Here is a 230,686-nt window from a genome sequence, read left to right as displayed (position 1 = left end):
ATTCAGGCTGCTGACTGAACCTGCCATCGGGATAAAAATCAGCGAGTCACACAGATCTCTGGTCAGCCGACGCATACCTTTACCTTCTGCGCCCATGACCAGTGCCAGAGGTCCGGTTAAATCTGATTGATAGATATTGCCAGCACTCTCACCGGCGGTACCAATCATCCAGATACCTCGCTCCTTGAGCCACGCCATACTCCGTGCAAGGTTGGTCACCTGAATCAGGGGTACATTGTCTGCCGCACCACAGGCCACTTTGGTGGCTGTGGCATTCAGGCTGGCCGACTTATCTTTGGGAACAATAACCGCATGCACACCTGCCGCATCCGCCGTCCGCAGGCAGGCGCCGAGGTTATGAGGATCGGTAACGCCATCCAGAATCAGAAGAAATGGCGGTTCATTCAGCCCATCCAGAATATCCTCCAGGTCTTCTTCCCGGTAAACCCGGGCAGCAGAGACTCTGGCCATAATCCCCTGATGCACACCATCCGCTTTGGCATCAAGACGACTGCGCTCAACAAATCGAACGGAAACGCCCTGATCTCTGGCCTGATCAACCAGTGCATTGATTCGCTTATCGGTACGACCTTTCTGAATTTGAAGTTCCAATACTCTTTCGGGTGATCGTTCAAACAGGCTCTGCACCGCATGCAGGCCAAATACTACGTCATTACTCATTGATTTCTCATCTGCATGATAAAGATTGTTTCTTTCTTTGTGGTGCAACGCTTATTGACTGATCTTCCGTTTACGAGGCTGTCTGCCCACTGGCTTTGAGGCCTTGGCTGAGTCAGACTTACTGGTACTGCTTTTTTTCTTCTTAACGGCAACCTTCTTTTTGTTGGCAGCGGCTGGCTTGCCCTTTTTACCCGTTGTTTTGGACGATTTTCTGCCTTTCGGCTTACGACCTGACGGTTTACCGTCCTCGGAGGCGCCTTTGGTGGATGAAGAGCCTTTAGCAGATAAAGAGCCTTTCCCTTTTTTAGCCGCTGCTTCAGCAGCCCTGGCTTCTCTAAGCAGTTTTGCCTTTGCCGCAGCCGATTTAAATCGACTGCCCAGTGCCGCGCTTGCGGATGAACGGGATTTTTTCGCAGGACCAGACTTACTGGATGGCTTTCTTCTTCCGGGCTTGCCAAGCGCGGATAGCAGTTCGAAGTCGATCTTCTTATCATCCAGATCAACCTTACTGACCATTACCTCCAGTTCATCGCCCAAACCGAACCGGCGACCTGTCCGCTCACCACGCATGCAGTGATGTACATTGTCGTAAATATAGTAATCATCTGGCAGACTGGTGACGTGAACCAGGCCTTCAACAAATACGTCTTTGAGTTCAACAAACAAGCCAAACCCGGTAACTGAAGAGACAATACCACTGAAGGTTTGGCCAATGTGTTGCTGCATATAGTCACACTTCAGCCAATCCATGGCATCGCGGGTTGCCAGGTCTGCCCGTCGCTCAGTTGCCGAACAGTGCTCTCCCAGTGATTGAATATCACCGGCTTTATAGGGATAGATGCGCTTTTCAGGAATCGGGCTGGCTCCCACACGAACCACATGCCTGGAGGGAATCTCTGAGCGAATAATGTGACGGATCGCCCTGTGCACCAGTAAATCAGGATAACGCCGGATGGGTGAGGTGAAATGTGCATAAGCCTTAAAGGCCAAACCAAAATGCCCCTGATTATCACCGCTGTAGACCGCCTGACTCATTGAGCGTAACACCACAGTCTGAATCACATGGTAATCAGGACGATCTTTCACCTTAAGCAACAGTGCCTGAATATCACGGGGGGTAATTTTTCCGGAGGATAGTGCCAGGCCCAGGCTGCCAAGGAAGCTGTTCAGGTTAAGCTTCTTCTCCAGCGTCGGCCCTTCGTGGACACGATACAGACCCGGGAGATTGTGCTTTTCCAGAAACTTTGCCGCGCAGACATTGGCACACAGCATACACTCCTCAATCAGCTTATGGGCGTCATTACGCTCCCTTGGCACAATCTGCTCAATCTTGCGGTGGCGACCAAAAATAATCTGGGTCTCAACCGTATCAAAATCAATCGTGCCCCGTTCTGCCCGCACGGACACCAATGTCTTGTATAGCGAGTACAGGTGCTCCAGGTGTGGTACTAATGGCTTGTACTGTTTGCGTAGATCACGGCCTTCATCACTGAGGGACAACATGTCCCAAACTTTGGTATACGTCAGACGGGCATGGGAGCGGATAACGCTCTCATAGAATTTGTAGCCGGAAATCTTGCCCTTGCCACTGATAGTCATTTCACAGACCATGGCCAGTCTATCGACTTCCGGATTCAGGGAACACAGACCGTTGGACAGGACCTCAGGCAACATAGGAATAACATGCCCGGGGAAGTAGACCGATGTCCCCCGGTTAACCGCTTCCTTATCCAGCGCCGAACCGGGTTTTACATAGTTAGATACATCGGCAATCGCGACAAAAAGACGCCAGCCACCGCCTTTTTTCGGCTGACAATAAACCGCATCGTCGAAGTCACGGGCATCCTCACCATCAATAGTGACAAAGGGCGTTTCCCGTAAATCGACCCTGAAAGCCTTATCGGATTCTGCAACCTCGGTAGTCAAGCCCTTACACTGTTTTTCTACTTCATCCGGCCACTCATGGGGAATGTTGTGGGTGCGAACAGCAACCTCAACCTCCATTCCAGCATCCGCTCTGCCACCCAGAATCTCCTTAACAATGCCCATAGGCATATTGCGACGTCCCGGTTGCCGGGTAATTTCCAGCAGAATATATTGACCTTCCGTAGGCATCAGCGGACCGGGCTGGACAATGATTTCCCGGCTGATACGAGGGTTTTCGGGCACCATAAAGGCTGCACCGGATTCGGTATAGTAGCGTCCAACAACCTGTGTCGTATTTCTCTCAATCACTTCAACCAGCTGGCCTTCCCTGCGGCCACGATGGTCAACCCCTGATTCACGGACTACTGCACGGTCGCCATCAAATAGCTGCCGCATCTCCCGGGGGGACAGGTAGAGGTCCTCACCACCGCCATCAGGAATTAAAAAACCAAACCCTTCTTTATTGCCCTGAACAACGCCTTTAATAAGATTCAACTTACTGATCAGGGCAAAGGCATTCTTGCGATTTTGCAGCAACTGGCCATCACGGATCATTGCCTTGAGACGGAACATCAGCGCTTCTTTCTGTTCTTCGTCGTTTATACCCAATTCACGACATAACGCCTGATGGTTGGCCGGAGCCCCGCGCTGCTCAAGATATTCCATGATATACAAACGACTGGGGATCGGGTTTTCATAGCGCTCTGCTTCGAGAGATGCCTGACTATCCTGGCTTTTCCACCCTTGTGACATGTGGTTATTGCACCTCTTGATATAGCTCATGGCTTTTAGAGCTCATGGCTTTCTATAGCTCATGGCTGTCTTCAGCTCGGATCGTGGTGGAAGGAAAAACATTGAATCCATTCTGTAATTAGTACATGTATCGGTGAGTCAATGCAAAGGGTGGCGGCTAAAATAAAATACCATCAAAAGAATAGCCGATTCATTCAATGATAAACCGGCTATTTTTTCAAATAGCCGGACCCTGACAATCAGGCAAACGGCTGACGCAGAATAATAGTTTCTACACGGTCTGGCCCGGTAGAAATAATATCAATTGGTGCACCCGTTACCTCTTCAAGACGCTTGATGTAAGCCAGTGCATTAGCAGGCAATTCATCAAGGCTCTTCACACCAAACGTAGACTCGGTCCAACCTGGCAGCTCTTCATAAACCGGCTGAACTAACTCGTACTCTTCAACGTCAACAGGCGTGGTAATGGACTCACCATCAGCATTCTTGTAATCCACACAGATGCGGATCGTTTCAAGGCCATCAAGTACATCCAGCTTGGTCAGGCAAAGGCCACTGACCGAGTTGATCTGGATAGCCTGTCTCAGGGCTACGGCATCAAACCAGCCGCAACGGCGAGGACGGCCGGTAGTGGCACCAAACTCATTCCCTACTTTGGCAAGATGGCGACCATTTTCATCATCCAGCTCAGTTGGGAAGGGGCCTGAGCCAACACGTGTGGTGTAAGCCTTGGTAATACCCAGTACGTAATCCAGGTAAAGCGGACCAAAACCGGTACCGGTAGAAGTACCACCGGCAGTGGTGTTGGATGACGTTACAAACGGGTAAGTTCCGTGGTCGATATCCAGCATAGAACCCTGGGCACCTTCAAACAGAATATGATCGCCACGCTCATGATGCTCATGCAGACGGTCTGATACCCGATCGATCATCGGAATGAGTTCTCTGGCCATGGCCAGCGTGTCATCCAGAACGGTCTGATAATTCACGACTTCTGACTTGTAGTAGTTCTGCAGGGCAAAGTTGTGATAATCCATCACTTCTTTCAACTTTTTGGCAAAACGCTCCGGGTGCAGCAGATCAGCAACACGCAAGCCTCTGCGGGCCACCTTGTCTTCATAAGCAGGACCGATACCACGACCCGTAGTACCGATTTTTGCTTCACCACGGGCCAGCTCACGCGCCTGATCCAGCGCCACATGGTAAGGCAGAATCAGAGGACAGGCCGGGCTGAGTTTCAGACGCTCACGGACAGGAACACCGGTTGCTTCCAGCTGCTTCATCTCTTTCAGCAGTGCTTCAGGCGACAGCACAACACCGTTGCCGATGTAACAAACCACATCTTCGCGCAAGATTCCGGAAGGAATCAGGTGCAGAACGGTTTTCTCACCATTAATAACCAGGGTGTGTCCGGCATTATGGCCGCCCTGGAAACGAACAACGGCTTCAGCCTGCTCTGTCAGCAGGTCGACAATCTTGCCTTTACCTTCATCACCCCACTGGGTGCCAAGTACGACAACAGTCTTGCCCATGGAATCGGTCTCTTAGTTTCAATGCAATTATAAAGGTTCAACCAACCATTCGCCGTCGCGGCAGATCAGCTGATGGTTGCAACCCATGTCCGCTGCTTCTGTCCCTTGCCCGGGCAGTTGGCGAACTACCCGTTTCCCCTGCCGACGCAGAGACTGCACAATGGCAGCATCCGCAGCAACAGGGGCAAAAATGGTCGTGCCTTCTGTACAGTCATCTGTACTGTCTGCTTTCAGCTGCAGCAAAGCCTTCAGCTCCATAAGGGCCTTTAGGTCAGTGCTGAAACCTGTGGCAGGACGTGATCGGCCGAAGGCTTCACCGATCCCATCATAGCGTCCGCCTTTTGCGACGGCCTGTCCCTGGCCGGGCAGATAGGCTGCAAAAACGACACCCGTATGATAGTTGTAGCCCCTGAGCTCTCCCAGATCGAAATAAAATCCAGTGCCCGGATAGAGGCTGACAATCTCTTTTGCAATCAACTCAAGCTCATTCAGTGCGGTGGCAACGCCCTCAGGCGCATCAGCCAACTCACCCCTGGCCCGTTCAAGTATTTCCGGGCCACCGGCCAGATTGGGCAAGCTCTTCAGCATTCTGGCAGACACTTCACGGAGATCCCACTCATTGATCATCTGATCAACCTCAGAGATTGCTTTTCGCTGCAAGGCATTAAAGAGCTCCAGCTCCTGATCAACGGACAGTCCGGCCTGCGATGCCAGCAGCCGATATATCTGCACATGCCCAAGATCCAGACTGACTGAATCGACATCCACCTGATCCAGCGTTTCCAGCATCAGGGCAATCACCTCCAGGTCACTTGCAACACCAGAGTGACCATACAGCTCGGCACCAATCTGGATGGGTGACCTTGAAGCCCCAAGGGAAGCCGGACGAGCATGGAAGACACTGCCCGCATAACAGAGCCTTACTGGCCCATCCACTTGCAACGTGTGAGCATCAATCCTTGCCACGGCCGGTGTTGTGTCTGCCCTTAACCCCATGGTTCTACCGGTCAATTGATCGGTTACCTTGAAGGTTTGCAGATCCAGGTCATGACCGACACCTGCCGTCAGTGACTCGATAAACTCCAGATGAGGAGGAATCACCAGCTGGTAACCCCAGCGGTCAAACAGGTCGAGCATGTCGCGCCTTAACTTTTCAGCACAACGAGCCCGGCCGGGAAGAATTTCTTCAATTCCATCGGGCAACAACCAGCGATCAGCGACGGTCATAACGGTCTCTCTTGTTGTTTCTATGAAACGTTACTGTGAATGTTTTTTCTTCGCTCTGTTCCTGCCACGCCAGGTTTACAGAACGAAGTGGCTAACCATTGATCAGATACAGTAAAGCCACACCCACCAGCATGCTGACCAGACCAGCGATTCTGAGTTGCCGGTCATCAATTTCAGCCAGCCGACTCACTAATTGTCGCCAGCGCTGTGGGTAAAGAAATGGCACAACACCTTCAAGCACCAGCATCAGGCTGAAAGCAATCAATAATTGCTGCCCAAAGTCCATTGTCCATTCTCCGCTGTTTATACCCATTCCACCCTCTAACATGAACGACACAGCCACACGTTCAATGTACCCACACACGAAAAAACCGGGCGAGGCCCGGTTTTGATAATACTACCACGGTTTTTTCACACTAGCAGCAAGAGTTCATTATTTGCCTTGCTTATCGTGGTTAAAGTAGCGGAAGAAATCACCTTTCGGCTCAATCAGCATGACGTCACCGGAGTCTCCAAAGCTCTCTTTGTATGCCTGCAGGCTACGATAGAACGCATAGAACTCCGGATCTTGCTGATACGCTTTGGCATAAATCTCGGCAGACCTTGCATCCCCGTCACCACGGATCATCTCGGACTGACGATAGGCATCGGCCAGAACCACCCGCTTTTCACGGTCCGCATTGGCCATGATACCTTCTGCCATCTCCTGACCACGGGAACGATAGTCCTGGGCCTCTTTCTCACGCTCCGATGACATCCGCTCGAACACAGAATCACTGACCTGTGGCGGCAGGTCAATCCGCTTGATGCGAACATCCATAACACTGACGCCGAGTTCCTTCTGGGCAACTTCATTCAGCGTTTTGGTCAGCTCTTCCATCATTTCATCACGCTGGCCGGAAACCACTTCGTTCAGAGTGAGACTACCAAACTGGTTCCGCATGCTGGACTCAGCACGTTGGGCCAGCAGGTTACTGGCACGGAATACATCTCCCGCCGTTGCACGATAGAAGTCGTAGACGTTATGAATCCGCCACTTGATGTAGGAATCCACAATAACGGCCTTCTGCTCAAGGGTCAGGAAGCGCTCGGATGGGACATCAAGTGTCTGTAGACGACCATCAAACACTTTAACCTTGTCGATGACCGGAATTTTTACATGCAAGCCCGGAGGAATGCTGTCGCGAACCACCTGCCCAAAACGAAGTTGAACCGCTCTATCCCGCTCGGAGATCACGAATAAACTTCCCCATGCCAGTATCACAACAACCAGGGAAATAATCAGTCCAGTGAAGGCTTTCTGACTCATCGACTTACCCTCCCCCCACTGACTCGCGAGCTATTCACGCGCTTGTTCAATTCTTCTGTCACCCGGGTGGTAATCTCGTTTAATTCCTGGGCAGATAACTGTCTGGATGGCAAATTACTGCTGCCATGAGACTGGGTCAGTTTATCGAGCGGCAGGTACATCATGTTATTCCCGCCTTCAACATCGACCAGTACCTTGTTGGATTTGCTGAGCACGTTTTCAATGGTTTCAATGTACAGACGTTCACGGGTTACTTCAGGTGCCTGTTGGTATTCACCCATCAGCTTCACAAAACGATCCGCTTCACCTTCTGCCTTGGCCACCACCTCATCACGGTAACCGTTGGCATTCTCGACGATACGTTGAGCCTGACCACGAGCTTCCGGAACAACTTTGTTAGCATACACCTGAGCCTTGTTCTTGGCCCTTTCCTCATCCTCACGGGCGCGAATAACGTCATCAAATGCTGCCTGCACCTCTTTGGGAGGTTGAGCACTTTCAATGTTTACCTTGGCAACATTAAGGCCGGTACCGTAACTGTCCAGGTAAGCCTGAAGGCGATCACGCACTTCAATACCCATTACCTCACGACCTTCCGTCAACACCTGGTACATCTCAGAGCCACCAACAACATGGCGCAGTGCACTTTGCGTCGCTTCTTCGAGACTCACCAGGGGTTTGGCAACATTAAGTACGTAGTCCTTGATGTCGTCAATGTTGTACTGCACCGACATGGCTACCTCGACGATGTTCTCGTCTTCAGTCAACATTTGCTGCAGAAGGTTGTATGTCCGAAGTTCAGTAACGCGTTCCTGAAACTTGGTTTCAATGGGAGGGAAGTACATATGCAGGCCAGGGCCAACTGTTTCTGCATACTCGCCAAACCGAAGGATTACCGCCTGTTCTTTTTCATCAACGGTATAGACTGCATTCCAGATATAAGCAGCAACAGCCAGTATCAGGATGCCAATAAAAATACCGGAAGAGGAGCCTTTCTGAGCTCCGCCACCGGAACCACCACCGCCTTTGCGGCTACCCCCAAACATGGAATTCAGTTTGTCCTGAAATTTGCGAAAAGCATCATCCAGGTCCGGTGGTCCTTGCTTATCGCCTTTGTTACCACCGCCCCATGGATCCTTGTTATTTCCACCCGGCTCGTTCCAGGCCATATATGTCTCCGTAGAGTCAGCATCAAATTGAGTTTTGGTTTGAGCATCCCTGTTACTGGGGACGACAGGCTATTAAATAAATAGTTCCTGAGCCAGATTGTAGAGTTTGGATAGCGAATAGCGCAAGCCGAATTGGTAAAGACCGCAGCGGATTTTCTTTACAAACACCAAATCAGAGCAGTTTCGCCCAAATTTTATCCGTCATTCGTGATGAAATATTCTGTCCAGCCAGGAACACTTTTTATAAAGAGTTAAAACAACTGTCGCTAAGACCTTCTTGTCTGGAAATGCGCTCAAAGTCAGGCTTTGGCAAGCGAATATCCAGAATGATATCACCACTCTCAGAGTAGGCTTCTGACTGAATCGCACCCAACTTGTAAAGACGGGCTCGAATACGACCCTGGGCAGGCTGGAGGGTTAGCTGCCCCTGCAGCATATCATCCGAAAGCAGCTCTTTGATGGCATCCTGCAGCAAGTCAACACCATCACCGGTAACCGCTGAGACCCAGACCCGAACAGGACGCCCATCATTATTTCGCTGAATTTTCGGTTCTACGCCCTGTAAAAGGTCAATCTTGTTATAAACCTCCAGCTGTGGTACCTCATCGGCATTAATCTCTTTCAATACCGAGCAGACCTGATCCATGTTTTCCAGACGTTCCGGATCATGACTGTCAATCACGTGCAACAGAAGATCTGCCTGGCGGGTTTCCTCAAGCGTTGCCCGAAAGGCCTCAACCAACTTATGAGGAAGGTGTCGGATAAAACCTACCGTATCCGCAAGAACAACCGGTCCAATATCCGGTAAATCAATTCGCCGCAGCGTCGGGTCAAGGGTAGCAAACAACTGATCAGCAGCATAAACACCCGATTCAGTGACACAATTAAAGAGTGTTGACTTCCCCGCATTGGTGTAACCAACCAGAGACACTTGGGGAACCTCTGCACGCTGCCTTGAGCGTCGACCCTGCTCGCGCTGCCTGCGTACCTTTTCCAGACGACGGCTAATACTTTTGATGCGCGCTCTTAAAAGACGACGATCTGTTTCCAGCTGAGTCTCACCCGGCCCCCTCAGACCTATACCACCCTTCTGTCGTTCAAGGTGGGTCCAGCCACGAACCAGCCGTGTACTCATGTGTTGCAATTGAGCCAGCTCAACCTGTAGCTTACCTTCAAAGGTTCTCGCACGTTGAGCAAATATATCCAGAATCAGCCCGGTACGATCAATAACCCGACACTTCAGCTCTTTTTCAAGGTTACGTTCCTGACTGGGAGAAAGGGCATGGTTAAACAGCACAACATCAACATCGTGCAATACAACCAGTTGGCGGATTTCTTCGACTTTGCCAGGACCGACAAAAAAACGGGGATTGGGATGTTTGCAGCCTGCGGTGATAAAGGCGGCAGACTCAACGCCAGCGGAGCGAACGAGCTCCATGAATTCCCGGGGGTCTTCCCGCTCACGATCATCGCTCAATTCCAGATGAACAAGAACAGCGGTTTCACCACCCTCATGGCGGTCAAAAAACAAATAGATCTCCTAAAAGCCATGAACCATACGTATAAACAGCCGAAAACCAGCTTACAGAAACCTGATAATAAAACAGCGCCACATGTGGCTCATTTTAAAATAAACGAAAACACTTAAAGGCGCTTTACGCGCCCTCAAGATGCGTCAAACAAGATTACTCATGCTCAGGCTGATCAGTACCCTGCATCGGCAGACGAACTGGACGACTGGGGACAACAGTTGATACCGCATGCTTATAGACCATCTGGCTTACAGTATTCTTGAGAAGAATAACAAACTGATCGAAAGACTCAATCTGCCCCTGAAGCTTAATACCATTAACCAGGTATATAGAAACCGGAACGCGTTCTTTACGTAGCACATTCAAGTAAGGGTCTTGTAGAGAATGCCCTTTTGACATTTCTGTACTCCTTTTAATTCTCGGGTTTTTGAATAGCCTTGATTCACTTTGGGGAGGACTATCCGTTGGACCGGCTGTGCCAGTACTCATTGTTCAATATATGTACAACCTATGAAATGCCGGCTCACATTAAGCTAACCCCACACCGCACTCAATAAGTAATACTAGCTACTCCGTCCAGTCCTGCAGGAACAATTAAAGGTTCTAAGGTACTACTTTATTAGACAATGAGTCTAATCTGTCATCTATTTATAGAAGGATAGTGACTTCATTGCCCTTGATATGCTTCAAGGCTACATACTCAGTTTTATGGCTATAAGACACGTCCATCCTATTTAATTCAGGGCACTCTCCAGGACTTTCAAGACATCACCCGGCAAGTTATTTGAACACGTATCAAACCAGTGAATATCAGGCCAGCTTCTAAGCCAGGTCAGCTGTCTTTTAGCCAGTTGCCGGGTCGCAATAATACCTCTTTCGACCATCTCATCGTAGCTTAGTTCCCCATCCAGGTAAGACCACGCCTGTCGGTAGCCAACAGATCGGATGGATGGCATGGAAACATTCAGGTTCCCACGATGATAAAGACTTCTTGCTTCTTCCAGAAAACCATTCTCAAGCATCATCCGGAAACGTAATGCAATACGTTCATGGAGCACAGAACGATCTTTTGGAGCCACCGCCAGGCTGACAATGCGATAAGGCAAACATTGTTCATCTTGTTCTCTATGCCATTGAGAAAGCGGTTTTCCTGTCAGTTCATAAACTTCCAGAGCCCGCTGCAAGCGCTGGGTATCCGATGGCTTTATTCGTAGCGCGGCTTTCGGGTCAACTTCCGAGAGTTGCTGATGTAAAAAAAACCAACCATGTGCCTGCGCGCTATCCAGCAGCCTCTGACGAACCTCGGCATCGGCAGAGGGCATGGTCGCCATACCGTCCCTGAGCACCTTAAAGTACATCATCGTACCGCCCACCAGCAGAGGTACTCTCCCACGAGCCGTGATATCGGCCATCAACGCCAGAGCATCCCGTCGAAAATCGGCTGCTGAATAAGAATCTGCCGGATCAAGAATATCAATCAGGTGATGAGGCGCCTCTTTCAGAACCTCAGGCTCTGGTTTGGCAGTACCAATATCCATCCCTTGATAGATAAGTGCTGAGTCCACACTGATGATCTCGAAAGGCAGCACCTTGCTGAGCGCTACCGCAAGGTCAGTTTTGCCTGAAGCGGTAGGGCCCATCAAAAATACAGCGATAGGGAGCTGCTGTTCCTCATACCCGGACATAAGAAAAGAGAATACCTGAAACAGTAAAAATGGGATTCTAAATGATTATGCGCTGAACTTTCGATAGTCCAATATATTGATCTTATGATTATAAAACCCGATCACTTTATGGTGAGCTGAACACCAGCGGGTCCGGGCTGACATGAATGATCACAGAAAAACAGGGAATGACTCCCTGGTTATGGAGCGTTGCATCATCGATTTTATCGACGGGTTCGCCGAAGTAAGTCACGGACAGACGATGGCCAGCAGTTTCTTCCTGGTGCTATTTTCTGCCAAGAATGGTTGCATCATGTTCATTGATTAAGCCTTTTATTTTTTCCAGCGATTCCCGGCAATCCATGGCAATACCCTGAGAAAAAATTTCACTGCCTATCAGGTTGAAATTTTGCCCTGCCGGGCTTTCAAAGAGGGTTATCTGACCATCGAAGTTGCCAACGATCAAAACCCGGAATCTGCTCAGTTCTTTGCAGACTACCGGGGCATATATTTCGGCGGAACGTTTATCGCTGATCAGACGAATCAGCTGCCAGTTAAGTTCTGCATGATTAATGTAATCTTCCGCAAATTTTATTTTTGGCTCAAGTTCTAGTTCGGTAACAAACGGTGCTCTGGTCAGTTTATTGGGCGTTTGTTTAAGGGTTTCCAACGCCCGGCCAATCAGAAACTGCGCGGAAAACATCAGGGTAGGCGTCTGCTGGTAAAAGGTTTTTTTCTCCGGGAAACAGGGTTCACCCCGGATTAGTCGGGCTATATCCGGTTTGCCCCGGGAGCTGTGGCACCAATAAACCTCGGTAACAGGCACCTCAGGCAATTTTTCCCAGTCGTAAAGCAGGGAAAAATTTTCTTCCTCCGGATGGTTGCTTACAGCTTCCAGACAGGTTCTGTTGATGGACTCAAGCCGGAATATGCGCTGGCATATTCTTAGGGCCATACCATTGTGATCAAAATTGAATCGGGTAACGGCCTGCAGACTTTGAATTGGAAGTACGGGAAAGTCATCCGGTTTTTGCCGATACAGTTGCCAGGCAAACTCCGACCACTGACAGAATAAATGATCTTTTGGAGATTGATGCTTGATTGACCAGTTGAGCATGCAATGACTCCAGTCAATAATGGCTTTTTTTTCAGGGAGGGCCAGGGTGGAAAAATGGTCAATGGCGTGTCTGGCCGCCAGCAGATACTGTTCCGGTGCAATATGGTAGGCAATATCAAATTGATAGATCCGGTCGTGCATTCTTGGTGCACAAAAAAACTGACGTGGTGGACCCATAGGGATAGGGCAGAAATTTTTCCAGAATTCTTCCTGCACGATCTCCCTGATAATTTTTATCGCCTCCCTGGGTAACTCGGATGAAGTACACTGCGATTTTTGGCAAAGAGAAATCACTAGCGACAAGATTCGTTCCCAGCCGGAGGCACTCTCGCCTGAATCCGACTCGCAAGGTGAGTTTACTGACTGCACTGGCCCTGATTGGTAAAGGCTATCCCAATCCGGCTCTGAAGAATAATTACAAGTGGTTTTGCCTGTGCCCGATAAATCAAATAGTCGCCACCCGCCCTCACATCTGATCTCAACAAAAGCATGCGAGACCGATTTAACTATTCTGGCTTCAATACCCCAGTACAGACAGAGTAATTGAAATAGATACGCACGGTGGCGGCAGCTTCCCTGTTTCTCCTTTATTAACCGCATGACCAGATTGATGCCAGCCTCAGTATAATTACGGTCGTAAGAAAACGTTCTGAACCAGTCGGCCAGTGCCAGCAACCGTTCGGGCAAATTCCTGATATCGGCTATTTTGTGCAACTCCCGGTAGTAGCGGGAGTGGGTTGGTTTCCGCGAGAAAACCTCCTTATCCAGATGGACTTTGATCAGGGCAGGGCATCGCCCGGGTAGTGTTGAAATGCTGTGGTCAAAAGTCAGCGGCTCAAAGTAAGTCAGGTCGGGGTGGATAATAAAATCCACCGTCACCGGTTCAGCCATCGGGGAACGAACAACGTATTGGCCGGTTTGGTTATCCTTTGCCAGTTCCAGCTGTGCCTGTTCCGGAATAGTTCTCACACCGCTCAACCGGTCGGCGGGGGTCAGTGATGGCAATGATTGCCATTCGTTCCCGGGTTCCAGTGCCATGCGCCCTGGGGTTTCGCCCGCTTGCAGAGAGCCACGCCAGGGTAACAGGGACAAAAGGTCATTCCGATTGATGAGTTGGCCCGACAATTGACGACTGGCCAACTGTTGGTCAGCCGTCACACTGACTGTGTGCAACTCAAGTCGATACAGGTCGGTGTCCCATTCACGGGGAAAGTATCTGGTTACCTGAAATACGGCAGAGACACCAGGGGCCCTGCCCAAACTGAAAATCTTTGCCGGTTCGGTGGGCGAAGCTTTGGAAGATTGCTTTTCTGATGACTGTCTTGATGACTGCCCGGGAATACACGGCCATTTTTTGCCTGGATCTGACAAACACGCCAGATAGGGTTTCCACGCCTGCATCAAACTGTCAGTCCACCGATCCATGGTGGTTTTGGCCAACTGATCAGCGGCCTGAAGGATTTGCGGCAGGGTCAGTTCAAGGGGGATGCGACGGCGCCGGAAGTCATTATTGATGGCACTGGCACAAGCGGTCAGCCACCAACTCAGTATGTCTGGTACCCCCATGGCCTGCAATCTGAGACGATAGTCATTAATAATATCGTTATTAACCAGAACGCGGGTAAATCGGCTGGTCAATGACGGCGGAAACGCCGTCCGTCCGGGATAGGTGGGTGGATTAATGGTACCAATCAATCTGAACCCGGCCTTGTGGGGCAGTGGCAGGCGATCATTGAGGAACTCTTCCAGGGGGCCTGAAGGCATAATATTGAGTTCACTGACCACTAACACTTCACCCAGACGCCAGGCACGGTCAAAGGCCTCCACAAACTGTGCAAATTGGTCCGGTGCCCCATTGAAGTGCTGATAGCCTTTACCGGTTTGCTGTTGCCAGGTGGTCAGGGTCAACAGTAACAGAGCATCCTTACCCCATCCGGCAGTGCCTTCAACTACCATGGCAGCTCTTCCCGGTTCCCTGAGCTGCAGAAATTGCCAGCAGGTTTTTATGTATTCTCTGGTGGCCGGAGTATCAATAACCAGCGGCTGTGATCGCTTTTGATTCACCTCTGTCAACTGGCTGAAAAACGCAGTAAAAGAGTGCTGATGCGGGCCAGGCAATGGGTCATCTACCTGCCCGGAGCTGCGCCAGTAAGTCCTGAGTGCTTGCCATTCTGATTGCTGGTCCCGATCGATCCGCCCACCCAGACTTTGTCTGCAGGCTTCTTCAGCCAATGCGAATACCTGTTCATTGCTGGCGGGGCATGGTGCATCAGCAGCGATCATTCTGAACCGGGCCATGATGTCGTTCAGATCCCTTGGCGTCAGCTCATAGTCTCTGGATACCAGTTTTTTATACTCGGCCAGTAGGGACAAGATGGTTGCCGAAGCGGTCAGCCTACGTTCCATAGGCCAGGTCTCGGGCAGGAGTGGCTCAATGATGGTCTGTTTCAGAATGGACTGCGGAAGTGGCCGGTAAAAGAGGCGTAAAATCCGACTTTTCAATTCAGGGTCAAGATTCCGGCCCCGGTAACTTTCCGGATTACCGGTTAACAACACCCGGTGGTTGTCGGTTAACCAGATTGTCTGGCCATTGACGCAGAGCCGGGGAGGCGATTGCAGCAAACCGGTCAGTGGAGACAATAGTCCATGATGCACCAGGTTGGCTTCATTAATAATCAGTAGGCCCGGCCGGGAACTTTTGGCCCACTCCGATAGCTGACCGGGCACCGAATGCGAGACCAGATTACCCATCATGTCTTTTTCCAAGGTGACCGAGCCGTAAAGGTCTTCCCAGGTGGTGTCTGGTCCCAGGGTCATACTGTTCACGGTTTGCTGGTCCAGCTTGGCGTCAATGGCAGCAACCAGCCAGTCCATTGATGAGTGCTGCTGTTGCTGCAACGCTTGTCCGGTGGCGAGGGCAAGACAGGATTTACCGGTACCGGCCGGACCATTGAGGTCAATGATCTTATGCTGTCTGAGCATTGCGGTGAGCTGTGTGAGCCGTTTGGCCTGTTGCTGATTATGACTACGGCAGGCCTTTAGCCAGTCTGTGGCCAGTGTCTGCAGTGTCGTGGTCAGCAGTTGATCAGGGAAGCAGTGCTGAAGCTGCTGTTGCAGATGCTGCTGGAGCTGCGGGACTGGATCTGACGGATGGTGTTGGGTGATGAGTGACAGCTGATGATTCAGGATCATGGCCTGCTGATGCACCGGGATACCCCGGTAGTGGCTGTCACTGGCCATGACCAGCAGGGCATCGTATAGCAGACGCAGGCGATGGCCTTGATAGGAAGGGATTAAGGAATGCAGGTTGTCGGTGATGTCCGATACCGAATCAGCACGTATGCCTTCTTCAGGGAACATTGAGTGAATAATGCCAGCCATCTTCGCCAGACAATGGGCCGGGATTTTGTCGAAGGTGTGGGGCAGAGAGTGCGCCAGTGCCGGTACCATATATCGGGCTAACGGCCAGAAGTCATCGGTCAGGTCCTTTGGGAGCTTCGGGAACGGGCGGGTTTTCAGGATGTCAACAATGCCATCGCTGTCGACCCCTGCTTCCTTGTCCGGAAATTGGGCGTTGATTTGTGCTTTTACAAAACTGTAAACGGTAGCATCACCTCGCGTGGGATGGGCCAGTAACTTGTTCAGGGCCTTACGCCAGTGGAAGGGCTCCAGGGTCTTGGATCGGTCAAGGCTCTGTTCGATGTGCATCTGGCTCTCAAGCAGTGTCAGAAACTCAGAAGGCGCCTGAACCGGTATTGTCGGATAGCTTTTGTCCGGGCTCTGGGGCAGTGTCCGGATGCTGTCCAAAAGACGGGTTAATGGCTCTGCTGCATCGGGATGGTTGGCCATCACGGCTTCTGTCATGATGGTTGAGACACTGCTTGCTGGCCCACGGCTTCCGGTCTTTTGTTGCTGTTGCCAGCGTTGGGACCATGGCCCCCGGGCAGGCAGGTGGTCGATGGGCCAGACAATATGGATCCGGCAATGGGGCAGGTCAATTTTCTGGCCGTAAATCCAGAGATAGGGCTCAGGTGCCAGCAGTGACTCCAGATGCCCCGCCAGGACCGGACTGTGTTCCAGCCCCGTCAACAGCACGGTTTTGCCCGCAAGCAGCTTTTTCAGCAAGGGGGATTCCGTCAGCCGAAAACTCAACTTACCGGAAAGTTTCAGTTCGCTAGTAAACCAAAGCTCCTCCCATGACTGCCCTCTGGCCAGGTGATAACTGTCGGACTCCGCAGCGGCATTGGCAACATCGCTGGTCTGAAGCCTGACAATACTCTTCCCCAAAAGCTCACCTGGAGGTCCCGGCAAAGTGCCTGTCACCAATCCGGGGGGAGCGGACAGTAATTCCATTCGCTGTTTCAGAACCCGCCACTGATCATCGGTCAGCTCACCGGTAATGCACAGCTGACCAAATTCGCTGGCCATTTTCTGAAAGGTATCGATTTGTTGCAGAGTGCTCCCCCAGGCTGAAAGATCACTGCAGATAGTATCAAAATTAAGGCTATTGATGATCCCACAGGTTTTGTCAGGTTTGACCGGTGTGTTGTTCACTCGAAGTTTGAATGCATCAATATCAGCCGTCGGGGTGTGATACTGCTCCAGACTCAGCGATGGCGGCAGCATCACCTGTTCACCATTCGCCAGGAAGTAGCCTTGCTCAAGAATGTCAGACAACTGTTGCCAAAATCGACTCCGTCTATCCGGCGGGTCCACCAGACAAATGGTCACAGGCCCTGATTGGCTGCTGACCAGCCCTTTGTGGAAATACTGCCTGCCATCATTATTGATGGCCAGGTTACCAAACAGACCGGCAAAGGCGTCCTTGCCAGTACAGCGAATGAGCAAACTTCCGGGCTCTGGCGGCTTCGTGCGATAGCGTACTGACCATGATGGCAAAACGGCCTTATGAGGGGAGCCATCGGAACTGAAGGTTGCTGAAGAAGGTCCATTAAAAGCAAATATCCGACGCCAGAAATCCGGTCCGGGAGCGTCAGGCTGGCGTATTAACTCCTCGTTAGCCAGAACAACCCGGTTAACCGTGGTGCTAACGGGCATGCCATCCAGTCGGGGCGGGTCCTCCAACAGTTCATTCAATGAGGCCAGCTGCCCGGGCTTGAGGTGGTCACAATCGAAAATCAGAGTGATGGGCACTGGCTGATAAATAAGCCCGGCACACTCGGTTTTTTGGCCGGGAGCAGGATATCGGTGAAGCCTTCTTAACGGGTGATGATTCAGGTCGTCCGGATGCCGGATAATAAAAAGAAATCCATTGCCTGTCTTTTGTCGATAGAAACGGATTAACCCATCCTTCTCACCCGCATTATGGACAAAATGAATTGCATCTCCTAACTTTGGAGACGGTTGCTTCAGATAGCTGATGCTGTCTGTAACGGGAGTCACGCTCCGGAGCAGGCCGGTAAATGCAGTACTGTCTGATGCCTTTTGTACAGCATGGCCGTTGGGCTGCGGACAGTGATAGCGCACACAACCGGTAGTGCCGGGCTGAATAGTAAACATATAAATCCGTTCGTTTTAATTGGTAATCTCGCCCCACCTTAATGTTGGATGATTTAAACCCGGGAAAGTTCCTTGCTTGACTTATGTATTGAGTCAATTTCCAACGGCTGTAGGACTTACGCATTGATGACACCGATAAATTTTGGTAGGAGGTGATCCTTCCCCTTTGCAAAACTCTCAATGAAAGCGCCTATTGTCTCTTTAAACAGCCCCCGTTGGTGCTGATAAATATTCGTAAACTCCTGCTCTATCTGCATTTTCTGGAGATAAACAAAAGCTAAAATTGCAGCAAATATATGGTTTCTGACGGGTCGTTCGCTGCGAACCTGAAAGTGCTCAATATGGCAAACCTGCTTGATCGCCCTGTGAAACTGTTCGATCTGCCAGTGCTGGTCATGGATCTGCTTGAAGTCATTGCGTTCAAAAGGGACTTCCTCTGGCAAGTAAACCACGTAGTGGCGACGCTGGTCTTTTAGCATCGTCCTGAACAACCGGATCTTACCGAAGTCTTTGAGCCATACATCCAGACCATTGTCGGGGATGTCGAGGTGTTGAACCTGCTGCCATTTACCTTTTTCCAGTGATACTGTCCTGTTTTTCTCAACGGCAAACATAAACCCAGTCTGATGGTTTTTAATCGTCTTCAGGTTAGTCGTGCAGCTGTACCAGGAGTCACCGGTAACGAACGCTGGCTTCAGCCCCCATACCAGCACTTCAATCAACATTTCACGGAAGTAGTCGTTTTTTGTCTTGTCTTCCGATTTGTCGTATATCCTGTAATTCACCGGCATATGGCGCCCGGATACGTCGGTGTAATAAAGGGTGATGAGGTTAACTCCCTTAACCACTCGGTGATGTTTACCCGACCAAAAGTGGCCAACCAGTGCCACGGAGTAGCTATAAGGTTTGTCGAGCACGCTGTCATCAACGCTCAGGGTGCCGCCAATAGGGTTTAAACTTTTGACTGCTTCATCGTACATATCTTTGGGCTGATAGTTTTCACGCTTAAGAAAGCGGTTTGCGCTATCGTGAGAAAAGTCGGTAACCTCGGCCAGTCTTGTGCATGTTGATGATTTTGGCTCACTAATCAAAAAGCCAATGTATTTTGCAAGAGTGCATCGTGCAGTGGTCGGTCGAGTGGTAGTTCTCACTTTCATCCCTGAAGACATCTGTTTTTTGGCATTATCAAATTTTAGAGCCTGTTGTCAATGCGTAAGTCCTAGGCTGAATTCACAACCAATAAATTCTTTTATGGAACTTTTTCAGAAATAACCGGTCCTATATCTAATTCGAGATAGTAATTTCAACGTCAGGTTTGTCGGGACTCCGGAGGTTTGTATGAACATTGGTGGGAATAGCGAAAAAGGACTTTTTTTCCCGGCTGCCCGTAATTCGGCAGGGGAAGTTACCCATTCTGATCCATGTCAGGGTTGCTTTAACGGATTAAGGTTTGTTCAAGCGTCCATGGCGAAAATTTGTTGCCCAAGACCGTCGACAAATTACCCGGCAGACATGAGACGACCATTACTGACCGATACTGAGCAAGTCGATGTGTCTGGTCAACCATGCCGGGACCTTAAGCCAGCACTCATAGGACAGATCTGGGTCAACTATCCCACCGCATTAACGGCTGTAGTGGTTTCTGAGCCACCTTCTTTTATGTCATCGGCATCTCTACTACCCCAACCATCTCTACCTTATGAATCGATTGAATCACCGCCGCCTGAATCATTGCCGCCATTGCCCGTTCCCTATTTTCCTTTCCCTGACGAGAGCGATAATGAGCGCTCCCCTAGTGCAGAAAAGCGCTAATACCCATACAGCCAACCCCCTCGTTCCCATGCTCTGCGTGGGAACGAGGTGCTTGTGTATGCATAACAACGCTTGGCTGCACTAGGAGGCTGACCGAGAATAGCGCCCGTAGCGAGGATGGCAGAAAACTGAGTTGAATTAATCTGCCTTCTTTGCTTTATCCACGAAAGATTGTTGAATGAATATGCCTTACAGCAACAGACCCGATACTGTTGACAGCTGCAGTAATGACCCACGGCTTACTTTGTAATGAACGTCCAACATACCGCAGGACATTGCCATCAAGCTCCAGGGCCATGCCGACCAGTTCTGGATCATTGCGACAGGCATCACCGGCAAACTGTAGCGCCAGCGGATTTTGTTGCAGGGCAAGTCTGACCACTTCCGGGTTACTCCTGAGCCGTTCACTGACAAACGCCAGCGCCATACCGCAATTTTGCACCGCCAGCTTGACCAGCTCTTCATTGTCCTGCAAGTCCGGGCTGGCATACTCAAGCGCCATACCATTGCTTTGAACGGCCTGCCGGACAGTAGGCTCATGACCACGCAGCCTGCAACTGGCACACTCAAGTAGTATACCGTTACCTTGCACCGCCAGCTGCGCCAACGCTTCATCATCTCTCAACCCATAACTGGCGTATACAAAGCTATTGGGGTCTATTGACACGATGATGGTTAATAATTCCTTATTGCCACGCTGAACCACATCAAGATAATCACGAATAGAGTGTTGAGAGTCATGATGACGAACAGCCAGTCGGAGGTAATAGGGGTCCTGTTTAAATGGCTCAGCGGCAAACTCCAGGGCATGGGCCGCATTTTCCAGCGCTGCGGAAACAATGATCGGATCAGCCCTTAATCGTTCACTGGCGTATTCCAGGGCAAAGCCATTATTTCTGACGGCTGCCAGCACAATCTCTTTATCATCCCTGAGTTCTTCACTGGCAAATTTCAGAACGTGCCCCTTCTTATCGACTGCTTCTTTGACTAATGTTTTATCCGCTTGAAATTCAGCTCCGGCATATCGTAACGCATTGGGGTCAGACCCAACTGCCGTATACACAACCTCCCGATCGTTCTTCAAATCCGGAAAATATTCCAGAAACTTCCCAGCACTTTTTTGCGCCAATATCGTTAAGGCCAGTTTTCGATATAGAGGATCGTCCTTAAGCAGGTTTTTCCTGCAAGCGTTGGGAGGTATTTTGTAGGAATTATCTTTTGCTAGCTCCATGGCCAAGAGAACAAGCTCTTTATAGAATTCAGGATTTTGTTCCAGATACGCCGTTATAGCGTCAGCGGAAAGAGCATATGGACAGTTTTCAACCGCAGTGGTTAACAACTGACGGAAAAGCACAGGATTTGACCACAGTTCTGCTCCTATAAGTTTAATTAAGTGTTTTGGAGAGTCTGCATTTGCCAGAACATAATTCATCAGCTCAAAATCGTTTCTAAACGATTCGGGTGCGTCAACAATAGCCTTAGGATTGGTTTTGATGGCGGTAAAAACAATCGCTCGCCGGTTGCGGATTTCAGGAGCAAGGTGTTTAAGGATGCGGCCATTTTGCGACACCAGGCGCATGGCCGTTGTCTCGTCCGCTAACCAGTTAACGTAGTGGTTCACCAGAGACTTGGCCTTGCCTGGATCAGAAAGTAAGAAATGCCATAGTAATGTTTGCCTGCCCGTTTCGGATTCACCGTTCAACAGGGCTTCAAGCTCCCGGGTGGAAGTGGAAGGTTGAGAAAAGATCAGTGCCGCTTCAACCAGATGGCGGATCGTCCTATCGTGGGTGCAGCGGTTCATCAGAGATATTCTTTTCATGTAGTAAGAAGCGAATTGCCAGTAGATATGCTCCAGGGCGAATTGATTGGTTGCAGAGAAAGCTGGATTAATCAGCCTTTCCCTGATTGCGGCCATATTCCATTGTGTCTGACTTCCGTACAGATTCAATGGCTGCAACAAGTAGTCTACATTGCCCAATTTGTCCAATACACTCAGAATGTCCACAAACATCCGCTGCAGGTCTTCTCTGGCAGGAAGGTGAGTGAATTCAAAAAGGACCTGACCTGTCTGTTCATTGAAATGGATTTCCGGGGCATTGAAGCCGCTATTTTTCTGATATTGAGACAGTGTTTGCGTCAAAAACCAAATTCGCTGAAACTTTCCACGTTGGCGCTCTTTCGATGTACCGGCTAATGCCTCCGAATAACACAACCGAAAGGTCCGTTGTTTGCCACCGTCGGCCTGTTCCAACAGATCGATGGTACAGGTATGAGCCTGGAGCTGGATCGATAACCGGGTACAATCTGGCATATTGAGAACGGTCACATTGTCAGCAGAAAATTGTCTGAGTGCGTCATAGCAGGTGCTGTCGAATAATGGCGCTTCCTGAGACGTTGAAAAGTCAATAATATGAAAACATTCATACTTTGCTCCAGAAAACTTGGTGGTAAACAGTCGGCTCACGGTACCCTGCCCTGAAGCAGAGGCCACGGGCCAGAGCCGAGCAAGAAAACATTTGTGCAACCATAGAATCAGTTCATGGACACTCTCGATGCGCTGTACAGAATTGACCGACTCAAGCCGTTGCAGGAGGTCTTTTAATAACTGGCAGCTGGCCCGCCATTGTTGAAAATCTGAACCCGGAGCAGGTAACTCCCCTTCAGACAGGAACGGCCTGGTGACATCGGCCAGTGCTTGTTCAACCTTTGCCTGCAGCAACGCCAGTTGTTGATCAAGCGCTGTTATCTCCTCACTATATTGTTGTCCCAGTTTTGGATCTGCGGCTGCGCCCAGCATTAAAAACTGTGCGTAGCCGGAGAGAAAAGCCCGGGTCTCTTGCATAAAGTTGCCGATCTCCCGAACACAGCCTTGCAAAATCGCCCGTCGTTCGGGGTGCATGCTCAGTTGGACTGTGCCGTTTTTCGACAAACAGAGATTGACCAGTCGCTCCGCTCCGAGAAAGTTCAGCAGCCTGGAATTTTGCTCGCTCAGCCAAGAGAACCGGCGTGCGACACAGGGTTCTTTTTCCGGCAGCGCAGGTTGCCATGCCTGCAGGGTCGCCAACGCAGTTTGATAATCCGGGTTGGCCGACCCACCTCTCAGACTCAACAACTCTTGTTCCCGATCACCCGACAACAAAAAGCCACCGGACTGCTGCTGAAACTGGCCACACACCAGCGTAACCTGCTCAGGGGAATCACCATCAGGCCACCATTGGGGCTGATCCACCAGCAGGCAGGGTATCGCTGCCTGTCGCAAGCTGATGGATATATGGTCGTTACGGGCGCCTTTTTTCAGCACCACCCCTTGGGTTTTCGCCAGCACTTCAGGCGCCAGCAGCCAGTCACCGCCATGATCACAAAACAGAACGACGTTGTCAGGCAGACAGCTGTCGTTGATTGGACGATCGGTGGCCAGCGCCAACCCCGAGCCGCAACCGTCACTGACCGGGGTTCCCTGATCCAGATAGCGGGAAGGAGAGGCGATGGAAAACTGGCTGCCGCCGGGCAGACGGGTAATCGGGCGCACCTGCAGAAACCAGACCCGGTTATCCTGATCAATGGCAAATTCAAAATCCACCGGCGACATCAGCGCATCTTCCAGTTTTTTTCCTCCCTGAACCAGACTGTCCAGAGCGTCTTTGCCAAGGGGTTCAGCCGCTTCAGCGTTACCGTCAAAGGTGGTCCACTCTTCAACATAGCCATTCTGTTCATTGGCGCGCAACACGAATCCACCATCAGGACTTCCGGGGTTGAAGACCGCCTCCCACTGCTTGCCGTTACGCTTGATCTCATAACAATGGGGGGTGATACCGTGTTGACCGGACACCACCGCCTTGGGCTGCCCCGGTCCATACTCAATCACTAACGTGCTGTCCTCAATGCCACGATAACTCATGGCCACTCCACCCACACGGCATGGAATGCACTGTTGCAGAATGATTGACATGCCTTGAGTGGCCTGTTGGGAAAACACAGCAGGACGGTAGGCCGAAGCGAGTACCTGAAGACAGGTGGCCACGATATCTGCCTGACCATGCACCACTGATTCGTACTTGCCGGCCTGAGCGTTACCAAACGAGTCCTCAGCCACGCCGGAGCTGCGCACGATAACCGGGCTATCGGGTTGTGTCAGGCCGGTGCGCAAATCCTCATAAACCGTGCGCAGGGTGTCGGCAATGGGAAGTGCCCGTATTTGCTGATAACAATCCGGCCCGGCAACAAACGAAGAGAGTGCTTCAAGCCAACGCTGCTGTTGTTCCGATGGGTCCATTCTGGCTATCCACCGTTTTATGGCCGCCAGACTGGCTGTTTCATCGGGAAACTCATGGCCATCCTTCAGCGTCGCCAGTAATGGGCGGACATCAAGCTGAACATTTTCAATCGCCTGCACGGTGTCCGTCTTAATGCAGCGAAACGGCGGAACGGGTAATCCTGCGTTCTGCATCAGGGTCAGGAACATCCCTTTCCCACCCAACCCTTCCCTGCTTGGGATATTTTGGGAATGGCTGTCCAACTGGGATTCGCTACAGCGTCTGATTTTTAATAACGTTGCATTGATTTCGTGGTCGGCACAGCCAGGCATTACCGTCGTATCTCTCTCGGTAACCCGGCACTTTCTTGTTAAAGCTTTGATATCAGAGATGCCCGATGGCAACGTTTCACGGTTGGGGATATCAGCAGCTCTGGTATCAGGCAAAACTGTGAAACCAGGCTCTGTGTCAGGGTATCTACTAAAGTCTGAGGGTGCATTAAACATCATTAAAATCCCTTTAATGTTTATCGGGTCATGACATTTGCCAGATATTCTCGAAGGCGTTTCATTCTGGCTGCCATGTCATCAACACAAGTGTCCTGAAATAATTAGACAATTACAGTTGCAAAATGTTCACTGATTGCGTCTGATTGCGTGTTTTCTTTTTCTTCAAAAGACTCCAGGTAATCCGGGCCAATAGTAACAGGGAGAACTGGAAAGTCATTCGGGTAGTCAGAATCTGTTCAGCTAAATTGTAGTGTTCGAGGGGAACTTTTAAAATAAAAAATCAGGATGCATCCGTTGCTTCACACACACTGAATAATTTCTTAGTTTCTCATTTATCATCCAATGAAAATAAATCAGTGTTTCCCGAATTTTATTTGCAAGAAGATCTTGATGCAATTGTACCTTGTTATTCTGCCAGTGAACCTGTTAATAATGATCTAACATTGAAAAATACAACCTTAACAAACTCCCTTATAACAGCTCAAACCCCACCCCCTGAAGATTCATTCGTTAATTTTTTTCAGCCATCATCATCACCACCACCCGTTGCTGCATTTGATCCATTGAATAACAACGCACAACAGCAAGTGCACACCAAATCTGTTGAGTTTACAGCACATTCCGAACCTGTGACCCTCAGGTTTAAAGAGGTAAGCACATGCGATAAACGCAAAGCAATACAAGCCAAATACAACGCATCCGACAAAGGCAAGGCGAGCAGTGCTAAACGCTCCGCCAAATACAACGCATCGAATAAAGGCAAGGAGAGAAGATCCAAATACCTGGCATCCGAGAAAGGCAAGTTATGCATAGCCATAATAAATGCAAGAGCAAGTGCTTACAGGTCAGCTATAAAAAAAGGCTTTAGTGAAGAAGCAGCAAGGGAAAAAGGAGAGTCGGCAGCTAATGCAAAAAAAGCAAAACTTGCTTCTGCCAGCCAACCTACTTTTGCTTCGGTCTCCCGAAAGATATTGCCAGCATGACAATCCGGTTGCTTGTAGCTGCTTCCAGCACTGTTAGCACTCATAAAACCAGGATCCATTGTGAAAATGACTTTTCTTCTATCCTGTAGATCATGGGTTAATCATGGGAGGGTTTCACATGGTAGAACTGGTATTTGAACAGCCCAATGTGCTCGGCACTGAGTTAGAGACTTGCTGCCAAAGTCCAGTGACTGGCTTCTTCCGGGACGGATTTTGCCACACCTGCCTGGAGGATTCCGGCAGTCATACCGTCTGCGCCAGGATGACCGATGAGTTTCTACAGTTTTCCCTGTCCAAAGGTAATGACCTCATCACACCCAACCCTGAGTTTGGTTTTCCCGGCCTGAAAGCCGGTGACCGCTGGTGTCTGTGCGCAACTCGCTGGGTAGAGGCTAATAAGGCAGGTGTTGCCCCACCGGTTTACCTGAATGCGACCAATATGGCAGCGCTTGAAATTGTTGAGCTGGCTACGCTGAAGCAGATGGCATTGGATTGATATTAGTAGCAGCAAATTGGTCTAGACTGGAGTCCTTAAGGAAAGTCACAAACCAATTAATCAACAGAATATCACTCAGGAAATCAACTAAATGCCCGGTCTTATTGATAACACCCCATCCATAACGGATATTACCCTGTTCAAAGTTGGTTCGAGTTGTCTTTGGTCGACGCTCCCCTGCGAGCATAGGTGTTTAATGTACCTCGCTGATGGGACCAACCATAATGTGCAGTTAAGCGCCCCCGGTATACTTTACTTACACAACAGACTTAATGAATCGCAAGTACTTGACCAGTGGGGCAAAGATCACTTTTCTGAGCAAATGCCACGTTTGACAGAATCAGTCAAAGCGGAGCACCTGGAGAGATTGAAAAATCATGTTCGTATGTAAAACAGTCAAGAGTCTGTTTGCTCTCTCGGTTGATCGGGGGACTGTAAATATTCCTTCAGCTTGACGACTGAAAACGGGGGGGCAGTACCTTCTAAATTTTTACTGGAACTCCGGGTCCTTTCAGTTAAATTAGAAGTCAGTGGTAAATCACCTGAGTTTTTAGCTGAATTGACTGACTGACGATACCGCTTTTTGCGCTCCCTTTCGCGCTCGGCGTAAGCGGGATCTGTCTGGTAGCGCTTCCTGTGGCGCTCCCTTTTGCGCTCCCTTTCGCGCTTGGCGTGAGCGGGATCTTTGCGAAGCTCCCTTTGGCGCTCCCTATTGCGCACCCTTTCGCGCTCGGCGAAAGCGGGATCTTTGCGACGCTCCCTTTGGCGCTTCCTTTCCTGCTCCTTTTCGCGCTCGACGTAAGCAGGATCTTTGCGAAGCTCCCTTTGGCGCTTCCTTTCCCGTTCCCTTTCGCGCTCGGCGTAAGCGGGATCTTTGCGACGCTCCCTTTGGCGCTCCCTATTGCGCACCCTTTCGCGCTCGGCACGAGCGGGATCTTTGCGAAGCTCCCTTTTGAGCTCCCTATTGCGCACCCTATTGCGCTCGACGTAAGCGGATTCTTCGCGAAGCTCCCTTTTGCATTCAATATGTGAAGGATTTTCAACAATAGCTTCTTCGGCTTGAATCGCAGGAGATGTATATTGTTGATGATGTTCACTTTTCAATCGTGGGTTAAAAATCACAGTCGGCACTGTAGATTTAGAGTAATTAACAATACCGTCTTGATTAGGAATTTGAATAGGCGGATTAGGTTTAGTATCAACCTCTGTCGAGCTTTGCGAGGTTGATTGAACACGCTTTGTTAAGGAGTATATCGAAAAAGTATTATTTTCAGGGTCATGTTCTACAACCTGATAATTTTCCAGCGGTATAGCTACTGGAATTGCAGGAGAATCTTTATAGCCAGTTTGATTTTGTACAGCGAAACCTTTCAACCATTTTATTTTAGGATTTAAATACCCTTGATTATCTGAACTTGTAGATTGGTCAGTATTGTCATAGCTAGTTACAGGTTGTCCGAATTCAGTAACCATTCGGGAGAAAGCATGACCTGTTGCACCAGATTCAGCTAAAGACATACCTTGAATATTGGAAAGGCCGTTAGGGGCTGGACTTAATTGAGAACAAGTTGGTCTATCCATTGAATTCTGGAACTATTGAACTACAGATTAAGACCACACTTTCTTATAAAAGTTCCTCCCTTTCGCCACTTATTCACCATTTATTTATGCCAACCAAGCATAATTAATTGCTATGGCTATTACTAATAGCAACGGAAAACTCTTTGAAAGTCAGCGCCTCACGGATGAGGAAAACGGTGACGGTCGGGTAACCGGAAACGAGGTCATTGATGGCAACATCAACAATCTCTTTCAGGATATTTCCCGGATCGACCGCACCATTGGTGATGTAGCCTTGCGAAAGGCGTTTATCGGGATCAGCACCGATAACAACGACACCAGATGGTTTAACGACCCAGTTTATTCGCATTACCGCAGTTACCCATTGCGTTGTGTAGAGCTTTCATGTCAGGTTAACGGAACTTTTGTTCAAAAATGTAGTCTGAAACTACAACAAAGGAAAAATAATAATGAATACCGTATGAATCCCTCAACAATAAATAATAATCCTTCGCTGCTTTCTGCCACTGGAAGCGGTTTTCTCAGTCCCTCCAAACAATATGCTACGGGTTCCCTCGCCCTTAAAGAAGAAGGAAGGGCTACACATAACGCACGTTCAGTGGTAACACTTAAAGGCGGTAAGCCCCTTTATCATCGCCTGTGTACAGATGAATCTGCATTTGCCATTGATGAAGATTTTGTCGATTTCGCGGCAGGGTCATCCCAAAGCTATAACGAAATAAATGAGGCTATTTCAATATCAAGAGCTATGTATAGAGTCTTTTTGCATAACAAAAAGAGCATCACAGACGAAAACATTTACGATATTTGTAGCTGTATCCAAGCGCATAAAGACAGAGATTATCTTAAAAATAACATTCCACCGTAATTTCTCAAAAAGTGCTGGAAGCAGGATAATTTCGGTCAGTCGTCTATCCTCTCACCATGGCTTTTCTAGAACACCAGCAGTTACAACCTGAAGATCTACTGAGATTCATCACTCAGCAGCAAGAGCAGATCATTCAGCTCAAAGAGCAGATAGAATTGCTTGAAGCAGAGATTCGTCGTCTAAAAAAACTGCCCGCAAAGCCTGACATCAAACCAAACACCAAACCTCCCGATGATGACACCGGCAGCCCTGATGGAGATCCATCCGCTCCTGAGGGTAACGATGGAGCCAGCCCAGACACCTCGTCAAAGCAGAAGGTTAAGAAGCCCAACGAGAAAACCAGAAAGCAGCGTAAACAGCCCCGAAAGCCATCGGCGGAAAAATCCATACCCATTGCTGCCACTGATGTTCCGGAGGGATCAATCAGGAATGGAACCACCCCTTTTCATGTTCAGGAACTGACAATACAAACATCCAGTATTGAATATCTTTTTAGAGCAATGGGTGACACCCGATGGACAAACCATTACGGCCAAACCGCCAGCCAGCCTTCATGGACATCATTACGGGCCAATGCTGCAGGCCTACGTTCTGCACCAGTATCATGGTTGCTCCGTTACCCAGCCAGAACTGCTGGACTGGCTATGGGACATTGGAATCTCTATTTCCAGCGGGGAACTCAGCCAGCTTCTGACGAAAGGACACGAGCAGTTCCATGCTGAGAAAGATGAGCTGTTGACTACAGGTATTCGCTGTTCAAGTTATATCCAGACAGACGACACGGGAACAAGGCATAAGGGGAAGAACGGTTACTGCACCATCATCAATAACGAGTCCTTTGCCTGGTTCGAGAGCACAGACAGCAAAAGCCGGGAAAATTTCGTAAGCCTACTGCACCGCCCATGGTCAACTTACACGTTCACCGACGATGCCTTGATCTATCTGGAAAAACTGGATTACCCCAAAAAGTGGCTACGCGTTCTTAATCCATACAGAGGCGTCACCTTCCTGAGCCATGAAGCCTGGGAAGAATGTATGAAAGACCTGAGACTAACTGGTAGACGGCGCCAGCAGGCCAGTGAAGCCATGATTTATGGCAGCCTGATACAGCATGGAGCAGGACATCTTACCACCTTCAGTGATGGGGCAAGGCAGTTCGACGTTTTCAAACACAGCCAGTGCTGGATACATGCAGAGCGAGGGCTGGCAAAAGTTCATCCGGTCAATGATCAGCAGGCCATGGCTCAGAAATGGCTTCGGACATGGTTCTGGGCCATTTACGATGACCTTAAAGACTTCAAGACAGAGCCAACTGAAAAAAAGGCAATAAAAGTACGACAGGGGTTCCAGGCGCTGATCCAAACCCAAACGTGCAGTGGGCTTCTTCAGGATGCTCTGTCAGGGTTGGCTGTAATCAAGGAAGAGCTATTACTGGTTCTGGATGACCCGAGCTTACCGCTGCACAACAACCTGAGCGAGAGTCAGATACGAGAATATGTTAAACGACGAAAGATCAGTAGTGGGACGCGAAGCGATTTGGGGCGGCAATGTCGCGACACCTTTGCCAGCCTGAAAAAAACGTGTCGCCTGTATGGTCTCTCTTTTTGGGATTATCTGAAAAGCCGACTAATGGGCGATGGGTTATTTCCGAGATTGAGTAACCTGATTGAGGAGGCTTCACGTCATCTTCCGTGTGGTGCTGCCAGCAGTTTTTGAGAAATTACTTCTGCTCCTATAAGTTTAATTAAGTGTTTTGGAGTGTCTGCATTTGCCAGAACATAATTCATCAGCTCAAAATCGTTTCTAAACGATTCGGGTGCGTCAACAATAGCCTCAGGATTGGTTTTGATGGCGGTAAAAACAATCGCTCGCCGGTTGCGGATTTCAGGGGCAAGGTGTTTAAGGATGCGGCCATTTTGGGACACCAGACGCATGGCCGTTGTCTCGTCAGCTAACCAGTTAACATAGTGGTTCACCAGAGACTTGGCCTTGCCTGGATCAGAAAGTAAGAAATGCCATAGTAATGTTTGCCTGCCCGTTTCGGATTCACCGTTCAACAGGGCTTCAAGCTCCCGGGTGGAAGTGGAAGGTTGAGAAAAGATCAGTGCCGCTTCAACCAGATGGCGGATCGTCCTATCGTGGGTGCAGCGGTTCATCAGAGATTTTCTTTTCATGTAAGCGAAGCACCAATAAATATGCTCCAGGGCAAATTTATTGGTTGCAGAGAAAACAGGATTAGTCAGCTTTTCCCTGATTGCGATCATATTCCATTGTGTCTGACTTCCGTCCAGATTCAATGGCTGCAACAAGCAGTCTACATTGCCCAATTTTTTCAATACACTCAGAATGTCCACAAACATCCGCTGCAGATCTTTTCTGGCAGGAAGATGAGTGAATTCAAAAAGGACCTGACCTGTCTGTTCATTGAAATGGATTTCCGGGGCATTGAAGCCGCTATTTTTCTGATATTGAGACAGTGTTTGCGTCAAAAACCAAATTCGCTGAAACTTTCCACGTTGGCGCTCTTTCGATGTACCGGCTAATGCCTCCGAATAACACAACCGAAAGGTCCGTTGTTTGCCACCGTCGGCCTGTTCCAACAGATCGATGGTACAGGCATGAGCCTGGAGCTGGATCGATAACCGGGTACACTCTGGCATATTGAGAACGGTCACTTCGTTAGCAGAAAATTGTCTGAGTGCGTCATAGCAGGTGCTGTCGAATAATGGCTGCTTCTGAGATACTGAAAAGTCAACAATATCAAAACATTTGGGCTTTACTCCATGATACGCGTTGGTAAACATTCTGCTCAGTTTACCCTGCCCTGAAGCAGAGGCTACGGGCCAGAGCCTGGCAATAAAACATTTGTGCAACCATAGAATCAGTTCATGGACACTCTTGATGCGGTGTACAGAATTGACCGACTCAAGCCGTTGCAGGAGGTCTTTCAGTAACTGACAACTGGCCCGCCATTGTTGAAAATCCGAACCCGGGGCAGGTAACTCCCCTTCAGACAGGAATGGCCTGGTGACATCGGCCAGTGTTTGTTCAACCTTTGCCTGCAGCAACGCCAGTTGCTGATCAAGCGCTGTTATCTCCTCACGATATTGTTGTCCCAGTTTTGGATCTGCGGCTGCGCCCAGCATTAAAAACTGTGCGTAGCCGGAGAGAAAAGCCCGGGTCTCTTGCATAAAGTTGTCGATCTCCCGGACACAGCCTTGCACAATCGCCCGTCGTTCGGGGTGCATGCTCAGTTGGACTGCGCCGTTTTTCGACAGGCAGAGATTGACCAGTCGCTCCGCCCCGAGAAAGTTCAGCAGCCTGGAATTTTGCTCGCCCAGCCACGCGAACCGGCGTGCGACACAGGGTTCTTTTTCCGGCAGCGCAGGTTGCCATGCCTGCAGGGTCGCCAATGCAGTTTGATAATCGGGGCTGGCAGAGCCGCCACTCAGACCCAGCAATTCCTGCTCCCGATCACCCGACAACAAAAAACCACCGGACTGCTGCTGAAACTGGCCACACACCAGTGTGACCTGCTCAGGGGAATCACCATCAGGCCACCATTGGGGCTGGTCCACCAACAGGCAGGGTATGGCTGCCTGTCGCAAGCTGATCGATATATGGTCGTTACGGGCGCCTTTTTTCAGCACCACCCCTTGGGTTTTCGCCAGCACCTCAGGTGCCAGCAGCCAGTCACCGCCATGATCACAAAACAGGACGACGTTGTCAGGCAGACAGCTGTCGTTGATTGGACGATCGGTGGCCAGCGCCAACCCCGAGCCGCAACCGTCACTGACCGGGGTTCCCTGATCCAGATAGCGGGAAGGAGAGGCGATGGAAAACTGGCTGCCGCCGGGCAGACGGGTAATCGGGCGCACCTGCAGAAACCAGACCCGGTTATCCTGATCAATGGCAAATTCAAAATCCACCGGCGACATCAGCGCATCTTCCAGTTTTTTTCCTCCCTGAACCAGACTGTCCAGAGCGTCTTTGCCAAGGGGTTCAGCCGCTTCAGCGTTACCGTCAAAGGTGGTCCACTCTTCAACATAGCCATTCTGTTCATTGGCGCGCAACACGAATCCACCATCAGGACTTCCGGGGTTGAAGACCGCCTCCCACTGCTTGCCGTTACGTTTGATCTCATAACAATGGGGGGTGATACCGTGTTGACCGGACACCACCGCCTTGGGTTGCCCCGGTCCATACTCAATCACTAACGTGCTGTCCTCAATGCCACGATAACTCATGGCCACTCCACCCACACGGCATGGAATGCACTGTTGCAGGATGATTGACATGCCTTGAGTGGCCTGTTGGGAAAACACAGCAGGACGGTAGGCTGAAGCCAATACCTGAAGACAGGTGGCCACGATATCCGCCTGACCATGCACCACTGATTCGTACTTGCCGGCCTGGGCGTTACCAAACGAGTCCTCAGCCACGCCGGAGCTGCGCACGATAACCGGACTATCGGGTTGTGTCAGGCCGGTGCGCAAATCCTCATAAACCGTGCGCAGGGTGTCGGCAATGGGAAGTGCCCGTATTTGCTGATAACAATCCGGCCCGGCAACAAATGAACTTAGGGTAGACATTAAGCTCAAAAAAGGTTCGTTTCCGGCGGCAGAACCCACCTTGAACAGCCACAATAAAGCTTCGAAACCATTATCAATGGCTGAACAAGATGAGTACTGCAAATAGTAGATTAGTTGAAAAAAACTGTTGACCTGTTTCGACCGGTCAGAACTCCTAAGTATGGCGGAACAGCTTGGTTTTACTATACGACAGCGAGATATCCGTCCTTTGGATTTTATCCTCTCACTGATCGATGCCCTCGCTGGTGATGGAAACTGCGATACCCAGGCGGATCTACACCGTAAATTTAACGAGTTGACGGGGCTGAATGTCTCTTATCGTTCTTGGGCAAATCAAGCTAAAAAGGACGCGCTGCCTACTCTTATCCTGTGGCTATGGGTGCAGTGTCTGGAAATATTTTCCCGCAAAGTCATGGCGTTTGATGAAGACAGTCCATTTTCAGAGTTTGAGCACATTCTGATTCAGGACGGTTCGTCACAAGCTGTCTATGATGCCCTGAAAGAAGCATTTCCCGGCAGGTTCTCAACGGTCAGTCCTGCTGCCGTCGAGCTTCATACGACAATGGATCTTCTCACCAACAACCTGGTGCGGGTGCAGCTGACTGAAGATACCCGTTCAGAAAGAGACTGTCTGCCACCACTGCCAACATCCATGGCCTATATCCTGATGCTAATGGATGCCGGTTATTTTGAGCTGGAACTCTTTGCCGCTATTGATGACAGGGAGGGTTCTTTTATCTGCAAGGCACCTCAGAGTATCAACCCGACGATACTCAGCGCGGTACGGGAGGATGGCAAGAATCTCAATCGCTACAAAGGACAAAAACTGAAGGATGTACTGTCTGGCTTCCCCAAAGACCAGTGCCTCGACCTGGATGTAGAATGGCCGGGATTCAAAGCCTGGCCATTCCGCTTGGTTGTCCGCTGGAATGACAAAAAACAGAAGTGGGTTTTCGTTGTGACCAACCTGAACCGGGTGGAGTTCACCTTGAGTGATGTGCTCCAGGCCTATCGTCTACGGTGGCAGATAGAGCTGATTTTCAAAGAGATCAAATCCTATTCAGGGTGGCATCGTTTTAACACCAAATCAGCGACACTGGTGTTTAGCCTGATTCTGATGTCCTTTGTGGTTGTGACGTTGAAAAGGTACCTTGCCCATGCTGCACAGGCGAACCTCTGTGAAAGTGGGAGCATTGAGGAAATCTCGACGCACAAGGTGATGAAAAGTGGGACTCACCTGTTTGGTAATGTGATTTCATCGTTGATAAATGCAGGAAAGTCATTGGTCTCATGCATTAAAAAGCTACTGGACTTCTGGGGAAATAATGCGAAACGAGAACACCCTGCACGGGATGATTGTTCAGGGCGTACAAGATTAGGCTTCTGTGCAGTGGGTGGAGCTTAATGTCTACCTTAAGAGTACGCAAGAAAAAACCCAGCTCAAACGGAGTGGGGACTCCTCGCTGGGCTTCTCTTTAATCAAGTGAGCTATCGCTCAAAGGCAGTATAGCAATGATTTCGTTCGCGTACACAATCGGGGTGCTGAAATTGATTCGCCTGGAACTTCAGCTTGAGAAAATGCACCGGCTTAATACCACACAAATGCTGGCGCTGATCCTGCTGGCCAGTTATGCCAATGCACAAGGTGAGTGCTGGCCCAGTCAAAACACGATGGCTAAATTGTTAAACCTGAGCAGGCCAACCGTTAACCAGTGCCTGAAAAAACTGGAGCAGGAAGGTTTTATCGAAAGCTTGCAGCAACGCACCCATGGCAACGGCATGACTAACAAAGTCTACCGTATGCGGTTTGAGCCGTTTATCTTCAAACGTGAACAACGCTTTAACTGCTTCGGGCAGAAAATCGACGATCCTCGCATGGCCGACACGTCATGGGCAGATGGCTTCGAGTAAGGGAACATAACAACCGCATCCAAGGGACTTCGCCCGTGATGCAAAAGGTTATGTTCATCAATGATTTCAGCTGGATTGATAGAAGTTCTGAAGGAATTCCCGGTAAATGACGGGCCAGTTCTCTGAATTGATTGGCCTCAAGAGGCAGGTGCCAGAGTATCTTGCAGATATTCAGCTAAACACCGACGTCATCGTTTAACACAGATCTATAGCGTGTTGCTTCAATACCGCCAACTCAATCATTTTCAGGGTATTGATATGGGTGGCGCGAATATAAACCGGGGGGGCAGCATTGGCTTCATAAGCTTCTATCCACCGGGCCGCACAAAGACACCAACGGTCTCCAGCCTTGAGCCCGGGAAAGCCCCACTCTTCCCGGGGCGTGATCAGATCATTGCCTTTGGATAGAGAGTATTGCAGAAACTCATCGGTCATGTGAGCACAGACCGTGTGGCCACCCTGGTCATCGGGGTGGGTATGGCAGAAGCCATCCCGGAAAAAACCGGTCACAGGCTCCTGGCAGCAGGTTTCCAGCACTAAGCCCAGCACATTTTGTTGTTCAAAGAATGACTCGGCCATCCATTTCACTCCAGCATTTCAATAACCGAACCTACGGGAAGAGTAGGTTTTATCGTCGGGAATACCACATCATTGTCCGTTCCCCGGAATCCGTTAAGAACCATCGGGAAAACTTTTATTCTTGATTAGATTTTTTGATGCTTACGTCTAGTATAATTTTACCTAGTTCTCGTCCAAAAACGCATCAGGCAATCATAATTAGATTGTACGTTCGTTTTGATATTTCCTGAAATTCCAGAGAGCCGCAAAAACTCTTCCCTTTTTTTCTCTAATCTGGGACGGATATTGGAGAAAAACGCGAAAAGCAGGCAGAAAACATCCTCCCACCATGCTGGAAAGGTACTTTCATGTAGCGTGGAGGTGGCTATCAGGATGGTGCCGGGTGTCTGGCCAGAATCACCAGGTTGTAACAGACCACCGATAACCAGCAATGAGAATCAAAACGCTCAGAACCCTTGCAGTGGCAACGTGATAGCCCAAAACATCTCTTTAGCCACGAAATTCCCGCTTCAATACCTGCCCGGAAGCGAAAGAGCGTTTTATACACATACTGACTTTTAGTCATCTCTTCGACTTCAAGTCCGCGCTTCTTATTAAAAGCTACATCGCTGATTCCCATGGCCTTGGCTTTTTCCAAATTAGCGCGACACGCGTATCCGCCGTCACCGCTTGTCTGGCGAGGTACACGACCATAAATTTCTTTTTGTCTTTCCATCATCGGAATGAATTGGTCCGAATCCGCTGGGTTACCTTCCTCAATAACCAGGTCCAGGATCAATCGACTTTTTCCCTGAACCAGGTTCAGTTTATGGCCATACTGTACTTGCCGCCTGTCTTTTACGATGATATCCGTATGGGGTTCATACAGGCTAACCACTTTTTCCTGGGCTGGCACCTTTTCACCCTTAAAGACCCTGCGCTCTGTCTGGGAGACTATTGCATCCACCAGGGGTAACAGGTGATCCACATCGGCCTGCCACTTGTCGGCATCATCAGCCAGGAGACACTGCCCCTGCTGACGGGCGTTTGCTAGCGTGACAGTAGCTTCGATAAGTACCTTCCGGGATTTTCGGGTCAACTGCAGCAGTTTTTTATAATGCTGATGCCGCTCTTCTTTGCCAGCGTAGATGCATTTTCTGGCCGCATCTTTTACGGCTCGGTTGTGATGGGTATATTCATAAAGCGGTGTCGCTGTCAGTGTTTGTCCCCGTTCCAGCAGCCGACAAATTTCTTTAACGGAACTGGCTAAAAGATCACTGTCGCAAGGAGGTTTGATATCCGATTCGGTGACTGTGCTGTCAATAGCCACAGTGCGCCCTTTTTCAATACCCTGATCTTTAGCGGTCATTAGCTGACAGTTATTAATCCGTTCCCATGTAGATGCAGTAAGAAGGCTGATGAGCCCATGCAAACTGGAGCGACTGGGGCGCTGGTTTGGTTCGAGGCGACAAAAGTCTCGAAAGAGCATGGAGTCCATCAAAACAAACGACAAGTAGTCATAATCACAATTCAAATACTGTTTCAGGAGTGCCGCACGAAGAACGGATTCTGCTGATAGTCCGTTCCGCCCAGTGTTCTGTTTATCACCAGAACTTAAGTCCTCATAAATCCAGTCATTGAACTGTGGATGGGCGTCAAGCCATTGCGAGATACCGGAAAGCTGGGAGCAGATTTCATGAGGTACGTAATGGAGTTCCATACTACACTGCGGGTTGCGTTTTTTGCGCATTTGGAGTCCTCTGTTTTTGGCAATCCCTTATGTTTCTTGCTCTTGGGAAGTTTAGTCGCCAGATAGCAGTAGGGCTCCACTTAATTTTTCAGGGTAAAATCTACAGTTTTCAATTGGTTGTGTTTTTGGACGAGAACTACCTACAACGAATTGGCTGAATTTATGAATCCGGCAGGCTCTCCCGACCAACCTGGCCCAGCGTTGTCTAGTGCTGTTAGCTCATCCCAAACGGTTCATACCGGTTCAATCTGTGAGCCAGCAGGTGGACAAGCGACCTCTACATATGGCAGGTTTTCTGTAACGCCGTATGATCCCTATCCATTCTGTTACGTAAATAGTCTTTCGCCAGTGATGTATCAGGCAAGGGGCGCATACCCTTTCACCTCAAGCAGTTATGGGGCAAGGGATTCATGTGCGGATATTATATCAAGTAAGGCTCTTTTCCAATTCCAGACTGCTATGTAACCAGCAAGTTGACTAAGGGCTGAAGAAGACTTTTGCCTCTTCGGCCAATATTATGCAAAAACTCAAAAAAGCCAAGGTAAAGGGGTAAAGCCTCTTGGGATATTCCCCTGTGAGGCCTTAGCCACGAGCGTAGAAGTGACCAAAACCCCTCCATAGTATTAACATGCACCTCGTAAATACCGTCTTTGTCATCATCACGGGCATACTCACCTTTGCCGTGACAGACCGTTTTATGTCTGAAGCCCCAGCTTTCAAGGTCATCATAGATGTTGTATTCATCGGTATAAATCTGGCTCTGTGGGGCTACGTGTTTCTTGATAAATGGTTCGATTGTCGCCTTCTTAACGTTCGACAGCATGTTGATAATGACCTGACCTCCCCTTTGAATCATTCCCAATACCGGCGGTTTGTCTTTTTCAAGAGTCCCACGGCCCGGAGCGCCTTTAAGCCTTCTTTTTCTCGGTGGACGATCCAGATTTTTTTAATGCTTCAGGGTGTCCCTTGTGACCAGCTACAATGTAGACCTCGTCGAATTCAACTTCGCCATCAAGAATCACTTCAGGCTTTCGGTCAACAACACCATTTCGTAAGACTGTGGTCATATGGTGTGCATCACTGACACACAGATCAAGTTCCTGAGCTATCTGGCTGTTGGAGACGTTCAGCCCCATTAAATAGAGACAGGCAATCCAGACTTTGAGTGGTCGGTGGTGTCCTGCGAAAACCGTATTTGTCAGGTCATCGAAGTAGCGCTTACAGGACTTACAGTAATAGTGCTGGCACTCTACCTGCACATTGTCGTGTCCATTCTTTTTGACATTCTCAGAATCACAGTGCGGACAGAGAACAGTGCCATCTGGCCAGCGGTTCTCACGGATCATCTCAAAGCAGGTGTCATTACTGATGAGATCTGAGATTCGGCCTATATTCATGGTCAATGCTGGCGATGGCTAATTATATCCACCAAGGATAGTTCAGCAGTTCGGAATTCGAAAAGAGCCTCAAGTAATTTTCCCTTGTTTCGTGGGGCTGCAATGAATTCAGCTTTTGATCCTTATCTGCGTCATTGTTCCCCTCAGGGACTGACAGGACCTAGAATGAGTTCTGGTTATTGCCCCGATGATTATATAGTGGCTTCCGCCCGGGCATTGGATATGAGGCGGGAGAGTGACCAACCCGGTTCCTTTTTGGATACGTCAAATAGAGGAACTGATGCGGATGAATGGCCCTCTCAGCAAGTAGGCCCTGAGAAATCTGAGAAACCTAAGAAAAAAGAACGTAAGCAACGTACAAGCTTTCCTGAATGGAAAGTTCAAAGGCTAAATAAGGCATTTTTTCAACATAATTATTATGTATCAAATTGTGAACGAGCTAAGCTTGCTTCAATATTACAAATCACGGAAGAACAGGTAAAAATCTGGTTTCAGAACAAAAGGACGACTATAAAACGTGCTCGTTCAGTGAATGCAGGCAACAGTGTTCAGAATATTGAGGTATCCAGGGCCGTTCCCAAGTCTTGGGGAAGGCCCCGACGCGTGGAGTCGGTTTCTTTGCAAGGAATGGGTATAGAGCAGAAATACACTTTGCTTTCCGAGAGGAATACGGTTGTTTGTAGCGCTACAGCAAAATCACCTGTTGATGCGCTGCAAGAAATGTTAGTGAAAATCAAAGAAACTTCTCAGGCACGACCGTCTTCTTCAGTCGCTGACTGTAATCAACCTGAATCTCTTGAACCTGAGGTTCCTGTAGCGACTACTTCACAGGCTATTTCCAGTACATCATGTCAATGAGAATGACGTATAGCAATACATTCTAAAGTATCGTATCCAAAGCAATAATGGGGTCGAATTGTCTGATCAGCAGGATGAATCAGTCAATACCGGAAACTATTGGCATGCCTGATGGTTCCCTTTGAGGTTGTTTTTCATAGGTTTTTCATAGGTTTTTCATAGGTTTTTCATAGGTTTTTCATAGGTTTTTCATAGATAGTTCTCGTCCAAAAACACAACCAATTGAAAACTGTAGATTTTATCCTGAAAAATTAAGTGGAGCCCTACTGCTATCTGGCGACTAAACTTCCCAAGAGCAAGAAACATAAGGGATTGCCAAAAACAGAGGACTCCAAATGCGCAAAAAACGCAACCCGCAGTGTAGTATGGAACTCCATTACGTACCTCATGAAATCTGCTCCCAGCTTTCCGGTATCTCGCAATGGCTTGACGCCCATCCACAGTTCAATGACTGGATTTATGAGGACTTAAGTTCTGGTGATAAACAGAACACTGGGCGGAACGGACTATCAGCAGAATCCGTTCTTCGTGCGGCACTCCTGAAACAGTATTTGAATTGTGATTATGACTACTTGTCGTTTGTTTTGATGGACTCCATGCTCTTTCGAGACTTTTGTCGCCTCGAACCAAACCAGCGCCCCAGTCGCTCCAGTTTGCATGGGCTCATCAGCCTTCTTACTGCATCTACATGGGAACGGATTAATAACTGTCAGCTAATGACCGCTAAAGATCAGGGTATTGAAAAAGGGCGCACTGTGGCTATTGACAGCACAGTCACCGAATCGGATATCAAACCTCCTTGCGACAGTGATCTTTTAGCCAGTTCCGTTAAAGAAATTTGTCGGCTGCTGGAACGGGGACAAACACTGACAGCGACACCGCTTTATGAATATACCCATCACAACCGAGCCGTAAAAGATGCGGCCAGAAAATGCATCTACGCTGGCAAAGAAGAGCGGCATCAGCATTATAAAAAACTGCTGCAGTTGACCCGAAAATCCCGGAAGGTACTTATCGAAGCTACTGTCACGCTAGCAAACGCCCGTCAGCAGGGGCAGTGTCTCCTGGCTGATGATGCCGACAAGTGGCAGGCCGATGTGGATCACCTGTTACCCCTGGTGGATGCAATAGTCTCCCAGACAGAGCGCAGGGTCTTTAAGGGTGAAAAGGTGCCAGCCCAGGAAAAAGTGGTTAGCCTGTATGAACCCCATACGGATATCATCGTAAAAGACAGGCGGCAAGTACAGTATGGCCATAAACTGAACCTGGTTCAGGGAAAAAGTCGATTGATCCTGGACCTGGTTATTGAGGAAGGTAACCCAGCGGATTCGGACCAATTCATTCCGATGATGGAAAGACAAAAAGAAATTTATGGTCGTGTACCTCGCCAGACAAGCGGTGACGGCGGATACGCGTGTCGCGCTAATTTGGAAAAAGCCAAGGCCATGGGAATCAGCGATGTAGCTTTTAATAAGAAGCGCGGACTTGAAGTCGAAGAGATGACTAAAAGTCAGTATGTGTATAAAACGCTCTTTCGCTTCCGGGCAGGTATTGAAGCGGGAATTTCGTGGCTAAAGAGATGTTTTGGGCTATCACGTTGCCACTGCAAGGGTTCTGAGCGTTTTGATTCTCATTGCTGGTTATCGGTGGTCTGTTACAACCTGGTGATTCTGGCCAGACACCCGGCACCATCCTGATAGCCACCTCCACGCTACATGAAAGTACCTTTCCAGCATGGTGGGAGGATGTTTTCTGCCTGCTTTTCGCGTTTTTCTCCAATATCCGTCCCAGATTAGAGAAAAAAAGGGAAGAGTTTTTGCGGCTCTCTGGAATTTCAGGAAATATCAAAACGCACGTACAATCTAATTATGATTGCCTGATGCGTTTTTGGACGAGAACTAGATAGGATAGTGGCGCTGCATCTCTGCATAGATGGGACTCATTTTCAGGCTGGTTAAGTGATTAATAGCTATCTGACCTTTTGTTACTGAATCAAGGTAAGATGGTACCATCTATCACTTTTCCAGCTTTGACTATGGCAGCAGGACAAACAGGTTTTCTATTAAGCCGACAGAGCGCAGATCGCCGTAACCAGACCGAAATGGTATTTTGGCTGGTAACGGACGGCCAACCGGTATGTCTGGTTATTGAAGGAGAACTGCCCGTCTTTTTTCTGGAAACGGCAGCTTATGAGCAAGCTCAAAGGTTGCTGAGTAATGCCCAGATCACTTTTTCCCATCGGCACCTGGAATTAACAACGTTTCATCATCAGCCGGTCACTGCATTCTATTTCAATACCCTTGATAGCAGCCAGCGGGCAAGGCGGTTACTCAGTTCAGAATTCCTACCGGTATTTGAAGCCGATGTTCGCCTGCATGACCGCTATCTGATGGAACGCTTTGTCTATGGGCCTCTGGAGTTTACGGGTGAGCCGATTCAGAGACAGGGTTTTCTGGAATATCGCCATGCCCGCATTCGTCCAGCTCGATACGTGCCGTCATTCAGGGTTATTTCTCTGGATATTGAGTGCTCTGTCAGAGGTGAGCTTTACTCAATCGGTCTCTATGGGCAGAACATCTCGACGGTATTGATGATTGGAGAGCCTTCGGCGGATAAAGAGCCTTCAGCGGATAAAGAGCTTTTAGTTGATGCAGAACTCACGATTCAATGGGTTGCTGACGAAAAGGCATTACTCGAAGCATTGGTTGTGCAGGTAGCGCAGTATGACCCGGATCTGTTTATTGGCTGGAATGTGATCAATTTTGATTTCCGGCTCTTACTGAAACGTGCGACTTGGCACAGAATGTCATTGAAATTGGGCCGAGGAGGTCAGCCCGCCAGTTGGCGTGAGCGAAACAGTGATGCTGCTGAGGGTGATGTCCATATACCGGGTCGTTTGGTGATCGATGGCATTGACGCTCTAAAGTCTGCCACCTGGCATTTTGACCGTTTCAGTCTGGAGTCTGTTGCCCGGGAATTATTGGGTAAAGGAAAAGCGATTAACGATGTGAGTAACCGGATGAGCGAAATTACTCACGATTTTCATCACAATAAAGAGAAACTGGCATGCTACAACCTGGAAGACTGTCGTCTGGTAGCGGAGATTTTTGAGCAAACCCGATTGTTGGACTTTCTTCGATTACGCAGTGAATTAACCGGGTTGGAGCTGGGTCGAATTGGTGGTTCTGTCCAGGCCTTTACCAATCTTTATCTGCCGAAATTACATCGCACGGGATATATCGCGCCGAATTTACCCGAGGGCGGCGGCCTGGCTTCACCGGGTGGTTATGTTATGGACTCCGTGCCTGGATTATACAGGAATGTACTGGTACTGGATTATAAAAGCCTCTACCCCTCAATTATCCGAACGTTCAAGATTGATCCTCTGGGGCTGGTGGAGGGGTTGAAAGATCCTGATCATGCCATTCCCGGTTTTAAAGGGGCCCTGTTTTCCAGGAATCGACATTTTTTACCGGAGATTATTACTCAGCTCTGGCAGCAGAGAGATCAGGCCAAGGCAGAAAAAGACGATGCCCGCTCACAAGCGATCAAAATCCTGATGAACTCCTTCTACGGCGTTTTGGGTTCTGGCGGTTGCCGCTTTTATGATACCCGGCTGGCCAGCTCCATTACCCTGCGCGGCCATGAAATAATGCAGCAGACCGCACGCTGGGTTGAAGAGCGTGGGCATCGGGTCATCTATGGGGATACTGATTCCATCTTTGTTTTATTGAAAGAAACACTTTCCCATAAGGAGGCTGACGAGATTGGACAGCGCCTTGCTGTGGAAATTAATGAGCAATGGAAAGCCTTGTTGATGGCATCTTATGGGTTAACGTCCTGTCTTGAGATGGAATATGAAACGCACTATCAGCGATTTTTGATGCCGACCATTCGTGGTTCAGAAACGGGCAGCAAGAAGCGTTATGCCGGATTGAAGGTGAGTAAAGGCCGTGAGGAACTCATCTGTAAGGGACTGGAGACGGTTCGGTCAGACTGGACGTCAATTGCACGTGAATTTCAGGCAGAGTTGCTCAGGCTAGTGTTTGCAGACACTGACCCTTCGGCCTATATTCTGGAAACCGTTGCCGCCGTTAGAGACGGGAAAAAAGATGATCAACTGGTGTATAGGAAAAGGCTGCGTCGCCGCTTGAAAGACTATGTGAAACATGTACCTCCACAGGTCCGTGCCGCACGAATGGCTGATGGTCATAATCGGTCGGCAGGTAAACCTCTTCAGTATCAGAACAAAGGTTCCGTTCAATATCTCATTACCGTTAATGGACCAGAGCCTATCGACTATCGAAACAGCGCCATTGATTATGACCACTACGTTACCCGACAGCTTAAGCCCATTGCTGATGGTATTCTGCCTTTTGTGCATATGGATTTTGACAAAATCATTACATCTCAGGTCAGTTTGTTTTAAAGCCCCCGGCTTGAGCTTTCACAGGTCGGTGTCTACTTTCTGAAAGGAGTCAATTGGTATTCTTTTTAGAGTGATGGTTTTATGTCCAATCTTGCTGATTTCCTTTATCGGAGCGCTGCTGTCTATCCTGATAAAGTCGCTGTGGTGTACGGTGACCTGCAGATCAGTTATCAGGCATTAAAAGAGGCAGCTGCCAGTATCGGTAAAGGACTGCAACAACAGGGCATAAAACCCGGTGACCGGGTCGCCATGAGCTGCCCCAATATTCCCCAGTTCCTGATGGTGTATTACGGTATTCTTAGTGCCGGTGCCGTTGTGGTTCCCTTGAATATTTTATTGAAGCCGAAGGAAATTGCTTACCACCTGACAGACAGCCAGGCCGTTGCCTTTCTGTGTTTTGAAGGGTCAAGTGAGCTGCCACTGGGGCAGTTCGGACTGGAAGCTTTTCAGCAGGTGAGCCACTGTGAGCACTTTTTTGTGATTACAGCAGACCCGGAAAAGGAAGTGTGGAAAGGTCAGTCCACCTTATCGGTACTTTTATCAGCGGGTTCACTGAAAATGCCACAGGATAAAACTGCCGATGATACCGCGACGATTATCTATACCTCCGGGACCACCGGTCGACCAAAAGGGGCAGAACTGACTCATCATAATCTGTCGATGAACGCGCTGATCCTTACGTCCATGCTAGCGACTGATGTCAGTGATACCCACCTGGTGGTGCTGCCGTTATTTCATATTTTTGCTCAGACGGTGCACATGCTTCATGCGGTGGCGTCTGCCTCCACAATGGTATTAATGGCTCGTTTTGAGGCAACGAAAACACTGGAAATGCTGGTACAGGAGAAGATTTCATTTTTTGCTGGTGTACCCACCATGTACATTGCCTTGAATGGTGCTGAGGCTGAGTTGACTGAGGCTGACCGGCACATCATTTCTGATCGGCTCAGGCTCTGTATCAGTGGTGGAGGCCCTATGCCAGTGGAAGTTATGAAGACATTTGAGGGTAATTTTAAGGTAGCCATTCTTGAAGGGTATGGACTGTCAGAGACGTCACCGGTGGCCTGTTTCAACACGCTGGATCAGGAACGTATAGCCGGCTCCATCGGGCGTCCTGTTCCCGGTGTCGCATTGAAAGTGGTTGGTAATGAAGGGCAATCGCTGTCTTTTGGTCAGGATGGAGAGCTGGCCATTCGTGGCCATAACGTGATGAAAGGGTATTTCAACAAGCCTGAACAGACCGCAGAGGTGATGAAAGATGGCTGGTTCTATACGGGGGACATCGCTCGTCGGGATGAAGCAGGCAACTACTATATTGTTGACCGTAAGAAAGACCTGATTATTCGTGGCGGCTTTAATGTTTATCCCAGGGAAGTGGAAGAGGTTCTACTGGCACACCCTGACATTATCCAGGCGGCAGTCATTGGCGTACCGGATGATTACTATGTTGAAGAGATTCTGGCATGTCTGATTCTCCATGAAGGTTGTGAACTATCCCCTGAACTGTTTAAAACCTGGGCACGGCAGCAACTGGGGGATTATAAATACCCGAGATATGTTCGGATTTTTCAGGAATTTCCACTCAGCGCCACGGGAAAAATTTTAAAAAGGGAGTTACGAGACATGCTCAGAAAAGAGGGGTTGCGAAAGTGAATGTTGATCACAGTGGAGCACATAGTGGAGCAGCGGGGTGCCCGCAAAGTACAGCAAGCTCATGCGAATTGGCTCATTTCTTTTCCAGCCCTGCGCAGGGAAGTGGTGCTTTCTGGCATCAGCAGGCTCTGAAGGTCAATCTCCCCGGTCCCGGCTTCTCAGCGCAAACTGTTGTGGGTATGGGGAATATGAATGTCAGTAGCGGCCATGACACGCCTGAGAGCACTATGTTGTCGCAAAGGTGTTCAGCATTACTTGCCAGCCCATATACCTATATCCAGAGTTCTGAATTGCGTAGTCATGGTAAAGCGGATGAGCCAGTGGCCAGGGAAGAAAACACAGGGCGTGAGTCAGTAGACAGGAGGAGACAGCTCCTGTCAGCTCATCAGAAACATGAGCTTTTGAAGGTTTTCAGAAGGAATGGATATCTTACAAAAAAGCAAAAATCGGATCTGGCAACTCATCTTGGAATGACTGAAAAACAGGTTGGAGTATGGTTTCAAAATCAACGCCAGAAGGAGAAGAGTGTAGAAAAAATGGTCAAGCAGGACTTGACCACCGGAATTGATAATGGAAATGGCCCAACGTTTTCATTACCAGCTGATTTCACACCGCCAACAATACCAAAGTCAGTAGTCAGTACGCTCCCTGCTCTTAAACCAAAACCGGATAAAGACAGTGGTATTTACAATGCCGCCACTCAGGGTATTGTTGGTGCCGGATTCACAGAAGAAGCCACGATCTCAAACTGGATGAGGTATAGTAAGAACATTCATATTAGCTATTTACCAAACCATACCGGTTATCTTCCTGCCAGTGAAGCGGCTGTTCCCCCTGTTTCTGAGAAGAAATGCTATCAGTTATCTGTGGAGGGGCGACAGGTCGTAATGTGTGAAGCAACTTCTCCTATCATGGCATTGAATATAATGATGGGAAAACTTGCAGGTACTGGCGAGAGCAGTATGTAGTTTACTGTTCAGCCTCACCATAAATTCTCTGGACTTTTTGTGATTTTCTACCATTCTGCATTACACATTTCCTCAACCTTACGTTTAACCTGTTTCGAAAAGTAGACTCAGCACTATTGACGGATGGGGCTTTGAACGGGGAACTCTGAACTCAGGTGCCTGACTTGAAGCGTGTTGCCGTGAACGACGTGAACGAAAAGAAAAGGCCACTAAAACCGCTAATTACCTGTCAGAGAAATAAGGATACGAAGCCATGAACGCCATGGGTATTCTGCTGACTGCTACCGGCGCTACTGAGCCATTACCGGACGACAATAACCGAAAGCGCTATTTCTCCGGACATAGGGTTCACCCTGTTGACAGGGAAAACAGGCAAGCTCGGGAGGATTCAACAGAGCAGTTTGGCGAATCGAAACGGCCGCCGAAAAAACGGAGGTGTCGGCAACGGGTGAATACCCGAGAGGCTGGCACATCAGCATTGACTGAGCGGGCTGCAACTTTCTCAATGGTCGAGCATGAAGTCAGTGCCTCACACCCTGCGGTTATTGTCCACCCGCAGCCAATGGAGATTGACCCGGATGATGATTCCTCTTCATTTTCTGCCGAACACCCGACAGGGCGACCTGAATCGTCAGGTATAGATTGGGAGCCAGATTACAGCGAAATCATCCCAAAGTTCTCTCCCACTAATCAACATCAGATAATTCCATCCCTGAATCACCCGGACGTCAAAACTGTACTCTTAGGGTAGACATTAAGCTCAAAAAAGGTTCGTTTCCGGCGGCAGAACCCACCTTGAACAGCCACAATAAAGCTTCGAAACCATTATCAATGGCTGAACAAGATGAGTACTGCAAATAGTAGATTAGTTGAAAAAAACTGTTGACCTGTTTCGACCGGTCAGAACTCCTAAGTATGGCGGAACAGCTTGGTTTTACTATACGACAGCGAGATATCCGTCCTTTGGATTTTATCCTCTCACTGATCGATGCCCTCGCTGGTGATGGAAACTGCGATACCCAGGCGGATCTACACCGTAAATTTAACGACTCAAGTTACGCACCTTGCTGAAAATCAGCCATTATTGGTGGCATGAAAAATGATCTCATAGAACTTTATTCTGACTACCTGTTGTCGTCGTCTGGGAAGACCACTGCAACGGGAGTGTCAGAGCTTTTGGATAATGTCTACAGTCATGACCAATTCACCCGATTGCTTTCAAACAATGAGTTTACCAGTCGTGACTTATGGCTTTACGTTAAACCCGTCGTGCGACAGGTTGAGTGCAGTGATGGGGTTTTGATCTTTGACGATACGATTCAGGAAAAGCAGTTCAGCAAAGAGAATGCCCTGAACACCTGGCATTTTGATCATACAAAAAATCGCACCGTGAAAGGTATAAATCTGCTCAATGCACACTACCATGCCGGAGATGCGTCGATTCCTGTCGCCTATAAATTGATCGAGAAAACCATCCTGTACACCGACTTGAAGACAAAAAAGGTAAGACGATATGCAGAGCAAACCAAAAATGAAATGTAACTGTTCAGCACCCCCACATAAATCTGGAATTTTCTGATTTTTATACCATCCTCTTAAGCACCATTTTTCCACAATATTCGCCAGCATGATTCCAGAACTACCCGCAACTATGTCGGCTGAGATTCTCTTGAAAGAGAATGCAGAGCTGCGGATGAGAGTTGCCTGTCTGGAAGAGCGATGTCGAGAATTGGAAGAAAAGGTTGGCAAGAACAGTCAAAACAGCAGCAAGCCGCCATCGTCTGATGGTTATCAAAAACCTTGTAAAAACAGTAATTCTCCAGATCATTCTGACGACCTTTCCGCAGATAAAGGTACCGATCCATCGGATGAAAAACCCAATCCTAAAAGTCTGAGACAGTCTTCTGGTAATAAAGCCGGTGGAAAGAAAGGGCATCAGGGCACTTGTCTTAAACAGGTCGATATCCCTGACTATATTGAGTACCTTCCGGTTAAAGAATGCAATAAATGTCAGGCGTCTCTTCTTGATAGTGAGCCGGTCAAATATATTGAACGACAGGTGTTTGAACCAGGGAGACCGGGTGAATTTGAAGTAACGGCCCATAGAGCTGAAGTAAAAATCTGCACTTGTGGTTGTCGGAATCAGGCTGAATTCCCGGAAGGTGTTACCGCTGCCGCACAATATGGCTCAGCCACACAGGCTATGGCCGTCTATCTTAACCAATACCATTTCCTGCCTTTTAAGCGCGTGTCAGAGTATTTTAATACTCTCTATAAAATGAGTGTAAGTGCAGGCACTGTCGCCAATTTTGTGGCCAGAACCTATGAAAATCTGGCTTCTACTGAAGAGGTTATTCGTGACGCCTTGCGGGAATCGTCTGTTGCCGGAGCCGATGAAACGGGTATGCGGGCCGAGGGCTCTTTGCACTGGCTACACGTTATGCGGGATGAACAATGGACGCTCTACTACTTGTCTGAAAAGCGAGGTCGTGAGGCCATGGACACGATGGGCATACTGCTAACATTTGCAGGCGTTCTGGTTCATGATCATTGGAAATCCTATTTTGCATATGCGGCAACTCACGTACTTTGCAATGCCCATCACCTGAGGGAGCTTTTGGGTGTTGTTGATAGGGACAGCAATCAACTGGCGTTGCGATTGATGAAGCTACTGAGGCTTTCCTGGCATTACTGCAAGGGCTTTAAGACCATAGGTATGCTACAGATGCCAAGTGTTGTCTGTGAACGAATCGAGAAGATTTATGACCGGTTGCTTCAGCGGGCTCTAATGAAAGAAGTCGTCTATATGGAGAAGCAACGAGAGGAGCTTAAGCGCAAGAAAGTCAAGAATACTAAAGCTTACAATCTCTTCAAACGACTCACTGAGTTCAAGGCTGAGACACTGCGCTTCATGTCAGATTTTACCATTCCCTTCGATAACAATGGCAGTGAGCGGGATGTTCGAATGGCCAAGTTAAAGCAGAAAATCTCAGGCTGCTTCAGGAGTGCAGACGGTGGTTCTATGTTTGCACGGATTCGCAGCTATTTGTCGTCTGCCAGAAAACAGGGAATGGACATATATCAATCACTTCATAGAGCTGTTCGGAATTACTGTAATATGCCTTTGCTCAGTGCTGAATAGTTACGACCTCGCTTTTCAGACAAGTAGTAGAGCGTCCATTGTTCATCCCGCATAACGTGTAGCCAGTGCAAAGAGCCCTCGGCCCGCATACCCGTTTCATCGGCTCCGGCAACAGACGATTCCCGCAAGGCGTCACGAATAACCTCTTCAGTAGAAGCCAGATTTTCATAGGTTCTGGCCACAAAATTGGCGACAGTGCCTGCACTTACACTCATTTTATAGAGAGTATTAAAATACTCTGACACGCGCTTAAAAGGCAGGAAATGGTATTGGTTAAGATAGACGGCCATAGCCTGTGTGGCTGAGCCATATTGTGCGGCAGCGGTAACACCTTCCGGGAATTCAGCCTGATTCCGACAACCACAAGTGCAGATTTTTACTTCAGCTCTATGGGCCGTTACTTCAAATTCACCCGGTCTCCCTGGTTCAAACACCTGTCGTTCAATATATTTGACCGGCTCACTATCAAGAAGAGACGCCTGACATTTATTGCATTCTTTCTTAAGGTAGACATTAAGCTCCACCCACTGCACAGAAGCCTAATCTTGTACGCCCTGAACAACCATCCCGTGCAGGGTGTTCTCGTTTCGCATTATTTCGCCAGAAGTCCAGTAGCTTTTTAATGCATGAGACCAATGACTTTCCTGCATTTATCAACGATGAAATCACATTACCAAACAGGTGAGTCCCACTTTTCATCACCTTGTGCGTCGAGATTTCCTCAATGCTCCCACTTTCACAGAGGTTCGCCTGTGCAGCATGGGCAAGGTACCTTTTCAACGTCACAACCACAAAGGACATCAGAATCAGGCTAAACACCAGTGTCGCTGATTTGGTGCTAAAACGATGCCACCCTGAATAGGATTTGATCTCTTTGAAAATCAGCTCTATCTGCCACCGTAGACGATAGGCCTGGAGCACATCACTCAAGGTGAACTCCACCCGGTTCAGGTTGGTCACAACGAAAACCCACTTCTGTTTTTTGTCATTCCAGCGGACAACCAAGCGGAATGGCCAGGCTTTGAATCCCGGCCATTCTACATCCAGGTCGAGGCACTGGTCTTTGGGGAAGCCAGACAGTACATCCTTCAGTTTTTGTCCTTTGTAGCGATTGAGATTCTTGCCATCCTCCCGTACCGCGCTGAGTATCGTCGGGTTGATACTCTGAGGTGCCTTGCAGATAAAAGAACCCTCCCTGTCATCAATAGCGGCAAAGAGTTCCAGCTCAAAATAACCGGCATCCATTAGCATCAGGATATAGGCCATGGATGTTGGCAGTGGTGGCAGACAGTCTCTTTCTGAACGGGTATCTTCAGTCAGCTGCACCCGCACCAGGTTGTTGGTGAGAAGATCCATTGTCGTATGAAGCTCGACGGCAGCAGGACTGACCGTTGAGAACCTGCCGGGAAATGCTTCTTTCAGGGCATCATAGACAGCTTGTGACGAACCGTCCTGAATCAGAATGTGCTCAAACTCTGAAAATGGACTGTCTTCATCAAACGCCATGACTTTGCGGGAAAATATTTCCAGACACTGCACCCATAGCCACAGGATAAGAGTAGGCAGCGCGTCCTTTTTAGCTTGATTTGCCCGAGAACGATAAGAGACATTCAGCCCCGTCAACTCGTTAAATTTACGGTGTAGATCCGCCTGGGTATCGCAGTTTCCATCACCAGCGAGGGCATCGATCAGTGAGAGGATAAAATCCAAAGGACGGATATCTCGATGTCGTATAGTAAAACCAAGCTGTTCCGCCATACTTAGGAGTTCTGACCGGTCGAAACAGGTCAACAGTTTTTTTCAACTAATCTACTATTTGCAGTACTCATCTTGTTCAGCCATTGATAATGGTTTCGAAGCTTTATTGTGGCTGTTCAAGGTGGGTTCTGCCGCCGGAAACGAACCTTTTTTGAGCTTAATGTCTACCCTAAGTGCATTCTTTAACCGGAAGGTACTCAATATAGTCAGGGATATCGACCTGTTTAAGACAAGTGCCCTGATGCCCTTTCTTTCCACCGGCTTTATTACCAGAAGACTGTCTCAGACTTTTAGGATTGGGTTTTTCATCCGATGGATCGGTACCTTTATCTGCGGAAAGGTCGTCAGAATGATCTGGAGAATTACTGTTTTTACAAGGTTTTTGATAACCATCAGACGATGGCGGCTTGCTGCTGTTTTGACTGTTCTTGCCAACCTTTTCTTCCAATTCTCGACATCGCTCTTCCAGACAGGCAACTCTCATCCGCAGCTCTGCATTCTCTTTCAAGAGAATCTCAGCCGACATAGTTGCGGGTAGTTCTGGAATCATGCTGGCGAATATTGTGGAAAAATGGTGCTTAAGAGGATGGTATAAAAATCAGAAAATTCCAGATTTATGTGGGGGTGCTGAACAGTTACAAGAATACTAAAGCTTACAATCTCTTCAAACGACTCACTGAGTTCAAGGCTGAGACACTGCGCTTCATGTCAGATTTTACCATTCCCTTCGATAACAATGGCAGTGAGCGGGATGTTCGAATGGCCAAGTTAAAGCAGAAAATCTCAGGCTGCTTCAGGAGTGCAGACGGTGGTTCTATGTTTGCACGGATTCGCAGCTATTTGTCGTCTGCCAGAAAACAGGGAATGGACATATATCAATCACTTCATAGAGCTGTTCGGAATTACTGTAATATGCCTTTGCTCAGTGCTGAATAGTTACGCTTATCCAGCACCCGCTGAACCACCGGCACCGCCTCCGGCAGCAACATCGGCAGGGTGTCCGGCAGCTCCGTCAATGCCCGAAGTCGGGCAATGATCTGCTTCTGATTAACGGTCGGGTTATGCTCCATAAACCGATTGATGCACAGGTAGTCTCCCCGTTCGGAGAGTGTTAGAAAGTTGTTAGAAACCAGTTCGTCCAGAGCCTTCTGAACCGCCGACCGATCCCAGCACAGGTCATCGGCCATATAGCCCCTGGTCAATTTGAAGATACCGATCAGGTTGCCATGCCGGTTGGTCAGCAGATACAGGGCCATCAGCTTGGCCCTGTCCAACATGGGCTGGATATCATCACTGACCCAGAACCCGGAGGACACCTTGCCAAAGTCCTTCATCGCTCACCTCCCTTTACGGGGAAATAACGGTCAGCCTGATTTCTCTGTTGCTGGTATTTCTGGTTGGTGTGCATCCAGCCATCCAGGAATTTCTTCACACCAGAGGCATCAGACGGGGCGGCAAATTCATTGAGCATGTAGTGGAAAGCACTGACCATTTCCCGATCCAGATCAATATCCGGATGCCTGGCTTTAAGAGTCAGATAGACCTCCTGATCCAGCGACTGATTTGGCCGGTCACTTAATGGCCACTCAATTTCCACAGCGCATTGCGGGTTGGGATTAATGCCCTGTTCAATCGGGTCAATCATGGGCTACCTCCTGTTTCAGGTGCTGGTCGCTATCATCAGCCCAGGGGCAATGGCCATACCGGGAAACGGAGATAACAGGTTTGGTCGTTTTCAGGCCGCAGGCTTTACGGGGTAATTGCAGGTACTGCCGGGGAGTAGAGGGTACACAGATACTGTTCACACTCGAATTTCCTTTTCTGTTTTATTTCTTGCAATAGTTCACAGTCGTGAACTAAAAAGAAGAATAACCAGTAACCGTGGACCCTGTAAACTATTTCCCCCTGTGAAACTGTTTCACACCCGTGTTAATTTTTTATTCAGGAATGGAGAGAAACAAAGGTAAGGCAGTGTGAACTGGTTAGACCGAGTTAAAGACAAAATGGTGGAACTGAACCTGAAAGACGCCGATGTCGTTCGGCAAATCGGGTGCAGCAAGGGAGCCTTCAGTATGTGGTTAAGCGGTCAGCGGTCGCCTAACTACAAGTACCGATCGCAAATTGCCAACGTTCTTGGGGTTAGTATTGAATGGCTGGATACCGGAGAAGACAAACCCGATCCGTCAAAGCTGCCCTATATCAGTCTTGAAGAAACCAATGCTTTTCTGGATGAACTGGAAGAAAAAAGCCGGATCGCCCACCGGGATTCCGGTATACGTCTGGTTGAATCAGATGGCGACAGCTTTCTGGTAACCATGAACAATGACTCCATGATCGAACCGATGAATGCAGAGCGAACCCACGTTCCTGTGGGCAGCACCATTCAGATTGACCGGGACCGGAAACCCCAAAGCGGCAATATCATCCTGATCCACCATAACAACGAATTGAAACTGCGGATCTGGCAACAGCTGGGTAAAGACCTGCACCGGCTGAAGGTAATCAACCCCCACTACCAGGACACCCTTAACATTGAATATCATGGTGACCTGAAAGAGATCTTCAAAGGCACCGCCGTGGCCTGCCGGACTTCACTGGTCTAATGGCCAGCCAACCCAGAATCCCCGGCCGCTGTTACAGCGGCCATAAACATTCAACCTGTCATTCTCTCACATCAGCCCGGGGCCGGGCATCGCAGTAGAGTTTTGTCAGGTTATGAAAATGCTGCACCGATAAACCGTATCACCTGCCCCTTCGGCGCTTCGTTCACCAATGTGAAGACTGCCGCCCTCTCTTTTGCGGTTTCCATATCTGCCTGTAAACCACCTTGCAAGGGTTTAATCCACTACAGCATCCCATCCATGGATTTAGAAACCTTCTCTACCCCCTCTGCCAAAGTCCATCTATCCAATCTATTGAAGAAATAAAACTGATAGAAAAATAAAATAGTGTTCCCCCTTGTGAACACCTAGTTCACAATTTATAAAATATGTAGAAATTTTAAATAGAAAGGCAAACCAATGGACGCAGTACGACTCGATCCCTATGGCACCCTCCGTGCCGCTGACCACAAAGAAGCCCTTGCGGAGTTTATCGAATCCGAGCTGGAACGGATCGAAACCGGCTTCCAGGAACGGCTGGAATCACAACAGTGCATCGTCATCAGCGGTATGGGCGTTCTGAACCTGCCCGATTTCCTGAAGCTGCTCACCACGGAAGAATTCCACCCATTGCAGGGTTACCGCTGGCTGGCGGTTCAGGACCTGCGCCATCAATGCGACCACATCAAAGGCTCCCGCCTCTCTGGCCGGGACATCATCCACTATGCCAGGCAGAGAGGTTATTGCAATGGCTGACCCAATAAACAACAGCAACCGACTGGAGGAACCGGTGGTCACCGGTATCAGCGACTGGCTGAACATCAATCAGTACACCTATGACTACGGCAAGGTCTGCATCCTGAAAGATCGCATTGCCAAAAAAATCACACCGGATATGACGGTTCTCCAGATTTATCGAGTCATTAGGGATGAAATTGCCGCATGGCGTAATGACCCGAAAACCAGTGATGCCGTGATCGTTGATTTCCGTGCCTGGTGTGAACTGCACCGTTCATTATCCAACGCACTGGAGAAAAGTTTCCGTATGGAAATTGCCGATCAGGTGCTGGCCGTCAGAAACCGAATTATCACCGATGAGGCTCGCCGCCATGCCCGCTAAAAAGAAAGAACAACAACGACTGCCGGAGGATGCCACTCCTATGGTGGTTCCCGATACCAGGGCGATTAGCGACGTTGGTCTGTTGCTCAATATAGCACTGGAAAAGGGCTCCAGTATCGAGACTCTGGAACGGGTGATGAAACTCTACGAACAGGGTCAGGAGATCCTGGCAAAGCAACAGTTTAACCACGCCTTTGCCGCTTTTCAGAAAGAGCTGCCTGCGGTCAAAAAGAGCAAAAAGACCAGCTTCACCACCAGTAAAGGCGGCATGATGTCATACACCTATGCCTCCATGGATGATGTGGTGCAAGCGGTACAACCTGTGCTGCACAAGTTTGGCCTGAGCTACTGGTTTGAACAGTCGCAGGAACAGGTACAGACACAGCAGGAAGTAGAACAGCAACACGGCATCATAGAAACACGACCCGTGACGGTTACCGTTATCACGATCACCTGTCATCTGGGCCATGTATCCGGTCACGCTATCAGCAATACCGTATCTGGCCCCGTGGACGCCAGCGGCAGGAAAAATCCGATCCAGCAAATGTCGTCTGCTGTCACCTACCTGAAGCGGATCGCCCTGGTAGGCATTCTTGGCGCGGCCTGCACCGATGAAGATGTAGACGGCTATGCACCAGACGTGCCCACTGACAAACCTTCGGTATACCCGGACGAAGACTACCAGCGCAACCTGCCAGACTGGACAGCCCGTATCGAATCCGGTCGCAACACCGTGGAAGACATCATCATCAACGCCGAAAGCAGGGCCCCCCTTTCTCCCCAGCAGGTCCAGCACCTTCAATCCATCCAACAAGAAGGCCAATAAATGAAACTGATTAACGTCCAACAGGGCAGCCCTGAATGGCTGGCCCTGCGCCTGTCTCTTGATCACAAATAGCTACCTTGTTCTATCATTTCTCACTGATAAAACAGGTCATGCTTCCACTTTCTCCTAAACCATGGTCAGAACTAACTTTTGGATGTGCTGATTTGGGCGATACTCGACGTACAAAACGACTTGTCAAAGTTGCTGCCGAGCTTTCAGCTCATACCGGTAATTCTTTGTCATCTTCATGCGAAGGTTATACCGCACTGGTAACTGGAGCTTACCGGCTGATTGAGAATGAGGCCGTAAAGCCTGAAGCAATAGCTGAGGCAGGCTTTCAGGCAACTGCCAAAATAGCGAGACAGTCTCGCCTACTTCTGGCTCTCGAAGATACAACAACCCTGGGTTATAAACATGCTGTCAGATCCGAGCTTGGTGATCTTGGAGGTCCTGAAGGCTCTAAAACCAGAGGATTCCACGTCCACTCTGTCTTCTTGGTTGATGCGGATACAGAGCGAAGCATTGGGCTTATTGATCAAGAACGATGGGTTAGAGAGGACGTTCAGCGGGGGAAAAAGAACCAACGTCGTCAGCTACCTTACGAGGGAAAGGAAAGCTTTAAGTGGCAAAGAGCCTCTGAAAACACAGAACAAAGGATGGGGGGTAAAATGCCTGACATCATCAGTGTTTGCGACCGGGAGGCGGATATATACGAATATATGCACTACAAACTGGATAACCGACAGCGGTTTGTTGTAAGAGCTACACAAAACAGAATCCTGGTGGATGGCGAACTCTTATTATTTGATTCCTTAGCTCAGACTGAAGTGTTGGGGAAATATACGATAGTGGTTCCTCAAAAAGGAGGTAGAAAGAAGCGAAAGGCAACGCTGCAGGTCAAAAGAAAGAAGATGACAATACAGGCGCCGCAAAGGCCAGGCGGCAGGCCGGAACCGGTAACTATGAATATTGTGTCGGCTGAAGAGATTGGCAATGACTCCGAAGACCGTTTGCACTGGGTACTATTGACAACTGAAGATATTGAAACATTCGAATACTGTCGCTCTATCATTCGATTTTACGAGCTCCGATGGCGAATAGAAGAGTTCCATAAGGCTTGGAAATCGGGAGCAGGAGTAGAAAGGCTTCGTCTGCAATCTCCGGATAACATTGAACGACTTGCGGTCATATTAATGTTTGTCGCTGTCAGACTAATGCAAATCCGTGAAGCATTAATGTTACCGAATGACAGGCAGCACAAAGACAGAAAGCTTTGGAGTGAAAAAACACTCGCGAATGAGGTGGTCAGTGATGATGAATGGCAGGTTCTCTGGCTAACCTATGAAAAAAAAGCGTTGCCCGATAAGCCGCCAACAGTCACTTGGCTGCTTCAAACGATTGCTCGGCTTGGTGGTTGGGGTGATTCAAAGCATACAGGGCAGCCCGGCTGGTTAGTGGTATGGGAAGGCTGGGCGAAATTGCAGGATCGGGTAAAAACCTGGCAGATAGCCCGGCAGTTCAGCGCTGGAGAGATGTGATCAAGAGTCAGGCCCTGCGCCGGGAACACTTCACCGCCAGTGAAGCCCCGGCCATGATGGGGGACAGCCCCTTTACTTCCCGTGACCAACTGATCTATCAGAAAGTCACCGGCTTTACCCCCGTGGTCACCCCCCAGCAGCAGCGCCGGTTCGACCAGGGACACGCCGCAGAAGCAGCAGCCCGTCCCATCATTGAAGAACAGGAAATGAAAACCCTGTTCCCGGTCACCGGTATCTGTAACGTGGAAGGCCTGCCACTGCTGGCCAGCTTCGACGGCCTTGATCTGGATCGGAAACTGATCTTTGAACACAAACTGTGGAACCAGAAAGTTGTCGCTCAAATCGAAGGGGAAGGTATTGAGCCTGCTTATTACTGGCAACTGGAGCAGCAGCTTCTGGTCAGTGGTCAGCAAGAGGCGCGGGCCATCTTTGTCTGTTCCGATGGTACCCGGGAAAACCTGCGCTGGGTCTATTACGAGTCCCACGACTACCGTCGTCAGGAACTGATCGAAGGCTGGCAGCAATTCCAGGCTGATCTGAAGCAAGCTAAGGCACTACACGAACAAGGAAAACTACCCAATCCTTACGCCGAGGCAGTCGTGCGTCATGACGACACCTTCCAGAAAGCTGAGCAGAGCTACCATCTTGCCCTGCAAACACTGAATGCGGCCAGGGCCCAAGCAGAGAAGGCCAAACAGGACCTGATAGACCTGACCGGTGGTGCCAAAACCAAAGGCAGCCAATTCCAGCTCTACCCCACCTACCGCAAAGGTAACGTGAAATGGCAGGACGCCTTCAAAGCCATGCTGCCAAAAGTCCCCATGAAAGACCTGGAACAATTCAAAGGCAAACCCTCCACAGTCTGGACGGTAAAACCACTGAACTGATCCACAGGCTGGCCACCTGCTCTGTAAAGCAGCCAACCAATAACAATAAAAAGGAAACGCAATATGTGGTTCAAAAACCTCAACGTCTATCGATTTAACGAACCCTTCACCCCAACCGGCGAAATGCTGGAGGCAAAACTGCAAGAGGCCACCTTCCACCGCTGCGGTGCCCACGATATGTCCAGCTACGGATTTATCTCCGCCCTTGGAGCGAAAACCAAAGCCCTGGTTCACCAGAACAACGGCTGCATACTGATCCGCACCCGAAAAGAAGAAAAGTTTCTGCCGGCGGAAGTCATCAAGGAAAAACTGGCCGAAAAAATCGAGCAGATTGAGGAAGAGCAGGACCGGCAAGTATTTGCCAAGGAAAAGAAAGCGCTCAAGGATGACATTATTCGGGAGCTTCTGCCCCAGGCATTTACCCGCAGCAAATACACCCAGGCCTACATTGACCTGGTCACCGGCCTGCTGATAGTCAACGGATCCGCCAAACAGGCAGAGGAACTGACCAGCAAACTCCGTGAAGCCTTGGGCAGCTTGCCGATCTCGATACCCTATAACCGGATGCCCTGCGATGTTATGCACGGCTGGCTTGATACCGGCGAGCCACCTGGCCCCCTAGGAGGCTGTCCGAGAATAGCCTGATTAAGTATAATCAGGCATCTTCTGCCCACTTTATTGTTGCCGAAACGGATGTCATCAATCAAATTCAAAGATAACCCTGCTGATTTTGACCAGCACCTGATGTTCCCATCGAACATCTTCGACCTGCTGCCACCAGATCATGATTGCTTCGTTTTTGAAGATATCTTCAAGCATATCGACACCTCTGAAGTGGAAAAGCAGTATCACCATCTTGGCCAGAATGCCTACCACCCACGACTGATTATATCGATCCTGATCTATGCCTATAGCCATGGTGTGTTCAGCTCCAGGGAGATTGAACGGCGCTGCAATCAGGACTTGGCTTTCATGTATATCGCCAAACAGCACTGCCCAAATTTCCGGGTGCTCAGTGACTTTCGTAAAAACCAGGCCACCTTTTTTAAAAGCAGTTTCAAACAGAGCGTGCTGCTCGCCCGGGAACTACAGATGGCCTCGCTGGGCCACATCGCTCTTGATGGTTCCAAATTCAAAGCCGACTCATCAAAGCATAAGGCCATGAGCTACGCACGACTTAAGGCCAAAGAAGCTGAATTAATGGCTGAAGTTGAGGCCCTGATTAAAAAAGCCGAAACCAGTGACAGTGAAGAGGACGATGCTTATCAGCAGGAGACTGGCTACAGCATTCCTGAAGACTTGCAATTCAAGCAGGAACGGTTAGAGAAAATCCAGGAGGCCAAAAAAGCGCTTGAAGAACGGGAACAGGCCCTGAATCCCGATAAGCCGATAGACGACAAAAAGCAAATCAGCTTTGCTGATCATGATGCCAGGATCATGGGTAAAAAAGGCAGTGGCTATCAGTACAGTTATAACGCCCAGATCAGCGTCGACAGCGATAATGGTATCATTGTTGGCCAGCACATCAGCCAGCATGCCAATGACAAGCAGGAAGTAAAGCCTGCACTTGAAGCCATTGCAGAAGCAACAGATAACGCGTCCATTGGCAAAATGAGTGAGGATAATGGCTATTACTCAGGGCCCAACCTGCAAGCGTTTGATGATGCGAACATTGACGCTTACATGGCTACGGATCGACAGGAGAAGCCTGCAACAGAGGGACTGGAAGACTCTGACAGAAAGTTTGTCAAAGCGGATTTTATTTACCATGAAGCAGACGACAGCTTTACCTGCCCTGCCGGTGAGAAGCTGATTTATAACACGGCTAGCAAAGCAAAACACAAAAGCTACCGCGTCAGTAAAGATATCTGCCGGGATTGCCCGTTACGTAAAAGGTGCAGTGGTGACAACAAAGACCCGGGGAAAGTGATTCGCACAGACCGCCACGAAGCCATACGCCAGGCGATGAACCGCAAAATGGAAACCAAAGAGGCCAAAGCGGTTTATGAGCGTCGCAAGGTGATTGCGGAACCGCCTTTTGGCCAAATCAAGAACTCAGGATTCAGAGGGTTCAGTGTCCGGGGTAAGGAAAAAGTGGCTGGAGAATTTTCACTGGTCTGCAGTGCTTATAATTTCAAAAAAATTGTCAAATCGGTTTCAACGGGATCAATCCGTCTTGAAGAAGCAAAAAGGCTTAAAATGGCAGCATAAAGGCAAGCAAAAGGGTAAAAAACGCAATTTTTACCCCAAAACAGGCTAAATTTAGGTCAATATTTGATCAGCCAAGAAAATGCTGAAGCTTTCGTTTTTTCAATAGCTAGTTCTCGGACAGCCTCCTAGTCTTCGGCGATGTCTGCGAACTGCGGGAACCCGGTGACGAAGGCGGCCAGCTCAAAGCGAAACAGATGGACCTGACCAGCCAGCCCATCCACAACCATCTGGACGATATGCTGGTATCTGCCCTGATGCTCACCTGGCAAGACGCCATCACCTTCACCCTGAAAGAAGACCTGCGCCTCACTGGCGTAACCATGACCGATATTTTGCAGGCCGAACGGGACACTGTAGAGACCAACAGCAAAGTAGAAGCACTGGACGCCGACTTTGCGCTGATGTCCCTCACCTTCCGCAAATTCTTACCCCAACTCATCAGCTACCTGAACTGAAGGAGAATCCTAATGAGCAGAGGCATTAATAAAGTCATCCTGATTGGCAACGTGGGCAATGACCCCGACGTCCGTTTTAAACCGGACGGCGCTCCCATTGCCAACCTGTCCATCGCCACCAGTGAAAAATGGCTGGATAAACAGTCCGGCCAGCAACGGGAAAAAACCGAGTGGCACCGCGTTGTGATCTTCGGCAAGACCGCCGAAATTGCCCAGCAGTACCTGAAGAAAGGCAGCAAGGTCTACATCGAAGGCAAGCTCCAGACTCGGAAGTGGCAGGCCAATGACGGAACGGACCGTTACACCACGGAAGTCATTGTTGACGGCTTCAACGGCCAGATGCAGATGCTGGACCGACCAGATGATCGATCAAACAACAGTGGAGCCCAGAACGGCTATCACACTCCACAACAACAGCCCGCCCAACATCAGCAGCAACCAAACCAGTACCAGCAGGCTCGTAACGGACAGCAACCTGCCCCCCAACCGCAGGCACAGTACGACCAATACGACCAGAACATCCCATTTTAAAGGAGACAGCCATGCTCACCATTGATCATCTGATGCTGGCCCGTGAAACCGAAGCCGAATTTAACAACGGCAACCTGGAACAGGCCGAAAAGCATCTTCATCAATTCCAGGCCCGGGTAAAAACGGCGATGGATTTTCATCAGCAGCGAGGCCATGGACTGGTACCCGATGACCAGCTGGTCAAAGCGGCTATTAGCGCCATTATGGCGCTCACCCTGCCAGACAATACAGACGATGAAACTCTTGCCGGACAGGGTGAAATGGTTGCCGCCTTTCTTATCCAGGAGTCGGAACGTCTGTTTATGGAAACGCCTGAAGTGTTTTCAGATCATGGAGCAAGATCTGCATCCCAGCCCGACTACCTCTCACTGGCTGACCTGTCGTTAGTGAAGAATATAAAAGTCAGGAAGGCCAGGGGCGAAAGCATCCATGATGAACTCAACCTGTTTAACCATAAAGTGAAGCAGGCTGAGAAGATTGTTCACGAAATGGATGGCAAGCCCATCAACCCGATGGATGTTTTAGTCGAAATGACGCTCATCATCGTCGCCATGACCGTTGGCTGTCATAACGACTTTTCCCATGACCAATCAATACTGGTAAACGGACTCTTACTGCAGCGACTGCGAACGAAGCGGCCCGATGTAACGCCGCCACTCCCGGATACCGTCAGCCACTGATCGCTCGCAAAATAAATTGGGTGAAAGTCTCATATTGATCACACCCACAGGCCTTGAGCTACAGCAAACAGACATAACACCAAATTTTTCAAACTGAATGGAGAGCAGCCAAACACAGCTATGATTCTAACAGCAAACAAAGAGTCAACGGTGAGAGGCCGCTCCGATGGAAGTATGTCAGCCACTAACCAAAGTCGCCAATGATTCCTGTCCTGCTATTGACCAACTGCAGCAAAAACTGACCCTACTTCGTCAGTCCAATAATCCAATCCAGCATTTTGAGGATCATGAAAACGAGATTCACTCCCTCTTTATTCAGGCGGAGCGAGAAATACTGGCAGAAGAACTGCAAAAATTAGACATCAATAAAGCTTCTATCGAAGTGAATGGGGTCGTGTATCACCAGGCATTACGCAGCTATCAAACCTACCAGTCAGCAGCAGGACCTGTCCGGGTATTGCGCAGCCTCTACCGCAATGCAGGGGATAAGTGCATTGTCCCTTTAGAGCTCAAGGCTGGCGTTGTAGAAGGCTACTGGTTACCAAAGGCTGCGAAGCAAGCAGCATGGATGGTTGCCCAGTTGCCGCCCGCGGACGTAAAAAGCTTACTCGATCTAATGGGGAATATGTCACCCTCAACCAGCTCTCTGGCACGTCTTCCCAAAAAACTCAACGAACAATGGGAGCAGCACCTTGACCCTTTCGAGACCCTTCTCGCGGAGAATCTCACAGTACCGCCTGACGCGGTGACGGTAGCTGCTTCCCTTGACGGTGTGATGCTACCAATGAAAGACGGCAAGCGTCAGGAGAAACGTGAAAAGAGTGTTGCTGAAGGCAAACGTACCCGAGGGCCAGCAGGTTGTCAGGAGGCCAGTTGTGGAACACTGTCGTTTTACGATGACCAGGGAGATCGCCTCTCTACGATCAGGATGGGACGAATGCCTGAAAGCAAGAAAGCGACATTGAAAAAATCCCTTTCAAACCTTCTGGATAAGGTGCTTCAGCAAAAGCCAAATCTGACTCTGGTCAAAGTGGCAGATGGAGCCCGGGACAATTGGACATACTTCACCAAAGAGCTACCGGAGGGAGAAGAAATTGTTGATTATTACCATGCGGCAGAACACCTGAAGAAGGCATTTGACCTGGCTTACGGTGAAAATAGCGCGAAGTCCAAAGAGAAATTCAGCACCTACCGACATATCCTGAAGGAGGAGCCGGGTGGGGTTGAAAAAATAATCAAGGCACTGGCTTACCAGCATAGCAAGCATCCCCGCCGATCGAAATTAAAGACAGAGTTAAAGTACTTCAGAAAAAACCGGTTACGGATGAATTATGCAGAACACCTGTCGCGCAACCTGCCCATAGGCTCAGGGGTCATTGAGGCGTCCTGTAAAACGCTGGTTACACAGCGAATGAAGTGTTCGGGAATGCGTTGGCGGTGTCCCGGGGGGCAAGGCATTCTGACACTCAGGTCACTAATTCAAAGTGGTTGGTTCGACTGTGGCTGGATGCTGCTGTCGGTAACGTACCGGGCTAAGGTAAATATGGTCAGTGATAATGTGATTCCATTTTCATCAGGGAAGGGTGATCTTGAACGTTAGTACTCATCAATATGAGACTTTCACCCAATAAATTAAAGCAAGCCATAAAAACTCCAACAAAAAGAAAGGTCAATGTTATGGAACAACAAACTTGCGCAAATACCGACATTACCACCCTTGAGCAGGCTGAATTAATTCTGAGGCGAGAAGGTATCGTTAAAAATGAATTGGTTGAAGGAGTACAGTTGCTGGAAATCTGCGGGTTTAGTCTCAACAATACTGCGGTTCGTATTCGAGAACAGATTGAACGGCATCAATTTGTAGAAGGTAGAGACTTTTCTCGCACATCCGAGAAAAGTACCGGAGGCCGCCCTAAAACGGTTTTTCAGTTCACCGTCAATGCTGCCAACCATGTCCTGCTTGGTGCCATGACACCGGAAGGCAAGAAAGCTCGCCAGAAAGCCATTGATCGTGAAATGGTCAGTCAGAGCGAATATCCTGGATTGATTGCAGCGATGGACGAACAATTTGGCTCAGCTTTACCAGCACCAGCTATTACTCCCCACCAACTGCTGGAAATGAACATGGACGCCAGCCTGAAAGCCATAACCTTTGTGAAGGCCTACGGCATTGAAGGCAACCAGGCCATGCTGGCAGCCGACCGGTTAGTCAAAACCCAGATCGACTTCTCCCCGCTGGAAGCCATGGGACAGCCCACCCTGATCGCCCCGGTCAAGGCTCCGCTATTCAGCGTCACCGAGCTGGGCAAACTGTCCAACCCCGTCTACACCGCCGTCAATATGAATCTCAAACTGCAGGATGCCGGGATGCAGCTACGCACCGGCCAGTACTGGACACCCACCGAAAAGGGCAGCCCCTTCTGCGAAATGCTGGATGTGGGCAAGCACCATGGCGACGGCACGCCCATCAAGCAACTGAAGTGGTACAAGTCCGTGCTGGGTCAACTGACCGATGCGCAGCCTGAACCACCTGCAATGCCAGAGCCTGAGCCCCAGACTGAAACAGTTCCACCAGACATCTCTACGGAAGTGACCATTGCCGATCCGAATCGCAAAATCCGGCTGCGCAAGAAAGGCCTCAAAAAGCGGAAAAACCTGAAGCGCAATTACGGTGAAGGCCGGGAACTCTATAACCTCGGCAGTCATCTATCATTCCGTGAACTGGCTGATTACACGGGACGCCAACGCGGCTATGTGGTTGAACTGATGGAAAAGCACCGCATCGTTAAATACCTGGAGAGTCGTGGTAAATACATGCTCACCGAAAAAGGCTGGCATTACGGAGCCATGTACGACCCCAACAGAAAGCAGCTTTACACCAGTCATTCACCCGGCGCAGTGGTATCCAACGCCAGACCAGTGTTCAACGAAAAAGTGTTTGATTTGTTTTAAGGGAAGATAACAGCATGGAAAGCAAGCAAACTCTCAAACTGAACGACATATGCCTCCGCTACGGCATATCCCGCACAACACTCTGGCATTTGCGTCAGTCACCGGGCTTTCCAAAGCCAGTCAACCTGCCTTACGGCGGTAAGATTTTCTTTCAGGAAGATATAGAAAATTACTTCCGTACCCAGCAGGGCTGATCATACACATAAGGCGGTATTAACCGCCTTGATTAATAATCGGTGCGTAATAATCCAGCAGCAGACGCTGGGCTTCACGACGCTTATCGTAAAAATCATCCACGTTATACACCTCTTCTGAAGTCTTCATTACCTTATGCCCTAAACAGATCTCAGCAACCCGATAATCAAAGTCCAGCTTCGATAGCAATGTCCGGGATGTGCGCCTTAAATCATGCACCGTGAAATGCTTAACCGTTTCGGGAAAAAGTTGCTGCTGAAACATTTTGTCTATCGCCGTATTCAATGTATCCGGCCCAACATGGTCAAACCGTTTACTGGTTCTCCTTGATGGAAAAAGATAAGGACTGTAACCAGCACGGTATTTCAGCTCTGTGATCCACTCAATAGCTTCCGGCTCCAAGGGTACATGAACCGGTTTTTTCTTACTGGAACGCTTCATCGACTCAATGCGATCCTTCGGAAGTGTCCACTTCTTTTTATGCAGATCAAACTCTTCAATCTTTGTGACTGAAAGCTCTGTCTTTCGACACATCAGGGTCAGCAGTAAAGCACAGTTTAAATAATTGTCTCTGGTAAACTGCAAATGATGCTTTCTGAACGTAGCGAATATATCCCGCAACTCATCCAGTCCGATGGCCCGCTCTCTTGCTTCTTCAATTCCCCCGGCATCCTTACAGGTAAATACCCGTGCCGGATTAAACTGCAAAAGATTTAGGCGAATACCGTAATCAAAGAGTTCCTTGGCAAATTGCAACACATCATTGGCAACGGTCATTCGCCCGGGAACAGCAACGTTGCATATTCTGGTAACTCTTGAACACTCATTCTGGTAACACTTGAACACCCATTCTGGTAACACTTGAACACCTATTCTGGTTTCTTTTGAACACTTTTTGATGATTTCCAGAATCACCGTTCAAGCTTCCAGAAACGCTGTTCAACAGACCATAAACCGGTCTAATACAGCTAACAAATATCTTCTTATGCATTGATTTTCCATAACTTTGGCCGTTCTTATCTGTACCAAGAGAGGGAACCGGCCATGACAGAAAACAGGATTACCATGCGTAAGCTACTAGAAATACTCCGGATGCGGTTTGGCAGCCAACTCAGCTTCCGACAAATTTCCCGCAGTGTACGGGTCAGTGTGGGGACGGTATCCAACTACGTTAAGGCCTTTCAGGAATCGGAATTAAGCTGGCCCCTGGCAGAGGATATATCTGAGCCTGAGCTTATTCAGGCGCTGTTTCCCGATGCCTCGATAGCCAATCGAAAAGGGTTGATTGATCCTGACTGGGCTGAGGTGCATCAGGAACTGAAGCGCAAGGAAGTGACCAAACAACGACTCTGGGAAGAATACTGTCAGGCCCACCCCCTCAATGCCTACAGCTATGCCCAGTACTGTCACCGTTACAATCAGTGGCGTGGTTGTCAAAAGCGATCTATGCGACAGCTGCACAATGCAGGTGAAAAGTTATTTGTTGATTATGCCGGGCCAACCATGCCAATCATCAACCCGGACACCGGCGAAATTGCCCACAATGCCCAGATATTTGTGGCAGTGCTGGGAGCGTCCAACTATACCTACGCTGAAGCGACTCTGTCACAAAAAACAGAGGACTGGCTGGGGTCTCATGAACGGGCCTTTGAGTTCTTTGGTGGGGTGCCAGAAATTGTTGTGCCAGACAACCCAAAGTGCGCAGTTATCAAAGCCTGTCGGTACGAGCCGGATCTCAACCCATCATACCAGCACCTGGCTTGTCACTACCAGGTGGCAGTCATTCCGGCACGCCCCTACAAACCCAAAGACAAGGCCAAAGCAGAAGTCGGTGTACAGGTAGTGGAGCGGTGGATACTGGCCAGGCTTCGTCATGAAATGTTCGTAACTATTCAGCACTGAGCAAAGGCATATTACAGTAATTCCCGAACAGCTCTATGAAGTGATTGATATATGTCCATTCCCTGTTTTCTGGCAGACGACAAATAGCTGCGAATCCGTGCAAACATAGAACCACCGTCTGCACTCCTGAAGCAGCCTGAGATTTTCTGCTTTAACTTGACCATTCGAACATCCCGCTCACTGCCATTGTTATCGAAGGGAATGGTAAAATCTGACATGAAGCGCAGTGTCTCAGCCTTGAACTCAGTGAGTCGTTTGAAGAGATTGTAAGCTTTAGTATTCTTGACTTTCTTGCGCTTAAGCTCCTCTCGTTGCTTCTCCATATAGACGACTTCTTTCATTAGAGCCCGCTGAAGCAACCGGTCATAAATCTTCTCGATTCGTTCACAGACAACACTTGGCATCTGTAGCATACCTATGGTCTTAAAGCCCTTGCAGTAATGCCAGGAAAGCCTCAGTAGCTTCATCAATCGCAACGCCAGTTGATTGCTGTCCCTATCAACAACACCCAAAAGCTCCCTCAGGTGATGGGCATTGCAAAGTACGTGAGTTGCCGCATATGCAAAATAGGATTTCCAATGATCATGAACCAGAACGCCTGCAAATGTTAGCAGTATGCCCATCGTGTCCATGGCCTCACGACCTCGCTTTTCAGACAAGTAGTAGAGCGTCCATTGTTCATCCCGCATAACGTGTAGCCAGTGCAAAGAGCCCTCGGCCCGCATACCCGTTTCATCGGCTCCGGCAACAGACGATTCCCGCAAGGCGTCACGAATAACCTCTTCAGTAGAAGCCAGATTTTCATAGGTTCTGGCCACAAAATTGGCGACAGTGCCTGCACTTACACTCATTTTATAGAGAGTATTAAAATACTCTGACACGCGCTTAAAAGGCAGGAAATGGTATTGGTTAAGATAGACGGCCATAGCCTGTGTGGCTGAGCCATATTGTGCGGCAGCGGTAACACCTTCCGGGAATTCAGCCTGATTCCGACAACCACAAGTGCAGATTTTTACTTCAGCTCTATGGGCCGTTACTTCAAATTCACCCGGTCTCCCTGGTTCAAACACCTGTCGTTCAATATATTTGACCGGCTCACTATCAAGAAGAGACGCCTGACATTTATTGCATTCTTTAACCGGAAGGTACTCAATATAGTCAGGGATATCGACCTGTTTAAGACAAGTGCCCTGATGCCCTTTTTTCCACCGGCTTTATTACCAGAAGACTGTCTCAGACTTTTAGGATTGGGTTTTTCATCCGATGGATCGGTACCTTTATCTGCGGAAAGGTCGTCAGAATGATCTGGAGAATTACTGTTTTTACAAGGTTTTTGATAACCATCAGACGATGGCGGCTTGCTGCTGTTTTGACTGTTCTTGCCAACCTTTTCTTCCAATTCTCGACATCGCTCTTCCAGACAGGCAACTCTCATCCGCAGCTCTGCATTCTCTTTCAAGAGAATCTCAGCCGACATAGTTGCGGGTAGTTCTGGAATCATGCTGGCGAATATTGTGGAAAAATGGTGCTTAAGAGGATGGTATAAAAATCAGAAAATTCCAGATTTATGTGGGGGTGCTGAACAGTTACAAATGTTCTTTACCCTGGCAGAGCTGAACCTGCGGATACGTGAGCTGTTAATCGAACTGAACCTGAAGCCCTTTAAGCAGTTGCCAGGAACGCGACGTAGTGCGTTTGAACAACTGGATGAACCAGCCCTCAAGCCACTGCCGAAGCAATCTTTTGTGTTCGCTGAGTTTATCAAGGCCCGGGTGAATGTGGATTATCATATTATCTGCAAGGGGCACGCCTACTCGGTTCCCCATCAGCTTGCCAGGCAGGAAGTAGAAGTACAGGCGACTGAGCACTGCGTCACGATCTACGCTAACGGTAAAGTGGTGGCCAGCCACGCTCGCAAGCACACACGTGGATTTACGACGTTAGCAGTTCATATGCCGGAACGACATCGTCACCATCAGGATTGGACGCCTGAGCGTTTACTTAACTGGGCTAACGACATTGGTCAGGAAGTCTATTGTTTTATTCAATCACTGCTGGATAGCAAGGAGCATCCTGAACAAGCCTATCGAGCTTCATTGGGGCTGCTAAACCTGCAGCGGGAATATGGAACTGAACGACTCAACAACGCCTGCGCCCATGCCAGGAACATCGGGGGTTATCGGTTAAAAAATGTCCGATCAATCCTCCAGTCAGGCAAAGACCTGATGCCATTGGAGCCACAGTTAAAACAAACGACAGGTCCCTTGCATGATGATCACGAAAATATTCGTGGCGCTATTTGCTATCAATAACCGGAGGCGAACATGATCAATGAAACACTGGCTCGCCTTAGGTCACTGCGACTGACCGGAATGGCAGATGCCCTCAATCAACAGCTGGACCAGCCGGGCACCTACAGTAGCCTTAGCTTTGAAGAACGACTGTCGTTGCTTACTGAGCAGGAAGAAACAGAGCGAAACAATAAACGTCTGGCTCGGCTGCTCAGAAGCGCCCGGTTTAAACTGGCTGCCCGGATACACGACATTGACTATGAACACCCCAGAGGTCTCAAACAGAACCAGATGGCCAGCCTGTCTGGAGGAGGCTGGCTTGACCGGTACAGGAACCTGTTGATCACCGGACCTTGTGGTTCCGGTAAGAGCTACCTGGCCTGCGCCCTTGGGCACATGGCTTGTCTGAAAGGCTACAGTGTCCGGTACTATCGGATGTCCAGGCTACTGGATGAACTGATCCTTGCCCACGGTGATGGCAGCTACAGCAGGCAGTTGAAACAACTGGCAAAAGTAGACTTGCTGATTCTGGACGACTGGGGCCTGGAACCACTGACGCAGCAACAAAGGAACGATCTGCTGGAAGTCATGGATGACAGGCACGAGCAAGGTTCCACGTTGGTTACCAGTCAATTGCCCACCCGGAAGTGGCATGCCAGCATTGGTGATGAAACTCTGGCCGACGCCATTCTTGACCGGCTTATGCACAATGCCCACCGGATTGAACTCAAAGGCGAATCCATGCGCAAAAAGCTTGGAAAATTGGACGCAGTTGAACACCTGGTCTAAAAATCACACTGGGCAATGTGTAAGGAGTTCAGGGTGTTCAAATGAAACAGAATAGGTGTTCAAGTTAACCAGAATACGCAAACGTCTTCTACCAGCTTCTTGATATGCAATGGAGTCACCTGATCCGGTCGCATTAACCCGACCTTGGGGCCAATATCTTTGTTGTAATACCGTTCATTCCGCCACCAGGTTTTAATATTTTTCTTCTTATGGTTAATCCACTCGATGGCCAGTTCATCAACATTGGCAACTTCCTGCCTCCCTATTGCCTGCTGAATACGTTTGGCAACCATCGGGTCTTCCCCTTCTTTCAGCTTTTCCTTAATGTCACCCGCCTTGAGATTGGCCTGATGCAATGACATATCAGGATAGCTGCCTATCGTGACCTCCTTACGTTTTCGTTTATCACCATGACCCGACACTGTATATCGAACAATCCACGTTACAGACAGCTCCTTGCTGATGCGCAGATACAGACCATTACCGGCAGCATAGCGCCCTTCCTTTTTTGCTTTGATCAGTTTTTTTACTTCTGAATCCTTCACTTACATCACCTTACTTTTATTATTGGTTCTATTGTGCATTACTTTGAGGTAGGTACTTATTCAATCAATGTAATGCACAAAATAAGGTAGGTCAGTTTTGTAAATCTGTCACCATTCATAATTCTCTATTTTGGCCAACCTGTCACCATTTCTGTCACCATTTTTTCAGATAACTGCAAATACGGACGAACAACCAAAAACAATAATTCAAAAAAAAGCCACTTTATTCAGTGGCTTATATCATGCACTAACGTATTGGAACGTTATTCTATGTTTTGGACCTGTTCGCGCATTTGCTCGATAAAAACCTTGAGATTTACTGCGATCTGGGTGAGGCCTGCGTGAATTGACTTGGAAGACAGCGTATTGGCCTCCCGGTTAAGCTCCTGCATCAGAAAATCCAGACGACGTCCTACTGCGCCCTGCCCGGGGGTTCTCAGGGTTCTGCGTACCTCAGCTATATGTGTTTCCAGACGATCCAACTCTTCATCAACATCCATCTTCTGAGCCAGAATGACCATTTCCTGCTCCAGTCTTTCAGGATTTAACTCCTGCCTGGCTTCAGAAAGTCGATCAAGGATTTTCGCGCGCTGACTTTGCAGAATTTCCGGCACCAGTACACGAAGCTGCTGCACCTCATTCCCCATTTTATCCAAACGGGCCTCAATGAAAGATTGCAGCTCCTGCCCTTCCCGTTTTCTCATCTCATTCAGTTGGGTGAGCGCTTTGTTGAACCCTTTAATGGCAGCCCGATGAACGACCGTCATTTCCGTTTCCTCAGTACGCTGCACGCCAGGCCATTGCAAAACCTCAAGAGGATTAACCGGTGCAACCTGAGAAAAATGTGTCTCAACCTCACGTACTGCCAGTTGAAGCTTTTCCAGCAAGACAGGATTTAGCTCAAGCACCTGCTCCTTCTCAAGCAGCTGATATTTGAGGCTGCATTCAACTTTGCCTCTCTTCAGTTGCTGGCGAATCTGTTCTCTTAAAGCAGGCTCGATCTCACGTGCCTGTTCAGTTAGACGAAAGTGGGGCTCAAGGTAACGGTGGTTAACGGATCGAATCTCCCATACCAGGCTTCCCCAATCTTCCTGTATCTGAACACGGGCAAATGCAGTCATGCTGGAAGTCATTAAACACTCTTTAATCGGTTGGCTAATAAGGATCCATTATTTCAGAAGTTTATAATTATCCAAACTGTATTTTCCTGCAAACCCACCAAGCAGTTATAATTCCGCAAATTTCGCAGTGCTTAATTTTTTCAGACATACCAAGGTAACCCAAATGCGCCCTAGTGGAAGAACGGCAGACCAATTACGTGATGTAAAAATCACTCGCCACTATACCAAACACGCAGAAGGATCTGTGCTCGTTGAGTTTGGAGATACCAAAGTCATCTGTACCGCCTCGGTCGAGCGCGGTGTACCCCGTTTTCTCAAAGGAACCGGCCAGGGCTGGGTCACCGCCGAGTACGGTATGTTGCCCCGGTCGACCACTGAACGAATGGGAAGAGAAGCCTCCAGAGGCAAGCAGGGTGGCAGGACACTCGAGATTCAACGACTGATCGGCCGAGCTTTGCGTGCTGCGGTAGACATGAAAAAGCTTGGTGAAAACACCATTAATATTGATTGTGATGTGATTCAGGCCGATGGTGGCACACGGACAGCCTCAATTACCGGAGCCTGCGTAGCACTGGTCGATGCATTACGCTATATGCAGGAGAAGAAAATGGTCAAAAGTGACCCTTTCCTGCACATGATTGCCGCCGTTTCTGTGGGAATTTACAAAGGCAGCCCGGTTCTTGACCTTGATTATCCTGAGGATTCCAGCGCTGAAACCGACATGAATGTAGTGATGACCGACGCAGGCGGATTTATCGAAGTTCAGGGGACAGCGGAAGCAGCCCCTTTCAGTCAGAATGAAATGCTGGCCATGATGGCTCTGGCACGTTCCGGTATTGAGGAAATTATCGAGTTACAGAAAAAAGCGTTAGCAGAATGACACTTTACTGCCAGCCCTTTTACTTGAGCTATTTTTAATAGAACCCGGCTATATGCCGGGTTCTTACTCTGTAACAGGCAGGCAGTATGATTATTTCTCTCATTGGTTCCCATGGAACCGGTAAAACAATGCTCTGCAACGCTCTGGTGAAAGCACTGGGGAGTGAATGGTCTGTTTTCAGCGACTATTATCGAAAAATCGCAAAACTACTGCATTATAAGACGCCTCGTGACGCACTACTTGAAGATCGGACAATCCGTCAGGTCACTTCAACCGCCATGGCTGGCTCAGCACTGGGTGCCATGCTTGAGTGGATAGAAAACCTGAAAGGTCATGGCATTATCGATACAGGTCCACCCTCATTACTTGCCTACCATCGATATTGGCTGAGAGTAACCGATACCCCTATCAGCCCTTATATGCTCAGGCTGGCCAAAGCCACGAGTCAAAAAATTGATGCATACTGCTACCTGCCAACAGGGAAAATTGCGCTGGAGAACGATGGCATTCGCAGTGATGATGTCATTTTCCAGAAAGATATTGATCAATGGGTTCTCTGCAACAGGGTCGATCTTGGGATTTCAGCACAAAAGGTACTGATGATGGAAAGTACTGATATTGAAAAAAGAACCGAAGAGTGTATCCAAATGATCCAGAGTTTCATCAGAAAGTAACTCTGTACTGAATTTGGATTCAGAGGATGGTTAGAGTGAAAAAGGAGATCGCCCGTGCCGTTGACGCACTCCTTATTTCAGTAAAGTTCTTATTTATCAGGGCACAAATCTGTTAACCAGGAACCGGTATTGTTACATCCCCAGCTCCCAGTCATAGTCAATAATCACCGGTGCATGGGATGAGAACACCTGACCTTTGTAGATCCCGCCATTCAGCACGCGGTGACGCGGTGACGCATCCCGGGAGTGATAATCTGGTAATCAATGCGCATCCCAACATTATCATGGCGCAGGTACTCATCTTTCCACCAGCTGTATTTGCCAGCTTCCCGATCCACCTCACGGTAAGCATCAAAGAAGCCCATATCGCCCAGCAAACCTTCCATCCAGCCACGCTCGGCCTGATTAAAGCCAGAGATCTCCTGAGCATCACGCCAATTAGCCACGTCAATCTTGCGGTGCGCAATATTCCAGGTACCGCACATAAGAAACTCACGACGCTTACGACGTTGCTTGCTTAAGTGGTGCGAATAGCCATCCAGGAAACGGTATTTGAAATTAAGGCTTTCTTCATCATCACCCTCCGGCACGTACAGACTGACAAGACTGATCTTGTCAAAATCTGCCTGGAGATAACGGCCGGTTTCATCCACTTCAGGAATCCCGAGGCCACTGATAATGGCCTTGGGAGCATGACGGGTATAGATGGCTACACCGCCACGGTCAGTCCTGTTGTAGCCACTGAAAGCATAACCAAAGTAGCCATCAAGAAAGTACTGATCCTCAATCACCTGCTCGTCTTCACGAGTATCCTGCAGACAAATAAGGTCAGCATCCTGCTCCAAGAGCCAGTCAAACAGGCCTTTTTCTCGTGCGTTTTTAATGCCTTCGCAATTTAAACTGATAACTCTCATCGAATACACCTTACCAGGCCGTGTACACGCTCTGGCATTAAGCTTGTTACCTCGGCAAGACAGTAACCGGAAAAACAGAAACTGAAGACCTGCCAAACCATATGAGCAAATCTCAGCCTGAGAAGCAGATACACTGCTTGGCCAGTAAGCGCCAGGATGAACGACGGCTAAAGTCTAAGCTTTTCAAGGATACGGTTACTCAACCGGGATTAACCCTGCATCAACTGTACGACAGAGTTAGTAAGAGCCCTCATCCCTATTATAAGGCATGATTGAAGTTCTTATGGTACGGTTGAACACAGAAAGTTCGGAATTGTATCGAACAAATGATAACGGGTCGCCCCCCGTATGTTTATCCGCATAAATCCGGTCTCTTCTACAGAAGCGTGCAGTTCTGACGAAATTGCACCTGACAGTTTCCGTAATTTCACACTGACTGATCCGAATGGAACGAGTAACTGCGTACCCTGGTCGAAATGCGCCTCGTTTCCCAACACTCAGACTATCCGGTTCGGTAACCCGATACTCTACATTGCGTAATATCTCTGAAATAACACATCACACAGGGGATTTAGGATCATATATTGGTATAAAATCGGCCTTTGATTCGACATTGCGGGCATTCAGCAAACAGGACCCACCCGATGCATCAGTACCAAAAAGAATTTCTGGATTTTGCCATTGAGCAACAAGTGCTCCGTTTTGGTGAGTTCACCCTGAAGTCCGGAAGAAAGTCTCCTTACTTCTTTAACGCCGGGCTATTTAACAGTGGTGAAGCCATCAGCAAACTCGGCCAGTTCTATGCTGCAGCAATGGTGAATGCCGGGCTTGATTTTGACATTCTGTTTGGGCCAGCCTACAAAGGCATCCCCCTGGCCACTGCCACGGCTGTGGCCCTGTTTGAGAAGCACAATCGAAACGTTCCATGGTGCTTCAACCGCAAGGAAGCCAAAGATCATGGAGAAGGGGGGAGTATTATTGGTGCACCTCTTCAAGGGCGTGTAGCGATTGTTGATGATGTTATCACCGCCGGCACAGCGATCCGTGAAGTAATGGCCATTATTGAGCAAACGGATGCGACTCCGGCAGCGGTTGTGGTGGCTATGGATCGTCAGGAAAAAGGGCAGGGGGAGTGTTCAACACTAAAAGAGCTGTCTGCCATCCAGGAAGTGGAACGTGATTTTGCTATTCCGGTATTGAGTATTGTGTCTCTGACTGACTTGCTGGAATACAGTGAAAATCATCCGGAAATCCGCCGCCATGCGCCCGAAATCAAAGCCTACAGAGATACCTACGGAGTATGAGACTTAAACAACCATTCATACTGTTCTTGGCAGGCGTACTGTCTGCGACCGGAGCTAACAGGGCGTCGGCGCAGAGCCTGTATAAGTATAAAAACCTGGAAGGCATAACCGTCATTTCATCCAATATTCCCAGTGAATTTGTTCATCTGGGGTACAGCATACTCGATAGAAATGGCCGTACCATTGATACCATTCCCCCGGTAATGACCAGCGATCAGAAAAACCAGCTGGAAGACCTCAAATTCAGAAAGGCCCGGCAAGAGCGGGAGGCAGAGCTGGACCGGGAGTTGCTGTTTCTTTATGGCACACCGGATGAAATATACGGCTTCTGCTGAGCGGCTGAAAACATTGCTTAAGCAGAAAAACCTGACGGATATTGAAGCCGTTACCCGTGGTCAGCTCGTTGGCCGGTGGCGTATTCGTGAAGATGTTGCCATGGACTGGAATTTCGATGACAACGGGTCATTCAACTCTTTCTTCCAGCAACTGGGTACACACGCTTCACAGAAGAACTTTGGTACCTGGCAGCTCAGCAATAACCGAATCATCCTGTTGATTAGCCGAAAGCAAGAAAAGAACTCAATTGGTGACGAGAAAAACAAACGGGTTTCAGAAGAGAAGAGCATTCAGGTTATTAAAGCAACGGATCATGAACTGCAAATTATTCTGGATGGTAAAGCCATCAGTCTATATCGATCTTAGCGGAATCGGTTGACAGGTCAGGCCGCTGATGCCTGACCGTTGCCAGGCATCGAAAACCCGAACTTATCGAAAAGCCGCTTCAGAAAGGATTAGCCACTGATCAGCCCAGTTTTCGGTTGGCTTGCGTCTGAACTCACTGCGAACATACTGTGCTATCCGCCCCTCGGCAGAAGCCAGCATAAGGTTTGCTGTTACGCTGACGGTCATACGGGTTCTCACACCTTCCTTGATTTCTGCTTCACGCAACGTCTGCTTGAGTTGTGTCTCCATACGGTCAAACAGCTGAATCATACGCTGGCGCAGCCGCTCAGTCTCCCCCGCCAATGCATCCCCGGTCAGGATGCGGGTCAACCCGGGGTTTTTCTCACAGAAGCCAATCAGTAATAACAGGATTTTTTCACATCGAGCAACCACATGAGACTCTTCTGAAAGAATCAGAGCAATTCGGGAAAACAGCGTCTCCTCAATAAACTCGATCAGCCCTTCAAACATTTTGGCCTTGCTGGGGTAATGACGGTACAAGGCCGCTTCTGAGACTCCGACCTCTTTGGCCAGAGCCGATGTGGTAATCCGGGTACCCGGAGCCGTCTCCAGCATATGAGCCAGAGCTTCCAGAATCTGCTGCTTGCGAGAAATTTTCTGAGACATATCCATTACGAGTACTAAACACTATCTCCGGTTATCAGGGTGCCCACTCCCCGGTCAGTCAACAGTTCAAGCAGAACGGCATGTGGCACCCGGCCGTCAATGATGTGCGCTGTTTTGACACCGCACTTCACGGCATTAAGCGCGCATTGTATCTTGGGAAGCATGCCGCCATAAATAGTTCCGTCGGCAATTAATGCTTCGACCTGTTCTGAGTCCAACCCGGTTAACAGGTTTCCATCCTTATCCAGCAAGCCTTCAGTATTGGTTAGCAACAGGAGTTTTTCCGCTACCAGCTCTTCTGCCAGCCGCCCGGCAACAAGATCTGCGTTGATATTGTAAGAGGCACCGACATCATCCACCCCGATGGGAGCAACGACCGGAATAAAGTCGGAGTTTTGCAACATGGTGATAATATCAGTATCGATGGATTCCACTTCTCCCACCTGGCCAATATCAATAATCTCCCTCGCCGTCATCTCGGGCGTCATCTCTGTGACCACCAACCGTTTTGCACGAATAAATCGACCGTCCTTACCGGTAACACCAATAGCCCGCCCGCCATTGTTATTGATGAGCGTCACTATTTCCTTATTCACCAGGCCTCCCAATACCATCTGTACCACATCCATGGTGTTGGAATCGGTGACCCTCATCCCCTGCACAAAGCGGCTTTCGATGTTCAGACGTTTCAGCATGTCACCAATCTGAGGACCACCACCATGAACAATGACCGGGTTAATACCTACCGCCTTGAGCAACACCACGCCTTGAGCAAAGCTGTTTTTCAGCTCGTCACTTTCCATGGCATTGCCACCATATTTAACGACGACAGTCTTACCTGCATAGCGTTGCAAATAGGGTAGGGCTTCAGTCAGAACGGTCGCGATGTCCTGAGAGGATAAAGCAGGCTTATCCATTACTCCTCCTGCAGTACTCTTAATGATTGAGCATGGTGATGGTTATTTCTTATTGGTGGAGGCATAGCCCGAATCACTACGCCTTTCTGCTAAAAACAGACATCAGTGGGTTCCGGAGTGTCCAAAGCCTCCAGCACCACGGCCACTCTCTTCAAAGCTTGCTACCATCTCCAATCGAGCCTGAACCACAGGCACCAGAATTAACTGGGCAATCCGCTCACCAGGCTGAATAGTAAACGTGGTATTTCCACGGTTCCAGCAGGACACCATTAGCTGTCCCTGATAATCCGAGTCGATCAGCCCAACAAGATTCCCCAGAACAATGCCATGCTTATGACCCAGGCCGGAACGGGGAAGAATCATAGCCGCCAGAGATGGATCGTCAATGTGTATCGCCATTCCGGTTGGCAATAACTGGGTTTGGCCCGGCTCCAGCGTCAGTGGTTCATCAAGACAGGCTCGCAGATCAATGCCCGCCGAACCTTCTGTGGCATATTCTGGCAATGGAAACTCCCGGCCCAGGCGTGGGTCCAGAATACGAGTCTTCAATGTTTTCATGTCGTTTAATTCCCTGTTCATTCATTAGTTTCAGTCGTGGACTGGAGGCTTTTCCACTTTCTGAAACGACGAGCAACTATTTGCAGCAGTTTGCGTGACACCACTTTTTTCGATGCTCTTGGTAGTGGCTCTTCCAACGCTTCACCAATGACGGTCACTTCATTCGCGTCACTGCTGAAGCCAATATCCCGGTCACCCACATCATTGGCCACTACCAGGTTCATTTTCTTCCGCCGCAGCTTATCCGCAGCGTACCCCAATACATTGTGAGTCTCTGCAGCAAAACCAACCACAAACGGTGGTGTATCCAGACCAGTGACTGAAGCAATAATGTCGGGATTGCGTACCAGTTTAATGTCCAGTGTTTCACTGCCATTTTCGGGATCTTTCTTGATCTTTTCCCTGGCGACCTCTGCCGGGCGGTAATCGCTGACCGCGGCACAGCCGATAAAAATATCAACACCTGCAATCCGATCGTGAACAGCCTGGTGCATATCTCTGGCACTGACCACATCAACCCGCTTGACCCGATCCGGAGTATCGAGATGAACCGGGCCAGTGATCAGGGTAACGGTTGCCCCCGATGCTACGGCTGCCTCCGCAATGGCGAAGCCCATCTTTCCGGAACTGTGGTTGGAAATATAGCGAACCGGATCGATGTCTTCACGGGTACCTCCAGCGGTAATTAATACATTCAACCCGGTGAGAATATCATGGGTAAACAGCCTTGATGTTTGTTCCACAATCAACTCAGGGTCCAGCATTCTGCCCGGGCCGATATCGCCACAGGCCTGACTGCCGTCACCCGGCCCAAACAAACTGATATTCCGCTCCAGCAGCTCTTCGCAATTCTGCTGGGTTACGCTATCACGCCACATGCCCTGGTTCATGGCAGGAGCCAGACAAACAGGCGCACTGGTGGCCAGACACAGGGTGGTCAACAGGTCATCGGCATGCCCACCAGCCAGTCGCGCAATAAAGTCGGCGGTAGCCGGCGCAACCAGAACCACATCTGCCCAGCGGGCCAGTTCAATGTGCCCCATGGCCGCTTCAGCCCCGGTATCCAGCAAATCCAGATGCACCGGATTATGAGACAGGGCCTGCAATGTTAACGGCGTAATAAACTCACAGGCGGCACGGGTCATCACCACACGGACATCAGCGCCCAGCCTGGTCAGCTGCCGGATCAGCTCGGCACTCTTATAGGCAGCAATGCCTCCGGTAACACCAAGAACAATGCGTTTGTTGCTTAGTTGTTGCATAGGTTGCAAATTTCCTCAGGGAATTAAAACGGCAATTCTTTGTCTGAGCAGTCATGAAGCACGCAAAAAGCCATGGACTACTCACCATAAATCCGTTCCATCATAACAGTGAATAGCTGATGGTATAACTATCATGAAGGGTCAAGACTGGAGTCATCATTTGCTACCTAGAGAAAAGATACTGGCCATGGGTCCTTCAGCACTGACTGAAGCGGAGCTATTGGCACTACTGTTAAGAACTGGCCATCAGGGTATGAACGTGATGGCATTGGCCAGCCATCTGCTGGAACAGTTTGGCGGCCTGGAAAAGCTGCTAACCACCCGGCATCAGCGCCTCATGTCCGTCAAAGGCCTTGGCCCCGCCAAAGCCACTCAACTCAGCGCAATACTGGAACTGTGTCGGCGGGTACTTCGGGAGAAAGTGGCAACGTCGGACATTATCACCAGCCCGAAATCCACCCGGGAGTATCTGCAGTTACACTTTCAGGGGCTTCAGCGGGAGGAGTTTGCCTGTCTTTTTCTGGATACCCGGCACCGGGTTATTGTTCTTGAAACACTCTTTCAGGGAACCCTGAACACCGCCACCGTTCACCCCAGGGAGGTCGTGAAGCAGGCTCTGGCTCTGAATGCGGCATCACTGATTCTCTGCCATAACCACCCATCGGGTGATCCTGAGCCAAGTCAGGCGGATATTCGCATGACACAACGTTTGAAAGAGGCACTGGCACTGGTCGATGTTCAGGTGCTGGATCATATGATTGTCGGGCAGGGGGAGTTACTATCCATGGCAGAACGTGGTCTGGTTTAGTACCGGAATGCTATCTATATTTCTTTTTTTCTGAACCCTATTGATTAATGCTGAAGCAGTGACCGCTGGCTCATTCCAGAGCGTCACTCAAGTTGGTGAATCCCGTATGAAAGCACCATTTATTTACCATGGGCAGGATCATCGCTGGGTTATCCCTTCTGATACTTCACTCACGGTTTCTCTGGTCACTGAGTCAGATTTCAGGCCTGAAGCGTTGTATGTCCGCTGCGAGCCAGATAATGAAGAACGTCTCATTCTGATGGAGCGATCTGAAAATGTTGGACGGCTAACCACCTGGAAAGCCACTGTTCCGGTAAACCGGGATAAAGCAACAACGGTCTATTGTTTTAAAGCGGTTACCAAAGAGAGCCAGTGGTGGTGCCACGGGGCAGGCATGTCCAGACGTATGCCCGGGCAGGAAAAGCTGTTTCGATACAACTCGGAACATCAGCCACCAGAGTGGGTTAAACACCAGGTTTTCTATCAGATTTTTCCTGACCGTTTCGCCAACGCCAACCCTGAGCTCAGTGTCACCACCAACGAATATTGTCTGCGCGGTGATGACCAGCCAACTGTTGCCAAACCCTGGGGGGCAAAGGTCTCGGAGCATGGAAAAAATGGCGCCTGTGAGTTCTTTGGTGGTGATCTCAAAGGTATCCGTGACCAACTGGATTACCTCCAATCTCTGGGTGTCACCACGCTTTATCTTAATCCGATCTTTGCTGCACCCAGTAATCACAAGTACGACACCACGGACTACCTCAATATTGACCCACATCTGGGCACCAATGAGGAGTTTGCAGAACTGGTGAACGCTCTTCATCGGCGGGGCATGAGGATTGTGCTGGATGCAGTATTCAATCACACCTCCCTGAACCACCCGTGGTTTGACCGTTTTCAACAGCGGGGTGATGGTCAGGGTGCCTGGCAAAATCCCGAGTCTCCCTATCGTGACTATTACCAGTTTGATGGTGACTCCGAGCGTTATATTGGCTGGAATGGCATCCACACGTTGCCAAAACTGAACTTTCTTCATCCTGAAGTCCGCGACTATTTTTATGCGGGTGATGATGCCGTCATTCGGCATTGGTTGAGACCCCCCTATAGCATCGATGGCTGGCGCTTTGATGTTATCCACATGCTGGGAGAAGGGGAGGGCGCCACTAACAATGCCCATTACGTCCGGGCTTTTCGCGCATCGGCAAAAGCCGAGAACCCACAGTGCTATGTGCTGGGTGAGCACTTTTTCGAAGCGACTCAATGGCTGCAGGGTGATCAGGAAGACGGAGCCATGAATTATTATGGTTTTGCCCATCCGGTTCGGGCTTTCTTTGCCGGTCTGGATATCGCCTTCGACCCCTGTTGTATTGATGCTGATGAATTTGCCCAGTGGTTGATGGAAGCCGCAGCAAAGATTCCCTGGAGTAACCAGCTCAGTCAACTTAACCAGCTGGATAGCCACGATACCATGCGCTTTCTCACCATGGTTAACGGCGATGAGGCTACTTTACGCTGCGCCTTGATCGTTCTGTTCTGCTGGGCTGGTGTTCCCTGCCTCTATTACGGCACCGAAGTTGCCCTGGAAGGGGGGCATGACCCGGATAATCGCCGCTGTTTCCCATGGGAAAGACTAGCGTCCAGAGAGGATATGGTGGACTTTATTAAACAGCTGACATCCTTGCGCAGTGGGTCTTCTGCTTTGCAGTCAGGCAGTGTGCAGTGGCTTTATGCGCAAGGAGATGTCATTGCTTTTGCCCGCTGTCTGGATGATGAGCGGGTCATCTGTGCTGTAAACCGGGGAACAACGTCTCAAGCACTATCTCTGCCCATATGGCAGACGGGGCTTGAGCAAGGGTATTTTTCGTTGCTAATGAACAAGGGAGAGCGCATTGATGCATCGGGTGGCACCCTTAAACTGACCATTCCGGCCAGGTCAGGGGAGGTTTTGGTTCATGCTTGATAATGGGCAGTCCTCCACAATTTGGAGGACAATCGTCCACACTCAGTCGTGAAATTTAATCATCGGACTCGATCGGCTCCTCATCTTGCACTTCATAAACATCATCAGGTTCAGGCGCCAGGAACCACTCATCCAGTTTCATTGAGAGCTGATCAACACCGGTTTTCTTGAGCGAAGAGAATAGCTGGACGCTCACCTGCGGGAATCGGGACAGTTCCTTTCTGAGTGCATTTAAAACCTGTTTGGCAGCACCCTGTTTCAGCTTATCAGCCTTGGTGATCAGTATATGCAGAGGTAAGTTTGCGCTCACACTCCAGTTAAGCATCATCTGATCGAATTCTTTCATCGGATGACGAATATCCATCAACAACACCAGGCCAACCAGCGCCTCACGACGCTCAAGATAATCGGTCATGTGATGCTGCCACTCTTTCTTCATGGCCTCTGGTACTTTGGCATAGCCATAACCCGGCAGATCCACCAGAAAGACACCTTCCTGTACCTCAAAAAAGTTAATAAGCTGGGTTCTGCCGGGCGTCTTACTGGTACGAGCCAGCTTGTTGGAACCCGTCAGCGCATTCAGTGCGCTGGACTTTCCGGCATTGGAGCGACCCGCAAAGGCCACTTCACGACCTTCATTCTCCGGACACTGGCTCAGCCTGGCCGCACTCTTGTAAAAAGAGGCCTGGCGATAATTTAATGAAGATCGGGTATCACTCATGGGGTTTCATCTATTCCAGTAATCTTTGCTGATTTCCAGTGAGCTTTTAAAAAAGGCTCTTTTCGTATTGCAGACTGCTGATTTCATAAATCAGGCTGGAATCCTCCTGTGGCAGGGCTTGGCAATATTTAGCCAGCAGTTTCCTGAAGGCATTGTATATCAAGGCCTTTGGCCAATTTTCATTGCAGAGCAGTCTGTAACCCGAAAAGAGCCTTAAAAAATATGCACCGGGCGCAATAAACCACGTAAAAGAAATCAGGTAAAGGACGCTAAGTTGCAGCCTCTGGCTGATCGATAGGGTACTGCCTGTACCGGTTGTCGGTTGAGTAGTTTATACTATCGTCGTTCAAGCGTCGTTCAAGGCACATGCCGTCATGTCACCTGATGCTGAAGCAGCCAAATAGCAGACGTGAGTCTCTGCATGAATCTGTTTCGCTACACAATAAAAGCTGTCAGGTCTGATGAATAATAACAGCCATTTGAGGCAAACGCCGTAACTGGGTCAGGTAATGAAAAAAGTCATTCTCACTCTGTTAATTTCTTTGGGGGTAACGGGCCTAGCCTTTGCCAAAGGGGATGCCGCTGCAGGCAAGAGCAAAGCGACGACCTGCGCCGCCTGCCACGGTGCAACAGGAATCAGCCTTGCTCCAAACTGGCCGAATCTCGCGGGTCAGGGGGAGCGTTACCTGATTAAGCAGATCAGTGAAATCAAAGGTGGAGTACGCTCTGTTCCTGAGATGATGCCCTTCGTCAGCGCTCTGACCGAACAGGACATTGCTGATCTGGCTGCTTTCTATGCCAGTCAGCCAGCCCCACAGGGAGCAACCGACGCCAAGTATGTATCAATGGGTGAAGCACTCTATCGCGGTGGCGACGCCAGGAAAGGTATTCCGGCCTGCTCCAGCTGTCACTCACCAACAGGCAAAGGTAACTTCCTTGCAGGATTCCCATTACTGGCTGGCCAGAAAGCGGATTATACCGCTAAACAACTTCGTGACCTTCGTGAAGGTGATCGAACCAATGATGGCGATACCAAGATCATGAGAACGATTGCCGAGAAGATGAGCAATAAAGAAATCGAAGCCGTTTCCCAGTATATCAGCGGTCTTCGTTGATGGTTTTTCGTCCTTGATGTTTCACAGAAGCCGGTTTCCAGCTGGCTTCCGTGAAGTTCCCCCTTCAATAGCAGCCTGTTCAATCAGACTTTTTTTTCGTCAGATGCTGACGTAATGTGTCTCAGACAAAACGACATATCCTTGAATAACAATGAAAAAAGAGGACTCCCTAATGACAAGAAAAACGAAGGGTATATGGGGTATTGCTGTATTTTTGGTAATTACTCTGGTCACAGCGGGTTACCTGTTTAATGGTCCTCAACAAACGAAGAGGATGACAGTGACCCGGCACTCATCTGAGGTATCGGGCAATGCGCCCCAACCTGAAAAAACAGGTGATATCCCATCCCAGCCAGTGACGTTAATGGCCGACCGATCTCAGCCACCTCAATTGTTCCAGCCGGGACAGGATTACCGTGTTTTATCCCGCCCGGTTAAAACAGATGCCAGGCCGGAGAATGTCGAAGTTGTTTCCATTTTCTGGTATGGATGCCCTCACTGCTATGCACTGGAACCCAAGCTTGAGCAATGGCAGAAAACATTGCCCGCCAATGTTGAGTTCATTCGAACGCCCGGTTTCTTCGGCCCCAACCTTTGGCAGACCCATGCCCGGCTTTACTATACTGTTCGCAATATGGGGCTGGAAGAGCAGGCTCATACAGCCATCTTCAGTGAAATACAGAACCACCGAAACCAGCTCAGTGACAGCGAACAGATGGCCGAGTTCCTGAATCGGAAATTTGGTATTGAGCCTGGTGCTTTTAATCAAGCGTTCAAGGCTTTCAGTGTAAATAATCAGTTGCAAAAAGCCTTCTCCAAGCTTAAGAGTTATGAATTGTCTGGCGTACCGGCCATCGTTATCGATGGTCGATATGTCGTTGAGCCCGGGCTGGCAGGATCACTGGGTAATATGCCGGTTATTGCTGACTACCTGATCAGAAAAGTTAAAGAGGATCGAAAGGGTTAGTGACAATCCCCGGTTCCATTACAGAGGTGGTTAAAGAGGCGGTTAAATGGCAAACGTTCGGCCTTTAACCACTTGATTTTGTAAAGCATCGATAAATCTTTGCAGGAAGTGGAATAAAAGGCCTGTAATATCTGTCCATCGTTATCCCGTGTCCATTTCTGGCGGTAAAGCACTATGCCCATTCGAACTCTTACCGGTGCCATCCACCGACGCCTACACCGACAGCGTTGTCAGTACCGTTCCGGGCATATTCATCACTCGGCACAGGGCGGAGCGCCTTGTCAGCTGAACAAAAACACCCTTAACCTGCTCAGCTTTAACATTCAGGTGGGTATCAATACCCAGCAATACCGGCATTACCTGACTCGCAGCTGGCAACATATTCTTCCTCATGCCAATCGACTGACCACCCTGAACAGGATTGCCGGCGTTCTTCCGGAGTTTGACCTGGTTGCCCTGCAGGAAGCAGATGGTGGAAGTATTCGCAGTGGCTTTATCAACCAAACGGAATATCTGGCCCTGAAAGGGCACTTTCCCTACTGGTATCATCAGATCAACAGAAATCTTGGCAAGCTGGCACAGCACAGTAATGGTCTGCTCAGCCGCTTTGAGCCCGTATCACTGGAAGACCATAAACTACCCGGCCTGATTCCCGGGCGAGGTGCGATCGTCGCCCGATTTGGCAACCCTGAGGACCCTCTGACCGTCGTGATGATGCATCTGGCACTGAGCAAAAGAACAAGAAATATCCAGCTCTCCTATATCCGTGATGTTGTGCAAGATAGTCGGCATGTCGTGCTGATGGGTGATATGAATACCCATGCGGACCAGTTACTCAATGACTCCCCCCTGAAAGACACATCCCTTCATGCAGCCCACCGGGGACAAAATACCTTTCCCAGCTGGCAGCCAAAACGCTCCCTGGATCATATTCTGATCAGCCCATCCCTGATTGTTAACCGTTTTGGTGTTATCAATCTTCCTATTACGGATCATTTGCCAGTGTCTGTCGAAATTCAGGTTCCTGATTCTGTTCTTGTCACCGTGTAATTTATGCAGCAGGAATTTCAGAAAGATTGAGAGCGATCAGGGCTGAATGAAAGACAAGCCGATTTTTTCGTGGCACTGGTGAAGACGAGGCAGGGCAAAAAATAAAAAAGGCCCGATATCAAAGGGGGAAGTAAAGAGGGAGATATCGGGCCTCGAAAAATGCCATCACTATCTCAGTGACAGGGAGTTATTCCGGATAGAAAATATTACCTGACACAAATTATTTGCCTATCAGTAAAAAAACAGTGCCGGATACGTAATGCGTCGTTGCCAGATTCGGATTAAACCCACCTTTTCGATACCCTCGGCAAAACTTATAAAATCGATATAATGCGACAGCTATGTTGCTCGCCTGTCCGGTTTAATGCCAACCAGCCATTAGGCTAGGAGGCTGACCGAGAACAGACTGCCCTACTACGGTGGCAGCAAATTGGTCTAAAAAGTAGGAAATTTTTAGCACATAGAACCACTATTCACTAAAAATTTCCGACTTTTTATCCTCAATTTTCTGCCATCCTCGCTACGGGCGCTATTCTCGGTCAGCCTCCCAGGAGACAGTCAGAAATGGAGACGTGATAATGAGCCTTATCAGGCTGGGTATATTTGGCTCAGCATTTGACCCCCCGACACTTGGGCATCTGGATGTTCTGCAGCAGGCTGCTACCGGCCATGATTGCATTCTGCTGGTTCCCAGTGCATTTCATGCTTTCGACAAAAATCCACTGCCCTTCAGCCTTCGTCTGCAAATGTTGCAGTGTTTTATTGATGAAGCTGATGTCGGCTGTCCCCTGGAAGTTTGTGACCTGGAATCAGAGTTGCTGGAACAGGCCCCCGGTAAGCCAGTATACACCTATGACCTGATGACAGCCTTAACCAGCAAATACCAAGGCAAGGCCACTATTTCTTTTATCCGGGGACCTGATAATGCAAGCCCTGAAACCTGGAAGCGATTTTATAAGTGGAGAGAAATTGAGAAAAAATGGCCTATCTTCACCGCTACCGAGCGGCTCGCTGTCCGCAGTAGTGATGTACGCAAAGTTCTTGAATCCTCAAAAATAGCCGATGATGATCTTCAACAGGGTTTGAATATGCTGCTACCTTCAGTTCAGGCTTTTATTATGAATCATAACTTATACCAGACAGGGAACTCATGAAGCTTTCGGGTCTTGATGCCAGCGATGTACAGGTTCAGGAAGAGGAAAAGGTTTATTCAGGCTTTCTGAAGCTCTTTAAATATAAGATTACTCATCGACTCTTCAAAGGGGGAGTCAGTTGCCCCCTGATTCGTGAAGCCACCGTAAGGCCACCTTCGGTCGGCGTTATTTTATTTGATCCGGTTCATGATCAGGTCGTTCTGGTTGAGCAATTCCGCATGGGGCCTTTTTTGAGCAACGATGATCCCTGGTTGTTGGAGGTGGTTGCCGGCATCAGTGAGCCCGGAGAAACGCTCGAAGAAGTCGCTCTGCGTGAAGTAGAGGAAGAAACCGGTTACCGGATTACCTCATTAATGCCGGTATCTGACTTTTATGTCAGCCCTGGTGCCAGTAATGAAAAATTAAAGCTGTTCTGTGGTCTGGTGGACGCCACTGATGCTGGCGGTGTTTTTGGCGTTGCCGATGAAGGTGAGGATATCAGGGTTCATGTTCTTCCCTTCCCACAGGCTTATGATATGGTGGAAGATGGAAGGATTGCCAACGCGCCAGCAGTCATTGCCCTGCAATGGCTCAAGCTGAACCATCATGAGTTATGCCAATATGAGAAATAAACGCTTCACGGGCAGATTTCAGCAACCATTTGCCTTCATTCTAATGCTGGGTTTACTGTCGATGACGCTGACCGGATGCCAACTAACGGCCAGTAAAATAGACAAACAGTATCAGGATGGAATCCCCAGAAGTTCTGGCCTGGCAATTCTGCCATTCATAAGCCATACCCGGATCCCGGATGAAGAAACAATCCAGCTCAAGCGTATTTTGTTGGTTCAGCTGGCTTCGGCGGGCATCACCAATACGACGGTTTTTAAACAACCAGAAACCAACCCCGCACCCAGTTATCTTGCCGATATCTATGAACTGGAGCGGGCTCAGCTCTGGGCAAAGAGCAACAACATCAACCTTTCAATGTCGGGTGAAATTCTTGAGTGGCAATATGATGAACACAACCGTTTTTCAACCGTACTCCAGCTGAAAGTGACGGATATTGCTTCAGGAGAAACCATTTGGAGCATAAATGGCCTGGGAGAAGGACGCCCTGATGAAGCTGCCTACGAAGTGAGCCGAAAGCTTATTGCTGACCTTGTTGCAGCCATGCCTCTTCAATAAGCCAATGGGTCCCATGAAGCTGACACACGTTAATTCAACATGAGAGAAAAGGACATGCTCTACGTACTCAGGGATGATAACCATCAGGTTTGTGCAGTCTCCGACAAGCCGCTTTCGAACCAATGGCAACGTGCTGATATGGAAGATAAAAGCCTGAAGCTTTTCTTACAAAAAAACCCTGAGATCAGTACCGGAATCATGGAATCGTCCGATGCTGATTTCATACGTGTGCTTGAAGACGTTATTGACCTGTTGATAGACAAACAGATTATTCAGTTCACTGAGTTTCCCGAAGCCGTTCAGAGCAAGCTGCTCAATCGCCGACGGTATCGCGAAAGCCTGCGAAGCAATTCGGATACAACGCAGCTTCTTGAGGATGGTGATGATATCTTTTAAACGGTCAATCACCGGTATAAACATCGTTCTGTAAAAGAACCACTCCACAGCAATTGATGACAAACCAGTGTCACTTAATGGCTCAGAAGACCTGCGAAATCGGCCCAGGCTCTGATCAACACAAAGCAAAATATGATTTCACAGCACTAACTACTTATAATTGTCTCTCAATTTACTTTTTTTAAGTATCATGACCAGAACTTATCGTTTACTTGTCTCCTGCCCGGACTCTACTGGCATTGTAGCCACCGTCAGCGACTTCATTGCTCGACATGGCGGCTGGATTGTTGAAGCCAACCACCACTCTGACCCTCTCACCGGCCGCTTCTACATGCGCAATGAAATCAAGGCAGACAGCCTGCCTTTTTCTGTGGATGAATTTAAGGAGCACTTTACACCGGTCGCGGAAAAGCTGAGCCTGGACTGGCGCATCAATGACTCAGGGACGCCCCAGCGGGTAGCTCTGCTGGCCAGTAAAGAGGCTCACTGCCTGTCTGATCTGCTCTATCGCTGGCGCAGTGGTGACCTGAACATGGAAATTCCCTGTGTCATCTCCAATCATGAGGATTTACGCAGTTATGTAGAGTGGCACGGTATTCCCTATCATCACGTACCGGTGGATAAAGACGATAAGGCACCGGCATTCGCGAAAATGACCTCACTTCTCGATGAGTACAGTGTTGATACGATTGTACTTGCACGTTATATGCAAATATTGCCACCGCAATTGTGCAAGCTGTATGCAGACCGTGTCATTAATATTCATCACAGTTTTCTGCCGTCCTTTGTGGGTGCCAAACCCTACCATCAGGCCTATGAACGAGGCGTTAAGCTGGTTGGTGCCACCTGCCACTACGTGACAGAAATCCTTGATGCTGGCCCTATCATCGAACAGGACGTGATCAGGGTAGGTCATCACCACCTGCCAGAAGCGATGGTTCGGTTAGGAAAGGATGTTGAGAAAAGTGTACTGGCCCGTGGATTAAGGTATCACATCGAAGACCGGGTTATTGTTGATGGCAGAAAGACCATTATTTTAGGATAGTTCCTATAGGAAAGCGTCAGTCTTAGTCGCTTACCTGTGGATAACCTGTTAAAACCTGTGAATAAGCTATTCATACACAGGGTATAACCAGTTAAAAAGATAGATATCACTCAGGGAAGAGTCATGAAATTAAAGCCCTGCCCCTGTTGTCGGGGTAAAGCCATATTTGCCGACCTGATTATTGGCAAAGGCAGTCAAAGAATGAAAATGTGGCAGGTCAGCTGCAGTGGTTGTGGTTTATCCACAGAGATGGATGAGGACAAAAGGTACACAGCAACACGCTGGAACCTCCGTCAGGAACACGCCAACCTGAAAATGTGGGTAACCTTGCTGGCAGCCCTGCTGCCAGTATCCATCGTCATCAGTCTCCTGCTTGGGAACCTGATGGGGATCAGTCTAATCAGCTGAGCTCATCATTTTTTCTTCTCCTAACCCGGATATTTCATAGTACTAGGACTTACGCATTGACAACAGGCTCTAAAATTTGATAATGCCAAAAAACAGATGTCTTCAGGGATGAAAGTGAGAACTACCACTCGACCGACCACTGCACGATGCACTCTTGCAAAATACATTGGCTTTTTGATTAGTGAGCCAAAATCATCAACATGCACAAGACTGGCCGAGGTTACCGACTTTTCTCACGATAGCGCAAACCGCTTTCTTAAGCGTGAAAACTATCAGCCCAAAGATATGTACGATGAAGCAGTCAAAAGTTTAAACCCTATTGGCGGCACCCTGAGCGTTGATGACAGCGTGCTCGACAAACCTTATAGCTACTCCGTGGCACTGGTTGGCCACTTTTGGTCGGGTAAACATCACCGAGTGGTTAAGGGAGTTAACCTCATCACCCTTTATTACACCGACGTATCCGGGCGCCATATGCCGGTGAATTACAGGATATACGACAAATCGGAAGACAAGACAAAAAACGACTACTTCCGTGAAATGTTGATTGAAGTGCTGGTATGGGGGCTGAAGCCAGCGTTCGTTACCGGTGACTCCTGGTACAGCTGCACGACTAACCTGAAGACGATTAAAAACCATCAGACTGGGTTTATGTTTGCCGTTGAGAAAAACAGGACAGTATCACTGGAAAAAGGTAAATGGCAGCAGGTTCAACACCTCGACATCCCCGACAATGGTCTGGATGTATGGCTCAAAGACTTCGGTAAGATCCGGTTGTTCAGGACGATGCTAAAAGACCAGCGTCGCCACTACGTGGTTTACTTGCCAGAGGAAGTCCCTTTTGAACGCAATGACTTCAAGCAGATCCATGACCAGCACTGGCAGATCGAACAGTTTCACAGGGCGATCAAGCAGGTTTGCCATATTGAGCACTTTCAGGTTCGCAGCGAACGACCCGTCAGAAACCATATATTTGCTGCAATTTTAGCTTTTGTTTATCTCCAGAAAATGCAGATAGAGCAGGAGTTTACGAATATTTATCAGCACCAACGGGGGCTGTTTAAAGAGACAATAGGCGCTTTCATTGAGAGTTTTGCAAAGGGGAAGGATCACCTCCTACCAAAATTTATCGGTGTCATCAATGCGTAAGTCCTAAGTACGTGAGCCTCTGCCATCGTTAGCATCAAATGAGAGCATCCCCTGCCCCGTCAGATCCATCTTCCAGACATTGCCCGGATAGAGACGGTTCTTAGGGTAGACATTAAGCTCAAAAAAGGTTCGTTTCCGGCGGCAGAACCCACCTTGAACAGCCACAATAAAGCTTCGAAACCATTATCAATGGCTGAACAAGATGAGTACTGCAAATAGTAGATTAGTTGAAAAAAACTGTTGACCTGTTTCGACCGGTCAGAACTCCTAAGTATGGCGGAACAGCTTGGTTTTACTATACGACAGCGAGATATCCGTCCTTTGGATTTTATCCTCTCACTGATCGATGCCCTCGCTGGTGATGGAAACTGCGATACCCAGGCGGATCTACACCGTAAATTTAACGAGTTGACGGGGCTGAATGTCTCTTATCGTTCTTGGGCAAATCAAGCTAAAAAGGACGCGCTGCCTACTCTTATCCTGTGGCTATGGGTGCAGTGTCTGGAAATATTTTCCCGCAAAGTCATGGCGTTTGATGAAGACAGTCCATTTTCAGAGTTTGAGCACATTCTGATTCAGGACGGTTCGTCACAAGCTGTCTATGATGCCCTGAAAGAAGCATTTCCCGGCAGGTTCTCAACGGTCAGTCCTGCTGCCGTCGAGCTTCATACGACAATGGATCTTCTCACCAACAACCTGGTGCGGGTGCAGCTGACTGAAGATACCCGTTCAGAAAGAGACTGTCTGCCACCACTGCCAACATCCATGGCCTATATCCTGATGCTAATGGATGCCGGTTATTTTGAGCTGGAACTCTTTGCCGCTATTGATGACAGGGAGGGTTCTTTTATCTGCAAGGCACCTCAGAGTATCAACCCGACGATACTCAGCGCGGTACGGGAGGATGGCAAGAATCTCAATCGCTACAAAGGACAAAAACTGAAGGATGTACTGTCTGGCTTCCCCAAAGACCAGTGCCTCGACCTGGATGTAGAATGGCCGGGATTCAAAGCCTGGCCATTCCGCTTGGTTGTCCGCTGGAATGACAAAAAACAGAAGTGGGTTTTCGTTGTGACCAACCTGAACCGGGTGGAGTTCACCTTGAGTGATGTGCTCCAGGCCTATCGTCTACGGTGGCAGATAGAGCTGATTTTCAAAGAGATCAAATCCTATTCAGGGTGGCATCGTTTTAACACCAAATCAGCGACACTGGTGTTTAGCCTGATTCTGATGTCCTTTGTGGTTGTGACGTTGAAAAGGTACCTTGCCCATGCTGCACAGGCGAACCTCTGTGAAAGTGGGAGCATTGAGGAAATCTCGACGCACAAGGTGATGAAAAGTGGGACTCACCTGTTTGGTAATGTGATTTCATCGTTGATGAATGCAGGAAAGTCATTGGTCTCATGCATTAAAAAGCTACTGGACTTCTGGGGAAATAATGCGAAACGAGAACACCCTGCACGGGATGGTTGTTCAGGGCGTACAAGATTAGGCTTCTGTGCAGTGGGTGGAGCTTAATGTCTACCTTAAGAGAGACGGTTTTCCACATAGGTGGTGCAACTGTCGGACTCCTGATCATCGCATTGACGAATATTGCTAAGGTAAACATTGGTGTTGCTGTTATTGGTCAACGTCAGGGTATTGCCTTCCCGCTTGCCATCCAGGTCAAATACCGTCTTCTCCGGGCGCACAATAATCAGCGCCTGGTAGCCAACTAACAGCTTGACCGCGCTCTGCTCTGCATCAAACTCACCGGCCACCGGCGAGAAGTTGACTCGAAAGATGCGCTCTTCGCTTTCAGCCGGAAACAGGTTAACCAACCTCACCAAACGACGACTGCCCGGAGGCATGATCACCCGGTTAGGGGAGGCGATCAGCCCGATTTTCGACGGATCATCAATTATCACCCGGGTTTCTTCCGGCGTGCCGGGATTCTCCACCTCCAGCACCTCCACATTGATGAACAGGGTCTCGGTTTCACTGGTATTGAGCAACTGGACATCGTTACGGTTGGGGGACTCTTCGGTGAAATCCACAATGATTCTATCTACAGCCAGCTGGGCAAAAAGAGACTGGGATAACAACAAACCGGCAATGCCGGCCAGACAACGAAATCTTTGCTGAACCATGGCGAATGGTCCCCTGATCTCCAGACGGGCCTGGGCTTCGCCCCGGTACAGCAAGATAGCGACAATCTGTCTCTGACATTTGTCGTACCTCAGGACACAATCACCAATGCCCGTGCGGGCGCTTATGAGAGTGTACTGACGGTAATGGTGAGAGCCAGGTAACTGGCCTTTAAAAAAATGCATATTTCAGCAGGCAAACCAAGCCTGAATGTGCACAAGGAGCAATAAAAATGAAAAAATACTCTCTGTTAGCTGCCGCCATTGTTGCCAGCACCTTGAGTGTTCCTGCGTTCTCCATGGGCCATGATACCGACCCGTATACAGACTTCGATGTCACTCTGGATCTGCCAGACATGATTCTGGTCAGACTGGCAGACAACACTGTGGAGATGGGTGAGGGAACGATAAGCATTGACCGTCTGGAAGCCCTGGTCGACGTGAGCATCGAAATGCGCGGCGCTACCGAAGCAAGCCCACGTCCATACACCGTAACAGTATCGCAGACTAAATCTGGCGCTGATGGTGACTTTGCCATGCACCATGAGGAGGAAGGAAAACCCAGCATTCCACTGCAAGTCGCTTTCTACCCTGATAAAAACGGTTCTGGTCCCATAATAGAAAATGGTGTGGTGTCTGAGGATGAGAGGTATAAAACCCCTCACGGCATCACCAGAGTGGTGAATGGGAAGCCGGATACTGAATTTGAATATGACAGCATGCTCTATGTCGGCGTAGAGTCCAAAGATCATATGGACGCCCTGCCTGGTAAATATGATTCAACCCTGAGATTGACTGTGGCTGCTAAATAACGTTTAGGCCGGATCAGTAGGCCTGTGGTTGTCAAATAGCAACAGGCCGCTGATTTTGTAAACCAAAAGAGCATCATTAATTTTCGACGTTGGTTTTCTATTTGCAAGGCGGCGGTAAAATATGAAAACAACACGCTTTTTTTCATTGGTCAATTCATTAATCAGTGCGGTTCTCCTGACAGGTTCCCTGGCAATCGGTGCCAATGAAAAGAATTCAGCGTCTGTGGATATGCAGGTCAGTGCCGAGATACCGGATTTTATCAAGGTAGGAGGGTTACCCGAAACCGTTCCTCTTACCGTGCAGGATAATGGCACCATTCAGTCAGACCTGTTGAAATTTTATGTGGTTCGCAATGGCGCCAGTGTGGAAAAAAGCAAAGGTTTTTTACTGAAGGTGAAAAGCTCTGAAGGCAATAAACGCAGAAAGTACTTTCTGGCCAATAAAGAAGCGAAACAAAAAATGTTTATTCATGTTGGCCTGGGTGAACAGGATGCCGCCACTATTGATGACCTGAAAACGGTTCCCTCTGCGGGAATTGAAGGTGAGACCCATGCCAGCTTTGATACCAGTGAACCAACGCACACCTTAGCGCTGTTTAATAAGGACCTGAATCATCTTTATTCCCGCGCTCCGGGGAAGTATTCCGCAAATTTCACCATCACTGTACAGGCAAAGTAGATCATTAATCCATGGATTGATAAATACCAATAGCGTTGTTAACAGGTTGATTTAAATGCCCAGGGATTTCAGTTGTTCGTAAAAAATGGTTCGGGATAATGAATAAAATCAGAAGTTGTACCCTGCTGTTACTGTTTGCAACCCTGCCGACAATGTTTGCCCCTGAACTCAGGGCCGAGGATTCCCTGCGCCTGAGCCGGAACAGTATCCACCTGAGTGACCGGAAGATCACCGGTCAGGTTGTGCTGGATATGACTCTGGCGGACAGTTCATCCTTCACTGTTAGAGTGGCCCCGGAATTTGGCAACCAAGGGGATCAGCACTATTTCCATCTCAAGCCTGAAAGCCACCGCGGAGAAAGTGGCGGCAGCGTTAAGGTCCATCTTGATTTTCCCTACAAGCAATTGACGCCCGGCGGCCCTTACCAACCGGAAACCATCAATACCGTCAAGCCCAATAACAACCAAACCGCCACTCACCAGTACTCTCAATGCCCGGAATCCGGTCAGGTCAAAACAGGCGGACGGGTATGCAAGCCATTGTCCTTTGTCGTTATTGATGAAGGCGCCATCCCCGGCGTTCAATACCAAACCCGCCTGGAGATATGGATCAACAGTGGGCAGGGTGGGCCGGTGAAACAGACAGTGACCCTGACTTATGAAAATACCCGCTCAACCATCGGCATCTATTCCCCTGATGACCGTTTTTATCTGCATTCGGGCAACCGTTTTAGCGCAGAAAACAGTTTCTGCGTTTACACCCGGGACGCATCAAAGCCGTTTGATGTGAGACTCGAAGGCAGTGGTGAACAGGGCAGTTTTGCCCTCAGGGGCAAGGGGGGTGAGCTTGCCTATAACGCTGAGTACCGTGGTCAGTCAAACGCCTATCACCGGATAGAACCCAACGACTGGCAAACGGCCGGACTCTCCGAGTGGTTGACGGGCAATTTCCGGGAGTGTGGCGCCACCCGTAATCTGTGGGTAAAACTGAATCTACCGCCAGAGGAGGTGATGAAAACCTCCGCAGGTCGTTATACCGGTACCCTGACTGTCAGAGTGAGAGCCCTATGAAAGCGCACAGTTACCGACAGAACAAGGGCATTTCCCTGCTGGCCATCTGCTCCGTTTTTGTGGGCTCCGTCTCCCTGTCCGCTGTTGCGGAAGTTGACAATACACTACCTGCCGCTAAACCCAAGACCCCGTTTGGTTTGGAGTTGAGCCAGATTCCTGAAGAGTTCAGGGACATGGCCGAGCCACAAACGACAGTAGCCGATTTTTATTACGGAGGCCGCTACCTGACCTCCACCACAGTTGCCTACACGCCGGATACCATCACCATCGCCGATCCCAGGGCGTTGCTGGACCGAATCAGCACCATTGCCCGGCCAGATGCAGTCACGGCTGCGTTATCCGGCGAGATCTTTTCCAACCCCAGCCAAGTCTGTATGCAGGCGGGGGATACCCAGTGTGGCACACTGAACCCGGCAGTGGCGGGAGTGATTTTTGATGCCACCCGTTTTCGTGGCGATATCTTTATTGCCGAACCGTATTTGCAGGTACAAACCATTCAACAAAGCAAGTACCTGCCGGACTCCAACAGCTCCCTCGGCATGATCCAGGGATTGTCGGCAGTGAGCAGTGGCGTTACCGGGCTGGGCGATAGCGAAAATAACTATTCGCTGTTTGGTAATACCCTGGTGGGCTGGCAGGAGAACCACCTGGTGGCCAACTGGGACTACAGCAGAGACAACAGTTTCCAGATCGACACCCTGTACCTGGCACGGGATGCCAGAGGCCTGCAGATGGGCGGTGGCTTTCTGGATTCCAGCGGCGTAATGACACCACAGTTTGCTGGCAGCCAGCAGGTGTTGGGGGTCAAGCTGGGCAGCTCGATGAATTCCCGGCTGGATACTGCCGATATCAGCTCGACGCCCATCCGTATCTTCACCAATGGCCGTCGTCGGGTTGAAGTCCTGCGGGATAACCGGCTGATCTATGCCACTTCCCTGGAGGCGGGCAGTCAGGAGATTGATACCCGTTCGTTTCCCCAGGGTTCCTATAACGTTACGATCCGAATTTACAACGGCTCAGTACTGGAGCAAGAACTGACCCGGTTTTATAGCAAGTCCGTACGACTGCCCCCTTCTGATGAGCTGCTCTGGTATCTCGAGGGTGGCCAGATGACTGAGCGTGATGAAGACGAAACCCTGCCGGAAAACCTTGAAGAGTGGCTGCTGCGCGGCGGGGTTGCACGACGAGTAACGGATAGTTCGTCTTTGGAACTGCGAGGGGCGGCAACCGATGATGAACAGTCTGTAGAGGCAGAATACTTTTATCAGGGCGACGGCTGGGATATCGCCATGACCGGTATGGTGGGCAGCAACAGCGCCAAGGGGCTGGTACTGGAAACATCCGCAGCCCTGGGGCCGGTCCATCTCAGTTATTTCCACCAGCGTTTGTGGAATGATGATTACCCATCGAACCTTGATGCCGGGGAAGAGAATCCGGTGCGATTGCTGGATGAGAGCTACGAAAGTCGTTCCCTGTCGTTGTCCACCAGTTTGCTGGGGGGCAATCTGTCCGGTTCCTACTCCTATAATCAGCAGATTGGTAATGAGCCGTCGCTGGTCACGGATGAGGACGACGAGACCACCATTTACTCCCTCTCCTGGTCCCGAAATGTGGCACAGTTCGGTGATTATGACCTGGATCTGGAGCTGGACTACTCGGAAAGTGACGGTGACAAGGCTGGCAATATCGGCCTGACCCTGCGCCACAGTACTCCTGACTGGAACTACGATATCCGGGGAGAGGGACGCTGGGAACAGGATCAGGGCCAGCCTTCAGACACTAATGTAGGTTATGCCCTGGATTCCCGCTGGTATCAGGAGGAAATTCTGCACGGCTCCGGTGAACTGGGAGTGCGTTATGACGACCTGTCCGGTGACCAGCGCTTACTGGGAGGCGATATCAAATACGAACACGCCCGCTTCCTTGGGGAACTCTCGGCGGATTATATTGACCCTACCGGTAACCAGGGCAATCAGGAGTCTTACACCAATTACAATGGTCGGATAGAAACCTCATTTGCCATTAATGCCGAAGGCGCCGGTATCGGTGGCGGCAACCGGGCGGACAGTGCCGTGATGGTGGGGATTGAAGGCAGCCCTTCTGCCCGGTTTGATGTAACGGTTAATGGCTCCAATGTGGGCATTGCCACAGGCGACAGTAATACGGTGGTTCCCCTCTCTCCCTACGGCACCTACCGGGTGGGCATTCGTCCCCGGGGTGATGAGTTTTACCGTTATGACCAGGGAGAACGGAGCATTACCCTCTATCCCGGCAATGTGGAGAGTGTGTCTTTCTCGGCACAAGAGGAGCTGATACTGCTGGGTAAACTGGTGAATCGCCAGGGTGACGCCTTGGGCAATGTCACTATTCCCCAGGAAACCGGCTTTGCCAGAACCGATCAGTTCGGCATTTTCCAAATGAGTATGACCACGAAGGATAACAAGCTGCGGGTCAACCTGGCCGAAGGCAAAACCTGTACAGCAACGATTCCGGAAAATTATCAGAAGCGGGGCGGTGTGGGGCTGGTTGGCACGTTGAAATGCCTATGATTCAGGCTGGCGGCTGCTTTCATTGCTTGCCGCCTTAGGAATTGTCCTTTAATTCTTTCCTCAACTCTGTTCACCCTGAGCGAAGTCGAAGGGTCGAAGCACTGGACTTTGACAGGCTCAGCCCGAACGGAGTCCGGAGTATCAGAATTTAGGGACGTTATTTTGGGACAACTCCTAACCCTGAGTACAGCTGGTGATGCTATCCACAAGCTGATTGATAAACTTGGCATAGCTTTCAGGTCCGGATTGGATATTTTCCGCTAATGGGTCAAGCACACCTACGCTGACTGACAGTCCCTCAGTCAGCCGCTCTATATAGGCAGGCTGGAACTGTGGTTCCCTAAAAATACACGTTGCACCGGCTTTGTCCAAATGCCCTTTCAGTCTTACCAGATGCCGGGCCCCGGGCTGCTGCTCAGGATTCATTGTGAAATAGCCAGCAACTTCCAACCCATACTGCTCTTGCAAATAACCATAGGCATTATGAAAAACGAAAAAAGGCTTCTTTCCTGATTGCTCTACTTTCTGACCGTTACGTGAGTCTGTCTGATCCATGCTTTTCAGAAAACGATTAAGGTTACTCTGATAACGAGGTTGGTTAACCTTATCCACAGACACCAATACACGAGTCATCTCTCGGGCAATAACCCTTGCATTATCTGTACTCAGCCAGATATGAGGATCATAGTCGCCATGATCATGATGCTCACCATGCACATGAATATGATGCCCATCCTCATCACTGCCGCGCAGGCGAATCCCGTGAATATCCATCATGGATACTGCCTTTCCCCCCTTTGCAGAGGCCAACATTTTTGGCAGGAAAGTCTCCATTGAAGGACCTACCCAAAAAATGATATCTGCACTCCGCAATTTACGGGCATCAGAGGGCTTCAGGCTATGACTATGGGGAGAACTGCCCGGCGGTAACAATACATCAGCCTCCGTAACCCCCTCGGTAACCGCCTGGGCAATCAGCTGCAAGGGCTTGATACTGGCAAGAACCCTGGGTGGCTCAGCACTGGCAAAGAAGCTGACCGTTATGAGCCATACCGTCACCAGCAATTGTTTAACAGGAACAAACTGCATACAAAAACCGCTTTTTTTTAAAACGTTATAATATAACATCCTAATTTGAAAAAAGATCCCCCACCGTTTGTTCAGCCTTACGTTAAAAAAACATTATATTGGAAATCAAGCTGTTAGCTTATCTGACCAGCCTGTCAGCCATCTATGTGAAAGAAAATGGTTAACTACTTGAATGGAAATTTTCAGGTAATAGGGAAATATCACGTCAACAGGGAATAGCGCCATGAAAATAACAAAATCTATGATAGAGCACCCACACCGTATAGAAGAACTCCCTCAAGAGAATCAAGGTAGTTGGCTGGGAAGAAACCTGAAAAAAATGGCTCTGACTTGCAGAAATAAGCTCATGCGAGTGTACGTAATGGTTCGGGGTAAAGATTGCTGTCGCGTGTCTGAGCGTATTATTTCGCTGGCTGATCGCAATGGCCAGCCTATTGTTGTAGGTACAGGATGCTTTGGTCATCTGAACCTGTGTCGTCATAACCACAGTTTCAAGGTAGCCAAAAAGCTCTATTACGGAAAGGCAGATCTTGATCGTGGCCATACCCGTTTACTTAATCGACTAGCCACACTCTATTCCAAAAACTATATCACCTTTGAGCAAATGACAGAGGCAGAAAATGATTTGGAGCTCATGATGGCAGGATACAATTCAACGGAAAAAGAGTACGAAGTGGCCTTGAGATGCACCGGTGATTATGTGATCGCCCATGAAATGGTTGACGGCGTGATCCATACTCCACTTCATGGTAGCAGTATGGAATCATTAATCGGCAAGTTTAACAGCACGGGAACCCGAGATATTTTTACAGAAACTGGCAACCAATCAGCTTCTGCAGAGCCCGAAAAAGACAACGGGAAAGATTTTGCCAACGTTACCGATTCAACCATCTCTCCCGGTGATGAAAAACTGATTGCCCGTTTATTCAAGCAAGCTACATTAGCGGTTGCATCGTTACACAACAAAGGTTTTGTTCATCGGGATATAAAACCGCAAAACTTTCTGGTTGATGGTGCAGGTCGTCTGAAACTGATCGACTTTGGCATGGCGAAAAATGTGCAGGATTCCTACATCGATTTAACCAGAAAGCATTCCAGTCTGGCAGACTTACTGCTCTATTTTTCTATTGGCGCCAGTTTATATAAACCAGCTGACAGCCTGATTTATCGCAACGTCGACTTAAAGGCTGCAGATGCCTGGTCTCTGGGCGTGGTGCTAACAGAGCTGTTGACAGGAACGAATTATTTCCATCGACCAGACAATACCAGATTAGGAACGGTTGCGGAGATCATCGCAGTCAAACGCAATGGACGGGAGCAGGCCATTGCCAAAATGGAGAGTCTGGGCGTTAACCCGGAAGCAGTACGACTGGTAAAAGGTCTGTTACGGGATCACCCAAGGCAACGGATGACGGTAGCTAAAGCACTGGATAGCCCTTTCCTGAAGAATATTGAACTGTAAGCGTGGGGGGATGAGCATATACAGCTGATGACAAATGGGTAAACCCGGCAGGAGACTTAGCGTTCAATGAGGCGGGATAAGATATTTCGATACGAACCCTGACCGGGGTGTAGGCAAAGGTTCGTATTCTTCATTTGAGGTTATTAAATGCCTTCCCAGTAATCATCGCCAAAAATGGCACTGAGTCGTTTGTCTTCTTCCCGCTCTTCTAAAGCTCTGCGGATCTGCAGGGAACGTTTGGAACCTTTCTGCTCAAGTTCAGGATGGATCAGGTGTTCATCCAGAATGAACTCTTTTTCGGCTTTCTTACCTTTACCCATAACAGCATCCTCTACTTGTATTTGTTATTAAATGATGCCTGATTACGCTTTCTAAAATAGTCAGTTGCTGATTATATGACAATAACTCATGTCGTATAAACCTGTAAGATAAATCCTACAAATGAACCGTAACACTGCAAGACCCCATGGCGCAGTTCGGCTAAGTTACCGTTAATGGTTGGAAGCACCAATGTTCAGTAATTCTGCTGATCAACCGGCCAACAGTTAATTTTTTTGCTGCCGTCAGTTCTCGCCTCCAGGCCAGATAATGGGGAAGGTAACGAGTTGCAACCCCTTGGAATACGCCGCCAATCCAGCGTTTTAAATGACTGTGATAAGAATTTACAGTCTGGATGTGGTAGATGCCTTCAACAACATGTTGACCTGCTGATGTCACCAGCTCCTTGAAGACAAATCCAAGCTTGTCAGCAAGTTTTTCGTGAGCGAGGTGTGCATCCGCACAGACCGTGGCCTGTATCGATATGCGGCCATTTAAATGCCTGCACAATTCATTAGCACTTTCGTTTTCTAATACACCGTCAACGGTATTTCGATTACGGTCCCGAGCCACCATTACCGGGACTTTTCGGGCTTTGTTGGGATCATTACCCCGCTTTCGGGTTGGCCGTGGAAGGCCTTCTCTTTGCCCTTTGAAGGATTCACGGAAAAATGTTTCATCAAGCTCAGTAATGCCACAAAGCTCTTCTGCTTGATCATTATTAATCACTTCAAGAAAGCGGTGACGCCAGCGGAACGCAGTTTTCAAGTCAATGGCATTCTCAGCAGCAGCTGGTCGCAAGACCATAGAGTGAGTCATACCTGCGAGGTACTTGTTCCATTTTTCAGGGTGCCTGAGCCTTGCCAAAGGCGTTCCACTAAAGGCGTTAAACGTTGAGTCGCAAGTCTTGCAGTGGTAGCGCTGTCGGCCATTTCGTATGCCCCAGCGACCAACGCTATGGCTTTTGCATTTGGGGCACCTGGGGTTTTCGGCAAATTGGGCAAGTATGCTCTTTTCTACGTCAGGTGTTGCATTATCGTTATTGGGTATAGATTCACTGTAAACAGGTTCAGAGTCAGTGGTTTCTACTACCTCGGTAACCTCTATTTGAGTACTAAGGAGCGAGTTGTTAAGAATGTCTCGCTGTTCACTGGTTAATGTTGAAATGGAATCAATAAAATTCTGGAAGAGTTCAGATTGCATATCACTCCCCTACAACGTAGATTTTATGGGAGTTTAGCTGATTCAACCATTAACGGTAACTTAGCCAGCTTTAGACGTTTTAACAAACATTATCATTTCACATCAATAGGAATTTTCCATGGCAGAAACAGCAACTATTGCTGATATGGCAGATATTGTATCCAGGGAAATATTTAGATGGTTTAAGTGGGAACGCTTAGATCTTATGGATCAAAATTTCTTATGCCAGAAAATTGAAAAGCATGCTCCTAACAAACCAACCCATACACATCCTGTAGACGTACTTTTTCATTACAATGACCCGTACTTAAATAATACAAGAATTTTATTTAAGGCTCTATTTTGGCTAAGTTACCGTTAATGGTTGGAAGCACCAATGTTCAGTAATTCTGCTGATCAACCGGCCAACAGTTAATTTTTTTGCTGCCGTCAGTTCTCGCCTCCAGGCCAGATAATGGGGAAGGTAACGAGTTGCAACCCCTTGGAATACGCCGCCAATCCAGCGTTTTAAATGACTGTGATAAGAATTTACAGTCTGGATGTGGTAGATGCCTTCAACAACATGTTGACCTGCTGATGTCACCAGCTCCTTGAAGACAAATCCAAGCTTGTCAGCAAGTTTTTCGTGAGCGAGGTGTGCATCCGCACAGACCGTGGCCTGTATCGATATGCGGCCATTTAAATGCCTGCACAATTCATTAGCACTTTCGTTTTCTAATACACCGTCAACGGTATTTCGATTACGGTCCCGAGCCACCATTACCGGGACTTTTCGGGCTTTGTTGGGATCATTACCCCGCTTTCGGGTTGGCCGTGGAAGGCCTTCTCTTTGCCCTTTGAAGGATTCACGGAAAAATGTTTCATCAAGCTCAGTAATGCCACAAAGCTCTTCTGCTTGATCATTATTAATCACTTCAAGAAAGCGGTGACGCCAGCGGAACGCAGTTTTCAAGTCAATGGCATTCTCAGCAGCAGCTGGTCGCAAGACCATAGAGTGAGTCATACCTGCGAGGTACTTGTTCCATTTTTCAGGGTGCCTGAGCCTTGCCAAAGGCGTTCCACTAAAGGCGTTAAACGTTGAGTCGCAAGTCTTGCAGTGGTAGCGCTGTCGGCCATTTCGTATGCCCCAGCGACCAACGCTATGGCTTTTGCATTTGGGGCACCTGGGGTTTTCGGCAAATTGGGCAAGTATGCTCTTTTCTACGTCAGGTGTTGCATTATCGTTATTGGGTATAGATTCACTGTAAACAGGTTCAGAGTCAGTGGTTTCTACTACCTCGGTAACCTCTATTTGAGTACTAAGGAGCGAGTTGTTAAGAATGTCTCGCTGTTCACTGGTTAATGTTGAAATGGAATCAATAAAATTCTGGAAGAGTTCAGATTGCATATCACTCCCCTACAACGTAGATTTTATGGGAGTTTAGCTGATTCAACCATTAACGGTAACTTAGCCCTCTATTTTGATTACGAACTGCTCTACAGTGAAAACTGACTGTAGGTCACGAAAAACAAGGATTGAGCAACATTACCGGACAATATGCTGACAACCTTTGTAGATAAAGGGCTTCAGCAATGTTCAACCCAGTAGCAGTCTGAAATCCTACAAGAGCCTTATTTAATACAGACCTTAAGAGCTATGCTGAATCTTCAATTTCAACAGACAAGGTGAGAAAATCCTTGCAGTCTCTTGCTAAGACAATAGACTGCGCAAGGGTAAGCCAGGAATGGAAAATAAGATATGATATCTTTTCTGAAAAAACTGAAATTAGAGGAATGCTTTTCATTTATAATCACGATGGTGACTTTGATGATAATTTCTATAGATTTTTCCATAAAGATGACAAACATCTCGACTTTAGAGTCTGTATAAAACGATAATTCGGTCAGCTTTTTATAGTGAAGCAAGCCGAAATCAGTGAACTGTTTTTCCAAGTTCGTTATTACTTCCGTTTTTTGCCTAAAAGCCTTTAGTTATGCTGCTTCTGAATTATCCGGTATTAACTGGTCGATCAGATCGCGAAAATTGAACTCATATTTTTGCTTATATCTGTTCCAGCCCTTGCGAATAGAGAACCTCGGAATAATTCCTGAAAGAGCAATTTTCATCATGCCTGCAGTGGTTGTATCCGGGCTTCTCCAGGGTATCCGAGAAATATTCAGACATGCCTGATTTTTACAAACGGTTAATAACTGCAATAATGCATAGCCTGCCATTTTCAAATGCATCCATCGAAGCAGTGTTCGCAATTTCTGCTGCCATAAATGGCAACAGCCAAAAGCATGTTTGAGTTGGTGAAACATTGGCTCTACCGGCCATCTCCGGGAATAGGCACGAAGCACCTCCAGTCCCTCAAGTTCCGGATTGGTCGAGATGAATATTCTGCTTTCGGTCAGACCTTTGTCATTTTCAAAGCGACTCCAGACGACGCGTACTTCACGACCTTTAAGGAATCTGGCGCGACAGATCAGGGTACGATAACGTATTTTGCGAAATTTGCCGTACATCCATACTGTTGCTTTTTCTTCCGGCAGTTTCTTAACCTGTTCTGTCGTCATCTTGATGCCGTACTTTTTTGGGCGCCCTCGCTTCTTTACGGTGGGTGCTGGCGGCAAAGCATAGAGGGCCCGATTTGAAGGTATCTGACCAACAACTTCTATGTTCATTTCCAGAGCTGGCTTTATCAGTGTCCAGTTCATATACCAGCAATCGGTTAGCAGGCGTAGCACTCGATCCTTCACTTCATTGCGTACCACCCTGAGCATGGCCACGGCAATTTTCAGTTTGCTGGTGTTACCTGAAGCTGGTGTCGGAAATGAGATCACCGGTATGGCGGTAAATACTTCATCTGCAGCCCGCTCAAATATGATGGCCAGGGAAACCCAACACTGCCCCCAGATGTACGTCGGCCGATTGCGTTTCTTGCTGTGTTGATGATGTGTACGACAAGCAGGGGCTTTGTCGGAAAACCGTTCGATTACCCAGTCATCAAGCCCCAGGACCACAGGTTGATTCTCAGGAGCTTTGGAGCAGACCAGACGGATCAAGTGGCGTGCCAAGTTCTTCCATTGCCACTTGCCCTGAGATAGCCAGTGGTGGTAGCTGCTCCACACACAATGAAAATCAATTGTTAACAACGCCTGTGTAACAAAGCCGTCGGCTGAAAGCATGCAACCGAACAGCAGTTCGCAGAACGTTGGTACTGCAGTTGATGATAGCGCTCCAGCAAGAAAGGTTGTATATGAAGCGAGCTCCCTGAGGATTACTTGATGATCTGAAGTGAGCATGGCAACCATCTCGAATTTCGTCATTGGGGATGGTTGCTTTTAGCAGATTATGCGCCGGAACTATTGTGCTCTTAAAACTCTAAAGTCGAGGACAAACATCCTAAACGCCAAATTATAAAAACAGAAAGTTTACCCTTAGCAAGAGATCAGCAAATTCACATTGTTGAACCTGCATTAATTAATGGCTCTTTTCGTATTGCAGACTGCTGATTTCATAAATCAGGCTGGAATCCTCCTGTGGCAGGGCTTGGCAATATTTAGCCAGCAGTTTCCTGAAGGCATTGTATATCAAGGCCTTTGGCCAATTTTCATTGCAGAGCAGTCTGTAACCCGAAAAGAGCCTAATTAATTATATGACCACACTGATTGGTGATATGAATCAACTTCATCAAGAAGGATCATTTCCTGAGCGAGACTATTTTTTCTATTATCCAGATCTATATTTGCATAAAGCACATGGCGATAAAAAAGATAGACCTGCGACTATAGAGATGATTAATGCGCCATATTTGATAATTGAGCACAATGATGTTAAGAAGTATAATGAATCAACATCTAGTGTAGAAAGTAACTGTTCAGCACCCCCACATAAATCTGGAATTTTCTGATTTTTATACCATCCTCTTAAGCACCATTTTTCCACAATATTCGCCAGCATGATTCCAGAACTACCCGCAACTATGTCGGCTGAGATTCTCTTGAAAGAGAATGCAGAGCTGCGGATGAGAGTTGCCTGTCTGGAAGAGCGATGTCGAGAATTGGAAGAAAAGGTTGGCAAGAACAGTCAAAACAGCAGCAAGCCGCCATCGTCTGATGGTTATCAAAAACCTTGTAAAAACAGTAATTCTCCAGATCATTCTGACGACCTTTCCGCAGATAAAGGTACCGATCCATCGGATGAAAAACCCAATCCTAAAAGTCTGAGACAGTCTTCTGGTAATAAAGCCGGTGGAAAGAAAGGGCATCAGGGCACTTGTCTTAAACAGGTCGATATCCCTGACTATATTGAGTACCTTCCGGTTAAAGAATGCAATAAATGTCAGGCGTCTCTTCTTGATAGTGAGCCGGTCAAATATATTGAACGACAGGTGTTTGAACCAGGGAGACCGGGTGAATTTGAAGTAACGGCCCATAGAGCTGAAGTAAAAATCTGCACTTGTGGTTGTCGGAATCAGGCTGAATTCCCGGAAGGTGTTACCGCTGCCGCACAATATGGCTCAGCCACACAGGCTATGGCCGTCTATCTTAACCAATACCATTTCCTGCCTTTTAAGCGCGTGTCAGAGTATTTTAATACTCTCTATAAAATGAGTGTAAGTGCAGGCACTGTCGCCAATTTTGTGGCCAGAACCTATGAAAATCTGGCTTCTACTGAAGAGGTTATTCGTGACGCCTTGCGGGAATCGTCTGTTGCCGGAGCCGATGAAACGGGTATGCGGGCCGAGGGCTCTTTGCACTGGCTACACGTTATGCGGGATGAACAATGGACGCTCTACTACTTGTCTGAAAAGCGAGGTCGTGAGGCCATGGACACGATGGGCATACTGCTAACATTTGCAGGCGTTCTGGTTCATGATCATTGGAAATCCTATTTTGCATATGCGGCAACTCACGTACTTTGCAATGCCCATCACCTGAGGGAGCTTTTGGGTGTTGTTGATAGGGACAGCAATCAACTGGCGTTGCGATTGATGAAGCTACTGAGGCTTTCCTGGCATTACTGCAAGGGCTTTAAGACCATAGGTATGCTACAGATGCCAAGTGTTGTCTGTGAACGAATCGAGAAGATTTATGACCGGTTGCTTCAGCGGGCTCTAATGAAAGAAGTCGTCTATATGGAGAAGCAACGAGAGGAGCTTAAGCGCAAGAAAGTCAAGAATACTAAAGCTTACGTAACTATTCAGCACTGAGCAAAGGCATATTACAGTAATTCCGAACAGCTCTATGAAGTGATTGATATATGTCCATTCCCTGTTTTCTGGCAGACGACAAATAGCTGCGAATCCGTGCAAACATAGAACCACCGTCTGCACTCCTGAAGCAGCCTGAGATTTTCTGCTTTAACTTGGCCATTCGAACATCCCGCTCACTGCCATTGTTATCGAAGGGAATGGTAAAATCTGACATGAAGCGCAGTGTCTCAGCCTTGAACTCAGTGAGTCGTTTGAAGAGATTGTAAGCTTTAGTATTCTTGACTTTCTTGCGCTTAAGCTCCTCTCGTTGCTTCTCCATATAGACGACTTCTTTCATTAGAGCCCGCTGAAGCAACCGGTCATAAATCTTCTCGATTCGTTCACAGACAACACTTGGCATCTGTAGCATACCTATGGTCTTAAAGCCCTTGCAGTAATGCCAGGAAAGCCTCAGTAGCTTCATCAATCGCAACGCCAGTTGATTGCTGTCCCTATCAACAACACCCAAAAGCTCCCTCAGGTGATGGGCATTGCAAAGTACGTGAGTTGCCGCATATGCAAAATAGGATTTCCAATGATCATGAACCAGAACGCCTGCAAATGTTAGCAGTATGCCCATCGTGTCCATGGCCTCACGACCTCGCTTTTCAGACAAGTAGTAGAGCGTCCATTGTTCATCCCGCATAACGTGTAGCCAGTGCAAAGAGCCCTCGGCCCGCATACCCGTTTCATCGGCTCCGGCAACAGACGATTCCCGCAAGGCGTCACGAATAACCTCTTCAGTAGAAGCCAGATTTTCATAGGTTCTGGCCACAAAATTGGCGACAGTGCCTGCACTTACACTCATTTTATAGAGAGTATTAAAATACTCTGACACGCGCTTAAAAGGCAGGAAATGGTATTGGTTAAGATAGACGGCCATAGCCTGTGTGGCTGAGCCATATTGTGCGGCAGCGGTAACACCTTCCGGGAATTCAGCCTGATTCCGACAACCACAAGTGCAGATTTTTACTTCAGCTCTATGGGCCGTTACTTCAAATTCACCCGGTCTCCCTGGTTCAAACACCTGTCGTTCAATATATTTGACCGGCTCACTATCAAGAAGAGACGCCTGACATTTATTGCATTCTTTAACCGGAAGGTACTCAATATAGTCAGGGATATCGACCTGTTTAAGACAAGTGCCCTGATGCCCTTTCTTTCCACCGGCTTTATTACCAGAAGACTGTCTCAGACTTTTAGGATTGGGTTTTTCATCCGATGGATCGGTACCTTTATCTGCGGAAAGGTCGTCAGAATGATCTGGAGAATTACTGTTTTTACAAGGTTTTTGATAACCATCAGACGATGGCGGCTTGCTGCTGTTTTGACTGTTCTTGCCAACCTTTTCTTCCAATTCTCGACATCGCTCTTCCAGACAGGCAACTCTCATCCGCAGCTCTGCATTCTCTTTCAAGAGAATCTCAGCCGACATAGTTGCGGGTAGTTCTGGAATCATGCTGGCGAATATTGTGGAAAAATGGTGCTTAAGAGGATGGTATAAAAATCAGAAAATTCCAGATTTATGTGGGGGTGCTGAACAGTTACAAGCTTACAATCTCTTCAGGCTCTTTTCGTATTGCAGACTGCTGATTTCATAAATCAGGCTGGAATCCTCCTGTGGCAGGGCTTGGCAATATTTAGCCAGCAGTTTCCTGAAGGCATTGTATATCAAGGCCTTTGGCCAATTTTCATTGCAGAGCAGTCTGTAACCCGAAAAGAGCCTCTCTTCAAACGACTCACTGAGTTCAAGGCTGAGACACTGCGCTTCATGTCAGATTTTACCATTCCCTTCGATAACAATGGCAGTGAGCGGGATGTTCGAATGGCCAAGTTAAAGCAGAAAATCTCAGGCTGCTTCAGGAGTGCAGACGGTGGTTCTATGTTTGCACGGATTCGCAGCTATTTGTCGTCTGCCAGAAAACAGGGAATGGACATATATCAATCACTTCATAGAGCTGTTCGGAATTACTGTAATATGCCTTTGCTCAGTGCTGAATAGTTACTGTAGAAACCAAATTTAAAAAAGGATTTGTGATTTATTATAATAAATGTGGCTCTACCCATAATGAGTTCTTATATCTTTTTGACACTCTTTCGAAATACCAAATTCTAGATAGTGAATATTCAATTCGTTTAAGAGTAGCTCATTCGAAATACCATCCAGATATAAGAAGCAATTTTAGAAATGCAATTCAAACTTATGCTAAAGCCTGGGGGTTTGATGATACAAAATTGGAGAAGCTAAATAGAATTGAATTTAATGTGATTGAAACAAGAAAAACCCGTTTTAGTCAAGTTGAGCTTGGTTGGAGAAATATATGAGCCGTGGAAGTCTATATAGTGCAAGTGATAAAGCAATATTTGATGCACTTAACCAACCAAAGGTGACTACGGCAGACTTAAAAGAGTTGTTTTTAAGCCGTGGAATTATTATATCCAAAGATACAAAACGAGCTAATTTAGCAACATCGTTTTCTCGATACACTCATGACTATGAGGATTATTGTACACTGTCATCAATACTTGGATCTGCTAACAGAAAAGAAAAAATGTAACTATTCAGCACTGAGCAAAGGCATATTACAGTAATTCCGAACAGCTCTATGAAGTGATTGATATATGTCCATTCCCTGTTTTCTGGCAGACGACAAATAGCTGCGAATCCGTGCAAACATAGAACCACCGTCTGCACTCCTGAAGCAGCCTGAGATTTTCTGCTTTAACTTGGCCATTCGAACATCCCGCTCACTGCCATTGTTATCGAAGGGAATGGTAAAATCTGACATGAAGCGCAGTGTCTCAGCCTTGAACTCAGTGAGTCGTTTGAAGAGATTGTAAGCTTTAGTATTCTTGACTTTCTTGCGCTTAAGCTCCTCTCGTTGCTTCTCCATATAGACGACTTCTTTCATTAGAGCCCGCTGAAGCAACCGGTCATAAATCTTCTCGATTCGTTCACAGACAACACTTGGCATCTGTAGCATACCTATGGTCTTAAAGCCCTTGCAGTAATGCCAGGAAAGCCTCAGTAGCTTCATCAATCGCAACGCCAGTTGATTGCTGTCCCTATCAACAACACCCAAAAGCTCCCTCAGGTGATGGGCATTGCAAAGTACGTGAGTTGCCGCATATGCAAAATAGGATTTCCAATGATCATGAACCAGAACGCCTGCAAATGTTAGCAGTATGCCCATCGTGTCCATGGCCTCACGACCTCGCTTTTCAGACAAGTAGTAGAGCGTCCATTGTTCATCCCGCATAACGTGTAGCCAGTGCAAAGAGCCCTCGGCCCGCATACCCGTTTCATCGGCTCCGGCAACAGACGATTCCCGCAAGGCGTCACGAATAACCTCTTCAGTAGAAGCCAGATTTTCATAGGTTCTGGCCACAAAATTGGCGACAGTGCCTGCACTTACACTCATTTTATAGAGAGTATTAAAATACTCTGACACGCGCTTAAAAGGCAGGAAATGGTATTGGTTAAGATAGACGGCCATAGCCTGTGTGGCTGAGCCATATTGTGCGGCAGCGGTAACACCTTCCGGGAATTCAGCCTGATTCCGACAACCACAAGTGCAGATTTTTACTTCAGCTCTATGGGCCGTTACTTCAAATTCACCCGGTCTCCCTGGTTCAAACACCTGTCGTTCAATATATTTGACCGGCTCACTATCAAGAAGAGACGCCTGACATTTATTGCATTCTTTAACCGGAAGGTACTCAATATAGTCAGGGATATCGACCTGTTTAAGACAAGTGCCCTGATGCCCTTTCTTTCCACCGGCTTTATTACCAGAAGACTGTCTCAGACTTTTAGGATTGGGTTTTTCATCCGATGGATCGGTACCTTTATCTGCGGAAAGGTCGTCAGAATGATCTGGAGAATTACTGTTTTTACAAGGTTTTTGATAACCATCAGACGATGGCGGCTTGCTGCTGTTTTGACTGTTCTTGCCAACCTTTTCTTCCAATTCTCGACATCGCTCTTCCAGACAGGCAACTCTCATCCGCAGCTCTGCATTCTCTTTCAAGAGAATCTCAGCCGACATAGTTGCGGGTAGTTCTGGAATCATGCTGGCGAATATTGTGGAAAAATGGTGCTTAAGAGGATGGTATAAAAATCAGAAAATTCCAGATTTATGTGGGGGTGCTGAACAGTTACGAAAAAATTACGACTTCTAAAATTACCACGCATGTTGATCATGATGAATTGGAAAGTGCAGCAATAGAATTAAAAAACAAAATCGAGGAGTTCGATGTTACAGCGCATGTCCGCAGAGTACTAACTGGTATTGAAATAAAAATCAACTATCAAACAACCGATTTTAATAAAAGTGAATTTAAACAAGTTGTTGACAAAGAAGCTATTATTTCTGTTGAAATCGATGATGATGGTATCTCTATAAGGTCTCCATTGAATCAGCATGTAGATGAGTGGAAAGCGTTGTATTTAGGTATTATCGAAGAATCCTTAGAGCAAGAGCTTCCCATTGATGAAATATCACTTGAAAGTATCGAAAATCCAAAACTTAGAACAAAGTTCTTTGTAAATTTGACTAATCAATTAAAAGATTTTGCTTTTCTTGATGTAACGGACGTTTTTGTATATCACCCAAAGTCAGATAAGAGTGAGCTTTTAGATGATGATTCTGAAGAGTATGAAGAAAGTCAGATTGGAGTTCATATTTCAAAAGCATCATTAAAAGGTCAAGGTGTTTTGCAGTCACCTGAACTAAGCGATTTATATGATAAGGGATTCTATATATCAAAAATTATCTGGAAATCTAAAAAGGAAAGTTATGATTCTGATATTTATGTTTTTGAAGCCCAGTTCGCAGAACCAGAAACTTGTACCCAGTTTTCATATCTTCCAAAAGGTTTTTATAAATACAAAGAAGGTGGTGAGCATAACAAAAATAGAACTAATTTCAGTAGTGCTGAAGAACGTGCATTGAGTAAGAATATTGAGGTTTCAGCACACAAAGTTATGAAATCAATTATTTCTGAATCGCTACAGGCTAACACTAATGAAGACAAAATGGCTTGAGGTTGAACTACCAATCATACTGGTAGAACTTTATGAATTATTAAAATCTTCTCCCTATAGCGATGTTATGCCTAAAGGATTTGACATATTTGAATTCTCAAAAGAGAAAATCGATGGAAAATATATTGAAAAAAACGTGCAGGTCGAATTAGTTGTAACTCCATTTGGTGATAAGAATGAGATTGAAATTACTACTCGACTTTAGAGTCTGTATAAAACGATAATTCGGTCAGCTTTTTATAGTGAAGCAAGCCGAAATCAGTGAACTGTTTTTCCAAGTTCGTTATTACTTCCGTTTTTTGCCTAAAAGCCTTTAGTTATGCTGCTTCTGAATTATCCGGTATTAACTGGTCGATCAGATCGCGAAAATTGAACTCATATTTTTGCTTATATCTGTTCCAGCCCTTGCGAATAGAGAACCTCGGAATAATTCCTGAAAGAGCAATTTTCATCATGCCTGCAGTGGTTGTATCCGGGCTTCTCCAGGGTATCCGAGAAATATTCAGACATGCCTGATTTTTACAAACGGTTAATAACTGCAATAATGCATAGCCTGCCATTTTCAAATGCATCCATCGAAGCAGTGTTCGCAATTTCTGCTGCCATAAATGGCAACAGCCAAAAGCATGTTTGAGTTGGTGAAACATTGGCTCTACCGGCCATCTCCGGGAATAGGCACGAAGCACCTCCAGTCCCTCAAGTTCCGGATTGGTCGAGATGAATATTCTGCTTTCGGTCAGACCTTTGTCATTTTCAAAGCGACTCCAGACGACGCGTACTTCACGACCTTTAAGGAATCTGGCGCGACAGATCAGGGTACGATAACGTATTTTGCGAAATTTGCCGTACATCCATACTGTTGCTTTTTCTTCCGGCAGTTTCTTAACCTGTTCTGTCGTCATCTTGATGCCGTACTTTTTTGGGCGCCCTCGCTTCTTTACGGTGGGTGCTGGCGGCAAAGCATAGAGGGCCCGATTTGAAGGTATCTGACCAACAACTTCTATGTTCATTTCCAGAGCTGGCTTTATCAGTGTCCAGTTCATATACCAGCAATCGGTTAGCAGGCGTAGCACTCGATCCTTCACTTCATTGCGTACCACCCTGAGCATGGCCACGGCAATTTTCAGTTTGCTGGTGTTACCTGAAGCTGGTGTCGGAAATGAGATCACCGGTATGGCGGTAAATACTTCATCTGCAGCCCGCTCAAATATGATGGCCAGGGAAACCCAACACTGCCCCCAGATGTACGTCGGCCGATTGCGTTTCTTGCTGTGTTGATGATGTGTACGACAAGCAGGGGCTTTGTCGGAAAACCGTTCGATTACCCAGTCATCAAGCCCCAGGACCACAGGTTGATTCTCAGGAGCTTTGGAGCAGACCAGACGGATCAAGTGGCGTGCCAAGTTCTTCCATTGCCACTTGCCCTGAGATAGCCAGTGGTGGTAGCTGCTCCACACACAATGAAAATCAATTGTTAACAACGCCTGTGTAACAAAGCCGTCGGCTGAAAGCATGCAACCGAACAGCAGTTCGCAGAACGTTGGTACTGCAGTTGATGATAGCGCTCCAGCAAGAAAGGTTGTATATGAAGCGAGCTCCCTGAGGATTACTTGATGATCTGAAGTGAGCATGGCAACCATCTCGAATTTCGTCATTGGGGATGGTTGCTTTTAGCAGATTATGCGCCGGAACTATTGTGCTCTTAAAACTCTAAAGTCGAGAATTACTAGATACATAATCGTTAATTTTCAGTTTGTGCATTTGCAACACAACAAGTACTTGCTAATAATTGATTCCCCCCCTAGATCTCTACGATCATTTATTGATACCTTGTATGATTTAATCGGCTTTGGTGTATTTGTATCGCCTTTAAAACTTGATTTAAAACTATTGCTATCTATGATAAAGAAAAGCTTGAAGCCCGTGTCCGTTCGTCTAAAAAAAATCAAAGTCAGCGGTGTTCAAATATCTGAAAAAACATCAGCAACTATTGATTTGACGTCAATAGGAAACCCAATATCTGATTTAGATAGCTCCTTTGATCTTTCAAAAACAACTTTAGAGCGAATGAAAGGTACTCTAATAAGAGGTGGCATATCAACTGAGATTGAACTTTCAAAAAATGGAAGCTTTATGTACTCAGATAATTTTCACGAGGAATTACTCCCTATAATCAAAGATTATAAAATATTTGGCACTCCACAGGCACCATATTCCAAGTAAACATCTATTATAGATGCATGGGTATAGTAGAAAAGTCTGTTTAACCGTTCATATCTCTGATTCGTTCTGCACCAAACTTGGCGCAGAACTTTAAACAATTCAAACCCGAACCCTAATAATATCCCGCCATTGAGTCGTATAACAGGGACTCAATGCCTGCCGGTTCATATGCCACTGCTGAGACTCAAACCCCACTGAAGCAGGCCGCAGTGTTTGGCTTCCAAAACGTTGATTGATGGCATCCAGTACCGACATCATCCGGGTATTTTCGTGGGTTGATGCTGCTGCCAGTAAATCACCCTGAAAGCCCTGGCCAGAACAGAGATCCATCAGGGCGAAGCCTGCCTTTTTATACTCGTAACCCTCCTGAAACAGCACGTCCAAAGCCGGAGTTAACTGTTGCAGCCAGACCGAGCTATCGCTGGTAGGAGACGGTGCCATCAGCTTAAGACTTCGGCCTGTTTGTGGGAGGTTGTCTTTAAAGGGGTCAGTCCTGATAAAGAGGATGGCTTCACGGGAATACTGCTTTTGCTTTCTGAGTTTCTCGCAGGCACGACAGATAAAACTGGCCAGTGCCGCATGGAGTTCCTGTTTGGTGGTGACTCGATGGCCAAAGCTTCTTGAACACATAATCTGATGTTTATTGGCTGAACCTCCTTCCTCCCAGGGAATGCAGTATTCTCCCTGGAGTTCGCAGACTGTGCGTTCCAACACTACAGAAAACTGTTTCTTGATCCATTGTCGATTGGCATTTGCCAGTTGTGCTGCCGTATGAATGCCTGCCGCCTCCAGCCGTTTTCCGATTCGCCGGCCGACGCCCCATACTTCACCAACCGGGGTAATCGTCATTAGCCGTTGCTGGCGAACTGGATTGGTTAAGTCCACAACGCCTCCGGTTGCCGGAAATTTCTTGGCCGCGTAATTCGCCAGTTTGGCGAGTGTTTTGGTGGTAGAGATGCCCACGCCAATAGGAAGCCCTGTCCACTGGAATACCCGCTGTTTCATGTCCAGGCCTCTGGCATGCAGGCTGTCTTCAGGAAAACCGGAGAGGTCAACAAAGGCTTCATCGATGGAATACACTTCCAGCTTCGGGCTGAACTGTTCCAACACCGACATAAAACGGGAGGACATATCGCCGTAGAGTGCATAGTTGGAGCTTCTCAGAATGATCTCGCCACGCTCTACCTGATCCATGACTTTGAATGCCGGTGTACCCATGGCAACGCCCAGTGCTTTGAGTTGGGCTGTTCTGGCAACAATGCAGCCATCGTTATTGCTCAGCACGCCCAGGGCTTTATCAATCAGGGATGGATCTGCATATTCTGGTAACTCTTGAACACTCATTCTGGTAACACTTGAACACCCATTCTGGTAACACTTGAACACCTATTCTGGTTTCTTTTGAACACTTTTTGATGATTTCCAGAATCACCGTTCAAGCTTCCAGAAACGCTGTTCAACAGACCATAAACCGGTCTAATACAGCTAACAAATATCTTCTTATGCATTGATTTTCCATAACTTTGGCCGTTCTTATCTGTACCAAGAGAGGGAACCGGCCATGACAGAAAACAGGATTACCATGCGTAAGCTACTAGGAGGCTGTCCGAGAATAGCCTGATTAAGTATAATCAGGCATCTTCTGCCCACTTTGTTGTTGCCGAAACGGATGTCATCAATCAAATTCAAAGATAACCCTGCTGATTTTGACCAGCACCTGATGTTCCCATCGAACATCTTCGACCTGCTGCCACCAGATCATGATTGCTTCGTTTTTGAAGATATCTTCAAGCATATCGACACCTCTGAAGTGGAAAAGCAGTATCACCTCTTGGCCAGAATGCCTACCACCCACGACTGATTATCGATCCTGATCTATGCCTATAGCCATGGTGTGTTCAGCTCCAGGGAGATTGAACGGCGCTGCAATCAGACTTGGCTTTCATGTATATCGCCAAACAGCACTGCCCAAATTTCCAGGTGCTCAGTGACTTTCGTAAAACCAGGCCACCTTTTTTAAAGCAGTTTCAAACAGAGCGTGCTGCTCGCCCGGGAACTACAGATGGCCTCGCTGGGCCACATCGCTCTTGATGGTTCCAAATTCAAAGCCGACTCATCAAAGCATAAGGCCATGAGCTACGCACGACTTAAGGCCAAAGAAGCTGAATTAATGGCTGAAGTTGAGGCCCTGATTAAAAAAGCCGAAACCAGTGACAGTGAAGAGGACGATGCTTATCAGCAGGAGACTGGCTACAGCATTCCTGAAGACTTGCAATTCAAGCAGGAACGGTTAGAGAAAATCCAGGAGGCCAAAAAAGCGCTTGAAGAACGGGAACAGGCCCTGAATCCCGATAAGCCGATAGACGACAAAAAGCAAATCAGCTTTGCTGATCATGATGCCAGGATCATGGGTAAAAAAGGCAGTGGCTATCAGTACAGTTATAACGCCCAGATCAGCGTCGACAGCGATAATGGTATCATTGTTGGCCAGCACATCAGCCAGCATGCCAATGACAAGCAGGAAGTAAAGCCTGCACTTGAAGCCATTGCAGAAGCAACAGATAACGCGTCCATTGGCAAAATGAGTGAGGATAATGGCTATTACTCAGGGCCCAACCTGCAAGCGTTTGATGATGCGAACATTGACGCTTACATGGCTACGGATCGACAGGAGAAGCCTGCAACAGAGGGACTGGAAGACTCTGACAGAAAGTTTGTCAAAGCGGATTTTATTTACCATGAAGCAGACGACAGCTTTACCTGCCCTGCCGGTGAGAAGCTGATTTATAACACGGCTAGCAAAGCAAAACACAAAAGCTACCGCGTCAGTAAAGATATCTGCCGGGATTGCCCGTTACGTAAAAGGTGCAGTGGTGACAACAAAGACCCGGGGAAAGTGATTCGCACAGACCGCCACGAAGCCATACGCCAGGCGATGAACCGCAAAATGGAAACCAAAGAGGCCAAAGCGGTTTATGAGCGTCGCAAGGTGATTGCGGAACCGCCTTTTGGCCAAATCAAGAACTCAGGATTCAGAGGGTTCAGTGTCCGGGGTAAGGAAAAAGTGGCTGGAGAATTTTCACTGGTCTGCAGTGCTTATAATTTCAAAAAAATTGTCAAATCGGTTTCAACGGGATCAATCCGTCTTGAAGAAGCAAAAAGGCTTAAAATGGCAGCATAAAGGCAAGCAAAAGGGTAAAAAACACAATTTTTACCCCAAAACAGGCTAAATTTAGGTCAATATTTGATCAGCCAAGAAAATGCTGAAGCTTTCGTTTTTTCAATAGCTAGTTCTCGGACAGCCTCCTAGAAATACTCCGGATGCGGTTTGGCAGCCAACTCAGCTTCCGACAAATTTCCCGCAGTGTACGGGTCAGTGTGGGGACGGTATCCAACTACGTTAAGGCCTTTCAGGAATCGGAATTAAGCTGGCCCCTGGCAGAGGATATATCTGAGCCTGAGCTTATTCAGGCGCTGTTTCCCGATGCCTCGATAGCCAATCGAAAAGGGTTGATTGATCCTGACTGGGCTGAGGTGCATCAGGAACTGAAGCGCAAGGAAGTGACCAAACAACGACTCTGGGAAGAATACTGTCAGGCCCACCCCCTCAATGCCTACAGCTATGCCCAGTACTGTCACCGTTACAATCAGTGGCGTGGTTGTCAAAAGCGATCTATGCGACAGCTGCACAATGCAGGTGAAAAGTTATTTGTTGATTATGCCGGGCCAACCATGCCAATCATCAACCCGGACACCGGCGAAATTGCCCACAATGCCCAGATATTTGTGGCAGTGCTGGGAGCGTCCAACTATACCTACGCTGAAGCGACTCTGTCACAAAAAACAGAGGACTGGCTGGGGTCTCATGAACGGGCCTTTGAGTTCTTTGGTGGGGTGCCAGAAATTGTTGTGCCAGACAACCCAAAGTGCGCAGTTATCAAAGCCTGTCGGTACGAGCCGGATCTCAACCCATCATACCAGCACCTGGCTTGTCACTACCAGGTGGCAGTCATTCCGGCACGCCCCTACAAACCCAAAGACAAGGCCAAAGCAGAAGTCGGTGTACAGGTAGTGGAGCGGTGGATACTGGCCAGGCTTCGTCATGAAATGTTCTTTACCCTGGCAGAGCTGAACCTGCGGATACGTGAGCTGTTAATCGAACTGAACCTGAAGCCCTTTAAGCAGTTGCCAGGAACGCGACGTAGTGCGTTTGAACAACTGGATGAACCAGCCCTCAAGCCACTGCCGAAGCAATCTTTTGTGTTCGCTGAGTTTATCAAGGCCCGGGTGAATGTGGATTATCATATTATCTGCAAGGGGCACGCCTACTCGGTTCCCCATCAGCTTGCCAGGCAGGAAGTAGAAGTACAGGCGACTGAGCACTGCGTCACGATCTACGCTAACGGTAAAGTGGTGGCCAGCCACGCTCGCAAGCACACACGTGGATTTACGACGTTAGCAGTTCATATGCCGGAACGACATCGTCACCATCAGGATTGGACGCCTGAGCGTTTACTTAACTGGGCTAACGACATTGGTCAGGAAGTCTATTGTTTTATTCAATCACTGCTGGATAGCAAGGAGCATCCTGAACAAGCCTATCGAGCTTCATTGGGGCTGCTAAACCTGCAGCGGGAATATGGAACTGAACGACTCAACAACGCCTGCGCCCATGCCAGGAACATCGGGGGTTATCGGTTAAAAAATGTCCGATCAATCCTCCAGTCAGGCAAAGACCTGATGCCATTGGAGCCACAGTTAAAACAAACGACAGGTCCCTTGCATGATGATCACGAAAATATTCGTGGCGCTATTTGCTATCAATAACCGGAGGCGAACATGATCAATGAAACACTGGCTCGCCTTAGGTCACTGCGACTGACCGGAATGGCAGATGCCCTCAATCAACAGCTGGACCAGCCGGGCACCTACAGTAGCCTTAGCTTTGAAGAACGACTGTCGTTGCTTACTGAGCAGGAAGAAACAGAGCGAAACAATAAACGTCTGGCTCGGCTGCTCAGAAGCGCCCGGTTTAAACTGGCTGCCCGGATACACGACATTGACTATGAACACCCCAGAGGTCTCAAACAGAACCAGATGGCCAGCCTGTCTGGAGGAGGCTGGCTTGACCGGTACAGGAACCTGTTGATCACCGGACCTTGTGGTTCCGGTAAGAGCTACCTGGCCTGCGCCCTTGGGCACATGGCTTGTCTGAAAGGCTACAGTGTCCGGTACTATCGGATGTCCAGGCTACTGGATGAACTGATCCTTGCCCACGGTGATGGCAGCTACAGCAGGCAGTTGAAACAACTGGCAAAAGTAGACTTGCTGATTCTGGACGACTGGGGCCTGGAACCACTGACGCAGCAACAAAGGAACGATCTGCTGGAAGTCATGGATGACAGGCACGAGCAAGGTTCCACGTTGGTTACCAGTCAATTGCCCACCCGGAAGTGGCATGCCAGCATTGGTGATGAAACTCTGGCCGACGCCATTCTTGACCGGCTTATGCACAATGCCCACCGGATTGAACTCAAAGGCGAATCCATGCGCAAAAAGCTTGGAAAATTGGACGCAGTTGAACACCTGGTCTAAAAATCACACTGGGCAATGTGTAAGGAGTTCAGGGTGTTCAAATGAAACAGAATAGGTGTTCAAGTTAACCAGAATACGCAGGATCAAAGACCTGCTCGCAGGAACAGTAAAAGGCGTTGACGTCGCAGAGGGCGATTACTTCTTTCATCGCAGGTGGTGAATGACTTCAGTCACCACACCCCAAACAGTAATTTCCTGTTCAGAATCGAGCTTAACGGGCGGGTAGTCCGGGTGCTCAGAATGGAGTTCTGGCTTGTTGTTGCGGTAGACGAGGCGCTTTACGATTAACTCGCCATCCAGCAGAGTGAGTATCACGTCACCATCTTTTGGGGATAGCGAGCGGTCAATAATGAGGATATCGCCATCGAAGATACCGGCACCTTCCATGGATCGTCCCTGGGCTCTTGCAAAAAAAGTGGCAGCAGGATGGCGGATTAGCAGTTGGTCAAGGGACAGTGTTTCTTGCAGGTAATCTGCCGCAGGACTGGTAAAACCGCAGGCTGCGGGGCTCTGGTAGAAGGGTAATACTTCTGGGTTGGGCTGTGGAAGGATCTGGATTGGCTTCATGCCACTTCAACTCAAAGACTGTTTATATATACAGTATAGTCATTTGATCTGATTCTTGTGTCAAGATACCTGTCACCTCTGAGTGAATGGTCAGAAGACTGGCTTTTTTCTTTGACATGGTTTCGAAGCCATTTCAAGACTATGGTTACTAACCGGTAACCCAATAATGAAGTCAGGTTTATGAGCTGGAATCAATGGCCAGAGCCAGAACGTTCACGAAGACCGTCAGTCCATAAACTCTCGCAAGAGCAGGCAGCCCCTATTCTCAAAGGACTGACCAGCGCCATCCAAAAGTCCATGGTTTTAATGGAACTGCACCATGCCATGCGGTTTGCCCGGGGGCGTTTTTATCTTGAAAGAACGCCTGATTATCTTGTGAGGATGGAAAAGGAGGTAGTGGCAAGAATTACGCCATTAAGCGATCCATCGGGTGTATTATTGCTTGAGTCCGGAAGAGGCCATCGTTGGTACACCATCAAACAGGGCAAGCCAGTGACGATCAGCAGAACCCTCACTCAGCAGGGAGCCGAAATTTTTTACGGGTTGGGTGCGCTGGACGCCAAATTGCGGGAAGATCTGAAGTTAAATTTTAAAAACCACAGAGAGATCGATCGGGATAACAATGAATTTCGCTACCGTGAAACGGGCGAAGTATGCAGCGTTCAAGAGGCACTGTATTACTACTTCGGTCTCCTTGTGGATGTCATTGCCGAGCCCTCCGACTGGTATGCGTATCGCCGCCATCCGGTCATTGTGGAAATCAGCGATGACGAATTAGCCATACTGGTTCGGTTTTCTGCCGAAAGCCTTGATGGCTCGTCATTTGGTGGCACATGCCTTTACCTGTTCAGAGAAGATGAGTGGTATGTTTACAAAATCCGACCCAACCAGAGTTCAACCATAAGCTCTGCCTTACTCTGGCTTGAAAAAAGAAAATGGCAAGGTTGGTGAATCCGTTTAAAAAAGTGCCATAACGACATCGGCAGGAAAGCCTCTGTATTGCAAAAACCGAATTTGCCGAGCTTTTTCTTTCTGGTCAGAAGGTGCTGCTTCACCAAATTTCTTTATCCTGGAGGCTTCTGCCAGTTCATACCAGTCAGCCTCAGCGGCTTCAAGTGCAAGGCTAATCTCTTCACTGTCGACACCTTTTTGACGAAGATCCTGAGAGATCCGCATGGGTCCATGCCCTTTCTGGATACGCGAGCGAATGAAACCTTCCACAAAGCGGTCATCACTGAGCAAACGATCGCTTTCAAGCTGGTTCAGTACATCATCAATCAGTTCACTATCTTGAGAAAGATGACCCAGTTTTCGGAAAAGCTCCTTACGGGAAAATTCTCGTTGAGCCAAGAGGTTCATCGCTGCATGGCGCAGCATATCGGCGGACATTTCAGGCATACGTATCATTCTAAATAACGTCAATCAGGTTGCGATGGAGTTTATACGTTTGCCTCGAACTGCGCCAACGTAGGCGCAGTTACCTTAATCTCATTATGCTGAATAAACGTCTCTTGTCCTATAGGAATGGACTCGCCTTTCACGATAATGGTGGTGCCGACCCTTAATTCTGCCTGGTTTTTACCGTAACCATTGTTTGCGGTAATGGTAGCGACTACTCGTAAACCTTCCGGTATAAGTGCTGTAAACTGCTGCCAGATATTGATCGTTTCCATAGCTCATCATCCCTTTTGCTTTTCTGGAAACCACAAAAAAGGGCAATACCCGAAAGTATAGCCCTCCTGAACCTCGTTTTATGCGAGGTTGGAAACTACAGTGTTGTAGTCTCGACCATTACAGTGGTCGAATATCTTCACCCTGTGGGCCTTTCTGGCCTTGAGTCACTTTGAATTCAACACGCTGGCCTTCTCTCAGTGTTTTGAAACCATCGCCTATGATTTGACGGAAATGAGCAAACACGTCTGGTCCTCCGTTTTCCTGGGCGATGAAGCCAAAACCTTTCTCGTCATTGAACCACTTAACTGTACCGGTAGCAGTAGACATAGTCATATCCTGTAATTTAATAATCAAAGTGCCTTGCCCTGTTTTTAAACAAGGCGTGCGGTGGAGCTAGAAGCTTGTTATCACTTATGAAGGATATGGCGAGCTATTACACCCGGAACATCAAATCTTTGCATAAAAAATAAATCACACTTTTAACGTTCCGCCATTATACAGAGTAGTATCCTAATCGCTATGGGCACTTGTATTCAATCGTCAACGCAAGATACTCAGCCATTGGTGTGTAGGTGCCTAATAGTGTCTTTCCAGCTGGACGCCTTGGATGACTCTGCTTCGTTCAGCCGTGATATTTGTAGCCAGACAGAGGGCTTGCCAGTTTCCGCTCTCTCCTAAAAGCGTACCCTGTACTTCCACCAGCATGCCCGGCTCAATTAACCCGAGTGCAATATTGGTGTCCGTCAGTGGTAGCTCGATGGTGGTGATACTCCGGTTTCCATATATAGCGAGTTCATTTCTGCCTCATTCGGTATTCACCTGCGTTTCCGTTAGTCAGTCTTCGAGAATATCGGGAGCCGGATTATTGCTACTGCTTCCGGTTCTTTTGACGTTGACCGCAACGCCTGCATTGGTACCTGAAACATAGACCGCATTGTAAGCTTGCTCTGGTCGCCAATTAATGCTTTTGCTTCGGCTTCTGATAAAAACCATCCGCTATACCATGACACTGAGTACTTATTGAAAGGTCTTGAACTGGCACTGCCTGAAGGTTGCAGTTTCAACGACAAAAGAGGAAACCGGAGTTTTCAAGATAGTTGTCCTGCATACCGTAGTGGGATGAGCAGCCGACGTACTGGTCAAACGCGACCATTGGCACTGGTGATGCAACCCTGCATCATTTACCAGTTTTTGAACAACATCATCACCTTACCGCATCCGTCCGGCAGTCGATGGATTAGTTTCTTTCACCCTGCCATGCTCCGCTGCCGCAAACTCTTCGGCTTCCTTCTCTCTCAGCAGTTTGTCACGCCAGATGACCGCCAGGTCATAGGCTTCCTGATCCCCGTATTTGGCAATGGAAAAGTTTTTGGCCTTGATAACCCGCTTGCCATTTTCATCAATGGAGCTCACCTGCGCCCGCCACGCATTCGACTGTCCTTTGCCCTTACACCGAAACACGCCCTGTACCTTTGACTGAACCTGAGTAGAGTACGACCTTGACCATGTGAACGCATTGTTTGGCAGGCTGTCACGAAAAGCAATGGCCGCTGCCTTGGCGTTAACAGCCCCTTTGTAGTCTCCGCACTTAAAAGGATGTCGCATCCCATACGCTTCCACTACCCACACGCCCTTGTTGCTGTCGAATTTCAGATGGTGGTCGGGGTAGTGTTCATCCAGAAAGGCTCGCTGCTCAGGCTTCATTGTTCACCCCATCGGTATAGACTTCATTATGCTTTGCACAAAGCCGATCAGGAGACTTCACGAACAGCTCCCAGCACTTTCTCTGTCAGCCGGTTCATATAACCCTTGACGCCTTCACGACAGTCCAGATTATCGGCGCAGTATTTCACATTAAAGGTCATATCATGGTGGCCAATGGTCAGCATTTCCTGCATAACATCCACCTTGCTGTCCAGTCGCCAGGTCTTGCAGATGTCACAGGGCCAGCGCTGGGTATCACCGGCCGTTACTGAATAGACAATCTCGTTAATCTTGATGCGGTCATTGGTGTGTACGTCTTCCAGTGCCTCATACTGGCCAGCCCATTTGCGACCATACTCCTCCACCATCAGATGACGGGCGGTTATCCTGTCCGGCGCGATAACCTGCACATAACCGGGATGGTGAGGCTGACCATCACCAAAGGTGAAGTAGTAACTATTCATTGTCATTCTACTGTCTCATTCTGCAATTCGACCTTTCGCTCAACATAAGCCAGCCAGGTATCATAAGGGTCGTATTTGGTCTTGAATAACCGGTTCCATTCCTCCACGGCATCCTCAATCATCTGTTGCCATGCTCCGTCCGGCAGGTCATCAAGGTCGTGATCGGCAAGAAAAGTAAATAATGCGTCATCCATAGGCTTCTGTTGCCCTTTGGCTCTGTTAATCGTGTTAGCCCAATGACTCCGGCTCCCACTGGGGAAATGCCTCTGCTACATGGGTGCAAACCAGCAACAGCTTGTATTGCCAGGATGGCGCTGTTTTCAGGATCAGGGCCAGCATGAAGGCGTTAAAGTCAGTCACTCCGTACTGCCATTGAGGGATGCCTGTTCGCGTAATGACGCTGATACCCTACGGATCACTCTTCGCCAGCATACCTACTCCATGCCTTGTCACGGTTACGATGGCCGATTCCGAGAGTTCGGGGGAGTACCCCGAGTGATTTCGGCCATGTCTCACCCTATAACGACTGAGGCCCGGAAACACGAGTATTGCGCGTACGCCAGATAAAACGAACCGAAAGCAACACCAATACCGTAGACAGAACAATGAATGGCAATATACCCAATAGCTCCGAAATAAACCATTGACGTCCACCAGGCGTATTGTAAACAAACAGTCCGAAACGAATAAGCCCGGCCGCCGAGAGGAAGAACGCGGTGCCAAATGCCGTCGAGGCCAGGGATCGCAACCAGAGGTATTTACCAGAGAAACATCGAAACAGGTATTGCAGACAATAAATATTGAAATAACCAGTCAGCAACAGGCCAGCAGCCAGCGACAGCATATTGGCAAAGGCATAGTCATACAGAAGAGTGCCGGTATTCCCCATCGGGATCATCGCCAATTCCCCCGTAGAAAACTGGAAGTCGGGATTGGCAAGCCCACCGATCAGTTTGCCGGTCACTGCCAAACCGAACAGTACCACACAGGATGACTTGACCACCTGACAGGAAAAACGCATGCCAAACGTTGAGGTCAGCGCATCCAGTAATCCATAGGCGATCGTCAGCATCCCAAGGCCGAGGGATACCGGGGTAAACCACAGCACATCCATATCGTAGGGCAACAGAAACGCACCACCGACCAGTAATCCGAAAAAGCATAACAGGAAAGGGAACACGGCACGGGTCTGGTCACCGGCATAAAATGTGTACTGCCCATAATGATCCACATCGGCATAAACCTGGTGTTTCAGGGTTGCATCGTCCGTGACAACGCGAAATAACTCCTTTTTTTTCTCCTGAGGAATATCACGGTGCAGCCCACGGCGACAAAATTCAAGGGTGCTGACCGCCAACCGTTCACCGTGACGATCCAGGTACTCAACACGCTGGTTATTATTAGTAAACGCAACAATATCCACTATCTGAAATACTCCGTTTTCCACAATGTCTGGCCTTCAATAAGACCGATAACCTGGTGAACGTCCTCAATATCACCATCACTGCAATACGCTCCGGTCTGAAGACCGGAATCAAACCGGTGAACCAGTGCTAACCTCCCTCCTTCGTTAAAATTGCTGAATGTCGACACAAGATAACACCCCGGCCCCCGTCCATTGGCATTGACCAGTAACAGTAAATTGGGCGGCAGAAAATCTGAGGCACCGGACAAAAAGAAGTGAAGATACCCCTCATCGGGAATACCGAGCCTTGACAGAATGTTCGGCACCCACATTTTTCTGACATCGGTAACATGACCGCCGGTAACTACATTCACAGGCTTTGTCGTCAGGTAGGTCGGTAATGCCCCCAACCGATGAGCATCTGACGCCCCGGAACCGGAATACAACCACTCAGGGGCCACATCGAGCACCCTCGCCAGTTTATCCACCGGTTCTTTGTTGGACTTTTTCGACACATCGCTCATCAGATGATAAATGGAGCGTCGGCCAACACCGGACTCATTAGCAAGTTCAGTAACCGATAATCCCTGCTGCTCCATCGCTGAACGAAGGCGGCGACCCAGAGTCGACGTAGACACAACAATCTCCTGTAACTATTCAGCACTGAGCAAAGGCATATTACAGTAATTCCGAACAGCTCTATGAAGTGATTGATATATGTCCATTCCCTGTTTTCTGGCAGACGACAAATAGCTGCGAATCCGTGCAAACATAGAACCACCGTCTGCACTCCTGAAGCAGCCTGAGATTTTCTGCTTTAACTTGGCCATTCGAACATCCCGCTCACTGCCATTGTTATCGAAGGGAATGGTAAAATCTGACATGAAGCGCAGTGTCTCAGCCTTGAACTCAGTGAGTCGTTTGAAGAGATTGTAAGCTTTAGTATTCTTGACTTTCTTGCGCTTAAGCTCCTCTCGTTGCTTCTCCATATAGACGACTTCTTTCATTAGAGCCCGCTGAAGCAACCGGTCATAAATCTTCTCGATTCGTTCACAGACAACACTTGGCATCTGTAGCATACCTATGGTCTTAAAGCCCTTGCAGTAATGCCAGGAAAGCCTCAGTAGCTTCATCAATCGCAACGCCAGTTGATTGCTGTCCCTATCAACAACACCCAAAAGCTCCCTCAGGTGATGGGCATTGCAAAGTACGTGAGTTGCCGCATATGCAAAATAGGATTTCCAATGATCATGAACCAGAACGCCTGCAAATGTTAGCAGTATGCCCATCGTGTCCATGGCCTCACGACCTCGCTTTTCAGACAAGTAGTAGAGCGTCCATTGTTCATCCCGCATAACGTGTAGCCAGTGCAAAGAGCCCTCGGCCCGCATACCCGTTTCATCGGCTCCGGCAACAGACGATTCCCGCAAGGCGTCACGAATAACCTCTTCAGTAGAAGCCAGATTTTCATAGGTTCTGGCCACAAAATTGGCGACAGTGCCTGCACTTACACTCATTTTATAGAGAGTATTAAAATACTCTGACACGCGCTTAAAAGGCAGGAAATGGTATTGGTTAAGATAGACGGCCATAGCCTGTGTGGCTGAGCCATATTGTGCGGCAGCGGTAACACCTTCCGGGAATTCAGCCTGATTCCGACAACCACAAGTGCAGATTTTTACTTCAGCTCTATGGGCCGTTACTTCAAATTCACCCGGTCTCCCTGGTTCAAACACCTGTCGTTCAATATATTTGACCGGCTCACTATCAAGAAGAGACGCCTGACATTTATTGCATTCTTTAACTGGAAGGTACTCAATATAGTCAGGGATATCGACCTGTTTAAGACAAGTGCCCTGATGCCCTTTCTTTCCACCGGCTTTATTACCAGAAGACTGTCTCAGACTTTTAGGATTGGGTTTTTCATCCGATGGATCGGTACCTTTATCTGCGGAAAGGTCGTCAGAATGATCTGGAGAATTACTGTTTTTACAAGGTTTTTGATAACCATCAGACGATGGCGGCTTGCTGCTGTTTTGACTGTTCTTGCCAACCTTTTCTTCCAATTCTCGACATCGCTCTTCCAGACAGGCAACTCTCATCCGCAGCTCTGCATTCTCTTTCAAGAGAATCTCAGCCGACATAGTTGCGGGTAGTTCTGGAATCATGCTGGCGAATATTGTGGAAAAATGGTGCTTAAGAGGATGGTATAAAAATCAGAAAATTCCAGATTTATGTGGGGGTGCTGAACAGTTACAATCTCCTTATTAAATGATCAGTGCTTACAGATACCGTACAAAACAGAACACAGCATTTCAACAACTGTAATTATTTTGCAAAAATCATCAGGGAATGGGAGCGGGGAATGGAAAAGGCCAAAGAAAAAGGATTATTTAGCCATCAAAATCAGCATTCACCATGAAATAGTGATTTCAATAATTGAAACAGGCTTGCTATCTGTTTTTATTTGGTGTTTATATAAACCAAAGTACAAGAAAAAATATCCAATAAGGAATAGCTCCGTATGCCCAGCCACCCGTTTGACGGTGGCGATGTTCCGCAGTCTCGCCAGTCTCACTGTCAGCACCCGAATAACAATAACGAGACTCTATACCACACACGAACATTTGATGAGCTGGAACGTGTTTTTCTGAATAGATACCCTGACCCGGCAGAAAGACGCAGGGTACGCATCGCTTACGCTTCCACGATACAAGAGCAGGACGCGACAGAAAATGGGCAACCTGCGGAGTGACGACTCCGCAAAAGTCAGTTGGGGGGCAGTCAGGTTTCTCTTCTCACATTCATTCAAAATGGAAGACTGGGTGCCAACGGTTTCGACCGGGTGCGCGTGATGACTACAAATTCAACGGCAAGCATGTTGTCTGTGGTAGCATCGGGATATTTATAGCAACGATCAACCACTGATACCATAAACCCTATAACTGTTGATTCAGGCATCTTTCACTGAGAACCCGGACTTTATGAGCCCTATTCACCCCGACTACGCCCAGCTGCGTGCTGATGGCAGAGACCTGAACTCAAAGCTGTTCAAAGAACTCAACAAGGATGAGCATAAAATTGCGGCACGTCAGCTTGGCGCAATGAAAAAGAATCAAATGATGTTTGACTCTTATGAACAGTTTGACCAGTTCACCGACTTTTGTATTAACGACTTTCAGGACATCCATGGCCATACCATCGTCAGTCGATACCTGAGCAGGCATGCTGATACTATCAATGCCACTGAAGAAAAAATTCTGAACGCGCTGCTGTCGTCGAACACCTCGCTCTATCGAATCGTCAGCAGGAATATCGACAGCTCAACGGTAACAATGGAAGATTTGCTGAATGGTGGTGAACTGACCATTACCGACCGGGGCTTCAGCTTATCGCCGAATATTGTGGATTATGTTATGTTCACCCGCATCCTGAGTTACGAGGACGGCCTGAATTTCACCTCTGGCGCCCCCATGATTTTTCCCAAAAGTACTCAAGCCCTGGTACTGTCTGAGTATTGGCGCTTATTGAAAAAACGAGCGTCCACCTCCATACCGTCCAGACGTTACGCTGCCTTTTATAAGCTTCACGACAAGTATGGCTATAAAGCCGTCTCTTATGATGAAACCGCCGGGGCCTGATTCAGGTCTGAGTTTCAAGCGTATGTATTTCGCCAGCACCTGATGGCAGAGAAATTTATGAGCAGTTATATGTGGATGCCCGCAACAAAACGAGCATCCAAACCCAAAGTATCTCCTGAGACCAAAGCGGTTCTGAAAGCTCAGGCCGACCGATGGGTAGAGGACTATCTGAAACCCGCAAAGGTCGAGCCTCCGCCCGAGAATCCGAATTTTAATTATCTGGTAGATATCTTTACCAAGTGGCATGGCAGCTTTTTCTATTTCTGCGCCACTTATCACTGCCCTTCACCCAATGCCATCAGCCCATCCTTTGAACGGAAGTTTGCCGGGATGAACTACACCGGGAATAACACCTACACTCTGTCTTATCTTCGCCATAACGATCAGTGGCACGAAGTCTTTTATAAACAGGATGTGGATACGTGTTTTGAGCTGATTGCACATGACCCCTGTTTTATGCCATAACCTTGCAGACCAAACATACTGGAACGCTGAAAAGCAATGAAGACACGTGAATTTCTTCAATTGGAATCACCTCAGGCAATGTCCTCGGCGATTGCAACAATGAAAAACAAGGAAGTCGTGAAACACGCCAGAAAGCTGGCAAAAATGATTGGCATTGATTACGAAGCGGCCCTGTTTGAAGGAATTTCTATCGTTGTTGCTGCAAGTGATGATGATCGTCCATCTCAGCTGCTCTTCAATCGATACTTAACGTTAAGCCAGCTCTCAACACTGCCAGCCGATCAGGTAGCCATCCTGCCCTTGGAAGAGCAGAACGCCAGATTAAAGATCGCACTGTTGATCACCATATTTACCACTTTGATGTTCATCCTTGTGAACACCAAAGAAAATCTACAGCGCTATAGAGACCATCTTTAGGAGAGTCTGTGAAGTTAACGGCACTCAATTCTTTCCATGGGCACTCCTGCAACGGGATCATCAATCACTGAATGAAGAAAATTGAATGTTCAAACTGAATCGCAATGAACCCTGCCCCTGTGGCAGTGGCAAAAAATTCAAGTAACTGTTCAGCACCCCCACATAAATCTGGAATTTTCTGATTTTTATACCATCCTCTTAAGCACCATTTTTCCACAATATTCGCCAGCATGATTCCAGAACTACCCGCAACTATGTCGGCTGAGATTCTCTTGAAAGAGAATGCAGAGCTGCGGATGAGAGTTGCCTGTCTGGAAGAGCGATGTCGAGAATTGGAAGAAAAGGTTGGCAAGAACAGTCAAAACAGCAGCAAGCCGCCATCGTCTGATGGTTATCAAAAACCTTGTAAAAACAGTAATTCTCCAGATCATTCTGACGACCTTTCCGCAGATAAAGGTACCGATCCATCGGATGAAAAACCCAATCCTAAAAGTCTGAGACAGTCTTCTGGTAATAAAGCCGGTGGAAAGAAAGGGCATCAGGGCACTTGTCTTAAACAGGTCGATATCCCTGACTATATTGAGTACCTTCCGGTTAAAGAATGCAATAAATGTCAGGCGTCTCTTCTTGATAGTGAGCCGGTCAAATATATTGAACGACAGGTGTTTGAACCAGGGAGACCGGGTGAATTTGAAGTAACGGCCCATAGAGCTGAAGTAAAAATCTGCACTTGTGGTTGTCGGAATCAGGCTGAATTCCCGGAAGGTGTTACCGCTGCCGCACAATATGGCTCAGCCACACAGGCTATGGCCGTCTATCTTAACCAATACCATTTCCTGCCTTTTAAGCGCGTGTCAGAGTATTTTAATACTCTCTATAAAATGAGTGTAAGTGCAGGCACTGTCGCCAATTTTGTGGCCAGAACCTATGAAAATCTGGCTTCTACTGAAGAGGTTATTCGTGACGCCTTGCGGGAATCGTCTGTTGCCGGAGCCGATGAAACGGGTATGCGGGCCGAGGGCTCTTTGCACTGGCTACACGTTATGCGGGATGAACAATGGACGCTCTACTACTTGTCTGAAAAGCGAGGTCGTGAGGCCATGGACACGATGGGCATACTGCTAACATTTGCAGGCGTTCTGGTTCATGATCATTGGAAATCCTATTTTGCATATGCGGCAACTCACGTACTTTGCAATGCCCATCACCTGAGGGAGCTTTTGGGTGTTGTTGATAGGGACAGCAATCAACTGGCGTTGCGATTGATGAAGCTACTGAGGCTTTCCTGGCATTACTGCAAGGGCTTTAAGACCATAGGTATGCTACAGATGCCAAGTGTTGTCTGTGAACGAATCGAGAAGATTTATGACCGGTTGCTTCAGCGGGCTCTAATGAAAGAAGTCGTCTATATGGAGAAGCAACGAGAGGAGCTTAAGCGCAAGAAAGTCAAGAATACTAAAGCTTACAATCTCTTCAAACGACTCACTGAGTTCAAGGCTGAGACACTGCGCTTCATGTCAGATTTTACCATTCCCTTCGATAACAATGGCAGTGAGCGGGATGTTCGAATGGCCAAGTTAAAGCAGAAAATCTCAGGCTGCTTCAGGAGTGCAGACGGTGGTTCTATGTTTGCACGGATTCGCAGCTATTTGTCGTCTGCCAGAAAACAGGGAATGGACATATATCAATCACTTCATAGAGCTGTTCGGAATTACTGTAATATGCCTTTGCTCAGTGCTGAATAGTTACAAATTCAAGAAGTGCTGCTTTCTTGAGCCTGAAACGGCGTCTGAAATCCAGCGGGCAACCAAAATGTCCAGTAGCCTGGATGAACTACAAGTCATTCTCAACCAGCCACCTCTGCGTTACACCTTGGAAGTGGAGCTGATTGGCCATCCCTTTTTTGGCTTTGAGCACGATGTGATCCGCACCTTTGAGGTGTCTGGCAGAGAAACCCTGTACGATATGCATCTGAAAATCCAGCGCGCCTTCAACTGGGACAATGACCATTCGTTCTCGTTCTTTACCTCCAATGAACTGTGGGATCGGGACAACGAATACTCTGCCACACCGGATGGTGAACACATTGTCTCCAGTTTTGGTTTTGGTCCACCCACAAAATCCGCATCAGCTTCCGAGATCAGGGATCTGGGCTTTACAAAAGAGCAGGAGTTCCTCTATATCTTCGATTATGGCGATGAGTTGCTGCACCGCATCAAGGTAGCTGACATCACAGAGGCCGACAGCCATGACTGGATACCATTCTGTGTTCTTTCATCGGTGGGTGAGAATGTGGAGCAGTACTACCGCTATGAAGAAGAATACGAAGAGTAATGATGGCAATGCACCGTTTGCGCATTAAGAAATAAATGGATATTTTATGACCGCAACATCACACAGTATCCCTGAAGCCACCATTGATCAGAAGGCGTATGGCTAAGTTAGGCTCAGAAAAGAACCCCGTGATTGCCCGGGTTCATACCGAAGAAATGGCAAGAGCAGTTGCCACCACCTGTGACGAACACGGCTGGCACTACATTATCGGCTTTGAACCCCCGCATGTTCCTGAAGATATATCGGACCTCCAGAAACTGCTTAATCCAGAATTGTACCAGGCCCGCTCTGAAAAGGTGGCCAGAAACTCTCCCTGTCCTTGTGGCAGTGGGAAGAAGTACAAGAAGTGTTGTCAGGGAGGTGGTTTGTTGGCTTGAGTTGGGTGAGAATTCAAGAGTTGGGGGGGGGGGAATGCACAAGGCAAGACCCGACTTCGGCTCCCCCAGCTCAAAGTATCTTCATCAAGTTTTACTATATTCTCCAAGTGCTATATCAATCCGGGTTGAAAAGTGTACTCCTGAAGGGTTGAGTGAGGCTGCCTCCCACTTTACTTATTACACGACAATGATACTAAAATTATCCTGTGCTGTAGTCAGCAGCGATGAATTTAGCTGCCTGATCGCTTGCAAGCAGATCTCATGACTGCCTGTCAGCAGATCTTCACATTCAGACCAGAAACCGTCACTGCATAACAGCAGCCGTTTAGATGCAGGCCTTGGCAGGGTCGCTGTTTTGAGTTTCTGACTATTTTTCTCCCCTGTTTTCATTTTACAGCTCGGGATATGTCTGCATCTAAGGTAAGTTTCCTTCGTCAATAGCCCTTTTTTGTACATGGAGAAGAACGGCACATCATCCTCAGTGAGCCATTCAATGCCATTGTCTCTTAAGAGACCTATCCGGCAATCTCCACAATGTCCGATAATCATTTTATCAGCGGTTACCAACGCAATACCCAGGCAAAAAGCAGTTCCCTGGTCGTTCTGGCTTATGGTGTCCATGACGGCCAAAACATTGCTGGCAAGTTGCGCTTCAGGAGACTCTGAATACCCCCAGTCAGCGGCCTTAAGCAGGCTACTAAACAACCGAACAATTGTCGCTGTGTGCTCAATATGATCAATACCATCACAGACAAGGTAGGCGTGACCGCCTTCAATGGGCCAGTGTTCGACATGATCTGCGTTCAGTGATTCCCTTGCGCCAGTCCGGCTGATGAAAACGTCTGGAATCAATGACTCAGCTCCTTCCAGCCAGTTGAAAGAATCGATCTTCAATAATGTCGTAGCGTTCCGCTTCTTCACCGTTCAGAGCATTGTCCAAAAGGTATTCAAAATGGGCGTCACTAATAAATTTCCTGATTACCACCGACCCTACGTCGTGAGCCAACTGCTATAATAAACGTCGATAGTCATGTGTTTTGGAGGTAAAACTGATGTGTAAAAACACCATTCAGTTCCAAAAAGGCCTTGGCATTATGCAATTTCTGGCTAATTACGGCAGTGAAGAGCAGTGTGAGAACGCGCTGTCCTCTTGGCGCTGGCCAGATGGCTTCCAATGCCCGAAGTGTGGCTCCCGCAGTTTCTGCAAGCTTCACCGGAAAGCTGAATTCCAGTGCAATTGCTGCCGTTGCCAAACCTCGCTTACCAGTAACACTATCTTTGACTCAACAAAGCTGCCTCTAGCTACCTGGTTTCTGGGTATCTATCTCGTCACCCAGAATAAAGCGGGGATTTCTTGCCTGACGCTTCATCGACAACTTGGCATTTCCTACAATGCCGCATTGCGCATGAAACACAAACTCATGCAGGTCATGATGGAAAGAGATAACAGCTGGCAGTTGAGTGGTTTTGTTCAGATTGATGACGCCTATTGGGGCGGAGAGCGCCACGGAGGCCGCCGGGGCAGAGGCTCAGAGAACAAAGCCCCCTTCGTGGCCGCAGTTCAGACAGATGCTGATAACCACCCTATCTACATGAAGTTCAATGCCGTTGATAACTTCCGGCGAAAAACCATTCAGGAGTGGGCAGAACATGCCCTGAAAAAGGGTGTCCGGGCCGTCAGCGATGGCTTGTCCTGTTTCCGGGGTATTGAAGATGCCGGATGCCAGCACACAGCCATCATTACCGGTGGTGGGCATGCATCCATGGAGAATGAGTTGTTCACCTGGGTAAATACCATGCTGGGAAACGTGAAAACAGCGATTACCGGTACTTACCATAAGCTCGACCCCAAGCATCTGGGCCGTTATCTATCAGAGTTCAACTATCGGTTTAACCGGCGTTTTGATATGCCTTCAATGATCTCAAGGCTAGGTCGGGCTGCAGTCAATACAGCACCGATGCCGGATCGACTTCTCAAACTGCCAGACGTCCAGTGGAAACCGGGTTAGCCATCAACCGATAATTGAAAGTCAGTTGACGTATTAATATCATTATTTCGAATGATGATGTGGGTCTTTGCTTGTTCGGAGCGGTTATGAAACCGAATTTAGTTGATAATCTGGAGAACAAGCCGTCATGATGCCTGCTCCACCGGTAATACTGGAGAGGTTCTATTATTTCTTTACCGGGTTATAGACATAAAGAATGAAAAGCTGCACGTATATTCTTAAATTATCTTTCCCTGTGTCATGACGTACGATCAGTGGTAATCAGGATAAATTTAGTCATCTCGCTCTGTACGTAGTTACGAAGGTCTTCGGGGCCTGACAGAATTTCCTCCACCAGAGCATCCCGCCCATTTACCAGGATCGCAATATCTTCTGCATCCTTACTGGAGAGAATATCTGCCCCTCGGTTGAAGTAAGCAGCCAGTTTGGTGGCCAGCAGGTAGGGCGCGGTAACAATGCGTACAGAGACATCACCGGGCAATGTATATGAAACCGCCTTTTCCCGCCCAATTTGAAACCATGGGTTAGAGAAGCCCAGTATGTCTTCACTGTCTGGCATAACATCAACGATGATTCCGTTGCAGACGAAACGGCATATAGGAGTAAATTCACCATCTTCCGGTTCACTGTCTTCAGCGAAGCCTCGTTCTCTGAGCTTTTCGGCCAGTCGTTGATAATCGCCATAGCTGGTAACAGATACGATAAAATCCACATCTTTTGTGCTGCGGATATCCATAGGCTGAGCATCGTCCAAATGCAGAGATACCGTAGCACCACCAACAAACGCAACCTGCTCCAGAAGCTCATCCCCCAGGGCATCGGCAATACCCAGTAATAGCGCTTCGTGCTCCGTTAATTGCATCCTTTGGTACCTTTTAATTCATTAAGGAAGGGGAGCGCTTCGTCTTTCTCTCGGGCTGAACCTATCCGGTAGATATCCACCAGCGCCAATTGCCAATATAACCAGCTATCAATCATGACCGCTTTTGATACCGATTTATAAAGAGGTGATATGGCCACGCCTTTTACTGTCCCTCTGGCACAGGGCCAAACAGGTGGGTACTCGGTTGAACTGGCAAAGACCTTGTTAAATACCGGAGCGGCATAAGCTGTTGGGATACCTCGTACAATCCGACCTCGCTCGGTAAAAAAAGCGATACCAGCACCGTACCTTATAAAGTCAACCAACGCTGGACGATTCACGCGAACCCCCCTGCGGCCTCGGCTTGTGAGAAGTCCTGCAGCAATCGCTCTTTTCGCAGACTGGTTTGCTTCACTCAGAGAGATGAATAGCTGCTTTGCGAGTCTTCGGTAAGTCCAATCGTCCTGATTTGACTCCCCCAGGGCTAGAAACTCATCTATCGCGTCCAAGTCAGCCTGTTCAAAATCCTCTTTTTCAGCAGACACAATCACTTCATCTTTTTCACTGTCGTAAAAACTGATTTGCTCCAGATCATTTTTGTTTAGCAGCCAGGCTTTGCCCTGCATATCTCTGGCAGAAACCCCATGGTCATTTCCGCTGTCTTCGTAGCTAAGTATTTTAAGCGTTACCAATAAGTCTTGAGGTTTTAGCATATTGGTGATCCACGACGTTTTCTGTTTGCGAACAGCGAACATGTTAGCTCACTCATGACTACCCATGTCAATATTTTATTTTTAATGAGAAGTGGGGAACAGGGATTTCAAAGCCATAAAAACAGTAAAACCAAGTATATTTGACTGAATTTATAAGGATTTACATTCTTCTATACAACATTAGCGAGTTACAATGCGACACTACCCGCACTTACCTGAAAATGCGCTCTAAAGCCCGTGAGAATAAGATTTTCTCTGGAAAAATCACAGCAGATAAACTCTCTCCCAGGAAACAGGGTTCAATTGGGACAGCACCTCAACGATGAGAACATGAACACCCTATTGAAAACAGTACCTGCCCACATGGGTAGTAAGATGCAAAATTTGGTGGATAGCCATGACACGTCGGGAATGGGGACAATCGGTTATGACAGAATTGGCTCACCGCAGAAACCCCCATCGCCGATTCAGAGGCATAGAAAGCATAATATACCTGTCGGCCAGATTTTTATTCTCACGATCAACACGTCCCAGTTCTGAGTTTGCCATACTCCCTGTTCAACTTAATCTTAACATTTCTTCACCACCTTTATGACTGATCTCGCCCAGGCCATCGCCACCGAAACAGTGGACACACTGAAAAAGTATTACGCAACGCTGTTTGGCGTGAAACCCAAACAGACCCGCAAAGCCGATTTAACCTCGGCTCTGGCTCACGGGTTTGCTGATACGTCACACCTGCAAGCTTATTGGCGGCAATTGCCAGAACTCCAGCGGCAATTGATCCAGGAGTGCCTCTTTACCTACAACGGCCGGGTGGATCGCAAACGCTTCCGGATGAAATACGGTGATTTTCCGGAAAAGCCGCGAGGAAGTCGTTCGTTTTTTGGTTACGACTCCGGCCTGCCGGATTCTATTGCCCTGTTTTTCTACCCTGCAGAGTCAAACTATGGCCCAAAACAGATTCCTGCCGCTTTGGTCGCACTGATGACGTCGTTTGTCGAACCGCCTGCAGCTGACACACTGGTAACCGCTGTTTTGCCCGAACCGCTGCCGGCTGGCTGTTCGATGATACAACGAGAAGCCACGGTACTGAATGAGCTAAGTGCCCTGCTGATTCTTCTGCAGAATCAGCAGTTGAAAGTGGGTGAGAAAACCGGGCAACCTTCCGGTGCCACCCTGAAGAAGGTCGCGAAAGAGGTTCATGAATATTACCCTGCCACAACCTGCCCGGAAGCGGCCGGTATGGAGTTTATTGTGGCGTATGGCTGGGTTCAGTTGATCGCCAACAGTCCGTTCTGCAAGCAGTCCAAAACCACTCTGGCGCCCGCCCGTAAGACCGACCAAAAACCGGTAGCAACCATCAAGGTACTCTGGGAACACTGGCTGAAAAACCGCAAACAGGATGAGTTCCGCCGTATTGATAACATCAAAGGTCAGAACGGCAAGGGCAAGCGTTATTTCACCAACCCGGTTGAACGGAGAGAGGCGATCATCGCCGCGCTCCGGGAGTGTCCGGTGAATACGTGGGTATCGTTTGATCAACTGTCCCGGCATATGTTTATTACCGGCTCCCAACTGCTGGTAACCACCGAACCGGAGTATCTCTATCTTTATGATGCAAACTACGGCATGCTGCACAGCTCCTGGTTTCTGCTTGAGTCTCGCTATCTCCGGTGTTTTCTGTTGGAGTATGCCGCCACACTGGGCTTGATCGATGTCGTGATAGCACCGCCAGAAATGGTTGGTATGGATGAAGACCGTACCTGGGGCACAGACGATATGGACTGCCTGAGCCGTTATGATGGATTGCAGTACATCCGCCTGACGCCTCTGGGCGCTTATATTCTTGGTCTGGCTGACGACTACCAACCCAGTGAGAAGGTCAGCACAGAAACCCCTCTCAACATTCACCGCCAGGGCCGGATTGTTTTTGAGGCACCGCCCACACCCTGGGAGCAGCAGTTTCTTTCCCTCTATGCTGAGCAGGATAAAGGGCATGTCTGGATGCTGTCCAGCCGGAAGATTATGGAGACGTTGCAGTTAGGTGGCAATGTGGCCGAACTGCAGCAGTTTCTTCTGGCTCGAGAGTCTCAACCCTTTCTGCCTGAAGATTGCGAAAGTTTTCTGACTAATTCGGTAAAAAATGCCGATGGCGTTAAGTTCCTGACGGAAGCCCTGGTTTATTCGTGTAAATCAGTGGAAATGGCTGACCTGATTATCAATGACAAGGCGCTTGCGAAGTTCTGTCAGCGTTTGGGCAAGTTGCAGATTGTGCTTCCAAAAAGCAAAGAGAAATCGTTTCGAGAGGGGCTGAATACATTAGGCATCGGATGTGTATGAGCTGTTAATTTGAGTTTAACCTCTGAGGCTTTAACTCCCCGCAGCTTGCTGCGCACTACTCAGAGCTCACTTGATACCCCGGAGCTTGCTCCAGGGTAATCCACTGGACACTGCGAGGATAATTTAAAAAAACATGCACGGCCACCAAATAACAGAAGAGTTCACGCCGGATCAGCAAGATACAGCTGTATCAAGTTTGATTTGATCACTATCACTGATCGCTGTAACGTAGTTTTTCACGCCGTGAAAACCTTGAGGATTGATTGGCCATGCTGAAGAAAAAAACGATCAAAAAAACAGCGGAAACCGAAGTGACGTTTGAGTTTGCTCAACCGGGCATCAAGTCCGTGTCGCTGGTTGCGGAATTTAACCAGTGGCAACCGGTCACCATGAAATACCACAAAAAAGAGAACGCCTTCCGGACCAAAGTAAAACTGCCCGGCAACAAAGCCTTCCATTTCCGTTATCTGCTGGATGAGACCACCTGGGAGAACGACCATAACGCGGATGACTATGTGCCCAACCCTTACGGCAGTGATAACAGTGTGGTCTATACAAAACTCAGAAAGTAATACCCATCTAATTTATGCATGGTGGACTGAGCTGGAGGACAATCCCCTAAAGGGCATAAAGATAAAGTGACGGATCATAGCACTAGCAATGGCGAGGAACTTTAACGAAGGGTTCGTTCAGCTCACCAGCGCAATAAGGTATTGCGAATATTTTCTCTACCCGCATTTAAGAGTGGTGCAGTGCAAAACACCCACACAGCCAGCTCCCACCATTGTTGAGGAAAAAAAGATGAATAATTATTACCTCTCTTTAGGTGCTCGACTTTAGAGTCTGTATAAAACGATAATTCGGTCAGCTTTTTATAGTGAAGCAAGCCGAAATCAGTGAACTGTTTTTCCAAGTTCGTTATTACTTCCGTTTTTTGCCTAAAAGCCTTTAGTTATGCTGCTTCTGAATTATCCGGTATTAACTGGTCGATCAGATCGCGAAAATTGAACTCATATTTTTGCTTATATCTGTTCCAGCCCTTGCGAATAGAGAACCTCGGAATAATTCCTGAAAGAGCAATTTTCATCATGCCTGCAGTGGTTGTATCCGGGCTTCTCCAGGGTATCCGAGAAATATTCAGACATGCCTGATTTTTACAAACGGTTAAGGCTCTTGTAGGATTTCAGACTGCTACTGGGTTGAACATTGCTGAAGCCCTTTATCTACAAAGGTTGTCAGCATATTGTCCGGTAATGTTGCTCAATCCTTGTTTTTCGTGACCTACAGTCAGTTTTCACTGTAGAGCAGTTCGTAATCAAAATAGAGCCACGGTTAATAACTGCAATAATGCATAGCCTGCCATTTTCAAATGCATCCATCGAAGCAGTGTTCGCAATTTCTGCTGCCATAAATGGCAACAGCCAAAAGCATGTTTGAGTTGGTGAAACATTGGCTCTACCGGCCATCTCCGGGAATAGGCACGAAGCACCTCCAGTCCCTCAAGTTCCGGATTGGTCGAGATGAATATTCTGCTTTCGGTCAGACCTTTGTCATTTTCAAAGCGACTCCAGACGACGCGTACTTCACGACCTTTAAGGAATCTGGCGCGACAGATCAGGGTACGATAACGTATTTTGCGAAATTTGCCGTACATCCATACTGTTGCTTTTTCTTCCGGCAGTTTCTTAACCTGTTCTGTCGTCATCTTGATGCCGTACTTTTTTGGGCGCCCTCGCTTCTTTACGGTGGGTGCTGGCGGCAAAGCATAGAGGGCCCGATTTGAAGGTATCTGACCAACAACTTCTATGTTCATTTCCAGAGCTGGCTTTATCAGTGTCCAGTTCATATACCAGCAATCGGTTAGCAGGCGTAGCACTCGATCCTTCACTTCATTGCGTACCACCCTGAGCATGGCCACGGCAATTTTCAGTTTGCTGGTGTTACCTGAAGCTGGTGTCGGAAATGAGATCACCGGTATGGCGGTAAATACTTCATCTGCAGCCCGCTCAAATATGATGGCCAGGGAAACCCAACACTGCCCCCAGATGTACGTCGGCCGATTGCGTTTCTTGCTGTGTTGATGATGTGTACGACAAGCAGGGGCTTTGTCGGAAAACCGTTCGATTACCCAGTCATCAAGCCCCAGGACCACAGGTTGATTCTCAGGAGCTTTGGAGCAGACCAGACGGATCAAGTGGCGTGCCAAGTTCTTCCATTGCCACTTGCCCTGAGATAGCCAGTGGTGGTAGCTGCTCCACACACAATGAAAATCAATTGTTAACAACGCCTGTGTAACAAAGCCGTCGGCTGAAAGCATGCAACCGAACAGCAGTTCGCAGAACGTTGGTACTGCAGTTGATGATAGCGCTCCAGCAAGAAAGGTTGTATATGAAGCGAGCTCCCTGAGGATTACTTGATGATCTGAAGTGAGCATGGCAACCATCTCGAATTTCGTCATTGGGGATGGTTGCTTTTAGCAGATTATGCGCCGGAACTATTGTGCTCTTAAAACTCTAAAGTCGAGTTTAGGTGCAGACCACCCCAATTACCCGGGCTATGTGCGGATTACGGCGCCCAGCCGCGATGATGCCCGCCAGTTAATGGAAGCCCATCATGGCCACGACTGGACCGGCTGTTTTGAAACCTTTGATGAGCTGGATAGCCACCAACGGGTTCAACGGGACTACCTGATCTTTGATAATCTGACCGGCGAGGCGCTTGCCTGGACTTGCCATATCTGCAAGGAGAAACGGCCCGACAGTAAAATAGAGGTCACTCAACGCACGTTACTGGAGGCAGATAATGCACCGGTCTACAACGTCCGATACTGCATTGATAATGATGAATGCCAGCACTGTATTGATGCCTTTATTGAACAGCAGCGTGGAGTATTGAATTAAACAGCGTTGCATGACCATGCAGTAAAGAGCAGCCAGACGCATTGACGAGACTGCTCTGGCGCTTGGTCGCAGGCTGGTCACATCAGGAGTGCGCCCTTAGATTCTGGTTATCCTCCGCCCACGCCAAGGCTTTCTGAAAAGCCGCATCGCCATATTGTGCTGAGCTGAAGCGACGAGTCAGGGCACAGGATTTACGATTCCGCTTTTTCTGGGAGATATGCGCAAGCCAACCGGTTTGACCGTCTTTCTGGGTGTATTTTTCGATGCTCATCATAACCGGCGATCTCCCTTTTGTGGCAATCATTGTGCCTCAGCGTGTTGCTTTCTGACGGTGCGCAATTATTCACCAGACGTGATCCAAAAACCTTGATACGTATCAATACTTATTATCGACAGGTCAGGGTTCGAGTATCTACTGAATTTACACCCACCGATTAAGGTGAGGACAAAAATGGTTTGCCAGGAGATACTCCTTAACGGTCAGAGAATGATCAAAATGTGTTCTCTTGAACTCTGAATTTTACGATTAAACACTCATTAACAATCACTGAGAAACAGAGAAATACACAACCAACCAGCAAGAAACAGCCGTATCATGTTTCATTTGATCACCATCAATGATCGCTGTAACGTAGACTTTCAAGCCATGAGAACCTTGAGGATTGATTGTCTATGCTGAAGAAAAAAACGATCAAAAAAACAGCGGAAACCGAAATAACGTTTGAGTTCGCTCAACCGGGCATCAAGTCCGTGTCGCTGGTTGCGGAATTTAACCAGTGGCAACCGGTCACCATGAAATACCACAAAAAAGAGAACGCCTTCCGGACCAAAGTAAAGCTGCCCGGCGACAAAGCCTTTCATTTCCGTTATCTGCTGGATGAGACCACCTGGGAGAACGACCATAACGCAGACGACTACGTGCCCAATCCTTACGGCAGTGATAACAGTGTGGTCTACACAAAGATCAAGAAGTAATTAAAAAGAAAACCCCGTCACCATAGGGGAATGACGGGGTTTTCTCTACCAGCATAAGGATTGATGTGGTATCGGTAAGCTACCAGAACACTTCTCGCTGGTCAAAAAACAACCTGATTACCACCGACCCTACGTCGTGAGCCAGCTGCTATAATAAACGTCGATAGTCATGTGTTTTGGAGGTAAAACTGATGTGTAAAAACACCATTCAGTTCCAAAAAGGCCTTGGCATTATGCAATTTCTGGCTAATTACGGCAGTGAAGAGCAGTGTGAGAACGCGCTGTCCTCTTGGCGCTGGCCAGATGGCTTCCAATGCCCGAAGTGTGGCTCCCGCAGTTTCTGCAAGCTTCACCGGAAAGCTGAATTCCAGTGCAATTGCTGCCGTTGCCAAACCTCGCTTACCAGTAACACTATCTTTGACTCAACAAAGCTGCCTCTAGCTACCTGGTTTCTGGGTATCTATCTCGTCACCACCCAGAATAAAGCGGGGATTTCTTGCCTGGACGCTTTCATCGACAACTTGGCATTTCCTACAATGCCGCATTGCGCATGAAACACAAACTCATGCAGGTCATGATGGAAAGAGATAACAGCTGGCAGTTGAGTGGTTTTGTTCAGATTGATGACGCCTATTGGGGCGGAGAGCGCCACGGAGGCCGCCGGGGCAGAGGCTCAGAGAACAAAGCCCCTTCGTGGCCGCAGTTCAGACAGATGCTGATAACCACCCTATCTACATGAAGTTCAATGCCGTTGATAACTTCCGGCGAAAAACCATTCAGGAGTGGGCAGAACATGCCCTGAAAAAAGGGTGTCCGGGCCGTCAGCGATGGCTTGTCCTGTTTCCGGGGTATTGAAGATGCCGGATGCCAGCACACAGCCATCATTACCGGTGGTGGGCATGCATCCATGGAGAATGAGTTGTTCACCTGGGTAAATACCATGCTGGAAACGTGAAAACAGCGATTACCGGTACTTACCATAAGCTCGACCCCAAGCATCTGGGCCGTTATCTATCAGAGTTCAACTATCGGTTTAACCGGCGTTTTGATATGCCTTCAATGATCTCAAGGCTAGGTCGGGCTGCAGTCAATACAGCACCGATGCCGGATCGACTTCTCAAACTGCCAGACGTCCAGTGGAAACCGGGTTAGCCATCAACCGATAATTGAAAGTCAGTTGACGTATTAATATCATTATTTCGAATGATGATGTGGGTCTTGCTTGTTCGGAGCGGTTATGAAACCGAATTTAGTTGATAATCTGGAGAACAAGCCGTCATGATGCCTGCTCCACCGGTAATACTGGAGAGGTTCTATTATTTCGTAACTGTTCAGCACCCCCACATAAATCTGGAATTTTCTGATTTTTATACATCCTCTTAAGCACCATTTTTCCACAATATTCGCCAGCATGATTCCAGAACTACCCGCAACTATGTCGGCTGAGATTCTCTTGAAAGAGAATGCAGAGCTGCGGATGAGAGTTGCCTGTCTGGAAGAGCGATGTCGAGAATTGGAAGAAAAGGTTGGCAAGAACAGTCAAAACAGCAGCAAGCCGCCATCGTCTGATGGTTATCAAAAACCTTGTAAAAACAGTAATTCTCCAGATCATTCTGACGACCTTTCCGCAGATAAAGGTACCGATCCATCGGATGAAAAACCCAATCCTAAAAGTCTGAGACAGTCTTCTGGTAATAAAGCCGGTGGAAAGAAAGGGCATCAGGGCACTTGTCTTAAACAGGTCGATATCCCTGACTATATTGAGTACCTTCCGGTTAAAGAATGCAATAAATGTCAGGCGTCTCTTCTTGATAGTGAGCCGGTCAAATATATTGAACGACAGGTGTTTGAACCAGGGAGACCGGGTGAATTTGAAGTAACGGCCCATAGAGCTGAAGTAAAAATCTGCACTTGTGGTTGTCGGAATCAGGCTGAATTCCCGGAAGGTGTTACCGCTGCCGCACAATATGGCTCAGCCACACAGGCTATGGCCGTCTATCTTAACCAATACCATTTCCTGCCTTTTAAGCGCGTGTCAGAGTATTTTAATACTCTCTATAAAATGAGTGTAAGTGCAGGCACTGTCGCCAATTTTGTGGCCAGAACCTATGAAAATCTGGCTTCTACTGAAGAGGTTATTCGTGACGCCTTGCGGGAATCGTCTGTTGCCGGAGCCGATGAAACGGGTATGCGGGCCGAGGGCTCTTTGCACTGGCTACACGTTATGCGGGATGAACAATGGACGCTCTACTACTTGTCTGAAAAGCGAGGTCGTGAGGCCATGGACACGATGGGCATACTGCTAACATTTGCAGGCGTTCTGGTTCATGATCATTGGAAATCCTATTTTGCATATGCGGCAACTCACGTACTTTGCAATGCCCATCACCTGAGGGAGCTTTTGGGTGTTGTTGATAGGGACAGCAATCAACTGGCGTTGCGATTGATGAAGCTACTGAGGCTTTCCTGGCATTACTGCAAGGGCTTTAAGACCATAGGTATGCTACAGATGCCAAGTGTTGTCTGTGAACGAATCGAGAAGATTTATGACCGGTTGCTTCAGCGGGCTCTAATGAAAGAAGTCGTCTATATGGAGAAGCAACGAGAGGAGCTTAAGCGCAAGAAAGTCAAGAATACTAAAGCTTACAATCTCTTCAAACGACTCACTGAGTTCAAGGCTGAGACACTGCGCTTCATGTCAGATTTTACCATTCCCTTCGATAACAATGGCAGTGAGCGGGATGTTCGAATGGCCAAGTTAAAGCAGAAAATCTCAGGCTGCTTCAGGAGTGCAGACGGTGGTTCTATGTTTGCACGGATTCGCAGCTATTTGTCGTCTGCCAGAAAACAGGGAATGGACATATATCAATCACTTCATAGAGCTGTTCGGAATTACTGTAATATGCCTTTGCTCAGTGCTGAATAGTTACATTATTTCTTTACCGGGTTATAGACATAAAGAATGAAAAGCTGCACGTATATTCTTAAATTATCTTTCCCTGTGTCATGACGTACGATCAGTGGTAATCAGGAAAAACAATCGCTCCAGCCTGCTTAACTGAGGCATTCAAACCGCCTGATGGCATGATCACCTAGTAACGACCGAACCTTCTCCTTGCACTTATCCACGCACTCTGCCTCGGTCATCTCATCTACCCTTGCGGCGCATTTTGGTCCGAAAATGTCCAGCATCAGTTGTTTGCACTGCTGTTTTTTGGAGGGAGTTTCAATATCAAGATCAATCATGATACACCTGTATTACCTTATGAAAGCCAGTTCCTGATCATCGAATTTAATTAGAACGTACAGCTATCTCATCTAATACAGCAAATCGATCCCTACTCATCATTGTAATCAACGTTTTCAGGGACAGGAGGTCTTACTGACCAACTCGCATTCTGTCCGGTCAATCCTCCACTGGTCCGCCTGCCTGTCAATTATTCGAGGCTCTATTTGATTTCCGAACTGCTCTGCAGTGAAAATTGGATGTGGACCACGCAATGTAAGGCTTGAGGGCAAATTGCCGAGCAAAGCTCTGAGAGCCTTTAATGATAAGTGCTTCAGCCAGGTTCAATCTGGGAACAGTCTGTAATCCAATAAGAGCCTTATTCGAAATCCATCCTGATCATCACACCATGGAACCGATCAACAATTGACAGCATGCTATCCAGTCAGGCTCAGGTAAGACGCCGTTTTTTGTGTTGGTAGTAGTTCAGACAGGTCTGTGCAGGATCCCTCCGTTCCGACATATGACGATTCCACTGATGAACACCACTCCGGATTCGTGCCTGTCGGGTCGAGTACGACAAATCCGGGTCATCCAGAATCGACAAATACCCGAAAAGGTTACTGTCCATCGGTTCATAATGATCCCTGTCCGCTTCCAGTGTGGTGGTTTTAGTTTTCTTCATTGGCTATTCCCCCCTTTATCCGGGCAATTGAATACATCTGATGCGTCATCTCTGCCCACGTCTTCAGATAGGCCTGCCACACGCTGAACGGGCACCCCTCGTGTCATCAATCCGGTTCCACTGCTCGATCGCCTGAAGTAACTGCACTTCCCGACTGGTTGCAGGAGCATGCTCATCATCCAGGCAGTAAAGAAAGCCAAACAGTTCGGCTCCCACCCGATCACGCTGCTCAAGCGTTGCTTCCCACTTGAGAATGGCCATCACTTCGAGCGGCCAGTATGCATACAGGTCATACCGATCCTGCGCTGATGCCTCAAAAATACAGGTAAACAGGTCATTCTATGTGCCGAACCGGTTTGCCAGCCAGGTCGGTAGCTCGACCTGCTCAACCAACGCTTGAAAAAATGCCGCCGAATCATCCATGACACTGGGCCTCCAGCGATTTGAACAGTGACTTTGGGTAGTCAATGCCTTTCGCATCAAACACACTTTTCACCGCACGGTCGTAAGCTTCAGACGGTGTATAGCGGGCAAATGAGAAACAACAGTACAGCCGCTTGACGCCGGTAGAAACATCGCCCTTGTAGCCAAGCATCGGATAGCAATAAACACCCGGCACCTCGGGCTCGGAGCGTTTTCTCATACAGAACAGCTCATCCGGCAGGGTTTGTCGGTGAGCCATCGCCCGTGCATAGGCCTGATCCTCTGTTTGCCAGGCGCTGCAGACAAACTGATCCTGAATATTGATGTTCAGCGGTTTGCAGGTCACACAGAGTCGGATAAATCGTTGTCCGTCTTTCGTGGTAACGGGATAAAGATGGTGATGAGGATCAGCACGATCCAACCAGCGGCGGTAAATAACCAGATACCTTGCCCGCTTGCCAATGGCCTGGGGAATTTTGAATCGGAGATACCAGTCAGGTACGCTCTTCATTGGGCTGATAACACTATCAGACTTTTTCATACGACAACGCTCTCATCATGAGACTGCTGCTCAGGCAGCTTTTTCGTCCAAAACTCCGCAAAAAAATGAGTATTAAATATTGCGTACAGTCAATACAATTAACCCATGAGCATGAGGAAGATCAACTAACCCAATAGGTATTTGCCACCCTATTGACAAAAATCAATATTCTCAGTGCTCAGGCCAGAAAAGGCTTGCTTACACTCTGCGGAAAAATAGAATTCTGAACGTTAGTGTATGACCATCTAGGGGTTTTGAATGCTCCGTTGCTAGCGTATTCGCTGAAAAAAGACAGTGCATAACAACAAAAAAACAGACAGAGGGGTCTTTATGGTTCCGGCGATTACTGCGACTTCCGCAATTGAGCAGCTACAGACTCAGTCCTTACAGCTGAAATCGTGGTTTGAGCACCGGCCCGATACCATCCACGGACTGTGCGTTCGAAAATATCCTGCCTGGCTCGAGCCACAATGTTTCTTCAAAGCCAATGATCACATCCCCTTCGATACCGCCCGCTTTAACCTCATGATGAATAACAGTCAGCACCTATGGCAAGTTACCCTCGACATGGTCTTTTACATGAAGCGAAGAGTGACCGACGAAGGCCGGGTGGCCGATGCCAGCATTCTGTTTACCGTGCTCGATGACAAAGACCAGCCCAGAGTGGTGGACTACTTGCCGGTATGGGAAGGAAGTATTACTGACAATGAATCACCAGAGCAGTGGGTCGACTTCTGGTTTAAACGACTCACCAAAAGCCCACGTCTGAGACGGATATTTGCCTATAAAAAATATGTGGAAGAGCTTGAATCATGATCAAGAAGCAATTCCAGACAACCTGATTAATTTCCGAGTAAGTAAAACCGTTTAAGGATAAGCGACTATGTACAAAAAAATAAATACTTTGTTAGCGCTTGCTTTTTTTGTTGGTATTACCACTTCCGCTGCGTCTGATGCATTGGCCGTCACTAAACAGGGAGCACTTGGTTCAACCTCCAGCGGTTCTTTTTCAATCACTCTCAAAGTGGAACCCTGCGTCAGGGAAATCCCGCAAATTGATGAAGCCGACTCTGATCCTGATGCGCGTTGCTTTAATGCTCCAGGCATTGACTTTATCGCCATCAGTTGTGAGGGGGATTCATCACCACTCTTCACTGTTTTCCCCAGAAAAAATCAGTTCTGTCTTGGGAGTAAGATGAATGAGTCACTTTTAAATCACATTAACCAGCAGGAATTCCCTGGAAATGAGCCGGTTATTATTGCACCGAACTGAATTCTAAAAAGAACTGGATCTGCATGACGTCTTCGTTAAATACGGATTAAGCCTCAGACACCACATCCTGATAATTCAGTCAGTCTCAAAATTTTTGCTGATTCCTGTCCCCCAGATAGTTGTCTGTTTTTTTTCTTTCCCAGAACAAAAACTCTCTGCGGATTTATGTAGAGAATTTTGTCTTGCCTGAAATCGGTACATTGGTACTGATATGTAAAAACGTGCGCCGTAGACCTTATATTTGGATGGTCTCCATCGAAACGGATGCTGCTTTTTATTTCTGATAGCGCTTCACTGCATTAGTGGCGACCTGGTTGATCTTCTGGTTCAGCCGGTCGAGCCGTTCCCGCTTGGTGTCTCGATCCATGTTTCGGTCTTCCATCACTTTGCGGACTTCCCTGCGCAGCTTGCTGATCTCCCGGCTGGCCTTATTGAGCCCGGCCTTGTTTTTCAGTTTGACACTGGCCGACTGTTCCATCTCCTTCGCCCTCTGGGCTTCCCCGGTTTCCTGATAGTGCTTGATGGACGATGCAATGGCATTCACCTCCTTGTTCATCTCATACAGCTCGTTGGTGTAACGGGTGCTGCCTTTGATGCGATCACCAAAGAAGGAACCGACCACTGGGTAGTCCTGTTTGTTCCATGCGGGCTTTTCCCCGTCTCCGGTCAGGTGTCGGGTAACCTCATCGGTCACCGCCAGCGTTCCTGTGGCAAAGGCATTGAAATAGCCTTTCAGCAGGTGCTTCAGTTTTTTCGGGGAGCGCATCCACTCCGGTGCGCCTTCGGGAAGGTACTGCACCAGTTCCTTTAGCGTCTCACTGGTGTACGGATCGTACTGGGCTTCCGGCTTCAGGTGCTGCAAGCTCATGGGCACAATATCCCGGTTACGGAAACGGTCGCGGTTCTCACCCACTTCCCAGATCGGTTTGATGAACTGCGGTATAGGTGTGGATTCCAGATTGAACATCGCCATTCCCAGAGTCAGCATGGCATCCTTTGTCCACTTGGCATCCTCATGGCCCATCATGCCCTGCCACAGGAACTCCGGGATGGTGGCAAAGATATGCCCTACCTCGAACGGTTTGGGGATTCGGAAGTGGCCGTCTTCTCCGTCACCGATCCAGAAGTGGTGGTAGGCCACCTTTTCGTCGGTGCTGAGTTCCTTGTAGCGATCATCGTCTTCAAACAGTCGCACCAGCAGCCAGGAGGCAAAGCCGTACATCAGCCCCCGCGTCAGCACCTCACCAGAAAAGGCGCTCCAGTGCAGTTCATCACCGGGCTTCACGCCCCGCCACATCCGGTTAACCCCCTGAAGCAAACTGTTGGTGAACTGGATGGATTGGGTCAGAAAACGAACAATGCCCCACTGCCCCTTTCGGGTAAAGTTCATGACATCCAGGGATTGATAGGCGGCTTCCGCCGTAGACCCGCCTTCCTCCTTTACTCGTTCAAAAACGTGGAGCCGGTTGGAGTCCTCGAACCGGGCGCCAATGCTGTCCCAGAAGTCGATCAGTTTGCCGGGCGTGCTCAGAATGCGCTTCTGTGCCGTTGGGGAGAGCTTCTTACGGATGTTGTTGTAGTTGCTCCGGTAGTGACCACTGCTACTGCTGCCTCCGGCCATTTTCATCGCCCACAGGGAGTCATCCTCATCCAGGGATTTTCTGAAACCACGGATGGCACCGGCCAGCGGGTTCATGCCTACGACCTTGCCGTTGACCTCCGGGGCAATATGCACTGCCGTCGAGAGCGTATCCCGGATCAGGTTGCGGAACCAGTAAGCAGGCATCGCCGTGACACCGCGCCGGACTATTTGGCTGGGAATGCCCACCAGTTTCATAAAGCCGCTGTGCAGCTCCGGCCCGATGTCATGAATGGAGGCCAGCAGCAATGGATCATCCACCGCGTAGGTTTCCAGCTTGCCACCCCGTGAGACACTGGTGGTGCCTTTCAGGGTTTCGTACTTCGCCATCAGCGACTTCCAGCCTCTTAATTGCGCTGGTGTGAGGTCGGTACTGACGTCGATCCCCTGAAGAGCTGCCTTTACATCGTCGTCGGTAAAGGTAATTGCACTCTCAATTTTCTCCACGGCTCCCAGTTGCAGGGCGTTATCGATGACCCGTTGCTGGGCGATATTCTTCAGGGCCGCATCGAGCATGGAACGGGTATTGCGCACCATCGCTTCCAGTGGCGCGATCTTTTCCACCCCACCTTTTAACCGTTGAATACCGGAGGTTTGTCCGCCGAGTCCTTTTTTCGGCCGTAGGAATCGCTGGTTTTCTTCCTGGTATTCCAGGTCGTGTATCCGGTTGAACGGGATGTAGTCGCCGGTATCAAACAGCTTGCGCTGCTCCCGGTCGAGGGTGCCGGCGTCTTCCATAAAGTCCAGCAGGTCACGGTTGTGCTGCTGGTAATCGTCCATCACCTGCTTGAACCGCTTGGCCAGTTCCGGCTGGGTATGCACCCAGTTCTGAATGGTGTCGATCCGTTGCTGATCGTACAGGTTCTCCCTATTCTGCTGACTCAGTGCCTTGCCCAGCTTCAGGTCTTTTTCCATCTGCCTGCGGTCACGATTCCAAGCCGAGCGACCGCCCTGATACTCATCCGGCGCCGTGGCATCCAGCATATCTTTCATGGCCTGCCCCTGAGCCAGCAACTGATTGCCTTTGACCCTGGCCGCCTTGTCTTCCTCCATAATTCGCTGCGCACGGTGGCTGCCTTCGTAAACCTCCCAGATGGCCAGCTCATCACGCTCGGTGACTGGCTTCAGCAGTTCAAACAATCCTTTGCTGCCCGGCTTGATGACAATGCTGCCCTCTTTCAGCATCGGGGTGCCTTTATGAAAGGTGGCATCGGTCACGTTGTCCAGATTGCGGGCCAGGTAAACCGCTTTGCTGGCAGACACCGTTGCATCCATCAGCTTGCCATCGTTCAGCAGCTTCTCCTGCTGTTCGATAATGGCGGCATCGGTGAATACGCCCTGATTGATATGAAGCAATCCCCGCTTGATATGCTCTTTCAGCGGTTTGCCCTCCCACCACTCCCGCAACCGGTCGTGCCATAGCTTTGGGGTAATGCCGCCGTGGATGTCGTTGATCACGGACTGCACATCGTCGGGGAGGTCTTTCAGAGCGTAGCGGGGAGCATCATCTGGCTTGAGTTTCTTATCCTGAGACTTACCCTGTTTTTTGTTCTTCAAGGCATCCTTTTTCAGTGCAAAGAGGGGCTGGCCATCCTTCAGAACAGACTCTTTCATCTTGTCGGTAACGGTCACCGACCACACCGTATCGGGTTTGGTGTCGTAAGGGTATTGAGAGCCATTGAAGTTAATCTCAACGGGCTCCAGTTTGGCTCCCCACTTTTTGGTGTACTTCTTCATGTAGTTGGCCAGGCGCTTGTCGTAGAACTCTTTCATGCCCCTGGCGCCGCTATCACCGATGACCTCATCCAAGTTCTCCAGAGTAAAGTCGGAGCTGTGCTCGGCGAAGACCATCCGGTCAAGATCCTGATCAGCCTTATCCCGTGAGTCGTAATAGAGCAGAGAGCCATCCGATGAATGCAATGCCTCACCGTTAGTATCGCGGATAAACCAGCGGTTCTGTTGATCGTCGTTATCCTGCTCAGTGGACCATTGGCTGCGCTCCTCTTTCAGGGATTCATAAACGGAGTGGCTGTCCTCCCGTATTTTTGCCCCTAGACGCTGACCCACGTAAGCGTCCAGCCGCTCCTCCGCAATGTGCTCTCTGCGGTTGCTGCCGTTCCGGTTTTTGATCGTTAAGGAGACATGAGTCAGTCTGCCTTCGTGGGTAAACTGGGGGGATACCTTCATCTGCTCTACCACCTGCCCGAGACTCGGATACCGTTCCACCTGCTGTGCCGCACTGCTCCAGGCGATCCGGTCAAAGCCGTTTTCGGCCGCGTGGCGAATCATCCGTTTCATCACCAGGTTGGGCCAGCTCTCTTTCAGGGGCGCATTAGGTACCTGACGGTAGAACCGGTGCTTGTCAGTATCAAACAGTGATTGTCGTTCATCTCGCAGTGTTTTCAGCTGGGCTTCGGCATCCACCCACTGCTGGAAATGGTTCTCTACATCCTCTGCAACCGTGGTCAATTCGTTATTCAGCTGATCAACCTGCGTTTGATCCTGGTTTTCCTCTGCCTGTTTGAGTTGACGGGTAAGGTCATCACGCCGGGCACCGGTTTCAGCATGCTGCTTGGCGAACTCATCCCGCTGTTTTACGACAGCCCGAATCCTGTCATCGACTGCGTTTATCCGGTCATTGCGCTGCTCTTGCGTGCGTACCGATTCCGGTGTGCGGTAACCACTTTCCCGGCCAGCCTGATGCCAGTCACTCTGTACCTCATCAATAAACAGAATCCGTTCATTACGACCATGGACGTTTTCATCAAAGGTTTGGAAACGAACATGAGCCAGTACGTTTTCCGTAGTGCCCTAGTGGCTTTCGTCATAGTCATCCTGTCGCCATCGGGCAAAGGATTGATGCTCGCTGACGGCAGCGGCGATGGCGGAGGCTTCGGTGGCATGGCCGGTGGTGATCATGGTCTTGTCATCACCATTGTGACGGTAGAGGGTGTAATCCCGGAACGCCTGACTCCAGCCCACATCGTCCACCTTCATACCGGCGGGCATCATGCCCTGCGCCAGTGCCTTGGCTTCTTCTTCGGTAATGGGGCTCAGGTTCTTGTGATTCGGATCTGCGGGGAATACGTGGCTGTTGCCAGCACCAATATCAGCTCAGAATACTCCTCTCCGCCCTGCATGGCATAATTGCGGTACTGAACGTCGGACTCATCCCGCAGCTCCGCTTCCAGGTCACTTCGCACATCCGACTCGTAGTCATTCTCCCAGGCCTCCTGCGCGGCATCTTCCTTATCGGAATAACTGATGTGATCCCGTACCAGCGCCTTGTCGTCCATAGTGTCGACGCTGTTATTGGCTTGCCATTGCGCTTCTTCGTGCAGGGCAGATTCATCCAGATTGCCATCGTCATCCACCAGGGCGTCCACTTCATGGTCATCCAGCTCGCCCTGTTCAAACCGCTGTTTCAGTTCCTGATAGTGGAAGTCGTACTCATCCTCCCGAAGTACCTCCCGCGCATCATCCAGCAGGTGGGACAGCTCATCCAGCGAATAGCCGTGCTCGTAATCGCCAATTCGTTCGCTGATAAAGTGCTGCTGCTTTTCATAGACCCGCTCTTCCAGCTCCTGTTCATCGAACGCATCAACACTGAGGTCTTCGTCGATCCGCACTTCATTCTGGCGGATAAACTCCAGCACCTCGGCCCTGCTCAGCTTCTCGCCCTTTTTGTCAGCGAGCCACAGGTCAAGACCGAGCCACTGGATTTCCTCATCCTGCACAAAGTTGCCTTTCTTGATGGCATTGAGCCAGCTCTGGGCAGGCAGCTTGTCCGACTTCACGGCAGCGGCACTGCGCTCCACAGCAGAGTAGAAGGTCGGGGCTATGCCTGAATCGCTGTAGCGGTTGCCCCAGTCGCGCTCCCGGCGCTTGATGGGACTTCCCCCATCCATGGGGGTCGCCCTCTGTCCATCACGTTTCAGCCTGCCACGGGCAGCACTCAGCAATTCCACCGTATCGGCATCCGTCCATTTGATGTTGGGGAACAACCGGCGCAAAGCATTGCGGATCATGCTGACCACTTTGGTCAGCAGGCCGTTCTTCGGGTCTTTCTCCGCCAGGTGCGCCAGGTATTCCTCAGCAATGATCCGATTGGCTTCCGCCTCGCTCTTGCCTTCGGTCTGCCGGGCGTACCGCTTGCCCAGTGCCTGCTTCAGCCGGTCGTTCATATCCCGATGGATTTCATCCAGCACGGTATCGAGCCGCTTGCCCAGCAGGCCACGGACGCCTTTATGGCCCACCAGTTCATGGAGGACAGTGCGCACCGCTTCCCCAGTGGTATCCAGATTGGCAGCGATCAGGTACGTCTCGCCGGTCTCCGGGTCGAACATACCCCGCACCCGTCCCTGAGCCTTGTCGCTGATCACCTTCTGGTAGAGGCTGGAGGGCAGTTCGGTTTCCGATTGCAGGACGTGGATGGACTGCCCCAGTTTCTGCTCCAGCGGCTTCAGCTTCAGACGCAGCGGACCGGACTGGATACCACGGGCGTTACTGTCTTTTCGCAGGGCGTAGAAGGAACCCCGTTCGTTCAGGTCGGGGGTTCCTCTTTCGGCGGCAGACTGGTAGCTGCTGTCCCTGCCGGTAAAGTGATCCAGCACCTGAATACGGTCGGCCCGATTGAAAAAGTTGATCAGGTTCCGGGTGCCTTTCATGGCCAGTGGTGAGCCATTGCTTTTCAGGATGACCGACGAACTATTGGTGCTGTCCAGTGCCGTCATAACCCTGGCAGCTGCGGGATTTTTCGTGGGGTGCCGAAGGGTTTTCAGATCGCTGTCCGACAACGGCAGGACGCCAGTAACATTGTATTTGCTATCCAGCAGCACCACGGCATTAGGGCTGATGGTGTCCAGAAAAGGGCGAACCGCTTCTGGTGAGCTGAAATTGATGTGCGGCCGGTTATAGCGCAGCCGCCGTTCGGTAATGGGAAAGGCCTTATCACGAGCCATGCGTTTGGGAGCCACGGTTCCCATCAGCACTGTGCCTTCTGCATCCATGATTTTCGCATGGCCAGTGGTCCCCACCACGGCATGCCCCATATTCACCACGCCACTGCCGTCCAGCACTTCATTCAGGCTGTGGGTAATATGCACATCCGACATACTGGGCTCAGGATCACCAGAGGGATGGTTATGGGCAAACCAGACGCTTTTGGCATCGGGCGTAGCAACCACAGCACCGGCCAGTGTCCATGGGGATACGGAAGCAGAGGCTTTCTGCCCCTTGCTGTGTTTGATGATATTGACCACCTTATCATTGCCATCAAGCACAATGGCGATCATTTCCTCCTGTGCCAGCTTGCGGATCGGGGCAATAAAGTGGGCAAGGTCGTCGTAGGTGTGAATGATGTCGGTGCCGGCTCTGATGGTTCCCGTTTCAACGTGCTTAACCAGAACATGCTGGTTCTCGATGATCTGCTGTTTCCGTTCGTCAACGGAGAGGTCTGGGGAGGCGAACAGGTCTTTCTGACCGGAATCTTTCAGGTCGGTCTTGTTGGGCCGACGTTTTCGCTCGCCTATTTCTCCTTCTTCGCCTACTCCGACTCGGTAGCGTCCGGTTCCCTCATCAATTTGTCGAACGCCGATTGTGCCTTCAGCTTCCTGTCCCTGGCCGCCTGCATCTGTTGCTTCTGTTCGGGTGTCAGCAGATGCCCGTAGCGCAGATCGGATTTTGCCCAGGTTTCCAAGCAGCTCTGCCGCGCTCGCTTTGCCACCGAATCGTTCAGGGTCATTCTCTATTTCCTCTTTCAGCCGTTGCAGATGTTTATCGTGGGGGGCTTCCGTGGCGGCTTTCATCACCTGGCGGGTGACATTGCCGTGGAAGCAACCCATACCGCCGTATTGGTCGCAGGAAGTGCAGTTAAAGTTCTTCTTCGGATCTGTGGGATGCTTGATCTTTTTCCAGCCACCATCGACAGGGCATACCCGCTTCATGGCATCCAGCCCGAGCATACGACGCAGGGTGGCTTTATCGCCCAGGACTCGCTGACCGTGTTTAATGGGCAGAATCACCAGTATCCGGTCAAGGTTGGCACGGACAAAGTCGATGCCGTTCTGCTGACCGTCAAACACCACTGCCAGAGGCAGCTCAGGATGCTGAGCAGCCAGTGCAAAGTTGCTGTTGTCCACCGACAGTGCCCGCCAGTTCATCTCTGGCACCTGCTTCAGGAACTCCGGATTCTTGCTGAAGATCTGGAGCCGGATACCCTCCTTGTTCATGGTTCGGATAAAGGGCAGCCATGCCATGGAGCCATCGCCCATATCAAACAGGCGAAGGGCTTTGTTCTGGTAAAACTCCGGAGTGCCTTTGTAATCGTTGGCCGCAATCCGGGCGGTTCTGACCGGGTCTTTCTCCACCGCCCAGTTCACAATTTCTGATTTAATGATGGGATTACTGAACCGGTAATTGCCTTTGGTCGCATAACAGAAGGAAGCACAGTCACGGCTGGGCATACAATCGACAAAGCTGCCATTGATGCTGTTCTCCGGTTTTCCGGCATGCCCCATGACATCCTCTGTGTGCAGGTAACGCCAGAGTCCGGGTTCGCCATGATCTTTCAGGGCTTTGAGGATCGAGGCGTTATCTTTCTGGGACAACAGCGACTGGTAATCCACCTCCCGCCCAGCCACCAGATCATCGATGGTCTGGCGGATCAGCATGGACTGGACGGTCTTCCTTGCCCAGGGTGTATCAGCCAGTTTCTTCAGTCTTGAGATAACTTCCGGTTTATCAGCTCTGTTATCAAGGTACCGTTTGATGGCTGCCCGTTCAGCACCGCCCAGACTCTTGATCCCAGGCACCGAGTAGTGCGGCGCATTTCGGCTGTTGTACCAGTCGCGCTTTCTATGCCCTTCGGGTGCCTGGCGCTTGGTGGCACTTCCCCCGTCCTGGGGGTCGTATTGAGTCTTGTCTTCCTCAATCCCGGCAAAGTCGTCGTCCGTCCACTCATCGCTATCGAGCGTGCCATCGTCCACCGCATCCAGCAGGTCGTCTACTTCGTCCCTTTTGGCTTCTCTGGCAGATTCAGTTGGTCTTCCGGTCCGTTCTTCCGGTTCACTGCTTCGGTTGCTTCCTTCAGCAGTTTGAACAGGTTTGGCTTTCTGCTGCTTCGGGTCTTTGATCGGTGTGGATTTTTCGCCATAGTTTATCTCCAGTTGGTTGTTGGTCTGCTGAATCAGATCGTCCAGTGTCGCCTCTACGGTGCCGAACATATCCCCATCGGCTTGTGATTGCTTTTGCAGGTACTGCTCAATCTGCCTCGCCAGCTCGATCAGGGCCTGCCCCACCTGCCGCGACTTGTTCAGGTTGGCATCGAGCCAACGGGCGAACATTTCCGTTTCTGGGCTGAAGCTGTCCAGCAGGGAGCGCTGATCCAGAATCTCATCCACCGACTGGCCACGGTTGCGGCTGTCCTGCAAAATGCGACTGGCTTCCACCAGCGATTCAATAACGCCATAGTTGCCCAGTTCCTGGTCTATACCCTTGGCCTTGGCAAAGTGCGGCGCTGCCATGGCTAAGGACTTAATCAGGTTCTTCAAGTCTGGCTTGTCGTCCTCGGCAAACAGGCTGTTCAGACGTTCGTCGTCGTAGGCTTTCATAAACAGCGCCGACTCCACACGGTCGCGCATCTGTTTATTCCAGTCGCCCTGACGGGTTTTCAGCTCTCCAGCTTCGACTCCCAGTCGATCAGCAAAGCGGGCAAGAAATACGTCATTGTTTGGATGCAGAAGGTCGCCGGTGTCATCGGTATCGAACAGGTTCAGGTCTTCTTCGGTGATTCGTGAGGCGTCCAGCTTGGCTTTTTCTGCCGGGGACATTGATGCGGTATCACGGGCGTTGGCTTCCTTTGTAAAGGCAATGCGCTGGTCGGTGTCCAGGTCGCCCTGACGCTGGCGCACCAGTACCGGCTGTTTGAAGTTATCCACAGACTCTGGCTTCAGGCCAAAGGATTCAGCGTTTTGCTTCAGGTGTTCCCGGTAGGCTTTCGATTGCTCCCGGTGGTTGCGGTAGGCTTTGCGGATTGCAGCCACACGACCATTGCCGCTTTCTACCACACGATCACTGCCAATAATCGGTGCTCCGGCACTGGCCAGCGGATTAGCTCCCAGCAGTTTCGGGTTCAGTTTGCTGGCAATGCCCCTGATCTGGTCTTCACTGGCCTGGCGAGAACGATCCCTTGGTTGCAGCTCTGCCGGATAATCCGGGTTTACTTTACCGGTATCGCTGTGGCTGGCGATCAGATCACTGGCTTCATAGATGACGTATTGGGTATCCAGTTCACGTTCGGCTGTGGATACTTTTTCATTGCTGCGCCCCATCACAGGTTTGACGCCAGACGGCGTGCCGTATTTCTCCTGTACTGTCAGCCGTAAGCCTTCCTGCTGTTGACTGTTTTCAATGGCTTCAACTTCACGTTCAAAGCGGATGCCATCCCCGCTTTCTACCATAGCCTTCAGGTTGGCCAAGGCTTCTTTCATATTGCGGGGAGTAACGCCTCGGCCACTTTTACGCGCCTGCATTTCCAGTTTTCGCTGATTCTCGATCAGCTTCCGTACCCGGCGCTTCTTGCTATCGTCTCCTTTCTGCCAGTTAAAGGAACGGAACAACCGGTTCAGGCTGTTCATCCGTTCGGTGTAGCTGGCAAGATCCTGATCGGGGTTGCCGGTATACTCTGGTGAGCCCGGGTGCTGATTGGGGGCTTTATTGTTCTGGGCGCTGCGGTGCTGCTGGCTATCCTGCTGTGCGATTTCAGGATCGGCAGCCACATTGCCATAGCGGTTGCCGGTAAAGTCGGCGGGTGGGTGATAGGGCAGAGCCTGTTGGCGGGGTTCGGCAGACTGCTGCCGTTTCCGGTCTTCAGGTCGGCTGACAGACCGGTTCTTCCAATGATTACCCTGCGGTGCTGGCTGTTGCGCTTTCTGTTCAGGCTTACCCACTTTGCGGGTATCCATCAGGCTGTTCCGGGGGGACTGGCCCTCTTGCCCGACAGTTCGGCCCTGCCACTGGCTCGGCTGCTCCATGTTATTAACTGGCTCAGCACTGTCTAAAAAGCGTTTGCCAAACCGTGCTGCCTCTGCCGGATTACCCGGACCATTACGCTGCCACGCTGGCTGGTCATACTGGCTGAAGTCCTGCCCTTCAAAAGCGGGATCAATGACTGGCTCCGGTTCTGCCTGTGCCTGCGGTTGTTCCGGCGGCTGTGTTTCCCCCAGATCATGGAGCTGGCTTTCCAGTCCGGCAATGGCCAGCGAGTTCTGCCGCAGTTGCTCCGCCAGCATGGTCTGGTCAGCATAGGGTTCCTGCATCTGGTCTTGCAGGGTCTGGTGCTGGCTCATCAGGTCATTGAGCTGGTTCTGGAGGATACTGGCCGCTTGCGGGTTGCGGGTTCGACCGGCAGCGCCCACCAGTCCACCCACCGGACCTCCAACAATGGCACCGGACAGTCCCTGCTCCAACGCACCATCAGTCAGTCCTACATCCCTGCCCACCTGCTGCTGGCCGTAGTTGGCCGCCATCTGCTGGCCAACCCCTTCACCGAACTCCTGCGCCCCTTCGGTCAGGAACCCCTTGGCCGCATTCAGGCCACGGGTGCCGGCGTTCTTCAGGATCAGGTTCTCCATGGCCGGACCCGCCAGCCCCATGGAGAGCGCCCCCACCCCGGCAGCCGGGGCAAAGGCGGCCTGTGCCGCTTCCTCGGCCAGCAGGGCTTTGGCCTGCTCAAAAGGCTGGCGGGTATCGCCGCCTCCCGCCTGCTCGTAGGTCTGCTGGTAGAGCTCCTGGAACCTCGGCAGGTCTTTCAGTTGCTCATAGCCCAGTGCCATGATCTGGCTTTTGGCGTCCTCGGCACCGGCCCCGCCAATCATCAGGCCACCGGTTGCCCCGTAGCCAATGGCATGGCTGGCCTTGTCGATGGCGTTGGCATAACCCTGAACCCTGCGGGCATCGGCCAGTCCTTTCACACCAGCCGCTGTACCGGTTGCCTGCAGACCTTTCGCCCCCAGTGCTGCGAGTCCTTTACTGGCCACACCACCGGGTATCATGGACGGTGCCAGAGAGCCAAGCCCCGATGCAAACTGGAGGCCAAAACCGGCAGCGGTACTGCCCTCGGTCAGCCCGAACCGGCCTTCGCCTTTGCGCTCGATACCAAACCCCTGCATCGCCTCCACACTGGACGGGGACATATTGTCGAGCTGTTCTTCAGACTTCTCCCGCAGCCAGTCACTGGCGGCATTATGACCATCGCCGCCCACCAGTCGGCTCGCACCGGATACCAGGTCAGCCGCACCGGCATAACCACCATGCCAGAGGGCTTCCCACAGGTCACCGGCATAGCTGCTCTCCGGGTTACCACGGCGGCGGGTATGCTGATCAAACAGGGAACGGGCTTCCTGGTGGAAACCTTCCGGTATCTGGGGCTTGAGGTAATGCCGCCAATACTGCTCCCGCAGCCGTTCCTGTTCCTGATCGTCCCCCTGCTGAAACATCGGGGTCGAGCTGAAATCGTTCCAGTTCATAGAATCGTCCTTGAATAAACGCTACCTGCCGCCCGCTACCCGTAAAAGCGGGGCGAGGCAGGTGCTTTGCGTGTCTTTTTCGGGAGGCGGGCAGCGGGAAGCGGTCTGTTATCGTCCGACAGAGGGATGGAAGTGACGGAAGGTGCCGGGGGTGCGGTTCAATGGGTTGTAACCGGGATAGCCGTAACCTTGCCCCTGCTTCGGCACTGCGGCATTGGGCGTTACCGGAGGGGGTGGTGGCGGTATCATTGCTTCCCCGCCCCCCAATGCCTGCTTCAAAGCCGCCAGCGGGTCCTGCTGCTGCTGTTGCTGACCAAACAGATCAAACCCCAATGTCCGGTTCGGGGTTTCCTCCCCGGTGGTGACATAGCCCGGATTGCGGGGGCCATACTGTTTCATCAGTTGCCCGTAGTGATCCTGAACCGCCTCCGGTAGCTGGGCTTTCTGGTCTTTGGGGCTCAATCCTGATACATCGGCTTCGCCCTGAGACTGGGCGACTTTCTGAAGTTCTTCAATCAACTTGCCAGGATCATTGACCTTATTGCCCGGATCAAAGGTCTGCTTCTTCTGACCGGCAAAGTTGTTCAGGTTGGAGAGGGAACTGAGGTAGAACTGCTTCACCGGGTTGCCATCGTCACCGAGCAGGCTGACAAGCGGGTCTTCATTGCGGTCGCTGTGATTGAAGCGGATACCGCTGACATTACTGGCCTTGATGCCGGGGTGCTGGTTGATAAACTCGATGGCGTCCTCTGCATCCCGTGGGTCCTGCCCCTGATGGTACTTTTGCAGCATCCGGTTCAGCTTTCCGGCATCCTGCGTCAGGGGGCTTTGCACCGTTTCCCTGCGCTCCATGGGCATTCCGTAACCGGCCTGACCGCCTTGCTGACTCTGCCTGGCGCCCATGCCATTACCCGGCTGACTGCTCTGGGGCATCTGCCCGAACCCGTAAGGCTGACCATGAATGGCGGCAAACCGCTGCTGACGGTCGTAGAACTGGTTCAGGTCGTTCTGGTCGATCTGCTGCTGGTTCATTACCTGCTGCTGTTGCTGACCGGCATACTCCTGCTGCTGTCGGCGCAGCTCACCAAGACGCTGGTTGATGGCGTACTGTTCATCGGCGTAGCCGGGCACTTTGGTGCTGTGGCCAATCGAATCAAACTTGTTCTGGTAAACCCTGCCGTCCGGTCCGATGTACATGGTGATCCTCCCTGATCCTGTGGATTAATACTCGTAATCAAACGACTCACGGTAATTCCATTGCCCGTTGTTATCGTAGGTCTGCACCAGTCCGTTCTGCCAACGGTTCGCCGCCTGGTTAAACGCCTGGTTCTGGGCTTGCAGTTTCATCTCGTCCTGCTTGAAGCCATAACCTAGATCGTACTGACGGGCGGCTTCATTGAGCTGGTCGTACTTGATCTTGTTGTCGGTGAACATATCCGCTGCCAGTTTATAAACACTGGCTGCACTGCTCAGGCCATCAGTAGCGGTCTTGGCGCTATCCAGCCCCAGCTCCGCCACATCGAGGTTGCGGTTCCAGCTTTCCTCTCTGGCGGTGTCCCGCACCTGATTCTGGATGGCCGAGAGTCCCGCCGCCTTGTGCAGGGCATTGCTGGTACCAAAACCCGCAAACCGAGCCGAATTGGGATTCACGCCCATCCGGCGCATATCCCGCTCGTACTCCGACTGTTGCAGGTCCGCATTGGCCTGATAGTCGCTGGTCGCCTCCCCCAACCGGCTCTCCAACTGGGCATCCGATACCGTGGCGTTGTCGCCCAGGTACTGGAAGTTGGGCTGGTAGTTGTCAAACACATCAAACAGCTTGTCGCCATACTCCTTTAGCTGGTCTGCCACATCGGTGGCCGCGTCGATATTGAGCTGGTAACGCTGCTCGCTGTCATCGTAGGCATAGCGGGGGGCGATGTCCGGCATCTGTGGCTGAGGTTCGTTTCTCCTCCAAAAGTGGTTGCTACCTGAACCCAGAGAGAAGGTATTGAAGCTCCCCATCTGATCCAGACTTTTCTGATAAGCACTGTTGCCGGTAAGGCCATAGCTCATGCCAGAGTCCGGTATTCCCCGACGGGTCATACCCTGTGATCGTGTCATGCCCATGGTGAGTCTCCTGTTTATTAGCCCGTGGCCGTTTATTCGCCGGTAGCCGTCCAGTGGATAATGGCGTCGGCTACGCTGACATCGGTGGCACCGAGGTCATAAGCGGTGGTGTCCCAGTAGAAGTGGTTCAGGGGGGCATCACTCACTGGCTGTGCCCGCTGATAATAGATAGTGGCCGCAATGTCGCGGATATGAACATAAGCCAGACTGGTAGGAACGTAGTTCGGCTCGTAAAAACTGCCAGCCTGTGACTGTCCGTCATATCCGGCCCGTTCTGCCCAGACTTCCACTTCCGGGTAGATATTGCCGTCTTTGTGAACCACATCCTCCCAACGCATGGAAATATCCGTAAACCGAGTGACTTCCCACTCTTTTGAGAAAGAGTCATTGGACGTGGTTTTCTCGTAGGTGTTGTATTCGCCCCGATCATTGGGGAGTCGCACTCTGGCCCGTCCTTTAACCTTGTCCTGCCCCCAGGCTTTGCTGTCATAGCGGTAGAGGTTCCTGACCTCCAGCCGTATATCCACTTTGGCGAAATACAAAATCCGGTTGATCTCCCACCCCGAACCGATTTGCGGGTCACCAATGCTAATTGTGTGTCGGAAGGTCTGTGCTGAATTGGTGGGACTGAGGGTTTTCTGGTAGGGGTTGGCAATCTTGTTCTCATCCCGGTAGTCGTAAGTAACGCTGCCACTGTTGAACGTACCTTCTCGGTCTTCCGCTAAAAAATACAGACCCACCTCATAGCTGCCCTGGGTCATGGTCTGGCTGAGTTCGATGTCGTGGGTGGTGAACTGGTCGATGTCCAAGGCCACCGTTTCCCCGTCGATCCACTCCCCCCATTGCTGCCGATAGCGAAGGGTCACGTTCACCTTACGGTTCTGCCAGGTACCACCGCTGCCGGTGGAACGCTGGCTGGCAACCCGCCCTTTCAGAGTGACCTTTTTCACCTGATCCACCGCCTCTGGTAAAGGTGGTGGTATTGCTGGCCCCCTGGTAAAGGGCGTTCCTGACCTCCGTCTTGCTGCCATCCGCCAGCAAGCAATCGGGCATAGGGTTTGAACACCCACGCCCCTTCAATGGCGCCGTGAGGCATGGGGGTAGAGTGGTACAGTTCCAGCCGCTGGGACTGGTCAGGGTAGTCGGCGTTGTAAACAGTAATATCGCGGGGATAGAGGTTAATGGTGGGCTGGCTTTTGAAATAGGCGGGAATCACCACGCTCTGGTTATGCCTGCCGATGCCGCTTTCTGTCCGACGCACCTCTTTGTAACGGACGTGGCCGGAGCTGGCGGTGTAGATATAGGACTCAATCCGTCCCTCTTTCAGCACCAGGTAATCGTTAGTAGCGATACCACCGCTGCCGGTAATCACCATCTGGCCAAATCCATCGCTACCGGTACTCAGCTCGATGGAGCCCTGCCCCACGGTCAGTGCCGTGCCGTTTTGCAGTTCACCGGACTGAAGCTGGCTGATATTCACCGGTCCGTTCACCGCCAGATAGCCGTTAAAAACCAGCACATAGTCCGGTGACCCTTCCGTGCCGATATTGCGCACCGAAAACGGCTGCTCCGACAGCTCCGGGCTTTCCAGCATCAGGTCGGCCAGACTGATAATGGCCGTTCCCTGACCCGCCGTTCCGGCCAGTGCATTAAAGCCACCCACCTGTCCGGCACTGTTGACGTGGCGCACCCAGTAATAGTGCAGCGTGGTGTTGCCGGTGACATCGGTATAGCGGCTGCCGTTGGTTTCGTGGACCAGTGACGCCTGCGCACGGTCATCCACCTGTGCTCGCCATACTTCCGTGTGGTTATGGCCGTTATAGGCAGGGGCATCCCATTCCAGGATCACGGCACCAAAGATGCCGTTGGAGGACAGACCAGCAGCCGGAGTTGGCGCGTCCGGTGCGGTAGTTCCTCCACCATCACCCGTCACTGTTACGATTGACTGCACCGGCTCCAGAGTATCGGTGATAGAACCCACGGCAGAGGCAGGCAGGCTCAATCGCTGACCTTTCTCCTTCGCCAGACCCAGCTCTGCCAGCTCGCTGTGCAGCACTGCCCTGTCCCCGGCATTGCCGCTGCGACCGGCGAGGCGGTTCAGAAACTCGCGCACGTAACGGTCTACCGTTGCTGGCAGTGCAGGGAATTTAGCCATGGTGATTTAAATGATTACCCTGAAAGGTTAAAAAAATCACAAAGAGCAAAGCTCACCACTCGCATGATGAGCAGGTGATTTATCAAAACCAGCATTTCCATATGCACCAATAACGGGATTTGTTATAAAAAAACAATAGGACTAAGGATAAATAGAGTTTTTGTAACTGTTCAGCACCCCCACATAAATCTGGAATTTTCTGATTTTTATACCATCCTCTTAAGCACCATTTTTCCACAATATTCGCCAGCATGATTCCAGAACTACCCGCAACTATGTCGGCTGAGATTCTCTTGAAAGAGAATGCAGAGCTGCGGATGAGAGTTGCCTGTCTGGAAGAGCGATGTCGAGAATTGGAAGAAAAGGTTGGCAAGAACAGTCAAAACAGCAGCAAGCCGCCATCGTCTGATGGTTATCAAAAACCTTGTAAAAACAGTAATTCTCCAGATCATTCTGACGACCTTTCCGCAGATAAAGGTACCGATCCATCGGATGAAAAACCCAATCCTAAAAGTCTGAGACAGTCTTCTGGTAATAAAGCCGGTGGAAAGAAAGGGCATCAGGGCACTTGTCTTAAACAGGTCGATATCCCTGACTATATTGAGTACCTTCCGGTTAAAGAATGCAATAAATGTCAGGCGTCTCTTCTTGATAGTGAGCCGGTCAAATATATTGAGCGACAGGTGTTTGAACCAGGGAGACCGGGTGAATTTGAAGTAACGGCCCATAGAGCTGAAGTAAAAATCTGCACTTGTGGTTGTCGGAATCAGGCTGAATTCCCGGAAGGTGTTACCGCTGCCGCACAATATGGCTCAGCCACACAGGCTATGGCCGTCTATCTTAACCAATACCATTTCCTGCCTTTTAAGCGCGTGTCAGAGTATTTTAATACTCTCTATAAAATGAGTTAGGACTTACGCATTGACAACAGGCTCTAAAATTTGATAATGCCAAAAAACAGATGTCTTCAGGGATGAAAGTGAGAACTACCACTCGACCGACCACTGCACGATGCACTCTTGCAAAATACATTGGCTTTTTGATTAGTGAGCCAAAATCATCAACATGCACAAGACTGGCCGAGGTTACCGACTTTTCTCACGATAGCGCAAACCGCTTTCTTAAGCGTGAAAACTATCAGCCCAAAGATATGTACGATGAAGCAGTCAAAAGTTTAAACCCTATTGGCGGCACCCTGAGCGTTGATGACAGCGTGCTCGACAAACCTTATAGCTACTCCGTGGCACTGGTTGGCCACTTTTGGTCGGGTAAACATCACCGAGTGGTTAAGGGAGTTAACCTCATCACCCTTTATTACACCGACGTATCCGGGCGCCATATGCCGGTGAATTACAGGATATACGACAAATCGGAAGACAAGACAAAAAACGACTACTTCCGTGAAATGTTGATTGAAGTGCTGGTATGGGGGCTGAAGCCAGCGTTCGTTACCGGTGACTCCTGGTACAGCTGCACGACTAACCTGAAGACGATTAAAAACCATCAGACTGGGTTTATGTTTGCCGTTGAGAAAAACAGGACAGTATCACTGGAAAAAGGTAAATGGCAGCAGGTTCAACACCTCGACATCCCCGACAATGGTCTGGATGTATGGCTCAAAGACTTCGGTAAGATCCGGTTGTTCAGGACGATGCTAAAAGACCAGCGTCGCCACTACGTGGTTTACTTGCCAGAGGAAGTCCCTTTTGAACGCAATGACTTCAAGCAGATCCATGACCAGCACTGGCAGATCGAACAGTTTCACAGGGCGATCAAGCAGGTTTGCCATATTGAGCACTTTCAGGTTCGCAGCGAACGACCCGTCAGAAACCATATATTTGCTGCAATTTTAGCTTTTGTTTATCTCCAGAAAATGCAGATAGAGCAGGAGTTTACGAATATTTATCAGCACCAACGGGGGCTGTTTAAAGAGACAATAGGCGCTTTCATTGAGAGTTTTGCAAAGGGGAAGGATCACCTCCTACCAAAATTTATCGGTGTCATCAATGCGTAAGTCCTATGAGTGTAAGTGCAGGCACTGTCGCCAATTTTGTGGCCAGAACCTATGAAAATCTGGCTTCTACTGAAGAGGTTATTCGTGACGCCTTGCGGGAATCGTCTGCTGCCGGAGCCGATGAAACGGGTATGCGGGCCGAGGGCTCTTTGCACTGGCTACACGTTATGCGGGATGAACAATGGACGCTCTACTACTTGTCTGAAAAGCGAGGTCGTGAGGCCATGGACACGATGGGCATACTGCTAACATTTGCAGGCGTTCTGGTTCATGATCATTGGAAATCCTATTTTGCATATGCGGCAACTCACGTACTTTGCAATGCCCATCACCTGAGGGAGCTTTTGGGTGTTGTTGATAGGGACAGCAATCAACTGGCGTTGCGATTGATGAAGCTACTGAGGCTTTCCTGGCATTACTGCAAGGGCTTTAAGACCATAGGTATGCTACAGATGCCAAGTGTTGTCTGTGAACGAATCGAGAAGATTTATGACCGGTTGCTTCAGCGGGCTCTAATGAAAGAAGTCGTCTATATGGAGAAGCAACGAGAGGAGCTTAAGCGCAAGAAAGTCAAGAATACTAAAGCTTACAATCTCTTCAAACGACTCACTGAGTTCAAGGCTGAGACACTGCGCTTCATGTCAGATTTTACCATTCCCTTCGATAACAATGGCAGTGAGCGGGATGTTCGAATGGCCAAGTTAAAGCAGAAAATCTCAGGCTGCTTCAGGAGTGCAGACGGTGGTTCTATGTTTGCACGGATTCGCAGCTATTTGTCGTCTGCCAGAAAACAGGGAATGGACATATATCAATCACTTCATAGAGCTGTTCGGAATTACTGTAATATGCCTTTGCTCAGTGCTGAATAGTTACGAGTTTTTAAAGGAACCTGGGGTAATAAATATATGATTGAAATCATTCCGAATTGGCATCCCTTCGTCGTCCATTTTGCAATTGCACCACTATTTATTGCTACTTTGCTTTTTTTGTCTGTCTATATTCCTGCTTTTGCAAGTAAGCGTAGCGAACTACTGATAGCAGCAAAATGGAACTTATTTATAGGCGTTGTTTTTTCCATCCTGGCAGTAGCTACCGGATGGCATGCTTATGGCAGTGTTACCCATGATTCTCAAGGCCATGCTGCAATGTCTGTTCATAGAAATTCTGCAATTATCACATTGTCATTATTTTTACTGGCATCAGGCCTTTACTACCGTACACAGAGAAAAAAAATTCAAAGCTGGTTTGTCTTGTTAATGGTCATATCTTCAATCAGCTTAGGAGTAACAGGCTACCTGGGTGCAGAAAATGTCTATCGTCATGGTCTTGGAGTTAAGCGTCTTCCAGAAACATTGAAAGCAGGCGATATCGATCACGAGCATCATGGAAGTGGGCATCATCATTAACAGACAATCCGGTCCTTTGCGAAATATAAAATGGCATTCATGATCCCGTAACTGGGCTAAGTTACCGTTAATGGTTGAATCAGCTAAACTCCCATAAAATCTACGTTGTAGGGGAGTGATATGCAATCTGAACTCTTCCAGAATTTTATTGATTCCATTTCAACATTAACCAGTGAACAGCGAGACATTCTTAACAACTCGCTCCTTAGTACTCAAATAGAGGTTACCGAGGTAGTAGAAACCACTGACTCTGAACCTGTTTACAGTGAATCTATACCCAATAACGATAATGCAACACCTGACGTAGAAAAGAGCATACTTGCCCAATTTGCCGAAAACCCCAGGTGCCCCAAATGCAAAAGCCATAGCGTTGGTCGCTGGGGCATACGAAATGGCCGACAGCGCTACCACTGCAAGACTTGCGACTCAACGTTTAACGCCTTTAGTGGAACGCCTTTGGCAAGGCTCAGGCACCCTGAAAAATGGAACAAGTACCTCGCAGGTATGACTCACTCTATGGTCTTGCGACCAGCTGCTGCTGAGAATGCCATTGACTTGAAAACTGCGTTCCGCTGGCGTCACCGCTTTCTTGAAGTGATTAATAATGATCAAGCAGAAGAGCTTTGTGGCATTACTGAGCTTGATGAAACATTTTTCCGTGAATCCTTCAAAGGGCAAAGAGAAGGCCTTCCACGGCCAACCCGAAAGCGGGGTAATGATCCCAACAAAGCCCGAAAAGTCCCGGTAATGGTGGCTCGGGACCGTAATCGAAATACCGTTGACGGTGTATTAGAAAACGAAAGTGCTAATGAATTGTGCAGGCATTTAAATGGCCGCATATCGATACAGGCCACGGTCTGTGCGGATGCACACCTCGCTCACGAAAAACTTGCTGACAAGCTTGGATTTGTCTTCAAGGAGCTGGTGACATCAGCAGGTCAACATGTTGTTGAAGGCATCTACCACATCCAGACTGTAAATTCTTATCACAGTCATTTAAAACGCTGGATTGGTGGCGTATTCCAAGGGGTTGCAACTCGTTACCTTCCCCATTATCTGGCCTGGAGGCGAGAACTGACGGCAGCAAAAAAATTAACTGTTGGCCGGTTGATCAGCAGAATTACTGAACATTGGTGCTTCCAACCATTAACGGTAACTTAGCCCCGTAACTGTCTTTCACCACCCCTATCAGGAATAAACCGATTCGTAAGAAATGCCTAAAATTTGGATAATCATCCACTGCTTTTCCTTCAAACCGACCACATGCTGTTCCTGATTATTGACCGTTAATACATTAATTCCCTGAAAGCAGAAGAAGACCCATCTTGCTGTTGGATTCTGGCAGGGCTTCTTTTTCTGGTTTGGAAAAACACGACTCTGCTTTTTCAGTTCGTGCCTTATTCTGTGCTGGATAGCAGCATAGACCATCAGGCAGAGTGTCATCACCATCAACAGCGCTTCAATGCGCTCCGGTTTCTTCAGATAGAGTGAAGAGACCAGAAAGTCCGGGCTTTTCAGGAAACGAAAGCCGCCTTCTACCTGTTGTTGCGACTTGTAGGTAGTTCTCGTCCAAAAACACAACCAATTGAAAACTGTAGATTTTATCCTGAAAAATTAAGTGGAGCCCTACTGCTATCTGGCGACTAAACTTCCCAAGAGCAAGAAACATAAGGGATTGCCAAAAACAGAGGACTCCAAATGCGCAAAAAACGCAACCCGCAGTGTAGTATGGAACTCCATTACGTACCTCATGAAATCTGCTCCCAGCTTTCCGGTATCTCGCAATGGCTTGACGCCCATCCACAGTTCAATGACTGGATTTATGAGGACTTAAGTTCTGGTGATAAACAGAACACTGGGCGGAACGGACTATCAGCAGAATCCGTTCTTCGTGCGGCACTCCTGAAACAGTATTTGAATTGTGATTATGACTACTTGTCGTTTGTTTTGATGGACTCCATGCTCTTTCGAGACTTTTGTCGCCTCGAACCAAACCAGCGCCCCAGTCGCTCCAGTTTGCATGGGCTCATCAGCCTTCTTACTGCATCTACATGGGAACGGATTAATAACTGTCAGCTAATGACCGCTAAAGATCAGGGTATTGAAAAAGGGCGCACTGTGGCTATTGACAGCACAGTCACCGAATCGGATATCAAACCTCCTTGCGACAGTGATCTTTTAGCCAGTTCCGTTAAAGAAATTTGTCGGCTGCTGGAACGGGGACAAACACTGACAGCGACACCGCTTTATGAATATACCCATCACAACCGAGCCGTAAAAGATGCGGCCAGAAAATGCATCTACGCTGGCAAAGAAGAGCGGCATCAGCATTATAAAAAACTGCTGCAGTTGACCCGAAAATCCCGGAAGGTACTTATCGAAGCTACTGTCACGCTAGCAAACGCCCGTCAGCAGGGGCAGTGTCTCCTGGCTGATGATGCCGACAAGTGGCAGGCCGATGTGGATCACCTGTTACCCCTGGTGGATGCAATAGTCTCCCAGACAGAGCGCAGGGTCTTTAAGGGTGAAAAGGTGCCAGCCCAGGAAAAAGTGGTTAGCCTGTATGAACCCCATACGGATATCATCGTAAAAGACAGGCGGCAAGTACAGTATGGCCATAAACTGAACCTGGTTCAGGGAAAAAGTCGATTGATCCTGGACCTGGTTATTGAGGAAGGTAACCCAGCGGATTCGGACCAATTCATTCCGATGATGGAAAGACAAAAAGAAATTTATGGTCGTGTACCTCGCCAGACAAGCGGTGACGGCGGATACGCGTGTCGCGCTAATTTGGAAAAAGCCAAGGCCATGGGAATCAGCGATGTAGCTTTTAATAAGAAGCGCGGACTTGAAGTCGAAGAGATGACTAAAAGTCAGTATGTGTATAAAACGCTCTTTCGCTTCCGGGCAGGTATTGAAGCGGGAATTTCGTGGCTAAAGAGATGTTTTGGGCTATCACGTTGCCACTGCAAGGGTTCTGAGCGTTTTGATTCTCATTGCTGGTTATCGGTGGTCTGTTACAACCTGGTGATTCTGGCCAGACACCCGGCACCATCCTGATAGCCACCTCCACGCTACATGAAAGTACCTTTCCAGCATGGTGGGAGGATGTTTTCTGCCTGCTTTTCGCGTTTTTCTCCAATATCCGTCCCAGATTAGAGAAAAAAAGGGAAGAGTTTTTGCGGCTCTCTGGAATTTCAGGAAATATCAAAACGCACGTACAATCTAATTATGATTGCCTGATGCGTTTTTGGACGAGAACTAGGTAGATAACAGCTCGCCAGCATGCTGACGGTTCTGATCCAGCTCATTGGTGCTCAGGATAAAGTAGCCCAATGAGGCCTGTGCATGCTCCTTTTTCTCGCAGGCAACAAAACATACGCCATGGACAAAATATTCGAAGTGATCAGGCTTACTGTCTGATGGTGGACGCCCCTTGCCTGAATAGCAGGGTTTGCGGATAACCTCCGGTTCCGATCCACTCTGGCAGAGCTTCGACTGTTTCTGCCATAAGGCAAAAGCCTGCAATGCATCGTCTTCGCAAAGAAAAGCCTTTTTACGCAGCTTTTCCAGGTCACGAGCCTCTTTCAGTGACTGTTTCTCCATCTTTCTTATCAGCGTTTTCTGCTCGCTCAGTCGACGCTTTTTATTGAGAAAAAAGAACCATCGTTGTTGAACATCTCCATAGGTGGAAGGCACTTGTGCAAAGTAATAATCTTCATAGCCTTCAACAGGCTTCAGCGATACAGCAGACGCTTTGCCGACCAGTTGCTTTGCATCCTTGATATTCAAAGGCACCCGGGAGATAAACCGCTGTTTTTGATCATCAAGTAACTGAAGGGTTTCAGCAACGTACAGGGCGGCATCAGCGACCAGGTAGCGGCTATTCAAAGCAGCCCTGAAACACGACAGATGGTTTTTGATAATCTCCTGAAAGCAGGTTTTATCGTTCACATTACCGCTGGCAGGCGCCATGAACACAGGAATACCGGCCTCATTCTCGGTCATTAACTGCAAGACCACCTGGTTCAGATCAGGCCGGTGGTCGCGGCTGTAACCGCGGCAGATATGGATGCACTTCAAGTCATCAGGGTCGTTATTACTGTTGTAGTCACCATCCACATGAAAGCTGGTGCCGTCCAGATTTAATGCCTTGCAGGGCAGCTTCAGAAGATTAACGACCTTAACAGCAAGGTGCAGATACAAGTCACTGACGCCAGCGTCATAAAGGCTGTCGAGGGCTCGACCCAGTACCTTGTCGTTCAAATGTTCAGCCTGGATGCCTTCGCCAATGAGCCGATCGATCGGCTTGTCCTCATAAAAATCAGGAAACATATACAGAGTCTGTCCTGTAAAGCCCAGCCCATTGATGATCATTGCGACCACAGCCTGTCCAATCGTGACATTACGTACATCGGAGTCATTGGTTATGCGCGCATCAATATATTCGGCTATCTTCAGTTCCCGGCACATCGCGGCAACTAAGCCAAGGTGGTTCAGGCTTTTGAGATGGTATTGAAAAGGTGGCAAAACAATATCCCTGAATATCTGATCAGTCCTTTGACAACAGGTTTCAGGAAAATATCAATTGGTGTGGTGAAAGACAGCCGTAACTTTATCAAAGGCAGTTTCTTCTCTCTGCTTGACGATTTGCATGGGTAGCATCTGTGATTCAGGTTTATTTATTGGCTGCCTTAAAGTTCGGCCATGGAACTGGCGACAATCACGGCAGTCACGGTGTCGGTGCCTTCCAGCTCAAACTGCCAGCGGCTGCCACGGCCTGCGGGGAGTCGGAAGCCCCTGTCAGACATGACCGGCAGTTCCAGTATCTGCTGCTCATCACGGAATACCCGAAACACCAGATCGGTGTAGCTGTCCGCCATGATCCGTGCCAAACTGAACAGGGCAGGCTTACCTTGAAAAACCTTGCTTCGCCACCGATAGGGCATAAGGTCAGAACCTTTGTCCCATGCTTTGATGGTGTCACCGATGGCCAGATAGAGCGTGTCATCCTGAAGATCACGGTAACAGGCATCAGCGTAAGTGCCGATCTCGGTAAAGGTGCCGCTGTCGGGGCTGAAGATAAAGCCGCCCTTCTTATCTGGAGAGTTGTTGGCATCACCGTAAAAACCAAAGTACCGGCCATCGTGGAAGCAGCCGTGGATAGTCTCCGGCTGGAACCGTTCCCGCCAGTCTTCCGGGTTGATGATGTTACGGGTCATCAGGTCAGCCCGACCGCCAGCGATACGCACCAACCCATCTGGCGAGGCGTAAAGTGCCATATCCCCCATATCCACCATGCTTCGCTTGCTGATGCAGGCATGGGCCGTATCGAGCCGTTCCAGTGTCATGGCAGACGGTTCCGTACCAAAGGCCACATAGGGATAACCGTCAGTGACAATGATCACACTGTTGGCCGCTACCGCCAGTGACTGGATGTCATACTCCCCCGCCAGCCGATAGGCCGCTGGCCAAGCGTACAAGTGATAGGGTTCGCTGAACATCAGCTCCTTGCCAGAGAATCCAACGGCAACACCACCGGGCAGCACCACCATGCCTTGCAGGTCATTGGGAGGCGCGATCCAGCCAATAGTTTTCAGGATGCCGCCCCGCTGATCCCAGGGGGTTTGATCCACCACGCTGGTGACGCCCACCGGGGTATCGGTGGCTACGGTGCCGCTATTCCCTTGTAAAGAGTTAATCTGGGTGCAGAGCTGGTACACGCCCACCTGCGTACTGGTGTAGACCCTAAAGTGGGTAATGTTCATGTCAACCACACCCGGCCCTGAAGCCAATGTCAGGTTGACCGTTTCACCGGGCAGGACGCTTATCTCACCAGAGGGCAATGACGGCGGACCTTCCCGTCCGTTCTCATCCACCCAGGTGTAGGTATAGAAGCGGGTTTCGGCGTCCACTGCCTGAGCATCTTCCAGCGGCGTACCACTGAGAGTTACCACAGGTGCCATGTCCGGCTCCGGCATACCGAGCTGATGGTCATTGACCGGGTAGTCACTGCCACCACTCAGGGCAAGGCCATTATCGGTGTAGCGGGGACCTTTCACGGTGCCGGTGTAATAGACCCGGTTGTTGGGATCGTCCGCCACGGGCGAACGGATCACGTCCACGTCTGTGGTCCAGTCAAACCAGTACCGTTGCCCTTCGTTGCGATAGAGGTAGATGGACTGCGGCGTTGCGTTCAGTACCTGCTCATCGGCGGGTTGATAGTAGGCTCTCAGGCTGCCATTGGTTAAACGACAGTCAATGGCCGCCTCCGCCTGGGTGTCTTCCAGCAGGTGGCTGTCCAGCCAGGGGACTTCGCCGGTAAAGGAGGTGATATCGAGTTTCATGATCGGTTATTTTTTCAGGCCGTACACCGAAACCGTGCCCACCAGTTTGTTCTGGTTCATGGCTTCCGCGTAGAACTTGATGCCCGTGATCGAACCATTCACCGGTGCCGACAGGGTTGCCGTGATGTACTGGTCACCGTTACCACTGTCCAGATGCGCGGTGAAGGAGCCTTTACCATTGGGGTTCACGCACACCGTCATCGTCCCGGACAGAAAGACCGACTCCATCTCACCATTCACCAGGGCATAGCCGGAGTATTGGCCACCCGACAGCGTATACCCGTCACTCTTGATCACCGAGGTATTGGCCCAGCCGTACCCCGTTACCCAGGAGCCATCGGACTGCTTAAAGGCCATGCCCAGTTTTTTCTCCCGGTAGTCACCGTTGTCATCAATCCCGAGGTTATTAATGACCAGCTGATACCCGCCATAAAGGGCATCATCAAAACCGATGTCCAGCACCATTTCTGAAACACCCGACTGGGATACTGTACTGAGCAGCTTCATATCGTCTTCCTCTGCATTATTGCCCTGGCTCTCCAATGCCTCTATCCGTGCGGTCAGATCGGTAATAATGTCCTGAAGGCTCTCTACCGAAGCAATGGTGTGAATATGATCCGGTGGCGCGGTTAATGAGGTCACCACCCCACCCACCAGTGCGAACAACTTGCCATCGGCGGTATTGATCGCCACCTCCCCTGAGGCCAGGTCAGACGACAGCGGAACCTTGCCGGGTGTCGCCGAGCTTTTCAGTTTGATGGTGTTGGATACAGGCCCATTCCTCTGGTTGCTGCCGGATCAGAAGGTGCCGCCATCCAGAACGACACCGTTCACCGAACCACCGGTGATGGTGACACTGGCCGCTGACTGAAGCGCCATGCTGTCGAGCCCCAGGTTACTCCGGGCAGTGGCGGCGTTGGTCAGATCCGCCAGGTTGGAGGATTTGGCCAGTTTGGTGCCGATCTGGGTGGTCAGGTTGCTGATGGTGTCGGGGTCATCCCCCAGTGCCGCCGCCAGTTCGTTGAGGGTATCCAGCGCTGCCGGCGCTCCGGCCACAACGGCATCCACACCCAGCTGAACCCGGGCATCCACCTGCGCCTCATTCAATCCGCCGGAACCGGTAGCGGTCAGTACACCACTGCCATCAATGGCCAGGCCAGTACCCACCTTGATACCACCCAGGGTGGCTCCCGAGGCCGTGGGCAGGCTGTAGTTATTGGCGTTGTCGTCGATCCCGGCCAGTTTGGTAACCACCGTTTCACCGCCAACGGCGGTCACGGAGCCATCGGTTTCACCGATAAACAGATACCCGGAGGCTTCCGAGTAGGCCAGCTCCCCTTCCGCCAGGCTGGCCGGGGTGTTGGTAATGGCACTGCGTTTAATCTGAATGGTGTTCGCCATGGTTGACGCTCCTGTCTATCTATGACGGTTCAGGGGAAAAAAGCGGTCAGAAATAACCGCCATTAACATTGGCAGCAGGGCTCTGGTTCACCAGGTCTGCCACCGAGTCATGCAATACCTCCATCTCGTTTTTCATGGCGGTCAGTTGCAACTTGTCGGCCTCATGGGCATCGTGCCAGCGTTGGACATCGCCATGGTGCTGGGTGATGTTGCTGTTGAGCTGCCGGTTTTCCGTGGTCATCGCCCACAGCGAGCTGGACAGGGCATCGGCACGCCCGACAGCCTCTTCGATCTGTGGCAACCCCGTGGCCAGGGCTTCCTCGATCGCCTGCCGGTCTTCGGCAATGCTCTGCTGCTGGGCAGCCACCACGGCCACGCCGTTACCAAGGGTGGCGACCACCGTCGTCTCGTTGGCCATCGCGGGCTCCTATCTCAATGCGTGGGTGACGCCTGCCTGAACAACAACCGTTCCGATGGCCACCGTGGATACCGCCTGACCATCCGGCGTGGTGACCTGGACATCAAACTCATAACGGTAGGGGGTCAGCTCATTGGTCTCTTCCGGTGCCAGGTACATCACCGCCGTCGTGCCGGATACCGTCATCCGTTTTTGCAGCACGGCTTCGTCATCCGGCTGCATCCGGTGAAACTTAAGGGTGAAGATCAGCGTCCACCCGGTCAGGTCCAGCGACGTGCCATCCTCACCACTGAACGACACCGGCACGGAATAGCTGTCACCCCGGATAAAGGCAGGCAGGGTGGTGGAAGCAGGAATGGCCATCAGACAAACCGCCTGCGGGTCACCGACTGCTCACCACCACTGACGCCCACCAGTCCACGGATGCGTTTTTTATTCAGCTCCCGTTCGTACTTCTGCCGGTTGACCTCTGCAAGCTGCGGGTTGGTCCAGGGCTCATCGGGCATCATTTGCAGATCTGCCAGTACACCCCAGCAGGCAAACTCAAGGGTCAGGTTGCCCACCTCGTCCGGTACTTCTGTGGCAGCAAACGAAGGCATCAATGTCAGCTCAATTTCGTGCATGACATTCTTGTCCGGGATCGGAGCAACGCTCAGGGCAGCTGCTTCAAAATGGCGGTAGTAGTAGGGGGTGCCGGCAGATATATAAGGCGGCAGCAGATCGCGGCTTTCCAGTCGGGTGCCGTCTTCCCGCAGGAGGTTCTGCACCGTGGCAATCTCACTGCCAGCGGGTGCAGTCATGGTGTAGTCCTTAATGTCCTTCACCATAAACAGCTTGTCACTGTGCCGCCAGATATTGGCCCGATGGCAGATATCCCGCAGGGTAATGATCAGGTAATTACGAATCACCTGATCCGGGCAGCCCTTGGCATACGGGCGTATGCGGGAAAGGTAGGCGTCCAGTTTCATCTATCCCTCCACCTTGCCCTGTAGCATCTGCCGGAACAGTTGATCCACGTTCCACTTCAGCCCCAGGTCATTGGCAAACATGGCCAGATAGCTCTGCGCCTGCTGCATATTGGCTTCCGTTTCCATATCCATGCTGAATGCCCGGAACAGCATGTAGTTGATCACCGGGTTGATCCACAGCCCATCCAAACTGAATAACTGAGTGTCGATGTCAAAATCGGTAATGGCTATTCGTGCGGGTGCCTGGCTGACCAGTAGGTTAAGCGGGTGTTCTGCCGGGGGCACAGGGTACACATAAAACACTGATGGGCTTTTCTGGTCGTAGACGTACTGTTCGACGTTTTCCCCATTGGCTGTCGTCCAGTTGGGCAACAGGTTGTCGAGGCTGCTGCGGGTGGTGGCAATCACCGTTCTGCCAGTGGATGGGTTATCCACAATATCCAGCAACCGGTAAGTGCCAGGCGGCAGTGACTGTACCGCCTGCGCCTGACAGGTAAAGGGCAGTAGCTGCGAGTTCACATCAGGCCGGTTCTGCACCACCGCCAGAAGTGCCTCGTTATAGGCATCCAGCAGGTTGGCATTGGTCCAGCGGGGAACGGCCGTGTTGTCCTGAAGCAGGTCACGCACCCGCTGGATGATCTCGGTAACCTTCATCACCTACAGCCGGTTACCCTGTTGATCACAGAACTCCAGATCCACGCCTATTCGTTTCTTCAGCCTCGGGTTATAGATAAAGACGCTGTGGTTGTTCTTGTTCAGCACAAATTGCAGCGGCTTACGGTGGCGTGGTTGCGGTGTTGGTACTGGCTGCTCCAACGCAGTGGGCACCTCAGTCACATCCGGCTCTTCCAGCTCGTCCGGTTGCTCCAGTGGTTCACCACCGTTCATCAGCTGACGTATTTCGTTTTTTAACTCATCCAGCTTCTTGCGCTTGTCCAGCTCCACGTTAAACATCTGCCGGGCAAAGGATTCCAGTTCATCTTTGCTGCGGCAGGTTTCCAGGTTAAATGCCATTTTTTCAGCTCCTCTGAAAAACGCATCCCGCCACCCGCTAACCGCTCCCCGCAAAAGCACCACGAATGGAGTCTTGTACGGGAAGCAGGCAGCGGGAAGCGGGCAGCGAAAAAATTAAGAACGCTTCGCTGCCAGCAAAACACCCGCATCCGGCTTCAGCACCTTGTACCCATACACCTGCAGGCCACGGTGCCCCATGCCGAAGTGCTTCTCCAGCGTCAGGCTCTCATGCTTGATAAACTGCGACGCAAACCCGGCGAAATCTTTCACACCCGCCAGGCACTGAGTCACTCCCGACGCAGTGGCCAGGTTGTTGCTGCAATACAGCGTGAACCGGTCGATGATACCGAGTCGTCCGTTACGCACGATGGAGGTACCATCACCAGCCAGCGACGCATCTTTCAGCTCAGACTTCTTGATCATCCCGCACACCCAGGGTGGCAGTACCAGCCAGCGGTCGGACTCGGGAATGTTCTTCTCGTCCAGCAGCGTGCCCATATCGACGATGTAATCCAGCACGTTGGTCTTATCCACAACCACGCCAGTACCACCGCCGTCGATCTTGTTGTCCGGATGCACATCGGTGTAGATATTCCCCAGTACATCGCCGTCTACTGCGATCTTCACATTTTCCGCTGCATCCGCAGAAGATTCGTTGATCAGCTCGATATTGGACTGGACACTCTGGATGTAGTCATCCACAAAGGCGTAGTACTTGGTCTTGTCGATGGGCATTTCCACCTTGGGTGGTTCCAGATCCTGATACTCAACCCCCACGGCACGATCATAATCCGCGACCGTAATATCAGGCCGGGTACGGATCACCACCTTGGAGCCTTCCGACTGGATCTCGCCTTCCCACTTCGTGTTACAGATGGCCGCCAACACGGTTCGTTTATAGAACTTCGCGTTGAGTTTCTTGGAGTAAATAACGGACAGGGCATTGGCCATAGCCCCCGTTGGAAATGTGGTATTTGCCATGATTCAAGTCCTTTGAATCACGGGAAGCGGTTAAACGACGATGATTAAACGCTCCCCTCAGAGGCGACCTCCCTGCTTGATCCACTGGGCCAGAATCTTGTCGAGTTTTTCTTCATTATCGTTAAACTCTTTCTGCGGCATGGCCGCAATCTGTTCCAGCGTCAGGGTCGGTTGGTGCCCCCGGGTTTTAGGGACTGAGTGGGTCCGCACCGGCGGTTCACTCAGCTGCTTTGCCTGCTGCATTTTCTGTACTGGATCAGGTGCCGGTTTCGGTGCAGGCTTGTTGAAACCTGCGGCCTCTTTATAGAGACTCATGACCTGCGCTGCACCCAGTGGGCTGACACGACTCAACTCCTGAACATCAGCCGTTTGTCGTGCAAACCAGCCTTTAAAATCCTCACTGGCGGAGATCTGCTCTACATCGGGATGCAGACTGCGCAACTTGTTCCAGAATGCCTGTTGTGCCCGCTCCGCCTCCTGCTCCTGCCGGGCCTTCTCAATAGCGGCCAGCCGCTGTTCCAGTTTGCGGTTGAGCTGTTCCGACTCATCCAGCTTGTTGAACACCGGGTCCAGCTCCTGGTAGTCCTTGCGGAGTTCCTGGAACTGGTCGGACGGCTCTGGCTCACTGTTTGGCTGAGCAGTACCCTGCTGACTGAGCAGATCCACCTTGGCCTTCAGCAGCGCCATCTGCTGCTGAAGCTCGGTATTGCTGCGCTCCAGGTCAGCGGCTTTCTGCGTAGCCTGGGTCATCAGGGCATGGGCATTCTTGCGGGACTCTTCCGCCTTGGTGTACTTGTCCTGCCAGTCTTCACCGTTATCGTCATTGGATGCTGGAGCAGGCGGCTCTGACGGTTCGTCATCAGCGTCCGACTCCGGTTCGGGTGGCGGGGGTAGCTCATCAGCGGGTGGGTTCTGATCGGTTTGCTTGTCCTGCTCGTCCTCTTGCTCTGCAAAAGCGGCAGGGGCGTCCGTAGTCAGACCCATAAGGGCTGCCAGTTCGGCATCGGTTTCCTGATCCAGTTTTTCGGCATCAATGGCCATTTCACTCTCCCTGTGGGGCTCGTTGGCTTGTCCACTTGGTTGCGCCTGTGAAAGTCCGTGGGGCTCTGGGCTTGTCCATGTTCTTTCAGGCATTGTTCGCCGCCCGCTTTCCGCTGCCCGCCACCCGTAAAAGACAGTAGATGTGCTTTTTCGGGAAGCGGGGAGCGGAAAGCGGGAGGCGATGAAAAATCATTGTTGTAGGTAAGTGCGTGATCGCTGCGCCAGTTGCATCAGATCACTGAGCTCCTGAGTCTTACCCTGCAGGATGCGCAATTCGGTTGAATCCCGGGCGTGAGACATTTTCTCCAGCAGTTCCGCCCGTCGACGTTGCAGGTGCTCGACCAGCGTCTGGTAATCCGGGTTGCCTTCCAGCCTCAGGATCGCGTCCGCCTCCTGGCTGGTCAGGTGCAGGGGATTGGGCATAGAGTTCTTCCTCAGGGCGCAGGGCTTTATCCGGATCGATATCCAGAGACTTCAGGTATTCGTTATAGAGATAGCGGTGGTCGGTCATCGGCCCCAGTACCGGGTTCATACTGACATTCAGGGCATTCATCATCCGCTCTGACTGAAGCTCTTTGGCCACCAACGCGGCACTGCCCATGGCCACCACATCCAGATCGCCCCGCTTGGCATCTTCGATATCGCTCCGGCGCATGGCGAAATTGAACAGGCTGTCGATCAGAGGCACCGTGGCGTAGTCGTCAATATTTTTCACCACGCTTTTCAGGGCCACATTGGCGGCGGTCATCAACATGCTCATGCCGCTGGCGGTCTTGTTCAGGCTCTGGGTCTGTTCGCCGTGGGTATAGCTGGGCAGTGAGGTCTCTTCATCCGCAAATCGTCGGAACAGTTCAAAGATGCCAGACAGGTCCTTTTGGTTGCTCTGGATATTGATGGCCTGAATCATTGGCCCCTCACCGGCTTCCCCGTCATAAAACCAGAGTCGGTAGGGATAGATCTTCTTGGCATCTTCCAGGCTCATCCCTTCCGGAAATTTGCTCACATCCATCTGGAACATGGGACCAGCGGTGAGGGCGGCATTGTCCAGCAGCGCCCGGCCAGTGGAGTTCATCACATCCTGGCTGTCGTTCATCATGTAGGGGATGCCGATCCCCCAGAACCGGTGCAACACACTTTCGTAGGGAACAAACTTGTAAGGGATCGCTTCTGGTTTCAACGGGTTGAGCCTTGCCATAATCATCCGGCCATCGCAGATCCAGATATTGGCCTGGTACTCGGCCTGCTCATCAATATCATCAACCCCATACTCCTTCAGCTGCTGGCCATCCACCGGCCCCCAGTACTCGAGGACATCAAAACGGTTGGGTGTCACATACTGCTCATCGTTGTCGTTGATATTACGCAGTTCCCGTTCGTAATCTTCAGGGATATGGTTCCCCTGGGGAGACTCCATCAGAATGGCGTGAATGGTCTCGGTCTCGAAACCGTGACTGCCTGCCAGTTCCCGTAGCTCATGTTTGGTCAGCACATGGCGGCGGAACAGATCGTTGGGCTTACCGGGATCGTGGGAATAGGGATCGGGAAACAGATCAAAGACACTGGCCCATTCAATATCCGGCTCAATGCTCTGGCGCTCGATCAGTTTCCACTCATCCCCCTCACTCTCCCACTTCTCATGGTTGCGGATATTCAACGTGGCCACCTTGATACAGCCAGTGCCAAGGGTGACTTGCTCCTTCACCATCTTTTTGATTTCGGTGAGCGCGTTGGCATTGATCAGGTAGTCCTTGATCAACCGCTTCATTTTCATAGCGGCTTCGTTGGCACGTTCCAGTGCTTCGGCCATCAGCGCCCGCTCCATCTCATCGTTTCGTTCCTGGATGAGTTGGTTACGGGTATGGGGATCAAGTCGATAGGGGAGCAGTTCCTGAATGGCCATCATGCGGATCTGTCGTTTAATCGACGCCGGAATGTCGGCCATTGGGCTGGGCACAATATCCCAGAAACTGTCCACGTTTTGAAACAGCAGATCCACCAGTCGAGAATAAGCGGCATTGACCTTGGTGGCGGTGATCTTGATAAACACCCGGCTTAACGCCTGCTGCTCTTCCATCACCTTTTCCTGCTCGGAACCGTATTCACCCTTTACCGCACGGAGCGCTTCCAGCCACTCGTCTTCCACTTCCCGGCGAGCTTCCCGGTATCCCTGCCAGCGGCTTTGCAGGTCAGCGGCAAAGGCGTCACGCACCGCCTGCTCCTGACGGTCGGCATCCTCTGCCTGCTGCATCTCCGCCTGTGTCACCTCGTCCGGTGTGGCGACCTGTACCAGTCCGTAGTCCATCCTGTGGGCTTCCTTGACAAAGTAACCGCTTAGGTTACTTTCAATGTATGATTATCAGTTTCCTGCACAAAGGACTGGAACGGTTCTACCGAACGGGTAAAACCTCCGGTATACAAGCGCAACACGCTAAAAAATTGAAACGCATTCTGTTGTTGCTTAATCGGGCAAAACAGATCGGTGATCTGGACATTCCCGGCTTCCGTCTTCATCCACTGAAAGGGGAACGCAAAGGCATCTGGTCAGTAACCGTCAGTGGTAACTGGCGGGTCACGTTCCGGTTCAATGGCAACGATGCCGAAATCATTAACTATGAGGACTACCACTGATGGAAATGTTTAATCCGCCCCATCCGGGCGAAATACTGAGCGAAGAAATCCTGAAGCCACTGGATATCAGTATCGTGGATGCTGCCAGTCATCTGGGCATTACCCGCAAAACCCTGTCCAAGATCATTCATGGCCGTGGTGCCATCACGCCGGAAATGGCCTTTCGGCTTGAAAAGGTCTTTGGCAACCCTTCTGCCAGTGTCTGGCTGGGGATGCAAAATGATTACGACCTCTGGCAAGTCAGGCAAAACGCGCCCATCGTCACCCCTTTTCAACCGGATGCCGCCTAACGCCTCCGGTTCTTCTTCCCTCTGCGCCTGATCCACTCAAGCCGGTGGCCAGCCATGATGGCGGGGTAGTTCCCCACCACCCGCTGGGTGAAACGTATGATTCTGTGTTCCATCAGTAAGCCGACTTGCCCGGAGCCCGATACTTCAGCTCGTTAATATTGATCTTCTGCCGTGGCAGCTTTAGCACCATCTGCTGGGCAATGGCGTAACTGATCACCCGATCATCAAAGCAACCTTCCTGCGCGTTGCTGCTGCCGTTGTCCTCAATGACGTAGGTCTGGCACTCAGCAATAGTGTCCTTGTTGCAGATACCCGACTCGCCATCCCGCAGCAGTGCCGCCAGGTGGTCGATCATCAGGGGCTTGGATTTCGTGGTGGTTTGCCAGCCGAGGCGTTTGGTGCGCTTCTGGGTTCTCTGGTCCACCGTGGTTTCCATGTACAGATTGGGGTACTTCAGGTCTTTCAGCTTGGTGACCGTGGTCAGACCGTGGTTATTGCGCTCCACGCCGACCAACGCGCCGTTGTAGAACCGGCCCAGCTTGTCCAGCATCTTGCCCAGATCGTCCGGTGCCACATGGCCATGCCAGTGGGCTAACTGATAGCCGTCACGGTCACACACATCAATGGAGCTGTAATCCCCGTGCTTGTGCTTGTCATTGACCGGGGCCAGCCCCTCCGCCACATCGCAGCCGATCACGTACTGAGTGCCGGTCTTCGGGAACTCCCAGACTTGCAGCAGCCCTGACTTATTACGGTTCACGCCGTTGATGGTCAGCTCGATGGACTGTTTCGGGGCGTAGCATTCGACCTTGGCCGACTCGGTGTGCTTGGGATCAAACACCGGCCTGCCGGAGAACAGGAACGCTTCCTCCACATTGCAGGGGTATTCCTGTTTGAACTTGTCTTCTGACTTCAGCTCATAGATTTTCTGCCGCCGCCACTGGAGCTGTTCATCGCTCAGGTGGTAGGTCTGCTTCAGAAATCTTTCATCATCATCGAGCGTGAAGCCTGCCGGAGCTGCCGCCTGATATTCCTCCTGCCAAAACCACGGGATAAACACCAGTTCAAAATCGCCACGGCCAGCAGCAGCGTCCATAACGTAATCATAAAAAACACCACCGACCCCGTTTGCAGTGCTTTCAAGGATGACTTCAGTGTCTGCTTCATTGGGGACCGCCTGTAACACACCGGCCAGGTGTTCATCTGCGTTTGGCCAGAAGGCGACTTCTGAGCCGTGGAATAGTTGGGCAGTACTGGATCGCCCTGCTCCCCGGTTGCCTGCGGTACCCACCCGATAACCGGAGTCATGGGTAAAGTCCATCTGCTTGGCACTCTTGTTACTGAGTGTCTTCTGGGCAAAGGCAGGCAGGTTTTCGTGGTAGCGCAGCACCATATCGAACAGGTTGGCCGTGGCGTCCGCTTCGTGGGTCAGGATGTAAGCTCTCAAACCACGATTGTTGCTGACCTTCCAGTAAAACCGGGCTTCGGTGTACGTGCTGCATCCCTGCTGCCGACCTTTCAGCACCACGATCCGAACCTTGCCGGTGCGCTTGAGCTGCTGGTTGATCCGCTTGTGCAGGTACTTCTGGGCTGCGTTCAGCTTCAGGGGCACCACTTTGGCCGACTTGGTTCTGATTTTCAGGCAGAGGCTGGCAAAGTAACGGAAATCAAACAGCAGCTTCTCTCTGCCAGTCAGTCCTCGTCTTCGCTGTCGGCTTCGCTGTCCCTTGCTGCCAGCCATTCGTCCACCGTTTCCAGTTCGTCCTTGATGACGGTCTGCTCAAGCTTGTCCCGCCATTTGAACCGGTTCTTCATGTACATGATCATCATGGCAGGCTGCACCTCGGCCTGAGCCAGTGCGCCCCTGATGTACTTGTCTTCCCACCAGGCTTCAGCCAGCACATCCCCCTGCTCCACGGCAGCGGCAAAGTCTTCATGCCTATCGATGTAGGACAGAAACGTCTTGTAGCTGATGCCGAGCTCTACGGCAGTCGCCTTACGACTCATGCCTTCGGCCATCAGGTCTTTCACCTGCTGACACATCGCGGGTTTGTATTTACTGGGGAATGCCATAACTAAATGAGGTGCCTGAATGCGTAGGCGATCAGAGCAGCGGTGACGGTCATCGCCACCCATTGCACAACACTGCTGATCACGGAGTTTTTCTGCACGGCCTTCTCGATGGTGTCCAGCCGTTCTTCACTGCGTTGTTCCCGCAATGCCAGGTTGACCATCCGTTCATCGTGCTTGGCCAGCGTCTGGAGTATCTGGGTGATCCCATCAAGCTTTTCTTCAATCCGGTTGAAGCGGTCTTCGTCGGCCATGGTTACCTCCGGGCAACGCCCTTCAGTTTCTCCACCGTTCGCGCGCCCCCCAGTCCCAGCAGGCAGAGCAACAGGGTAATCACCGTACTGGTGTCAGCCGCAGGTAACTGGCTGGCAATGTCGGCACGATCCGACAGATTCAGTCCGATGATGATCAGGTCACGGACAATCCACGTCCACGCCAAAATGAAAACACACAACCAGCCAAGGGCAGGCCGCCAGCCGGAGACAAACCGGCTTGGGTGTTTTGCTTCCTCGATGTTGGCCAGTACCTGCAATATGTGAGGCTGTTGTAATTGTTGATTGAGCGAGAGCTCCGCCTTTGCCCGTTCCTCATCGGAGGTAAACAGGCTGTCGAGTCCCCCCATCAACGCCTTGGCGATCCCTGCCATGGGGTTGAGGTTAATCATCCATCAGCTCGAAGTGTGGGTAATCAATGAATTGGTGGTCGGTCATTGCGCCGTCCCTGTCCCAGTCACCACCCCAGCGCAGCCGGATGCCCATGCCCTGGGCAATGCCGAGCACATACCCGGCAAAGTGGGCAGCTCGCTGGTAGTCGAACCAGTCCAGCGGAAAGGGCATCACGTCCACCGCCCTGCTGGGCAGACTGTTGTGCTTGCTGTTCGGCCACTGCACTTGGGACTTGCCGCCCTCAAAGGCCAGAGTCTGGGCTGCCTTGCCCCGATGGCCACAGATGATGGTGCAGTCGTAATGCTGAATCACTTTGTTGAAGACACGCTGAAGCCGTTCATCGCAACTGGCCAGATGCCGTTTGGACGAAGCGGAAAAGCGGTACATGGTGTCCCTTTTTTTTAGTGGTGTAGCTTGGGAGGCGATTTATGATCCCGCAGGCACAAAAAAACCCGCTGTTAAGCAGGTTCTTTGAGAAGGATTCAAGCTGGGAATGGTTGAGTGACCGGGTAATTTCCCAGCATGTATATTTACGGTATGTTTACTCTCACTTTATGTCAAGGGTGGAAGTATCTTCCTTGTGATGCCATACCTTCAAAATCACCACTTCGTTATCGTTGGCCAGATAACGCACCGTGTAGTGACCGACAATCAGATCACGCAAGCAGGGGTTCAATTCCTGCCCCACCAGAACCCCCATCCTTGGCTGTTCACACAGGTGTCTGATTTTTCCAGTCAAAATAGAGGCCATGCGTTTGGCTGCTGCCGGATTCTTTTCAGCAATAAACGCCCGTAGTCGTTTCAGATCATCAACGGCACTTCTGGAGAACCTGAGTTTCATTCAGGTGCCTCCAGTTCATTGTCACTGCCCCAGCTATCCAGCCAAGCCATGACCGCATCACCGTCCACAGTATCCCCTCTGCGAACCTGATCAAGGGCTTCCAGTGTCTCGTCCCATTCCTGCATTTCACGGGCATGTTTCCTGATGTACTCACGAACCGCCTCGTTGATCAGATAATTGCGACTGCGACTCATCACTTTGGCCAAACGGTTTAGTGGCTCTTCAATGTCCTGATTCAGGCGAACACTGGATACACTCATTTATCGTCCTCCGGTTATGAGTGTATTACATTGTAGTACACTATTGACTCACAATCCCCTGCAACAACTCCCCCTCCGGAGATCCATACCACTGGGCAATCAGGGTGCTGGCTTTTAACTGAGGGTGCTCCCTGAACGCTCTGGCTACCTTATCCAGCAACAGCGTTTCAATGTCGCTGGTATCGTCCGGTTCTATCACTAATTTCTTAACCAGTTTCGGATTGCTCATTAGGGCGCGGATCTTGTCTTCTGGAGTCTGGTGAGTATCCGAAAGAAATTCATCAGGTAAATCACCCAAGCACCTTATTTGCCGATTCCACCGTTCAGCCTTTTGTGCAAAACGGGCTTGAAAAATAGCCTCTTCAATAGCCTTATCCACAACCTCCTTACTGCTGCTGATGATCCCTTGCAGTTGTTCCTCGTCGATGGGCAGGTAAGCGCGTTTCGGGTCGCGATAACGGTTAACCACAATGACATCCACGGTCCTGATGTCCCTTTTGCTAAACCTGAAATCACCGTATGCCAATCTGTCTTCCATACTTACTCTCCGTATTGAATCACGCCTGCCTGCTCCAGCAGGGCTTGCGCCTCATCTTCCGCCAGTCGCACCCACTCACGGCACACCGCCCGGCACTTCTGCTGCCAGCGGTAGACGGTACTCTCGCCCTTATCCTTGATGGTCACCCTGCCCTTTTGCTGACGTAACTGCGGGTGTTGCAGTTCGTGCATCAGCCAGAGGCGCAGCAGGACCGGATTACTGCGAAACGGTTTGGGCAGTCTCTCATCGGTGCGAAAGTGGTGCTGTAGCCGTTGAAAGGCCATGACCCGCTTGCTGTGGTCGTCATCATAACGAATGGTCAGAATGTCGTGCAGCTCCGGGGTCATCCGTTGCCGCAGATAGCCCTGATATATACCATCCTCGCCCAGCCGTTCGTCACGGGTGCTTGCCACTGGGTTTACCGATGTCCGGCGATACCCGGTATTAATATCTCTCTGCCAGCGTGCGTTGTTCATCATCGGTTCCGGTACGCCGAATATCCGGTGCAGTGCCTGTTCCAGTGCCCGGTACATGGTCAGCCCTCCCCCACATAGCCGACAAAGGTTTTGCGGTAGTTCTCCACATCTGTTTGGGTCTGCTTCACCAGATCGCTTTCCCGTCCGTAGAGTTTCCTGAACGTTTCCGGGGCCAGATGGACAGAGTCGTAGGTACTGAACCGGTGATGCAGAGGACACAGCGGCAGGGTGTCAAAGTGACTGGCTTTCCTGCCCAGGCCGGTACCACTGCGCTGGTGATGCACTTCCACCGGGGTTGTGGTCTGGTTATTGATCCGGCAGGCAATGCAGCTCAACTGGGCTACGTCCCGCAGGTAGTCTTTCTCTTTCCGGGTCATCCTTGCCCCCTGTCAAAGTGAATGAACTGTTCAACCAGTGACTCGACTTCTTCCCGGCTCCAGACGTGGTTTCGGTCCCTGTTCAGTACAAGCTGTAAGAACACGTCCAGCACCGCCGAATAGACCTGTTCAAACTCCACCTGCTCCATGCTTTTGAACGCCACACTTTTCGCCCTGGCACGCACCCCACCATCGGGATACCCAATCACCTCATAGAACCCGGCCTGCACCATGGCCCAGTAGCGGAACTCATTGAAGTCCCACCGGGGTGTTACCCACTGGCCGGTTCGAGCCATTCTGACCGGCGGCTGGGGCAACCTCTCAAACACGTTGAACGCAATGCTGCACAGCTTCATGAACTTCCGGTGAAACAGTGCATTCCTTGCCCGGCGCACCTCGGCAGAAATCATCTCGCCAGGCCTGAGGCGGTAGATATACTGCTCGTCAACGGCCGATACCGGTCGCAGGATCGGTTGAGGGTCATTTCCCCTGACCAGTTCCAGCGTGGCACTCACTGGATCGCCTCCAGAAAGGACCAGAAGACCAGCTTCACCAGAGCCACCCAGACCATGGCCAGCATCACTGCATCGCTTGGTGAGTTACCCATCGAACGACATCCCTTTCAGTTTTGCCCTGGCACCGGCCCCGTCCAGCGGGTCAATGCCCTGCTCCTTCATGGTTTTCCGCTGCAACTGCTCGGAGTAAATGGTCGGGTCAAACTGCCGTTCGATGGCCTTCTGCGGCTCCAGAGACTCACCGTTCACCGCCTTGATGATCAGCGCCTGATAGGCATTGGCAAACCGCACCTTCGCGTCCCGCTGCTCCTGAGCGGTCAGGGCAGAACGCAGTTCATGCCAGCCCGTCTCCCTCCCCGCCAGATACACCGCCCGATGGCTCCAGGGGTGATGACTGGGCGAACCTGCGCCGTCGTTGGCCTCCAGCCATGCCTTCGCCATCGGGGGTAGTCCGATGTCCTCCGGTTTCGGCTGACACAGCCTCAGAAACTCCGGGACTGACGGCGGCCAGTCCTTCTCCTGCTGACACCGCTTGATGCCCAGAGCCAGCAGTTTCGGGTCTAAATCCTTCAGGGTGTTCAGCCATGCCCCCGTGCGATCCGCCAGGCCGTGCTCCTTCGTCCACTTCGTACCGTACAGACCCGTCATGGTCGAAAACAGCTCCGCGATCAGCTTCGGGGTTATACCCGTCGCGCTCCTGGCGCTTGGTGGCACTTCCCCCGTCCTGGGGGTCGTAACCTGCGGCTTCTGCGAACTCCGGTTCCGGCTGGAGGTATTCCCGGTTGGCTTCGATGACTTGATCGAGCGCACTGCGCTGGCCGCCAGCTCTTTGCCTTGCTGCATGATTCACCGTCCATGGATTTGTCAGGTTGTCCGGGTTGTTCAGGTAGGGTTCCGTGGTCATCACATACTGGGTTCCGGTCTGCTGCGTTTCGTCACAGTACCGGGCATAGGCTTGCAGGTTGGCCAGTAGCTGCTCCGGGGTGAACAACTTCTGCCGGATCAGCTTCTGGTACTTGCTGAAGGTTTTCTGCTTGTAGCCCTTCTTGCCCTCCCGCTTGGGAAAGGTCTTCCACCACTGCTCAAATTCCCCGGCATAGGGCACTGCGATTTTTTCCGGTTTATTCTCAGGGACTGCCGTGGGCGATTCAGGTGTACCAGTCGTGCTCCCGACACTTGATGGCACTTCCACCGTCCTGGGGGGCGCACCAGTCGTGCTCCCGGCACTTGATGGCACTTCCCCCGTCCTGGGAGGCGCACCAGTCGTGCTCCCGGCACTTGATGGCACTTCCCCCGTCCTGGGGGTCGTGCGGTCGTCAGACTGCACGTATTCTTTTAATCTATTCTCTAGTTCTCTATTTCTCTTATTCTCTGGACGAACTTCTTCCGAACAACTCCCGAACAATCTCCGAACGTCTTCAATTAATCCCCCTGTGTCCTTCGAGGGCTTGATACTGCTGGCTTTGACGCACGTCACCTGCATCACATCCACCACGGCAGGCAGGGCAGAAACCACAGCAGCAGGAAGACTGCGCAGCACCCTTAACCGGGCATCCATCTGGGCAATATTGTCTGCCGGATTGTGCTCCATAAACTTATGGATGCAGACGTACTTTTGCCGTTCGGCATACGTTAGGAAGTTGTTCGCCGTCAGTTCGGAAAGTGTTCGGGAAACCTTCGCCACGTCCCAGTCAAGGTCGGCGGCAATGTAGTTCAGGGGCAGGCGATAAATGCCCACCATGTTCGAGTGCTTGCAGGTCAGCAGGTACACGGCCAGCAATTTAGCTTCACTGGAACAATAGTTAATGTCCTCACTTTCCCAAAACCGGCAGGACACCTTGCCAAAGTCTTTCATTGATTCGCCACCGGAAAGAAACGGTTAATCTTGCGGACCTGCTCCTGGTTACGGGACATCCACTTTTCGATAAAGTTGAACACATTGCCCCGTGAGCCCGGCTGATCCCAGCGGTCAATCATGTAATGGAACGCATTGATCATGTGGTCTTCAATGTGATCTGCGATCAGTGGGAACTGGTCTTTGAGATACTCAACAAACTCAATATTGGTCTTCAGTGGTGGGTTGTCCTTAACCGGCCATGAAATCTCATTCCATGCCAACGGGTTCGGATTTACTCCTTCAGCTACCGGGTCTATCACGCGCCACCTCCTTTGGCCTGCAATGCGATGCCGATCAGGTGGCACTCGTCCTGTTCGATGGTGAACTCAACCCCATCCCTTATCAGGGTCGCCACTGCACGGGGCGGAACCTTTTCGCTATACTCTTTTTCCGGCAGACGGCCCGTCTCCGTGGAACATGTCACACCGGTCACTTGGCCGTTATTCCCCCTTGCGCAGTTGGACGCCGATATGCCGATCATGGCTTCCATTCCGTTCAGGGTGACACCGGAGGCTTCACGGGTGGTCTGGAGGTTATGGTGGGGCTGCAATGGGATGGTCACTGTTTATTCCTTTAGGCTTTTTGTAACTATTCAGCACTGAGCAAAGGCATATTACAGTAATTCCGAACAGCTCTATGAAGTGATTGATATATGTCCATTCCCTGTTTTCTGGCAGACGACAAATAGCTGCGAATCCGTGCAAACATAGAACCACCGTCTGCACTCCTGAAGCAGCCTGAGATTTTCTGCTTTAACTTGGCCATTCGAACATCCCGCTCACTGCCATTGTTATCGAAGGGAATGGTAAAATCTGACATGAAGCGCAGTGTCTCAGCCTTGAACTCAGTGAGTCGTTTGAAGAGATTGTAAGCTTTAGTATTCTTGACTTTCTTGCGCTTAAGCTCCTCTCGTTGCTTCTCCATATAGACGACTTCTTTCATTAGAGCCCGCTGAAGCAACCGGTCATAAATCTTCTCGATTCGTTCACAGACAACACTTGGCATCTGTAGCATACCTATGGTCTTAAAGCCCTTGCAGTAATGCCAGGAAAGCCTCAGTAGCTTCATCAATCGCAACGCCAGTTGATTGCTGTCCCTATCAACAACACCCAAAAGCTCCCTCAGGTGATGGGCATTGCAAAGTACGTGAGTTGCCGCATATGCAAAATAGGATTTCCAATGATCATGAACCAGAACGCCTGCAAATGTTAGCAGTATGCCCATCGTGTCCATGGCCTCACGACCTCGCTTTTCAGACAAGTAGTAGAGCGTCCATTGTTCATCCCGCATAACGTGTAGCCAGTGCAAAGAGCCCTCGGCCCGCATACCCGTTTCATCGGCTCCGGCAACAGACGATTCCCGCAAGGCGTCACGAATAACCTCTTCAGTAGAAGCCAGATTTTCATAGGTTCTGGCCACAAAATTGGCGACAGTGCCTGCACTTACACTCATTTTATAGAGAGTATTAAAATACTCTGACACGCGCTTAAAAGGCAGGAAATGGTATTGGTTAAGATAGACGGCCATAGCCTGTGTGGCTGAGCCATATTGTGCGGCAGCGGTAACACCTTCCGGGAATTCAGCCTGATTCCGACAACCACAAGTGCAGATTTTTACTTCAGCTCTATGGGCCGTTACTTCAAATTCACCCGGTCTCCCTGGTTCAAACACCTGTCGTTCAATATATTTGACCGGCTCACTATCAAGAAGAGACGCCTGACATTTATTGCATTCTTTAACCGGAAGGTACTCAATTAGGACTTACGCATTGATGACACCGATAAATTTTGGTAGGAGGTGATCCTTCCCCTTTGCAAAACTCTCAATGAAAGCGCCTATTGTCTCTTTAAACAGCCCCCGTTGGTGCTGATAAATATTCGTAAACTCCTGCTCTATCTGCATTTTCTGGAGATAAACAAAAGCTAAAATTGCAGCAAATATATGGTTTCTGACGGGTCGTTCGCTGCGAACCTGAAAGTGCTCAATATGGCAAACCTGCTTGATCGCCCTGTGAAACTGTTCGATCTGCCAGTGCTGGTCATGGATCTGCTTGAAGTCATTGCGTTCAAAAGGGACTTCCTCTGGCAAGTAAACCACGTAGTGGCGACGCTGGTCTTTTAGCATCGTCCTGAACAACCGGATCTTACCGAAGTCTTTGAGCCATACATCCAGACCATTGTCGGGGATGTCGAGGTGTTGAACCTGCTGCCATTTACCTTTTTCCAGTGATACTGTCCTGTTTTTCTCAACGGCAAACATAAACCCAGTCTGATGGTTTTTAATCGTCTTCAGGTTAGTCGTGCAGCTGTACCAGGAGTCACCGGTAACGAACGCTGGCTTCAGCCCCCATACCAGCACTTCAATCAACATTTCACGGAAGTAGTCGTTTTTTGTCTTGTCTTCCGATTTGTCGTATATCCTGTAATTCACCGGCATATGGCGCCCGGATACGTCGGTGTAATAAAGGGTGATGAGGTTAACTCCCTTAACCACTCGGTGATGTTTACCCGACCAAAAGTGGCCAACCAGTGCCACGGAGTAGCTATAAGGTTTGTCGAGCACGCTGTCATCAACGCTCAGGGTGCCGCCAATAGGGTTTAAACTTTTGACTGCTTCATCGTACATATCTTTGGGCTGATAGTTTTCACGCTTAAGAAAGCGGTTTGCGCTATCGTGAGAAAAGTCGGTAACCTCGGCCAGTCTTGTGCATGTTGATGATTTTGGCTCACTAATCAAAAAGCCAATGTATTTTGCAAGAGTGCATCGTGCAGTGGTCGGTCGAGTGGTAGTTCTCACTTTCATCCCTGAAGACATCTGTTTTTTGGCATTATCAAATTTTAGAGCCTGTTGTCAATGCGTAAGTCCTATCAATATAGTCAGGGATATCGACCTGTTTAAGACAAGTGCCCTGATGCCCTTTCTTTCCACCGGCTTTATTACCAGAAGACTGTCTCAGACTTTCTAGGATTGGGTTTTTCATCCGATGGATCGGTACCTTTATCTGCGGAAAGGTCGTCAGAATGATCTGGAGAATTACTGTTTTTACAAGGTTTTTGATAACCATCAGACGATGGCGGCTTGCTGCTGTTTTGACTGTTCTTGCCAACCTTTTCTTCCAATTCTCGACATCGCTCTTCCAGACAGGCAACTCTCATCCGCAGCTCTGCATTCTCTTTCAAGAGAATCTCAGCCGACATAGTTGCGGGTAGTTCTGGAATCATGCTGGCGAATATTGTGGAAAAATGGTGCTTAAGAGGATGGTATAAAAATCAGAAAATTCCAGATTTATGTGGGGGTGCTGAACAGTTACGGCTTTTTTTGATTTACCCATTCACGGTAAATTCAAAAGCTAATTTTGTAAACAAACAACTCAACTTGCTAACACCTTGAATATTTTGATAACGAACTATGCGAAACAACCTAATGGCCAGAGCCTATCTGCCATCGTACCTGCTGCTTTTTTCTTTTCTTGGCTGGTTTACAATCAGTAAACAATGGATAAAACCGGTTATCAGACAAGTAAGGATAAGAACGTGACAACCTGGGCAGAACGGGTAAGACAACGGGCGTCTGAACTCAAACTTTCCGATGCCGACATCGCAAGGCGGGTGCCCTGTTCTAGGGCATCGTTCAGTAACTGGATGAGTGGGAAGCGCTCCCCTAAGCCAATGCATCGCTACATCATTGCCGACATTCTAGGGGTCACGGCACACTGGCTGGAAACCGGCGAGGAAGCACCTGAAAAAATTCCCGGAGTTGATGTTGGCAAGTTCATTCAGGCAATGGCGGACCTGGAAGCCAGGGAACAAACCACATCCGAAAACACCGGTATCACAATCCTGAAAAAGGACAGTCAGGGGTATCTGCTCCGCATGACCAGTGATGCCATGCTCAATCCCCATGATGGCGAACACCGAAATATTCCAGTGGGCAGTACCGTTCGCATCGACACCACCGTTGCTCCTCAACCCGGTGACATTATCCTGATCGAGTACGAAGGCGAGCTGCGGTTACGGGTCTGGCGTCCTGCCGAAGGGCAGTACCACCGCCTGCTGGTTATCAACCCGTTTTACCAGAATATGCTGGCCATTGATTACGAAGGGCCACTGGAAAAAATCTATCGCGGCAAAGCGGTGTCCATCTTCACCACCCTTTAGTCCAGCCCCAATACCCCCGGCTGCTGCCCATATACCTTCATGCAGCGGCCATCGACAACCTGCTTGTCATCCTCCCGCATCAGCCCATTCAGGGCATCGCAGTAGAGCTTGGCAACATTATCAAAATCCGGCTTCACCGATTTTTTTTTCTTTGACCAGCTTTTCGTAATTGGAAACACCGCCAGCACCAGCTCCCCAAGTTAACCAGCCAGTAAGTCTGGACTGCCCTATGGCGGCCATATTGGTCACCTGCTCGGCCTGCCTGGTCACTTCCGGTGTATTTACCCGTCGCCTTTCAAGTTGCTACGTTGTTGGCTGCATTCGCTCACTATTGTCACATAGTATTTCTATGTCCCATGGCTTCGCTCATTTACCACCACGTAGCAACTTGAAATCCATTGGTTATAGCAACGACCGTACGGGTAAATCTTGACCTTCCCTTTCCCATGGGGAGGTCGTTAACCAGTGTTAACAAACTGTCTCTGCTTTTTTCAGCGACTACCAATTGTAAGTCCTCCGGCAGCCTTTCCAGCCATTTCTTCAGCTTCATCCCCGCCCCTAAGCCTTGCACACCAGCGCCAATAGTTTTTAATAATCGCAATATAATTTTTAATTACTAAATACGATAAGGTTAGCTATATTAGCTTTGCTATCTTTTATGTAAACAAAGATAACAATTTAATTAAACATAAAGGCAACTCAATGGACGCAGTACGTCTAGACCCCTATGGCATTCAGAATGCCGCTGACCACAAAGAGGCACTGGCCCGGTTTATTGAGTCCGAGCTGGAAGCTATCGAAACCAACCTGAAAGATCAACTCGACAGCCAGTCGGCCTGCACCGTAAACGGCATCGGCACCATCAACCTTTACCGCTTCCTCAACTTCCTCATCACTGAAGAATTTAACCCTCAACAGGGTTTCAGGTTGCTGGCTGTACACCACCTGGCTTATGCCTGCGACCACAACGAAGAAGCCCGTCTGACCGGTCGGGATATCCGTAACTACGCAATAGAAAGAGGTTATTGCCATGGATAACACCAACCAATTACACGCATCCGTGCTTCACAGTGTTAGCGACTGGCTAAAAGAGTTAAGGGTGATGTACGACCTGACGGTGTTCCTCAATCTGGTGGATGAAATCGCTAATAGCATTTCCGTATCCATGACCAGCGAACAAATTCACACCGTCATCAGAGAAACCATGGGGTCATGGTTCAAGCGCCAGAAAATAGAGGATGTTCTCTTTATCCCTGTAGATGACTGGTATGAGCTGAACGAAAAAATTGCCAGCAATATAGTGACCACCTTAACCGCTGATATCTGCGATAGGGCTCTTAGTCGGCGCTCTCAGGTTTTACGTGACAGGAGCTTGCGTAATGCCAACTAAAAAAGAAAGAACAGCAACCGATGATGCCCCAGAGAGCCATGCCCATGACCGCGCCAGACACCCAGTCGGTCAGCGAAATCGGCCTGCTTCTCAACCGGGCAATGGAACAGAACGCCAACATCGAAACCCTGGAACGGGTAATAAAACTGTACGAACAGGGCCAGCACATACTGGCCAAGCAACAGTTCCACCATGCTTTTGCTGCCTTCCAGAGCGAAATGCCCAAGGTTAGGCGCAGCAAACAGGCCAACTTCCCGACCCGTAACGGTAGCACGATGTCCTACAGCTACGCCTCACTGGATGATGTGGTGGAAGCAGTGAAACCCGTACTGCACAAATTCGGGCTCAGCTACTGGTTTGAACAACAGCAGGAAGGCCCCTCCATATCGGTAACCTGCACCGTCAGCCACGTATCAGGCCACAGCATCAACAACGTCGTGACAGGTCCTATTGATACCAGCGGCAATAAAAACGGCATCCAACAGGTATCCTCTACCATCACCTACCTGAAGCGGATCGCACTGGTGGGTATCCTCGGCGTGGCCTGCACCGACGAAGACTTGGACGGCTATTCACCGGACATACCACAACAGAAGGCATCCGCTTACCCGGAGGATGACTTTCAGCGCAACCTGCCAGACTGGACCACCCGAATAGAATCCGGTCGCAACTCCGCGGACGAAATTCTGACCAGCATCAACAGCAAGGCCCCCGCGACCCCTGAACAAGTCCAACGCCTCCAGTCCATCCAATACAAAGGATAATCCAATGCAACTGATCAACGTTCGACAGGGTAGCCCTGAGTGGCTGGCCCTGCGCCGGGAACACTTCACCGCCAGTGAAGCGGTGGCCATGATGGGGGATAGCCCCTTCAAAACCCGTGACCGGCTTCTCCATGAAAAAGCCACTGGTAGCACCGAGGAAGTAACCCCACAGCAGCAACAGCGTTTTGATGATGGACACGCCGCTGAAGCACTGGCCCGTCCACTCATTGAAGAACAGGAAATGAAACAACTGTTCCCGGTCACTGGCACCCGTGATGTTGACGGCCTGCCACTGCTGGCCAGTTTTGACGGCCTTGATCTGGATCGCACCCTAATCTTCGAGCACAAGCTATGGAACAAGAAAGTTGCGGCACAGATCGAGGGAAATTGCTTAGAACCTGCCTATTACTGGCAACTGGAACATCAGCTCCTGGTGACTGGACAGGATAATGTTCGCGTCATCTTTGTCTGCTCCGATGGCACCCGTGACAAACTGCGCTGGGTTTATTACCAGACCCGTGATGATCGTCGTCAGGCCTTGATCGCCGGTTGGCACCAGTTCAAGGAAGACCTCGACAACTACCAGCCCCAGCCAGCACCGGCACAGCCACTGGTGGGCGAGGTCATTCAGGACACCACGGCTCTGGCGGTGCAGATCAACGGAAGCGTGTCTAGCTCCAATCTGCACCTGTTGGAAGAACAGGTACACCACTGCCTTAATTCCATAAAATCCGCACTGGTCACGGATCAGGACTTTGTTAATGCCAAAGCCGCTGTGAAATTCCTGAAGACCACGGAACAGAAGCTGAAGGATGGGAAGGAGGCAGCACTGGCACAAGTACCGGACATATTCCGGCTCTTTGCGGCCATTGATCGCCTGACGAAGGACGTAAAAAACAAATACAAGCTGCTGGCCGATCAAATTAAGGATCAGGACAGGCACATCAAGGACAGCATCGTCCTGCAAGCCGTCACCTCACTGGAAAAGGAACGTCAGGCCCTGAATGTCGAGCTGACGCCCGGCTGGATCGCTTCCGTTATCATCCCCGCCGAGTTCCAGGAGGTGATCAAGGGCAAACGGAATATCTCCAGTATGCAATCAGCCGTCAATGACCGGCTGGCTCAGGCCCGTATCGAGCAGAAGCAGCAGGCCAAAGCGGTGAGAAACAATCTGGCCGTGTACCAGAAAATGGCTGCCGACAAGGACTACCTCTTTCCCGATCTGGACACCCTGCTGCACAAGGACCCGATGGACCTGATGGCCATCATTGACATGCGCCTGAATCAGGAAGCCCGTCAGAACCAGCCAGCCAATGAACCGGCAGCACCGGTCCCCACGGCAAAACCGGACATCACGGAAGACCAGCAGGACCTGCTGTATGCCCATGGCGAGGTCAGGGAAGAAGTTTTCTCCGATTGCCCTCATGTCCTGGAGCAATTGATCGGCAAGAGTTCACTGGACCGGTACCGCTTCGATAAGAACGGCAACGAATACGGTGTTGAGCTGGTGATCCGCCGTACCGGCATCATCAGTTCCACCGACCAACTCACCCTGAAAGAAGCATGACCATCAGTCACAGGCTGGCCACCTGTCCTCCGAAAATGGCCACCCATTGTTTCTAGACACCATAACAACAAAAAGGTAACCCGCCATGTGGTTCAAAAACCTCAACGTCTACCAGTTCACCGAAGACTTCACCCTGACCGGCGATGGACTGGAAGAAGCGCTCCGACAGAACGGCGCATTCATCCCCTGCGGTCCACAGGACATGAGCCGCTATGGCTTTGTCTCTGCCCTCGGCCATCGCACTGAGGCCCTGGTTCACCAGAACAACGCCTGTATGCTGATCCGCGCCCGTAAAGAAGAAAAGATTCTGCCCAATGAGGTCATCAACGAAAAGCTGGCAGAAAAGGTCGAGCAGATTGAGCAGAACGAAGACCGGCAGGTATTCGCCAAGGAAAAGAAGTGCATCAAAGAAGACATCGTTATGGAGCTGTTGCCCCAGGCATTCACCCGCAATAAATACACCCATGCCTACATTGATCTGGTCCGTAACCTGCTCATCGTCAATGGCTCGGCCAAACAGGCTGAAGAACTGACCAGCAAACTGCGGGAAGCCCTCGGCAGCCTGCCAGTGCTCCCCCCTCAGACAAAAACCTTCCCCGCCACCTGCATGAGCGACTGGCTGAAAACCCAGGAACTCCCCAGCCCCCTGCTGCTCGGTGACCAGTGCGAACTGCGGGAACCCGGTGATGAAGGTGCGCACCTGAAGGCCAAACAGTTTGACCTGATCAACGGCTCCATCGAACCCCATCTGAAGGACGGGATGCTGGTCTGTTCACTGCTGCTCACCTGGCAGGACTCCCTCACCTTTACCCTGAACGAAAACCTGCGCCTCACCGGCATGACCATGACCGATGCCTTGCAGGCGGAACGGGACGAGACAGAAACCGACACCAAGCTGGAAGCACTGGACGCCGACTTTGCCCTGATGACCGGCACCTTCCGAAAATTCCTGCCCCAGCTTCTCAGCTATATGAACTAAATCTGAACCAAAGGAGAGCCACCATGGCCAGAGGCGTTAATAAAGTCATCCTGATCGGTAACCTGGGCAATGACCCGGATGTCCGCTACACCCCGGCAGGGGCTGCGGTGGCCAACCTGTCCATCGCCACCAGTGAAGTATGGAACGACAAACAGACCGGCCAGAAGCAGGAAAAGACCGAGTGGCACCGTGTCGTCTTTTTCGGCAAATCTGCCGAGCTTGCCCAGCAGTACCTGCACAAGGGCAGCAAAGTCTTTATCGAAGGCAAGCTACAGACCCGTAAGTGGCAGGACAACAGCGGTCAGGATCGCTACACCACCGAAGTGGTGGTCAATGGCATCAATACCCAGTTCCAGATGCTGGACGGTCAGAACCCGCAGCCTGCCCAGAACCAGCAGGCACCACAGCAACCTCAGCAGCGTCCGGCCAACCACCCGGCACAACAGGCACCGCAGAACAACCAGTACCAGCAAGCCCGTAACGGTCAGCAGCCTGCCACCCAGCAGGGTTATGACGAATATGACCAGAACATTCCTTTCTGAATCAGGAGGCAAGGATGCCAAAACTATCCATCAATGATCTGCGCATCGCACTGACTGCCGATTACACGGCCAAATCCGAACCTGACGACAAGGCCACACTGCTTCGTCTAAAACGGGACAGTGTTCGGGCACACAACCTTGCCACTGAAATGGCGGCCTCATGGTCAGGACAACAAATCTGTAAGGGCTGCATGATGGGTGCAGCACTTGATGCGCTCACCACACTGACGACGCCATATGATGCCTCGGAACAGGAGAGACAGCACCAACAGCAACTGATCGTCGCCTATCTCATTCAGGAAGCCTTTGAAAATCACCAATCCAAAGATGCGAGCAATTTTGCCCACTCCACGGATACCCGGCACACCACTCACTGATCAAGGACGAGACATGATTACTGAAAACACCCCACTGGATCGCCATCCACGGAAGAAGCGTCTGAAGCTGACCCAGCGCCGGGCAAAGTTCAAGGCCCAGAAAGTCGCCCGTCGCCTGAACCGGAGGTAGGGATGCCACAGCTTAACCAGACGGAAACCATAGACAGGCTCTTTCTGGAGCTGAGCCAGGTCACCAACGCCTTCACCGGCCGGGAGCTGGCTCTGGCCAGAGCCATCGAACGAGCTTTCATTGCGGGACTGGGCATCGGCAATGCCCCTGGCTTCTCCATGTTTGACTCAACAGAGCAATGGGAAAAATACCGTGACCTGATACTGACCGACTTCAAGCCCATCATCGAGACGGCCAGTCCCCAGTAACAAAACCAACAATAAAAAAGGTAAATGTTATGGAACAACAAAATACTGCACTGGGTTTTCTTAATATCAATTCAGACGTTGAAACAATGTCCAGTTGCGAAATTGCAGACCTCACAGGCAAGCAGCACGCCCATGTAAAACGTGACATTGAAAATATGTGCATCCAGATGGAATGGGATGTCTCCAAGTTTGGAGGCATCTATATTGACGCACAAAACAGGAAACAAACCGAATACAGGCTTCCCCGGTTTGAAAGTGAAGTGCTGATCACAGGCTACGATGTTCAACGTCGAGCCGCCGTCATTCAACGATGGTACGCTCTGGAATCCGGCCAATCACAGCCCATGATTCAGCAGGAGAATCAACCCTCCCCGCACCAACTGCTGGAGCTCCACATGGACGCCAGCCTCAAAGCCATCACCTTTGCCAGAGAGTTCGGCCTTAACGGTAACCAGGCCATGCTGGCGGCAGATCGCATGGTCAAGAAACGCCTCGACTTTTCCCCACTGGAAGAAATGGGTCACCCCGCCCTGATCGCCCCGGTCAAAGCCCCGCTTTACACAGTTACCGAGCTGGGCAAACTGTCCGATCCGGTCTTCTCAGCCGTCAATATGAACCTGCACCTTCACGACCACGGATTGCAGGTCAGGGTGGGCGATCAGTGGACGCCTACCGACAAGGGCAAGCCGTTCTGTGAAATGCTCGACGTGGGCAAGCATCACGGTGACGGCACACCCGTCAAGCAACTGAAGTGGTACGCCTCTGTACTGCCAACGCTCACCAAACCATGGCGGCGCTACATCACGCCAAAACCGGCAGAAAAGACACCAGCGCCAGAACCAAAGCCCACACCGCCAACCGTTGCAGAGGATCAACCTGACACCGGGAAACCCGTCATCACCCGACAGCATAAAAGTCGCCGAAGCAGTGACCGAATGCGGGGCCGCTACGGCCTGCCGGATCACTTCTCCATCTATGAACTAGCCGACGAGCTGGAGCTGCAAAAAGGCTACATAGAGGACGTACTGAAAAAGCACCGCATCATTAAATGGAAGCCCATGAAGCACAGCGGCAAATTCGTCCTGACCGACACTGGCTGGCACTACGGAAAAATGTATGACCCGTCAACAAAGCAGTTCCGTGAGAAGGGTAAGCGGGTGATGACCACCCAATGCCAGCCTGTCTTTGGCTACGACATTTTGAAGTTTTTTATGTAGGGGTAGGGATATGGAACAGAAAAAGCTAATGCGGGTGACTGATATACTTCGGGAATACCATCTCTCGAAATCGACCTTGGCTCTTATTGGATTACAGACTGTTCCCAGATTGAACCTGGCTGAAGCACTTATCATTAAAGGCTCTCAGAGCTTTGCTCGGCAATTTGCCCTCAAGCCTTACATTGCGTGGTCCACATCCAATTTTCACTGCAGAGCAGTTCGGAAATCAAATAGAGCCTCGACCTTTTACAAAATCATCCGTAATGGTGAGTTTCCTGAGCCGGTATCATTGGGTAAAGGCATTCAAAAATTATACCGCCGCAGTGATGTTGAAGCATTTTTTGGCTGCTGACAGGCATGCCCATTCATGCATTTATAAACGGCGCAATAGTATCCAGGTAAATACGTTGCGCCGCCCTTCTTTCCTCAAAATGATCATCCGTATTGTAAACATCATCCACTCCCTTTTTCCTGTGCCCAAGACACGCTTCTGCCACTTCATAGGATATTTTGTTCTTGGACATAAACGTCCTTCCTGTACGCCGCAGGGAGTGTGGAGCCCATACCTTGATATGATTTAACTTCCCCTTTTTGTACTGATACTCAACCCAATTACGCAAGGTATTGGGGCATACCCCACCATCATCCACTGCAAATACATAGTCACTGTCTGGATAAAATTCATTGGCTTCTTTTATCCATCCAACTACCTCTGGTTCTAGTGGGATTAGCTCATGAATCCATTTTTTTGTATTCCTTAAAAAATCAGGAGTTCTCCAACACCCCTTATTCAAATCAACATCACTCATTTTCATGGCAACCAACTCTCTAACCCGTAAGGTTAATGCCGTTTTTACCGCCAGCATCAAATAGTTCCTACGGTTATAAAGACGTTGATTTCTGAAATGTTCAAAGACGGCTTCTAGTTCATCCATCGACAGTGTACGAGTGTTTTTAGAGATATGAGTACTGGCATCCTTGCTTTCAAAGCCAAAACTCGGATTTTTCTCTGTCAGTCTCAACCGGTTTGCCAATTTATAGACCCGCTGGATCACACTCAGCACCTTCTTGCCCGTGGTTTTTATTCCAGCCTTGCGTATTTGGTTAAGCTTTCTCTCAATAACAATAGGTTGTATGGCATCTAACTTCATGGGACCGAAATCAGTTTCAAGATAAGTTCTATAAGCCGAGTCATAGCTTTCACTCACCCCTTTTTCTTTAAGAAGCTCATAGGCTTCGCCGAATGTTTCAATCACCTCAAAAGTACCAGAAACGGCCAGACTGTCCTGTATAGCTGACAACCGTGCCCTGGCTTCCGACAGCGTTAAAAACTTATAGTCCCCAACCTTTACATCCTTACGCTTACCATCAATAAAGACCCTTCCATACCAAGTGCTTCTTTTTTTCCCCACAGAAAGAAGCAAGTTCTTACCGCAACTGTGCATACCTGGCTTTTTTAATAATGCCTTGACCTGTTGAGCGTTTTTCATTGATGACTACCGTTGTTATTTTTCGAGTGTTGTAAAATTTTCTTTTTCCTCAAAACAGTATTTTTTTTACAACGATTTCACAACACTTTACAACACACCAACCCCATCCAAGAAAGACACATACGTACCAGTACGAACATACTAATAAATATAAATAACTGATTTAAAACCAGAAAAAGACAAAAAAAACCAATTACAAACTCTTTACAAAAGTAGACGGGAATTATAACGAAATTGACCCGTTTGTATGCACACAATCCTTCAGGCTATCGAATAATGCCTGATCCAGGACAGAAATACTGAAGCCGGATAATAAAAAAGGGAAGACAGCGCTTCCCTTTATAACATGGCTATTTTGGCAGTACTTTAATCAGCAATCAGCCCGAATCAGCCCGGCACCAATCACCCCAGTGATGGACCTGCAACCAGCAGAGCCTTACCCTCTTCGTTATCGGTAAACTTGACAAAGTTGGTAATAAAGCGGTCCGCCAGGTCACGGGCCTTACGCTCCCACTCTGCAGGGTCTTCATAGGTATCCTGAGGGTTCAAAATACTGTCGTCAACACCGGCAACACGCTGTGGTACATGTAACCCGAAGAAAGGCAGAGTGCTGGTTTCTGCCTTATCGATAGAGCCATCCAGAATGGCATCAATGATTGCCCGGGTTGCCTTAATGGAGATACGTTTACCAGTACCATTCCATCCGGTATTCACCAGATAAGCGGTAGCACCATGAGCTTCCATTTTTTTAACCAGTTCTTCTGCGTACTTGGTCGGATGCAGTGTCAGGAATGCAGCCCCAAAACAGGAGGAGAAAGTGGGTGTTGGCTCAGTGATACCACGCTCAGTGCCTGCCAGCTTAGCGGTAAAACCAGACAGGAAGTGGTACTTGGTCTGCTCAGGCGTCAGTCGGGATACCGGTGGCAAGACACCAAAAGCATCAGCGGTCAGGAAGATCACTTTCCTGGCGTGGCCGGCCTTGGATACCGGCTTAACAATATTGTCGATATGGTACAGGGGGTAAGAAACCCGGGTATTCTCGGTTTTAGAGCCGTCATCAAAGTCTATTTTGCCCTGAGCATCAACCGTTACGTTTTCCAACAGAGCATCACGACGAATGGCGTGAAAAATCTCAGGCTCATTCTCTTCTCTCAGGTTAATGGTCTTCGCATAACACCCGCCTTCAAAATTGAAGACACCATCATCATCCCAACCGTGTTCATCATCACCGATCAATGCCCGTTTTGGATCTGCAGAGAGTGTGGTTTTACCGGTTCCGGACAGGCCAAAGAAAATGGCCGTATCACCCTGCTCACCAACATTGGCAGAACAGTGCATGGACGCTATGCCCCTGAGCGGCAGAAGGTAGTTCATCATAGAGAACATGCCTTTCTTCATTTCACCGCCATACCAGGTGCCACCAATCACCTGAATGCGTTCCGTTAAGTTGAATGCCACAAAGTTTTCAGAGTTCAGGCCATGCTCCTGCCATTTAGGATTGGTGCATTTTGCGCCATTCATCACAATAAAGTCAGGGTCAAAACCCACCAGTTCATCGTCGCCGGGCCGGATAAACATGTTCTTCACGAAGTGTGCCTGCCACGCCACTTCGGTAACAAAGCGGACACTCAGGCGTGTTTCAGGGTTGGCTCCGCAGAAGCCGTCAATAATAAACAGGCGCTTGCCGGAAAGTTGATTGGTGACCAGTGATTTAAGATCTGCCCAGGTTTCTTCTGTAATGGCCTTGTTATCATTTTTCCCCTGATCCGACCACCAGATAGTATCCCGGGTCGTATCGTCCTTGACGATATATTTATCCTTCGGCGAACGGCCAGTGAAGATACCGGTATCCACCGACACTGCCCCCATTTCAGTAACCACCCCTTTTTCATAGCCTTCCAGTTCCGGACGGGTTTCCTCCTCAAACAGCGTGTCATAAGAAGGGTTGTAAACCACATCAAGGACATCCTTGATTCCGACGGCAGCCAGAGCTTCCTTTACGTTTACATGGGCCATGCAAAGTTCTCCTAAGGCAATATGCTCAACTTAACGTTTTGTGTTGTTAGATTATGATAATTCTTGTGGCGCGCTATGATAGGGTATCGAACTAACTATTTAAATATAACCCTGACATTACCGGTTATAGAGCCCTCTATTCACGCCTGAGTGTTAACTGAGTCTGGTAAAAGACGTTAAACCTTTATCGGTTTAAAAGTGTTGCCCCGTGTCAAATTTATCATCAGTCACTGGAAGAAAACACAAGTGCACACTTTCATCGTTCTCTCTCGCCAATGAACTCACGACGAGTTAGCAAAACCTGGCACCACACAACAAAGGCAGGCAGAAAAAACAACATAAGACAATATTTGGCTATCTAGCCAGAAATTTGAATAAATTCCTGACCAGTTAAAAAGGAAGGAAACCAGAGAGCCTCAGTGTATTGGCGTTTTTTCGCTAAAGATTGAATCGATATCCTCTTTCCCAAAAACATATTGGTGATTACAGAACTGACAGTCCATGGCAACCTGCCCTTCTTCTTTAACAATTGACTCAATCTCTTTACGATCCAGAGTACTGATGATCTTTGCACTTCGCTCATGCGAACAGGTACAGACGAAACGAACCGGTTCTTTTGCAAAAATTCGAACCGTTTCTTCATGAAACAGTCTGAGCAGCAGCGTTTCATGGTTCAGATCCAACAGCTCAGCGTTCTGAACGGTTTCCGCAAGCGCCGTCATGCGATTCCAGGATTCGGTGCGAATGTCTTCACAGAGCTCAACACTGGCAGGCAAAGCCTGCAGCAGTAAACCGCCACAAGTTTGACCATCACAAGCTAACCACAGACGGGTCTGTAATTGCACGGACTGGGCAAAATAATCTTCAAGACTTGCAGCCAGTGTCTCCTTTTCCAGGGGAACAATGCCCTGGTAACGTTTCCCTTTGACCGGATCGACGGTAATCAACAGGCTGGCTTTGCCCAGAAGTTCCTGCAGATCACCTTCAGAAATATCATCCCTGAACTGCGCTACCGCTCTGAAAGACTTCTGATCTGTACATTCCACCATTAGCAGGGTTAAAGGCCCATCCCCCCTGGCCTGAAGTGTAAGTAAACCCTCAAACTTCAATGTAGTGCTCAACAAGACCACAGAAGCCACCAGCTCTCCCAGAAGTCGTCTGACAATCTCTGGGTAGTCGTGAGCGGCCAAAGCATCAACATAGCTGTTGTTAAGGGAAACGATCTCACCGCGAATATCGGTATTTTCAAAGATAAAACGTTGTACAGCGTTATCAGTTCTGCTCATGAGCAACATTCCGTTCCGGGCTTATCAGTAAACAGACGACAGTAGAAAAGTACCGACTAAATACAAGCAAACCATTGATTTACAAAGAAACATAATATTGAAAATAGCGCATTATATTACGATTCAAAGAAAAACACTTCGCCGTGTTTATAGCTTCTCAAGCTAAATCGCTGTTTGGCTATACTCAAAAGATGCTATCTTGACTGGGAAAAGGACATGCAAAAAGGGCCAGGCATTCATAAAACAACTTCCATACCATCCCATCTCACATCCCCTCAGAAAGTAGGGGAATCCACGGTAACTGATCCAGCCAAACCGCAAACCGCTACAGGGACTGACTCTCTGAACAATGGTTTGCCTCTCAATAAAAGAAGCACTGAAAGTGCTGAAGCAGCCTCTCACGTCAACACAAAAAAAATGGAAATTGACAGCCTGAAAGATCAGTACATAAGTAGCTGTCACCAACTGACAGACTTACGGGGGAAGAGAAAAATAGCCTCCAGTTTGGACAAAATTGAAGCATTCATAGCTAACCCAAACAGATACACAGCCAAGTGTGGATTTGAAATTAAATATGTATCTAATTCCGGGGAAGTAATAACCTTGCTTCCTCCTCAGATAGATATGATCGAAAGCCGGCAGAAAGAATTACTAAATGCGTTATCAACCAGAATTGACGAATTCAAGGAAGCATTTGTTAATAATGGAAGAGAGCAAGTGCTTAACGAAGCGATTGAAACAACAGAAGTTACTGTTAAAGAGTTACGTGAAAAGTTAGAGCTTAAGGGTATTGATTCCCGTGATCTGTATTCTGAAACCTTAAATAGCAGACAATTTGAACTCACTGCTGATTTACCAAGCTGGCCACCTTCACCTTCACCTTCACCTTCACCTTCACCTTCACCTTCACCTTCACCTTCACCTTCACCTTCACCTTCACCTTCAGAAGCCAAAAAAAATGACCGCTTTGTATTCGAAGTCAAGTCTCCCGATAGCCACTCTGAGAACGATCATCACGAAAGACCAAAGGCTACTCCGGGAACGATTTCTAACCACGCCGCTCAACAGCAAGAAGAAGCAAATAAACAGAGACTGGCAGACTTGCTTAAGTCCTCTGAAGGGAGTACTTCTTCTAAAGCCTTTGGGACTCAGATCAGCGAAGAAGAAATTCCGAAAGCTGGCTCTGCAGGCCTCTCTCATGAAAATCCGGGTATCCCATCATCAAGCCCACCGGTAACACCAGTTACACTGCCTACTGACTTTCATAGCCCTTTATCATCTTCGACGTCAGATTCTCTTTCAATGTCCGGGGAAGATACGGCAGTTGTATATGAACGGAGATCATTTAATGAGGGTGCTGTACAACGAATTTTGGCAGCCCAGAAAGAACATAAGCAAGGGAGGTCAACCTATACGCACTCAGAACCCGTTGGCGATGACATTTATTCTCATGATCATTATCTGGAGGTTATTAATGGTGCTGATAACGAGGATCTACCGAAGATATACATGTTCTTTGAGGGTCAGGAAGGTACTACAGAATATGCAAGACTGTTTAAAGAACGCTTAACTGAAGAATTCAAGGGATATATTGATCAGAATAGTAAAGATTCACTGGCGGACATTTCTGATACTGAGGTTTTCAACATCTTATATAACACCTTTTCACAGGCAGAAATAAACCCGGTTATACCAAGAGACTTTGCCATGGTCATCGACATTAATGAAAATAAATGGCTGATAAATCAGAAACACGTTAGGGATTTAAGAGTACTTTATGCCCAACATAACTCAACCCAGGTTGTAGAGTTACAAGTGGACAATACCAATACAGGAATCGCAACTCAGCTAGCCTGTGAACTATCCGGAAAGACTGACGCCAACGACGAGGAAGTAAAAAACGCCAAACAACAATGTGCAATTTCTAAATTACCGCCAAGACCCGATGCAGCAGGCTTTTTGATCCTTCAGGGGACAGGGGCAGATAAGTTGATGACCGACCCGGAGTTATTAGATCTTATAAATGCCCCTGAACACCGTGAAAAGGAGATTGAAAATGTAGAAGATGATGTATGCAATAGCCTGGAAGCAGAAATTGAACGACGCTATCGAAGTCAGTCTTCTGACATTATTAAGCCAGTGGTTTTAATCTACTAGAGAGAAGGAGCTGGCACCTTTGGATCGGGTGCTGGGGATCGGGTGCTGGTACCGCAAATGATGACCAATTTGCAGAGCTGACGTTTTTTAACCACCTAACTGCCAGCTCTTCGGAACTGTAAATTCGACATTTTCAAGCAACCTGCCCACTGACGCCAGAACACGGTATCGCGCATAGGTTTCCTGATAGATGGCCGAGGTTAAACTATTGCTGGACTGAAATAATTCATTCTCGCTGTCCAGCAAGTCCAGCAGCGTACGCTTACCAATATTAAATTGCTCTTTGTATGCTGCAACCGTCTCCCGGCTGGAAGCTTCATGAAGTAATAAATACCCACGTTGTGCGCCTATAAACTGAAAAGCCGCCCAGGCGATACGCATTCTTTCTTCTACATCTCTCATGACCCTGGCTTTCTGGGAGCGCCGCTCTTCTGCCTGATGAGCACTCTCCATCAAACGGGCCCTGTCACCGCCACCCCGGAACAAATTATAGCGAAGCCTTACCATGGCGACCGTATCATCATAATCTCCCAGTTGACCATCAGCATTGCGTTTCCAGCTTTGGTCTAACTCAGCATCCAGGGACGGAAGATAACTGCTTTTACGGGAAGAATATGCATATTCTGATGATTCAACATCCAGTTCAGCTGCTTTTACACTGGGATGATCCTGCCTGCCTTTTTTAATCGCATTCTGCAAATTTTCTGGCAAATCAAGATGTTCAAAACCGGGAAACTCCAAATCGCCGGGATTATGCCCTACTAATGCACGATACTCACTTTCAGCATCCATCAGATTATTTCTGGCACTAATAAGGTTCGCATTGGCTCGTGCTCGGCGCCCCTCCACCTGAATCAAATCAGAGCTTCGGGCAACCCCTTGACTGGCACGACGTTCAATCTGATCAAAAATTTCGTGATGAATCTCCAGGTTTTCTTCTGCCAGCTCAACCAAATCACGATGCTCAAGCACTTTGAGATAAACATTGATAACCTGTAAAGCCAGATCTTCCAGGGTAGAGTAGAGCCGCCAATGCTCAGCCTCAGCACCTTTTCGGGCACCCTTAACGTTGTACCAGGTATTAAAACCGGCAAAAAGGTTCTGTTTCAGAGATAATGAAGCTTCTTTGCGGGTGAACCTTTCCCCATCCGTATCCGCACTGGTGTCCTTTTTCTGTCCACCAATACCTGCTGCAATATCCAGCGTTGGCCAGAAATCAGCAGCCACAACATCAATATTCACCTGCTCAGCCTTCAGACGGCTAAGGGCAACTTTTGCCTGAGGATTTGAACGCAGAGCCTGGCCCAGAGCCTCATCCAGGGATTCAGCGGAAACGTCAGTATTCCATGCAAACAGGCCTGAGAACATGCTGATAAGCAGAAATTGAAAACGGTCCATGAAGATACCTGTTTCTTCCGTACTGAGATTTATTATCTTGATAGATCGCCATGAATAGCCGGGACTTTATAGCTGGTTTGAAAAATCGTGACTTGTAACCATCGCACTTCTGGTCAGCAATGACCAACTTATGATAAAAACAGCATAATAAGCGGTCCAGATATCCGGTTGAATCAGAATTAGGCCATTGGGAACGGATCGACAAGAACGAATGACAGTGAACCATTTTCGCCTCATTTGAGGATTGCCGGGGAAATAACATGCACGATGGCGAAAAAATCGTCGGAAAAGACCTCAAGGTCATGATTATTGATGACAGCAAGACGATTCGTCGTACTGCTGAAACACTGCTGGCAAAAGCAGGTTGCCAGGTGGTTACCGCCACCGATGGCTTTGACTCATTGGCAAAAATCGCCGAGTCCGAACCAGACATCATCTTTGTCGATATCATGATGCCTCGTCTTGACGGCTATCAAACCTGTGCGCTGATTAAAAATAACAGCGCATTTAAAAAGATTCCTGTCATCATGCTATCGAGTAAGGATGGCCTCTTCGACCGTGCCAGAGGACGAATTGCCGGTTCAGATTACTACCTGACCAAACCATTCAGCCGTGATGAGCTCTTCGGAACTATTCGGGAACACTGTCCTGATTATGCTCTGGCCGTTTAAACAAATGTGCATGAAAAGCCCTTGACTGGGTCTCTACCGATGAGACCAAGAAGACTTTCAGCAAAAATTTAAAGCAAGTAACCAAGTTTGGTGCGGTCCAGTGAACACTACTGGGCCAAAAGAACCGGGGGAATTTATGGCTAAGGTATTAATTGTTGACGATTCACCAACTGAGCTGTACCAGCTGAGTGCAATGCTTGAGAAACATGGGTATACCGTATTGACTGCTGACAATGGTGCCGATGGTGTTGCCCTATGCCGGGCAGAGCAGCCTGACGCCGTCCTGATGGATATTGTCATGCCGGGCTTGAATGGCTTTCAAGCTACCCGCCAGCTCTCTAAAGATGGAACCACCGACCATATCCCGGTAATTATCGTAACCACCAAGGATCAGGAAACCGACCGGGTCTGGGGCATGCGTCAGGGTGCCAAAAATTATCTGATTAAACCTATCAAGGAAAACCTGTTGCTGGAGACCCTGAACGAAGTCTTGAGTGATGTTGCCGCCTGAATCAGGCTTACCTGCGCCAGATAGCGATCCCGGAAAACTATCCCACCAGGTCTGTCTCACATTCGTCACTTTGAATTGTTAAGGGAACCGTTAAGGAAAGGAGTATAATGACCAGCTCCACTCATCCATTCGACTATTTGGAAACACTTGAGCAAAGTGCTTCCCTGTACAGCGCTCAAATCCCTGTAGAGCAAACTGATCTGAACTATTGGCAGGGTGTCAGCTTTTTGCTGGATAGTCAGCATTACATGGTACAGGTTGGTTCAATATCCGAAATCCTTCCGGTTCCCCAGACGACCCCGTTACCGGGTGTTCAACGGTGGGTCAGGGGATTAGCAAACGTCCGGGGACGTCTGATACCCGTTATCAGCCTGGGAGACTTCCTGAACAGTAACCATAGCCGTTCTGTTTCCAGTAAACCCAACCCCAACAACCGGATGCTTGTCATCGAGAAGAAAGATATTTCAGTTGGCCTCGTCGTTGATGAAGTAAAAGGTATGCAGCAGTTTACCGCCAGCAGCCACTCCGATGAGATACCGACATCAGTTCCGGAAAGTGTTCATCCATTTACTCGGGGCTCATATTTCAAAGATCAACACTATGTCGTATTCAGTGTTGAAGGACTCGTCACCAACGAGCGTTTTTTACAAGCCGCCAGCGAATAAACAGGATTTTGATTTCAAATCAGAAATCGGGGAATAAACCATGAAAGGCTATCAAGCGAAGAGGGGACAGGGAAGCAAGGCGCACAAAGCAACGATCGCTTCGATCACAATGCTGGTGCTGTCCCTGTTAGTGATGACTGGTGCATTTATCTATAATGACCAGCAATCCCGGCTACTTCACACCCATGCAACCAATGCAGGTGAGCTCAGGGTTCTTTCCCAGCAGATTGCCAAAAACGCCTCAGAAGCAGCCTCTGGTAAAGAAGAGGCCTTTCCCCTGTTGAAAGAAGCAACGTCGATGTTTGACCAATATATTGGTGAATTGAATCGCGCCAGGCTTTCCGTTATCCCCTTTACTGACACTACCAATAGCGCTGCAGCCCTGCAGATTGAAGCGCTGAATGCTGCATGGACTGAAATGAAGGTTGAAGCTGACAGTATTCTCTCTGCACAGGATAACGTACTGTCTATGCATGATGTTGCCAACACACTGAGTGAAACCATTCCCCAGCTGCAAATTGAATACGACGAGGTCGTAGAAATCCTTTTGGAAAATAATGCGCCCGCTAACCAGATTGCCATGGCTCAGCGCCAACCCTGGCTGGCAGAACGAATTATCCGCAGTGTCGCCAAGGTTCTGGAAGGTGATGAAGACGCCATCATGGCCGCTGACAGCTTTGGTCGCGATGCCAAGCTGTTCGGGCGGGTACTGGATGGTATGTTGGCAGGTAATATTGCCATGCGCATCAGTCAGGTGTCGGATGATGAGGCCATTGACCGTCTTAGGGAGATTACTGACCTTTTTGAATTCATTGATGGCAGCATTGATAAGATTCTGGAAACCTCTCCTGAACTGTTCCAGGTACGCACGGCATCCAACACCATCTTCACCGATTCACAACAACTGCTGCAGCAAACATCGGTACTGGCAGACACCCTGTCCGCATCCACCGTTGAGCAGAAGACACTTGAGCTGACCATCATGGCCTCCGGTGTACTTTCCCTCCTGTTTATCTTTCTGACGGCAATGTCCATCATTATGGATACCCGCCGTCGCTTGAAGGAAACGGAACATCAGAATCAGGCGATCGAGGCTCAAAACACAGCAACCGAGGCTCAGAACGACGCTAACCAGAAGGCTATCCTGCGACTTCTTGATGAAATGGCCGACCTGGCAGATGGTGACCTGACAGTTAAAGCCAGTGTCACCGAAGACTTTACCGGTGCTATTGCCGACTCCATTAACTTCTCCATTGAACAACTGCGAGCCCTGGTAAACACCATCAACCAGACTGCCGTTAAGGTAGATGCAGCCGCCCAGGAAACACAGGCCACCGCCCGACTGCTGGCCGAAGCTTCCGACCACCAGGCTCAGGAGATCGGGGCTACGACCCAGTCCGTGAACCAGATGGCAGAGTCCATTGACAAGGTCTCCAGCGAAGCATCTGACTCTGCTGATGTGGCCGAGCGCTCGGTACAGATCGCGGCTAACGGTGGATTGGTCGTACGAAATACCATCAATGGCATGACCACTATCCGTGAACAGATTCAGGATACCTCCAAGCGTCTTAAGCGACTGGGCGAATCCTCCCAGGAGATCGGCGATATCATCTCACTGATTAACGAAATTGCAGACCAGACCAATATTCTATCCCTGAACGCCGCTATCCAGGCCTCCATGGCGGGTGAATCAGGTCGAGGCTTTGCCGTCGTTGCCGATGAGATTCAACGCCTGGCAGAACGTGTCTCGGCGGCAACCAAACAGGTAGAAGCCCTGGTATCGACCATCCAGACGGACACCAACGAAGCGGTCATTTCCATGGAGCAAACCACTTCTGAAGTGGTACATGGCGCTCGTCTGGCGCAGGATGCCGGCGTTGCACTGGAAGAGATTGAGCAGGTATCCAATAGCCTGTCAGGCCTGATCCGGAACATTTCGGAAACCGCAAGAGTTCAGTCACAGTTTGCCTCACAGATCTCCAATCGCATGGTGGCCATCCGGGATATTTCTATTCAAACTTCCTCAGGTACCGAGGCAACCGCCCAATCTATCGGGGATTTGGCCGGTATGGCAATGGAAATGCGTCAGTCGGTTACTGGCTTCAAACTGCCTGAAGTCACAGAGTCCTGACACCGGAAAACTGACTCCGCAAGAGACGAGAGCATGAGAACAAGCACAATACCCACCGCTCAAGCGCTCTTGTTAAAACAGGTGCCGTTGTTAAATGGAGTGTTAAATAGAGTGTTAACAAAAGCACTAACAGAAGCGGAAATGGTAGCTTGAACGGGAGCCAGGCATGGTCGAACAGCGTGAATACATAGGTCTGGACTGGGTTATCGGAGAGATTGAGAGCACTCTCACTGAAGCCCGTCAGGATCTTGAACAGTATGCTGATTCAACAGACAAAGTTGAGTTTCTGGAGAGTTGTCGTGCAAAAATCCAGCAAATTCACAGCACGCTGAAGATATTGAAACAGAATGGAGCCCGGCTACTTACCCGGGAAATTCTTCTGTTAATAGACAGCCTGAAGACAACTTCAGTTGCTAATGATCAGGAACAACTGGTCGTGCTGATTCAAGCGATGCTTCAGCTGCCAGGCTATCTTGCCCATACCTCCAGGTCTGGCAAGGATACCCCCGGCCTGCTGAAGAATCTGCTCAGTGAAATGCGCCAACTGCGCGGGCAGCAGTCTTTATCCGACATTGATTTTTTCGCGCCGGCCATCGTTCACACAATTACACCGATCCCGGAAGCACAGCTGAACAAGCTACAGGCTAGCGGCTTTACTGTTCTGGTTCGTAAAATACGTCAAAAATATCAGCTATGTCTTGCCGGCGTTCTCAGAAACAGTCAGCGGGAGCAGCAACTGACGATCATAGGCAAAATATTTGCCAAACTGCAGAATCTTTGCTGGGACTCACCAATATCGCCACTATGGGATGCCTGCACCGCATTTTCAGAGGGCCTCAAGGAAGGCTCTATTGCGATAGACAATCATGCCATCACCATCCTTCGAGAGATGGACAAAGAGCTCAAGTGCTTGTCCAATGAGGAGGCCAAACGGCTGAACACCCCTCCATCGGAAGAGATACTGAGAGAGATTCTTTATCGAATTGCTAAAGCGAACAGTCGAAATGCGCTTATCCTCTCTCTGCAGCAACGGTACTCTTTGGACCAAGCGCTGGAGTCAAAGCCTGAGGATAACAACCTGATCAGTCTTGATGCAGCCACGCCCGTGGTGAAGGCCATCAAGGAGCAGCTGGCATACATAAAAGACGCACTGGATCTTTACCAGCTGAACCCCGAAGACAATAAATCCAGACTTCAGGAGCAGCTGGCTACCAGCCAACAAATCTCTGACACATTATCCATGCTTGGCCTCGACCCGTTGCAGAAAATCATGCAGAAAGCGCATCAAAATCTGCAATTGATTCTTAGCGGTGACCACTCGCCCGGGATAATTAACGATACGCTGATCCATTCGGCTGCACAGCTGCTTGAGGTGGAGTCCGGACTGAACCAGTTCATGGGCGTCAACCGTTCGATAACCGATCAGCACTCTGTACCAGCGCAGATAAATGATATTCACCAAACGGTGATTCATGAGGCTCGACAAAATCTGGAGCAGGCCAAAAGTGCCGTGGTGGACTACCTTGGCAGTGATCATAATCAAGAGTTCCTGGCCAAGTTGCTATCCCTGATAAAAAGCATCCGGGGGGGGCTTGCCATTATTCCCCTGAGCCGTGTTGCTGAGTTAATCAGTCGCTGTTCCGGGCATATTCAGCATCAGTGGCTGGATAAAAACCTAAAGCCCAGCCTGGACGAGATGGAAGCGTTGGCAGACACATTGTCCAGTCTTGAATACTATCTGGAACAATTGAGTGGCGGAGCTTCCTCCCACGGTGAAAAGACCCTGGATATTATTCAGGAAAGCCTTGATAAACTTGAATCATCGGTTGAGGCAGCAATAGCAGCACCTCAAGCTCCGGTCGTCTCTTCCACCCCACAGCCAAAGGCTAAAGCCAACCCTTTCGCTGTGCAACTGCTGTCGGACCAGGAGATCGCTGCTCTGCCGCAAGAAGCGGCTGACCATGACGTAATCGAATTCCACTACGAAGAACCTCTATCATCAGCTACCGGTACCATTGCTTCCGGTGAAAAAGAACCATCCTATGGTCCAACGATAGAGTTCACAACCGATAGTTTGAGTCCTGCTCAAGAAATTACCGGGGAACAGAGCACTCCCTGCTCTCCTTCTATCGGTATAGTCGATATGGGGAACCTGATTCCAGAAGCCGTACCGATTGAAAGCCTGGAGCAAGTCAGTGAGGACCCGATACTGACGGTTGATTTTTCTCTGGGTGAAGATGATGAAGACGACGATCTCCATGAAATCTTCGTCGAAGAGGCGACAGATGTTCAACAGCAGCTAAAAGCCCTGATTCCAGCATGGCTTGGTAATCTCAACGATACAGCCACGACCAATGAGATAAGAAGAGCCTTTCATACTCTGAAAGGCAGTGGTCGTATGATTGGTGCTGAGGTTATTGGTGAGCTGGCATGGTCAGTGGAAAACATGCTGAGCAGCGTGATCGAAGGTTCTGTTCCCGCGTCTGAGCCAATGGCTGAGCTACTCAATGAAATCATCGCCATGCTGCCTGAACTGGTGAATGATTTTGCCATCGACAGTCAGCAACTGACCCCGGAAGTTCTGCTTTGCATGGAGAAAGCAGACGCACTGGGCAAAGGGGTCAACTTTGTTGTTGATTATGAGGAACTGGCAGAACCTGACCCGCAAGAACCCGCAATGATGTTTGGCAACATTGTGGAGGACGTGGAAGACCTGGAGGACGTGGAAGACAGTGCGGAGGAAAGTGCCAAAGCGGCTCTGGATAGCAACTTTGATGAACTGATAGAACTCTCACAAACAGAGGAAATAAGTAATCCCGTCACTGCAGAGCAAACCGTTGAGCCGGATACTGAATATGATCAACAGCTACTGGAAATTTTTGACCATGAAGCCAGAAGTCATCTCAGTGTTGTAAAAGAGTTTATTGATAGCGGCCATCAATTGGGTGGTGACATCCAGATCACTGATACTGTCCAGCGAGCACTGCACACCCTCAAAGGCAGTGCGTTTATGGCAGACATTACGCCGCTTGCTGAGCTGATTGCCGCGATCGAAAAGACCATCAAGGAGTTCCGGGCGCATCTGGTGCCAGCTGATAGCCAGGTCATCAGCATGCTGGAACAGGGGGTAGAGCTGATTGAAGATGCACTGCAACAGCTTCAGGCAGCCCCGAACGCTCTGGAGCTGAAAGTTGATAACTTCCTGAACTGGCTTAACGCGCTTCATAATCAACTGCTCAGCAACAGCCTGGAAGATGAGTTCGCCCCGGAACGCCTTTCAGAAAAACAGCCTACAGGCCAGCAGGCAGCACTTTTCCTGGCGGGCGATCTTGACCTGTTACTTAATGCCAGCAGCTACCTGGAAAAATGGGTTCACAGTACTCCCCACGAGGAGCTTGATCGGTTCAAGTTTGAACTGAAAGTGCTGGCCGAGAATGCCTTTGCAGCTGGACTGTCAGTGATTGCAGAACTCTGTGATGTGTTACATGATGTCTGCATTTACCTGGAAGCTCATGAAACCGGGCTTCCCGAGCCGTTACTGTCACCATTTACTGACGGCTTTGAAGCCCTGGTTGAAATGATGAATCAGGTGGCTTCACAGCAAACGCCTGAACCGCCACACGCGGTGTTCAGTGCTCTGCGTGAAGCACTCGAGTCTTTGCTGTTTGAACAGACAGTATTGAGTGAAACCGGGGCCTCTGCTGAGCCAGACGAAACGTTTGAAGAGCATCCGGAGAATCATGACGTTGAGGTATTTCTTGATTTTGAGGCAGAGCCAGAAACAGACTTATCAATAACGGAAGATAATCCTTTCGAATCCATTACCCGGCAGCCCGGCAGTGATCCTGTTGCTTCAGAAAGTACACCTTTTGCTCCTCTCATCGATGAGTCAGAGTCCGATCAGGCACTACTCAAGCTGTTCATTGAAGAGGCTTATGAGCTGCTTGAAGACTCAGCCCAGTCTCTGGAAACCTGGCTAAGCAATACCAGCGATTTACAACCGGTTCATGAGCTTCAACGATGCCTGCACACCCTGAAAGGGGGAGCATTGATGGCTGAGCTTAATGAACTTGGAGAGCTAAGCCATGCGCTGGAAGATGTCTATGAATCCATTGCCAATGGCAGCTGTGAGCCTGAAAGAGCCCCTCTTGCGCTGATTCAGAAAACTCACGATACCATAGAGACAACACTGAAGGCGCTTGGCCATGAGAAGCCATCCCCTGATGCGCAGCGCATGCTGGAAGAACTCAGGCTGTGGAAGAGTAGACTTAACGCCAGTCATGCACCAACTAAAGATCCTGATGCGCTTCCGGACTACCTGGGGCATTCATCGCGCAGCAAACTGCTCACTCATGGGTTGGATGACGACCAATGGGTAAAAAACCCTTCAGCACTGTCAGTACCTGATCTACCGGGTCAGTTAACTGGACCGGTACCGGAACCTGTTTCTACCATCCGGGTAGTCACTAAGCCCACAGCCGATGTCGAAGAGGCAACGCTTCAGCCCTCATTCAGTGAAACGGTCCGGATTCCCCCAGAACTGCTGGAAAGCCTGATCAACCTTGCCGGGGAAATCAGCATCAACCGCTCCCGCATTGAGCAGCAGGCAGCAGATGCGACCAGAACACTTGAAGAGATGAATCGAACCATTCTCAGGGTCAGGGAACAGTTGCGGCGCCTTGATATTGAGACACAGAGCCAGATTATCTCCCGGCACCAGGGTGATCTTGGTAATAATCCTGATTTTGATCCCCTGGAGATGGACCAGTACTCAGAACTGTCACAACTCTCTCACTCGCTGGTTGAATCCGCATCTGACCTTATGGATCTGCGCGAGGCTCTGCAGGAAAAAAACCGGGATACCGACAGCTTGCTCCAGCAGCAGTCCAGAACCCAGATGGAGTTACAGGAACAGCTGATGAAAACCCGGATGGTATCTTTCAGTCGACTGGTTCCCAGGCTGCGCAAGATTGTCCGTCAGGTGTCTGATGACCTGAACAAACCCGTCGAGCTTCTGGTCAGTAATGCCGAAGGTGAGATGGACAGAGCCATGCTTGAGCGGATGCTTGCCCCCCTTGGCCATTTACTGCGAAATGCCATTGGTCACGGCATTGAAGATTCATTAGAAGAAAGACAGCAGTCAGGAAAGCCGGAAGCAGGACAGATTTTTTTATCTATCCGCCGGGATGGTGCTGATGTTGTGGTTGAGTTGTCTGACGACGGTCGCGGAATTGATATCAAGGCCGTGAAAGTTAAAGCGATTAAACAAAAGCTGATCAGTCCTGACGAGCCGATAACGGATCAGGAAGCCATCGAACTGATCATGAAGTCCGGATTCAGTACTGCAACCCATGTGACTCATCTTTCTGGCCGTGGTGTCGGGCTGGATGTCGTGAATAACTCGATTCGCCAACTCGGTGGCAGCATACAGGTTAAGTCTGAGGCCGGGCTGGGCACACAATTTTCCTTCAGGCTGCCATTTACACTGTCCAGTAACCGTGCATTGATGGTGCAAGTAGGGAGCAGTCTGTACGCTCTGCCAATGCATGCTATTGACGGTATCTCTATGGTGCCAGCATCCATACTGGCCGATTGCTACAGAAACAGGACTCCGCTCGTCTATGGCAATGGCACAGAGCACCAGCTGATCTACATGGGCGCTCTTATCGGCAGTGCCACCCCCAAAATAAGCGACAGTCAATGTCCGGTCGTGATGGTGCAAAGAGGTAGTGAGAATATTGCGGTTCAAGTTGATGCTATCGTGGGTAGCCGGGAAATCATTACCAAGAGCCTGGGAATTCAGTTCTCTGGTCTTGCCGGGGTAAACGGTGCAACCATTCTTGGTGATGGTCGGGTAGTGGTTATTCTTGATCCAGCGGCACTTTACCGCAAACATCAGCGTTTCCTTCAAGAAGCCAAACCTGACGCCATGGAAAGACATGACCTTGATAACAGCGATCAGGCTACCAGAGTACTGGTGGTCGACGACTCGGTTACCGTAAGAAAAGTCACCAGTCGCCTGCTCACCCGTCAAGGGTATGAGGTCATATCTGCACGGGATGGCGTGGAGGCCATGACATATCTCTCGGAGCGCAAGCCGGACATCATGCTGCTGGATATCGAAATGCCGCGTATGGATGGTTTTGAGGTGGCCAGTGCAGTCAGGAATGACCCGGAGCTTCAGGATCTGCCGATTATCATGATCACCTCCAGAACCGGCGAGAAACACCGGAACCGAGCCTTCAGCCTTGGTGTGAATGAATACATCGGTAAGCCTTTCCAGGAAGGTCCATTACTCGCAGCCATTGAAAAGCTGATTGCGGTTGAGACAGTCTGATAACAGAGCTTCCCGGGAAGCTCTGCTCTTAACAAATGCCACCACAGCGATCCAGTACCAGAATCAAGAGGAAACCATGTCCGGAAGCCACCAGCCTATCTCCCCCGTGCTAATGCCTATGCAGCAGCGTCCCCTGCTGATACCCTCAGCCTGCATCGCCGATATTGAAAATTACAGTCGCCCGGAACCAAACTACCCGGAAGCCGAATGGCTGCTGGGAGACCTTAATTGGCGAGGAGCAAAGATCCCGGTTGTTTCCTTTGAGAGACTGAACCGGGGGCGATTTGCAGAGTTCTCTGCCACCAACCGCATAGCCGTCATGCATCGCACCAGCAAAAATAACCGCCTGCCATTCTATGCCATGGTGGTGCAGGGGGTTCCGCAACCATTAACACTGGTACGTGAAGAAGTCCGGAGTGCGACAGATGAAACAGGACCAATGGAGAAGTACCGGGTGCTTCTGAGAGAAGTGCCTGCTTCAATTCCGGACCTATATCTTCTGGAACAAAAAATAAACGAGGTGATTTCAGGCTATAAACATGAAGTCGTTCAGGAGACGGGAGAAATGAGTGAATAAGCACTTATTTCTCCCGTCATGCAAGATGATAAAACCAGTGATTTATTCTCGGATAACCTAACCCGGACTTAATTAAGACTGCCTGGAAGCAACATAATCAGTCAGTTCTGCAACCTGAGCGGTAGCAACAAACTCGCCATCCATGAAGAAATTAACTTCCTCACCGGACTTTTCACCTCGCATAGTGGCCTGCTTGCCATCAGTGTAAGTCACTTGCATTTCAATAGTATTCTCATCAACCTGCTGGAAAGAAGTAGTAGAAACACCTTCCAGAGGTACTTCGGTCATGGACTTATCCAGCTTATTGTTGACCTTGAAGATGGCTTCTACAGGCGTATCAACAATCGCTGGAGATTTACCGGTAATTGGGTTGGTTCCGGTCCAGAACTCGATGGTATTGAAGATGAAAAAGTCTGCAGTGGCTGCAATACCGTAAACCGGACTGAGCAGCATGAACAGTCCGGCACGGCCATAACGGTTGTCGACAACTGACAGGTTAGCCTTGGTCACCATCGCCGAGGTACCCATCTGCCCCATACAGCCAGTCATTGATGTCGCAAAAACAGCAACAGCCAGTGCTTTAATCGCCACCTTTTTCATGAATCCGTCATTCAGCACCCGTATCAGGAATAAATTTCCTGATACGGTCGCCCAAGAATTGAAATAATAGTCAACTGCCTTTCTTGTAATCCAACCACATGCTTTTCATGTCCATCGACCAATAGCACGTTGATACCCTGAAAGCAGAAAAACACCCAACGCGCTGTCGGGTTTTGGCAGGGTTTCCGCTTCATGTCCGGGAAAAACCGACTCTGTCGTTTTAGCTCATGCCTAATTCGATGCTGAATCGCCGCATACACTAACAGACACAGCGTCATCACCATCAGCAAGGCTTCTATTCGTTCCGGTTTCTTTAAAAACAGCGAAGAAACCAGAAACTCCGGGCTCTTCAAAAACCGAAAGCCACGCTCTACTGACTGTTGTGATTTGTAAGTACTTAGCACTTCTGCTGTACTCAGCCGACTGTCGTCCAGATCATTCGTCGCCAGCACAAAGCAACCCAGAGAACACTCTGCATCTTTGCGACAGTCAACGGATACCCAAGGATATCCGCTCACATAATATTCAATACTGTCCGGTTTAGAGCCTTTCTCCGGACGACCTACCTTGGTATAGCAGGGTTTCTCAGTAATGACAGGTTCCGCCTGACAATAAATAGTTTTTGACTGCCATTCATCGAACGCACGCAATGCGTCGGTTTCACACTTGAAGGCTTTTTTGGCCAGTTTACTGGTCAGCGCTTCTGCTTCTTTCTCAGACTTCTTTAGCATTTTTTTTCAGCAGTGTTTTTTGTTCGCTCTTTCGAGCCTGCTCGCTGCGGACCAGAATCCAGCGCTGGGAGACACCCGCATGATCTGACAGCATTTCATGACTCTCATAGCCCTCAGCACCCTCCACTGGTGTCATTTCACAAGAAGCGACACTGTCAATCAGTTCTCTGGCTTCTTTGATTTTTGACGGAACCCGGGTGATAAATTGCTGGCCCTGCTGATGAAGTATCTGTACGTTATCTGTTGTATAAAGTGCTGCATCACCAATCAGGTAGCGATTATTCAGGGCTTCCCGGTAGGATTTCAAATGGCTGCTGATGACTTTTTTAAAGTTTTTATTGTCGTTTACGTTGCCACTGGACGCTTTCATAAAAACGGGAATACCGGCCTGATTTTCCGTCATCATCAGCAGTATTGCCTGGTTGAGCTCGGGTCGATGATCCCTGCTGTATCCACGACAGAGTTTGATACAGTGCATATCTTCTTCGTCGACGTCAGATTCGCTGTTATAAACGCCGTCCACATGCAAGCTTGTTGAGTCAAGGTTCAGAGCCTTGCACGGCAGTTTTAAGACATTCACTGCCTTGACAGCCAGCGATAAATAGACCTCACTTACATCCAGTTCAAAAAGCTGATCCAGGGCTCTGCCGAGTACACTGTCGTTAATGTGTTCGGGTTTAATACCGGGCCTGATGAGTTTATCCAGCGGTTTATCAGCATGAAACTCCGGGAACATATGAAGCGTGCGGGCAGTGAACCCAAGGCCGTTAAGCAGCATTGATACTACGGTTTCGCCAAAGGAAATATTCCGGTGTTCAGATTGGTTAGGAACCAGGGAATCCAGATGATTAGAGATACCGAGTTCTTTGCACATACCGGCAACCAAACCCATATGATCGATACGTTGAATGTGGAACTGATGAGGATGCATTGGACATGTTCATTCTGAGAATTTTTTACATTTTAGCCGGTGTAGGGAAATTCTCAGATTGAGTGCTGAATGACGGATGAATTATTGACTCCAAAACTGTCCACAGCTAAAGATGCCGCTTGCCACGGACTAAATAAGCAAAGAGCCTGAAAAGCGACCTTTTCATATTCAAGGGCTCTTAAAAAAAAGACGGTGAATTATAGGACTTTTACTTCTGCTAACCAGCTATTTGCTGATGCTACTTATACGGACCATATAAGTACTAATAATCTCCCCAGAGGTATTGCATCAGCGTAATAGCCACTACTGGTGCCGTTTCTGTTCTGAGAACACGGGGGCCTAACGCCAGTGGATTAAAACGATGACCTTCAGCCAACTCAATTTCCTGAGCGGTTAAACCACCCTCTGGGCCAATCAACAACGATACCGACCCGGGTGGTTGATAACCACTTAATTTCTCTCTGGTTCGATGATGCAGAACAAAGTTCAACTCTGTAGCTCGAGTGGTGAGCCAATCTTCCAACTTAACGGGCGTATGTATGGTCGGTACGATATTACGGCCACACTGCTCACAGGCACTGATAGCCACCTGCTGCCAGTGTTTGACCCGTTTGTCCAGGCGCTCTGCATTCAGCTTTACCTCACAACGTTCGCTCCATAATGGGGTAATGGCGGTTACGCCGGCTTCCGTTGCTTTCTGAATGGCATAATCCATACGTTCACCACGGCTGAGGACCTGGCCAAGCTCGATAGTCAAGGGAGATTGGGCATCACCATCGATAAACGATTCGAGATAAACCGTAACCGACTTTTTGCTAACACTCTCTACCGTTCCCTGCCAGGCTCCCCCTTGACCATTAAACAGCACCAGGGACTCTGTGGGTTTCATTCGCAAAACGCGGCCGACATGATTGGCTGCACTTTCTGCAAGTTCGATGGCACTGTCAGCCTGAAGCGGCTGCTCTGAATAAATGCGGGGATTTCTCATGGGGAGGCACTGGAGTTGAGGCTTATGGGTTATGGGTTATGGGTTATGAGGGAATAGTTAACAGGGATAATAATACCATTCACAATTCCCTCACAACTCATAACCCACAACTCACCAACATCAATCAACCAAAATGCCCAGGTTATCGCAAATACTCTGGCAGGGGGCTGCCTGATTCAGCGTATAAAAGTGCAACCCCGGAGCCCCTCTGGCCAACAATGTCTCACAGAGCCGGGTCACCACCTCTTCACCAAACTGTTTAATACTGGTGATGTCATCGCCATAGGCTTCCAGTTGCTTGCGAATCCACCTTGGAATCTCGGCACCACAGGCATCAGAAAACCGGGCAAGACGGGTATAGTTGTTAATCGGCATGATTCCGGGAATCACAGGCACATCGATACCCAGCGAGTGGATGCGTTCCAGAAAATAGAAATAGCTATCTGCATTAAAGAAAGGCTCTATTTTGATTACGAACTGCTCTACAGTGAAAACTGACTGTAGGTCACGAAAAACAAGGATTGAGCAACATTACCGGACAATATGCTGACAACCTTTGTAGATAAAGGGCTTCAGCAATGTTCAACCCAGTAGCAGTCTGAAATCCTACAAGAGCCTAAAGAAATATTGGGTAATCGTCGAGTTTGCACCAGCATCAACCTTACGTTTGAAGTTTTCCAGATCCTTTTCCATATTCGGTGCCTGAGGATGAACTTCAGGATAAGCTGCAACCTCAATATGGAAGTGATTGCCCGTTTCGTTACGAATAAACTCCACAAGCTCATTGGCATAACGCAATTCGCCACTATCACGCCCCATACCGGAAGGAAGATCACCTCTCAGGGCAACGATACGTTCAACACCCTGGTGGCGGTAAACATTCAGCAGCTCTTTAATCTGCTCACGGGAGTCGCCGACACAGGAAAGATGCGGAGCCGTTGCTATTCGAGTTTGGTTCTGAGTAGCAAGCACGGTTTCAAGGGTTCTGTCCCGTGTTGAGCCACCGGCTCCGTAGGTCACCGAGAAAAATTCCGGACGGTATCTGGCCAGACTGAGCGCATTCTGCTCCAGTTTCCGGGCTCCCTCTTCGGTTTTAGTGGGAAAGAACTCAAAGCTGACAGGAGTATTATTGGTTATTGTATTTGCCATGGCATTCACCAGCAAAGATAGCTGGCTGGTGATGGGACATCAGCCAGCTAAATAGACGGTTAGTATTTGTAATCGTCGCTCTTGAAAGGTCCATCAACAGGTACATTGATGTAGTCAGCCTGATCCCGGGTCAGCCGGGTAATAACGCCACCAAAACCTTCCACCATATAGGCCGCCACCTCTTCATCCAGTTTCTTCGGCAATACCGTGACCGCCAGCTTTTCTGACTTTTGATCTGCAGACAGGTCAGCAAACCCTGCTTCGTAAAGATGAATCTGGGCCAGAACCTGATTGGCAAAAGAGCCATCCATGATACGCGACGGGTGTCCGGTAGCATTGCCCAGGTTCACCAGTCGCCCTTCAGAAAGCAGTATCAGGTGATCATTGGAAGCGCCATCACGGATGATCTTGTGTACCTGGGGCTTAACTTCTTCCCAGATCCAGTTGTCCCGCATGAACTGAGTGTCTATCTCGGTGTCAAAATGCCCGATATTACAAACGACACAGCCATTTTTCAGGGCTTTCAGCATGTGGCGGTCACAGACATGGACATTACCCGTGGTTGTCACCAGCAAGTCGGTGGTGGCCAGCAGCTCCCGGTTGATAGCAGTTTCGGTGCCATCGTTAGCACCATTGATATAGGGTGAAACCACTTCAAAGCCATCCATACAGGCCTGCATGGCACAGATCGGGTCAACTTCCGTCACTTTCACAATCATACCTTCCTGGCGAAGGGAGGCTGCAGAACCTTTACCTACGTCACCATAACCAACCACCAGTGCCTTTTTGCCGGCCAACAGGTGGTCTGTAGCCCGCTTGATGGCATCATTAAGAGAGTGACGGCAGCCATACTTATTGTCATTTTTACTTTTGGTGACCGCATCATTAACGTTGATTGCCGGTACTTTCAAAGTCCCTTTTTCCAGCATATCCAGAAGGCGATGAACTCCGGTGGTGGTCTCTTCGGAAATGCCATGAATATCATCCAGCAGCTCAGGGTACTTGTCGTGTAACAGCAGTGTCAGGTCACCACCATCATCCAATACCATATTGGCATTCCAGGGCTTACCAGCGCCATCGAGAACTGTCTGCTCGATACACCACCAGAACTCTTCTTCTGTCTCACCTTTCCAGGCAAATACCGGTATGCCCGCTGCAGCGATAGCCGCTGCAGCATGATCCTGGGTAGAGAAGATGTTACAGGAAGACCAGCGGACTTCAGCGCCGAGCGCCACCAGGGTTTCGATAAGTACCGCTGTCTGAATAGTCATATGAATGCAACCCATGATCCGGGCACCTTTCAGTGGCTGATGATCACGGTATTTGGCTCTGATTGCCATCAAAGCAGGCATTTCACCTTCGGCAATCTGAATCTCACGTCTTCCCCAGTCCGCAAGAGAAATATCAGCTACCCGAAAGTCCTGAGCCTGAGCAGCACTGTGAAAACCAGCAGTTAAATCAGGATTAGCACTCATAAACAACACCCCGCCCTGCGTATTATCCGAATTGTTTTAGAGTCTAGCAGCGACAACAATCTATATCAATAAATTTTGATATAGGCTAGTCAATTGAACTACTACCAGCACTCTCAAGTCCTAATACCTCTGATAAAGTTTTGACAATAAATTTACTAATCGATCGATAACTCCCCATGCAGACTTCAAACACTCATTCATATAATCCGCCAATTAGCGTAAATAACATTGCTAATTCTGGAAATAATGCCTTCGATCACTCCGCAGAACAGACAGGTGGAAATTTTAGCGGGTATAGCGTTGACAAATATGAACCTGTTTCACATGACCGGAGTTGTTTGATAAATACAACAAATACACGACAAATTGAGCAATATGGTTCACTTCATGATCGCGCCAGTAAAGCCTTGAAACACAAATTTGATGGCTCAGAGCAAACTTTCAAAAGAAAGCTGGCAATCAAGGGCGCGTTACCAAGAGCAGGTACATATGCTCTTGGTTGCTCCGCTATTGCGGGCGGCATATTCGCTACTGCTAGCACTGCCGGCATTGCTGGACCGGCGGTTGTTGCTGGTGAAATAGCAGTGCTCTCAGCTATATTTGGCTACACTGGTGTGATGCATGGAAAACATAAATATTTCATCCATGAAAAAAAATGGTTCCAGCATTTAGTTGATAAAGAGCATATGGAGCTGTTATTGAAAGAGGCTCCTGAAGAAGACGATATAAAGGCACTGGAGGCCTTTGTAGTAAAAGTCAATGAACAGCTATCTGCAGAGCAATTTGATAGTACTTATAAATCTCTCAAAAAAGCTATACCTGGTAAAA

224 protein-coding genes and 9 pseudogenes (2 of these 233 running past the window's edge) are annotated in these 230,686 nt (G+C 49.5%); 116 read left to right on the top strand and 117 right to left on the bottom strand.

Features of this window, described 5'->3' with window-relative positions:
- From rlmB to MJO57_RS01490, 13 genes are all read right to left on the bottom strand, one after another.
- Positions 1-681 carry the 5' portion of a 23S rRNA (guanosine(2251)-2'-O)-methyltransferase RlmB gene (gene rlmB / locus MJO57_RS01550; protein WP_252022341.1) on the bottom strand. The gene continues 54 nt to the left of window position 1, outside the view, so the window shows 681 of its 735 coding nt (coding positions 1-681); its start codon is at positions 679-681; its stop codon lies off the left edge, out of view.
- Positions 682-732: 51 nt separating this feature from the next.
- Complete coding sequence (gene rnr, locus MJO57_RS01545; protein ID WP_252022339.1) at positions 733-3,390, bottom strand: ribonuclease R; 2,658 nt, start codon at positions 3,388-3,390, stop codon at positions 733-735.
- Positions 3,391-3,599: 209 nt separating this feature from the next.
- Positions 3,600-4,892 carry an adenylosuccinate synthase gene (locus tag MJO57_RS01540; RefSeq protein ID WP_252022337.1) on the bottom strand — a complete coding sequence of 431 codons (1,293 nt, stop codon included), beginning with the start codon at positions 4,890-4,892 and terminating at the stop codon, positions 3,600-3,602.
- Between the two features lie 27 nt (positions 4,893-4,919).
- A complete protein-coding gene (locus MJO57_RS01535; protein WP_252022335.1) occupies positions 4,920-6,119 on the bottom strand; it encodes an ATP phosphoribosyltransferase regulatory subunit in 1,200 nt (399 codons plus the stop codon).
- Between the two features lie 91 nt (positions 6,120-6,210).
- Entirely contained in the window at positions 6,211-6,432 is a 222-nt protein-coding gene (locus tag MJO57_RS01530) for a DUF2065 domain-containing protein (RefSeq protein WP_371924749.1), read from the bottom strand.
- A 120-nt stretch (positions 6,433-6,552) separates the two neighbouring features.
- A complete protein-coding gene (gene hflC / locus MJO57_RS01525; protein WP_252022333.1) occupies positions 6,553-7,428 on the bottom strand; it encodes a protease modulator HflC in 876 nt (291 codons plus the stop codon).
- Complete coding sequence (hflK, locus tag MJO57_RS01520; protein ID WP_252022332.1) at positions 7,425-8,597, bottom strand: FtsH protease activity modulator HflK; 1,173 nt, start codon at positions 8,595-8,597, stop codon at positions 7,425-7,427. The genes hflC and hflK overlap by 4 nt, the downstream gene beginning before the upstream one ends.
- A 241-nt stretch (positions 8,598-8,838) precedes the next feature.
- Complete coding sequence (gene hflX, locus MJO57_RS01515) at positions 8,839-10,128, bottom strand: ribosome rescue GTPase HflX (protein WP_252022331.1); 1,290 nt, start codon at positions 10,126-10,128, stop codon at positions 8,839-8,841.
- 154 nt (positions 10,129-10,282) lie between these two features.
- Complete coding sequence (hfq, locus tag MJO57_RS01510; RefSeq protein ID WP_066018284.1) at positions 10,283-10,528, bottom strand: RNA chaperone Hfq; 246 nt, start codon at positions 10,526-10,528, stop codon at positions 10,283-10,285.
- 335 nt (positions 10,529-10,863) lie between these two features.
- On the bottom strand, positions 10,864-11,814 hold the full coding sequence (gene miaA / locus MJO57_RS01505; protein ID WP_252022330.1) for a tRNA (adenosine(37)-N6)-dimethylallyltransferase MiaA: 951 nt from the start codon (positions 11,812-11,814) through the stop codon (positions 10,864-10,866).
- Between the two features lie 265 nt (positions 11,815-12,079).
- Positions 12,080-18,007, bottom strand: a complete 5,928-nt coding sequence (locus tag MJO57_RS01500; protein ID WP_252022329.1) for an AAA family ATPase — start codon at positions 18,005-18,007, stop codon at positions 12,080-12,082.
- Between the two features lie 539 nt (positions 18,008-18,546).
- Positions 18,547-19,581, bottom strand: coding sequence for a transposase (locus tag MJO57_RS01495; RefSeq protein ID WP_252026884.1), 1,035 nt, complete (start codon positions 19,579-19,581; stop codon positions 18,547-18,549).
- Positions 19,582-20,399: 818 nt separating this feature from the next.
- Positions 20,400-25,004, bottom strand: coding sequence for a DUF4116 domain-containing protein (locus tag MJO57_RS01490; protein WP_252022328.1), 4,605 nt, complete (start codon positions 25,002-25,004; stop codon positions 20,400-20,402).
- Between the two features lie 356 nt (positions 25,005-25,360).
- On the opposite strand from MJO57_RS01490, the gene MJO57_RS01485 reads away from it, so the two are divergent.
- Together MJO57_RS01485 and MJO57_RS01480 are read left to right on the top strand one after the other, a co-directional pair.
- Entirely contained in the window at positions 25,361-25,987 is a 627-nt protein-coding gene (locus MJO57_RS01485) for a hypothetical protein (protein ID WP_252022327.1), read from the top strand.
- A gap of 118 nt (positions 25,988-26,105) precedes the next feature.
- The gene (locus MJO57_RS01480; protein WP_252021478.1) at positions 26,106-26,483 is read left to right on the top strand and encodes a DUF2237 family protein; all 378 of its coding nucleotides are present in this window, start codon (positions 26,106-26,108) and stop codon (positions 26,481-26,483) included.
- Between the two features lie 396 nt (positions 26,484-26,879).
- On the opposite strand, the gene MJO57_RS01475 is transcribed toward MJO57_RS01480, so the two are convergent.
- On the bottom strand, positions 26,880-28,064 hold the full coding sequence (locus tag MJO57_RS01475) for a hypothetical protein (protein WP_252022326.1): 1,185 nt from the start codon (positions 28,062-28,064) through the stop codon (positions 26,880-26,882).
- Positions 28,065-28,176: 112 nt separating this feature from the next.
- Here MJO57_RS01475 and MJO57_RS01470 point away from each other — a divergent pair, with 112 nt between their 5' ends.
- The 3 genes from MJO57_RS01470 (at position 28,177) to MJO57_RS33040 (ending at position 30,648) form a co-directional block, all read left to right on the top strand.
- Complete coding sequence (locus tag MJO57_RS01470) at positions 28,177-28,932, top strand: hypothetical protein (protein WP_252022325.1); 756 nt, start codon at positions 28,177-28,179, stop codon at positions 28,930-28,932.
- Between the two features lie 56 nt (positions 28,933-28,988).
- The gene (locus MJO57_RS33045; protein ID WP_371924748.1) at positions 28,989-29,654 is read left to right on the top strand and encodes a hypothetical protein; all 666 of its coding nucleotides are present in this window, start codon (positions 28,989-28,991) and stop codon (positions 29,652-29,654) included.
- 313 nt (positions 29,655-29,967) lie between these two features.
- Positions 29,968-30,648: a transposase gene (locus MJO57_RS33040; protein WP_252021289.1), complete on the top strand. Its 681-nt coding sequence runs from the start codon at positions 29,968-29,970 to the stop codon at positions 30,646-30,648.
- On the opposite strand, the gene MJO57_RS01460 is transcribed toward MJO57_RS33040, so the two are convergent.
- Positions 30,615-33,578, bottom strand: coding sequence for a PEP/pyruvate-binding domain-containing protein (locus MJO57_RS01460; RefSeq protein ID WP_252022322.1), 2,964 nt, complete (start codon positions 33,576-33,578; stop codon positions 30,615-30,617). The genes MJO57_RS33040 and MJO57_RS01460 overlap by 34 nt on opposite strands.
- Before the next feature lie 73 nt (positions 33,579-33,651).
- Between MJO57_RS01460 and MJO57_RS01455 the strand changes: the two genes are divergently transcribed.
- Positions 33,652-34,929, top strand: coding sequence for an IS4 family transposase (locus tag MJO57_RS01455; protein ID WP_256493142.1), 1,278 nt, complete (start codon positions 33,652-33,654; stop codon positions 34,927-34,929).
- A 107-nt stretch (positions 34,930-35,036) separates the two neighbouring features.
- Positions 35,037-35,435: a helix-turn-helix domain-containing protein gene (locus MJO57_RS01450; protein WP_371924747.1), complete on the top strand. Its 399-nt coding sequence runs from the start codon at positions 35,037-35,039 to the stop codon at positions 35,433-35,435.
- A gap of 195 nt (positions 35,436-35,630) precedes the next feature.
- Here the strand turns inward: MJO57_RS01450 and MJO57_RS01445 are convergent, their stop codons facing one another.
- The 4 genes from MJO57_RS01445 to MJO57_RS01430 all read right to left on the bottom strand — a co-directional run bounded on the left by MJO57_RS01445 (position 35,631) and on the right by MJO57_RS01430 (position 39,140).
- The gene (locus MJO57_RS01445) at positions 35,631-36,014 is read right to left on the bottom strand and encodes a DUF2237 family protein (RefSeq protein ID WP_252022308.1); all 384 of its coding nucleotides are present in this window, start codon (positions 36,012-36,014) and stop codon (positions 35,631-35,633) included.
- Positions 36,015-36,381: 367 nt separating this feature from the next.
- A complete protein-coding gene (locus tag MJO57_RS01440; RefSeq protein ID WP_252017318.1) occupies positions 36,382-37,743 on the bottom strand; it encodes an ISNCY family transposase in 1,362 nt (453 codons plus the stop codon).
- Positions 37,744-38,200: 457 nt separating this feature from the next.
- On the bottom strand, positions 38,201-38,683 hold the full coding sequence (locus MJO57_RS01435; protein WP_252026893.1) for an IS1595 family transposase: 483 nt from the start codon (positions 38,681-38,683) through the stop codon (positions 38,201-38,203).
- Complete coding sequence (locus MJO57_RS01430) at positions 38,652-39,140, bottom strand: transposase (protein ID WP_252018121.1); 489 nt, start codon at positions 39,138-39,140, stop codon at positions 38,652-38,654. Before MJO57_RS01430 ends, MJO57_RS01435 begins: the two co-directional genes overlap by 32 nt.
- A gap of 165 nt (positions 39,141-39,305) precedes the next feature.
- Here MJO57_RS01430 and MJO57_RS01425 point away from each other — a divergent pair, with 165 nt between their 5' ends.
- The 9 genes from MJO57_RS01425 (at position 39,306) to MJO57_RS01385 (ending at position 50,190) form a co-directional block, all read left to right on the top strand.
- On the top strand, positions 39,306-39,998 hold the full coding sequence (locus tag MJO57_RS01425; RefSeq protein WP_252022306.1) for a homeobox domain-containing protein: 693 nt from the start codon (positions 39,306-39,308) through the stop codon (positions 39,996-39,998).
- A gap of 335 nt (positions 39,999-40,333) precedes the next feature.
- A complete protein-coding gene (locus MJO57_RS01420) occupies positions 40,334-41,695 on the top strand; it encodes an ISNCY family transposase (RefSeq protein WP_252017318.1) in 1,362 nt (453 codons plus the stop codon).
- Positions 41,696-42,000: 305 nt separating this feature from the next.
- On the top strand, positions 42,001-44,427 hold the full coding sequence (locus tag MJO57_RS01415; protein ID WP_371924746.1) for a DNA polymerase II: 2,427 nt from the start codon (positions 42,001-42,003) through the stop codon (positions 44,425-44,427).
- Between the two features lie 81 nt (positions 44,428-44,508).
- Positions 44,509-46,080, top strand: a complete 1,572-nt coding sequence (locus MJO57_RS01410) for a long-chain fatty acid--CoA ligase (RefSeq protein ID WP_252022302.1) — start codon at positions 44,509-44,511, stop codon at positions 46,078-46,080.
- Positions 46,077-47,048 (top strand): homeobox domain-containing protein, encoded by a 972-nt coding sequence (locus MJO57_RS01405; protein ID WP_252022300.1) that lies wholly within the window; start codon positions 46,077-46,079, stop codon positions 47,046-47,048. The genes MJO57_RS01410 and MJO57_RS01405 overlap by 4 nt, the downstream gene beginning before the upstream one ends.
- Positions 47,049-47,301: 253 nt before the next feature.
- Positions 47,302-47,799: a hypothetical protein gene (locus tag MJO57_RS01400; protein WP_252022298.1), complete on the top strand. Its 498-nt coding sequence runs from the start codon at positions 47,302-47,304 to the stop codon at positions 47,797-47,799.
- Between the two features lie 164 nt (positions 47,800-47,963).
- The gene (locus tag MJO57_RS01395) at positions 47,964-48,119 is read left to right on the top strand and encodes a hypothetical protein (protein ID WP_252022296.1); all 156 of its coding nucleotides are present in this window, start codon (positions 47,964-47,966) and stop codon (positions 48,117-48,119) included.
- A gap of 21 nt (positions 48,120-48,140) precedes the next feature.
- Positions 48,141-48,590, top strand: a complete 450-nt coding sequence (locus tag MJO57_RS01390) for a transposase (RefSeq protein ID WP_252022294.1) — start codon at positions 48,141-48,143, stop codon at positions 48,588-48,590.
- A gap of 85 nt (positions 48,591-48,675) precedes the next feature.
- Positions 48,676-50,190, top strand: coding sequence for an IS66 family transposase (locus tag MJO57_RS01385; RefSeq protein WP_252017330.1), 1,515 nt, complete (start codon positions 48,676-48,678; stop codon positions 50,188-50,190).
- On the opposite strand, the gene MJO57_RS01380 is transcribed toward MJO57_RS01385, so the two are convergent.
- From MJO57_RS01380 to MJO57_RS01370, 3 genes are all read right to left on the bottom strand, one after another.
- A complete protein-coding gene (locus MJO57_RS01380) occupies positions 50,157-50,723 on the bottom strand; it encodes a transposase (protein WP_252022292.1) in 567 nt (188 codons plus the stop codon). The two genes, MJO57_RS01385 and MJO57_RS01380, sit on opposite strands and share 34 nt — an antisense overlap.
- Positions 50,704-51,981, bottom strand: coding sequence for an IS4 family transposase (locus tag MJO57_RS01375; RefSeq protein WP_256493129.1), 1,278 nt, complete (start codon positions 51,979-51,981; stop codon positions 50,704-50,706). The genes MJO57_RS01380 and MJO57_RS01375 overlap by 20 nt, the downstream gene beginning before the upstream one ends.
- A 136-nt stretch (positions 51,982-52,117) precedes the next feature.
- Entirely contained in the window at positions 52,118-52,498 is a 381-nt protein-coding gene (locus MJO57_RS01370) for a DUF6444 domain-containing protein (protein ID WP_252022288.1), read from the bottom strand.
- A gap of 74 nt (positions 52,499-52,572) precedes the next feature.
- Between MJO57_RS01370 and MJO57_RS01365 the strand changes: the two genes are divergently transcribed.
- Positions 52,573-52,884, top strand: a complete 312-nt coding sequence (locus MJO57_RS01365) for a transposase (protein WP_252019089.1) — start codon at positions 52,573-52,575, stop codon at positions 52,882-52,884.
- Here MJO57_RS01365 and MJO57_RS01360 read toward each other — a convergent pair.
- From MJO57_RS01360 to MJO57_RS01350, 3 genes are read right to left on the bottom strand one after another with little or no spacing between them, the layout of a single operon-like run.
- Complete coding sequence (locus MJO57_RS01360; RefSeq protein WP_252022286.1) at positions 52,851-53,282, bottom strand: hypothetical protein; 432 nt, start codon at positions 53,280-53,282, stop codon at positions 52,851-52,853. The genes MJO57_RS01365 and MJO57_RS01360 overlap by 34 nt on opposite strands.
- Positions 53,279-53,593, bottom strand: a complete 315-nt coding sequence (locus MJO57_RS01355; RefSeq protein ID WP_252022284.1) for a hypothetical protein — start codon at positions 53,591-53,593, stop codon at positions 53,279-53,281. Before MJO57_RS01355 ends, MJO57_RS01360 begins: the two co-directional genes overlap by 4 nt.
- Entirely contained in the window at positions 53,586-53,753 is a 168-nt protein-coding gene (locus MJO57_RS01350; protein WP_252022282.1) for a hypothetical protein, read from the bottom strand. Before MJO57_RS01350 ends, MJO57_RS01355 begins: the two co-directional genes overlap by 8 nt.
- Positions 53,754-53,921: 168 nt before the next feature.
- Here MJO57_RS01350 and MJO57_RS01345 point away from each other — a divergent pair, with 168 nt between their 5' ends.
- From MJO57_RS01345 to MJO57_RS01280, 14 genes and pseudogenes are all read left to right on the top strand, one after another.
- Entirely contained in the window at positions 53,922-54,551 is a 630-nt protein-coding gene (locus MJO57_RS01345; protein WP_252022281.1) for a LexA family transcriptional regulator, read from the top strand.
- Positions 54,552-54,968: 417 nt separating this feature from the next.
- Positions 54,969-55,304, top strand: coding sequence for a hypothetical protein (locus MJO57_RS01340; RefSeq protein ID WP_252022279.1), 336 nt, complete (start codon positions 54,969-54,971; stop codon positions 55,302-55,304).
- Positions 55,297-55,668 (top strand): hypothetical protein, encoded by a 372-nt coding sequence (locus MJO57_RS01335; RefSeq protein WP_252022277.1) that lies wholly within the window; start codon positions 55,297-55,299, stop codon positions 55,666-55,668. The genes MJO57_RS01340 and MJO57_RS01335 overlap by 8 nt, the downstream gene beginning before the upstream one ends.
- A complete protein-coding gene (locus tag MJO57_RS01330; protein WP_252022275.1) occupies positions 55,643-56,494 on the top strand; it encodes an ERF family protein in 852 nt (283 codons plus the stop codon). Before MJO57_RS01335 ends, MJO57_RS01330 begins: the two co-directional genes overlap by 26 nt.
- 110 nt (positions 56,495-56,604) lie before the next feature.
- The gene (locus MJO57_RS01325) at positions 56,605-58,032 is read left to right on the top strand and encodes an IS4 family transposase (protein WP_252021044.1); all 1,428 of its coding nucleotides are present in this window, start codon (positions 56,605-56,607) and stop codon (positions 58,030-58,032) included.
- Positions 58,029-58,919, top strand: coding sequence for a YqaJ viral recombinase family protein (locus MJO57_RS01320; RefSeq protein WP_252022273.1), 891 nt, complete (start codon positions 58,029-58,031; stop codon positions 58,917-58,919). Before MJO57_RS01325 ends, MJO57_RS01320 begins: the two co-directional genes overlap by 4 nt.
- A 63-nt stretch (positions 58,920-58,982) precedes the next feature.
- Positions 58,983-59,564 (top strand): recombination-associated protein RdgC, encoded by a 582-nt coding sequence (gene rdgC, locus MJO57_RS01315; RefSeq protein WP_252022271.1) that lies wholly within the window; start codon positions 58,983-58,985, stop codon positions 59,562-59,564.
- A 48-nt stretch (positions 59,565-59,612) separates the two neighbouring features.
- Positions 59,613-61,130 carry an IS1182 family transposase gene (locus MJO57_RS01310; protein WP_252017502.1) on the top strand — a complete coding sequence of 506 codons (1,518 nt, stop codon included), beginning with the start codon at positions 59,613-59,615 and terminating at the stop codon, positions 61,128-61,130.
- Positions 61,131-61,267: 137 nt separating this feature from the next.
- Positions 61,268-61,585 (top strand): annotated as a pseudogene (gene rdgC, locus MJO57_RS01305) (recombination-associated protein RdgC); the annotation flags it as partial.
- A gap of 12 nt (positions 61,586-61,597) precedes the next feature.
- A complete protein-coding gene (gene ssb, locus MJO57_RS01300) occupies positions 61,598-62,116 on the top strand; it encodes a single-stranded DNA-binding protein (RefSeq protein WP_252022269.1) in 519 nt (172 codons plus the stop codon).
- An 11-nt stretch (positions 62,117-62,127) separates the two neighbouring features.
- Entirely contained in the window at positions 62,128-62,796 is a 669-nt protein-coding gene (locus MJO57_RS01295) for a hypothetical protein (RefSeq protein WP_252022267.1), read from the top strand.
- A gap of 166 nt (positions 62,797-62,962) precedes the next feature.
- Positions 62,963-64,396: a hypothetical protein gene (locus tag MJO57_RS01290; protein ID WP_252022265.1), complete on the top strand. Its 1,434-nt coding sequence runs from the start codon at positions 62,963-62,965 to the stop codon at positions 64,394-64,396.
- Between the two features lie 185 nt (positions 64,397-64,581).
- Positions 64,582-65,748 (top strand): antA/AntB antirepressor family protein, encoded by a 1,167-nt coding sequence (locus tag MJO57_RS01285; RefSeq protein ID WP_252022263.1) that lies wholly within the window; start codon positions 64,582-64,584, stop codon positions 65,746-65,748.
- A 14-nt stretch (positions 65,749-65,762) separates the two neighbouring features.
- Complete coding sequence (locus MJO57_RS01280; protein WP_252022260.1) at positions 65,763-65,942, top strand: AlpA family transcriptional regulator; 180 nt, start codon at positions 65,763-65,765, stop codon at positions 65,940-65,942.
- A gap of 19 nt (positions 65,943-65,961) precedes the next feature.
- Here MJO57_RS01280 and MJO57_RS01275 read toward each other — a convergent pair whose 3' ends face one another.
- Positions 65,962-66,789 (bottom strand): site-specific integrase, encoded by an 828-nt coding sequence (locus MJO57_RS01275; protein WP_252022258.1) that lies wholly within the window; start codon positions 66,787-66,789, stop codon positions 65,962-65,964.
- A 198-nt stretch (positions 66,790-66,987) separates the two neighbouring features.
- On the opposite strand from MJO57_RS01275, the pseudogene istA (MJO57_RS01270) reads away from it, so the two are divergent.
- Positions 66,988-67,836 (top strand): annotated as a pseudogene (istA, locus tag MJO57_RS01270) (IS21 family transposase); the annotation flags it as partial.
- A 20-nt stretch (positions 67,837-67,856) separates the two neighbouring features.
- Here the strand turns inward: istA (MJO57_RS01270) and MJO57_RS01265 are convergent.
- Positions 67,857-68,999 (bottom strand): IS66 family transposase, encoded by a 1,143-nt coding sequence (locus tag MJO57_RS01265; protein ID WP_252026890.1) that lies wholly within the window; start codon positions 68,997-68,999, stop codon positions 67,857-67,859.
- A 125-nt stretch (positions 69,000-69,124) separates the two neighbouring features.
- Positions 69,125-69,322, bottom strand: a pseudogene (locus tag MJO57_RS32635) (DUF6444 domain-containing protein); the annotation flags it as partial.
- A gap of 22 nt (positions 69,323-69,344) precedes the next feature.
- On the opposite strand from MJO57_RS32635, the gene MJO57_RS01255 reads away from it, so the two are divergent.
- Both MJO57_RS01255 and istB (MJO57_RS01250) read left to right on the top strand, forming a co-directional pair.
- Positions 69,345-70,157 (top strand): hypothetical protein, encoded by an 813-nt coding sequence (locus MJO57_RS01255; protein ID WP_252022256.1) that lies wholly within the window; start codon positions 69,345-69,347, stop codon positions 70,155-70,157.
- Between the two features lie 12 nt (positions 70,158-70,169).
- Positions 70,170-70,925 carry an IS21-like element helper ATPase IstB gene (gene istB / locus MJO57_RS01250; protein WP_252017309.1) on the top strand — a complete coding sequence of 252 codons (756 nt, stop codon included), beginning with the start codon at positions 70,170-70,172 and terminating at the stop codon, positions 70,923-70,925.
- 59 nt (positions 70,926-70,984) lie between these two features.
- Here the strand turns inward: istB (MJO57_RS01250) and MJO57_RS01245 are convergent, their stop codons facing one another.
- Both MJO57_RS01245 and MJO57_RS01240 read right to left on the bottom strand, forming a co-directional pair.
- Positions 70,985-71,470 (bottom strand): integrase arm-type DNA-binding domain-containing protein, encoded by a 486-nt coding sequence (locus MJO57_RS01245; protein WP_252022254.1) that lies wholly within the window; start codon positions 71,468-71,470, stop codon positions 70,985-70,987.
- Positions 71,471-71,733: 263 nt separating this feature from the next.
- Entirely contained in the window at positions 71,734-72,591 is an 858-nt protein-coding gene (locus MJO57_RS01240) for a YicC/YloC family endoribonuclease (protein WP_371924744.1), read from the bottom strand.
- A 163-nt stretch (positions 72,592-72,754) separates the two neighbouring features.
- Between MJO57_RS01240 and rph the strand changes: the two genes are divergently transcribed.
- Entirely contained in the window at positions 72,755-73,471 is a 717-nt protein-coding gene (gene rph / locus MJO57_RS01235) for a ribonuclease PH (protein ID WP_252022250.1), read from the top strand.
- Between the two features lie 86 nt (positions 73,472-73,557).
- Positions 73,558-74,145 carry an AAA family ATPase gene (locus MJO57_RS01230; protein WP_252022248.1) on the top strand — a complete coding sequence of 196 codons (588 nt, stop codon included), beginning with the start codon at positions 73,558-73,560 and terminating at the stop codon, positions 74,143-74,145.
- Between the two features lie 132 nt (positions 74,146-74,277).
- Here MJO57_RS01230 and MJO57_RS01225 read toward each other — a convergent pair.
- Positions 74,278-75,059: pseudogene (locus tag MJO57_RS01225) on the bottom strand (exodeoxyribonuclease III).
- Positions 75,060-75,703: 644 nt separating this feature from the next.
- Here MJO57_RS01225 and pyrE point away from each other — a divergent pair.
- From pyrE to MJO57_RS01210, 3 genes are read left to right on the top strand one after another with little or no spacing between them, the layout of a single operon-like run.
- Positions 75,704-76,363 (top strand): orotate phosphoribosyltransferase, encoded by a 660-nt coding sequence (pyrE, locus tag MJO57_RS01220; protein ID WP_252022246.1) that lies wholly within the window; start codon positions 75,704-75,706, stop codon positions 76,361-76,363.
- Entirely contained in the window at positions 76,360-76,698 is a 339-nt protein-coding gene (locus tag MJO57_RS01215) for a hypothetical protein (RefSeq protein ID WP_252022228.1), read from the top strand. The genes pyrE and MJO57_RS01215 overlap by 4 nt, the downstream gene beginning before the upstream one ends.
- The gene (locus MJO57_RS01210; protein WP_252022226.1) at positions 76,676-77,065 is read left to right on the top strand and encodes a hypothetical protein; all 390 of its coding nucleotides are present in this window, start codon (positions 76,676-76,678) and stop codon (positions 77,063-77,065) included. The genes MJO57_RS01215 and MJO57_RS01210 overlap by 23 nt, the downstream gene beginning before the upstream one ends.
- A 63-nt stretch (positions 77,066-77,128) precedes the next feature.
- Here MJO57_RS01210 and slmA read toward each other — a convergent pair whose 3' ends face one another.
- The 4 genes from slmA to coaBC form a co-directional block, all read right to left on the bottom strand.
- Positions 77,129-77,719: a nucleoid occlusion factor SlmA gene (gene slmA / locus MJO57_RS01205; protein WP_252022224.1), complete on the bottom strand. Its 591-nt coding sequence runs from the start codon at positions 77,717-77,719 to the stop codon at positions 77,129-77,131.
- Between the two features lie 8 nt (positions 77,720-77,727).
- Entirely contained in the window at positions 77,728-78,630 is a 903-nt protein-coding gene (gene argB, locus MJO57_RS01200; RefSeq protein ID WP_252022222.1) for an acetylglutamate kinase, read from the bottom strand.
- 102 nt (positions 78,631-78,732) lie between these two features.
- Complete coding sequence (gene dut, locus MJO57_RS01195; protein WP_252022221.1) at positions 78,733-79,188, bottom strand: dUTP diphosphatase; 456 nt, start codon at positions 79,186-79,188, stop codon at positions 78,733-78,735.
- Positions 79,189-79,205: 17 nt separating this feature from the next.
- Positions 79,206-80,450 (bottom strand): bifunctional phosphopantothenoylcysteine decarboxylase/phosphopantothenate--cysteine ligase CoaBC, encoded by a 1,245-nt coding sequence (coaBC, locus tag MJO57_RS01190; RefSeq protein WP_252022219.1) that lies wholly within the window; start codon positions 80,448-80,450, stop codon positions 79,206-79,208.
- Between the two features lie 133 nt (positions 80,451-80,583).
- On the opposite strand from coaBC, the gene radC reads away from it, so the two are divergent.
- Complete coding sequence (gene radC / locus MJO57_RS01185) at positions 80,584-81,258, top strand: DNA repair protein RadC (protein WP_256493116.1); 675 nt, start codon at positions 80,584-80,586, stop codon at positions 81,256-81,258.
- Between the two features lie 40 nt (positions 81,259-81,298).
- A complete protein-coding gene (gene malZ, locus MJO57_RS01180) occupies positions 81,299-83,218 on the top strand; it encodes a maltodextrin glucosidase (RefSeq protein ID WP_252022215.1) in 1,920 nt (639 codons plus the stop codon).
- 55 nt (positions 83,219-83,273) lie between these two features.
- On the opposite strand, the gene yihA is transcribed toward malZ, so the two are convergent.
- Positions 83,274-83,939, bottom strand: a complete 666-nt coding sequence (gene yihA / locus MJO57_RS01175) for a ribosome biogenesis GTP-binding protein YihA/YsxC (protein ID WP_252022213.1) — start codon at positions 83,937-83,939, stop codon at positions 83,274-83,276.
- Positions 83,940-84,448: 509 nt separating this feature from the next.
- Between yihA and MJO57_RS01170 the strand changes: the two genes are divergently transcribed.
- The 11 genes from MJO57_RS01170 to MJO57_RS01120 all read left to right on the top strand — a co-directional run bounded on the left by MJO57_RS01170 (position 84,449) and on the right by MJO57_RS01120 (position 93,908).
- Positions 84,449-85,054 (top strand): cytochrome c, encoded by a 606-nt coding sequence (locus tag MJO57_RS01170; protein WP_252022211.1) that lies wholly within the window; start codon positions 84,449-84,451, stop codon positions 85,052-85,054.
- A 151-nt stretch (positions 85,055-85,205) separates the two neighbouring features.
- Entirely contained in the window at positions 85,206-86,021 is an 816-nt protein-coding gene (locus tag MJO57_RS01165; RefSeq protein ID WP_252022209.1) for a thiol:disulfide interchange protein DsbA/DsbL, read from the top strand.
- Between the two features lie 174 nt (positions 86,022-86,195).
- Entirely contained in the window at positions 86,196-87,071 is an 876-nt protein-coding gene (locus MJO57_RS01160) for an endonuclease/exonuclease/phosphatase family protein (RefSeq protein WP_252022207.1), read from the top strand.
- A gap of 578 nt (positions 87,072-87,649) precedes the next feature.
- Positions 87,650-88,225, top strand: a complete 576-nt coding sequence (locus tag MJO57_RS01155) for an adenylyltransferase/cytidyltransferase family protein (RefSeq protein WP_252022205.1) — start codon at positions 87,650-87,652, stop codon at positions 88,223-88,225.
- A complete protein-coding gene (locus tag MJO57_RS01150; RefSeq protein WP_252022203.1) occupies positions 88,222-88,836 on the top strand; it encodes an NUDIX domain-containing protein in 615 nt (204 codons plus the stop codon). The genes MJO57_RS01155 and MJO57_RS01150 overlap by 4 nt, the downstream gene beginning before the upstream one ends.
- Complete coding sequence (locus tag MJO57_RS01145; protein WP_252022201.1) at positions 88,811-89,392, top strand: hypothetical protein; 582 nt, start codon at positions 88,811-88,813, stop codon at positions 89,390-89,392. The genes MJO57_RS01150 and MJO57_RS01145 overlap by 26 nt, the downstream gene beginning before the upstream one ends.
- A 39-nt stretch (positions 89,393-89,431) precedes the next feature.
- Positions 89,432-89,788 (top strand): hypothetical protein, encoded by a 357-nt coding sequence (locus MJO57_RS01140; RefSeq protein ID WP_252022199.1) that lies wholly within the window; start codon positions 89,432-89,434, stop codon positions 89,786-89,788.
- A gap of 190 nt (positions 89,789-89,978) precedes the next feature.
- A complete protein-coding gene (purU, locus tag MJO57_RS01135) occupies positions 89,979-90,833 on the top strand; it encodes a formyltetrahydrofolate deformylase (RefSeq protein WP_252022197.1) in 855 nt (284 codons plus the stop codon).
- A 123-nt stretch (positions 90,834-90,956) separates the two neighbouring features.
- Positions 90,957-91,241 carry a Lar family restriction alleviation protein gene (locus MJO57_RS01130; RefSeq protein ID WP_252022195.1) on the top strand — a complete coding sequence of 95 codons (285 nt, stop codon included), beginning with the start codon at positions 90,957-90,959 and terminating at the stop codon, positions 91,239-91,241.
- A gap of 114 nt (positions 91,242-91,355) precedes the next feature.
- On the top strand, positions 91,356-92,390 hold the full coding sequence (locus MJO57_RS01125; RefSeq protein WP_252026884.1) for a transposase: 1,035 nt from the start codon (positions 91,356-91,358) through the stop codon (positions 92,388-92,390).
- A gap of 240 nt (positions 92,391-92,630) precedes the next feature.
- Positions 92,631-93,908, top strand: coding sequence for an IS4 family transposase (locus MJO57_RS01120; protein WP_256491761.1), 1,278 nt, complete (start codon positions 92,631-92,633; stop codon positions 93,906-93,908).
- 8 nt (positions 93,909-93,916) lie between these two features.
- Here the strand turns inward: MJO57_RS01120 and MJO57_RS01115 are convergent, their stop codons facing one another.
- Complete coding sequence (locus MJO57_RS01115; protein ID WP_252022193.1) at positions 93,917-94,573, bottom strand: molecular chaperone; 657 nt, start codon at positions 94,571-94,573, stop codon at positions 93,917-93,919.
- A 176-nt stretch (positions 94,574-94,749) separates the two neighbouring features.
- On the opposite strand from MJO57_RS01115, the gene MJO57_RS01110 reads away from it, so the two are divergent.
- The 4 genes from MJO57_RS01110 to MJO57_RS01095 all read left to right on the top strand — a co-directional run bounded on the left by MJO57_RS01110 (position 94,750) and on the right by MJO57_RS01095 (position 99,626).
- Entirely contained in the window at positions 94,750-95,328 is a 579-nt protein-coding gene (locus MJO57_RS01110) for a hypothetical protein (protein ID WP_252022192.1), read from the top strand.
- 121 nt (positions 95,329-95,449) lie between these two features.
- Complete coding sequence (locus MJO57_RS01105) at positions 95,450-96,007, top strand: hypothetical protein (RefSeq protein ID WP_252022190.1); 558 nt, start codon at positions 95,450-95,452, stop codon at positions 96,005-96,007.
- 98 nt (positions 96,008-96,105) lie between these two features.
- Positions 96,106-97,077, top strand: a complete 972-nt coding sequence (locus MJO57_RS01100) for a hypothetical protein (RefSeq protein ID WP_252022189.1) — start codon at positions 96,106-96,108, stop codon at positions 97,075-97,077.
- Positions 97,074-99,626, top strand: a complete 2,553-nt coding sequence (locus MJO57_RS01095) for a TcfC E-set like domain-containing protein (protein WP_252022187.1) — start codon at positions 97,074-97,076, stop codon at positions 99,624-99,626. Before MJO57_RS01100 ends, MJO57_RS01095 begins: the two co-directional genes overlap by 4 nt.
- Before the next feature lie 174 nt (positions 99,627-99,800).
- Here the strand turns inward: MJO57_RS01095 and znuA are convergent, their stop codons facing one another.
- Positions 99,801-100,715 carry a zinc ABC transporter substrate-binding protein ZnuA gene (znuA, locus tag MJO57_RS01090; protein ID WP_252022185.1) on the bottom strand — a complete coding sequence of 305 codons (915 nt, stop codon included), beginning with the start codon at positions 100,713-100,715 and terminating at the stop codon, positions 99,801-99,803.
- A 223-nt stretch (positions 100,716-100,938) separates the two neighbouring features.
- On the opposite strand from znuA, the gene MJO57_RS01085 reads away from it, so the two are divergent.
- Positions 100,939-102,177, top strand: coding sequence for a protein kinase (locus tag MJO57_RS01085; protein ID WP_252022183.1), 1,239 nt, complete (start codon positions 100,939-100,941; stop codon positions 102,175-102,177).
- Between the two features lie 143 nt (positions 102,178-102,320).
- On the opposite strand, the gene MJO57_RS01080 is transcribed toward MJO57_RS01085, so the two are convergent.
- Positions 102,321-102,497 carry a PA3496 family putative envelope integrity protein gene (locus MJO57_RS01080; protein WP_252022181.1) on the bottom strand — a complete coding sequence of 59 codons (177 nt, stop codon included), beginning with the start codon at positions 102,495-102,497 and terminating at the stop codon, positions 102,321-102,323.
- A 160-nt stretch (positions 102,498-102,657) separates the two neighbouring features.
- Positions 102,658-103,698, bottom strand: coding sequence for an IS1595 family transposase (locus MJO57_RS01075; protein ID WP_252017335.1), 1,041 nt, complete (start codon positions 103,696-103,698; stop codon positions 102,658-102,660).
- A gap of 118 nt (positions 103,699-103,816) precedes the next feature.
- Between MJO57_RS01075 and MJO57_RS01070 the strand changes: the two genes are divergently transcribed.
- Positions 103,817-104,059, top strand: a complete 243-nt coding sequence (locus MJO57_RS01070; protein WP_252022179.1) for a hypothetical protein — start codon at positions 103,817-103,819, stop codon at positions 104,057-104,059.
- On the opposite strand, the gene MJO57_RS01065 is transcribed toward MJO57_RS01070, so the two are convergent.
- The 3 genes from MJO57_RS01065 to MJO57_RS01055 all read right to left on the bottom strand — a co-directional run bounded on the left by MJO57_RS01065 (position 104,045) and on the right by MJO57_RS01055 (position 107,641).
- Positions 104,045-105,085: an IS1595 family transposase gene (locus tag MJO57_RS01065; RefSeq protein ID WP_252017335.1), complete on the bottom strand. Its 1,041-nt coding sequence runs from the start codon at positions 105,083-105,085 to the stop codon at positions 104,045-104,047. The two genes, MJO57_RS01070 and MJO57_RS01065, sit on opposite strands and share 15 nt — an antisense overlap.
- Positions 105,086-105,669: 584 nt before the next feature.
- Positions 105,670-107,007 carry a transposase gene (locus MJO57_RS01060; RefSeq protein ID WP_252017304.1) on the bottom strand — a complete coding sequence of 446 codons (1,338 nt, stop codon included), beginning with the start codon at positions 107,005-107,007 and terminating at the stop codon, positions 105,670-105,672.
- Positions 107,008-107,410: 403 nt separating this feature from the next.
- Positions 107,411-107,641 (bottom strand): hypothetical protein, encoded by a 231-nt coding sequence (locus tag MJO57_RS01055; RefSeq protein ID WP_252022177.1) that lies wholly within the window; start codon positions 107,639-107,641, stop codon positions 107,411-107,413.
- On the opposite strand from MJO57_RS01055, the gene MJO57_RS01050 reads away from it, so the two are divergent.
- Positions 107,640-108,893: an IS66 family transposase gene (locus MJO57_RS01050; RefSeq protein ID WP_252022176.1), complete on the top strand. Its 1,254-nt coding sequence runs from the start codon at positions 107,640-107,642 to the stop codon at positions 108,891-108,893. The genes MJO57_RS01055 and MJO57_RS01050 overlap by 2 nt on opposite strands.
- On the opposite strand, the gene MJO57_RS01045 is transcribed toward MJO57_RS01050, so the two are convergent.
- Positions 108,880-110,394, bottom strand: coding sequence for an IS66 family transposase (locus tag MJO57_RS01045; RefSeq protein WP_252017330.1), 1,515 nt, complete (start codon positions 110,392-110,394; stop codon positions 108,880-108,882). The two genes, MJO57_RS01050 and MJO57_RS01045, sit on opposite strands and share 14 nt — an antisense overlap.
- Here MJO57_RS01045 and MJO57_RS01040 point away from each other — a divergent pair.
- Genes MJO57_RS01040 through MJO57_RS01025 form a run of 4 tightly spaced genes read left to right on the top strand, consistent with a single transcriptional unit; the run spans position 110,393 to position 111,493 of the window.
- A complete protein-coding gene (locus tag MJO57_RS01040; protein WP_252022174.1) occupies positions 110,393-110,536 on the top strand; it encodes a hypothetical protein in 144 nt (47 codons plus the stop codon). The two genes, MJO57_RS01045 and MJO57_RS01040, sit on opposite strands and share 2 nt — an antisense overlap.
- A gap of 29 nt (positions 110,537-110,565) precedes the next feature.
- Positions 110,566-110,937 (top strand): transposase, encoded by a 372-nt coding sequence (locus MJO57_RS01035; protein WP_252022172.1) that lies wholly within the window; start codon positions 110,566-110,568, stop codon positions 110,935-110,937.
- Positions 110,938-110,969: 32 nt separating this feature from the next.
- Positions 110,970-111,260 carry a hypothetical protein gene (locus tag MJO57_RS01030; RefSeq protein ID WP_252022170.1) on the top strand — a complete coding sequence of 97 codons (291 nt, stop codon included), beginning with the start codon at positions 110,970-110,972 and terminating at the stop codon, positions 111,258-111,260.
- The gene (locus MJO57_RS01025; RefSeq protein ID WP_252022168.1) at positions 111,257-111,493 is read left to right on the top strand and encodes a hypothetical protein; all 237 of its coding nucleotides are present in this window, start codon (positions 111,257-111,259) and stop codon (positions 111,491-111,493) included. Before MJO57_RS01030 ends, MJO57_RS01025 begins: the two co-directional genes overlap by 4 nt.
- Here the strand turns inward: MJO57_RS01025 and MJO57_RS01020 are convergent, their stop codons facing one another.
- Positions 111,494-113,008, bottom strand: coding sequence for an IS66 family transposase (locus MJO57_RS01020; RefSeq protein WP_252017330.1), 1,515 nt, complete (start codon positions 113,006-113,008; stop codon positions 111,494-111,496).
- A gap of 74 nt (positions 113,009-113,082) precedes the next feature.
- On the opposite strand from MJO57_RS01020, the gene MJO57_RS01015 reads away from it, so the two are divergent.
- Both MJO57_RS01015 and MJO57_RS01010 read left to right on the top strand, forming a co-directional pair.
- Entirely contained in the window at positions 113,083-113,982 is a 900-nt protein-coding gene (locus tag MJO57_RS01015; protein WP_252022166.1) for a hypothetical protein, read from the top strand.
- Positions 113,963-114,187, top strand: a complete 225-nt coding sequence (locus tag MJO57_RS01010) for a hypothetical protein (RefSeq protein ID WP_252022164.1) — start codon at positions 113,963-113,965, stop codon at positions 114,185-114,187. The genes MJO57_RS01015 and MJO57_RS01010 overlap by 20 nt, the downstream gene beginning before the upstream one ends.
- A 112-nt stretch (positions 114,188-114,299) precedes the next feature.
- Here the strand turns inward: MJO57_RS01010 and MJO57_RS01005 are convergent, their stop codons facing one another.
- Positions 114,300-115,637, bottom strand: a complete 1,338-nt coding sequence (locus MJO57_RS01005; RefSeq protein WP_252017304.1) for a transposase — start codon at positions 115,635-115,637, stop codon at positions 114,300-114,302.
- 175 nt (positions 115,638-115,812) lie between these two features.
- Here MJO57_RS01005 and MJO57_RS01000 point away from each other — a divergent pair, with 175 nt between their 5' ends.
- Positions 115,813-116,205 (top strand): hypothetical protein, encoded by a 393-nt coding sequence (locus MJO57_RS01000; protein ID WP_252022162.1) that lies wholly within the window; start codon positions 115,813-115,815, stop codon positions 116,203-116,205.
- A 99-nt stretch (positions 116,206-116,304) separates the two neighbouring features.
- Here MJO57_RS01000 and MJO57_RS00995 read toward each other — a convergent pair whose 3' ends face one another.
- Positions 116,305-117,591 carry a Y-family DNA polymerase gene (locus MJO57_RS00995; protein WP_252022160.1) on the bottom strand — a complete coding sequence of 429 codons (1,287 nt, stop codon included), beginning with the start codon at positions 117,589-117,591 and terminating at the stop codon, positions 116,305-116,307.
- A gap of 283 nt (positions 117,592-117,874) precedes the next feature.
- Between MJO57_RS00995 and MJO57_RS00990 the strand changes: the two genes are divergently transcribed.
- The 4 genes and pseudogenes from MJO57_RS00990 (at position 117,875) to istB (MJO57_RS00975) (ending at position 121,800) form a co-directional block, all read left to right on the top strand.
- Positions 117,875-118,066, top strand: a complete 192-nt coding sequence (locus MJO57_RS00990) for a hypothetical protein (RefSeq protein ID WP_252022158.1) — start codon at positions 117,875-117,877, stop codon at positions 118,064-118,066.
- A 174-nt stretch (positions 118,067-118,240) separates the two neighbouring features.
- Positions 118,241-119,386: pseudogene (locus tag MJO57_RS00985) on the top strand (IS1182 family transposase); the annotation flags it as partial.
- 140 nt (positions 119,387-119,526) lie between these two features.
- Positions 119,527-121,032, top strand: coding sequence for an IS21 family transposase (gene istA / locus MJO57_RS00980; RefSeq protein WP_252022154.1), 1,506 nt, complete (start codon positions 119,527-119,529; stop codon positions 121,030-121,032).
- 12 nt (positions 121,033-121,044) lie between these two features.
- Positions 121,045-121,800, top strand: a complete 756-nt coding sequence (gene istB, locus MJO57_RS00975) for an IS21-like element helper ATPase IstB (protein WP_252017309.1) — start codon at positions 121,045-121,047, stop codon at positions 121,798-121,800.
- Positions 121,801-121,944: 144 nt separating this feature from the next.
- Here the strand turns inward: istB (MJO57_RS00975) and MJO57_RS00970 are convergent, their stop codons facing one another.
- Positions 121,945-122,367, bottom strand: coding sequence for a LexA family transcriptional regulator (locus MJO57_RS00970; protein WP_066017349.1), 423 nt, complete (start codon positions 122,365-122,367; stop codon positions 121,945-121,947).
- 180 nt (positions 122,368-122,547) lie between these two features.
- On the opposite strand from MJO57_RS00970, the gene MJO57_RS00965 reads away from it, so the two are divergent.
- Complete coding sequence (locus MJO57_RS00965) at positions 122,548-123,318, top strand: hypothetical protein (RefSeq protein ID WP_252022152.1); 771 nt, start codon at positions 122,548-122,550, stop codon at positions 123,316-123,318.
- A 6-nt stretch (positions 123,319-123,324) separates the two neighbouring features.
- On the opposite strand, the gene MJO57_RS00960 is transcribed toward MJO57_RS00965, so the two are convergent.
- The 10 genes from MJO57_RS00960 to MJO57_RS00915 all read right to left on the bottom strand — a co-directional run bounded on the left by MJO57_RS00960 (position 123,325) and on the right by MJO57_RS00915 (position 129,782).
- Positions 123,325-123,744, bottom strand: coding sequence for a regulatory protein RecX (locus MJO57_RS00960; protein WP_252022150.1), 420 nt, complete (start codon positions 123,742-123,744; stop codon positions 123,325-123,327).
- 62 nt (positions 123,745-123,806) lie between these two features.
- Positions 123,807-124,040 (bottom strand): hypothetical protein, encoded by a 234-nt coding sequence (locus tag MJO57_RS00955; protein WP_252022148.1) that lies wholly within the window; start codon positions 124,038-124,040, stop codon positions 123,807-123,809.
- A gap of 118 nt (positions 124,041-124,158) precedes the next feature.
- On the bottom strand, positions 124,159-124,368 hold the full coding sequence (locus tag MJO57_RS00950; protein WP_252022147.1) for a cold-shock protein: 210 nt from the start codon (positions 124,366-124,368) through the stop codon (positions 124,159-124,161).
- A 507-nt stretch (positions 124,369-124,875) separates the two neighbouring features.
- Positions 124,876-125,034 carry a hypothetical protein gene (locus tag MJO57_RS00945; RefSeq protein WP_252022145.1) on the bottom strand — a complete coding sequence of 53 codons (159 nt, stop codon included), beginning with the start codon at positions 125,032-125,034 and terminating at the stop codon, positions 124,876-124,878.
- A gap of 216 nt (positions 125,035-125,250) precedes the next feature.
- Entirely contained in the window at positions 125,251-125,745 is a 495-nt protein-coding gene (locus tag MJO57_RS00940; protein ID WP_252022143.1) for an AP2 domain-containing protein, read from the bottom strand.
- A gap of 47 nt (positions 125,746-125,792) precedes the next feature.
- Positions 125,793-126,215, bottom strand: coding sequence for a hypothetical protein (locus tag MJO57_RS00935; protein WP_066017009.1), 423 nt, complete (start codon positions 126,213-126,215; stop codon positions 125,793-125,795).
- A complete protein-coding gene (locus tag MJO57_RS00930) occupies positions 126,212-126,403 on the bottom strand; it encodes a hypothetical protein (RefSeq protein ID WP_066017010.1) in 192 nt (63 codons plus the stop codon). Before MJO57_RS00930 ends, MJO57_RS00935 begins: the two co-directional genes overlap by 4 nt.
- Positions 126,404-126,726: 323 nt before the next feature.
- Positions 126,727-127,632 (bottom strand): hypothetical protein, encoded by a 906-nt coding sequence (locus tag MJO57_RS00925; protein WP_252022141.1) that lies wholly within the window; start codon positions 127,630-127,632, stop codon positions 126,727-126,729.
- A complete protein-coding gene (locus MJO57_RS00920) occupies positions 127,632-128,252 on the bottom strand; it encodes a helix-turn-helix domain-containing protein (protein WP_139117513.1) in 621 nt (206 codons plus the stop codon). The genes MJO57_RS00925 and MJO57_RS00920 overlap by 1 nt, the downstream gene beginning before the upstream one ends.
- A gap of 15 nt (positions 128,253-128,267) precedes the next feature.
- Positions 128,268-129,782 carry an IS66 family transposase gene (locus MJO57_RS00915; protein WP_252017330.1) on the bottom strand — a complete coding sequence of 505 codons (1,515 nt, stop codon included), beginning with the start codon at positions 129,780-129,782 and terminating at the stop codon, positions 128,268-128,270.
- Positions 129,783-130,562: 780 nt separating this feature from the next.
- On the opposite strand from MJO57_RS00915, the gene MJO57_RS00910 reads away from it, so the two are divergent.
- The 7 genes from MJO57_RS00910 (at position 130,563) to MJO57_RS00880 (ending at position 134,848) form a co-directional block, all read left to right on the top strand.
- Entirely contained in the window at positions 130,563-131,255 is a 693-nt protein-coding gene (locus MJO57_RS00910) for a hypothetical protein (protein WP_252022139.1), read from the top strand.
- Between the two features lie 42 nt (positions 131,256-131,297).
- A complete protein-coding gene (locus MJO57_RS00905; RefSeq protein WP_252022137.1) occupies positions 131,298-131,720 on the top strand; it encodes a hypothetical protein in 423 nt (140 codons plus the stop codon).
- 36 nt (positions 131,721-131,756) lie between these two features.
- Complete coding sequence (locus MJO57_RS00900) at positions 131,757-132,137, top strand: hypothetical protein (protein ID WP_066017016.1); 381 nt, start codon at positions 131,757-131,759, stop codon at positions 132,135-132,137.
- Positions 132,138-132,222: 85 nt separating this feature from the next.
- Positions 132,223-132,282 carry an SEC-C metal-binding domain-containing protein gene (locus MJO57_RS33035; RefSeq protein WP_371924855.1) on the top strand — a complete coding sequence of 20 codons (60 nt, stop codon included), beginning with the start codon at positions 132,223-132,225 and terminating at the stop codon, positions 132,280-132,282.
- A gap of 85 nt (positions 132,283-132,367) precedes the next feature.
- Entirely contained in the window at positions 132,368-133,882 is a 1,515-nt protein-coding gene (locus MJO57_RS00890; protein WP_252017330.1) for an IS66 family transposase, read from the top strand.
- On the top strand, positions 133,872-134,471 hold the full coding sequence (locus MJO57_RS00885; RefSeq protein ID WP_252022133.1) for a plasmid pRiA4b ORF-3 family protein: 600 nt from the start codon (positions 133,872-133,874) through the stop codon (positions 134,469-134,471). Before MJO57_RS00890 ends, MJO57_RS00885 begins: the two co-directional genes overlap by 11 nt.
- Positions 134,472-134,569: 98 nt before the next feature.
- Positions 134,570-134,848 (top strand): PBPRA1643 family SWIM/SEC-C metal-binding motif protein, encoded by a 279-nt coding sequence (locus MJO57_RS00880; RefSeq protein ID WP_066017018.1) that lies wholly within the window; start codon positions 134,570-134,572, stop codon positions 134,846-134,848.
- Positions 134,849-135,025: 177 nt separating this feature from the next.
- On the opposite strand, the gene MJO57_RS00875 is transcribed toward MJO57_RS00880, so the two are convergent.
- On the bottom strand, positions 135,026-135,700 hold the full coding sequence (locus MJO57_RS00875) for a PP2C family serine/threonine-protein phosphatase (protein ID WP_252022131.1): 675 nt from the start codon (positions 135,698-135,700) through the stop codon (positions 135,026-135,028).
- A gap of 200 nt (positions 135,701-135,900) precedes the next feature.
- Here MJO57_RS00875 and MJO57_RS00870 point away from each other — a divergent pair, with 200 nt between their 5' ends.
- Positions 135,901-136,857: an IS1595 family transposase gene (locus MJO57_RS00870; RefSeq protein WP_252017306.1), complete on the top strand. Its 957-nt coding sequence runs from the start codon at positions 135,901-135,903 to the stop codon at positions 136,855-136,857.
- Positions 136,858-137,095: 238 nt separating this feature from the next.
- On the opposite strand, the gene MJO57_RS00865 is transcribed toward MJO57_RS00870, so the two are convergent.
- Both MJO57_RS00865 and MJO57_RS00860 read right to left on the bottom strand, forming a co-directional pair.
- Positions 137,096-137,719 (bottom strand): hypothetical protein, encoded by a 624-nt coding sequence (locus MJO57_RS00865; RefSeq protein WP_252022129.1) that lies wholly within the window; start codon positions 137,717-137,719, stop codon positions 137,096-137,098.
- Positions 137,710-138,432 carry a hypothetical protein gene (locus MJO57_RS00860; protein WP_252022128.1) on the bottom strand — a complete coding sequence of 241 codons (723 nt, stop codon included), beginning with the start codon at positions 138,430-138,432 and terminating at the stop codon, positions 137,710-137,712. The genes MJO57_RS00865 and MJO57_RS00860 overlap by 10 nt, the downstream gene beginning before the upstream one ends.
- Before the next feature lie 591 nt (positions 138,433-139,023).
- Here MJO57_RS00860 and MJO57_RS00855 point away from each other — a divergent pair.
- Together MJO57_RS00855 and MJO57_RS00850 are read left to right on the top strand one after the other, a co-directional pair.
- Complete coding sequence (locus tag MJO57_RS00855) at positions 139,024-140,775, top strand: hypothetical protein (RefSeq protein ID WP_252022126.1); 1,752 nt, start codon at positions 139,024-139,026, stop codon at positions 140,773-140,775.
- 269 nt (positions 140,776-141,044) lie between these two features.
- Positions 141,045-141,347, top strand: coding sequence for an isoamylase early set domain-containing protein (locus MJO57_RS00850; RefSeq protein ID WP_066017023.1), 303 nt, complete (start codon positions 141,045-141,047; stop codon positions 141,345-141,347).
- A 122-nt stretch (positions 141,348-141,469) separates the two neighbouring features.
- Here the strand turns inward: MJO57_RS00850 and MJO57_RS00845 are convergent, their stop codons facing one another.
- The 3 genes from MJO57_RS00845 to MJO57_RS00835 all read right to left on the bottom strand — a co-directional run bounded on the left by MJO57_RS00845 (position 141,470) and on the right by MJO57_RS00835 (position 143,233).
- The gene (locus MJO57_RS00845; RefSeq protein WP_252022124.1) at positions 141,470-141,688 is read right to left on the bottom strand and encodes a hypothetical protein; all 219 of its coding nucleotides are present in this window, start codon (positions 141,686-141,688) and stop codon (positions 141,470-141,472) included.
- A gap of 39 nt (positions 141,689-141,727) precedes the next feature.
- Positions 141,728-141,865: a hypothetical protein gene (locus MJO57_RS00840; RefSeq protein WP_252022122.1), complete on the bottom strand. Its 138-nt coding sequence runs from the start codon at positions 141,863-141,865 to the stop codon at positions 141,728-141,730.
- Between the two features lie 225 nt (positions 141,866-142,090).
- Positions 142,091-143,233 carry a transposase gene (locus tag MJO57_RS00835; RefSeq protein ID WP_252022120.1) on the bottom strand — a complete coding sequence of 381 codons (1,143 nt, stop codon included), beginning with the start codon at positions 143,231-143,233 and terminating at the stop codon, positions 142,091-142,093.
- Positions 143,234-143,258: 25 nt separating this feature from the next.
- Between MJO57_RS00835 and MJO57_RS00830 the strand changes: the two genes are divergently transcribed.
- Complete coding sequence (locus MJO57_RS00830) at positions 143,259-143,675, top strand: hypothetical protein (protein WP_252022119.1); 417 nt, start codon at positions 143,259-143,261, stop codon at positions 143,673-143,675.
- An 82-nt stretch (positions 143,676-143,757) separates the two neighbouring features.
- Here MJO57_RS00830 and MJO57_RS00825 read toward each other — a convergent pair whose 3' ends face one another.
- Positions 143,758-143,949: a hypothetical protein gene (locus tag MJO57_RS00825; protein ID WP_252022117.1), complete on the bottom strand. Its 192-nt coding sequence runs from the start codon at positions 143,947-143,949 to the stop codon at positions 143,758-143,760.
- Positions 143,950-144,347: 398 nt separating this feature from the next.
- Between MJO57_RS00825 and MJO57_RS00820 the strand changes: the two genes are divergently transcribed.
- The 3 genes and pseudogenes from MJO57_RS00820 (at position 144,348) to MJO57_RS00810 (ending at position 147,576) form a co-directional block, all read left to right on the top strand.
- Positions 144,348-144,650 carry an isoamylase early set domain-containing protein gene (locus MJO57_RS00820; protein ID WP_252022116.1) on the top strand — a complete coding sequence of 101 codons (303 nt, stop codon included), beginning with the start codon at positions 144,348-144,350 and terminating at the stop codon, positions 144,648-144,650.
- Between the two features lie 191 nt (positions 144,651-144,841).
- A pseudogene (locus MJO57_RS00815) lies at positions 144,842-145,802 on the top strand (IS1595 family transposase).
- A 259-nt stretch (positions 145,803-146,061) separates the two neighbouring features.
- Entirely contained in the window at positions 146,062-147,576 is a 1,515-nt protein-coding gene (locus MJO57_RS00810; protein WP_252017330.1) for an IS66 family transposase, read from the top strand.
- Positions 147,577-147,704: 128 nt separating this feature from the next.
- Here the strand turns inward: MJO57_RS00810 and MJO57_RS00805 are convergent, their stop codons facing one another.
- The 4 genes from MJO57_RS00805 to MJO57_RS00790 all read right to left on the bottom strand — a co-directional run bounded on the left by MJO57_RS00805 (position 147,705) and on the right by MJO57_RS00790 (position 149,525).
- Positions 147,705-147,896 carry a hypothetical protein gene (locus tag MJO57_RS00805; RefSeq protein ID WP_252022114.1) on the bottom strand — a complete coding sequence of 64 codons (192 nt, stop codon included), beginning with the start codon at positions 147,894-147,896 and terminating at the stop codon, positions 147,705-147,707.
- A gap of 431 nt (positions 147,897-148,327) precedes the next feature.
- Positions 148,328-148,561, bottom strand: coding sequence for a hypothetical protein (locus MJO57_RS00800; protein WP_252022112.1), 234 nt, complete (start codon positions 148,559-148,561; stop codon positions 148,328-148,330).
- Between the two features lie 63 nt (positions 148,562-148,624).
- Positions 148,625-148,822: a hypothetical protein gene (locus tag MJO57_RS00795; RefSeq protein WP_252022110.1), complete on the bottom strand. Its 198-nt coding sequence runs from the start codon at positions 148,820-148,822 to the stop codon at positions 148,625-148,627.
- A 154-nt stretch (positions 148,823-148,976) separates the two neighbouring features.
- Positions 148,977-149,525 carry a hypothetical protein gene (locus MJO57_RS00790; protein WP_252022108.1) on the bottom strand — a complete coding sequence of 183 codons (549 nt, stop codon included), beginning with the start codon at positions 149,523-149,525 and terminating at the stop codon, positions 148,977-148,979.
- Between the two features lie 330 nt (positions 149,526-149,855).
- Here MJO57_RS00790 and MJO57_RS00785 point away from each other — a divergent pair, with 330 nt between their 5' ends.
- Positions 149,856-150,341, top strand: coding sequence for a hypothetical protein (locus MJO57_RS00785; protein ID WP_252022106.1), 486 nt, complete (start codon positions 149,856-149,858; stop codon positions 150,339-150,341).
- Positions 150,342-150,408: 67 nt separating this feature from the next.
- Positions 150,409-150,798 (top strand): hypothetical protein, encoded by a 390-nt coding sequence (locus MJO57_RS00780; RefSeq protein WP_252022104.1) that lies wholly within the window; start codon positions 150,409-150,411, stop codon positions 150,796-150,798.
- Positions 150,799-151,072: 274 nt separating this feature from the next.
- Here MJO57_RS00780 and MJO57_RS00775 read toward each other — a convergent pair whose 3' ends face one another.
- Positions 151,073-154,906 carry an LPD38 domain-containing protein gene (locus MJO57_RS00775; protein WP_252022102.1) on the bottom strand — a complete coding sequence of 1,278 codons (3,834 nt, stop codon included), beginning with the start codon at positions 154,904-154,906 and terminating at the stop codon, positions 151,073-151,075.
- On the opposite strand from MJO57_RS00775, the gene MJO57_RS00770 reads away from it, so the two are divergent.
- Positions 154,874-155,584, top strand: coding sequence for a hypothetical protein (locus tag MJO57_RS00770; protein WP_252022100.1), 711 nt, complete (start codon positions 154,874-154,876; stop codon positions 155,582-155,584). The two genes, MJO57_RS00775 and MJO57_RS00770, sit on opposite strands and share 33 nt — an antisense overlap.
- On the opposite strand, the gene MJO57_RS00765 is transcribed toward MJO57_RS00770, so the two are convergent.
- The 6 genes from MJO57_RS00765 to MJO57_RS00740 form a co-directional block, all read right to left on the bottom strand.
- Entirely contained in the window at positions 155,491-162,963 is a 7,473-nt protein-coding gene (locus tag MJO57_RS00765; protein WP_252022098.1) for a JAB domain-containing protein, read from the bottom strand. The genes MJO57_RS00770 and MJO57_RS00765 overlap by 94 nt on opposite strands.
- A 108-nt stretch (positions 162,964-163,071) precedes the next feature.
- Entirely contained in the window at positions 163,072-164,160 is a 1,089-nt protein-coding gene (locus tag MJO57_RS00760; RefSeq protein WP_252022096.1) for a hypothetical protein, read from the bottom strand.
- 24 nt (positions 164,161-164,184) lie between these two features.
- Complete coding sequence (locus tag MJO57_RS00755) at positions 164,185-165,066, bottom strand: hypothetical protein (protein ID WP_252022094.1); 882 nt, start codon at positions 165,064-165,066, stop codon at positions 164,185-164,187.
- A 38-nt stretch (positions 165,067-165,104) separates the two neighbouring features.
- Positions 165,105-166,031 (bottom strand): hypothetical protein, encoded by a 927-nt coding sequence (locus MJO57_RS00750; RefSeq protein WP_252022092.1) that lies wholly within the window; start codon positions 166,029-166,031, stop codon positions 165,105-165,107.
- On the bottom strand, positions 166,019-167,227 hold the full coding sequence (locus tag MJO57_RS00745; RefSeq protein ID WP_252022090.1) for a hypothetical protein: 1,209 nt from the start codon (positions 167,225-167,227) through the stop codon (positions 166,019-166,021). The genes MJO57_RS00750 and MJO57_RS00745 overlap by 13 nt, the downstream gene beginning before the upstream one ends.
- Before the next feature lie 82 nt (positions 167,228-167,309).
- On the bottom strand, positions 167,310-167,480 hold the full coding sequence (locus tag MJO57_RS00740; RefSeq protein WP_252022088.1) for a hypothetical protein: 171 nt from the start codon (positions 167,478-167,480) through the stop codon (positions 167,310-167,312).
- On the opposite strand from MJO57_RS00740, the gene MJO57_RS00735 reads away from it, so the two are divergent.
- From MJO57_RS00735 to MJO57_RS00715, 5 genes are all read left to right on the top strand, one after another.
- Positions 167,479-168,138: a DUF6444 domain-containing protein gene (locus MJO57_RS00735; protein ID WP_252022086.1), complete on the top strand. Its 660-nt coding sequence runs from the start codon at positions 167,479-167,481 to the stop codon at positions 168,136-168,138. The genes MJO57_RS00740 and MJO57_RS00735 overlap by 2 nt on opposite strands.
- 68 nt (positions 168,139-168,206) lie before the next feature.
- Positions 168,207-169,241, top strand: a complete 1,035-nt coding sequence (locus tag MJO57_RS00730) for a transposase (protein ID WP_252026884.1) — start codon at positions 168,207-168,209, stop codon at positions 169,239-169,241.
- Between the two features lie 5 nt (positions 169,242-169,246).
- Complete coding sequence (locus MJO57_RS00725) at positions 169,247-170,110, top strand: IS66 family transposase (RefSeq protein WP_252022084.1); 864 nt, start codon at positions 169,247-169,249, stop codon at positions 170,108-170,110.
- Positions 170,111-170,146: 36 nt separating this feature from the next.
- Positions 170,147-170,647 carry a DUF2231 domain-containing protein gene (locus MJO57_RS00720; protein WP_252022082.1) on the top strand — a complete coding sequence of 167 codons (501 nt, stop codon included), beginning with the start codon at positions 170,147-170,149 and terminating at the stop codon, positions 170,645-170,647.
- 120 nt (positions 170,648-170,767) lie between these two features.
- Positions 170,768-171,808 carry an IS1595 family transposase gene (locus MJO57_RS00715; RefSeq protein WP_252017335.1) on the top strand — a complete coding sequence of 347 codons (1,041 nt, stop codon included), beginning with the start codon at positions 170,768-170,770 and terminating at the stop codon, positions 171,806-171,808.
- A gap of 27 nt (positions 171,809-171,835) precedes the next feature.
- Here the strand turns inward: MJO57_RS00715 and MJO57_RS00710 are convergent.
- Positions 171,836-172,204 (bottom strand): annotated as a pseudogene (locus MJO57_RS00710) (IS1634 family transposase); the annotation flags it as partial.
- 141 nt (positions 172,205-172,345) lie between these two features.
- Between MJO57_RS00710 and MJO57_RS00705 the strand changes: the two are divergent.
- Entirely contained in the window at positions 172,346-173,707 is a 1,362-nt protein-coding gene (locus MJO57_RS00705) for an ISNCY family transposase (RefSeq protein ID WP_252017318.1), read from the top strand.
- A 201-nt stretch (positions 173,708-173,908) separates the two neighbouring features.
- Here the strand turns inward: MJO57_RS00705 and MJO57_RS00700 are convergent, their stop codons facing one another.
- The 12 genes from MJO57_RS00700 to MJO57_RS00645 form a co-directional block, all read right to left on the bottom strand.
- Positions 173,909-175,177, bottom strand: a complete 1,269-nt coding sequence (locus MJO57_RS00700; protein ID WP_256493073.1) for an IS1634 family transposase — start codon at positions 175,175-175,177, stop codon at positions 173,909-173,911.
- A gap of 164 nt (positions 175,178-175,341) precedes the next feature.
- Entirely contained in the window at positions 175,342-176,994 is a 1,653-nt protein-coding gene (locus tag MJO57_RS00695) for a hypothetical protein (protein WP_252022080.1), read from the bottom strand.
- A gap of 6 nt (positions 176,995-177,000) precedes the next feature.
- The gene (locus MJO57_RS00690; RefSeq protein WP_252022078.1) at positions 177,001-177,687 is read right to left on the bottom strand and encodes a hypothetical protein; all 687 of its coding nucleotides are present in this window, start codon (positions 177,685-177,687) and stop codon (positions 177,001-177,003) included.
- 105 nt (positions 177,688-177,792) lie between these two features.
- Positions 177,793-178,395, bottom strand: a complete 603-nt coding sequence (locus tag MJO57_RS00685; protein WP_252022076.1) for a hypothetical protein — start codon at positions 178,393-178,395, stop codon at positions 177,793-177,795.
- A 46-nt stretch (positions 178,396-178,441) separates the two neighbouring features.
- A complete protein-coding gene (locus tag MJO57_RS00680; RefSeq protein ID WP_252022074.1) occupies positions 178,442-178,813 on the bottom strand; it encodes a hypothetical protein in 372 nt (123 codons plus the stop codon).
- A gap of 9 nt (positions 178,814-178,822) precedes the next feature.
- Positions 178,823-179,176, bottom strand: coding sequence for a hypothetical protein (locus MJO57_RS00675; RefSeq protein ID WP_252020478.1), 354 nt, complete (start codon positions 179,174-179,176; stop codon positions 178,823-178,825).
- Positions 179,176-179,781, bottom strand: coding sequence for a hypothetical protein (locus MJO57_RS00670; RefSeq protein ID WP_252022073.1), 606 nt, complete (start codon positions 179,779-179,781; stop codon positions 179,176-179,178). Before MJO57_RS00670 ends, MJO57_RS00675 begins: the two co-directional genes overlap by 1 nt.
- Positions 179,782-180,435: a DUF6682 family protein gene (locus MJO57_RS00665; protein ID WP_252022071.1), complete on the bottom strand. Its 654-nt coding sequence runs from the start codon at positions 180,433-180,435 to the stop codon at positions 179,782-179,784.
- Between the two features lie 3 nt (positions 180,436-180,438).
- Complete coding sequence (locus MJO57_RS00660) at positions 180,439-180,795, bottom strand: hypothetical protein (protein ID WP_252022069.1); 357 nt, start codon at positions 180,793-180,795, stop codon at positions 180,439-180,441.
- 114 nt (positions 180,796-180,909) lie between these two features.
- Positions 180,910-181,776: a hypothetical protein gene (locus MJO57_RS00655; RefSeq protein ID WP_252022067.1), complete on the bottom strand. Its 867-nt coding sequence runs from the start codon at positions 181,774-181,776 to the stop codon at positions 180,910-180,912.
- A 57-nt stretch (positions 181,777-181,833) separates the two neighbouring features.
- Entirely contained in the window at positions 181,834-182,817 is a 984-nt protein-coding gene (locus MJO57_RS00650; protein WP_252022065.1) for a hypothetical protein, read from the bottom strand.
- A gap of 253 nt (positions 182,818-183,070) precedes the next feature.
- Entirely contained in the window at positions 183,071-185,119 is a 2,049-nt protein-coding gene (locus tag MJO57_RS00645) for a hypothetical protein (protein ID WP_252022063.1), read from the bottom strand.
- A 47-nt stretch (positions 185,120-185,166) separates the two neighbouring features.
- Here MJO57_RS00645 and MJO57_RS00640 point away from each other — a divergent pair, with 47 nt between their 5' ends.
- Both MJO57_RS00640 and MJO57_RS00635 read left to right on the top strand, forming a co-directional pair.
- Positions 185,167-185,445: a type II toxin-antitoxin system RelE/ParE family toxin gene (locus MJO57_RS00640; RefSeq protein WP_252022062.1), complete on the top strand. Its 279-nt coding sequence runs from the start codon at positions 185,167-185,169 to the stop codon at positions 185,443-185,445.
- Positions 185,445-185,735 (top strand): HigA family addiction module antitoxin, encoded by a 291-nt coding sequence (locus MJO57_RS00635; protein WP_252022060.1) that lies wholly within the window; start codon positions 185,445-185,447, stop codon positions 185,733-185,735. The genes MJO57_RS00640 and MJO57_RS00635 overlap by 1 nt, the downstream gene beginning before the upstream one ends.
- Before the next feature lie 112 nt (positions 185,736-185,847).
- Here the strand turns inward: MJO57_RS00635 and MJO57_RS00630 are convergent, their stop codons facing one another.
- The 18 genes from MJO57_RS00630 to MJO57_RS00545 all read right to left on the bottom strand — a co-directional run bounded on the left by MJO57_RS00630 (position 185,848) and on the right by MJO57_RS00545 (position 196,595).
- Positions 185,848-187,476 (bottom strand): hypothetical protein, encoded by a 1,629-nt coding sequence (locus MJO57_RS00630; RefSeq protein WP_252022058.1) that lies wholly within the window; start codon positions 187,474-187,476, stop codon positions 185,848-185,850.
- Positions 187,428-187,808, bottom strand: a complete 381-nt coding sequence (locus MJO57_RS00625) for a helix-turn-helix domain-containing protein (RefSeq protein WP_252022056.1) — start codon at positions 187,806-187,808, stop codon at positions 187,428-187,430. The genes MJO57_RS00630 and MJO57_RS00625 overlap by 49 nt, the downstream gene beginning before the upstream one ends.
- A gap of 2 nt (positions 187,809-187,810) precedes the next feature.
- Positions 187,811-188,059, bottom strand: coding sequence for a hypothetical protein (locus tag MJO57_RS00620; protein WP_252022054.1), 249 nt, complete (start codon positions 188,057-188,059; stop codon positions 187,811-187,813).
- 2 nt (positions 188,060-188,061) lie between these two features.
- On the bottom strand, positions 188,062-188,469 hold the full coding sequence (locus MJO57_RS00615; RefSeq protein WP_252022052.1) for a 3TM-type holin: 408 nt from the start codon (positions 188,467-188,469) through the stop codon (positions 188,062-188,064).
- Positions 188,462-188,857 (bottom strand): M15 family metallopeptidase, encoded by a 396-nt coding sequence (locus MJO57_RS00610; protein WP_252022050.1) that lies wholly within the window; start codon positions 188,855-188,857, stop codon positions 188,462-188,464. The genes MJO57_RS00615 and MJO57_RS00610 overlap by 8 nt, the downstream gene beginning before the upstream one ends.
- 160 nt (positions 188,858-189,017) lie before the next feature.
- Positions 189,018-189,311, bottom strand: a complete 294-nt coding sequence (locus MJO57_RS00605; protein WP_066018544.1) for a type II toxin-antitoxin system RelE/ParE family toxin — start codon at positions 189,309-189,311, stop codon at positions 189,018-189,020.
- Positions 189,308-189,571: a CopG family ribbon-helix-helix protein gene (locus MJO57_RS00600; protein ID WP_252022048.1), complete on the bottom strand. Its 264-nt coding sequence runs from the start codon at positions 189,569-189,571 to the stop codon at positions 189,308-189,310. The genes MJO57_RS00605 and MJO57_RS00600 overlap by 4 nt, the downstream gene beginning before the upstream one ends.
- A 40-nt stretch (positions 189,572-189,611) precedes the next feature.
- Positions 189,612-190,052 carry a hypothetical protein gene (locus tag MJO57_RS00595; protein WP_252022046.1) on the bottom strand — a complete coding sequence of 147 codons (441 nt, stop codon included), beginning with the start codon at positions 190,050-190,052 and terminating at the stop codon, positions 189,612-189,614.
- Between the two features lie 59 nt (positions 190,053-190,111).
- A complete protein-coding gene (locus MJO57_RS00590) occupies positions 190,112-190,642 on the bottom strand; it encodes a hypothetical protein (protein WP_252022044.1) in 531 nt (176 codons plus the stop codon).
- A gap of 2 nt (positions 190,643-190,644) precedes the next feature.
- The gene (locus MJO57_RS00585; RefSeq protein ID WP_252022042.1) at positions 190,645-190,962 is read right to left on the bottom strand and encodes a Ref family recombination enhancement nuclease; all 318 of its coding nucleotides are present in this window, start codon (positions 190,960-190,962) and stop codon (positions 190,645-190,647) included.
- Entirely contained in the window at positions 190,959-191,477 is a 519-nt protein-coding gene (locus tag MJO57_RS00580) for a DUF1367 family protein (protein ID WP_252022040.1), read from the bottom strand. The genes MJO57_RS00585 and MJO57_RS00580 overlap by 4 nt, the downstream gene beginning before the upstream one ends.
- A gap of 84 nt (positions 191,478-191,561) precedes the next feature.
- The gene (locus MJO57_RS00575; RefSeq protein WP_252026886.1) at positions 191,562-192,125 is read right to left on the bottom strand and encodes a replication protein P; all 564 of its coding nucleotides are present in this window, start codon (positions 192,123-192,125) and stop codon (positions 191,562-191,564) included.
- A gap of 1,203 nt (positions 192,126-193,328) precedes the next feature.
- Entirely contained in the window at positions 193,329-193,634 is a 306-nt protein-coding gene (locus MJO57_RS00570; RefSeq protein ID WP_252022038.1) for a hypothetical protein, read from the bottom strand.
- Positions 193,631-193,936: a hypothetical protein gene (locus tag MJO57_RS00565; RefSeq protein WP_066017975.1), complete on the bottom strand. Its 306-nt coding sequence runs from the start codon at positions 193,934-193,936 to the stop codon at positions 193,631-193,633. Before MJO57_RS00565 ends, MJO57_RS00570 begins: the two co-directional genes overlap by 4 nt.
- Before the next feature lie 26 nt (positions 193,937-193,962).
- Complete coding sequence (locus MJO57_RS00560; protein WP_252026941.1) at positions 193,963-195,129, bottom strand: IS66 family transposase; 1,167 nt, start codon at positions 195,127-195,129, stop codon at positions 193,963-193,965.
- 6 nt (positions 195,130-195,135) lie between these two features.
- Complete coding sequence (locus tag MJO57_RS00555; RefSeq protein WP_252026884.1) at positions 195,136-196,170, bottom strand: transposase; 1,035 nt, start codon at positions 196,168-196,170, stop codon at positions 195,136-195,138.
- 34 nt (positions 196,171-196,204) lie between these two features.
- Positions 196,205-196,354, bottom strand: a complete 150-nt coding sequence (locus MJO57_RS00550) for a hypothetical protein (protein WP_252022037.1) — start codon at positions 196,352-196,354, stop codon at positions 196,205-196,207.
- A complete protein-coding gene (locus tag MJO57_RS00545; protein WP_252021084.1) occupies positions 196,311-196,595 on the bottom strand; it encodes a DUF6444 domain-containing protein in 285 nt (94 codons plus the stop codon). The genes MJO57_RS00550 and MJO57_RS00545 overlap by 44 nt, the downstream gene beginning before the upstream one ends.
- Here MJO57_RS00545 and MJO57_RS00540 point away from each other — a divergent pair.
- Positions 196,594-196,764, top strand: a complete 171-nt coding sequence (locus MJO57_RS00540; protein ID WP_252022035.1) for a hypothetical protein — start codon at positions 196,594-196,596, stop codon at positions 196,762-196,764. The two genes, MJO57_RS00545 and MJO57_RS00540, sit on opposite strands and share 2 nt — an antisense overlap.
- Before the next feature lie 104 nt (positions 196,765-196,868).
- Positions 196,869-197,531, top strand: a complete 663-nt coding sequence (locus MJO57_RS00535; RefSeq protein ID WP_066017976.1) for a S24 family peptidase — start codon at positions 196,869-196,871, stop codon at positions 197,529-197,531.
- Here MJO57_RS00535 and MJO57_RS00530 read toward each other — a convergent pair.
- On the bottom strand, positions 197,528-197,719 hold the full coding sequence (locus MJO57_RS00530; protein WP_252022032.1) for a RusA family crossover junction endodeoxyribonuclease: 192 nt from the start codon (positions 197,717-197,719) through the stop codon (positions 197,528-197,530). The two genes, MJO57_RS00535 and MJO57_RS00530, sit on opposite strands and share 4 nt — an antisense overlap.
- Before the next feature lie 514 nt (positions 197,720-198,233).
- On the opposite strand from MJO57_RS00530, the gene MJO57_RS00525 reads away from it, so the two are divergent.
- The 10 genes from MJO57_RS00525 to MJO57_RS00480 all read left to right on the top strand — a co-directional run bounded on the left by MJO57_RS00525 (position 198,234) and on the right by MJO57_RS00480 (position 205,097).
- On the top strand, positions 198,234-198,569 hold the full coding sequence (locus tag MJO57_RS00525; protein WP_066017979.1) for a hypothetical protein: 336 nt from the start codon (positions 198,234-198,236) through the stop codon (positions 198,567-198,569).
- Positions 198,562-198,921, top strand: coding sequence for a hypothetical protein (locus MJO57_RS00520; RefSeq protein ID WP_066017980.1), 360 nt, complete (start codon positions 198,562-198,564; stop codon positions 198,919-198,921). Before MJO57_RS00525 ends, MJO57_RS00520 begins: the two co-directional genes overlap by 8 nt.
- 44 nt (positions 198,922-198,965) lie before the next feature.
- Complete coding sequence (locus MJO57_RS00515) at positions 198,966-199,685, top strand: ERF family protein (protein ID WP_252022030.1); 720 nt, start codon at positions 198,966-198,968, stop codon at positions 199,683-199,685.
- A 4-nt stretch (positions 199,686-199,689) separates the two neighbouring features.
- Positions 199,690-201,252, top strand: a complete 1,563-nt coding sequence (locus tag MJO57_RS00510; RefSeq protein WP_252022028.1) for a YqaJ viral recombinase family protein — start codon at positions 199,690-199,692, stop codon at positions 201,250-201,252.
- Between the two features lie 85 nt (positions 201,253-201,337).
- Positions 201,338-202,231, top strand: coding sequence for a recombination-associated protein RdgC (locus MJO57_RS00505; protein ID WP_252022027.1), 894 nt, complete (start codon positions 201,338-201,340; stop codon positions 202,229-202,231).
- A 23-nt stretch (positions 202,232-202,254) separates the two neighbouring features.
- The gene (gene ssb / locus MJO57_RS00500; RefSeq protein WP_252022025.1) at positions 202,255-202,773 is read left to right on the top strand and encodes a single-stranded DNA-binding protein; all 519 of its coding nucleotides are present in this window, start codon (positions 202,255-202,257) and stop codon (positions 202,771-202,773) included.
- A gap of 14 nt (positions 202,774-202,787) precedes the next feature.
- A complete protein-coding gene (locus MJO57_RS00495; RefSeq protein ID WP_252022024.1) occupies positions 202,788-203,150 on the top strand; it encodes a hypothetical protein in 363 nt (120 codons plus the stop codon).
- Between the two features lie 132 nt (positions 203,151-203,282).
- The gene (locus MJO57_RS00490) at positions 203,283-203,528 is read left to right on the top strand and encodes a hypothetical protein (protein ID WP_252022023.1); all 246 of its coding nucleotides are present in this window, start codon (positions 203,283-203,285) and stop codon (positions 203,526-203,528) included.
- 29 nt (positions 203,529-203,557) lie between these two features.
- Positions 203,558-204,745: a Rha family transcriptional regulator gene (locus MJO57_RS00485; RefSeq protein WP_252022022.1), complete on the top strand. Its 1,188-nt coding sequence runs from the start codon at positions 203,558-203,560 to the stop codon at positions 204,743-204,745.
- 10 nt (positions 204,746-204,755) lie between these two features.
- Positions 204,756-205,097: an AlpA family transcriptional regulator gene (locus MJO57_RS00480; RefSeq protein ID WP_252022021.1), complete on the top strand. Its 342-nt coding sequence runs from the start codon at positions 204,756-204,758 to the stop codon at positions 205,095-205,097.
- A 13-nt stretch (positions 205,098-205,110) separates the two neighbouring features.
- On the opposite strand, the gene MJO57_RS00475 is transcribed toward MJO57_RS00480, so the two are convergent.
- From MJO57_RS00475 to hslO, 3 genes are all read right to left on the bottom strand, one after another.
- A complete protein-coding gene (locus MJO57_RS00475) occupies positions 205,111-206,235 on the bottom strand; it encodes an integrase family protein (protein WP_252022020.1) in 1,125 nt (374 codons plus the stop codon).
- Positions 206,236-206,637: 402 nt separating this feature from the next.
- The gene (gene pckA / locus MJO57_RS00470; RefSeq protein ID WP_252022019.1) at positions 206,638-208,251 is read right to left on the bottom strand and encodes a phosphoenolpyruvate carboxykinase (ATP); all 1,614 of its coding nucleotides are present in this window, start codon (positions 208,249-208,251) and stop codon (positions 206,638-206,640) included.
- A gap of 416 nt (positions 208,252-208,667) precedes the next feature.
- Positions 208,668-209,537, bottom strand: a complete 870-nt coding sequence (hslO, locus tag MJO57_RS00465; RefSeq protein ID WP_252022018.1) for an Hsp33 family molecular chaperone HslO — start codon at positions 209,535-209,537, stop codon at positions 208,668-208,670.
- Positions 209,538-209,711: 174 nt separating this feature from the next.
- On the opposite strand from hslO, the gene MJO57_RS00460 reads away from it, so the two are divergent.
- On the top strand, positions 209,712-211,694 hold the full coding sequence (locus MJO57_RS00460; protein WP_252022017.1) for a hypothetical protein: 1,983 nt from the start codon (positions 209,712-209,714) through the stop codon (positions 211,692-211,694).
- Positions 211,695-211,781: 87 nt separating this feature from the next.
- Here MJO57_RS00460 and MJO57_RS00455 read toward each other — a convergent pair whose 3' ends face one another.
- Positions 211,782-213,062: a TolC family outer membrane protein gene (locus MJO57_RS00455; protein WP_252026874.1), complete on the bottom strand. Its 1,281-nt coding sequence runs from the start codon at positions 213,060-213,062 to the stop codon at positions 211,782-211,784.
- Between the two features lie 290 nt (positions 213,063-213,352).
- Between MJO57_RS00455 and MJO57_RS00450 the strand changes: the two genes are divergently transcribed.
- The 6 genes from MJO57_RS00450 (at position 213,353) to MJO57_RS00425 (ending at position 223,984) form a co-directional block, all read left to right on the top strand.
- Positions 213,353-213,763 (top strand): PleD family two-component system response regulator, encoded by a 411-nt coding sequence (locus MJO57_RS00450; protein ID WP_252022016.1) that lies wholly within the window; start codon positions 213,353-213,355, stop codon positions 213,761-213,763.
- Positions 213,764-213,899: 136 nt separating this feature from the next.
- On the top strand, positions 213,900-214,274 hold the full coding sequence (pilH, locus tag MJO57_RS00445; RefSeq protein WP_252026872.1) for a twitching motility response regulator PilH: 375 nt from the start codon (positions 213,900-213,902) through the stop codon (positions 214,272-214,274).
- Positions 214,275-214,381: 107 nt separating this feature from the next.
- On the top strand, positions 214,382-214,939 hold the full coding sequence (locus MJO57_RS00440; protein WP_252022015.1) for a chemotaxis protein CheW: 558 nt from the start codon (positions 214,382-214,384) through the stop codon (positions 214,937-214,939).
- Positions 214,940-215,072: 133 nt separating this feature from the next.
- Complete coding sequence (locus MJO57_RS00435; RefSeq protein ID WP_371924854.1) at positions 215,073-217,070, top strand: methyl-accepting chemotaxis protein; 1,998 nt, start codon at positions 215,073-215,075, stop codon at positions 217,068-217,070.
- A gap of 166 nt (positions 217,071-217,236) precedes the next feature.
- The gene (locus MJO57_RS00430; protein ID WP_252022011.1) at positions 217,237-223,407 is read left to right on the top strand and encodes an Hpt domain-containing protein; all 6,171 of its coding nucleotides are present in this window, start codon (positions 217,237-217,239) and stop codon (positions 223,405-223,407) included.
- A 118-nt stretch (positions 223,408-223,525) separates the two neighbouring features.
- Positions 223,526-223,984, top strand: a complete 459-nt coding sequence (locus MJO57_RS00425) for a chemotaxis protein CheW (RefSeq protein WP_252022009.1) — start codon at positions 223,526-223,528, stop codon at positions 223,982-223,984.
- Between the two features lie 72 nt (positions 223,985-224,056).
- On the opposite strand, the gene MJO57_RS00420 is transcribed toward MJO57_RS00425, so the two are convergent.
- From MJO57_RS00420 to ahcY, 5 genes and pseudogenes are all read right to left on the bottom strand, one after another.
- Positions 224,057-224,602, bottom strand: coding sequence for a DUF3332 domain-containing protein (locus MJO57_RS00420; RefSeq protein ID WP_252022007.1), 546 nt, complete (start codon positions 224,600-224,602; stop codon positions 224,057-224,059).
- Positions 224,603-224,607: 5 nt separating this feature from the next.
- Positions 224,608-226,246: pseudogene (locus MJO57_RS00415) on the bottom strand (IS1634 family transposase).
- A 262-nt stretch (positions 226,247-226,508) separates the two neighbouring features.
- The gene (locus MJO57_RS00410; protein ID WP_252022005.1) at positions 226,509-227,234 is read right to left on the bottom strand and encodes a 16S rRNA (uracil(1498)-N(3))-methyltransferase; all 726 of its coding nucleotides are present in this window, start codon (positions 227,232-227,234) and stop codon (positions 226,509-226,511) included.
- A gap of 120 nt (positions 227,235-227,354) precedes the next feature.
- Positions 227,355-228,383, bottom strand: a pseudogene (locus MJO57_RS33030) (methylenetetrahydrofolate reductase).
- 59 nt (positions 228,384-228,442) lie between these two features.
- On the bottom strand, positions 228,443-229,858 hold the full coding sequence (gene ahcY / locus MJO57_RS00395) for an adenosylhomocysteinase (RefSeq protein ID WP_252022003.1): 1,416 nt from the start codon (positions 229,856-229,858) through the stop codon (positions 228,443-228,445).
- Positions 229,859-230,034: 176 nt separating this feature from the next.
- Here ahcY and MJO57_RS00390 point away from each other — a divergent pair, with 176 nt between their 5' ends.
- Positions 230,035-230,686, top strand: the 5' portion of a protein-coding gene (locus tag MJO57_RS00390) for a hypothetical protein (RefSeq protein ID WP_252022001.1). Its footprint extends 236 nt past the window's final position; the window shows 652 of its 888 coding nt (coding positions 1-652); it begins with the start codon at positions 230,035-230,037; its stop codon lies off the right edge, out of view.

Origin of the sequence: Endozoicomonas sp. SCSIO W0465, assembly GCF_023716865.1 — a bacterium.
In the GTDB taxonomy this organism is placed as follows: domain Bacteria; phylum Pseudomonadota; class Gammaproteobacteria; order Pseudomonadales; family Endozoicomonadaceae; genus Endozoicomonas.
The sequence above is the reverse complement of the archived record's forward strand: the minus strand, read 5'-3'. Positions and strand labels throughout refer to the sequence as shown.

Coding starts and splice junctions, on each gene's coding strand:
- MJO57_RS00800 (WP_252022112.1), bottom strand. CDS start 148,561: ATGAAGAAAACTAAAACCACCACACTGGAAGCGGACAGGGATCATTAT.
- MJO57_RS00475 (WP_252022020.1), bottom strand. CDS start 206,235: ATGAAAAACGCTCAACAGGTCAAGGCATTATTAAAAAAGCCAGGTATG.
- MJO57_RS01280 (WP_252022260.1), top strand. CDS start 65,763: ATGGAAAGCAAGCAAACTCTCAAACTGAACGACATATGCCTCCGCTAC.
- znuA (WP_252022185.1), bottom strand. CDS start 100,715: ATGCAGTTTGTTCCTGTTAAACAATTGCTGGTGACGGTATGGCTCATA.
- hflC (WP_252022333.1), bottom strand. CDS start 7,428: ATGAGTCAGAAAGCCTTCACTGGACTGATTATTTCCCTGGTTGTTGTG.
- MJO57_RS01005 (WP_252017304.1), bottom strand. CDS start 115,637: ATGACGAAATTCGAGATGGTTGCCATGCTCACTTCAGATCATCAAGTA.
- istA (WP_252022154.1), top strand. CDS start 119,527: ATGCGGTTTGGCAGCCAACTCAGCTTCCGACAAATTTCCCGCAGTGTA.
- MJO57_RS00685 (WP_252022076.1), bottom strand. CDS start 178,395: ATGGCGAACACCATTCAGATTAAACGCAGTGCCATTACCAACACCCCG.
- MJO57_RS01355 (WP_252022284.1), bottom strand. CDS start 53,593: ATGATTGACCCGATTGAACAGGGCATTAATCCCAACCCGCAATGCGCT.
- MJO57_RS00755 (WP_252022094.1), bottom strand. CDS start 165,066: ATGACACGATCACAGGGTATGACCCGTCGGGGAATACCGGACTCTGGC.
- MJO57_RS01155 (WP_252022205.1), top strand. CDS start 87,650: ATGAGCCTTATCAGGCTGGGTATATTTGGCTCAGCATTTGACCCCCCG.
- pilH (WP_252026872.1), top strand. CDS start 213,900: ATGGCTAAGGTATTAATTGTTGACGATTCACCAACTGAGCTGTACCAG.
- MJO57_RS00950 (WP_252022147.1), bottom strand. CDS start 124,368: ATGTCTACTGCTACCGGTACAGTTAAGTGGTTCAATGACGAGAAAGGT.
- miaA (WP_252022330.1), bottom strand. CDS start 11,814: ATGTCCGGGTATGAGGAACAGCAGCTCCCTATCGCTGTATTTTTGATG.
- MJO57_RS01210 (WP_252022226.1), top strand. CDS start 76,676: ATGAAATATACGGCTTCTGCTGAGCGGCTGAAAACATTGCTTAAGCAG.
- MJO57_RS00510 (WP_252022028.1), top strand. CDS start 199,690: ATGCAACTGATCAACGTTCGACAGGGTAGCCCTGAGTGGCTGGCCCTG.
- MJO57_RS01145 (WP_252022201.1), top strand. CDS start 88,811: ATGAGTTATGCCAATATGAGAAATAAACGCTTCACGGGCAGATTTCAG.
- MJO57_RS00990 (WP_252022158.1), top strand. CDS start 117,875: ATGTCATCAATCAAATTCAAAGATAACCCTGCTGATTTTGACCAGCAC.
- MJO57_RS00900 (WP_066017016.1), top strand. CDS start 131,757: ATGAAGACACGTGAATTTCTTCAATTGGAATCACCTCAGGCAATGTCC.
- MJO57_RS01040 (WP_252022174.1), top strand. CDS start 110,393: ATGCTGGCGAATATTGTGGAAAAATGGTGCTTAAGAGGATGGTATAAA.
- MJO57_RS00840 (WP_252022122.1), bottom strand. CDS start 141,865: ATGATGAAAATTGCTCTTTCAGGAATTATTCCGAGGTTCTCTATTCGC.
- MJO57_RS00780 (WP_252022104.1), top strand. CDS start 150,409: ATGTACAAAAAAATAAATACTTTGTTAGCGCTTGCTTTTTTTGTTGGT.
- MJO57_RS00540 (WP_252022035.1), top strand. CDS start 196,594: ATGCTGGCGAATATTGTGGAAAAATGGTGCTTAAGAGGATGGTATAAA.
- MJO57_RS00665 (WP_252022071.1), bottom strand. CDS start 180,435: ATGAAGGTTACCGAGATCATCCAGCGGGTGCGTGACCTGCTTCAGGAC.
- MJO57_RS01150 (WP_252022203.1), top strand. CDS start 88,222: ATGAAGCTTTCGGGTCTTGATGCCAGCGATGTACAGGTTCAGGAAGAG.
- MJO57_RS00425 (WP_252022009.1), top strand. CDS start 223,526: ATGCAGCAGCGTCCCCTGCTGATACCCTCAGCCTGCATCGCCGATATT.
- MJO57_RS00505 (WP_252022027.1), top strand. CDS start 201,338: ATGTGGTTCAAAAACCTCAACGTCTACCAGTTCACCGAAGACTTCACC.
- MJO57_RS01080 (WP_252022181.1), bottom strand. CDS start 102,497: ATGGGTAAAGGTAAGAAAGCCGAAAAAGAGTTCATTCTGGATGAACAC.
- MJO57_RS00705 (WP_252017318.1), top strand. CDS start 172,346: ATGCGCAAAAAACGCAACCCGCAGTGTAGTATGGAACTCCATTACGTA.
- MJO57_RS00765 (WP_252022098.1), bottom strand. CDS start 162,963: ATGAACTGGAACGATTTCAGCTCGACCCCGATGTTTCAGCAGGGGGAC.
- MJO57_RS00745 (WP_252022090.1), bottom strand. CDS start 167,227: ATGGCTAAATTCCCTGCACTGCCAGCAACGGTAGACCGTTACGTGCGC.
- MJO57_RS01065 (WP_252017335.1), bottom strand. CDS start 105,085: ATGCAATCTGAACTCTTCCAGAATTTTATTGATTCCATTTCAACATTA.
- rnr (WP_252022339.1), bottom strand. CDS start 3,390: ATGAGCTATATCAAGAGGTGCAATAACCACATGTCACAAGGGTGGAAA.
- MJO57_RS00790 (WP_252022108.1), bottom strand. CDS start 149,525: ATGAAAAAGTCTGATAGTGTTATCAGCCCAATGAAGAGCGTACCTGAC.
- MJO57_RS01070 (WP_252022179.1), top strand. CDS start 103,817: ATGGCAGAAACAGCAACTATTGCTGATATGGCAGATATTGTATCCAGG.
- coaBC (WP_252022219.1), bottom strand. CDS start 80,450: ATGCAACAACTAAGCAACAAACGCATTGTTCTTGGTGTTACCGGAGGC.
- MJO57_RS01310 (WP_252017502.1), top strand. CDS start 59,613: ATGTCATCAATCAAATTCAAAGATAACCCTGCTGATTTTGACCAGCAC.
- MJO57_RS01020 (WP_252017330.1), bottom strand. CDS start 113,008: ATGATTCCAGAACTACCCGCAACTATGTCGGCTGAGATTCTCTTGAAA.
- MJO57_RS01165 (WP_252022209.1), top strand. CDS start 85,206: ATGAAAAAAGAGGACTCCCTAATGACAAGAAAAACGAAGGGTATATGG.
- MJO57_RS00435 (WP_371924854.1), top strand. CDS start 215,073: ATGACTGGTGCATTTATCTATAATGACCAGCAATCCCGGCTACTTCAC.
- MJO57_RS00545 (WP_252021084.1), bottom strand. CDS start 196,595: ATGATTCCAGAACTACCCGCAACTATGTCGGCTGAGATTCTCTTGAAA.
- MJO57_RS00605 (WP_066018544.1), bottom strand. CDS start 189,311: ATGAAACTCAGGTTCTCCAGAAGTGCCGTTGATGATCTGAAACGACTA.
- MJO57_RS01105 (WP_252022190.1), top strand. CDS start 95,450: ATGAAAACAACACGCTTTTTTTCATTGGTCAATTCATTAATCAGTGCG.
- MJO57_RS01530 (WP_371924749.1), bottom strand. CDS start 6,432: ATGGGTATAAACAGCGGAGAATGGACAATGGACTTTGGGCAGCAATTA.
- MJO57_RS01060 (WP_252017304.1), bottom strand. CDS start 107,007: ATGACGAAATTCGAGATGGTTGCCATGCTCACTTCAGATCATCAAGTA.
- MJO57_RS00860 (WP_252022128.1), bottom strand. CDS start 138,432: ATGCTAAAACCTCAAGACTTATTGGTAACGCTTAAAATACTTAGCTAC.
- MJO57_RS00640 (WP_252022062.1), top strand. CDS start 185,167: ATGATTATCAGTTTCCTGCACAAAGGACTGGAACGGTTCTACCGAACG.
- istB (WP_252017309.1), top strand. CDS start 70,170: ATGATCAATGAAACACTGGCTCGCCTTAGGTCACTGCGACTGACCGGA.
- MJO57_RS01160 (WP_252022207.1), top strand. CDS start 86,196: ATGCCCATTCGAACTCTTACCGGTGCCATCCACCGACGCCTACACCGA.
- MJO57_RS00725 (WP_252022084.1), top strand. CDS start 169,247: ATGAGTGTAAGTGCAGGCACTGTCGCCAATTTTGTGGCCAGAACCTAT.
- slmA (WP_252022224.1), bottom strand. CDS start 77,719: ATGGATATGTCTCAGAAAATTTCTCGCAAGCAGCAGATTCTGGAAGCT.
- MJO57_RS00880 (WP_066017018.1), top strand. CDS start 134,570: ATGGCTAAGTTAGGCTCAGAAAAGAACCCCGTGATTGCCCGGGTTCAT.
- MJO57_RS00650 (WP_252022065.1), bottom strand. CDS start 182,817: ATGGCCATTGATGCCGAAAAACTGGATCAGGAAACCGATGCCGAACTG.
- MJO57_RS01230 (WP_252022248.1), top strand. CDS start 73,558: ATGATTATTTCTCTCATTGGTTCCCATGGAACCGGTAAAACAATGCTC.
- MJO57_RS00825 (WP_252022117.1), bottom strand. CDS start 143,949: ATGATGAGCATCGAAAAATACACCCAGAAAGACGGTCAAACCGGTTGG.
- MJO57_RS01045 (WP_252017330.1), bottom strand. CDS start 110,394: ATGATTCCAGAACTACCCGCAACTATGTCGGCTGAGATTCTCTTGAAA.
- MJO57_RS01415 (WP_371924746.1), top strand. CDS start 42,001: ATGGTACCATCTATCACTTTTCCAGCTTTGACTATGGCAGCAGGACAA.
- MJO57_RS00675 (WP_252020478.1), bottom strand. CDS start 179,176: ATGGCCATTCCTGCTTCCACCACCCTGCCTGCCTTTATCCGGGGTGAC.
- MJO57_RS00485 (WP_252022022.1), top strand. CDS start 203,558: ATGGAACAACAAAATACTGCACTGGGTTTTCTTAATATCAATTCAGAC.
- MJO57_RS00680 (WP_252022074.1), bottom strand. CDS start 178,813: ATGGCCAACGAGACGACGGTGGTCGCCACCCTTGGTAACGGCGTGGCC.
- hflK (WP_252022332.1), bottom strand. CDS start 8,597: ATGGCCTGGAACGAGCCGGGTGGAAATAACAAGGATCCATGGGGCGGT.
- ssb (WP_252022025.1), top strand. CDS start 202,255: ATGGCCAGAGGCGTTAATAAAGTCATCCTGATCGGTAACCTGGGCAAT.
- pyrE (WP_252022246.1), top strand. CDS start 75,704: ATGCATCAGTACCAAAAAGAATTTCTGGATTTTGCCATTGAGCAACAA.
- MJO57_RS00830 (WP_252022119.1), top strand. CDS start 143,259: ATGCGCCGGAACTATTGTGCTCTTAAAACTCTAAAGTCGAGTTTAGGT.
- radC (WP_256493116.1), top strand. CDS start 80,584: ATGAAGGGTCAAGACTGGAGTCATCATTTGCTACCTAGAGAAAAGATA.
- MJO57_RS00660 (WP_252022069.1), bottom strand. CDS start 180,795: ATGGCATTTAACCTGGAAACCTGCCGCAGCAAAGATGAACTGGAATCC.
- MJO57_RS01425 (WP_252022306.1), top strand. CDS start 39,306: ATGAGTTCTGGTTATTGCCCCGATGATTATATAGTGGCTTCCGCCCGG.
- rdgC (WP_252022271.1), top strand. CDS start 58,983: ATGTGGTTCAAAAACCTCAACGTCTATCGATTTAACGAACCCTTCACC.
- MJO57_RS00490 (WP_252022023.1), top strand. CDS start 203,283: ATGCCACAGCTTAACCAGACGGAAACCATAGACAGGCTCTTTCTGGAG.
- MJO57_RS00955 (WP_252022148.1), bottom strand. CDS start 124,040: ATGGAAACGATCAATATCTGGCAGCAGTTTACAGCACTTATACCGGAA.
- MJO57_RS00670 (WP_252022073.1), bottom strand. CDS start 179,781: ATGAAACTGGACGCCTACCTTTCCCGCATACGCCCGTATGCCAAGGGC.
- argB (WP_252022222.1), bottom strand. CDS start 78,630: ATGGATAAGCCTGCTTTATCCTCTCAGGACATCGCGACCGTTCTGACT.
- MJO57_RS01440 (WP_252017318.1), bottom strand. CDS start 37,743: ATGCGCAAAAAACGCAACCCGCAGTGTAGTATGGAACTCCATTACGTA.
- MJO57_RS01170 (WP_252022211.1), top strand. CDS start 84,449: ATGAAAAAAGTCATTCTCACTCTGTTAATTTCTTTGGGGGTAACGGGC.
- MJO57_RS01330 (WP_252022275.1), top strand. CDS start 55,643: ATGAGGCTCGCCGCCATGCCCGCTAAAAAGAAAGAACAACAACGACTG.
- MJO57_RS00600 (WP_252022048.1), bottom strand. CDS start 189,571: ATGAGTGTATCCAGTGTTCGCCTGAATCAGGACATTGAAGAGCCACTA.
- MJO57_RS01095 (WP_252022187.1), top strand. CDS start 97,074: ATGAAAGCGCACAGTTACCGACAGAACAAGGGCATTTCCCTGCTGGCC.
- MJO57_RS00585 (WP_252022042.1), bottom strand. CDS start 190,962: ATGACCCGGAAAGAGAAAGACTACCTGCGGGACGTAGCCCAGTTGAGC.
- MJO57_RS01010 (WP_252022164.1), top strand. CDS start 113,963: ATGAAGACAAAATGGCTTGAGGTTGAACTACCAATCATACTGGTAGAA.
- MJO57_RS00515 (WP_252022030.1), top strand. CDS start 198,966: ATGACCGCGCCAGACACCCAGTCGGTCAGCGAAATCGGCCTGCTTCTC.
- MJO57_RS00740 (WP_252022088.1), bottom strand. CDS start 167,480: ATGCTGGCGAATATTGTGGAAAAATGGTGCTTAAGAGGATGGTATAAA.
- MJO57_RS00935 (WP_066017009.1), bottom strand. CDS start 126,215: ATGACAATGAATAGTTACTACTTCACCTTTGGTGATGGTCAGCCTCAC.
- MJO57_RS33045 (WP_371924748.1), top strand. CDS start 28,989: ATGGCTTTTCTAGAACACCAGCAGTTACAACCTGAAGATCTACTGAGA.
- MJO57_RS00720 (WP_252022082.1), top strand. CDS start 170,147: ATGATTGAAATCATTCCGAATTGGCATCCCTTCGTCGTCCATTTTGCA.
- MJO57_RS01490 (WP_252022328.1), bottom strand. CDS start 25,004: ATGATGTTTAATGCACCCTCAGACTTTAGTAGATACCCTGACACAGAG.
- MJO57_RS00610 (WP_252022050.1), bottom strand. CDS start 188,857: ATGTACCGCTTTTCCGCTTCGTCCAAACGGCATCTGGCCAGTTGCGAT.
- MJO57_RS01430 (WP_252018121.1), bottom strand. CDS start 39,140: ATGAATATAGGCCGAATCTCAGATCTCATCAGTAATGACACCTGCTTT.
- MJO57_RS00965 (WP_252022152.1), top strand. CDS start 122,548: ATGAGCTGGAATCAATGGCCAGAGCCAGAACGTTCACGAAGACCGTCA.
- MJO57_RS01420 (WP_252017318.1), top strand. CDS start 40,334: ATGCGCAAAAAACGCAACCCGCAGTGTAGTATGGAACTCCATTACGTA.
- MJO57_RS00760 (WP_252022096.1), bottom strand. CDS start 164,160: ATGTACATCGGACCGGACGGCAGGGTTTACCAGAACAAGTTTGATTCG.
- MJO57_RS00890 (WP_252017330.1), top strand. CDS start 132,368: ATGATTCCAGAACTACCCGCAACTATGTCGGCTGAGATTCTCTTGAAA.
- MJO57_RS00945 (WP_252022145.1), bottom strand. CDS start 125,034: ATGGTTTTTATCAGAAGCCGAAGCAAAAGCATTAATTGGCGACCAGAG.
- MJO57_RS00970 (WP_066017349.1), bottom strand. CDS start 122,367: ATGAAGCCAATCCAGATCCTTCCACAGCCCAACCCAGAAGTATTACCC.
- MJO57_RS00520 (WP_066017980.1), top strand. CDS start 198,562: ATGGATAACACCAACCAATTACACGCATCCGTGCTTCACAGTGTTAGC.
- MJO57_RS00850 (WP_066017023.1), top strand. CDS start 141,045: ATGCTGAAGAAAAAAACGATCAAAAAAACAGCGGAAACCGAAGTGACG.
- MJO57_RS00635 (WP_252022060.1), top strand. CDS start 185,445: ATGGAAATGTTTAATCCGCCCCATCCGGGCGAAATACTGAGCGAAGAA.
- MJO57_RS00940 (WP_252022143.1), bottom strand. CDS start 125,745: ATGAAGCCTGAGCAGCGAGCCTTTCTGGATGAACACTACCCCGACCAC.
- MJO57_RS00535 (WP_066017976.1), top strand. CDS start 196,869: ATGGATAAAACCGGTTATCAGACAAGTAAGGATAAGAACGTGACAACC.
- MJO57_RS00550 (WP_252022037.1), bottom strand. CDS start 196,354: ATGAAAAACCCAATCCTAGAAAGTCTGAGACAGTCTTCTGGTAATAAA.
- MJO57_RS00785 (WP_252022106.1), top strand. CDS start 149,856: ATGGTTCCGGCGATTACTGCGACTTCCGCAATTGAGCAGCTACAGACT.
- MJO57_RS01340 (WP_252022279.1), top strand. CDS start 54,969: ATGGACGCAGTACGACTCGATCCCTATGGCACCCTCCGTGCCGCTGAC.
- MJO57_RS00440 (WP_252022015.1), top strand. CDS start 214,382: ATGACCAGCTCCACTCATCCATTCGACTATTTGGAAACACTTGAGCAA.
- MJO57_RS33040 (WP_252021289.1), top strand. CDS start 29,968: ATGAAAGACCTGAGACTAACTGGTAGACGGCGCCAGCAGGCCAGTGAA.
- MJO57_RS01295 (WP_252022267.1), top strand. CDS start 62,128: ATGCTCACCATTGATCATCTGATGCTGGCCCGTGAAACCGAAGCCGAA.
- hfq (WP_066018284.1), bottom strand. CDS start 10,528: ATGTCAAAAGGGCATTCTCTACAAGACCCTTACTTGAATGTGCTACGT.
- MJO57_RS01400 (WP_252022298.1), top strand. CDS start 47,302: ATGAACGCCATGGGTATTCTGCTGACTGCTACCGGCGCTACTGAGCCA.
- MJO57_RS00575 (WP_252026886.1), bottom strand. CDS start 192,125: ATGACGGGTCTGTACGGTACGAAGTGGACGAAGGAGCACGGCCTGGCG.
- MJO57_RS00795 (WP_252022110.1), bottom strand. CDS start 148,822: ATGGCCATTCTCAAGTGGGAAGCAACGCTTGAGCAGCGTGATCGGGTG.
- MJO57_RS01075 (WP_252017335.1), bottom strand. CDS start 103,698: ATGCAATCTGAACTCTTCCAGAATTTTATTGATTCCATTTCAACATTA.
- MJO57_RS00930 (WP_066017010.1), bottom strand. CDS start 126,403: ATGGATGACGCATTATTTACTTTTCTTGCCGATCACGACCTTGATGAC.
- MJO57_RS01050 (WP_252022176.1), top strand. CDS start 107,640: ATGATTCCAGAACTACCCGCAACTATGTCGGCTGAGATTCTCTTGAAA.
- MJO57_RS00495 (WP_252022024.1), top strand. CDS start 202,788: ATGCCAAAACTATCCATCAATGATCTGCGCATCGCACTGACTGCCGAT.
- purU (WP_252022197.1), top strand. CDS start 89,979: ATGACCAGAACTTATCGTTTACTTGTCTCCTGCCCGGACTCTACTGGC.
- MJO57_RS01385 (WP_252017330.1), top strand. CDS start 48,676: ATGATTCCAGAACTACCCGCAACTATGTCGGCTGAGATTCTCTTGAAA.
- MJO57_RS00865 (WP_252022129.1), bottom strand. CDS start 137,719: ATGCAATTAACGGAGCACGAAGCGCTATTACTGGGTATTGCCGATGCC.
- hslO (WP_252022018.1), bottom strand. CDS start 209,537: ATGAGCAGAACTGATAACGCTGTACAACGTTTTATCTTTGAAAATACC.
- MJO57_RS00620 (WP_252022054.1), bottom strand. CDS start 188,059: ATGGCCGACGAAGACCGCTTCAACCGGATTGAAGAAAAGCTTGATGGG.
- MJO57_RS00810 (WP_252017330.1), top strand. CDS start 146,062: ATGATTCCAGAACTACCCGCAACTATGTCGGCTGAGATTCTCTTGAAA.
- MJO57_RS01130 (WP_252022195.1), top strand. CDS start 90,957: ATGAAATTAAAGCCCTGCCCCTGTTGTCGGGGTAAAGCCATATTTGCC.
- MJO57_RS01110 (WP_252022192.1), top strand. CDS start 94,750: ATGAAAAAATACTCTCTGTTAGCTGCCGCCATTGTTGCCAGCACCTTG.
- MJO57_RS00835 (WP_252022120.1), bottom strand. CDS start 143,233: ATGACGAAATTCGAGATGGTTGCCATGCTCACTTCAGATCATCAAGTA.
- MJO57_RS00915 (WP_252017330.1), bottom strand. CDS start 129,782: ATGATTCCAGAACTACCCGCAACTATGTCGGCTGAGATTCTCTTGAAA.
- MJO57_RS00455 (WP_252026874.1), bottom strand. CDS start 213,062: ATGTTCTCAGGCCTGTTTGCATGGAATACTGACGTTTCCGCTGAATCC.
- MJO57_RS00805 (WP_252022114.1), bottom strand. CDS start 147,896: ATGATTGATCTTGATATTGAAACTCCCTCCAAAAAACAGCAGTGCAAA.
- MJO57_RS01360 (WP_252022286.1), bottom strand. CDS start 53,282: ATGAAGGACTTTGGCAAGGTGTCCTCCGGGTTCTGGGTCAGTGATGAT.
- MJO57_RS01535 (WP_252022335.1), bottom strand. CDS start 6,119: ATGACCGTCGCTGATCGCTGGTTGTTGCCCGATGGAATTGAAGAAATT.
- MJO57_RS00695 (WP_252022080.1), bottom strand. CDS start 176,994: ATGAAACTCGATATCACCTCCTTTACCGGCGAAGTCCCCTGGCTGGAC.
- MJO57_RS00855 (WP_252022126.1), top strand. CDS start 139,024: ATGACTGATCTCGCCCAGGCCATCGCCACCGAAACAGTGGACACACTG.
- dut (WP_252022221.1), bottom strand. CDS start 79,188: ATGAAAACATTGAAGACTCGTATTCTGGACCCACGCCTGGGCCGGGAG.
- MJO57_RS00645 (WP_252022063.1), bottom strand. CDS start 185,119: ATGGACTACGGACTGGTACAGGTCGCCACACCGGACGAGGTGACACAG.
- MJO57_RS01290 (WP_252022265.1), top strand. CDS start 62,963: ATGGAAGTATGTCAGCCACTAACCAAAGTCGCCAATGATTCCTGTCCT.
- MJO57_RS01475 (WP_252022326.1), bottom strand. CDS start 28,064: ATGGATAGACCAACTTGTTCTCAATTAAGTCCAGCCCCTAACGGCCTT.
- MJO57_RS00655 (WP_252022067.1), bottom strand. CDS start 181,776: ATGGCAAATACCACATTTCCAACGGGGGCTATGGCCAATGCCCTGTCC.
- MJO57_RS01325 (WP_252021044.1), top strand. CDS start 56,605: ATGCTTCCACTTTCTCCTAAACCATGGTCAGAACTAACTTTTGGATGT.
- MJO57_RS01085 (WP_252022183.1), top strand. CDS start 100,939: ATGAAAATAACAAAATCTATGATAGAGCACCCACACCGTATAGAAGAA.
- MJO57_RS00450 (WP_252022016.1), top strand. CDS start 213,353: ATGCACGATGGCGAAAAAATCGTCGGAAAAGACCTCAAGGTCATGATT.
- MJO57_RS01140 (WP_252022199.1), top strand. CDS start 89,432: ATGAGAGAAAAGGACATGCTCTACGTACTCAGGGATGATAACCATCAG.
- MJO57_RS00525 (WP_066017979.1), top strand. CDS start 198,234: ATGGACGCAGTACGTCTAGACCCCTATGGCATTCAGAATGCCGCTGAC.
- MJO57_RS01100 (WP_252022189.1), top strand. CDS start 96,106: ATGAATAAAATCAGAAGTTGTACCCTGCTGTTACTGTTTGCAACCCTG.
- MJO57_RS00590 (WP_252022044.1), bottom strand. CDS start 190,642: ATGTACCGGGCACTGGAACAGGCACTGCACCGGATATTCGGCGTACCG.
- MJO57_RS00615 (WP_252022052.1), bottom strand. CDS start 188,469: ATGATTAACCTCAACCCCATGGCAGGGATCGCCAAGGCGTTGATGGGG.
- MJO57_RS01480 (WP_252021478.1), top strand. CDS start 26,106: ATGGTAGAACTGGTATTTGAACAGCCCAATGTGCTCGGCACTGAGTTA.
- MJO57_RS01470 (WP_252022325.1), top strand. CDS start 28,177: ATGGCTATTACTAATAGCAACGGAAAACTCTTTGAAAGTCAGCGCCTC.
- rph (WP_252022250.1), top strand. CDS start 72,755: ATGCGCCCTAGTGGAAGAACGGCAGACCAATTACGTGATGTAAAAATC.
- MJO57_RS00410 (WP_252022005.1), bottom strand. CDS start 227,234: ATGAGAAATCCCCGCATTTATTCAGAGCAGCCGCTTCAGGCTGACAGT.
- MJO57_RS01410 (WP_252022302.1), top strand. CDS start 44,509: ATGTCCAATCTTGCTGATTTCCTTTATCGGAGCGCTGCTGTCTATCCT.
- MJO57_RS00630 (WP_252022058.1), bottom strand. CDS start 187,476: ATGGCTGGCAGCAAGGGACAGCGAAGCCGACAGCGAAGACGAGGACTG.
- MJO57_RS01445 (WP_252022308.1), bottom strand. CDS start 36,014: ATGGCCGAGTCATTCTTTGAACAACAAAATGTGCTGGGCTTAGTGCTG.
- MJO57_RS01215 (WP_252022228.1), top strand. CDS start 76,360: ATGAGACTTAAACAACCATTCATACTGTTCTTGGCAGGCGTACTGTCT.
- istB (WP_252017309.1), top strand. CDS start 121,045: ATGATCAATGAAACACTGGCTCGCCTTAGGTCACTGCGACTGACCGGA.
- MJO57_RS01055 (WP_252022177.1), bottom strand. CDS start 107,641: ATGCTGGCGAATATTGTGGAAAAATGGTGCTTAAGAGGATGGTATAAA.
- MJO57_RS01240 (WP_371924744.1), bottom strand. CDS start 72,591: ATGACTGCATTTGCCCGTGTTCAGATACAGGAAGATTGGGGAAGCCTG.
- MJO57_RS00430 (WP_252022011.1), top strand. CDS start 217,237: ATGGTCGAACAGCGTGAATACATAGGTCTGGACTGGGTTATCGGAGAG.
- MJO57_RS01025 (WP_252022168.1), top strand. CDS start 111,257: ATGAGCCGTGGAAGTCTATATAGTGCAAGTGATAAAGCAATATTTGAT.
- ssb (WP_252022269.1), top strand. CDS start 61,598: ATGAGCAGAGGCATTAATAAAGTCATCCTGATTGGCAACGTGGGCAAT.
- MJO57_RS00820 (WP_252022116.1), top strand. CDS start 144,348: ATGCTGAAGAAAAAAACGATCAAAAAAACAGCGGAAACCGAAATAACG.
- ahcY (WP_252022003.1), bottom strand. CDS start 229,858: ATGAGTGCTAATCCTGATTTAACTGCTGGTTTTCACAGTGCTGCTCAG.
- MJO57_RS00625 (WP_252022056.1), bottom strand. CDS start 187,808: ATGGCATTCCCCAGTAAATACAAACCCGCGATGTGTCAGCAGGTGAAA.
- MJO57_RS00905 (WP_252022137.1), top strand. CDS start 131,298: ATGGCAGAGAAATTTATGAGCAGTTATATGTGGATGCCCGCAACAAAA.
- yihA (WP_252022213.1), bottom strand. CDS start 83,939: ATGAGTGATACCCGATCTTCATTAAATTATCGCCAGGCCTCTTTTTAC.
- MJO57_RS01335 (WP_252022277.1), top strand. CDS start 55,297: ATGGCTGACCCAATAAACAACAGCAACCGACTGGAGGAACCGGTGGTC.
- MJO57_RS00870 (WP_252017306.1), top strand. CDS start 135,901: ATGTGTAAAAACACCATTCAGTTCCAAAAAGGCCTTGGCATTATGCAA.
- MJO57_RS00735 (WP_252022086.1), top strand. CDS start 167,479: ATGATTCCAGAACTACCCGCAACTATGTCGGCTGAGATTCTCTTGAAA.
- pckA (WP_252022019.1), bottom strand. CDS start 208,251: ATGGCCCATGTAAACGTAAAGGAAGCTCTGGCTGCCGTCGGAATCAAG.
- MJO57_RS00480 (WP_252022021.1), top strand. CDS start 204,756: ATGGAACAGAAAAAGCTAATGCGGGTGACTGATATACTTCGGGAATAC.
- MJO57_RS00770 (WP_252022100.1), top strand. CDS start 154,874: ATGGTTCTCTACATCCTCTGCAACCGTGGTCAATTCGTTATTCAGCTG.
- MJO57_RS01390 (WP_252022294.1), top strand. CDS start 48,141: ATGAAAAATGATCTCATAGAACTTTATTCTGACTACCTGTTGTCGTCG.
- MJO57_RS00715 (WP_252017335.1), top strand. CDS start 170,768: ATGCAATCTGAACTCTTCCAGAATTTTATTGATTCCATTTCAACATTA.
- MJO57_RS01450 (WP_371924747.1), top strand. CDS start 35,037: ATGATTTCGTTCGCGTACACAATCGGGGTGCTGAAATTGATTCGCCTG.
- MJO57_RS01255 (WP_252022256.1), top strand. CDS start 69,345: ATGCTGGCGAATATTGTGGAAAAATGGTGCTTAAGAGGATGGTATAAA.
- MJO57_RS01540 (WP_252022337.1), bottom strand. CDS start 4,892: ATGGGCAAGACTGTTGTCGTACTTGGCACCCAGTGGGGTGATGAAGGT.
- MJO57_RS01370 (WP_252022288.1), bottom strand. CDS start 52,498: ATGATTCCAGAACTACCCGCAACTATGTCGGCTGAGATTCTCTTGAAA.
- MJO57_RS00960 (WP_252022150.1), bottom strand. CDS start 123,744: ATGCTGCGCCATGCAGCGATGAACCTCTTGGCTCAACGAGAATTTTCC.
- MJO57_RS01395 (WP_252022296.1), top strand. CDS start 47,964: ATGGCGGAACAGCTTGGTTTTACTATACGACAGCGAGATATCCGTCCT.